The sequence below is a fragment of the Pseudonocardia hispaniensis genome, from assembly GCF_042658695.1.
GTDB lineage: Bacteria > Actinomycetota > Actinomycetes > Mycobacteriales > Pseudonocardiaceae > Pseudonocardia > Pseudonocardia hispaniensis.
The window spans coordinates 1-168123 of record NZ_JBHSQW010000023.1 but is presented as its reverse complement, the minus strand read 5'-3'; the positions used below and the strand labels follow the sequence as shown (position 1 = coordinate 168123).

174 protein-coding genes, 4 tRNA genes, 1 other RNA gene, 2 pseudogenes and 1 riboswitch are annotated in these 168123 nt (G+C 70.7%); of the genes and pseudogenes, 105 read left to right on the top strand and 76 right to left on the bottom strand.

Translation table 11 applies throughout. From position 1 onward, the window contains the following. The first annotated feature begins 77 nt into the window (after positions 1-77). From ACFQE5_RS10560 to ACFQE5_RS10485, 16 genes are read left to right on the top strand one after another with little or no spacing between them, the layout of a single operon-like run. Entirely contained in the window at positions 78-1685 is a 1608-nt protein-coding gene (locus ACFQE5_RS10560) for a nickel-dependent hydrogenase large subunit (RefSeq protein WP_379584667.1), read from the top strand. Positions 1686-1716: 31 nt separating this feature from the next. Continuing rightward, positions 1717-2544 carry a hydrogenase maturation protease gene (locus tag ACFQE5_RS10555; protein WP_379584666.1) on the top strand — a complete coding sequence of 276 codons (828 nt, stop codon included), beginning with the start codon at positions 1717-1719 and terminating at the stop codon, positions 2542-2544. Further along, positions 2541-2762 carry a hypothetical protein gene (locus tag ACFQE5_RS10550; protein WP_379584665.1) on the top strand — a complete coding sequence of 74 codons (222 nt, stop codon included), beginning with the start codon at positions 2541-2543 and terminating at the stop codon, positions 2760-2762. The genes ACFQE5_RS10555 and ACFQE5_RS10550 overlap by 4 nt, the downstream gene beginning before the upstream one ends. Further along, positions 2755-4020, top strand: a complete 1266-nt coding sequence (locus ACFQE5_RS10545; protein ID WP_379584664.1) for a tetratricopeptide repeat protein — start codon at positions 2755-2757, stop codon at positions 4018-4020. Before ACFQE5_RS10550 ends, ACFQE5_RS10545 begins: the two co-directional genes overlap by 8 nt. A 3-nt stretch (positions 4021-4023) precedes the next feature. Then, the gene (locus tag ACFQE5_RS10540; protein ID WP_379584663.1) at positions 4024-4377 is read left to right on the top strand and encodes a hypothetical protein; all 354 of its coding nucleotides are present in this window, start codon (positions 4024-4026) and stop codon (positions 4375-4377) included. Positions 4378-4387: 10 nt separating this feature from the next. Then, the gene (locus tag ACFQE5_RS10535; protein WP_379584662.1) at positions 4388-5302 is read left to right on the top strand and encodes a NifU family protein; all 915 of its coding nucleotides are present in this window, start codon (positions 4388-4390) and stop codon (positions 5300-5302) included. Continuing rightward, positions 5299-6441, top strand: coding sequence for an NHL repeat-containing protein (locus ACFQE5_RS10530; protein ID WP_379584661.1), 1143 nt, complete (start codon positions 5299-5301; stop codon positions 6439-6441). Before ACFQE5_RS10535 ends, ACFQE5_RS10530 begins: the two co-directional genes overlap by 4 nt. 20 nt (positions 6442-6461) lie before the next feature. After that, positions 6462-8786, top strand: a complete 2325-nt coding sequence (gene hypF / locus ACFQE5_RS10525) for a carbamoyltransferase HypF (RefSeq protein WP_379584660.1) — start codon at positions 6462-6464, stop codon at positions 8784-8786. Between the two features lie 2 nt (positions 8787-8788). Then, positions 8789-9064: a HypC/HybG/HupF family hydrogenase formation chaperone gene (locus ACFQE5_RS10520; RefSeq protein ID WP_379584659.1), complete on the top strand. Its 276-nt coding sequence runs from the start codon at positions 8789-8791 to the stop codon at positions 9062-9064. Beyond that, positions 9061-9798 carry a HypC/HybG/HupF family hydrogenase formation chaperone gene (locus ACFQE5_RS10515; protein ID WP_379584658.1) on the top strand — a complete coding sequence of 246 codons (738 nt, stop codon included), beginning with the start codon at positions 9061-9063 and terminating at the stop codon, positions 9796-9798. Before ACFQE5_RS10520 ends, ACFQE5_RS10515 begins: the two co-directional genes overlap by 4 nt. Further along, on the top strand, positions 9795-10469 hold the full coding sequence (locus ACFQE5_RS10510) for a D-sedoheptulose-7-phosphate isomerase (RefSeq protein WP_379584657.1): 675 nt from the start codon (positions 9795-9797) through the stop codon (positions 10467-10469). The genes ACFQE5_RS10515 and ACFQE5_RS10510 overlap by 4 nt, the downstream gene beginning before the upstream one ends. Beyond that, the gene (gene hypE, locus ACFQE5_RS10505) at positions 10466-11566 is read left to right on the top strand and encodes a hydrogenase expression/formation protein HypE (protein ID WP_379584656.1); all 1101 of its coding nucleotides are present in this window, start codon (positions 10466-10468) and stop codon (positions 11564-11566) included. The genes ACFQE5_RS10510 and hypE overlap by 4 nt, the downstream gene beginning before the upstream one ends. A gap of 48 nt (positions 11567-11614) precedes the next feature. Further along, entirely contained in the window at positions 11615-11887 is a 273-nt protein-coding gene (locus ACFQE5_RS10500; protein WP_379584655.1) for a HypC/HybG/HupF family hydrogenase formation chaperone, read from the top strand. Positions 11888-11936: 49 nt separating this feature from the next. After that, positions 11937-13070, top strand: coding sequence for a hydrogenase formation protein HypD (gene hypD, locus ACFQE5_RS10495; RefSeq protein ID WP_379584654.1), 1134 nt, complete (start codon positions 11937-11939; stop codon positions 13068-13070). Beyond that, on the top strand, positions 13067-13870 hold the full coding sequence (locus ACFQE5_RS10490; protein ID WP_379584653.1) for a DUF6390 family protein: 804 nt from the start codon (positions 13067-13069) through the stop codon (positions 13868-13870). Before hypD ends, ACFQE5_RS10490 begins: the two co-directional genes overlap by 4 nt. Further along, positions 13867-14727, top strand: a complete 861-nt coding sequence (locus ACFQE5_RS10485) for a hypothetical protein (RefSeq protein WP_379584652.1) — start codon at positions 13867-13869, stop codon at positions 14725-14727. Before ACFQE5_RS10490 ends, ACFQE5_RS10485 begins: the two co-directional genes overlap by 4 nt. Here ACFQE5_RS10485 and ACFQE5_RS10480 read toward each other — a convergent pair. The 8 genes from ACFQE5_RS10480 to ACFQE5_RS10445 all read right to left on the bottom strand — a co-directional run bounded on the left by ACFQE5_RS10480 (position 14717) and on the right by ACFQE5_RS10445 (position 22128). Beyond that, the gene (locus ACFQE5_RS10480) at positions 14717-15736 is read right to left on the bottom strand and encodes a class I fructose-bisphosphate aldolase (RefSeq protein ID WP_379584651.1); all 1020 of its coding nucleotides are present in this window, start codon (positions 15734-15736) and stop codon (positions 14717-14719) included. The two genes, ACFQE5_RS10485 and ACFQE5_RS10480, sit on opposite strands and share 11 nt — an antisense overlap. Then, positions 15733-16749 (bottom strand): class I fructose-bisphosphate aldolase, encoded by a 1017-nt coding sequence (locus ACFQE5_RS10475; protein WP_379584650.1) that lies wholly within the window; start codon positions 16747-16749, stop codon positions 15733-15735. The genes ACFQE5_RS10480 and ACFQE5_RS10475 overlap by 4 nt, the downstream gene beginning before the upstream one ends. 161 nt (positions 16750-16910) lie before the next feature. After that, positions 16911-17531 carry an antibiotic biosynthesis monooxygenase gene (locus ACFQE5_RS10470; RefSeq protein ID WP_379584649.1) on the bottom strand — a complete coding sequence of 207 codons (621 nt, stop codon included), beginning with the start codon at positions 17529-17531 and terminating at the stop codon, positions 16911-16913. 104 nt (positions 17532-17635) lie between these two features. Then, positions 17636-18481 (bottom strand): nitrilase-related carbon-nitrogen hydrolase, encoded by an 846-nt coding sequence (locus ACFQE5_RS10465; RefSeq protein WP_379584648.1) that lies wholly within the window; start codon positions 18479-18481, stop codon positions 17636-17638. After that, the gene (locus ACFQE5_RS10460; RefSeq protein WP_379584647.1) at positions 18482-19462 is read right to left on the bottom strand and encodes a glycine betaine ABC transporter substrate-binding protein; all 981 of its coding nucleotides are present in this window, start codon (positions 19460-19462) and stop codon (positions 18482-18484) included. It abuts the gene before it with no gap. A gap of 31 nt (positions 19463-19493) precedes the next feature. Next, positions 19494-20270, bottom strand: coding sequence for an ABC transporter permease (locus ACFQE5_RS10455; protein WP_379584646.1), 777 nt, complete (start codon positions 20268-20270; stop codon positions 19494-19496). Between the two features lie 2 nt (positions 20271-20272). Further along, complete coding sequence (locus ACFQE5_RS10450) at positions 20273-21487, bottom strand: betaine/proline/choline family ABC transporter ATP-binding protein (protein ID WP_379584645.1); 1215 nt, start codon at positions 21485-21487, stop codon at positions 20273-20275. Beyond that, positions 21484-22128 carry an ABC transporter permease gene (locus ACFQE5_RS10445; protein WP_379584644.1) on the bottom strand — a complete coding sequence of 215 codons (645 nt, stop codon included), beginning with the start codon at positions 22126-22128 and terminating at the stop codon, positions 21484-21486. Before ACFQE5_RS10445 ends, ACFQE5_RS10450 begins: the two co-directional genes overlap by 4 nt. Positions 22129-22429: 301 nt before the next feature. Here ACFQE5_RS10445 and ACFQE5_RS10440 point away from each other — a divergent pair, with 301 nt between their 5' ends. The 3 genes from ACFQE5_RS10440 (at position 22430) to ACFQE5_RS10430 (ending at position 25482) form a co-directional block, all read left to right on the top strand. Beyond that, positions 22430-23485, top strand: a complete 1056-nt coding sequence (locus ACFQE5_RS10440; protein ID WP_379584643.1) for a homocysteine S-methyltransferase family protein — start codon at positions 22430-22432, stop codon at positions 23483-23485. 116 nt (positions 23486-23601) lie between these two features. Further along, positions 23602-24123, top strand: a complete 522-nt coding sequence (locus ACFQE5_RS10435) for a VOC family protein (RefSeq protein WP_379584642.1) — start codon at positions 23602-23604, stop codon at positions 24121-24123. Between the two features lie 456 nt (positions 24124-24579). Then, positions 24580-25482, top strand: coding sequence for an LCP family protein (locus tag ACFQE5_RS10430; protein ID WP_379584641.1), 903 nt, complete (start codon positions 24580-24582; stop codon positions 25480-25482). A gap of 4 nt (positions 25483-25486) precedes the next feature. On the opposite strand, the gene ku is transcribed toward ACFQE5_RS10430, so the two are convergent. Beyond that, entirely contained in the window at positions 25487-26425 is a 939-nt protein-coding gene (gene ku, locus ACFQE5_RS10425) for a non-homologous end joining protein Ku (RefSeq protein WP_379584640.1), read from the bottom strand. 99 nt (positions 26426-26524) lie between these two features. Between ku and ligD the strand changes: the two genes are divergently transcribed. From ligD to ACFQE5_RS10410, 3 genes are all read left to right on the top strand, one after another. Continuing rightward, entirely contained in the window at positions 26525-27445 is a 921-nt protein-coding gene (gene ligD / locus ACFQE5_RS10420) for a non-homologous end-joining DNA ligase (protein WP_379584708.1), read from the top strand. A gap of 92 nt (positions 27446-27537) precedes the next feature. Further along, positions 27538-27732 (top strand): Rv0909 family putative TA system antitoxin, encoded by a 195-nt coding sequence (locus tag ACFQE5_RS10415; protein WP_379584639.1) that lies wholly within the window; start codon positions 27538-27540, stop codon positions 27730-27732. An 80-nt stretch (positions 27733-27812) separates the two neighbouring features. Beyond that, positions 27813-28406 (top strand): putative glycolipid-binding domain-containing protein, encoded by a 594-nt coding sequence (locus ACFQE5_RS10410; RefSeq protein WP_379584638.1) that lies wholly within the window; start codon positions 27813-27815, stop codon positions 28404-28406. A 79-nt stretch (positions 28407-28485) separates the two neighbouring features. Here ACFQE5_RS10410 and ACFQE5_RS10405 read toward each other — a convergent pair whose 3' ends face one another. Together ACFQE5_RS10405 and ACFQE5_RS10400 are read right to left on the bottom strand one after the other, a co-directional pair. Continuing rightward, positions 28486-29436 carry a prephenate dehydrogenase gene (locus ACFQE5_RS10405; RefSeq protein WP_379584637.1) on the bottom strand — a complete coding sequence of 317 codons (951 nt, stop codon included), beginning with the start codon at positions 29434-29436 and terminating at the stop codon, positions 28486-28488. 55 nt (positions 29437-29491) lie between these two features. After that, the gene (locus tag ACFQE5_RS10400; protein ID WP_379584636.1) at positions 29492-30820 is read right to left on the bottom strand and encodes an amidase; all 1329 of its coding nucleotides are present in this window, start codon (positions 30818-30820) and stop codon (positions 29492-29494) included. Positions 30821-30965: 145 nt separating this feature from the next. Between ACFQE5_RS10400 and ACFQE5_RS10395 the strand changes: the two genes are divergently transcribed. The 4 genes from ACFQE5_RS10395 to ACFQE5_RS10380 all read left to right on the top strand — a co-directional run bounded on the left by ACFQE5_RS10395 (position 30966) and on the right by ACFQE5_RS10380 (position 32709). Beyond that, the gene (locus ACFQE5_RS10395) at positions 30966-31487 is read left to right on the top strand and encodes a tRNA adenosine deaminase-associated protein (RefSeq protein WP_379584635.1); all 522 of its coding nucleotides are present in this window, start codon (positions 30966-30968) and stop codon (positions 31485-31487) included. Then, positions 31484-31978 carry a nucleoside deaminase gene (locus ACFQE5_RS10390; RefSeq protein ID WP_379584634.1) on the top strand — a complete coding sequence of 165 codons (495 nt, stop codon included), beginning with the start codon at positions 31484-31486 and terminating at the stop codon, positions 31976-31978. The genes ACFQE5_RS10395 and ACFQE5_RS10390 overlap by 4 nt, the downstream gene beginning before the upstream one ends. Before the next feature lie 27 nt (positions 31979-32005). Further along, positions 32006-32095: transfer RNA gene (locus ACFQE5_RS10385), tRNA-Ser, on the top strand. Between the two features lie 278 nt (positions 32096-32373). Beyond that, positions 32374-32709, top strand: a complete 336-nt coding sequence (locus ACFQE5_RS10380; protein WP_379584633.1) for a hypothetical protein — start codon at positions 32374-32376, stop codon at positions 32707-32709. Between the two features lie 113 nt (positions 32710-32822). On the opposite strand, the gene ACFQE5_RS10375 is transcribed toward ACFQE5_RS10380, so the two are convergent. The 3 genes from ACFQE5_RS10375 to sugE are packed head-to-tail and all read right to left on the bottom strand — an operon-like array spanning position 32823 to position 34617. Then, positions 32823-33626 carry an enoyl-CoA hydratase-related protein gene (locus ACFQE5_RS10375; protein ID WP_379584632.1) on the bottom strand — a complete coding sequence of 268 codons (804 nt, stop codon included), beginning with the start codon at positions 33624-33626 and terminating at the stop codon, positions 32823-32825. 43 nt (positions 33627-33669) lie between these two features. After that, positions 33670-34272, bottom strand: coding sequence for a DNA-3-methyladenine glycosylase I (locus ACFQE5_RS10370; protein ID WP_379584631.1), 603 nt, complete (start codon positions 34270-34272; stop codon positions 33670-33672). 30 nt (positions 34273-34302) lie between these two features. Beyond that, a complete protein-coding gene (gene sugE, locus ACFQE5_RS10365; protein ID WP_379584630.1) occupies positions 34303-34617 on the bottom strand; it encodes a quaternary ammonium compound efflux SMR transporter SugE in 315 nt (104 codons plus the stop codon). Between the two features lie 15 nt (positions 34618-34632). Continuing rightward, positions 34633-34701, bottom strand: a riboswitch (guanidine-III (ykkC-III) riboswitch). A gap of 236 nt (positions 34702-34937) precedes the next feature. On the opposite strand from sugE, the gene ACFQE5_RS10360 reads away from it, so the two are divergent. Together ACFQE5_RS10360 and ACFQE5_RS10355 are read left to right on the top strand one after the other, a co-directional pair. Beyond that, positions 34938-36614 (top strand): sigma-54-dependent Fis family transcriptional regulator, encoded by a 1677-nt coding sequence (locus ACFQE5_RS10360; protein WP_379584629.1) that lies wholly within the window; start codon positions 34938-34940, stop codon positions 36612-36614. 447 nt (positions 36615-37061) lie between these two features. After that, positions 37062-37688, top strand: coding sequence for a gamma carbonic anhydrase family protein (locus ACFQE5_RS10355; RefSeq protein WP_379584628.1), 627 nt, complete (start codon positions 37062-37064; stop codon positions 37686-37688). A 141-nt stretch (positions 37689-37829) separates the two neighbouring features. Here ACFQE5_RS10355 and ACFQE5_RS10350 read toward each other — a convergent pair. Further along, positions 37830-37917 (bottom strand) — tRNA-Ser (locus ACFQE5_RS10350). A gap of 72 nt (positions 37918-37989) precedes the next feature. Between ACFQE5_RS10350 and ffs the strand changes: the two genes are divergently transcribed. Together ffs and ACFQE5_RS10340 are read left to right on the top strand one after the other, a co-directional pair. Then, an RNA gene (ffs, locus tag ACFQE5_RS10345) (signal recognition particle sRNA small type) lies at positions 37990-38084 on the top strand. A gap of 52 nt (positions 38085-38136) precedes the next feature. Then, complete coding sequence (locus ACFQE5_RS10340) at positions 38137-40173, top strand: DNA polymerase III subunit gamma and tau (protein ID WP_379584627.1); 2037 nt, start codon at positions 38137-38139, stop codon at positions 40171-40173. Between the two features lie 2 nt (positions 40174-40175). On the opposite strand, the gene ACFQE5_RS10335 is transcribed toward ACFQE5_RS10340, so the two are convergent. Then, positions 40176-40835: a class I SAM-dependent methyltransferase gene (locus ACFQE5_RS10335; RefSeq protein WP_379584626.1), complete on the bottom strand. Its 660-nt coding sequence runs from the start codon at positions 40833-40835 to the stop codon at positions 40176-40178. Between the two features lie 19 nt (positions 40836-40854). Continuing rightward, on the bottom strand, positions 40855-41883 hold the full coding sequence (locus ACFQE5_RS10330; RefSeq protein WP_379584625.1) for an NAD(P)/FAD-dependent oxidoreductase: 1029 nt from the start codon (positions 41881-41883) through the stop codon (positions 40855-40857). An 80-nt stretch (positions 41884-41963) separates the two neighbouring features. Between ACFQE5_RS10330 and ACFQE5_RS10325 the strand changes: the two genes are divergently transcribed. From ACFQE5_RS10325 to recR, 4 genes are all read left to right on the top strand, one after another. After that, complete coding sequence (locus ACFQE5_RS10325; RefSeq protein WP_379584624.1) at positions 41964-42605, top strand: helix-turn-helix domain-containing protein; 642 nt, start codon at positions 41964-41966, stop codon at positions 42603-42605. A gap of 42 nt (positions 42606-42647) precedes the next feature. Next, the gene (locus tag ACFQE5_RS10320; RefSeq protein WP_379584623.1) at positions 42648-45032 is read left to right on the top strand and encodes an HAD-IC family P-type ATPase; all 2385 of its coding nucleotides are present in this window, start codon (positions 42648-42650) and stop codon (positions 45030-45032) included. Positions 45033-45157: 125 nt separating this feature from the next. Continuing rightward, the gene (locus ACFQE5_RS10315) at positions 45158-45502 is read left to right on the top strand and encodes a YbaB/EbfC family nucleoid-associated protein (RefSeq protein WP_379584707.1); all 345 of its coding nucleotides are present in this window, start codon (positions 45158-45160) and stop codon (positions 45500-45502) included. Positions 45503-45512: 10 nt separating this feature from the next. Then, the gene (gene recR / locus ACFQE5_RS10310) at positions 45513-46130 is read left to right on the top strand and encodes a recombination mediator RecR (RefSeq protein WP_379584622.1); all 618 of its coding nucleotides are present in this window, start codon (positions 45513-45515) and stop codon (positions 46128-46130) included. A gap of 63 nt (positions 46131-46193) precedes the next feature. On the opposite strand, the gene ACFQE5_RS10305 is transcribed toward recR, so the two are convergent. Further along, the gene (locus tag ACFQE5_RS10305) at positions 46194-46382 is read right to left on the bottom strand and encodes a hypothetical protein (protein ID WP_379584621.1); all 189 of its coding nucleotides are present in this window, start codon (positions 46380-46382) and stop codon (positions 46194-46196) included. A gap of 323 nt (positions 46383-46705) precedes the next feature. On the opposite strand from ACFQE5_RS10305, the gene ACFQE5_RS10300 reads away from it, so the two are divergent. Both ACFQE5_RS10300 and ACFQE5_RS10295 read left to right on the top strand, forming a co-directional pair. Then, positions 46706-47584, top strand: a complete 879-nt coding sequence (locus ACFQE5_RS10300; protein WP_379584620.1) for a helix-turn-helix domain-containing protein — start codon at positions 46706-46708, stop codon at positions 47582-47584. Between the two features lie 12 nt (positions 47585-47596). Continuing rightward, positions 47597-47782, top strand: a complete 186-nt coding sequence (locus ACFQE5_RS10295; protein WP_379584619.1) for a DUF397 domain-containing protein — start codon at positions 47597-47599, stop codon at positions 47780-47782. A gap of 192 nt (positions 47783-47974) precedes the next feature. Here the strand turns inward: ACFQE5_RS10295 and leuA are convergent, their stop codons facing one another. Further along, the gene (leuA, locus tag ACFQE5_RS10290; RefSeq protein ID WP_379584618.1) at positions 47975-49771 is read right to left on the bottom strand and encodes a 2-isopropylmalate synthase; all 1797 of its coding nucleotides are present in this window, start codon (positions 49769-49771) and stop codon (positions 47975-47977) included. 274 nt (positions 49772-50045) lie between these two features. Here leuA and ACFQE5_RS10285 point away from each other — a divergent pair, with 274 nt between their 5' ends. From ACFQE5_RS10285 to ACFQE5_RS10270, 4 genes are all read left to right on the top strand, one after another. Next, positions 50046-50348, top strand: coding sequence for a hypothetical protein (locus ACFQE5_RS10285; protein WP_379584617.1), 303 nt, complete (start codon positions 50046-50048; stop codon positions 50346-50348). Between the two features lie 212 nt (positions 50349-50560). Further along, positions 50561-51826 (top strand): aspartate kinase, encoded by a 1266-nt coding sequence (locus ACFQE5_RS10280; RefSeq protein ID WP_379584616.1) that lies wholly within the window; start codon positions 50561-50563, stop codon positions 51824-51826. Next, positions 51823-52890 carry an aspartate-semialdehyde dehydrogenase gene (locus ACFQE5_RS10275; protein ID WP_379584615.1) on the top strand — a complete coding sequence of 356 codons (1068 nt, stop codon included), beginning with the start codon at positions 51823-51825 and terminating at the stop codon, positions 52888-52890. Before ACFQE5_RS10280 ends, ACFQE5_RS10275 begins: the two co-directional genes overlap by 4 nt. Positions 52891-53019: 129 nt before the next feature. Then, complete coding sequence (locus ACFQE5_RS10270) at positions 53020-53526, top strand: beta-class carbonic anhydrase (RefSeq protein WP_379584614.1); 507 nt, start codon at positions 53020-53022, stop codon at positions 53524-53526. Here the strand turns inward: ACFQE5_RS10270 and ACFQE5_RS10265 are convergent. From ACFQE5_RS10265 to ACFQE5_RS10255, 3 genes are read right to left on the bottom strand one after another with little or no spacing between them, the layout of a single operon-like run. Beyond that, on the bottom strand, positions 53523-54554 hold the full coding sequence (locus tag ACFQE5_RS10265; protein WP_379584613.1) for an endonuclease/exonuclease/phosphatase family protein: 1032 nt from the start codon (positions 54552-54554) through the stop codon (positions 53523-53525). The two genes, ACFQE5_RS10270 and ACFQE5_RS10265, sit on opposite strands and share 4 nt — an antisense overlap. 39 nt (positions 54555-54593) lie before the next feature. After that, positions 54594-55784 (bottom strand): MFS transporter, encoded by a 1191-nt coding sequence (locus ACFQE5_RS10260; protein WP_379584612.1) that lies wholly within the window; start codon positions 55782-55784, stop codon positions 54594-54596. Between the two features lie 57 nt (positions 55785-55841). Then, entirely contained in the window at positions 55842-56246 is a 405-nt protein-coding gene (locus tag ACFQE5_RS10255; RefSeq protein ID WP_379584611.1) for a DCC1-like thiol-disulfide oxidoreductase family protein, read from the bottom strand. Positions 56247-56264: 18 nt separating this feature from the next. Here ACFQE5_RS10255 and arsC point away from each other — a divergent pair, with 18 nt between their 5' ends. After that, a complete protein-coding gene (gene arsC / locus ACFQE5_RS10250; RefSeq protein ID WP_379584610.1) occupies positions 56265-56627 on the top strand; it encodes an arsenate reductase (glutaredoxin) in 363 nt (120 codons plus the stop codon). Positions 56628-56633: 6 nt separating this feature from the next. On the opposite strand, the gene ACFQE5_RS10245 is transcribed toward arsC, so the two are convergent. The 3 genes from ACFQE5_RS10245 to ACFQE5_RS10235 are packed head-to-tail and all read right to left on the bottom strand — an operon-like array spanning position 56634 to position 60632. Next, positions 56634-58478 carry a S9 family peptidase gene (locus ACFQE5_RS10245; protein WP_379584609.1) on the bottom strand — a complete coding sequence of 615 codons (1845 nt, stop codon included), beginning with the start codon at positions 58476-58478 and terminating at the stop codon, positions 56634-56636. A 34-nt stretch (positions 58479-58512) separates the two neighbouring features. Continuing rightward, positions 58513-59679 (bottom strand): MalY/PatB family protein, encoded by a 1167-nt coding sequence (locus ACFQE5_RS10240; RefSeq protein ID WP_379584608.1) that lies wholly within the window; start codon positions 59677-59679, stop codon positions 58513-58515. 23 nt (positions 59680-59702) lie between these two features. Next, positions 59703-60632 (bottom strand): cation diffusion facilitator family transporter, encoded by a 930-nt coding sequence (locus tag ACFQE5_RS10235; protein WP_379584607.1) that lies wholly within the window; start codon positions 60630-60632, stop codon positions 59703-59705. An 81-nt stretch (positions 60633-60713) separates the two neighbouring features. On the opposite strand from ACFQE5_RS10235, the gene ACFQE5_RS10230 reads away from it, so the two are divergent. Both ACFQE5_RS10230 and ACFQE5_RS10225 read left to right on the top strand, forming a co-directional pair. Next, on the top strand, positions 60714-61136 hold the full coding sequence (locus ACFQE5_RS10230; RefSeq protein WP_379584606.1) for a DUF1707 SHOCT-like domain-containing protein: 423 nt from the start codon (positions 60714-60716) through the stop codon (positions 61134-61136). A 115-nt stretch (positions 61137-61251) separates the two neighbouring features. Then, the gene (locus ACFQE5_RS10225; RefSeq protein ID WP_379584605.1) at positions 61252-62421 is read left to right on the top strand and encodes an LLM class flavin-dependent oxidoreductase; all 1170 of its coding nucleotides are present in this window, start codon (positions 61252-61254) and stop codon (positions 62419-62421) included. Positions 62422-62533: 112 nt separating this feature from the next. Here ACFQE5_RS10225 and ACFQE5_RS10220 read toward each other — a convergent pair whose 3' ends face one another. Next, the gene (locus ACFQE5_RS10220; protein WP_379584604.1) at positions 62534-63265 is read right to left on the bottom strand and encodes a hypothetical protein; all 732 of its coding nucleotides are present in this window, start codon (positions 63263-63265) and stop codon (positions 62534-62536) included. A 230-nt stretch (positions 63266-63495) separates the two neighbouring features. Here ACFQE5_RS10220 and ACFQE5_RS10215 point away from each other — a divergent pair, with 230 nt between their 5' ends. Together ACFQE5_RS10215 and ACFQE5_RS10210 are read left to right on the top strand one after the other, a co-directional pair. Further along, positions 63496-63831, top strand: coding sequence for a YnfA family protein (locus ACFQE5_RS10215; RefSeq protein ID WP_379584603.1), 336 nt, complete (start codon positions 63496-63498; stop codon positions 63829-63831). 247 nt (positions 63832-64078) lie between these two features. Beyond that, positions 64079-65365, top strand: coding sequence for a DUF418 domain-containing protein (locus ACFQE5_RS10210; protein ID WP_379584602.1), 1287 nt, complete (start codon positions 64079-64081; stop codon positions 65363-65365). Here the strand turns inward: ACFQE5_RS10210 and ACFQE5_RS10205 are convergent. Together ACFQE5_RS10205 and ACFQE5_RS10200 are read right to left on the bottom strand one after the other, a co-directional pair. Continuing rightward, the gene (locus ACFQE5_RS10205; protein ID WP_379584601.1) at positions 65325-65981 is read right to left on the bottom strand and encodes a DUF1345 domain-containing protein; all 657 of its coding nucleotides are present in this window, start codon (positions 65979-65981) and stop codon (positions 65325-65327) included. The two genes, ACFQE5_RS10210 and ACFQE5_RS10205, sit on opposite strands and share 41 nt — an antisense overlap. A gap of 152 nt (positions 65982-66133) precedes the next feature. Further along, the gene (locus ACFQE5_RS10200; RefSeq protein ID WP_379584600.1) at positions 66134-66571 is read right to left on the bottom strand and encodes a MarR family winged helix-turn-helix transcriptional regulator; all 438 of its coding nucleotides are present in this window, start codon (positions 66569-66571) and stop codon (positions 66134-66136) included. Positions 66572-66965: 394 nt separating this feature from the next. Between ACFQE5_RS10200 and ACFQE5_RS10195 the strand changes: the two genes are divergently transcribed. The 5 genes and pseudogenes from ACFQE5_RS10195 to ACFQE5_RS10175 all read left to right on the top strand — a co-directional run bounded on the left by ACFQE5_RS10195 (position 66966) and on the right by ACFQE5_RS10175 (position 70762). Then, on the top strand, positions 66966-68084 hold the full coding sequence (locus ACFQE5_RS10195) for a cupin domain-containing protein (RefSeq protein ID WP_379584599.1): 1119 nt from the start codon (positions 66966-66968) through the stop codon (positions 68082-68084). Then, entirely contained in the window at positions 68081-68923 is an 843-nt protein-coding gene (locus ACFQE5_RS10190) for a fumarylacetoacetate hydrolase family protein (protein WP_379584598.1), read from the top strand. Before ACFQE5_RS10195 ends, ACFQE5_RS10190 begins: the two co-directional genes overlap by 4 nt. Then, positions 68920-69621 (top strand): maleylpyruvate isomerase family mycothiol-dependent enzyme, encoded by a 702-nt coding sequence (locus ACFQE5_RS10185; protein WP_379584597.1) that lies wholly within the window; start codon positions 68920-68922, stop codon positions 69619-69621. The genes ACFQE5_RS10190 and ACFQE5_RS10185 overlap by 4 nt, the downstream gene beginning before the upstream one ends. 54 nt (positions 69622-69675) lie before the next feature. Then, positions 69676-70005 (top strand): annotated as a pseudogene (locus ACFQE5_RS10180) (AraC-like ligand-binding domain-containing protein); the annotation flags it as partial. Next, positions 69971-70762, top strand: coding sequence for an AraC family transcriptional regulator (locus ACFQE5_RS10175; RefSeq protein ID WP_379584596.1), 792 nt, complete (start codon positions 69971-69973; stop codon positions 70760-70762). The pseudogene ACFQE5_RS10180 and the gene ACFQE5_RS10175, both read left to right, overlap by 35 nt. Before the next feature lie 57 nt (positions 70763-70819). On the opposite strand, the gene ACFQE5_RS10170 is transcribed toward ACFQE5_RS10175, so the two are convergent. From ACFQE5_RS10170 to ACFQE5_RS10155, 4 genes are all read right to left on the bottom strand, one after another. Continuing rightward, entirely contained in the window at positions 70820-72295 is a 1476-nt protein-coding gene (locus ACFQE5_RS10170) for an aldehyde dehydrogenase family protein (protein ID WP_379584595.1), read from the bottom strand. After that, positions 72292-72852: an NADPH-dependent FMN reductase gene (locus tag ACFQE5_RS10165; protein WP_379584594.1), complete on the bottom strand. Its 561-nt coding sequence runs from the start codon at positions 72850-72852 to the stop codon at positions 72292-72294. Before ACFQE5_RS10165 ends, ACFQE5_RS10170 begins: the two co-directional genes overlap by 4 nt. Before the next feature lie 8 nt (positions 72853-72860). Further along, the gene (locus tag ACFQE5_RS10160; protein ID WP_379584593.1) at positions 72861-74006 is read right to left on the bottom strand and encodes an LLM class flavin-dependent oxidoreductase; all 1146 of its coding nucleotides are present in this window, start codon (positions 74004-74006) and stop codon (positions 72861-72863) included. A gap of 164 nt (positions 74007-74170) precedes the next feature. Next, on the bottom strand, positions 74171-75361 hold the full coding sequence (locus ACFQE5_RS10155) for a PucR family transcriptional regulator (RefSeq protein WP_379584592.1): 1191 nt from the start codon (positions 75359-75361) through the stop codon (positions 74171-74173). Between the two features lie 367 nt (positions 75362-75728). Between ACFQE5_RS10155 and ACFQE5_RS10150 the strand changes: the two genes are divergently transcribed. Next, entirely contained in the window at positions 75729-77063 is a 1335-nt protein-coding gene (locus ACFQE5_RS10150) for a thiolase family protein (protein WP_379584591.1), read from the top strand. Positions 77064-77085: 22 nt separating this feature from the next. Here the strand turns inward: ACFQE5_RS10150 and ACFQE5_RS10145 are convergent, their stop codons facing one another. Then, positions 77086-77601, bottom strand: coding sequence for a VOC family protein (locus ACFQE5_RS10145; protein WP_379584590.1), 516 nt, complete (start codon positions 77599-77601; stop codon positions 77086-77088). A 787-nt stretch (positions 77602-78388) separates the two neighbouring features. Then, entirely contained in the window at positions 78389-78937 is a 549-nt protein-coding gene (locus tag ACFQE5_RS10140) for a very short patch repair endonuclease (protein ID WP_379584706.1), read from the bottom strand. A 124-nt stretch (positions 78938-79061) separates the two neighbouring features. Here ACFQE5_RS10140 and ACFQE5_RS10135 point away from each other — a divergent pair, with 124 nt between their 5' ends. Beyond that, a complete protein-coding gene (locus ACFQE5_RS10135) occupies positions 79062-80297 on the top strand; it encodes a DNA cytosine methyltransferase (protein WP_379584589.1) in 1236 nt (411 codons plus the stop codon). 121 nt (positions 80298-80418) lie between these two features. Here ACFQE5_RS10135 and ACFQE5_RS10130 read toward each other — a convergent pair whose 3' ends face one another. Next, positions 80419-81357 (bottom strand): NaeI family type II restriction endonuclease, encoded by a 939-nt coding sequence (locus ACFQE5_RS10130; RefSeq protein WP_379584588.1) that lies wholly within the window; start codon positions 81355-81357, stop codon positions 80419-80421. A 206-nt stretch (positions 81358-81563) separates the two neighbouring features. Here ACFQE5_RS10130 and ACFQE5_RS10125 point away from each other — a divergent pair, with 206 nt between their 5' ends. After that, positions 81564-82334 carry an HNH endonuclease gene (locus ACFQE5_RS10125; protein WP_379584587.1) on the top strand — a complete coding sequence of 257 codons (771 nt, stop codon included), beginning with the start codon at positions 81564-81566 and terminating at the stop codon, positions 82332-82334. A 152-nt stretch (positions 82335-82486) separates the two neighbouring features. Here ACFQE5_RS10125 and ACFQE5_RS10120 read toward each other — a convergent pair whose 3' ends face one another. Further along, positions 82487-83293, bottom strand: a complete 807-nt coding sequence (locus ACFQE5_RS10120; protein WP_379584586.1) for a protein phosphatase 2C domain-containing protein — start codon at positions 83291-83293, stop codon at positions 82487-82489. Continuing rightward, positions 83293-84129, bottom strand: coding sequence for a hypothetical protein (locus ACFQE5_RS10115; protein WP_379584585.1), 837 nt, complete (start codon positions 84127-84129; stop codon positions 83293-83295). Before ACFQE5_RS10115 ends, ACFQE5_RS10120 begins: the two co-directional genes overlap by 1 nt. A gap of 120 nt (positions 84130-84249) precedes the next feature. Here ACFQE5_RS10115 and ACFQE5_RS10110 point away from each other — a divergent pair, with 120 nt between their 5' ends. The 11 genes from ACFQE5_RS10110 (at position 84250) to ACFQE5_RS10060 (ending at position 90818) form a co-directional block, all read left to right on the top strand. Further along, positions 84250-84645, top strand: a complete 396-nt coding sequence (locus tag ACFQE5_RS10110) for a hypothetical protein (RefSeq protein WP_379584584.1) — start codon at positions 84250-84252, stop codon at positions 84643-84645. After that, entirely contained in the window at positions 84642-84896 is a 255-nt protein-coding gene (locus ACFQE5_RS10105) for a hypothetical protein (protein ID WP_379584583.1), read from the top strand. Before ACFQE5_RS10110 ends, ACFQE5_RS10105 begins: the two co-directional genes overlap by 4 nt. Before the next feature lie 269 nt (positions 84897-85165). Beyond that, positions 85166-85354, top strand: coding sequence for a hypothetical protein (locus ACFQE5_RS10100; protein WP_379584582.1), 189 nt, complete (start codon positions 85166-85168; stop codon positions 85352-85354). Between the two features lie 3 nt (positions 85355-85357). After that, a complete protein-coding gene (locus ACFQE5_RS10095) occupies positions 85358-85699 on the top strand; it encodes a hypothetical protein (protein WP_379584581.1) in 342 nt (113 codons plus the stop codon). Then, positions 85699-85887: a hypothetical protein gene (locus tag ACFQE5_RS10090; RefSeq protein ID WP_379584580.1), complete on the top strand. Its 189-nt coding sequence runs from the start codon at positions 85699-85701 to the stop codon at positions 85885-85887. Before ACFQE5_RS10095 ends, ACFQE5_RS10090 begins: the two co-directional genes overlap by 1 nt. Positions 85888-85984: 97 nt before the next feature. Beyond that, positions 85985-87400 carry an FtsK/SpoIIIE domain-containing protein gene (locus ACFQE5_RS10085; RefSeq protein WP_379584579.1) on the top strand — a complete coding sequence of 472 codons (1416 nt, stop codon included), beginning with the start codon at positions 85985-85987 and terminating at the stop codon, positions 87398-87400. Next, positions 87400-87615, top strand: coding sequence for a hypothetical protein (locus tag ACFQE5_RS10080; RefSeq protein WP_379584578.1), 216 nt, complete (start codon positions 87400-87402; stop codon positions 87613-87615). The genes ACFQE5_RS10085 and ACFQE5_RS10080 overlap by 1 nt, the downstream gene beginning before the upstream one ends. After that, on the top strand, positions 87612-87929 hold the full coding sequence (locus tag ACFQE5_RS10075) for a hypothetical protein (protein ID WP_379584577.1): 318 nt from the start codon (positions 87612-87614) through the stop codon (positions 87927-87929). Before ACFQE5_RS10080 ends, ACFQE5_RS10075 begins: the two co-directional genes overlap by 4 nt. 92 nt (positions 87930-88021) lie before the next feature. Next, positions 88022-89389: a replication initiator gene (locus ACFQE5_RS10070; protein ID WP_379584576.1), complete on the top strand. Its 1368-nt coding sequence runs from the start codon at positions 88022-88024 to the stop codon at positions 89387-89389. After that, positions 89386-89592, top strand: a complete 207-nt coding sequence (locus ACFQE5_RS10065; protein ID WP_379584575.1) for a helix-turn-helix domain-containing protein — start codon at positions 89386-89388, stop codon at positions 89590-89592. Before ACFQE5_RS10070 ends, ACFQE5_RS10065 begins: the two co-directional genes overlap by 4 nt. Beyond that, on the top strand, positions 89592-90818 hold the full coding sequence (locus ACFQE5_RS10060; protein WP_379584574.1) for a tyrosine-type recombinase/integrase: 1227 nt from the start codon (positions 89592-89594) through the stop codon (positions 90816-90818). Before ACFQE5_RS10065 ends, ACFQE5_RS10060 begins: the two co-directional genes overlap by 1 nt. Before the next feature lie 95 nt (positions 90819-90913). Here ACFQE5_RS10060 and ACFQE5_RS10055 read toward each other — a convergent pair. Both ACFQE5_RS10055 and ACFQE5_RS10050 read right to left on the bottom strand, forming a co-directional pair. Next, positions 90914-90990: transfer RNA gene (locus ACFQE5_RS10055), tRNA-Pro, on the bottom strand. A gap of 35 nt (positions 90991-91025) precedes the next feature. Next, positions 91026-91967: a metallophosphoesterase gene (locus ACFQE5_RS10050; protein WP_379584573.1), complete on the bottom strand. Its 942-nt coding sequence runs from the start codon at positions 91965-91967 to the stop codon at positions 91026-91028. A 45-nt stretch (positions 91968-92012) separates the two neighbouring features. Between ACFQE5_RS10050 and ACFQE5_RS10045 the strand changes: the two genes are divergently transcribed. Beyond that, complete coding sequence (locus ACFQE5_RS10045) at positions 92013-92483, top strand: GatB/YqeY domain-containing protein (RefSeq protein WP_379584572.1); 471 nt, start codon at positions 92013-92015, stop codon at positions 92481-92483. 58 nt (positions 92484-92541) lie between these two features. Here the strand turns inward: ACFQE5_RS10045 and topA are convergent, their stop codons facing one another. The 6 genes from topA to ACFQE5_RS10015 form a co-directional block, all read right to left on the bottom strand. Then, positions 92542-95217 (bottom strand): type I DNA topoisomerase, encoded by a 2676-nt coding sequence (gene topA / locus ACFQE5_RS10040; protein ID WP_379584705.1) that lies wholly within the window; start codon positions 95215-95217, stop codon positions 92542-92544. Between the two features lie 338 nt (positions 95218-95555). Further along, positions 95556-96158, bottom strand: coding sequence for a hypothetical protein (locus tag ACFQE5_RS10035; protein WP_379584571.1), 603 nt, complete (start codon positions 96156-96158; stop codon positions 95556-95558). Positions 96159-96222: 64 nt separating this feature from the next. Next, on the bottom strand, positions 96223-96813 hold the full coding sequence (locus tag ACFQE5_RS10030) for a hypothetical protein (RefSeq protein WP_379584570.1): 591 nt from the start codon (positions 96811-96813) through the stop codon (positions 96223-96225). 82 nt (positions 96814-96895) lie between these two features. Continuing rightward, positions 96896-97441: a hypothetical protein gene (locus ACFQE5_RS10025; protein ID WP_379584569.1), complete on the bottom strand. Its 546-nt coding sequence runs from the start codon at positions 97439-97441 to the stop codon at positions 96896-96898. 59 nt (positions 97442-97500) lie between these two features. Next, a complete protein-coding gene (locus ACFQE5_RS10020; RefSeq protein WP_379584568.1) occupies positions 97501-98022 on the bottom strand; it encodes a hypothetical protein in 522 nt (173 codons plus the stop codon). Positions 98023-98150: 128 nt separating this feature from the next. Further along, positions 98151-100454 carry a sodium-translocating pyrophosphatase gene (locus ACFQE5_RS10015; protein WP_379584567.1) on the bottom strand — a complete coding sequence of 768 codons (2304 nt, stop codon included), beginning with the start codon at positions 100452-100454 and terminating at the stop codon, positions 98151-98153. Positions 100455-100744: 290 nt separating this feature from the next. Here ACFQE5_RS10015 and ACFQE5_RS10010 point away from each other — a divergent pair, with 290 nt between their 5' ends. Next, on the top strand, positions 100745-103117 hold the full coding sequence (locus ACFQE5_RS10010) for a DEAD/DEAH box helicase (protein ID WP_379584566.1): 2373 nt from the start codon (positions 100745-100747) through the stop codon (positions 103115-103117). Between the two features lie 492 nt (positions 103118-103609). Here ACFQE5_RS10010 and ACFQE5_RS10005 read toward each other — a convergent pair whose 3' ends face one another. The 7 genes from ACFQE5_RS10005 to ssd are packed head-to-tail and all read right to left on the bottom strand — an operon-like array spanning position 103610 to position 108536. Further along, positions 103610-104035 (bottom strand): Rv3654c family TadE-like protein, encoded by a 426-nt coding sequence (locus ACFQE5_RS10005; RefSeq protein WP_379584565.1) that lies wholly within the window; start codon positions 104033-104035, stop codon positions 103610-103612. Then, positions 104035-104385 carry a TadE family type IV pilus minor pilin gene (locus tag ACFQE5_RS10000; protein WP_379584564.1) on the bottom strand — a complete coding sequence of 117 codons (351 nt, stop codon included), beginning with the start codon at positions 104383-104385 and terminating at the stop codon, positions 104035-104037. Before ACFQE5_RS10000 ends, ACFQE5_RS10005 begins: the two co-directional genes overlap by 1 nt. Then, complete coding sequence (locus tag ACFQE5_RS09995; protein ID WP_379584563.1) at positions 104385-104636, bottom strand: DUF4244 domain-containing protein; 252 nt, start codon at positions 104634-104636, stop codon at positions 104385-104387. Before ACFQE5_RS09995 ends, ACFQE5_RS10000 begins: the two co-directional genes overlap by 1 nt. Positions 104637-104675: 39 nt before the next feature. After that, entirely contained in the window at positions 104676-105413 is a 738-nt protein-coding gene (locus ACFQE5_RS09990; protein WP_379584562.1) for a type II secretion system F family protein, read from the bottom strand. Further along, on the bottom strand, positions 105410-106216 hold the full coding sequence (locus ACFQE5_RS09985; protein ID WP_379584561.1) for a type II secretion system F family protein: 807 nt from the start codon (positions 106214-106216) through the stop codon (positions 105410-105412). The genes ACFQE5_RS09990 and ACFQE5_RS09985 overlap by 4 nt, the downstream gene beginning before the upstream one ends. Further along, a complete protein-coding gene (locus ACFQE5_RS09980; RefSeq protein WP_379584704.1) occupies positions 106213-107400 on the bottom strand; it encodes a TadA family conjugal transfer-associated ATPase in 1188 nt (395 codons plus the stop codon). The genes ACFQE5_RS09985 and ACFQE5_RS09980 overlap by 4 nt, the downstream gene beginning before the upstream one ends. Positions 107401-107432: 32 nt before the next feature. After that, on the bottom strand, positions 107433-108536 hold the full coding sequence (ssd, locus tag ACFQE5_RS09975; protein ID WP_379584560.1) for a septum site-determining protein Ssd: 1104 nt from the start codon (positions 108534-108536) through the stop codon (positions 107433-107435). A 436-nt stretch (positions 108537-108972) separates the two neighbouring features. Between ssd and ACFQE5_RS09970 the strand changes: the two genes are divergently transcribed. Beyond that, positions 108973-109794: an HAD family hydrolase gene (locus ACFQE5_RS09970; protein ID WP_379584559.1), complete on the top strand. Its 822-nt coding sequence runs from the start codon at positions 108973-108975 to the stop codon at positions 109792-109794. A 401-nt stretch (positions 109795-110195) separates the two neighbouring features. Here ACFQE5_RS09970 and ACFQE5_RS09965 read toward each other — a convergent pair whose 3' ends face one another. After that, a complete protein-coding gene (locus tag ACFQE5_RS09965; RefSeq protein WP_379584703.1) occupies positions 110196-110945 on the bottom strand; it encodes an oxidoreductase in 750 nt (249 codons plus the stop codon). A gap of 303 nt (positions 110946-111248) precedes the next feature. Here ACFQE5_RS09965 and acs point away from each other — a divergent pair, with 303 nt between their 5' ends. The 5 genes from acs (at position 111249) to ACFQE5_RS09940 (ending at position 116676) form a co-directional block, all read left to right on the top strand. Beyond that, positions 111249-113225, top strand: coding sequence for an acetate--CoA ligase (acs, locus tag ACFQE5_RS09960; RefSeq protein WP_379584558.1), 1977 nt, complete (start codon positions 111249-111251; stop codon positions 113223-113225). 28 nt (positions 113226-113253) lie between these two features. Then, positions 113254-113682, top strand: a complete 429-nt coding sequence (gene arfB / locus ACFQE5_RS09955; RefSeq protein ID WP_379584557.1) for an alternative ribosome rescue aminoacyl-tRNA hydrolase ArfB — start codon at positions 113254-113256, stop codon at positions 113680-113682. 201 nt (positions 113683-113883) lie between these two features. Continuing rightward, positions 113884-115110, top strand: coding sequence for a Na+/H+ antiporter NhaA (gene nhaA / locus ACFQE5_RS09950; protein ID WP_379584702.1), 1227 nt, complete (start codon positions 113884-113886; stop codon positions 115108-115110). 121 nt (positions 115111-115231) lie between these two features. Then, a complete protein-coding gene (locus tag ACFQE5_RS09945; protein WP_379584556.1) occupies positions 115232-115735 on the top strand; it encodes a phage holin family protein in 504 nt (167 codons plus the stop codon). A 74-nt stretch (positions 115736-115809) separates the two neighbouring features. Beyond that, complete coding sequence (locus tag ACFQE5_RS09940; protein WP_379584555.1) at positions 115810-116676, top strand: alpha/beta fold hydrolase; 867 nt, start codon at positions 115810-115812, stop codon at positions 116674-116676. Positions 116677-116692: 16 nt separating this feature from the next. On the opposite strand, the gene ACFQE5_RS09935 is transcribed toward ACFQE5_RS09940, so the two are convergent. Then, positions 116693-117733, bottom strand: coding sequence for a glycerophosphodiester phosphodiesterase (locus tag ACFQE5_RS09935; RefSeq protein ID WP_379584554.1), 1041 nt, complete (start codon positions 117731-117733; stop codon positions 116693-116695). Positions 117734-117882: 149 nt separating this feature from the next. Between ACFQE5_RS09935 and purD the strand changes: the two genes are divergently transcribed. Both purD and ACFQE5_RS09925 read left to right on the top strand, forming a co-directional pair. Continuing rightward, a complete protein-coding gene (purD, locus tag ACFQE5_RS09930) occupies positions 117883-119172 on the top strand; it encodes a phosphoribosylamine--glycine ligase (protein ID WP_379584553.1) in 1290 nt (429 codons plus the stop codon). 81 nt (positions 119173-119253) lie between these two features. Further along, entirely contained in the window at positions 119254-120369 is a 1116-nt protein-coding gene (locus ACFQE5_RS09925; RefSeq protein ID WP_379584701.1) for a pyridoxal phosphate-dependent aminotransferase, read from the top strand. A 10-nt stretch (positions 120370-120379) separates the two neighbouring features. Here ACFQE5_RS09925 and ACFQE5_RS09920 read toward each other — a convergent pair whose 3' ends face one another. Beyond that, positions 120380-121501 (bottom strand): threonine aldolase family protein, encoded by a 1122-nt coding sequence (locus tag ACFQE5_RS09920; RefSeq protein WP_379584552.1) that lies wholly within the window; start codon positions 121499-121501, stop codon positions 120380-120382. Positions 121502-121655: 154 nt separating this feature from the next. Here ACFQE5_RS09920 and ACFQE5_RS09915 point away from each other — a divergent pair, with 154 nt between their 5' ends. From ACFQE5_RS09915 to ACFQE5_RS09895, 5 genes are all read left to right on the top strand, one after another. After that, entirely contained in the window at positions 121656-122168 is a 513-nt protein-coding gene (locus ACFQE5_RS09915) for a SigE family RNA polymerase sigma factor (RefSeq protein WP_379584551.1), read from the top strand. Between the two features lie 11 nt (positions 122169-122179). Further along, positions 122180-122830 (top strand): hypothetical protein, encoded by a 651-nt coding sequence (locus tag ACFQE5_RS09910; protein WP_379584550.1) that lies wholly within the window; start codon positions 122180-122182, stop codon positions 122828-122830. A gap of 46 nt (positions 122831-122876) precedes the next feature. After that, a complete protein-coding gene (purB, locus tag ACFQE5_RS09905) occupies positions 122877-124295 on the top strand; it encodes an adenylosuccinate lyase (protein ID WP_379584549.1) in 1419 nt (472 codons plus the stop codon). Next, positions 124292-125149, top strand: a complete 858-nt coding sequence (locus tag ACFQE5_RS09900; protein ID WP_379584548.1) for a phosphoribosylaminoimidazolesuccinocarboxamide synthase — start codon at positions 124292-124294, stop codon at positions 125147-125149. Before purB ends, ACFQE5_RS09900 begins: the two co-directional genes overlap by 4 nt. Positions 125150-125269: 120 nt before the next feature. Continuing rightward, complete coding sequence (locus ACFQE5_RS09895) at positions 125270-126049, top strand: DUF2334 domain-containing protein (protein WP_379584547.1); 780 nt, start codon at positions 125270-125272, stop codon at positions 126047-126049. 77 nt (positions 126050-126126) lie between these two features. Here ACFQE5_RS09895 and ACFQE5_RS09890 read toward each other — a convergent pair whose 3' ends face one another. Continuing rightward, complete coding sequence (locus ACFQE5_RS09890; RefSeq protein WP_379584546.1) at positions 126127-126276, bottom strand: hypothetical protein; 150 nt, start codon at positions 126274-126276, stop codon at positions 126127-126129. A gap of 60 nt (positions 126277-126336) precedes the next feature. Here ACFQE5_RS09890 and purS point away from each other — a divergent pair, with 60 nt between their 5' ends. The 7 genes from purS (at position 126337) to purM (ending at position 135279) form a co-directional block, all read left to right on the top strand. Continuing rightward, a complete protein-coding gene (gene purS / locus ACFQE5_RS09885; RefSeq protein WP_379584545.1) occupies positions 126337-126570 on the top strand; it encodes a phosphoribosylformylglycinamidine synthase subunit PurS in 234 nt (77 codons plus the stop codon). Continuing rightward, on the top strand, positions 126567-127244 hold the full coding sequence (gene purQ / locus ACFQE5_RS09880) for a phosphoribosylformylglycinamidine synthase subunit PurQ (protein ID WP_379584544.1): 678 nt from the start codon (positions 126567-126569) through the stop codon (positions 127242-127244). Before purS ends, purQ begins: the two co-directional genes overlap by 4 nt. Before the next feature lie 284 nt (positions 127245-127528). Then, positions 127529-129817, top strand: a complete 2289-nt coding sequence (gene purL / locus ACFQE5_RS09875; protein ID WP_379584543.1) for a phosphoribosylformylglycinamidine synthase subunit PurL — start codon at positions 127529-127531, stop codon at positions 129815-129817. Further along, positions 129814-130161: a sterol carrier family protein gene (locus tag ACFQE5_RS09870; RefSeq protein ID WP_379584542.1), complete on the top strand. Its 348-nt coding sequence runs from the start codon at positions 129814-129816 to the stop codon at positions 130159-130161. The genes purL and ACFQE5_RS09870 overlap by 4 nt, the downstream gene beginning before the upstream one ends. Before the next feature lie 117 nt (positions 130162-130278). After that, entirely contained in the window at positions 130279-132417 is a 2139-nt protein-coding gene (locus tag ACFQE5_RS09865) for a putative bifunctional diguanylate cyclase/phosphodiesterase (RefSeq protein WP_379584541.1), read from the top strand. Positions 132418-132546: 129 nt separating this feature from the next. Further along, positions 132547-134088: an amidophosphoribosyltransferase gene (gene purF, locus ACFQE5_RS09860; RefSeq protein ID WP_379584700.1), complete on the top strand. Its 1542-nt coding sequence runs from the start codon at positions 132547-132549 to the stop codon at positions 134086-134088. Between the two features lie 84 nt (positions 134089-134172). Then, positions 134173-135279 carry a phosphoribosylformylglycinamidine cyclo-ligase gene (gene purM, locus ACFQE5_RS09855; RefSeq protein ID WP_379584540.1) on the top strand — a complete coding sequence of 369 codons (1107 nt, stop codon included), beginning with the start codon at positions 134173-134175 and terminating at the stop codon, positions 135277-135279. Between the two features lie 34 nt (positions 135280-135313). Here the strand turns inward: purM and ACFQE5_RS09850 are convergent, their stop codons facing one another. Beyond that, complete coding sequence (locus ACFQE5_RS09850; RefSeq protein ID WP_379584539.1) at positions 135314-136015, bottom strand: NUDIX hydrolase; 702 nt, start codon at positions 136013-136015, stop codon at positions 135314-135316. Between the two features lie 131 nt (positions 136016-136146). Between ACFQE5_RS09850 and ACFQE5_RS09845 the strand changes: the two genes are divergently transcribed. After that, a complete protein-coding gene (locus ACFQE5_RS09845; protein WP_379584538.1) occupies positions 136147-136380 on the top strand; it encodes a hypothetical protein in 234 nt (77 codons plus the stop codon). Positions 136381-136408: 28 nt separating this feature from the next. Here ACFQE5_RS09845 and ACFQE5_RS09840 read toward each other — a convergent pair whose 3' ends face one another. Beyond that, entirely contained in the window at positions 136409-136615 is a 207-nt protein-coding gene (locus ACFQE5_RS09840) for a DUF3073 domain-containing protein (protein ID WP_379584537.1), read from the bottom strand. A 175-nt stretch (positions 136616-136790) separates the two neighbouring features. Between ACFQE5_RS09840 and ACFQE5_RS09835 the strand changes: the two genes are divergently transcribed. After that, positions 136791-137621: a hypothetical protein gene (locus ACFQE5_RS09835; protein WP_379584536.1), complete on the top strand. Its 831-nt coding sequence runs from the start codon at positions 136791-136793 to the stop codon at positions 137619-137621. A gap of 22 nt (positions 137622-137643) precedes the next feature. Here ACFQE5_RS09835 and ygfZ read toward each other — a convergent pair whose 3' ends face one another. Both ygfZ and ACFQE5_RS09825 read right to left on the bottom strand, forming a co-directional pair. Then, a complete protein-coding gene (gene ygfZ / locus ACFQE5_RS09830; protein ID WP_379584535.1) occupies positions 137644-138747 on the bottom strand; it encodes a CAF17-like 4Fe-4S cluster assembly/insertion protein YgfZ in 1104 nt (367 codons plus the stop codon). Continuing rightward, on the bottom strand, positions 138744-139181 hold the full coding sequence (locus ACFQE5_RS09825; RefSeq protein WP_449301268.1) for a Fur family transcriptional regulator: 438 nt from the start codon (positions 139179-139181) through the stop codon (positions 138744-138746). Before ACFQE5_RS09825 ends, ygfZ begins: the two co-directional genes overlap by 4 nt. A gap of 233 nt (positions 139182-139414) precedes the next feature. On the opposite strand from ACFQE5_RS09825, the gene ACFQE5_RS09820 reads away from it, so the two are divergent. Both ACFQE5_RS09820 and ACFQE5_RS09815 read left to right on the top strand, forming a co-directional pair. After that, entirely contained in the window at positions 139415-140578 is a 1164-nt protein-coding gene (locus ACFQE5_RS09820) for a hypothetical protein (protein WP_379584534.1), read from the top strand. Positions 140579-140623: 45 nt separating this feature from the next. After that, on the top strand, positions 140624-141454 hold the full coding sequence (locus tag ACFQE5_RS09815) for a hypothetical protein (protein ID WP_379584533.1): 831 nt from the start codon (positions 140624-140626) through the stop codon (positions 141452-141454). Positions 141455-141460: 6 nt separating this feature from the next. Here ACFQE5_RS09815 and ACFQE5_RS09810 read toward each other — a convergent pair whose 3' ends face one another. The 5 genes from ACFQE5_RS09810 to ACFQE5_RS09790 all read right to left on the bottom strand — a co-directional run bounded on the left by ACFQE5_RS09810 (position 141461) and on the right by ACFQE5_RS09790 (position 144634). Beyond that, positions 141461-142087 carry an FABP family protein gene (locus tag ACFQE5_RS09810; protein ID WP_379584532.1) on the bottom strand — a complete coding sequence of 209 codons (627 nt, stop codon included), beginning with the start codon at positions 142085-142087 and terminating at the stop codon, positions 141461-141463. Next, positions 142084-142218, bottom strand: coding sequence for a hypothetical protein (locus tag ACFQE5_RS09805; protein ID WP_379584531.1), 135 nt, complete (start codon positions 142216-142218; stop codon positions 142084-142086). The genes ACFQE5_RS09810 and ACFQE5_RS09805 overlap by 4 nt, the downstream gene beginning before the upstream one ends. Positions 142219-142290: 72 nt before the next feature. Continuing rightward, positions 142291-142590 (bottom strand): DUF1416 domain-containing protein, encoded by a 300-nt coding sequence (locus ACFQE5_RS09800; protein ID WP_379584530.1) that lies wholly within the window; start codon positions 142588-142590, stop codon positions 142291-142293. Then, on the bottom strand, positions 142590-143429 hold the full coding sequence (locus ACFQE5_RS09795) for a sulfurtransferase (RefSeq protein ID WP_379584529.1): 840 nt from the start codon (positions 143427-143429) through the stop codon (positions 142590-142592). Before ACFQE5_RS09795 ends, ACFQE5_RS09800 begins: the two co-directional genes overlap by 1 nt. 404 nt (positions 143430-143833) lie before the next feature. After that, positions 143834-144634 carry an LmeA family phospholipid-binding protein gene (locus ACFQE5_RS09790; protein ID WP_379584528.1) on the bottom strand — a complete coding sequence of 267 codons (801 nt, stop codon included), beginning with the start codon at positions 144632-144634 and terminating at the stop codon, positions 143834-143836. A gap of 267 nt (positions 144635-144901) precedes the next feature. Between ACFQE5_RS09790 and ACFQE5_RS09785 the strand changes: the two genes are divergently transcribed. The 6 genes from ACFQE5_RS09785 to pstB all read left to right on the top strand — a co-directional run bounded on the left by ACFQE5_RS09785 (position 144902) and on the right by pstB (position 150790). Next, positions 144902-145696, top strand: coding sequence for a winged helix-turn-helix transcriptional regulator (locus ACFQE5_RS09785; protein ID WP_379584527.1), 795 nt, complete (start codon positions 144902-144904; stop codon positions 145694-145696). A gap of 35 nt (positions 145697-145731) precedes the next feature. Then, a complete protein-coding gene (mshD, locus tag ACFQE5_RS09780; protein WP_379584526.1) occupies positions 145732-146637 on the top strand; it encodes a mycothiol synthase in 906 nt (301 codons plus the stop codon). Between the two features lie 211 nt (positions 146638-146848). Then, entirely contained in the window at positions 146849-147973 is a 1125-nt protein-coding gene (gene pstS, locus ACFQE5_RS09775) for a phosphate ABC transporter substrate-binding protein PstS (RefSeq protein ID WP_379584525.1), read from the top strand. Positions 147974-148012: 39 nt separating this feature from the next. Beyond that, positions 148013-149092 carry a phosphate ABC transporter permease subunit PstC gene (pstC, locus tag ACFQE5_RS09770; RefSeq protein ID WP_379584524.1) on the top strand — a complete coding sequence of 360 codons (1080 nt, stop codon included), beginning with the start codon at positions 148013-148015 and terminating at the stop codon, positions 149090-149092. Between the two features lie 2 nt (positions 149093-149094). After that, positions 149095-150000, top strand: a complete 906-nt coding sequence (pstA, locus tag ACFQE5_RS09765; protein WP_379584698.1) for a phosphate ABC transporter permease PstA — start codon at positions 149095-149097, stop codon at positions 149998-150000. Positions 150001-150013: 13 nt separating this feature from the next. Continuing rightward, positions 150014-150790, top strand: coding sequence for a phosphate ABC transporter ATP-binding protein PstB (gene pstB, locus ACFQE5_RS09760; protein WP_379584523.1), 777 nt, complete (start codon positions 150014-150016; stop codon positions 150788-150790). Between the two features lie 100 nt (positions 150791-150890). Here the strand turns inward: pstB and phoU are convergent, their stop codons facing one another. The 4 genes from phoU to ACFQE5_RS09740 all read right to left on the bottom strand — a co-directional run bounded on the left by phoU (position 150891) and on the right by ACFQE5_RS09740 (position 155396). Further along, a complete protein-coding gene (phoU, locus tag ACFQE5_RS09755) occupies positions 150891-151547 on the bottom strand; it encodes a phosphate signaling complex protein PhoU (protein WP_379584522.1) in 657 nt (218 codons plus the stop codon). 88 nt (positions 151548-151635) lie between these two features. After that, on the bottom strand, positions 151636-152946 hold the full coding sequence (locus tag ACFQE5_RS09750; protein ID WP_379584521.1) for an LCP family protein: 1311 nt from the start codon (positions 152944-152946) through the stop codon (positions 151636-151638). 673 nt (positions 152947-153619) lie between these two features. Next, positions 153620-154798, bottom strand: a complete 1179-nt coding sequence (dusB, locus tag ACFQE5_RS09745; protein ID WP_379584520.1) for a tRNA dihydrouridine synthase DusB — start codon at positions 154796-154798, stop codon at positions 153620-153622. 19 nt (positions 154799-154817) lie between these two features. Beyond that, entirely contained in the window at positions 154818-155396 is a 579-nt protein-coding gene (locus ACFQE5_RS09740; RefSeq protein ID WP_379584519.1) for a superoxide dismutase family protein, read from the bottom strand. A gap of 143 nt (positions 155397-155539) precedes the next feature. Between ACFQE5_RS09740 and ACFQE5_RS09735 the strand changes: the two genes are divergently transcribed. Further along, positions 155540-155612 (top strand) — tRNA-Lys (locus tag ACFQE5_RS09735). A 169-nt stretch (positions 155613-155781) separates the two neighbouring features. Continuing rightward, positions 155782-156441 (top strand): hypothetical protein, encoded by a 660-nt coding sequence (locus tag ACFQE5_RS09730; RefSeq protein WP_379584518.1) that lies wholly within the window; start codon positions 155782-155784, stop codon positions 156439-156441. Between the two features lie 752 nt (positions 156442-157193). Here the strand turns inward: ACFQE5_RS09730 and ACFQE5_RS09725 are convergent. Both ACFQE5_RS09725 and ACFQE5_RS09720 read right to left on the bottom strand, forming a co-directional pair. Then, complete coding sequence (locus ACFQE5_RS09725) at positions 157194-157391, bottom strand: hypothetical protein (protein ID WP_379584517.1); 198 nt, start codon at positions 157389-157391, stop codon at positions 157194-157196. A gap of 203 nt (positions 157392-157594) precedes the next feature. Beyond that, on the bottom strand, positions 157595-157954 hold the full coding sequence (locus ACFQE5_RS09720) for a hypothetical protein (protein WP_379584516.1): 360 nt from the start codon (positions 157952-157954) through the stop codon (positions 157595-157597). A 147-nt stretch (positions 157955-158101) separates the two neighbouring features. Between ACFQE5_RS09720 and ACFQE5_RS09715 the strand changes: the two genes are divergently transcribed. The 4 genes from ACFQE5_RS09715 (at position 158102) to ACFQE5_RS09700 (ending at position 161273) form a co-directional block, all read left to right on the top strand. Then, positions 158102-158518: a GlcG/HbpS family heme-binding protein gene (locus tag ACFQE5_RS09715; RefSeq protein ID WP_379584515.1), complete on the top strand. Its 417-nt coding sequence runs from the start codon at positions 158102-158104 to the stop codon at positions 158516-158518. Positions 158519-158640: 122 nt separating this feature from the next. Further along, a complete protein-coding gene (locus ACFQE5_RS09710) occupies positions 158641-159315 on the top strand; it encodes a GntR family transcriptional regulator (RefSeq protein WP_379584514.1) in 675 nt (224 codons plus the stop codon). A gap of 90 nt (positions 159316-159405) precedes the next feature. Next, positions 159406-160278, top strand: a complete 873-nt coding sequence (locus tag ACFQE5_RS09705) for a hypothetical protein (RefSeq protein ID WP_379584513.1) — start codon at positions 159406-159408, stop codon at positions 160276-160278. Next, the gene (locus ACFQE5_RS09700; protein WP_379584512.1) at positions 160275-161273 is read left to right on the top strand and encodes a Rieske 2Fe-2S domain-containing protein; all 999 of its coding nucleotides are present in this window, start codon (positions 160275-160277) and stop codon (positions 161271-161273) included. Before ACFQE5_RS09705 ends, ACFQE5_RS09700 begins: the two co-directional genes overlap by 4 nt. 169 nt (positions 161274-161442) lie before the next feature. Here ACFQE5_RS09700 and ACFQE5_RS09695 read toward each other — a convergent pair whose 3' ends face one another. Beyond that, positions 161443-162012: a TIGR03086 family metal-binding protein gene (locus tag ACFQE5_RS09695; protein WP_379584511.1), complete on the bottom strand. Its 570-nt coding sequence runs from the start codon at positions 162010-162012 to the stop codon at positions 161443-161445. Positions 162013-162279: 267 nt separating this feature from the next. Here ACFQE5_RS09695 and ACFQE5_RS09690 point away from each other — a divergent pair. Beyond that, positions 162280-163337, top strand: a pseudogene (locus ACFQE5_RS09690) (ISAs1 family transposase); the annotation flags it as partial. Positions 163338-163364: 27 nt separating this feature from the next. Beyond that, positions 163365-163490, top strand: coding sequence for a hypothetical protein (locus tag ACFQE5_RS09685; protein ID WP_379584710.1), 126 nt, complete (start codon positions 163365-163367; stop codon positions 163488-163490). 24 nt (positions 163491-163514) lie between these two features. Here ACFQE5_RS09685 and ACFQE5_RS09680 read toward each other — a convergent pair whose 3' ends face one another. Then, positions 163515-164531: a universal stress protein gene (locus ACFQE5_RS09680; protein WP_379584510.1), complete on the bottom strand. Its 1017-nt coding sequence runs from the start codon at positions 164529-164531 to the stop codon at positions 163515-163517. Between the two features lie 395 nt (positions 164532-164926). After that, positions 164927-165337: a PPOX class F420-dependent oxidoreductase gene (locus ACFQE5_RS09675; RefSeq protein WP_379584509.1), complete on the bottom strand. Its 411-nt coding sequence runs from the start codon at positions 165335-165337 to the stop codon at positions 164927-164929. A gap of 169 nt (positions 165338-165506) precedes the next feature. On the opposite strand from ACFQE5_RS09675, the gene ACFQE5_RS09670 reads away from it, so the two are divergent. Beyond that, complete coding sequence (locus tag ACFQE5_RS09670) at positions 165507-166052, top strand: signal peptidase II (protein WP_379584508.1); 546 nt, start codon at positions 165507-165509, stop codon at positions 166050-166052. 71 nt (positions 166053-166123) lie between these two features. On the opposite strand, the gene ACFQE5_RS09665 is transcribed toward ACFQE5_RS09670, so the two are convergent. After that, positions 166124-166906, bottom strand: coding sequence for a methyltransferase domain-containing protein (locus tag ACFQE5_RS09665; RefSeq protein ID WP_379584507.1), 783 nt, complete (start codon positions 166904-166906; stop codon positions 166124-166126). Between the two features lie 121 nt (positions 166907-167027). Then, positions 167028-167468 carry a large conductance mechanosensitive channel protein MscL gene (locus ACFQE5_RS09660; protein ID WP_379584506.1) on the bottom strand — a complete coding sequence of 147 codons (441 nt, stop codon included), beginning with the start codon at positions 167466-167468 and terminating at the stop codon, positions 167028-167030. Positions 167469-168123: the final 655 nt, after the last annotated feature.

Below are 168123 nucleotides of genomic sequence, written 5' to 3'. Positions count from 1 at the left end.
CGGCGCAGGGCCGGCTGCCACCGGCCCTGCGCCCCGCACCCACCACTTGTCATCCGGTCATCCCGAAAGGACTCTTCATGACCGCAGTCGATCTCTTCGTGAGCCCGTTGGGGCGCGTGGAGGGTGACCTCGACGTTCGAGTGACCATCGAGGACGGAGTCGTCACCTCGGCCTGGACCGAGGCGGCGATGTTCCGCGGCTTCGAGATTATCCTCCAGGGCAAGGACCCGCAGGCGGGTCTTATCGTGTGCCCACGCATCTGTGGCATCTGCGGCGGCAGCCACCTCTACAAGTCCGCGTACGCGCTGGATGTGGCGTGGAAGACCCACATGCCGCCGAACGCGACCCTGGTGCGGAACATCTGCCAGGCGGCGGAGACGCTGCAGAGCATCCCGCGCTACTTCTACGCCCTGTTCGCGATCGACCTGACCAACAAGAACTACGCCGGGTTCCCGAGCTACGACGAGGCCGTCCGCCGGTTCGCGCCGTACGTCGGGACGAGCTACCAGCCCGGCGTCGTGCTCTCGGCCAAGCCGGTGGAGATCTACGCGATCTTCGGCGGGCAGTGGCCGCATTCCAGCTTCATGGTCCCGGGCGGGGTCATGGGCGCTCCGACCCTGTCGGACGTCACCCGCTCGATCGCGATCCTCGAGCATTGGAAGGACAACTGGCTCGAGAAGCAGTGGCTCGGCGGCTCGGTCGACCGCTGGCTGGAGAACAAGACCTGGGAAGACGTGCTGGCCTGGGTCAACGAGAACGAGTCGCACTACAACAGCGACTGCGGGTTCTTCATTCGCTACTGCATGGAGGTCGGACTCGACAAGTACGGCGGCGGCGTCGGGAACTACATCGCGACCGGCACCTACTTCGAGCCGTCGCTGTACGAGAACCCCACGATCGACGGCCGCAACGCCGCATTGATCGGCCGGTCCGGGATCTACGCGGACGGCAAGTGGTTCGACTTCGACCAGGCCCGGGTCCGTGAGGACGTCACGCATTCGTTCTACGAGGGCACCGGCGCGCTGCACCCGTTCGACGGCGAGACCCGGCCGATCGACCCCGAGGTCGGCCGCAAGCAGGGCAAGTACAGCTGGGCCAAGTCCCCCCGCTACGACGTTCCGGGGCTGGGGCACATCCCGCTGGAGGCCGGCCCGCTGGCCCGGCGGATGGCCGCGGGCGGCCCGAACGCGGCCGCGCACCAGGACAGCGACCCACTGTTCGTCGACATCGTCAACAAGATCGGGCCGTCGGTCATGGTGCGCCAGCTGGCCCGCATGCACGAGGGCCCGAAGTACTACAAGTGGGTCCGCAGCTGGCTCGACCAGATCGACCTGCACGAAAGCTTCTACACCAAGCCGATCGAGCACGCCGAGGGCCGGGGCTTCGGCGCCACCGAGGCGGCCCGCGGTGCGCTGGCCGACTGGATCGTGATCGAGGACGGCAAGATCAAGAACTACCAGGTCATCACCCCGACGGCCTGGAACATCGGCCCGCGCGACGGTGCCGCGGCGGTCGGACCGATCGAGAAGGCCCTGATCGGGTCGCCGATCGCCGACCAGGAGGACCCGGTCGAGCTCGGGCATGTCGCCCGCAGCTTCGACTCCTGCCTGGTCTGCACGGTGCACGCGTACGACGGCAAGACCGGCCGCGAGCTCAGCAAGTTCGTGATCAACGGGATGGTGTGATCCGACGACCGGCTCGGCGAGAGGATGAGGCGTGACGCAGACGCACGAGGAGCAGCAGATCGACGACCTCGGCCCGTACGGCTGTGAGGTGCTGATCGTCGGCTGCGGCAACCTGCTCCGCGGGGACGACGGCGTCGGCCCCATCCTGATCCGGCATCTCTGGGAACGGGGTATCCCGGACGACGCCCGCATCGTGGACGGCGGTACGGCCGGCATGGACGTCGCCTTCCAGATGCGTGGCGCGCAGCGGGTGGTCATCATCGACGCCAGTGCCACCGGCGCCGCGCCGGGCACGATCTATCGTGTGCCCGGCGCGGAGCTGGCCGACCTGCCGCCGCTGCAGGGCTTGCATACGCACTCGTTCCGGTGGGACCACGCGCTGGCGTTCGCCCGGTGGGCGTTGGGCGAGGACTGCCCGGACGACGTCACGGTCTTCCTGATCGAGGCCGGCGGGGTCGAGCCGGGTGCCGAGCTGACCGAGCCCGTGCGTGAGGCGATGGAGAAGGTCATCACGCTGATCGAGAAGGAGTTCCTCGCCGAGCTGCGGCCCACCGACGACCCGGGCGGGCTGGAGGTCGAGTTCACCGAGGACGGCTACCTGCGGATGGGAGCCCGGCTCGCCGGCAGCCGCTTCCCTTCTGGTGCACTGGTCGCGATGGCTCGCGACGGCGAACTGTGGGTCCTGCCGCTGCGCGGACCGCAGAGCGGTGGGCTCCTGCTCAAGCAGCGCAACCCGGCGGGCGACCGTGCCGTGCTGGTGCGCGAGGCCCTCGGTGACCGCGTCCCGGTCGGTGTCCGTGCTGCGTTCTGGGACGAAGGCCAGGGCGTGCTGCGGATTCCGCTGGACGAGCGGACGTGATCGCCATGGTCGAGGAACACGCCCGACCCGTTCAGGGTGTGGAGACCGTCGTCGTGGCCGACCGCGGACGTTGGGCGGTAGAGCTGGTTGTCCTCTACCGCGACGGTGTCATCCGACGCCGGATCGACACCTACCCGACAAAGGCCCGTGCCGAGATCGCCGCAAGGATGATCAAGCGGGGTGCCGAACGCGAAACGCGAGGACCTGTGAATGGCTGAAGCGACGGCCGAGTGCGCTCCCGTCACCACCGCACTCTCGGATCTGCCCGCCCGGCCGCAGCCGCTCGGTGCTTTTCCGCTCCCCACGAGCTTCCTGCTGATCCCGGCTGGACCGGATACGCAGCAGGCCCGCATCGAGCTGTTGGCCGGGCGGGTGCCGCCGCAGTGGCCGGACCGGTTGCGCGGCCACGAGCTGGCGCTGCGCGGCGACCTCGACGGAGCGCTCGCCGCGATGTCGGGGACGGATCCGGTCAGCCGGTACAACCGATTCGTCATCGATCCGGACGGTGTGGACGCCGATGCGTTGCGCGCCGAGCTCGGCGAGTTCGGTGTCCTGGTCGATCTGGTGTTGTTCACCACCGGACGATCCGAGCTGCCCCCGGAGCTCGGATCGTCCGACGGGGAGCTCGCCGCGGTCGTACTGGCGGCGCAGGCGACGCTCGCGCTCGGCCGCGGTGAGCACGCGGCGGCCGTGGCGACCCTGGATCGGGCCGCCGAGCTCGTCGCCGAGATCGCCCCGCCGCTCGCCGGGGTGCTGCTCGGCGCGGCCGCCGCCGCCGCGCAGGAGTCGGACGGGCCCACCCCGGCGGTGGTCGACCGGCTCGAACGTGCGGTGCGTGCCCTCGGCGAGGCGGAGTCGCTGCGGGTGGGCAGGGCGGAGCTGCACCTGGCGCTCGCGCTGGCCCTGCACGAGCTCGCCGGGGACCGCCCCGACCAGCTCAACCGGGCCGTCCCGCATTACCACTCGGCGTTGCAGCTCGTGCGCAGCGAGGACGCCCCGCAGGTGTGGGCGGCCGCGCACGCCAACCTGGCCTCGGCCTACCTCACGATGCCCATGACCGAGGCGTCCGACCAGCTGCGGATGGGTGTGGCGGTGCAGTCGCTGCGGGCCGCGCTGACCGTCTACACCCGCGAGACCCATCCGGAGCAGTGGGCCAGCGCCCAGCTCAACCTGGCCAACTCGCTCGTCTACACGCCCTCGCGGCACCAGGGGGACAACCTCGTGGAGGCCGTCGAGCTCTACGAGTCACTGCTGGAGGTCCGCTCGCGCGATGTCGACCCGGTCGGGCGGGCCCGGGTGCTGGCCAACCAGGGCAACGTCCTGGCCCACCTCGGCATGTTCGACCAGGCCAAGGCGAAGCTCTACGAGGCGCGGTTCATCTTCGAGGAGTTCTCCGACGGCGAGTCGGTGCGCGCGGTTCGCGGCGTGCTCGACGAGATAGCCCGCCAGCATCAGCTGCTGCGGAGTCAGGGATAGCGGATGCAGCCCTATCAGCGCCACCAGTTCGACGTCCTGATGCAGATCGCCACCGACCGGTTCGCGGACCGGGTCGTGCAGCGCTGCCACGGTCGGGCTGCGGCGCTGAACCGGGTGCGCAGCGACCCGCAGGGCGAGGGGATCTGGCTCGACGAGTACGTCAACACGCTCTTCACCGAGTTCTTCCTCGACGACGTCGCGGGCTCGGCGTTCGTGTTGCAGGCGCTGCAGAAGCGGCTGGTCACAACCGAGGAGACCGTTGCGGACGTGCTGCGAAGGCTCGCCAAGGCCGCGTTCGCGGAGTTGCTGACGGCCAAGGTCGTCGAGGTGCTCGCCCGTTCCGAGCGCCAAGGATGAGGAGAGACCGATGACGGTTGCCCAGACCACCGCCGCCCAACCGGCCCAGAGCACCGAGGACACCGGACCGTCCTTCGAGGACCTGGCTCGCCGGGTGGACGAGGCGGTCCAGGCGGTTGCCGCGCTGGAGGATCCGGCGCGACGGGTCGCGGACGAGCTCAAGGTGGCGGTCGAAGGGATCCACCGGGCGGGGCTGGTGACGATCGTGCGCCGGATGCGGGCCCACCCGGCCGCCCGGGAGCTGCTGTTCGAACTCGTCGACGACCCGGTGATACGTCTGCTGTTCTCGGTGCACGGGATCATCCGCCCGGACCCGATGACCGAAGCCAACCGGGTTCTGGTCGAGGTGCGTCCGCAGCTGCAGTCCCACGGCGGCGACGTGCAGCTGGTGCGGATCGAGGAGGGCGTCGCCTACGTCCGGCTGGAGGGCGCCTGCAACGGCTGCTCGATGTCGTCGGTGACATTGCGCAACCTGGTGGAGCAAGCACTGGTGACCGGCGTCGCGTCGATCACGTCGGTCCAGGTGCTGCCCACCGAGCCGTCGCCCACCCTCATCCCGTTGGAGTCGTTGCGGATCGGAACCGACCCGGCAGCCGAGGGCTGGGTCGAGGCCCTGCCCGCCGCCGAGGTGCCGGCGGGTGCGTTGCGGGCGGTGGAGCTGACGGCGCCCGGCGGGAAGCAGGCCGAGGTGATCGTCGTCAACGTCGAGAACCGGTTGACCGCCTATGTCAACGAGTGCGCGCACGAGGGCCTGCCGCTGGACAACGCGGTGATCGACACCGCGAACGGAACGCTGACCTGCCCCTGGCACGGGTTCTGCTACGACGCGACGTCCGGTGAATGTCTGAGTGCGCCGGGCGCCCAGCTCGAGCAGCTGCCGCTGCGCGTCGACGACGGGCACGTCTGGGTGAGGGTCGGTAGATGACGGTTCCTGAGCTCGTCGACCACCCAGCCGACCTCACCGGCGGCTGGGTGCCTGACGTGTGGATCGGAGCACCGGCGCCGGGCGGTCTGGCGTTGCCCGCGGGCAGCCCGACGATGGCCTGGTGCTACTCCCCGCGCGGGGTGTATCTCGACGATGACCACCTCATCATGGCCGACTCCGGCAACCATCGGGTGCTGATCTGGCACGGGGTTCCGGAGCGCGACGAGCAGCCCGCCGATGTCGTTCTGGGACAACCGGATGGCACGACCGAAGGGCCGGCGGCGGGCGGCCGGGGCCCGGAGCGCGGGATGAACCTGCCGACCGGGGTGCTGGTGCACCAGGGCCGGCTGATCGTCGCGGACGCCTGGCACCACCGCATCCTGGTGTGGAACGAGGTGCCGCGCCGCAGCGACCAGGCACCGGACCTGATCCTCGGCCAGCCGGACCCGGCGTCGGTCGAGCCCAACCGGGGCGTGGAGTGCTCGGCGCACACCTTCTACTGGCCCTTCGGAATCGCCGTGGTCGGTGGCCGGTTCTATGTCGCCGACACCGGCAACCGCCGGGTGCTGGCCTGGGACGGGGGAGTCCCCGAGACCGACCGGCCCGCCGATCTCGTGCTGGGCCAGCCGGATCCCGCCGCCCGCGAGGAGAACCGGGGCGGCGCCGTCGCGCCCGACAGCTTCCGCTGGCCGCACGACATCACCGGAACCGACGAGCTGCTGCTGATCGCCGACGCGGGTAACCATCGGGTGATCGGCTGGCGGCCGCACCCCGGCGTCGACCGCCCCGCGGACATCCTGCTCGGCCAGGCCGACATGGACTCGGCCGTCGAATGGCCGTACGGTCCCCAGCGCGGTGACCGGCTGCGGTTCCCGTATGCCCTCGCGCTCGACTCCGGCCGGCTCGCGATCGGTGACACCGCGAACAACCGCATCCTCATCTGGGAGGGCCCGGCAACCGACGGCCGACCCGCCGACCACGTCCTCGGGCAGCCGACGATGGCGGCCAACGGGGAGAACCGCTGGAGCGGCGTCGAGCGGGACTCGCTGTGCTGGCCGTACGGGCTGTCCCTGCACGGTGACCGGCTTGCGGTGGCCGACTCGGGCAACAACCGGGTCGTGCTGTGGCGGCGACAGTGAAACCAGGGCAGGTTCAGACCGTGGTCGCGACAATGCGGCGACGGCTGACGGTGACCGGCGTCGTACAGGGCGTCGGCTTCCGGCCGTTCGTCTACCGGCTGGCCACCGACCTGGGGCTCACCGGTCTGGTCGGCAACGCCGCCGGGGCGGTGTTCATCGAGGTGCAGGGGCCCGAACCGGCGCTCGAGGAGTTCGCGCATCGACTCCTCGACCAGGCGCCGCCGTTGGCCAGCGTGGCGTCGGTGCAGACCGAGCCGATCCCGCCGATGGGCGATGCCGGCTTCCGGATCGTGGCCAGCCGCGAGAGCGAGGGCACGCGGACCGCGATCCCTCCGGACGTCGCGGTGTGCGACGACTGCGTGGCCGAGCTGTTCGACCCGGCCGACCGGCGCTACCGGCACCCGTTCGTCACGTGTACGAACTGCGGTCCCCGGTTCACGATCATCACCGACCTGCCCTACGACCGCCCGGCCACGACGATGGCGGGCTTCCCGATGTGCGAGCGCTGTGCCGGTGAGTACCACGACGTCGCCGACCGGCGCTTTCACGCTCAGCCGGTGTGCTGCCCGGACTGCGGGCCCGCGCTGTGGTTCGAGGCCGGCGCGGCGCGGGTCGACGGGGCCGATGCCGCGCTCGCGGCCGCCCAGCAGGCGTTGGCGGACGGCCGCATCGTCGCGATCAAGGGGATCGGCGGGTACCACCTGGCCTGCACGGTGGACGACGAGTCCGCGGTGCAGGCGCTACGCCGCCGCAAGGCACGTGGTGGCAAGCCGTTCGCGGTCCTCGTCCGCGATCTGACGGTGGCGCGCCGGTTCGCCGACCTCGACATGGCCGAGGCGGCGGTGCTGACCAGCCCGGCGCGGCCGGTGGTCCTGCTCGACCGCCGCACCGACGCTCCGGTCGCCGAGGCGGTCGCGCCGGGCTGCCCGCAGCTCGGGCTGCTGCTGCCCTACTCGCCGGTGCACCACCTGCTGCTCGCCCCGGTGCCCGGCTCGTCCGCTCCGGTCCCCGACGCGCTGGTGTTGACCAGCGCCAACCTCTCCGACGAGCCGATCTGTTTCACCGACGAGGACGCCCGGGCCCGGCTGCCCCTGCTCGCCGACGCGGTGCTGACCCACGACCGCCCGATCTTCGTGCCGTGCGACGACTCGGTGGTCCGCGTGCTCGACGGTCACGAACTGCCGATCCGCCGTTCGCGCGGCTATGCCCCGCTGCCGGTGGACCTCGGGTTCGCCGCGCCGCCGGTGCTCGCGGTCGGCGGCGAGCTGAAGAACACGTTCTGCCTCACCGACGGCCGCCGCGCCTATCTGTCGGCGCATATCGGCGACATGGGCGGGCTGGAGACGTTGCGCGCCTTCGAGCGTTCGGTCGGCCAGCTCAGCACGCTGCGGCAGGCCGTTCCGCAGTGGTTGGCCGCCGACGCGCATCCCGGCTACCTCACCACCGGCTGGGCGCAGCGCCATGCCGACGACCGTCCGGTCGAGCTCGTTCAGCACCACCACGCGCATGTGGTCTCGCTGCTGGCCGAGCACGGAAGGCTCGGGGAGCCGATCGTCGGCGTGTCCTTCGACGGCACCGGCTACGGCAGCGACGGTGCCGTCTGGGGCGGGGAGATCCTGCGGCTCGGCACCGACAGTCATCGATTCATCCGGGCCGGGCATCTGCGCGCGGTGTCCTTGCCCGGCGGGGATGCGGCCGTCCGAAACCCCCGACGGATGGCGCTCTCCCACCTGAGCTCGGCCGGCATCGAGTGGGCGGTCGACCTTCCGCCGGTGGCCGCCTGCACGCCGGCCGAGCTCAGGGCGTTGCGTTCTCAGCTGGCCTCCGGAATCGGTTGCGTCCCCTGCACGAGCATGGGCCGGCTGTTCGACGCCGTGTCGTCCCTGCTCGGGGTGCGGCACCGCATCGCCTACGAGGGCCAGGCCGCGATCGAGCTGGAGGCGCTGGCGACGACGGTCGGCGTGGACGCGGCCCCGGCCGTGCCGCGGCTGCGGCTGCCGGTGGACCCTGACGGACAGCTCGACCCCTCCCCACTGGTGACCGGGCTCGTCGCCGGGCTGCGGTCCGGGGTCCCGGCGGCGCTCCTGGCGGCCGCGTTCCACGTGGCGGTGGCCGACGCCGTGGTCGCGGTGGTGACCCAGGTGGGCGAGCGGGGCGGGATCCGGCTGGTCGGATTGACTGGTGGGGTCTTTCAGAATGTGGTGCTGTTGCAGGCCTGCCGGAGCCGGTTGCAGAAGGCCGGGTTCGAGGTGCTGACCCACCGGGTCGTGCCGCCCAACGACGGTGGGCTGGCGCTCGGCCAGGCGGCGGTGGCGGCGCTGCAGGCGCGTGAGGAGGGGAGCTGACCATGTGTCTCGGAATCCCGGGCAGGATCGCCGAGGTGTGGGACGACGAGCGTGGGGCCCGGATGGCCCGCGTCGAGTTCCCGGAGGAGACGAAGACGGTCTGTCTCGCCTACCTACCCGATCTTCAGATCGGGGACTACACGATCGTCCACGCCGGATTCGCGCTGACCCGGATCGAGGAGGAGTCCGCAATGGTCACCCTCGCCACGATGCGTGAGTACGGTGTGTTCGGCGATCCGGCGCGGGCGATGCCGGGCGGACCCGAGAGCCTGTCATGAGCGGCACCGAGACCGCGAGCGCGGCCGCGCTCATCGACGACGCGCTGTCGGCCGACCTCGCGGCGGCCTCGTTGATGCTGGCCCGCCGGTTCGCGGCGGGCGCGACCCTGTGGTGCGTGGCCCCGGCCTGGGAGCCGCACGCCAACCACATCGCGGTGGAGTTCGTGCATCCGGTGATCGTGGGCAAGAAGGCGCTGCCCGCGGTCGCACTGACCGGGCCGGACCTGGTGTCGACGGTCCGGGTGTCGGTCCGGCCCGGTGACGTGGTCGTGGCCGTCGCGGCGGCCGCCGATCCCGCGGTGCGTTCGGTGATGCGCCGGTCGCCGGCCTGGGGCACCTCGACGCTGTGGATCGGCAGCGGTCCCCGGCCGCCCGCGGGTTCGGCCGATCATGTGCTGTGGCTCGACGATGCGGATCCGCGGTTGCCTGCCACCGGTGGTTTCGTGTTGCTCTACCACCTGTTGTGGGAGCTGACGCACGTCTGCTTCGAGCACCCGGGTCTGCTGACCGAGCCCGCGGCGGAGTGCACCGACGAGGTGTGCATCACCTGTAGCGACGAGGGCAGGCTCGCCGAGGTGATCGAACCCGCGCCCGGCGGCCGCAGCCTGGTGCGCACCGCCGAGGGCACCGAGACGGTCGACACGATGCTCGTCGACCCCGTCGAGCCCGCCGACCTGTTGCTGGTGCACGCGGGATTGGCGATCAGCAAGGTGGACGAGGAGTGGGACCAGTGACCGGCCCCGAGACGACCGAGGAGACGGGTTTTCTCTATCCGTTTCTGGAAGCGGCGGAGCGCGACCATGAGTCGCTGCTCACCGACCTGGCGGCCTCCGCGCGGGCGAAGGCCGCGGAAAGCGCTGCGCTGCAACACGGCACACTCGCGGCCTGCGCGGAACTGATCGACACGACAGCCGCCGAGATGGCGCGGCGGTTCGCCCGCGGTGGCCGGATGTTCGCCTTCGGCAACGGCGGCAGCTCCACCGACGCGGCGACGCTGGCCGGCCTGTTCGCGCATCCGCCCGTCGGCAGGCCGCTACCGGCGTGGTCGCTGACCGCCGATCAGGCGGTGATCACCGCGCTGGGCAACGACGTCGGCTTCGATCTGGTGTTCGCCCGCCAGCTGATCGCGCGCGGCCGTGACACCGATATCGCGGTGGCGATGTCGACCAGCGGCAGCTCGAAGGACCTCACGATGGCATTCGCCGAGGCCACGCGGCGGGGAATGCTCACGGTCGGCTTCGCCGGCTACGACGGCGGCCAGTTCGCCGCGGACGGCGACGTCGACGCATGTTTCGTGGTGCGCTCGCAGAGCGTGCACCGCATCCAGGAGTCACAGGCACTCCTGGGCTACCGACTCTGGGCCGCGGTCCACGAGCACCTTGTTGAACTGGGGGAACGTCGATGACGTCCGTGCGCCACTCCGGCCCGACCTTTGCCGAGAACGAGGTCATCGAACGGATCGAGGCGTTCCGCAGGCGGCGCCCCCGGCTGCGCGACGAGATGGTCACGCTGGCCCACGGCGCGGGCGGGAAGGCCTCCGCGGCATTGGTCGACGCGGTCTTCGTCGAGGCCTTCCGCAACGAGCAGCTCGAACAGCTCGGCGACGGCGCGGTGCTCACGCTGCCCGGTGGCGACCGGCTGGCCTTCAGCACCGACTCCTTCGTGGTGCAGCCGCTGCGTTTTCCCGGCGGCTCGATCGGTCATCTCGCGGTGCACGGAACCGTGAACGACCTGGCGATGGCGGGGGCCCGGCCGTCCTGGATCTCGGCTGCGTTCGTGCTCGAGGAGGGCTTCTCCGTCGCGGAGCTGCGGGCCATCGTCGCGGACATGGCGCAGGCCGCCGAGGCGGCCGGCGTGCAGATCGTCACCGGCGATACCAAGGTGGTCGCCAAGGGCGCCGCGGACGGCCTCTTCATCACCACGGCGGGCGTCGGGGTGATCCCGAGCGGTCGGCAGCTGTCGGCGGCCGCGGTGCGTCCGGGGGACCGGGTGGTGATGTCGGGATCGATGGGCGACCACGGGATGGCGGTGATGCTGGCCCGCGGGGACCTGGCGATCGAGGCCGACATCGCCTCCGACACCGCCGCGGTGAGCGAGCTGGTGGAGGTTCTGCTCGCGGCCGCACCGTCGACGCGCTGGCTGCGGGACCCGACCCGTGGCGGGGTGGGCACGGTCTGCAACGAGCTCGCCCAGACCAGCGGGCTCGGCGTGGTGCTCGACGAGCAGCGGCTCCCGATCCGCCCCGCGGTGAACGGGGCCTGCGAGATGCTCGGCATCGATCCGCTGTATGTCGCCAACGAGGGCAAGTTCATCGCGGTCGTGGCGCCCGAGGAGACCGAGGCCGCGTTGCTGGCGATGCGCACGCATCCACAGGGTGGCGATGCGGCGGTGATCGGCGAGATCACCGAGGAACCGGCCGCCACCGTCGCATTGCGCACCGGATTCGGCGGAACCCGAATCGTGGACATGTTGGTCGGCGACCCCCTGCCGCGAATCTGCTGAGCGGAGCCTGCCGAACGAGTATCGGCACCCGAGTGAGGAGTGTTTTCTATGTGCCTGGGGATTCCGGGGCAGATCGTCGAGGTCGTCGACGCCGACAACCACCTGGCGATGGTCGACGTCAGCGGAGTGCAGCGCACGATCAGCGTGCGGCTGCTGGAGAAGGACCCGCCACAGCCGGGGGACTGGGTGCTGGTGCACGTCGGATTCGCGATGGCGCGGATCGATGAGGCGGAGGCGATGTTGACCCTGGCCGCGGTGGAAAAGCTGGGGGAGGCCTATCGGGAGGAGATCGAAGCATTCGACTCCTCCGCGATCGTCTAGCCGCGCGGCCCGGCCCGAGCCGATCCACCCACCACGAAAGGAATTCCCTGTGCGCTTCGTCGATGAGTTCCGTGACCCCGCGGCCGCGCGTTCGCTGATCGCCGCGATCGAAGACATGGCCGGCTCCGAGCATTACAAGTTCATGGAGGTGTGCGGCGGCCACACCCACACCATCTACCGGCACGGGCTGGAGCATGTGCTTCCGGAGTCGGTGGAGCTGGTGCACGGCCCGGGTTGTCCGGTGTGCGTCATCCCGATGGGGCGTATCGACGATGCGATCTGGCTGGCCGAACAGCCGGACGTGATCTTCACGTCGTTCGGCGACATGATGCGGGTGCCGGGCAGCAAGGGCAGCCTGCTCGACGCCAAGGCGCGCGGCGCGGATGTGCGGTTCGTCTACTCGCCGCTGGACTCGCTGCGGCTCGCGGTGGACAACCCGGACAAGAAGGTCGTGTTCTTCGCGGTCGGGTTCGAGACCACCGCGCCGTCCACCGCGGTCACCCTGGTCCGGGCCCGCGAGCTGGGTGTCACCAACTTCAGCGTCTTCTGCAACCACGTGACGATCGTTCCGCCGATCAAGGCGATCCTGGACTCGCCCGACCTGCGGTTGTCCGGGTTCCTCGGCCCCGGCCACGTCTCGACGGTGGTCGGCAACCGGCCGTACCGCTTCGTGCCGGAGACCTACGGCAAGCCGCTCGTGGTGGCCGGGTTCGAACCGCTGGACATCCTGGCCGCGGTCGCGATGCTGTTGCGCCAGATCCGTGAGGGCCGATGCGAGGTGGAGAACCAGTACTCGCGGGTGGTCCGTCCGGAGGGCAATCCCGCGGCGCTCGCTCTGATGGGTCGCGTTTTCGAGCTGCGGCCGCATTTCGAATGGCGGGGTCTGGGCTTCATCTCGCAGAGCGCGCTGCGGATGCGCGAGGCGTTCGGCGACTACGACGCCGAGCAGGTCTACGAGATGCCCGGCGTGCGGGTGGCCGACCCGAAGGCGTGCCAGTGCGGTGAGGTGCTCAAGGGTGTGCTCAAGCCCTGGGAGTGCAAGGTGTTCGGTACGGCATGCACCCCGGAGACCCCGATCGGGACGTGCATGGTGTCCGCCGAGGGGGCCTGCGCGGCCTACTACAACTTCGGCCGGATGCACCGCGAGGCCGCTCAGCTCGTCGGGCAGTCGGGTATCCGGTGAGCCCACTGGGTGCCCCGCTCGTCGAGGATGCTCGCGGAGCCTGGCTGTTCGCGCGCTACGCCTATGCGCCCAACAAGCTCGGCTACTGCGGGCCACCGGAGTCGGTCACGCTGGCGGATGCCGGCAGCGTGGCCTCCGCCACCGCCGACGTCCGGGCGGTGGCGCGGCGGTTCTCCGGCGCCTGGCCGTATCTGGAGGTGCTCGCGAAGCTGACCGGGATCGAGGACCCGCTGGACAGCCGTCTCGTCGAGTCCTACTGGCTCGGCGGCGGGGTGAATACGCAGATCAGCGCGCGCGCCTTCGGTGCGGAGCTGCTGGCCCGAATCGCGCCACAGGCCGGCCACTACTGGGCTCATCTGACCCCGGCGCTGCTCGACGAGGCGGCGGGGGATCACTGCTTCCACGTGTTCGGCGTCTACCCGTGGTCCCGGTTGTTGACCACGTCGGCCTACGAGCACCCGTTGCACGTCCTGGACAGCTGCCGGATCCGGTGGGGAACAGTGCTGTCCCGTCAGGACGGCGAGATCGTCGTGCGGTCTCGGCGGTTGACCTGGGACGGCAGCGCGCTCGGGCTGTCCGACCCGACCGAGGAGAACGTCCCGGTCGCGGTGGACGGGCTGAGCTTCCTGCCGGACGTCGCCGTGGGAGACCAGGTGGCCCTGCACTGGCAGTGGCTCTGCGACCGGTTGACCGCCGAGCAGGTCGCCGGCCTCGAGGCGAGCACCCTGCGTCAGATCGAGGCGACCAACCGCAGGCTGGCCAGGGAACGCGGGGCGTCGACGCCGGGGAGCGAAGGATGAGTCGTCCACGTATCGTCCAGACCGACGACCAGATCGGTTTCTACTGGGTCACCACCGGCGGGGTGCCGATCAGCCTGGCCGATCTGGTGCGGTTCGACAGCGAGCCCGAGCGCCTGGTCCCGACTCACCTCGAGGCGCTCGACGACGCGCTGATCATCGCGGCGGGCCGGTTCGGTGAGGTTCTCGGCGGTGGGCGTCGTCCCGGTGGCCCGCAGGAGGAGCAGGATCTGCGCGAGCTGTATCGCGCGATCGACCGGCTGTGCCATGAGTACGAGGCCGCGCTGCACGCGACCGGCCTGTCCGCCGGGGTTCGCGGCGGGCAGATCATCGGGACCGCGGCGCTGTTCGGAATTCGCGCCCGGCTGCCGTTGGACCTGCTGGGGCCCGCGCCGCTGGATGGGCAGCTCGACGATCCCGGGCTCGGCGTCGTCGGTGGCTTCGGCGAGCTGCACCAGGTCGACCCCGCCCAGCCCGGAAAGGGCGCGCGCTGGGTGGTGCGGACCGAGGAGGGCCAACGCTACCCGGCGACGCTGTCGATGCTGCTGTTCGACAGTTCCGGGGTGAACAAGGACGCGGCGCTGGACGAGCACCGCGCGGCGCTGCGGGAGGTCACCACGGCGGCTGCCGCGGGGGAGGTCGAACCGCTCGCCGCCGCGTGCGCGATCGACTGGCTGCTCTACGACTGGCTCATGGCGCACCGGGACGGACCGGACAGCGCCGCGATCGAGCTGAAGGGCAAGTCGATCGACGCCGATGCGACGATGATCGTGCGCGCCGCCGCCGCATCGGCCCGGGCGCGGGCCACCGTCGACCCCGGGCTGCTCGAGCTGCCGGCGCCGGCCCGGGTCAGTTCGTGAACGGTGAACCGGCCTGGATGTAGCCGTCCCACCAGGCCAACCCGTCCCGCCTGGTCACCTCGCTGCGCCCGGCGCGCAGCACGGCCAGCGTGGTGTTGAGCCGGGAACGCAACTCGTTCTGGGCGGGGGCGACCCGATCCGGTCGTCCCCGCCAGACGGCGGCGATCGGTCCGAGCAGGCTTCGGCCCTGACAGAAACCGATCGGCCAGGCCGGTCGGCACCACTGCATCGCGGCGAGGTGGGCGGCCAGGTACCTCGGTTGACCGGACGAGGTGAACGCGATGCCGGTCACCCCGTCCGCTCCGGCCGCGCGCAGGCTGCGCACGGTCGCCATCGCGACGTCCTCGGAGTCCGCGGTCTGCCGGGAGCGGCGCCCGGGGAGAACGAGGCTGGCGCCCAGGACGGTCGCGGCCAGATCGACCTTCGCGGCTTCCAGCGCGACCATCACGGAGCCGATCGCGCGGGTGTGGGCATCCTCGGCCTGCTCGATGGTGTCCTGATCGGACACCCGGACCGCGCATTCGACGAACGGGAGCAGCCCGCCGCGCTGGCAGATGGACGCCCAGGCGGCCACCGAGCGGATGCGAACCCGCTCCTCGTCGGTCACCGATCCGCCGATGACCTGGCGCCACCGGGCGAACACGGCGCCGTTCTCGGCATGCCGGTCGACCTCCTTGGCCATCCGATCGGCGGAGTCGACCATGTCGGTGGTCTCGTCGCCCATCCGCACCCCGATCGGCACCCGCCCGTCGGTGAGCAGTGCGGGAACCGCTTCCGGTCGGCGTGCGGCGGCGGACAGCTCGTCCCGGTCGACCAGCACCCCGCTGAGCATCCGATGTAGACCCGGAGCGGTGAGCACGAGGTCGCGCAGCGCGCGACAGTTCTGTTCGCTGGGGGTAAGCCGGGCCCGCCGGAGCAGGCCATGGAGATGGGCGCTGGGCTGGTCCACGGCCAGCAGAGCACGGCCGGGAGCCGTCAGGCGCCCCGCGCGGCTGCGCAGTTCGGTCATCGGATCGTCGCCGTGCCGAGGCGCGCGATGCCGGGGAGCTCATGACCGGACGGCACGTCCGGGTTCGACTGTCCACAGAGGGCAGCCGAGGCGGCGGCCAGGCCCGCGTGCAGCACCCGCTGAGCGGCCCGGACGGATGCCTCGCGGCCACGCCAGGCGTGCAGCGCGGGTTGGGTCACATGTCGTCCGAGATAGAACGTGACCGGCCACGGCGGCGCGGAGGCGCACACCGTGGCGACGGCGTCGACGGTCTCGGTGGCGGACTGCCGGCCGCCGGCGAGCGCGACCCCGCCCAGCCTGGTGGGAAGGGCGGCCAGTGGGCTCGCGACGAGCGGGTCGCGGCCGGTGCCCGGGCCGGCCTCCACACAGATCACCACAGCTGACAGGTCGACGTCGAGGTCCTCGAGGTGCCCGGAGATGCTCAGCAGCGCCGCCGCGAGGGTTGCGTCGCGCGGCGGTCCGGGGTCCATGCCGAGCCGGGTTCCGACCCGGACGAGCGGCACCAGACCCATGTCCTGGCAGACATAGGCGAAGCGGGCGGCGGCCTGGCTGTTCGCGGTGAGCTGGCGCAGCGCGCCGCGGTCGGCGCCGGTGCCGGCGACGGTGCTCCAGACCGCGAAGGTCGCACCGGCGCTGCGCAGCCGGCGTAGCCGAGTGGCCAGGCCGTCGAGGCCGGACGTCACCAGCTCGCGCTTGTCCGACGACATCGGTTCGACCCCGGTATCGGCGCGGACGCCCGGCAGGATGCCCGCATCCCGAAGGGCCTCCGGCATCCGGCGGCCACGCATCCGGGGTGCCTCGAACGCCTGCGGGTCGAGCACCGCGGCGCTCGTGGCCGACGACAGGTCGGGCGTGCCGAGCAGCATCGTCAGGTACTCGTCGGTGGTCCGTGGGGTGAGACTGAGCGAGGCCGAGCGGAACCGGCTGACGAGTGCCGCCGGTGCGGTGTCGAGCGCGAGGATCCCCTTGCGGAATGCGAAAAGCCGGCGTGTGCGACGCCGCAGTGTGTTCATCTCGTCCACCCCTTGGAGCGCCGCATCCGCTGGTGCGGGGATTCCTGCCGCCCTGGCCAGGGAAGACTTCCGCACTGCCGTCGAGGTCACACCCCCTCAGCGGGGGAAATCGTGGGGCACCGCCCACGCGGACATCGACATCGCCGACGTCCCGCGGGCGATCAGACCAGCTCGGGTACGCGCAGGTGAGCGAGCGCCAGCTCGAACTCGCCGACCTCGAGAACCGTGACTCCGGTCTCATGCGCGCCGGTGTGGCGCAGCGCCTCGGCCTGGTCGCGACTGCGCACGAGGGCGTCGCGGCTGTCGAAGGTCACCGAGGACACGCCGTAACCGCCGGCCCGGTCGACCAGCAGGCTGGCGCTACAGAACCCGTCGAACTCCTCGATCATCGGTAGCAGCGCCATCCGGTAGATGTCGATGGCGCGGACGGCCCGGTCGGCCGGGATCTGCATCCATGTGGCGCGCACGCAGGCGCCGGGACTCGAGCAATGGTCGCGGTGCATGACGGCGATCTCCCACTCGTCGACCTGCGGCCGCCCGCCGAGTACCTCGGCGGCGCGTTCCCGCACCGGGCGGAGCCGGGTCTCGCTGGCCTGCATGGCCTCGGGACTGTGCCACGCACTGGTCGCGATACAGCGACCCGAGTCCCGGTCGATCAGCATGGACAGCCCGACGCAGCCGTCCATCGTCGCCAGGACGGGCATCACCTCGTCGCGGATGTGCGCGATCCCCGCGTCGATCGACTCCGGGTGCGCCATGACCGTGGTGGAACGTGCGTACACGATCCGCCCCCTTCCGATCGGGGCAGCGCCCCGGCGGCGCCGCCGGACCTGGCACACCATGCTCCTGCCCGCCCGGTCTGGCAATGGCCGGTTTCGAACCGGACTCAGAGGTCGCCACCCTCGTCGAGCAGCCGGTGCACCTCCCGGTTGATCAGTCCCAGCCGCGCCTCCTTGACCAGCGGGATGGCGCGCCGGCGTCGCCGCACATCAGTGAGGTCGATGTCGACGGTGACGAGCTGCTCGACGTCCTCGGGCGCCTCGGCGACGATCTCCCCCCACGGGTCGACGACGTGTGAGCCGCCCCAGAAGTGCAGGTCGTTCTCGGCTCCCACCCGGTTCACGAACACGACGAACAGCTGGAACATGCGCGCGTAGAACCGGGTGATGTCGCGCCAGTAGGACTTCGAGTCGTACCGCTGCGGGAACTGGCTCTGGGCACTGGAGGCCGGAATCAGCAGCACCAGGGCGCCGTCCTGGGTGGCGAGGAACGCCAGCTGGGGCTGCCAGGCGTCGTTGCACACCAGGATCGCCATCCGGGTGTCCTCGGCCGCGGGGAACGCCCGCAGTGACGGTCCGGGCGTGAAGTGCTTGCGTTCCTCGAAGACGGTGTAGTTCGGCAGATAGAGCTTGCGGTGCACGTGCACCAGACGCCCGCCCTGGAAGTAGGCCGCGCTGTTGTAGGTGTGCACACCGGGGCCGTCCTCGACGAAGCCCAGCACCACCCCCGCCTCCCCGGCTCGCCGGGCTACGCGCTGCAGGCGTGGGTCGGTGGCCCGCAGCGACAGGTCCTCGTCGATCCGGCCGATCGAGTACCCCGGCAGGTGCAGCTCCGGGAACACGATGAGCTCCGAGCCGTCCCGGACGGCGTCGGCGACGGCGTGCTCGGCGTGCTGGAGGTTGGCGTCCAGCCCGCCGAGCGTGACGTCGACCTGGGCGAGGGTGATCCTCATCTACGAGGTGAACCCGTTGTCGGAGAGGAACTGCTTCGCAACCTCCTCCGCGGTCTGACCGTTGACGTCGACCTGCTCGTTGAGCCCGCGGAGCACCTCGGTGGTGAGCTTCGCGGCGATCGGGTCGAACACCTGGGCCAGCTGCGGATTCTTGTTGGCAACGTCCTCCCGCACGGTCATGGCCACGTTGTAGGGAACGAAGAAGTTCTTGTCGTCGGAGACGATCTCGAGCTTGTTGGCCGCGATCCGGCCGTCGGTGGCGAAGACCTCGCCGAACTTGCACTGCTGGCCGGTCGGGACCTGGGTGTAGATGATGCCGAGGTCCATCTCGGCGACGTTGGCCTTCGGGAGGGTGAACCCGTAGGCCTGCTCCACACCGGGCCATCCGTCGTCGCGGGTGAGGAACTCGGTCGCGGCGCACAGGCTGGCCTCCGCCGGGTTCTCGTTGGCCAGCCGTGCGTAGTCGGACAGGTTGCGGACGCCGAGCTGGTCGCCCCGGCCCTGCGCGGTGGCGATGGCGTAGGTGTTGTTCGCCGGCGCCGGGGACAGCCACACGATGTGATTGGTCTGCAGATCCTCGGCCGCGACCGCCTGGTAGACCGCCTCCGAACCCGACGGCGCCTGGGACGCCTCGTGCTTGAGGTGCACCGTCCAGCCGGTGCCGGTGTACTCCCAGTACATGTCGATCTGCTCGGAGGTCAGCGCCGTGCGGACGTTGGTGGTGCCGCTGATGCCGGTCCGGTCCTCCACCGTGGCGCCGGTCGCGGCCAGCGCCTGCAGCGCGATCTGGCCGAGGACGAGCTGTTCGGTGAACTCCTTGGACCCCACCGTGAACGTCGACCCGGACAGGTTGATGGCGGCGAGGGAGCCGCCCCCGCCCCCACTCCCAGTCCCACCGCCGCCTCCGCCACAGGCCGTGAGTGCCAGCGCGGCGCCGGTCAGCAGGATCAGCAGCCGGGCCCGGATGGTCCTCGCTCGCATTCGCTACTCGCCTTCGTCGTGATGGGCTTGCCTACAGTCCTCGGGGTCGCAGCACGTCCTCGGCGACCCCGCCCAGATAGTCGATCAGAAGTGCCAGCACCGCGGTGAGCACGCTGCCGACGACCGTGATCAGAATCCGGCCCTGTACCAGCCCGGCGACGATGATGTCGCCGTATCCGCCGCCGTTGATGAAGGCAGCCAGCGTGGCGGTGCCGACGTTGATCACGAGCGCCACCCGGATCCCGGCCAGGATGACGGGCACCGCGAGTGGGAGTTCGATGCGTCTGAGCACTCCGAACGCGCTCATCCCCATGCCGCGCCCGGACTCGATGACCGCGGAGTCCACCTGCCGCAGCCCGATCATCGTGTTGCGCAGCACCGGCAGCGCCGAGTAGGCGACCAGCGCGACGATCGCGGGCCAGAACCCGATGGTCCAGACCACGGCGAACAGCGCCACCAGACCGATCGAGGGAATGGCCTGCCCGATGTTGAACACGGCGAGGGCGGGTGGCGTGATGCGCCGGGCGAACGGACGGGTCAGCGCGATGCCCAGCGGGATCGCGAGGATCAGCACCAGGATCGTCGACACCACGGTCAGCGTCAGGTGCTGGACGGTGGCGGTGGCGATGAAGTCCAGGTTGATCCGGCGCTGTTCGATGCTGTCCAGCTCCTGGCCGCGCACGTACAGGTACAGCGCGAGCAGGACCGCGGCGAGCAGGACGGGCATGAACAGGTAGCCGCCGACGGTGCGTCGCCTCGCCGGCGTCGTGCCGGGAACCTCGACGGTCTGCTCGGTGACGACGGACATCGCTACCCGACCTCGTCCACGGGCTGCGCGGCGGCGAATCCGCGGCGCAGCCGGCCCCGTTCGGCGCTGCGCATCCCACGGATCGCCTCGTTGATGGTGTCGATGTCGACGACGCCGCGGTACTCGCCGGACTCCCCGACGACCACGGCGGTGCTGTACCGGGCGGTGAGCATCTCGTTGAGGGCGTCGCTGAGCGTGGCCCGTGGTTCGACGACGGCCAGCGGCAGACCGATCGCCGACAGCGGCCGGACGTCGGCGCGCCGCAGGCGGTCGGAGTCGACCCAGCTCAGCGGCCGCCCCTGCCGGTCCAACACCAGCAGGCAGCCCTTGTCGCTGGCCTGCAGCGTCGCCATGGCCTCGGCCCGGTCGGTCTCGTCGGTGACCGTCGGCCAACTGCCGAGCTCGATGTCGCGCACCCGGCTCAGGCTCAGGCGTTTCAGCGAGGCCCCGTGTCCGATGAAGTCGGCGACGAACTCGTCGGCCGGATCGACGAGGATGCGTTCGGGGGTGTCGTACTGGGCGACGTGGGACTGCTCGCGCAGGATCGCGATCCGGTCACCCATTTTGATCGCCTCGTCGATGTCGTGGGTGACGAACACGATCGTCTTGCGCAGCTCGGCCTGAATGCGCAGGAACTCGTTCTGCAGCCGGTCCCGGGTGATCGGGTCGATCGCGCCGAACGGTTCGTCCATGAGCATGATGTCGGGGTCCGCGCTCATCGCCCGTGCCACCCCGATCCGCTGACGTTGTCCGCCGGAGAGCTCCTTGGGGTAGCGATCGCGGTGCAGGGCCGGGTCCATGCCGACGATCTCGATCAGCTCGTCCACCCGGGCGGCGATGCGCGCGCGGTCCCAGCCCAGCAGCTTGGGCACGGTGGCGATGTTCTCCGCGATCGTCATGTGCGGGAACAGCCCGATCTGCTGGATGACGTAGCCGATCCGGCGCCGCAGCTGGTCGGGGTCGGCGCGGGTGACGTCCTCGCCGTCGATGAGGATCCGGCCGGAGCTGGGCTCGATCAACCGGTTGATCATCTTCATCACGGTGGTCTTCCCGCAGCCGGACGGCCCGACGAAGATCACGATCTCGCCCTCGGGAATGGTGAGGGTGAGCTCGTCCACCGCAGGTTTGTGCTGGCCGGGGTACCGCTTGGTCAGCCGGTCCAAATGGATCTTGACGCGGTTCTCGTCCCGGGAGCCGATGCCGCCCGGTGTACTCATCGAATCCCCCGTGCGGTGGTGAGCCGGTTGAGCAGAACATAGAGCAGGTCGAACAGCACGGCGAGGACGATCACGCCGAGGATCCCGCCGAGCACCAGGTTGAGCGCGACCGGACTGCCGATCCGGGCCAGCCCGCGGAAGATGTCGTTGCCGAGGCCGGGACCGCGGATGTAGGCGCCGATGGCGGCGATGCCCAGCGTGATCAGCGTCGAGACCCGCATGCCGGTGAGGATCACCGGCCAGGCCAGCGGCAGCTCGATGCGGATCAGCCGCAGCCTCCGACTCATCCCCATGCCTTGGGCGGACTCGACGATCGCCGGGTCCACCCCACGCAACCCCACGATCGTGTTGGTGACGATCGGCAGCAGCGCGTACATCACCAGCGCGACCACCACGGGGGTGGTGCCGAGTCCGAACACCGGGATGAAGAGTCCGAACAGGGCCAGCGAGGGAATCGTCAGAAAGACCGAGGTGATCGCGATGACGAGCTCGCGCGGCCGCTCGGTGCGGTAGGTCGCCACGCCGAGGCCGACGCCGATCACGGTGGCGATCAGCACCGCGACCGCGGTGATGATCGCATGCTGGATCGCGAGATCGAGCAGACCGGCCCAGCGCGACGCGAGATAGTCCAGAAAGCTCACGCGATCCTCCCGCGGACGCCCGCCGTCCCCAGCACAGCCACCCCCCCTGATCGACTGCCCTCGGAGGGTGGCATGGCGGTGCGCGGGCCACAACTCGGCAGTCGGATCGGACACACCGTTTCGACGCAGGTCGAACAACGTCCGGTATGGACCGATGACCCTCCGCTATGCCCGCGACCAGGACTTTTGCTGGCCCACGGCGATGAATCATGTTATCGTCCCGAGTGATTGGCAACACTATTGCCGCAGTGGCGATTCTGCTGTGGCAATCGGCCCGCGGTCAGCGGCGGAGGAATCTGCGATGGCCACGCTCACAGGTCTTCGATCCCGACTTGGCGACCGGCTCGTCGAGGGACCGGTCATCTGCGCCGAAGGCTACGTGTTCGAGTTGGAGCGACGGGGCTACCTACAGGCCGGTGCCTTCGTGCCGGAGGTCGTGCTGGAGCACCCGATCCAGGTGCGCCTGCTGCACGAGGAGTTCGTCCATGCGGGCTCGGACGTCGTCCAGGCCTTCACCTATTACGCGCACCGGGAGAAGCTGCGCCAGATCGGCAAGGATCACCTGCTCGAGCCGCTCAACCGGCAGGCCCTGGAGATCGCTCGCGACGTAGCGCTGGGCAGCGGGGCGCTGCTGGCCGGCGGCATCTGCAACTCCAACCTGTTCGACCCGGTGGATCCGGCGACGTGCGCGCAGGTGCGGGCCATGTTCGACGAGCAGGTCGGCTGGGCCGCCGAGGCAGGGGTCGACTTCGTCATCGGCGAAACCTTCCGCTATCTCGACGAAGCCCTGCTCGCGCTCGCGGCGATCCGCGCGGCCGAGCTGCCCGCAGTGATCACCCTGAACCTGCACGGGACCCCGCGGACCCGCGAGGACATCGAGCTGCCCGAGGCCATGCGACGACTCGCCGACGCAGGCGCGGACGTGGTCGGGCTCAACTGCTCGCGCGGGCCGGCGACGATGCTGCCACTGCTGCCCGACCTGGTCGGTGCCGTGTCCGTCCCGGTCGCCGCACTGCCGGTGCCCTACCGGACCGATGCCGCGCATCCGAACTTCCAGGCACTCGCCGATCCGAACTACACCGGCTTCCCGGCCGGACGGCCCTTCCCCACCGGCCTCGACCCGTTCACCTGCACCCGGTACGAGGTCGCCGACTTCACCCGCGCCGCGCAGGCCGCGGGCGTGCGGTACCTCGGCCTGTGCTGCGGTGCGGGGCCGCATCACATCCGCAGCATGGCCGAGGCTCTCGGCCGCCGTCCCCCGGCGAGTCGGTACACCGAGGACATGAGCAGGCACGTCTACTTCGGATCCGACCCGGCGCTGGCTCCGGCGTACCTGGAGTACGGCCGCGCACTCTGATCCGGCCCGGCGCCGGCGCTCGAGCGGCGGTGGCCGACCGCGGCTCGCGCCGCTCAGGTCGGGAAACCTCGCCCGTCGGCACGTACCGTGGAGGTCCCCAAGGAAGGGAGCCTGTGATGCCACAGCCAGCGGGAGCCGAACTCGAGGCCATCCGCGCGCGGCGCAGCGAACTCCGGGACACCTACCTGCGCACGGGTTCAGCGCGACCGGCCACCACGGTCCGTGGTGTCCACCACCTCGCGCTGATCTGCCGGGACGTCGAGCAGACGATCCAGTTCTACCAGGACCTGCTCGGCTTCCCACTGGTCGAGCTCGTCGAGAACCGCGACTACCCGGGCTCCAGTCACTTCTTCTTCGACATCGGCAACCGCAACCTGCTCGGGTTCTTCGACTTCCCCGGGCATCACCACCCGGACTTCCACGAGACGATCGGCGGGGTGCAGCACCTGGCCCTGTCCACCTCGCCCGAGGAGTTCCAGAAGGCCCGCACGCGGCTCGACGAGGCGGGGATCGCCTATCTCGGGCCCGACCGCGGCGTCGAGAACAGCCTCTACATCCGTGACCCCAACGGGGTGGGCATCGAGTTCTACTGCGAGGAGCTCGGCCGGTTCGAGGGCGTCGAGCTGCTGACCAGCTGACCGCCGGGCGCACCGCTCAACCAGTTGTCGCGACCGGCGAACGTGGGCGCAACCCAGTCGGCGCTCGCACGTCAGTCAAGGTGCGGGACGGGTGCGTCGGGTGCGTATCGTGCAGGCTCGGATCGGTGACGTGGCGGCGACTCGCCCCGCGGTACGGGTGAACATGCCGACGGGGTGGTGTGCAGCATGAGCGGTAACGTCGGGGGGCCGATGCGGCCCCGGGGGCCGGGCGCGCCGCCACTGCGTCCCGGTTCCGGCCCGGGCTGGGGCCAGCCACGTCGTCCCTACCGCGAGGCCCCTCCTTCGCGGGGGCACCACCCGCCACCGCAGCGGACCCCCATGCCGCCACACACCGCGCGGGGAGCCGGGCCACCCGCACCCGTCCCGTCGGCGCGACGTCCAGCGGATCTGCCGAGGCGCAGGCCACGCTGGGGGCGCCGGATCAAGATCGCGCTCGTGCTGTTCCTGGTGGCGCTCATCGGGTTCGGTGCCTACCTCGACGTCAACCTCCAGCGCACCGCGGCGCTGCCGGCCGATAGCTCGGCCTCGTCGAAGGGCACCAACTGGCTCATCGTCGGTTCCGACAGCCGCGCGGGGCTCACCGCTGAGCAGCGGGACCAGCTCGCCACCGGCGACGATGTCGGGCAGCGCACCGACACGATCATGCTGTTGCACACCGGAAGTTCGGGATCCGTGCTGGTGAGCATTCCGCGCGACTCCTTCGTCCCGATCGCGGGACACGGGACCGGCAAGATCAACTCAGCGTACGCGTTCGGCGGCCCGCAGCTGCTGGTGAGCACGGTCGAGGCGGTGACCGGGCTGCGCATCGACCACTACGCCGAGATCGGCTTCGGTGGGTTCGTCGGCGCCGTCGACGCGGTCGGCGGTGTCGACATGTGCGTCCCGGAGCCGATCAAGGACCCCAAGGCCGCGTTGAACATCAAGGCGGGCTGCCAGGAGCTCGACGGGGCGGCAGCGCTGGGCTACGTGCGTACCCGTGCCACCGCCGGATCGGATTTCGACCGGGTCGCGCGGCAGCGCGAGTTCCTGTCCGCGCTGATCAGCAGATCGACCAGCCCGGCGACCCTGCTCAACCCCTTCCGCGTGGTGCCGCTCGCCTCGGCGGTGACCGGCACGATCACCGTCGACAGCTCCGACCACATCTGGAACCTGGCCGGACTCGGGTTCGCGATGCGCGGCATCTCCGGTGGCGAGGGGATCTCCACGACCGTCCCGGTCGGATCCACGCCGACGATCGGCGGTTCCTCGGTGGTGCGCTGGGACAAGGCGCGGGCCAGCGCGCTGTTCGCGTCATTGGCCAACGACGAACGGCCGTCGTCGACGGCGCTGGGGCCGTAGCGGCTCAGGCCGGTTTGCGGGTGCGTTTGCGGGCGGCAGGCTTGTGGGTCTCGGCTTCGTCCGCCGAACGCGCCCTGCTCCCCGTGGCCTGCTCGTCCTCGCTCGCGGACCTGCTGCCGTCTCCCCGGGCGGCTGCCGCCCGCCGCCGGGTACCGCCGGACGAGCTGCGGGCCGCCTCCACGCTGCGTTGCAGCGCGGTGAGCAGGTCGGTCATGCTGTCCCCCTCGTCGTCCGCCGCCGCGGGGACGGGGGTCGGCTGGACCTCTCCGCTGGTGCGCTTGGACTCGATCAGTGCGAGGACGGCCTCGCGGTAGTCGTCGCTGAACTCGGTCGGGTCGAAATCGGCGCCGAGGCTCTCCACCAGCGAGGCGGCCATCTGCCGCTCCTGCGGCCGCAGCTCGACGTCGGCGTCGAGGATGTCGAACTCGGGCTCGCGCACCTCGTCCGGCCAGAGCATCGTCTGCAGCAGGATGGTCTTCCCGCGCACCCGCAGCAGCGCCAGGGTCTCACGCTGGCGCAGCGACACCTTGACCACCGCCACCCGATCGGTCTCGGTGAGCGACTCCCGCAGCAGCGCGTACGGCTTGGCCGCCTTGTTCTCCGGTTCCAGGTAGTAGGTCTTGTCGAACAAGATCGGGTCGATCTGGTCGGCGGGCACGAACTCGATCACATCGATCTCGTGGCCGGTCGCGGTGGGCAGAGACTCGAGATCCTGCTCGGTGAGCATGATCAGATCGCCGTCCTCGGTCTCGTACCCCTTGACGATGTCGGCGTACTCGACCTCCTCGCCGCAGACGGTGCACGTCCGCTTGTAGCGGATGCGCCCGCCGTCGGCCCCGTGGACCTGGTGGAACCGGATGTCGTGGTCGGTCGTCGCCGCGTACATCTTGACCGGCACACTGACCAGACCGAACGAGACGGCGCCACTCCACATCGCTCGCATGGACAAGCCTTCCCGCCTGGGTCGCCCGATACGCGCGACCCCGCCCCGGCACCAGCGCAACATGACGACGTTCAGTGACAGCATGACGGTGTGCAGCCCATGCTCGCCACCCCCGGATCGCTACCGAGCGGTCCCGGATGGGTCTACGAGGTCAAGTGGGACGGCATGCGGCTGCTGGCCGAGGTCGCCGACGGACGGCTGCGGCTGGTCAGCCGCAGTGGACGGGAGATGACCGGCAACTTTCCCGAGCTGACGGGCCTCACCCGGGTCGCACCCGACCTGCTCGTCGACGGCGAGGTGGTGCTCCTCGACAGCGGGGTCCCTAGCTTCGGGGCGCTGGCCGACCGCATCCACAAACCGGTGAGCGCGGCCCGCGCGCGGGCTCGCCCGGTGACGTTCATGATGTTCGACGTGCTGCGGCTCTACGGGGTGTGGCTGTTCGACCGTCCGCTCGACGAGCGGCGCGCCACCCTGGAACGGCTCGACCTGACCCCGGTTCCCGCCGTGGCGCTGTCCCCGGTCTATACCGACGGCGCCGCCCTGCTGGCCGCGACGTCGAGCCGCGGGATGGAGGGGGTCATCGCCAAGCGGCTCGACTCGCCCTACCGGCCCGGGCGGCGCAGCCCCTCCTGGGTGAAGGTCACCCAACGGCACACGCAGAGCTGCCTGGTCGGCGGGTGGCGGCCGGAGCGCCGGGACCTGGCGCGGATCGGGGCGCTGCTGCTCGGCGTCCCCGGGGCCGACGGGCGGCTGCGCTACGCGGGCCGGGTCGGGTCCGGACTCGCGGGCGACGCGGTGCAACGGGTGCTGGTCGATGTGCTCGCCGAGCTCGCCGTCGTGGACCAGCCGTTCCTCGTGCGCCCGCCCCGGGCCGATGCCGCCGGTGCGCGGTGGTGCGAGCCGCTGGTCGTCGTCGAGGTCGCACACCTGGGCTGGACCGACGGCGACCGGCTGCGCCAGCCCGTACTGCGCGGCGTGCGCGACGACGTCGAACCTGGCGAGGTCCGGCGCGAACCGTGAGCCATCGGCACGACCGAGCGGGCTGCTGGCCCTCGCATCGCGGCAGAGGGCAGGATATGCGCGTCGAGACGTTCGAGACGGAGGGCGACAGGATGGATCTGAACTTCCTGAAGGGCAAGGCCGAGGAGTTGCTCAACGAGCACGGGGACAAGGTCGAGGCCGCGGCCGAGAAGGTCGGCGATCTGGTGAAGGATAAGTACGGCCATGAGGAGCAGGTCGACCTGGCCGTCGACAAGATCAAGGAGATGATCCCGGACCCCGAGGCCGGGCAGCCGACGGGTCAGTGACGGGATCGGAGAGGATCCCCGGTTCCCCCGGTCGGTGGCCTGTGGCCTGACCGGCCCGTCTGAGGAAGGCGTCCGCGCTGATGACAGCGATGTCGATGACCAGCCTGCTCACCTGGCAGGCCGACGGTCAGGTCGGTCTCGAAGGGGTGCGCGTCGTGCGCGGCTCCAGCGGCTTTCGCGCCCTCGGCCGGATGATCCGGCCGGGGGCCGGCGGCGGGTTCACCGCCTCCTACCGGCTCGTCATCGCCGAGGACGGTGGCGTTCAGCGGGTCTCGGTGACCTCCGCGACGCCGGAGCGCGAGAAGCATCTGACGATCAACCGGACCGATGACGGCTTCTGGTTGCTCGATACGGGCTCGGGCAGTACGCGGGGCGAGTTCGACGGGGCCGTCGATGTCGACATCGAGGGCAGCCCGCTGTTCAACACGCTCCCCATCCGCAGGCTCGGGCTGCACCGGGAGATGGGCGATCACACCCTCCCCATGGTCTTCGTGTCGTTGCCGGGACTCGAGGTGGAGCTCGTCGAGCAGCGTTATCGCACGTTGTCCGCACTGGATGAGGGTGGCGCGGCCGTCGTCCGGTTCAGCTGCCGCGACGTCACGGCCGACCTCGTCGTCGACAGCGACGCCATCGTGATCAGCTATCCGGGTCTGGCCAACCGCGTCCCCTCCTAACGCCCTTCCCCGCGAGTCGGGGTATTTCCGAGCGCGAGTCGGGGTATTTCCGAGCGCGAGTCGGGCTCGGGGCGCGGCGTCAGGGCGCCCAGCCGACCACGACGTCACCGCGCCGGCCGAGGTCTCGCAGCTCGGCCAGCACCCCGGGCCCGTTGAGCTGGATTCGAGTCGCCGCCGGCGACCGGGATGCCATCCAGCGTTGCCGCGCCGCGTAGCCGGCCTGCACGGTGGCGGCAAGACCGCCGGTCGAGGCCAGCGAGCCGCGCATGACCCCGAGCCTGCCAAGAGCGTCATCCACCGCGGCGAGCAGGGCGTCGCGGTTGCCCTCACACATTGCGAGCACCAGCTCAGGCCGGGTGCCCGCCACCCGGGTTCCGTCAGCGAACGAGCTCGCGGCGAGTGCGAGCGGCAGCTCGTCCCCGGCTTGCCCGGCCCCGACCGCGGCGAGCACCGCGGCGAGCAGATGGGGCAGGTGACTGATCTTGGCAACGGCGTGGTCGTGCTCGTCGGCCGCCGCCGGGACGACGTGGGCGCCGCACGCCCAGGCCAGCTCCGCGACATCCGCCCAGACCTCCAGGTCGAGCCCGTCGTCGGCCGCGACCACCCAGGCTGCGCCGGTGAACAGCCCGGCACTGCCGGCGGCCCAGCCCGACTCCGCGGTGCCCGCCATCGGGTGACCGCCCACGTAGCGGGCGCGCGGCGCGTGTGTCGCGACGGCGTCGGCCACCGCGACCTTGACACTCACCGCATCCGTCAGCCTGATGGCCGGAGCCACCGCGTCGATCCGGCGCAGGACCGCGGCCAGCGCGGGCAACGGGACGGCGAGGACGACGAGCGCGTCCGTGGCTGCGGCGCGACGCAGCGCCGCATCGAGATCGGTGGACACAGCAAAACCGTCCGCCCTGGCCGCCGCGGCGGTCGGCTCCGAGGCGCTGGTGCCCCAGACCTCGCGACCTGCCTTTTCCGCGGCGCGCAACAGCGAACCACCGATCAGACCCGTCCCCACCACACATACGGCCCGCTCTGCCACGGCGCGACACCCTACCCCTGTGAGTGCGGAACGGTGTGAGAACACTGTTCCGCACTCACAGCTGCTCGAGAGCTGCGGCGACCCGCATGATGCCCCGCTCCTCCAGACCGACCCCCACGATCTGTATCCCGAGCGGCAGGCCTCCATCGGCGGCTGGGTGGGGCACCGAGATCGCGGGCCAGCCCGCCAGGTTGAACGGAAGGGTCAGCGCCAGCAACGAGCTGGCCACCGGAACGACCCTGCCGTCCATGTCGATCTTCGTCTGTCCGATGGGGGTGGCCCGCAGCTGGGTCGTCGGCAGAACCAGCACGTCGACCCCGTCACACGCATCGCGCAGGGCGGCGACGAGGCGCCGCCGGGCGCGCTGCGCGTTGATGTACGTCCGGGCCGACAACTGCGCGTTCGGCTCCAGTCGGGCCAGGGTTATCGGCTGGTAGTCGGCGCCGCGTTCGGCGAGCCACGGCGCGTGCGTCGCGAACGCCTCTGCGCCGACGATCGCCGGGTAGATGCTGGCCAGCTCGTCGATCATCGGGGTGGAAACGTGGGTGACCTGAGCGCCCGCCTTCTCCAGCAGCGCCACTGCCTCCGCGACCCCCGCGTCGAGCACCGGATCGGCGGCCTGCCAGTACGGGTCGGGCAGCACCCCGACCCGCACCCCCGACACGCCGGGGGCCTGAATGCCACCGCCGGTTCCGTCGGCTCGGCTGAGCACGTCCCACGCCACGCTCGCGGAGTGCACGTCGGCGGTGAGCAGGCCGACGTGGTCGCAGGTCTCCGACAGCGGGAACACGCCTTCGGTGGACAGCCGGCCTCGCGTCGGCTTGAGCCCGATCACCCCGCACAGCGCGGCGGGGGTGCGCACGCTCGCGCCCGTATCGGTGCCGAGTGTGAGTGGCAGGTGACCGGCCGCAACCGCGGCTGCCGAACCCGAGGACGACCCACCGGTGATTCGTGACGGATCGAGCGGGTTGCGCGCCGGCCCGGTCGCCGAGACGTCGCCGGTTGGCCCGTAGGCGAACTCGTGCGTATGCAGCTTCCCGACGATCACCGCGCCCGCCTCGCGCAGTCTCGCGACGACCGGGCCTTCGGTGCTGGCGGGCGGCGCGTCCGCGAGGATCTTCGAACCGGCCCTGGTGGGCAGGCCGACGACATCGAACAGATCCTTCACCCCGACCGCGATGCCGTGCAGCGGCCCACGCCACTGTCCCCTGGCGAGTTCCTCGGTACGGGCGGTGGCCTCGGCGATGGCCCGCTCGTCATCGAGCACGACCACGGCGTTGTGTTCGTCGGCATGCAGCCGGTCGAGAACGTCGCGGACATGTTCGGCGGGAGAGAGCTCGCCGGAGCGCAGCGCCAGGGCGAGATCGCGGATCGAGAGGGTCACGACTCCAGCTTGCCCGTCGCCGACCGGGCTGGTCCTCCCGGGTCGTGAGTGTGAAACAGTGTTCTGGCACTGTTTCACACTCACGGCAACACGACGGATCGAGATGTGGCTTGGACCACAGTCGAGTACGGCATACCGTAGTGTTATGGCTGTGCAGAGTGTCGAGGCACCCGCAGACGTGCGGGAACAGGCCCTGCCCGGGTATGCGGTCGCCGCGATCCGGGAAGACGGGCGCTGGCGTTGCACACGCCTGGCCCCGGAGGCCCTGGTCGATCTTGACACCGCCATCACCGAGCTGCGCGCGTTGCGCTCGACGGGAGCGGTGCTGGGTCTCCTCGACGTCGATGACGAGTTCTTCGTTCTGCTGCGGCCCGGTCCGGGCGGGGTGGCACTGATGGTGTCCGACGCGGTGGCCGCGCTCGACTACGACGTTGCGGCCGATGTCCTGGATCTGCTCCGCGTCGAGCTGCCGCCCGAGGACGACGCACTCGACGCACCGCCCTGGCCGGAGGGGGACCTGAGCATCCTCGCCGACCTCGGGCTCCCCGCCGACGAGCTCGAGGTGCTCGCCGCAGAGGTCGAGCTCTATCCCGACGAGCAGCTGGCGGCGATCGGCCGCCGCTGCGGGTTCGCCGAGGCACTCGCCGAGGTCGTCGACGCCGGGTGAGGAACGCGGGTGACGAGGCGCTGGTCCGGCGTGCCCTGAGCGTCGCCACCACCGCGACGAACACCGGTGACGTGCCGATCGGCGCGATCGTCGTCGATCCCTCGGGCCGTGAGATCGCCGCCGCCTGCAACGCCCGCGAGGCGCTCGGTGACCCGACGGCGCATGCCGAGGTGATGGCACTGCGGGCAGCGGCAGCGACGGTGGGGGAGTGGCGGCTGGAAGGCTGCACGATCGCGGTCACCGTCGAGCCGTGCACGATGTGTGCGGGCGCGATCGGGCTGGCTCGGATCGCGCGCGTGGTGTTCGGGGCCTGGGAGCCGCGGACCGGCGCGGTCGGTTCGCTGTGGGACGTGCTGCGCGACCGGCGGCTCAACCATCGCCCCGAGGTGCTCGGCGGGGTGCTCGAGGATGAGTGCGTGGCACTGCTGGAGGACTTCTTCGCGGGGCAGCGCTGCCGATCCTCGGTCCAGTCCGGCCCGCCCGGCGGGTGACGACCCGGGTTGGGTACGCTTCTCGGCGGTAGCGTGTCCGAGCGGCCGAAGGAGCACGCCTCGAAAGCGTGTGAGGGTTCACGCCCTCCGTGGGTTCAAATCCCACCGCTACCGCCACTGAACAGGCGAAACGCCGGGCCTCCCGAACAGGGAGCGCCCGGCGTTTCGGCTTCTCGTCTCATGTCCAGTCTCATTCGCCGTCCGCGGGCGGGTCCCCGCCCTGCCAGATCGGTGCGGCCGATCATCGCGGCCGCGACAGATCCGGGCGCGGTCGCGCCTCCGGCGAGTCGGCAGGTGCGCGGCGGGCCGGGATCCGTACTGGCACCGATGTGGCGGGCGGCGCAGCCGGACATCGTGTGAGCCACCTGATTCCGTCCACCACGGGGAGTCCCACCATGGAACTGATCATCATGCTGTTGGCGCCGTTTCCCATCGGGTTCTTCGTCAAGAATCGGATGGCGGCCTACCTGTCCTACATCACCGTCCACGGGTTTGCGTTCACCTACCAGTCGACCTATCTGGTGCTCTTCTGGATCGGTGGCGAGTCCACCGCCTTCGGCACGTACCCGAACCCGGATGAGGGTGAGATCCTCGCCTACGGCGGGGTGAATCTGGCGATCTTCCTCGTCGGACTCGGCCTGGTGGCGCTCGGTCAGTGGCTGGCTGCCCGCCGCCGACGGACCGCGGCCGCGAACCGAGGCCCCCACACCGCGGCCGAGGTCGCTTCCTGAGTGACCGTCCGACGGGTCGAGTCGCGAAGCTCTGGGGCCATGGCGGGCTCGTCGTCCGGGTGAGCGCGTCGTGGCGCTGCTCGCGGTGTCCGTGATCGGATGTGCGGCCTGGCTCAATGCCAGTTGACGTACCGGACGAAGTCCGGCTTGCGCTTCTCGGCGAACGCGGCCGCGCCCTCGAGTCCTTCCGGGGAGGCGGTGAACAGGTCCAACGCGGACATCGCCAGGTTGGAGAGCCCGGCCTGATGGTCGGTATCGGCGTTGAACGACTGTTTGAGGAACCGGATCGCTGTCGGGCTCTTCTCGGCGACCTCGTGGGCCCACGCCTTGGCCTCGTCGAGCAGGCGTTCGGCCGGTACGACGGCGTTGACCAGACCCATCCGTTCGGCCTCGGCGGCGCTGTACTGACGGCACCAGAACCAGATCTCCCTGGCCTTCTTCTCGCCGACGACCCTGGCCAGGTAGGCCGACCCGAAACCGGCGTCGAACGAGCCGACCCGAGGGCCGGCCTGGCCGAAGCGAGCGGTCTCGCTGGCGATCGACACGTCGCACAGCACATGCAGAACGTGACCGCCCCCGATCGCGACGCCGTTGACGGCGGCGATCACCGGCTTGGGGATGTCGCGGATCAACTTGTGCAGGTAGCCGATCTCGAACATGCCGCTCTCGGTCGGGCCGTAGTCACCGCTTTCGGCGCGCTGCTTGACATCCCCGCCGGTGCAGAACGCCTTGTCGCCCGCGCCGGTGAGGATGACCGCCTGGACCTGCCGGTCGGCCCACGCCGCCCGGAAGGCCTTGATCAGCTCGTCGACCGTTCGGCCGCGGAAGGCGTTGTAGCGCTCCGGCCGGTTGATCGTGATGATCACAACGGGTCCGTCGATCTCGTAGCGGATGTCCTCGTAGGTCTGCGCTGTCACGCCTGTCACGGTGCCGGAGCCCGCCCCCGGCGTCCAGGAGATCTCACGTGGCCCGCCAGCAGCCCACAACATGATCGTCGACGATGCCGACGGCCTGCATCAGTGCGTAGCAGGTGGTGGGTCCGACGAACCGCAGACCGCGCCGCTTGAGCTCCTTGGCCATCGCGGTGGACTCCGGTGAGACGGCCGGGACGTCGGCCGGCGTCGCCGGACGAGTCCGCCCGGCCGGATCTGGGGCGAACGACCACACCAACTCGTCGAGCGGAACGTCGAGGTCGAGCACCTTGCCGGCATTGTGCACAGTGGCCTCGATCTTGCGTCGGTTCCGCACGATTCCCGGATCGCCGAGAAGCCGCGCCACATCGTCCTCGTCGAATCGGGCGACGAGCTCCGGGTCGAAACCGGCGAATGCCGTGCGGAACGCCGGGCGTTTCCGCAGAATCGTCAGCCATGACAGCCCCGATTGAAACGCCTCGAGGCTGATCCGCTCGAACATGGCCACCATCCCACGCAGCGGTACGCCCCATTCCTCGTCGTGGTAGGCGAGGTAGTCGGGTGCCGAGCCGGTGGCCCAGCCGCAGCGTGGACGGTCGTGGGAGTTGCCGGCCGTTTCCCGCAGGCCGGCGCTCTCGGACTCGGATGACATGCCGGAAGTGTCGCGGACGGGACCGACGGTTCAGCTCAGGAGCTTCAGCCCGGCCACGCCCGCGATGATCGCAACGAGACAGAGCAGCCGCGCGACCGTCGCGGGCTCACCGAGCAGGACCATCCCGTAGATCGCCGTGCCGACCGCGCCGATGCCGACCCAGACCGCGTACGCCGTGCCCACCGGCAGCGAGCGCAGCGCGATGGCCAGACCGACCATGCTCAGCACCATGGCCACCCCGAAGACGATCGACGGTGCGGGCCGGGAGAACCCTTGCGACTGGGCCAGCGACACCGCCCACACCGTCTCCAACAGTCCCGAGACGACCAGCACGACCCACGCCACGACGCCACTCTCCGTACCGCGTCGTCTTGTCGCTCTCCGGGTACGGCGCGTCTCGTCCGGGGGTGCCGCCTGGCTGCGGGCCCAGTGCGACCGTACCCATCGCCGTGCGGCGACAACCTGATGTTGTTCAGATTCCGTACACCTCTGCGCGGCCGAACCGCGGACGATGAGGTGGCGGCGCGACACCGCGGCCGTGACGTCTTCGCGCGGGCCCACCGCCGTCCGGTACCGCCCGGCTCGGCCCGTGACCAGGAAGGGGTGCGGGCCGACGGGCATTGTGCGAGCGTCACGGGCAGGGATCTGTGGGCCGAGGAGACGCGATGAGGACCGGAACCGCATGGGAGCAGTTCCAGACCGGCGAGGAGCCGCGCGACGTGCGCGGCGAGGTGCTCACCTCCTGGCGCCGGTCGCGGATCAATGGGGTCGATCCCGAGTACGTCGACGTTCCGTACGTCGAGACGGATGTCGACACCCAGTTCGTGCGCGTCGCGGTGCCCATCCTGACCCGGATGGCCGAACTGATCACCGGCGAGCAGACCTGTCTCGCCCTGGCCGATGCCAGCGGTCGGGTCGTCTGGCGCTGGGTGTCCGAACCGGCGCTGCGCAACACGCTCGACGCGCTGTCGGTCGACCAGGGCTACTGCTTCGACGAGGAGTTCGTCGGCACCAACGGTCTGGGCACCTCCCTGGAGACCGGGCGAATCGCGATCATCCGTGGCTCGGAGCATTTCGTCCACCGCTTCCACAGCGTCACGTGCGTCGCGGCGCCGGTGCGTCATCCGATCACCCGCCGGACGCTCGGAGCGGTCAACGTCACCTGCCGTGCGGAGCACACGAGCTCGCTGCTGTCGGTCGTCGTGCTCAAGCTCGTCGACGAGATCCGGGCCGGTCTGCTGGCCGCCGCGGCACCGCGAGAGCGGCAGCTGCTCGACGGGTTCCTCTGCGAACAGCGGCGTACGACCGCTCCGGTGATCTCGGTCGGTGAGGGGATCGTCATCGCCAACCGGGCGGCCGTCGAGCTGGGTCTCGACCAGCATGAACTGTGGGACGAGCTGCGCGGCGCGCCGGACGGTGCCCGCATCGACCTGCGCCCCGACCTGTCCGGACGGCTTCGGCTGCTGCGCGACGGCCTGGTCACCACGGGTGCCGTGCTCACCCTCAGCGGTCCCGTCCCCGAACCCACCCCACGCCGGCGGACCCGGGACGAGCCGGTCGCGCCCAGCATCTGGGAGCGGCTGCTCGCGCAGGCCGAGCAGCTGGTCGGCGAGGGGCCGTTGACCGTGCGCGGCGAGCCGGGCACCGGCAAGGCGACGCTACTGACAGCGGCGCTGACGGCCCGGTACGGCGTGGATCCCGTGGTGGTGGACGCCGCTACCTGCCCGGTGGAGGGGTTGGCGGTCTGGGCGGGCCGATTCGGTGCGCATCTGGCCGACCCCGAGGTCCCGCTGGTGCTGCGGCATGCGGAGCTGCTGAGCGAGGAGGCGGCGCGCGCGGTGGGCGCACTGCTCGCCGGCGGGCAGGCTCCGCTCGGTGTCACCCTCACCGTCTCCGACGCCAGCCGCGCGGATATCCCTGGCCGGTTGCTTGACCGGCTCGGCGGGGCCGCGATCACCATCCCGCCGTTGCGCCGCCGGACCGCCGACATCATCGAGCTCGCCTCCCGCGAGCTGCGCGAGCATGGTGCGCGGCTGTCGTTCGCGCTGGAGGCGCAGACCGCACTGCGGCGCTACGACTGGCCCGGAAATGGCCGCGAACTCGCCGCGGTGGTGCGGGAGGCGGCGCGCCACTCCCGGGGCGGCGTGGTCGGCCTCGACGCGTTGCCGGCGGAGGTCCGGGCGGCCTCCGGCCGGCGGGTGCTCACCCCTCTGGAGCGTGCGGAGTCGTCGGTCATCGCGGCGGTGCTGCAGGAGTGCGGCGGCAACAAGTCGGCCGCGGCGAAGGAACTGGGCATCTCGCGGACCGCGCTGTACGCGAAGATCCGCAGCTACCGGCTCTAGGTTCCGCGTCTGGGAGCGGGGTTCCCCCAGGCGTGCCACCCCGGATGGCCGCCCACCGGTGGGTCACCCCGGCGACGCGCGCCCGGGCGAAGGGAACCCCGCCGCGCCACCCTGCCCACTCCGAGCCGGCTGGAATCACCCGGAGCTGCTTGCGGCGACACATGAACCGTAGGGGCGATCCGTGTAGTTGTGGCAGCAACTTTGGGTGAACGGCCGGATCCATGCGGTCGGCGGCATTGGACGCCGGCTCTCGGCAGCACCGGGCCGGCCCTGGACCGATGCTCGACATGCGCAGTGGCCACGGCGTAGCCTCGCCTGCCCACCGCTCCGGACACGAGCGCAGCCCGAGGTGGGGCATGGCGCCATTCGTCCAGAGGACGGACTGGAGGGATCGGGATGCCTGTTCGCGAGCATTTCTTACATCCGGTGGGGCGAGGAGCCATTTACGTGACGCATCGGAATGCGCAGCCCCGCGTCGACGAGTCGGCCTATATCGCACCGACCGCAGTGCTGTGCGGCGATGTGACGGTGGGCGCGCACAGCCGGGTTCTTTTCGGCGCTGTGCTCACGGCCGAAGGCGGTCCCGTGGTGATCGGTGCGAACTGCATCATCATGGAGCAGGCCGTCATCCGCGGGGTGCCTCGGCATCCGGTCCGGGTCGGTGACAACGTGCTGATCGGTCCGCATGCGCACCTGACGGGCTGCGTGGTCGAGGGGGACGCCCGGATCGCGACCGGTGCGATGCTGTTCAACGGCGCGCGGCTGGGCGCGACCGCCGAGGTCGAGTTCGGCGCGGTGGTCCACGTGAACACGGTGGTACCGCCCGGAATGGCGGTTCCGATGGGTTGGTTCGCCGGTGGTGATCCGGCCGAACTGATCCCGCCCAGCGATTGGGACCGTATTCGTGAGCTCATGGGTCCGCTCGACTATCCGGGGACCGTTTTCGGAGTGAGCCACGGCCCCGGTGGGGATTCGGCGATGCCGGACATCGCGCGCCGCTATGCCCGAAGCTTGGCGATGCATCGATACGACGAGGTCTACGACGGAGCGCAGGACTCCGGGACGCGGTTGTAGCTCACGCCGCGGCGTTGCCCCGGCACACCGCCGCACATCCTCGGGGTCCGGCCGGCCCCGAAAGGAGACTGCGACTGAGACCGAACGACCAACGCCGGGCCTTCCCCGCACGGGGTGGTCCGGCGTTGCTGCTGGTCGCGGTGGCGGAGGATGCGGGATTCGAACCCGCGAGGGGTTGCCCCCAACACGCTTTCCAAGCGTGCGCCCTAGGCCACTAGGCGAATCCTCCGCCGACGAGGATAGCTGGCGCCCCGGCGGCGCCCCTCGGCGGGATCGGTCGGCGCAAGCGACTACACTCGGCCCCGGACCCCGCGCGGCGTCCATCCTGTGAACTCCCCCAGGGCCGGAAGGCAGCAAGGGTCAACGGGCTCTGGCGGGTGCGCGGGGTCCCCTTTCGTGTCGCGGCCCGGCTGGGGCCGCCGTCGGGACAGGTGGGTAGCCTCGCGACGTGGCGCTGGCTCTGTACCGCAAGTACCGTCCGGCACGGTTCGCCGATGTCGTCGGGCAGGAGCACGTCACCGAACCGCTCGGCACGGCGCTGGCGGCTGGGCGGATCAATCACGCGTACCTGTTCTCGGGGCCGCGCGGATGTGGCAAGACGTCGTCGGCGCGGATTCTGGCCCGCTCGCTGAACTGCGACCGCGGTCCGACGCCCGACCCGTGCGGGACCTGTCCGTCCTGCATCGCGCTGGCCCCGGAGGGGCCCGGGTCGATCGATGTCGTCGAGCTCGACGCCGCGTCGCACGGCGGTGTCGACGACGCCCGTGAGCTGCGCGACCGTGCCTTCTACGCGCCGGCCGAGTCGCGCTACCGGGTGTTCATCGTCGACGAGGCGCACATGGTCACCACGCAGGGCTTCAACGCGCTGCTGAAGATCGTGGAGGAGCCGCCGGAACATCTGGTCTTCGTGTTCGCGACGACCGAGCCCGACAAGGTGCTGCCGACGATCCGCTCGCGCACCCATCACTACCCGTTCCGGCTGATCCCGCCGGGCACGCTGCGCGCGCTGCTGGAACGCATCTGTACCGAGGAGGGCGTCGTCGTGGCGCCCGCGGTCTACCCGCTGGTCATCCGGGCGGGCGGCGGCTCCGCTCGTGACTCGCTGTCGGTGCTCGACCAACTCCTGGCCGGGGCGGGCGAGGAGGGCGTCACCTACGAGCGGGCCGTCGCACTGCTCGGAGTCACCGACGTCGGACTCATCGACGATCTCGTCGACGGGCTCGCGGCGGGTGACCACGCCGCCGTGTACGAGGCCGTCGACCGGCTGGTCGAGGCCGGCCACGATCCGCGCCGGTTCGCCGCCGATCTTCTTCAGCGACTGCGCGACCTGACGCTGCTGCAGGCGGTGCCGGAGGCGGCGAGCCAGGGGCTGGTCGAGGCCGCCGACGACGAGCTGGCCAGGATGGTCGAGCAGGCCGCCAAGCTCGGGCCGGCCACGCTGAGCCGCTACGGTGAGATCGTGCACGACGGGCTCACCGAGATGCGGGGCGCGACGGCGCCGCGGCTGCTGCTCGAGCTGTTGTGCGCGCGGATGCTGTTGCCTGCCGCGTCCACCACCGATGTCGGCCTGCTGGAACGACTTGAGCGGATGGAACGGCGGATGGCCATCGCCTCCGGCGAGTCATCTCCGGCGCCCGGCGATGCCGCATCCGCCGAGGAGCCGCCGGCACCGGGACGCCGCCGGTTCGTCCGCCCCGCCGCGGCGGCCGCCGGGGGCGGTGCCGGACCGGAGGCACCGGGCCGGGCGGCACCGACCGGGAAACCGGCCGGCCGCTCCCCGGAGCGGACCGAACACGACCGGGCACCCGCCGCCGCGTCCACCGCCGAGGGTGCCGCCGAGCCCGATCACGGCCGTCAGCTGCCGCGGTCGGCGTCGCCAGCCGCCGACGGCGCCCGTCCCGGGATGCCCGCCCCGGCGGCGTCCCGGTCCGGTGCCCCCGGCGCCGCCCTGGATGCCGCGACGGTGCGTCGCGTGTGGCCGGAGGTCCTGACGGCGACCAAGCAGCGGAAGATGCGGACCCACGCGCTGCTGGTCACCGCCACGGTGCGCGCGGTGGTCGATGACACCCTCGTCCTCGACGCAGGTACCGCGGCACTGGCCCGGCTGCTATCCGAGCAGAGCAACCTCGAGATCATCGCGGAGGCGCTGCACGCCGTCCTCGGCGTGCGCTGGCGGGTCCGCTGCGAGTTCGGTGACGGTGAACCGGTCGCCCCGGCACCGGCGCAGGTCCGCAACCCGCCGCCGCGGCGCCCGAACCGTCCCGAGCCCGTCCGTGGTGAGGAGTTCCGCCGTCCCCCTGCGGACGACGTTCCGCCGCCGTTCGAGCCGCCCGCCGAGGAACCGCCGCCGGACGACGAGGAGGCGATGATGGCCGAGGCGGCCGCCGAGCCACCGGGCGAGCCGGTCAGCCGTCGTGATCCGGAGGAGGCGGCGATCGAGTTGCTCAGCTCCGAACTGGGGGCACGAGCGATCGACCCGCGCTGATGTCAGGGGAACTCAGCGTTCGACGCGGCGGCGTGACGGCGTGCGCACAGGACGGCGTCGATCGCCGGGGCGCGGTCGCCGTGGTGATCGGTGGCCGGTCGCGCCCGGGCCTCGGCGACGAGGATGTCCCACCGGTCGGGGTCGAGGAGCGTGGCGACCTGCCCGGCCGTGACGTGCACGTCCGGTGCGCAGACATGCGAGGTGTGCGGGTCCGACGGGTCGTGGCCGACGATGAGCAGGGTGCCGCCCGGCGCGACCGCCGCGGCCAGCCGGCGGAACAGCGCGCGTGGCTCCACCCCGTGCACGTAGTGCGTGGAGACCAGATCGAACTGTTCCTCGGTGGGTGTCCAGGTGCCCAGATCGGCCGGTAACCAGTCGATCCGGCCGGCGACGTCGGTGCCGAGGGACTCGGCGTGCTCGCGGGCGTGACGCAGCGCAACGGTGGAGACGTCCACGGCCATCACCCGCCAGCCGTGCGAGGCGAGCCAGACGGCGTCGGCCCCGTGGCCGCAGCCCGCGTCCAGCGCCGTGCCGGGGGTGAGATCTCCGGCCACGGCCACGAGCTGCGGGTTGGGCGCCCTCTCCCGGACGGCGTCGGCGTGGTCGCGGTAGGCCTTCGCCCAGTGCTGTTCCCAGTACGCCGTGCTGAAGTCTTCGGCCATGACGGGCGTCCTTCCGGGTTCACAGGCCGTGGCGGCGCTCGCCGGTCACCAGCTCGCCGATGCGGGCTTCGGACTCGGCCGAGAACGACGCGCGGTGGGCGGCGACGGCCTGACGGGTTTCGTCGGCGACCAGATCGGCGTTGAGGTGAGCCGCCGCGGCCGCGCCCGCCGCGGCGGCGGCGCCGACCTGGGCGGCTGGATCGGTGACGTTGCCCGCGACCCACACCCCGGCCACGTCGGTGCGGCCGGTCGCATCGGCGAGCAGGTGCTGTCCGACCCCGCTGGGGTGTTCCACCGTCCGCAGCCCGAGGCGGGACAGGAAGCCGGCGCGCGCCACCAGGTACGGTGCGACCGCCAGCGCCTCACGGCCGACCACGGTGCCGTCGGTGAGTCGCACACCGGCGAGGCGGTCCTCGACGATCTCCACAGACGCCACCTCGCCGACCACCATGCCGATGCCGCGGGCGGCCAGCTGCTCGGCTTGCTCGTCGGTGGGCGGCAGGGTGTGACAGAAGTAGGTGATATCGGTGCTCCACTGACGAAACAGCAACGCCTGGTGCACCGACAGGGGCCCGGTGGCCAGCACGCCGATGGCCCGGTCCCGGACCTCCCAGCCGTGACAGTACGGACAGTGCAGCACGTCCCGGCCCCACCGAGACCGCAATCCCGGGATGTCCGGCACCTCGTCGACCAGCCCGGTTGCGACCAGTATCCGGCGGGCGCGGACCGTCCGGCCGTCGGCCAGCGTCACCGCGAAACCCGCCCCATCGGCGCCGACCTCCCGCGACACGGCGTCGACCTCGCCGGTCACCACCTGGCCGCCGTAGCCGCGGACCTCGGCGCGGCCGCGCGCCAGCAGCTGCATCGGCGCAGTCCCGTCCAGGCCCAGCAGCCCGTGCACACCGGCGGCCGGAGCATTCCGCGGCATGCCCGCGTCGATCACCACGACCGACCGCCGGGCCCGGGCGAGCATCAGTGCTCCGCTCAGCCCCGCGGCGCCGCCGCCGATCACCACCACCTCATAGCTGTTCCTCAGCTGATCGTCCATCGTGACCACCTCCGTGGGAGACCATGCTCCGGCGCCGGTAGTCCTGGCAACGTTCGTTGCCAAGATGGCAAACTCTTGGCATGGACGACGACCTCCACCGTGCGCTCGACGCGGTCGGCCCCCGGTTACGCGCGCTGCGCAGGCAGCGCGGCACCACGCTGGCCGACCTCGCGGCGGCCACCCGCATCTCGGTGAGCACCTTGTCCCGGCTGGAGTCCGGGGTGCGGCGGCCGACCCTCGAGCAACTGCTTCCCCTGGCCAAGGCCCACGGCGTCACCCTCGACGAACTCGTCGACGCCCCACCGACCGGGGATCCGCGCATCCACCTGCGCCCGGTCACCCGGCACGGCATGACCATCCTGCCCCTGACCCGGCGGGCCGGTGGCATCCAGGCATACAAGATCGTCATTTCGGGCACGGGGGGCCGCCGGGAACCCGATCCCCAGACCCACGAGGGCTACGACTGGCTCTACGTCCTCAACGGGCGCCTTCGGCTCATCCTCGGGGAGCACGACCTCGTGCTCGCACCCGGCGAAGCCGCGGAGTTCGACACCCATCTACCGCACTGGTTCGGGGCCGCCGGTCCCGAACCGGTCGAGTTCCTCAGCCTGTTCGGCACACAGGGCGAACGCGCCCATCTCCGCGCCCATCCCAGGGCGAGCCCCCCCTCGGACGACCCGGCTCACGACCCGCGCCGGGAGGCCGCGCACGACGTGCGGTAGCAGTCGGCGACCGGCCGCCGGGTCTGCGTAGGCTCAGGTCACGTGTCCACCATTCGCCAGCGCACCGACGTCGCCACCGGGCTGACCGCCGCGCAGGTCGCCGAGCGGGTCGCCGAGGGCCGGACCAACGACGTCCCGGCGCGGGCCAGCCGCACCGTCGGCGAGATCGTTCGGGCGAACGTCTTCACCCGGTTCAATGCGATCGTCGGGGTGCTCTTCGCGATCATCCTGGTGATCGGTCCGATCCAGGACGGGCTGTTCGGCTTCGTGATCATCATCAACACCGGGATCGGCATCGTCCAGGAGCTGCGCGCCAAACGGACCCTGGAACAGCTCGCGATCGTCGGGGAGGCCCGGCCGCGGGTTCGCCGCGATGGGGCGCTCATCGAGCTGTCGCCGAGCGGGGTGGTCCTGGACGACGTGATCGAGCTGGGTCCCGGGGACAAGATCGTCGTCGACGGCACGGTGCTGACGGCGGACGGCCTCGAGGTCGACGAGTCCCTGCTCACCGGCGAGTCCGACCCGGTGCACAAGCAGCCCGGTGACCCGCTGCTGTCGGGCAGCTTCGTGGTCGCGGGCGGCGGCGCGCAGCAGGCGACCAAGGTCGGCCGGGAGGCCTATGCGGCGAAGCTGGCCGAGGAGGCCAGCCGGTTCACGCTGGCGAGCTCCGAGTTGCGCTCCGGGATCAACCAGATCCTGAAGATCATCACCTACCTGATGGTGCCCGCCGCGGTATTGATCATCTACAGCCAGTTCCGGACCGCGGGCACCGACGCCGACGACGCGTTGCGCGGCATGGTGGCCGCGCTCGTCCCGATGGTGCCCGAGGGGTTGGTGCTGCTCACCAGCATCGCGTTCGCCGTCGGGGTGGTCCGCCTCGGGCGGCGCCAATGCCTGGTGCAGGAGCTCCCGGCGATCGAGGGTCTGGCTCGGGTCGACGTCGTCTGTGCGGACAAGACCGGAACGCTCACCGAGAACGGGATGCGGTTGGCCCGGGTGCTGACCCTTGACGGGTTCGACGAGGCCCGGGTGCGTTCGGTGCTCGGGGCGCTGGGTGCCGCGGACCCGCGCCCGAACGCGAGCCTGGCGGCCATCGCCGAGCACTGCGCGTCGCCCGGCTGGACCCCGACCGCGACCGCGCCCTTCTCCTCGGCCCGCAAGTGGAGCGGGGCGAGCTTCGACGGTCGCGGCGACTGGGTGCTCGGCGCCCCCGATGTGCTGCTCGCCGAGGGCAGCGCGGCGCGGGCGGACGCCGAACGGTTGGGTGCGCAGGGGCTGCGGGTACTGCTGCTGGGGCGCGCCGACGTCACCATCGATGTGGGGGCGCCGCTCGGCCCGGTGCATCCGGCGGCCCTGGTGGTGCTGGAGCAGCGGGTGCGGCCCGAGGCCGCCGACACGCTGCGCTACTTCGCCGGACAGGACGTCGCTGTCAAGGTCATCTCCGGCGACAACGCCGGGTCGGTCGGTGCGGTCGCCGCGTCACTGGACCTGCCCGGCGCGGACAGCCCGATCGACGCCCGCGAGCTTCCGCACGATCGGGCCGAGCTGGCCGGGGTACTGGACTCCGCGACGGTCTTCGGCCGGGTCACCCCGGCGCAGAAGCGGGAGATGGTGGGGGCGCTGCAGTCCCGGGGGCATACGGTCGCGATGACCGGTGACGGGGTCAACGACGTGCTCGCGCTCAAGGACGCCGACGTCGGCGTCGCGATGGGTTCGGGTAGCCCGGCCTCCCGGGCGGTCGCGCAGATCGTGTTGCTGGACAACTCGTTCGCGACGCTGCCGCACGTCGTTGCCGAGGGCCGGCGGGTGATCGGCAACATCGAGCGGGTCGCGAACCTGTTCCTGACCAAGACCGTCTACTCGGTGCTGCTGGCCATCGGGATCGGCGCGATCGGCATCCCGTTCCCGTTCCTGCCCCGCCACCTCACCCTGATCGGCTCGCTCACCATCGGAATCCCGGCGTTCTTCCTGGCGCTCGCGCCCAACACCGCGCGCGCCCGGCCCGGCTTCGTCCGCCGCGTCCTGCGGCTCGCCGCGCCGTCGGGTGTGATCGCCGGGGTCGGCACGGTCGTCGCCTACGTACTGGTGCGCGCGGACCCCGTGGCGACCCCGGTCCAGCAGAGCACCGCGGCGGTGGTCACGCTGTACCTCATCGCGCTCTGGGTGCTCGTCGTCGTGGCCCGGCCCTTCGTGTGGTGGAAGCTCGGGCTCGTCGGGGCGTCGGTGGCGGCGTTCGCGCATGCCTTGCTGTCCCCGCTCCCGTTCGGCCGGGAGTTCTGGAACCTCGACGCGGGGCACACGCCGTCGATGCTGGTCGCGCTCGGCGTCGCCGCGGCGGGCGCGGTGCTGGTGGAGCTGGCCTCACGCCAGGAACGGCAGGATTCCGGCCGAGATCGCCGCGGCGTGGCGCTCTCGGCCGGCCGGTGATGGCCGAAGGCCGACCGGCCACGCCGGACCAGCCCGGCGCGGGGTAGCCACGACGCCCCGCAGGACGCGACTACGCTGCCGGTAGGCGGTGTCCACCGGATGCCGCGCGGGGACGAAGGAGAGCGCTGGTGCAACCGGGTCAGCCCGATATGGCGATGATTCTCCAGCAGGCGCAGAAGATGCAGGAGCAGTTGGTGGCCGCCCAGGCCGAGCTGGCCGAGACGGAGGTCACGGGCCAGGCCGGCAACGGCTTGGTGCAGGTCACGATGACGGCCAGCGGCGAGGTGCGGGCGGTGCGGATCGACCCCAAGGTCGTCGATCCGGACGATGTGGAGACGCTCCAGGATCTCGTGATCGGCGCGATCCACGATGCGACCCAGGCCGCGCAGCGCATGCAGGCAGAGAAGATGGGTCCGCTCGCCGGCGGCTTGGGTGACGTGGCCGGCGGGCTGGGTCTACCCGGTATGTGATCGAGCAGCGGTGTTCGAAGGACCGGTCCAGGACCTGATCGACGAGCTGGGCAGGCTGCCCGGCGTCGGGCCGAAGAGCGCGCAGCGCCTCGCGTTCCACCTGCTGGCGGCCGACCCCGCCGACGTCACGCGGCTGCAGGACGTCCTGCAGCGGATCAAGCAGGGCGTTCGGTTCTGCGAGGTCTGCGGCAACGTCTCGGAGAAGGAGCGCTGCCGCTACTGCTGCGACGCCCGGCGGGATCCCACGATCGTCTGTGTCGTGGAGGAACCCAAGGACGTCCTGGCCGTCGAGCGGACCAGGGAGTTCAAGGGGCGGTACCACGTGCTCGGCGGGGCCCTCGATCCGCTGGCCGGGATCGGGCCCGACGCGTTGCGGATCCGCCAGCTGCTGACGCGGCTCGGTGGAACCGGGCCGGCCGCCGACGAGACCGACATCGCCGAAGTGATCATCGCGACCGATCCGAACACCGAGGGCGAGGCGACGGCGACCTACCTGGTGCGGCTGCTCCGCGAGTTTCCGGGGCTGACGGTCACCCGGCTCGCCTCCGGTCTGCCGATGGGGGGCGATCTGGAGTTCGCCGACGAGCTCACGCTCGGGCGGGCGCTGTCGGGCCGGCGGGCGCTGTAGCCCGCCGGTCGTCGTTCGGCGGATGAGGCGGTGCGGCGCCGACCCCCCGGCGGCGCAGCGCCGTCATTCGTCCTCGTCGGCCCAGCTGTCGGAGCCATGGGTCAATCGTTCGAGCCGCTGACGGCCTTCCCAGTCGCGACGCCGTTCGGCCGCGACCCAGCGCCACTGGGCCGCCGTGGCGGCGTCGAGAATACCGACGATGACCCCGATCGCGAGCAGGGCGCCGAAGCCCAGGGCGATGACCGTGATCATGGCGACCAGCCGCCTCGGCGAGCAGCCAGGGCCCTCGCCGCGCGAGCGGTGATGCGGTGGGTGTCCATCAGGTCCCCTTTCGATGTCTCCCGCACCGGCGGTTGCCGGCGTCGTGGCTCTCGGGGGTGGCGACCTCCCTTCCCGGCTGTGGCCCCAGCGGGGAGATCCTGACCGCTGATGGCAGCTGTGCTTAGATTGCCCGATGGCAGTGCATTATGCAATTGCATCTCGCTGAGCGAGAGGGAAAGCCCCGCTCGGATCAGCGCGATGACGCTTCGTGACGACGGCACGGCGGCATCGGATCTCGAGGCAGGAATGGTGGGATGGCCGAAGCGCAAGGTCCGGCCGGACCGAGGCGTCGCCTTGGCGCCGAGCTGCGCCGGCTTCGCCGCAAGACCGGGATGCACCTGGAGGACGTCGCCGCGCGGCTCGACTGCTCGACGTCGAAGATCTCCCGATTGGAGACGGGCAAGGGCATCCCGAAGCTCCCCGACGTCCGCGAGCTGATGCGGATCTACGGCGTCACCGCCGACACCGAGCGCGACATGCTGCTGCGACTGGTCAAGGACAGCCGCGCGCAGGGCTGGTGGGAGCCGTACACGGAGGGTGTGCAGCCGGCCCGGCATGTCCTGGACTCACCGGGGCGCTACGCCTCGCTGGAGACCGAGGCCGTCGCGAACCGCAGCTTCACGGCGATGGTGCTGCCCGGCCTGCTCCAGACTCCCGCCTACGCGCAGGCGCTGCTGTCGGCGATCCTGCCGCAGCACCGTGAGCGGGATATCGCACGCCTCGTCGAGCTGCGGATGCGGCGTCAGCAGGCGCTCTACCGCGCGGCGCGACCGCTGGCGCTGTCCGTCGTCATCGACGAGGCCTTGCTGCGCCGCGTGGTGGGTGGGCCGGAGCTGATGGCGGCCCAGCTGAGGGCGATCGCGGACAAGGCCGACCTGGCCAACGTGGACATCCGGGTGCTGCCGTTCGAGGTCGGCGTCCACCGTGCGCACGTCGGGCAGTTCACGATCCTCGAGCTGCGCAAGCCGCTCGGCGACGTCGTCTACATCGAAAGCCATGCGGGAGATACCTATTTGGACTCAGCGGACGACGTCGCGCTCTACGAGGAGATCTTCGCCGACGTGGCCGCGCGGGCCCTGTCGCCCAGCGAGACCAAGATCATCCTTGCGGGGTATCTTCGCCGCTACACATGAGGAAGGTGGGTCGTGACCAAGTTCGTCACCAGCAGTTTCTGCAACTTCGGCGAATGCGTCGAGGTCGGCCGCGACCCGGACGGGACCATGCTCGTACGGGACAGCAAGAACCGCGACCAGGAACCGCTGAGGTTCAGCCGCGCCGAATGGGGCGCCTTCGTCGCTGGGGTCAAGAACGGGGAGTTCGATCCCTCCTGAGGCGCCGGACGACCGAAAGCCGGGCGGACCCATCGCTCGCGCCGAACCGCAGCCCGAAGGTCGGAGGTGGTGTACTCCGACCCCCGGGCGTGCCCCGGTCGGCGAGATCGTCGCTGACCGGGACGGGTGAGGTGGCCGCAGCCTCCTGCACGAGCAGGCTCACCGGAGCGATCGTCGTCGCTCGCGGAGGCGTCAGCGCATGGCGCGGTTGACCGCCGAGACGACGGCCTTGAGCGAGGCGCTCACGATCGAGCCGTTGATCCCGATGCCCCAGAGGACCTTCTCGTCCACCGCGCATTCGACATACGCCGCGGCACGGGCGTCGTCGCCCGCCGACATCGCGTGCTCATGGTAGTCGAGCACACGGACGTCGAAGCCGATCCCGGCGAGCGCGTCGACGAAGGCCGCGATCGGGCCGTTGCCACTGCCGGTGATCTCGTGCACCTCGTTCTCCACCCGCACGGTCGCGACGATCTCGTCGGTGCCCTCGCCGTCGGACGACAGTCGGTGGCGGATCAGCTTCAGCGGGGTGACGCGCTCGAGGTACTCGGTGTCGAAGACGTCGCGCATCTCCTTGGGGGAGATCTCGCCGCCCTGGCTGTCGGTGACCTCCTGGATGACCCGTGAGAACTCCATCTGGAGCCGCCGGGGCAGGTCCAGCTGGTGCTCGGTCTTCATGATGTACGCGACGCCGCCCTTGCCGGACTGCGAGTTCACCCGGATCACGGCCTCGTAGGTGCGGCCGATGTCCTTCGGGTCGACCGGCAGGTACGGGACCTCCCAGCGGAAGTCGTCGACCGCGACGCCGGCCGAGTCGGCGTCGTCCTGCATGGCCTTGAAGCCCTTGTTGATCGCGTCCTGGTGGCTGCCGGAGAACGCGGTGTAGACCAGGTCGCCACCCCACGGGTGGCGTTCGTGGACCGGCAGCTGGTTGCAGTACTCGACGGTGCGGCGGATCTCGTCGATGTCCGAGAAGTCGATCTGCGGGTCGATGCCCTGGGTGAACAGGTTCATGCCCAGGGTCACCAGATCGACGTTGCCGGTGCGCTCCCCGTTGCCGAACAGGCAGCCCTCGATACGGTCGGCACCCGCCTGGTAGCCCAGCTCGGCGGCGGCGACCGCGGTCCCGCGGTCGTTGTGCGGGTGCAGCGACAGCACGACACCCTCGCGGCGAGCCAGGTGCCGGTGCATCCACTCGATCGAGTCGGCGTAGACGTTCGGGGTGGCCATCTCGACGGTCGCCGGCAGGTTGACGATCATCGGGGACTCCGGTGTCGGCTGCCAGATCTCACTGACCGCGTTGCAGACCTCGACCGCGTACTGCAGCTCGGTGCCGGTGTAGGACTCCGGGGAGTACTCGAAGCGCCATTCGGTGTTCGGGTACTTCTCGCTGAACCGCAGCACCTCCTCGGCGCCGCTGGTGGCGATCTTGGTGATGCCGGCCCGGTCGGACCGGAACACGACGCGGCGCTGCAGCACGGACGTCGAGTTGTACAGATGCACGATCACCCGGGGAGCGCCCTCGCACGCCTCGTAGGTGCGTTCGATCAGCTCGGGCCGCGACTGGGTCAGAACCTGGATGGTGACGTCGTCCGGGATCAGCTCACCCTCGATGATCTCGCGGACGAAGTCGAAATCGGTCTGGCTCGCGGCCGGGAAGCCGACCTCGATCTCCTTGTAGCCCATGCGTACGAGCAGATCGAACATGCGGCGCTTGCGGGCCGGGCTCATCGGGTCGATCAGCGCCTGGTTCCCGTCGCGCAGGTCGACCGCGCACCACAGGGGAGCCTTGGTGATCCGCTTGTCCGGCCAGGTGCGGTCGGGCAGGGACACCGGCTCGACCACCTCGTGGAACGGGCGGTACCGGTGAATCGGCATCTGCGACCCGCGCTGCGGGTTCCAGGGAGCCTGGTCCTCGGGAGCGGGGCGCGACGGCGTGCGCAGGCGGCTGGCGGAGGAAGCGGAGTAGGCGTCGGACGACGAGTTCACTGTGGTCGCTCCTTCGGGATGTGTGCCGGATCATTGACCGGCAAGCACGCCGAACTCCGCGACGAGGGGCCGGTCGGTCAGACCCCGCCGCGGCGGCGAAGGAGCAGGTGCGCCACGCACGAGAGGGTAGACCCGTCGCCCCGTCGCTCGGCAACCAGGTCCCGGGAATTGGGACGCAGCGCACGTCCGACACACCCGAACGGACGACAGCGGTGGGCTGTCGCGGCCGCACGAACGTGTCAGGATGCAAGCCGATCGTCCGCCGGGAGGACTGATGGGCGTGGGGACCGCGACGCGCCGCGGCGCGGCGCTGCTGGCGAATGCAGTGCGGATCATCGGAACGGCGATCGCGCTCGTCCTGGTCCTGCACGTCGCTCTGACGCTGCTCGATGCGAACCCCGCCAACCATCTGACGATCTACGTGGCGGAGTTGGCGGCCCGGTTCAACCTCGGGCTCGACGATCTGTTCCTGCCTGACGAGCCCAAGCTCGCGGTCACCCTCAACTACGGGCTCGCCGCGCTCGTCTGGTTCGGGGTGACCGCGGTCGTGGTCCGGATCGTGCGCCGCCTCGCCTGAGGTCCGGGCCGCTGGAAGACCCGGTCCGCCCGGTATGCGCTCAGCGGCGCTGTGGGATCCGTCATCGGCGTTAACGCGGATGAGTGCCGCAGGTAGGCTCGATTTCCGACCAGCGCTCGGACTGCGGCGGTGCCTCGCATCGATCCGCGTGCCGGGTCAGACACCGCAAACGCCGGCGGCACCCGGTCGCGGGGCAGGAACAGGAGGTCGGGGTGGCCCTCGTCGTGCAGAAGTACGGCGGCTCATCGGTTCAGGACGCAGACCGCATCAAGAAGGTCGCCGAGCGCGTCGTCCGGGCCCGCAAAGAGGGACACGACGTCGTCGTGGTCGTCTCCGCGATGGGCGACACCACCGATGAGTTGACCGATCTGGCCAGGCAGATCTCTCCGGCCCCGCCGGCTCGCGAGCTGGACATGCTGCTCACCGCGGGTGAACGGATCTCCAACGCCCTCGTCGCGATGGCCATCCACGCCCTCGGCGCCGAGGCGCGGTCGTTCACCGGCTCGCAGGCCGGCATGCTCACCACCGCCAAGCACGGCGACGCGCGCATCGTCAACGTCAACCCGGGCCGGCTGCGCAGCGCGCTGGACGAGGGTTCGATCGTTCTCGTCGCGGGATTCCAGGGCATGAGCGAGGACTCCAAGGACATCACCACGCTCGGCCGCGGCGGCTCGGACACCACCGCGGTGGCCCTCGCCGCCGCGCTGGAGGCCGATGTCTGCGAGATCTACACCGATGTGGACGGCATCTTCTCCGCCGATCCCCGGATCGTGCCCGATGCGCAGCGGCTCGAGAGCGTCACCTACGAGGAGATGCTGGAGATGGCCGCCTCGGGTGCGAAGGTGCTCCACCTGCGGGCGGTGGAGTACGCGCGGCGGTACAACGTGCCGCTGCGGGTGCGCTGTTCGTACAACGACAAGCCGGGGACGCTGGTCGCCGGTTCGATCGAGGAGATTCCGTTGGAGAACCCCATCCTCACCGGGGTCGCGCACGACCGGTCCGAGGGCAAGATCACCGTCGTCGGGGTGCCGGACACGCCGGGGATGGCCGCGCGCATCTTCCGCACCGTGGCCGACGCGGAGATCAACATCGACATGGTGCTGCAGAACATCTCGCGCGAGTCGGACGGGCGCACCGACATCACCTTCACCCTGCCCCAGAAGGACGGGACGCGGGCCGTGAGCGCCCTGGAGACCATCAAGGAGCAGGTCGGTTTCGAGGAGCTGATCTTCGACCCGGAGGTGGGTAAGGTTTCGCTGGTGGGTGCCGGGATGCGCAACCACCCCGGCGTCACCGCCACGTTCTGCGAAGCGCTCTCAGCGGTCGGGATCAACATCGAGACCATGAACACCTCGGAGATCCGGATCTCGGTGATCTGCCGGGTCGACGAGCTCGACGACGCCGTGCGCGCGCTGCACCGGGCGTTCGACCTCGGCGGCGACGAGCAGGCCGTCGTGTATGCGGGGAGTGGACGATGAGTCAGCAGGGTCCGGTTGTGGCGATCGTCGGGGCGACCGGCGCCGTCGGTTCGACGATGATCGAGATCATCGACGCGCGGCCGTCGGTGCCGTGGCACGAGATCCGGCTGGTGGCCTCGCCGCGGTCGGCGGGCACGGTGCTGCGGGTCCGTGGCCAGGACATCACCGTGCAGGCGCTGGCGCCTGAGGTCTTCGACGGCGTCGACGTGGCGCTGTTCGATGTCCCGGACGAGGTCAGCGCGCAGTGGGCACCGATCGCCGCCGCCAGGGGAGCGGTCGCCGTCGACAACTCCGGTGCATTCCGGATGGATCCTGAGGTGCCGCTGGTGGTGCCCGAGGTCAACGCCGCGGAGGCGGCGAACCGGCCGAAGGGGATCATCGCGAATCCCAACTGCACGACGCTGTCGATGATGGCGGCGATGGGGGCGCTGCACCGGGAGTTCGAGCTGCGCGAGCTGGTCGTCTCCTCGTACCAGGCGGCCTCGGGCGCCGGCCAGCCCGGCATCGACCGGCTCTACGCCGAGCTGGCGGCGCTGGCCGGCAAGCCGGTCGGTCACCGCAGCGGCGACATCGCCGAGGTTCTGCGCGAGGCCGGTCTGGGCACCGACTCGCCGTTCCCCGCCCCGCTGGCGCTCAACGTCGTGCCCTGGGCAGGATCGTTGAAGGACGACGGCTGGTCGTCCGAGGAACTCAAGGTGCGCAACGAGTCGCGCAAGATCCTCGGCATCCCCGAGCTCAAGGTGTCGGCCACCTGCGTCCGGGTGCCGGTGGTGACCACCCACGCGCTCGCGGTGCACGCGACGTTCGGCCGGGACGTGTCGGTGGAGGCCGCCCGCAAGGTTCTCGCCGCCCAGCCGACGATCGTGCTGTGTGACGACCCCGCGGCGGGCGAGTGGCCGACTCCGGCCACGGTCGTCGGCGAGGACCCGACCTGGGTCGGCCGGATCCGGCAGGCGCTCGACTTCCCGAACACCCTGGAGCTGTTCGTGTGCGGGGACAACTTGCGCAAGGGCGCCGCGCTGAACACCTACGAGATCGCCGAGACGGTCGCGGCCGGCCTGTAGACCCGCCCGCCCACCGCGTTATGGAGCCATAACGCGGTCCGTGCCCGGCCGCCCAGCGCGTGATGGAGCCATAACGCGCTGCCGGCCACCAGCTCATGCGCCTGCCCGGGGCCCCGCTAGTTTTGCGTCATGAGCCATGAGGAACTGGTGCGCCGCTATGAAGCGGGGGGCGGACAGCTCGCCGCCGCCAACGCGGAGGGACTCGCCGTCCCGCCTTCCCTCCAGACCGCCCTGTTGACCTGCATGGACTCGCGGATCGACACCTTCGCGCTGTTCGGGCTGAAGCTGGGCGAGGTGCACGTGCTGCGCAACGCGGGCGGCGTCGTCACCGACGACGTGATTCGGTCGTTGACGATCAGCCAGCGCAAGCTCGGGACCCGGGACGTGGTGATCGTCCAGCACACCGGCTGCGGCCTGACGATGTTCACCGATGACGAGTTCTGCGAGGAGCTCGCGACCGAGGTCGGGATGCGCCCACCGTGGCGCACGCACGCGTTCCGCAACACGGCGTTGAGCGTGCGCCGGGACATGGCTCAGCTGCGCCACGACCCGTTCCTGCTGCCGCAGACGCGGGTGCGCGGGTTCGTGCTGGACATCGAGCGCTTCGTGCTCGACGAGATCCACCTCGACGACTAGGACATCTGCTCGGGTACCCGCAGCGTGGTGACGACGGCGCGGTGGTCGCTGCCGGGGATGTCGTGGATCGAGAACGTCTCCGCGGCGATGCCGTCGGAACTGAGCACGTGGTCGATCTGCGGGCCGAGCCAGCGGGGGGCCCAGGTGGGCCACGTCGAACCGAGGCCCGCCCCGCGCTGGGCGGCGGCATCACCGCACCCGGACGTCGCGGCACGCAGCACCGAGTGGTCGAGGGTGGCGTTCAGGTCGCCCGCGACGATCGCGGGTTCCGTACCCTCGCACCACCGGGACAGCAGGGCCAGATCGGAGCGCCAGTGTGGGACCGCGCCCGCGGTCGGCGCGACCGAGTGGAACGCGACGAAGTGCAGGCGGCCGAGTGCGCCACCGGTGACCTCGATATACGGGAAGGATGTGTCCCCGATCCTCATCTCGACATCGCCCAGTGTGCGGGAGACGATCGCGGCGACCCCGTTGACGTCGGCCGTTCCGTGCCCGGTCGAGGCCCGAACCTGGTAGCCGAGCGGCTCGACCAGCGGGGCGATCCGGTCGCGGTAGCCCGCGCCCGCCTCGGTCAGCGAGACGAGATCGGGGCGTTGGGAGCGGATCAGCGCGGCGAGCGCGCCGGTGTCGGCGGCCCCTTCGTAGGTGTTGAAGGTGAGCACGGTGAGTGCCCGCCCGGACGTGCGCAACGGGTCGGGAATGGCGCGCGGCAGCACCAGCGCGCTCGCCAGGAGCGTCACGACGACCAGGCCGACGGCGAACGGCCATGCCCGCGGCTGGTACAGCGTCCCCAGCACCGCGAGCGCGGCGAGCACCGCCACCGCACCGAGCAGCAGCGGCCGGAACGCGATGAGCTGCGCGAACGGGCTGAAGTGGTCCATCCGGAAGAGCAGATCCGGAAGCAGCCCGACCGCCGCGATGGCGGTGAGCAGCCCGGCCGCCAGGAATCTCCCGGATCCACCGCGGCGACGCGGCGGGGAGAAGGGCGGCGGGGTGCCGTGCCGAACGGGGCCAGGGGGAGCGCTCATCACCCGACAGTGTGCCGTATCCGGGTTCGGCCCGTCTGATCATCGGCGGGCGATGAGCGCCGACGCGCCGGCCATCGCGACACCCACCAGCCCGGCGGTGACGATCGCCGCCGCCGGAGAGATCGCGTCGATCAGCGCCCCGGCCAGCGGCGCGCCGAACGCGGCGCCGAGCGTGATCGACGAGCCCTGCAGCCCGGTGACCATGCCGCGGACCCGGTCCGGGGCCAGTGCGGCGACGGCGTCGGCGCTGGCGGTGAGCGACGGCGCGCAGGCCAGCCCGGCGGGGATGAGCAGCAGCGCGAAGGTCCACCAGGATCCGCCGAGCGCCACCGGCAGGGTGGCCAGCCCGAGCGCGGCGACCAGCGCATACAGCGAGCGGGAACGGTGCGCGGCCCCGTACAGATAGCCGCCGGCCAGTGAGGACAGGCACCACACCGCGATGACGACGCCGATCAGGCCGGCCTGCCCGCTGCCCTGCAGCGCCGCGACGATCCCCAGCTCACACCCGAAGACGACGGCCGCGGCGGCGGTGGTGGCGAGCAGGGTGGCCACGAGCTTTGGCGTCAGCCACTCCGAGACCGGCCCCGTCTCGCGTCGGCCATCGTGCGGCGTCTCGGCCCGCGTCGGGGGGTTGAGGATCCACAGCGCCACACCGCCGAGCGCGTAGCCCGCTCCGACGACGGCCATCGCGGCCGTCGTCGAGACGCCGACGGCGAGCGCCGTCCCGACGGCGGGCCCGAGGATGTAGGACAGTTCGACCGACATCGAGTCCAGTGCGTACGCCGGACGCCGCCGCGCGGTGGGCACGAGCGCGGCGATCGCCTGCCGCACGACCGAGTACACCGGCAGGGCGAGCAGACCGCCGAGCAGCGCACCCACCAGCAGCGCCGGGAACGGCAGCCACGGCGCCACCGCCCAGAAGCCGACCTCCGCACAGGTGGTCAGCACGAGCACCAGGCGCAGCCCGCGGCGATCGATCAGCCGTCCCAGCAGGGGCGCGCCGAGCGCCATCCCGATCGTGGTGGCCGCCCCGACCGTGCCCGCCGCCGCATAGCCCTGCCCGAGTCCGAGCACCACGTGCAGCGTCACGGTGATCGGCCCGGCGGACGCCGGGATCCGCACGAGGAACCCGATGAGCGACAGCGAGCCCACGCCGGGCAGGGCGAGCACGTCCCGGTAGGTCGCGATCCCTGTCCTGCCCCCGCTGATGCGGCTCGTCGCTGTGGTCACCACGCCATCGTGGCCGGTGCGTACGCCGCGGCGGCAAGCGGTTTCCGCTGGAAAGCCTCAGCTCACGCGGCCACAGTCACCGGGGTATCGCCGGCACCACGGGGTGAGACCCGGGAGCTGGCCGCGGTTCCGCGAGATCCACTCGTAGCAGGTTTCCTGGAGGTTCTGCGTGCGGCGGTAGAGCCGCATCGGCAGGTCGGTGCCCAGCGCGACGGACAGCGCGGCGTTCGCCGCCTCCGCCCCCGCGGCCGTGCTGCCGTCCGCCCCCTTCCAGCGCACCGAGGCCCTGCACTGCTCGGCGGTGGCGTCGACGAGCGTCGGCGCGTCCGGTCGCTGTGCGGGCACCGTGGTGATCCGACTGTCCCGGTCGAGCACGCGCAGCCAGCCGAGGGCGCGCATGCAGAACCCGCAGTCGCCGTCGAAGACGAGGGTCCCGGCGGTGAGGTTCATGCGGTCGGGCATGGCGCCTACGATTATGGCGTGGCCACCGCTGATCGTCCCGTCGTCTGGCACAACCCGCGTTGCTCGAAGAGCCGGGGCGCGCTCGATCTGCTCACCGAGCGCGGTGTCGACGCCGACGTCGTGCGCTATCTCGATGACGCGCCGACCCGCGCCGAGCTGGAGGACGTGCTGCGCAGGCTGGGCACCGACGACCCGCGCGCGATCACCCGTACCGGCGAGGCCCGATATCGCGAGCTCGGGCTGGCCGACGCCGACCGGGACGCGCTGCTCGACGCGCTGGCGGCGAACCCGATCCTCATCGAGCGGCCCATCGTGCTGCTCGGCGACCGGGCCGTGGTGGCCCGGCCGCCGGAGAAACTGCTGGATCTGCTGGGGGACTGAGCCGGCTCAGCCGAGCATGCGCCGGGCGAAGTCGATCTCCGTGGCGACGTGCCGCAGCGTCTGCTCGACCACCAGGGAACCGTGGCCGGCGTCGAACCGGCTCACCTCGTAGCGCACCGGATCGGGTCGCGCGGCCAACGCGTCGAGATAGTTGTCGATCTGCCGGATCGGGCAGCGCGGGTCGTTCTCCCCGGCCAGCACGAGGATCGGCGCGCGCACGTCCGCGACGTAGGTGAGCGGGGAGGCGGTCCGGTAGGTCTCGGGTCGCTGCTCGGGTGAGCCACCGAACAGCGCCCGGTCGAAGGCGCGCAGCTGCTCCATCTCGTCGGCATAGGCGGCCAGGTAGTCGGCCACCGGCACCCCGGCGATCGCCGCCGCCCACCGGTCCGGTTGCGTCCCCGCGGCGAGCAGGGCCAGAAATCCACCCCACGACCAGCCCTCGACGACCGTGCGCCGCGGGTCGGTCAGCCCGGTGGAGACCGCCCAGTCGTGGACGGCGGTCACGTCCTCGAGCTCGGTGAGCCCGGGGCGGCCCTCGATCGCATCGCGCCACGGCGTCCCGTAGCCCGTCGAGCCGCGGTAGTTGACCTCGATGACGGCGAACCCGGCGTCCACCCAGGCCGCCCGGATCGGGCTGAACCGGTCCTCGTCGGCCGCGTGCGGGCCGCCGTGCAGGCTGAAGACCGCCGGGTGGGGCCCGTCGCCCGCAGGCCGGGCGATCAGCACATGGACCGGTCCGCCCGGTCCGTCCACCCACGCATCCGTGAGCGGCACCGAGCCCGGTGCCGGACCGCCGGGCGGGACGAGCAGCTCCCGGTCGTCCCCATCGGGGGACAACGCCCGGATGGAGGGCGGTTGCGCCGCCGACGAGCACGTGTACTCGACCGTGCCGTCGGGCCGGACCCGTGCCGAACCGATGCAGCCGGGCGCGGTGGTCAGCTCGGTCAGCTTTCCGGTGTCCAGGTCGTAGCGGTGCAGCCGGGTGCGCGCGGCGTGGATGTGCCAGACGAGCAGCGCGGTGGCGTCCGGATAGAAGTCGGCGAACAGCTCGCCGGGCAGGTCGATGGCCAGCTCGGTCTCACGGTCGGCGACGACATCCCACAGCAGCAGCTCCTCGCGGCCGCGCCGCTCGTGCAGCAGCAGCAGCCGGGGGTCGCCCGCCACCGGCGCGAAGGCCAGCGGGGTGAGTCCCCTTCCGGGGCCGTCGGACTTCTCGGCGACCGTCGAGAAGTCGGCGGTACGCAGCACGCGGACGGCCGGGTGGCGTGAGTCGCCGTGCTCGGAGTGGCTGATGGCCAGCAGCGTCTCGTCCTCCGACAGCGCGCCGACGCCGGCGTCCTGCGGATGCTCGTAGATCACTGCGGCCTCGGCCGTGCTGTCGCGGCGGTGCAGCCAGATTCGCGAGCCCTCGTCGGTCGAGGTGCCGACGGCGGTCAGCGTGCGGCCGATCTCCAGCCCGGCGGGGTAGCCGTCCTCGACGCCGGGCACCGCCGCGCTCGGCCGTGCACCGTCGGGCAGCCCGTCGAACGGCTCGGCGACCCAGCGGCCGAACTCGTCGCCGTCGGTGTCGTCGAACCACCAGAGCGTCGTGCCGTCGGGGGGCAGCTCCGCCACGTGTGTGCCGTTGCGCCTGCTGGTGACCTGACGGTGCCGGTCGGTCGGCCGGTCCCAGGCGTAGATCTCGGTGGTGCCGCTGGCATTGGACGTGTAGACGCTGCGCCCGGGCGCGTCGCGGGCCCAGTCGGGTCGTGACATCCGGGTGGCGGTGAACCGTGCCCGCCACCGTCGTTCCCGGTCGTCGTCGTCGAAGAGCCGGTCGGGAACGGCAGCGACGGGGTGCTGGCTGGTCACGCCCGCAGATCCTGCCGTACCCGGCGGCGGGACATCAGCCGGCGGGGGCACCGGCCGCTCGGCCCATCCGCTCGATGATCTCGGTCAGCAGCGGGCGGGTGGTGGCGAAGTTCAGCCGGACGAACGTGTCGTAGCCGGTCCCGAAGCCTGCGCCCGGGTTGACGGCCACGCCGGCGTGTTCGAGGAAGAACGCCGCCGGGTCGGCGACGCCGAGGCGACGGCAGTCCAGCCAGGCCAGGTAGGTGCCGTCCGGGATCCGATAGCCGATCCCGGGCAGATGCGCGGCGAGCAGGTCGGCGAGCAGGACGCGATTGCCGTCGAGGTGATCCAGGACGTGGGCGAGCCACGGCCCGCCCGCGGTGTACGCGGCGATGTTGGCCGCGATGCCCAGTGGCGCGGCGGGGCCGATCTCGGCGAGCGTCAGCCGGTCCCAGCGTTCGGCGTCGGCGGGGGAGCTCAGCACGACCTGGGCGCATTTCAGCCCGGGGATGTTCCAGCCCTTCGACGCCGAGGTGACGGTGACCGCGTGCGCCGCGGCCGCGGCGGACACCGTCGGATAGGGGATGTGGCGGGTCGGCGGGTAGGTCAGTGGGGCGTGCACCTCGTCGGCGATCACCCTGCCGCCGCCGCGCTCGACCGTCTCGGCCAACGCGACCAGCTCGTCTCGGTCGGCGACGTGTCCGGTGGGGTTGTGCGGGTTGCACAGCAGCACCGTCGCGGCCCCGCGGCCCAGCGCGGCGGCCACGGCATCGAGGTCGATCGTCCGACGGCCGTCGCGATACCCCATCGGGACCTCGATCACGGGGCGTCCGCACTGCCGGATGACGGCGAAGAACGGCGGATAGGCCGGGGTCGGCAGGATGACGGCCGAGCCGGGCGGGCTGAACGCGTGGATGGCGGCCGCCACGCCCCGTAGGACGTCGCTGACCAGGCGCACGTCCCCGGGCTGGACCTGCCAGCCGTAGGCGGTCGACAGGAACTCCGCGCAGGCGGCGGGAAGTCCGCTCAGCTGGTCGGGTGGCGGATAGCCGAAGTCCTGCCGCCTGATGGCCTCGCGGAGCGCATCCGAGATCGGCTCCGCGGTCCGCACGTCCATCTCCGCGACCCACGCGGCCAGCACGTCCGGTCCGAATCGGGTCCATTTCATCGTCCGGCGGCGGCGCAAGGCACCGACATCGAGGTCGTCGAACGGGTTGGCCATGTCGTTATCAGAACATCATCTGTTCACCACGACAGCTCGGCGCAGCGGGTCTGCGAACCCGGGGGCTCGACCTGCAGCGTGAAATGCGTCATCCCGTGGCCGTCGGCCAGCAACGTCCGGGCCTGGGAGAGAACCGTGGCGGGATCGCAGTGGGGGCCGACCCTCAGATGCGCCGAGCCGACCTCCATGCCCGAGGTGAGGGTCCACACGTGCACGTCGTGCACGTCCTCGACGCCCGTGAGCGCACCGAGTTCGGCGCGGATCGCGGCCAAGTCGACGTGTGGGGGCGCGGCCTGCACCAGGATGCGGACCGCCTGCTTCCCCAGCACGAACGTCCGCGGCAGGACGAACAGTCCGATCCCGATCGCGACCACCGGGTCGACCCAGGTCCAGCCGAAGACGAAGACCGCGGCACCGGCGAGCAGGACCCCGACCGAGCCGAGCGTGTCGGCGAGCACCTCGAGGTAGGCACCGCGCAGGTTCAGGCTTTCCTTCGCGCCCTCCCGCAGCAGCGCGAAGACCACGAGGTTGGCGGCCAGCCCCGCCGCGGCGGTGGCCATCAGCGGGACACCGGGGATCTCCGGGGGGGCCGCGAACCGTTGAACCGCCTCGATGATCACCCAGGTGGCCACCCCGAACAGCAGCACCGCGTTCGCCAGCGCGGCGAGCACCTCGGCCCGGTAGAGCCCGAAGGTGTGCCGATCGGATGCCGCCGACCGGCGGGCCGTCGTGATCGCGGCCAGTGCCATACCCACGCCGAGCACGTCGGTGAACATGTGGCCGGCATCCGACAGCAGCGCCAGCGAGGACGTGGCGAGCCCGACGACGACCTCGACGGCCAGGAACACCGCCAGCACGCCGAGCGAGATCCATAGCCGTCGGGCATACCGAGCTGACGCGCTCACCCCGGCCGCGAAGCCGTGCCCGTGTCCATGCCCGTGATCCGCACTCACGCGGCGAAATATATGCACTCATTCGCATGAGTGCAAGAGAGGGGTGGAAGCCGTGCCCGTGGCCCGTGGCACGATGGGGGTGTGGACGATCTCGCACGCCCGGACGACCTCCGGGCGTCCGACGCGGACCGCAGAGCGGTTCAGGACCGGCTGCAGTGGGCGCACGGAGAGGGCCTGCTCGACCTGAACGAGTTCGACGCGCGGACCCGGGCGGCCTGGGACAGCAAGACCCGCGGCGAACTCGCCCGGCTCACCGCGGACCTCCCCGCCCGCCCCCGCAGCCCCGCCCGGCCCCGGGTGTTCTCCGACACGGCCGGGGGCGTCACGATGCGGGTGCTCACGATCGTCTTCGCCAGCATCGCCGTGGTCAACCTGATCGTGTGGGGTCTGCTCGTGCTGACCATCGGCTGGGTCTATCCGTGGTGGGTGTGGACGGCCGCGCCGCCCGGCGCGGTGCTCGGCGTGCTGTATCTGGCGGGTATCGGGCGACCGGACCGCGAATAGCTGTCCACAATCCGCACAGTCCGCGCAGCGTGAGCCACGTCAGGATCGGGGCATCCGTGACGAGCGGCCGCCCCGCGCGTCGCCGTCGACGATCGACGACGATCAGGAGGACCACGTGAGCAGACTGCGGTTCGGAATCTTCCTCGCCCCGTTCCACCCCGCCGGACAGAACCCCACCCTCGCGATGCAGCGCGACCTCGAGCTGGTCGAACACCTCGATCGCCTCGGTTATGACGAGGCGTGGATCGGCGAGCACCACTCCGCGGGAAGTGAGATCATCGCGTCTCCGGAGATCTTCATCGCCGCCGCCGCCGAGCGGACCCGCAGGATCAAGTTGGGCACCGGTGTCACCTCGATCGCCTACCACAACCCGTTGTGGGTCGCCGACCGCATGGTGATGCTCGACCATCTCACCCGCGGACGGTCGATGCTGGGGGTCGGGCCGGGCTCGCTGCCCACCGACTCGGCGATGATCGGGTTGAACCCGACCGACACCCGCGAGCTGCTCGACGTCAACCTCGACATCATCATGCGCCTGCTGCGCGGCGAGGTCGTCACCGAGCAGACCCGCACGCACAACCTCATCGAGGCTCAGCTGCAGCTGCGTCCCTACACCGATCCGTGTTTCGACGTCGCCGTCGCCGCCGTCGCGTCGCCGACCGGGCCGCGGCTGGCCGGCCAGCACGGTGTCGGGCTGCTCTCGATCGGAGCCACCCTGACCCAGGACGGGTTCGATGCGCTGGCCCACCACTGGAACGTCGTCGAGGAGCGGGCCGCGCACTACGGCCGGCCCACGCCGGACCGGTCCGGGTGGCGGCTGGTCGGGCTGATGCATATCGCGGAGACCCGCGAGCAGGCGTACAAGGACGTCGAGTTCGGCATCGAGCAGTGGTTCCGCTACTTCCAGAAGGTCGCGGCCTTCCCGCAGATGGCGGTCGAGGGCGGCAACCTCAAGGAGATGATCGACTTCGTCAATGAGGCCGGGATCGGGGCGATCGGCACGGTCGAGGACGCCCGGGCGCAGGTGCAGCGGCTGGCCGACCAGTCCAACGGCGGGTTCGGCGCGATGCTGCTCATGGCGCACGACTGGGCCAACCCGGAGGCTACGAAGCGCTCCTTCGAGCTCATCGCCCAGGAGGTGTTCCCGCACTTCCAGGGCCAGGCCGAGCCCACCCTCGCGGCCAAGCAGCGGGCCGAGCAGACCCGCGAGGCGCACGCCGCGACCCAGATGACCGCCGTCCAGGTGATGACCGAGCGCTACCAGAAGGAGCGTGCCGGGGGCTGACGCGGCTGCCCAGCCCGGCGGCGCCATGTCGACCGCATTATGGAGCCATGACGCGCTGGGTGAGTGTCCCCGGGCCGCGTCATGGAACCATGATGCAGCCCGGGGCTGATTCTCAGCCCGGTTCGGCCATGGGATTCCAGTCGGTCAGCCCGCTGACGTCGTTCTCCCGCAGGGCCCGCAGGTAGCCCCACACCGCACGGCCACCCTTGACGCTGCCGTGGTGACACGCGAGTGTCACGGGACCGACCGCCTCGATCTTGTCCAGCGCCGAGTCCAGGTGCCGCTTCGAGGGGAAGATCCCGATGGCCCGGTAGGCGTCGAGCATGGCGTCGCTCTCGTCGCGGTCGATCACCGCAGGGCCGTCGCCGAGGGAGATGAACACGTCGGAGCAGAAGACGGTTCCGGTGGCCGCGTCGTAGGCCAGCATCGAGTCCCACTGATGGACGTATGGCGTGACGAGAAAGCGCAGCCGGTGCGCCCCCAGGTCCAGTTCCGTGTTCTCGTCGGCGGCAACGGGATCACGAATGGCGAAGTCGGACAGGTTGAGCGCGGCTCCGATCGGGCTGCCGACCGGTTCGGCGTGCGGGGCGCGTTCGAGGAACCGGTTGAGCGCGCCCGACTCGTCCCCCTCCAGGTGCGGCACGACGATGTACCTCAGCGCCACCGGGTCGAGCAACCGGCTCACCGCGTCCCAGGCATCGTCGAAGGTCTTGCGGTACCCGGTCTCGATCAACGTCGGCTGGTCGTCGCGGATAAGGAAGAAGCTCGTGGTGACGGGACTGCCGGGGGTCGCACCGAGGTCGATGCGGAAGATCTCGGGCGCGATCTCGTCGACGGTGGCCATGGCCTCGCCCCTCTCGCCTCGAGTTGGCGATGGGCCAACGATAGGCGCGAGGTGGAACGGGCACCAGGCTCCACGCTGCGTCATGGCTCCATAAATGCGCTGGGCAGGCCGCCCCGTGGACGTTATGGAGCCATGATGCGCTGGACGAGTGGTAGGGCATCCGTCGCAGCCGACCGGCAACCGTGCCCTGCTCGCGATGCCGGAGCCGGAACGCGATCTACGCTGACGGCGTGACCGTCGCGCGCTCGATCGTCCTGTTCGTTCTCGCGGCGCTGGCCGAGATCGGTGGCGCCTGGCTGGTGTGGCAGGGCGTGCGGGAGAACCGCGGCTGGCTCTGGATGGGCGCCGGCGTGATCGCGCTGGGAATCTACGGGTTCGTCGCGACGCTGCAGCCCGACGCGCACTTCGGCCGCATTCTCGCTGCCTACGGCGGGGTGTTCGTAGCGGGTTCGCTGCTCTGGGGCGTCGTACTCGACGGCTTCCGCCCCGACCGATGGGACATCACCGGTGCGCTGATCTGCCTGGTCGGCGTCGCCGTCATCATGTACGCCCCGCGTGCGCTCTGAGGCCGTCCCGGCCACGATCCGCTTGCTCCCACGACGTGGAGGTCGCTGCGGTGGATCGGCGACGCCGAGGATCTGGGGCTACCCCCAACTCAGGTCGGGGGCTCTCGCCCGGCGACTCTGGGGTGGACACCCTCGACTGAGCCGGCCACCGACGCGAGTCTGGGTATGTCCCTGACCGGGCAGACCACCGGCTCGATCGGCTTTTCCTGCTCATCTCGAATGGAGCGACTCCGTGACGGACTCCAGCATGAGCGGGTCTTCCGCTCCGGGCGCCATCTCGGTATCCGCTCGGTCGCTGGCGCCGGATCTGGCGCGCGGCGCGATGCTGCTGTTCATCGCATTGGCCAATGCTCCCGGCTTTCTGTACGGCCATCCCAAGGGTGTGCGAGGGTATCGCATTCCGGACGCGATTCCGGACAAGGTGGTCGTGCTGCTGCAGATGGTCGCGGTCGATGGCCGCGCTTATCCGATGTTCGCGTTTCTGTTCGGTTATGGCATGATTCAGATGCTCCGCCGGCACACCTCTGTCGGAGTTGACCCGGTGACGATCCGAAAATTGATCCGCCGGCGCGGCTGGTGGTTGGTGACCTTCGGTTTTCTGCACGCGCTACTGCTTTTCTCCGGAGACATCCTGGGTGCGTACGGGGCGCTCGGGGTCATGCTCGCCGGGGTGCTGACGCGCGTGAGCGACCGGACGCTGCTGCTCGCGGCGGCGGTGTGGATGGTGCCGGTGACGACGCTGGGCGCGGTGGCGCACTCGGTCAGCCCTGATCACGGGACCGCGGCCACCACCACGAACGCGGTGATGGCCGTCGCGGACCGCGTCGGGGAGTGGCTGCCTGGCGTGCTCCTCAACTCCGTGATCAACCTGGTGCCACCGCTGCTGCTCGGGATCTGGGCGGCGCGCCGCCGAGTGCTCGATGACCCCGAAAGGCATCGACGTCTGCTGGTGCGGGTCGGGGTCCTCGGCGCCGGGTTGGCTGTCGGGGGTGGACTGCCGATGGCGCTGATGGGGGCCGACTGGTGGCAGGTGCCCTCGGCAGAGGCATTGGTGCTGGTCGCGGCGGTGCATACGGTCACGGGCTATGCGGGCGGGATCGGGTACGCCGCGATCGCCGGGCTTGTCGCCATCCGAGTGGGCCAGCGCCACGGGAGGGTCGTCACCGCGCTGGCGGCCTGCGGTCAGCGGTCGCTGACCTCATACCTGCTGCAGTCGGTGGTGCTCGTCTCGGTGCTGGCTTCCTACGGTGGTGGCCTGGGGGACCATCTGACGGTGGCGCCGGTCGCCGTGGTGGCAACCGCGACGTGGGCGATGACCGTACTGTTGGCCGAGTTCATGCGCCGACGGGGTCAGCGGGGGCCTGCCGAGGTGCTTCTGCGTCGCCTGACCTATCGCGAGCCGACTGTCGGCCGGACCACGCGGCAGCCCACCGCCGTTGCGCGAGCTCATGACCGTTCGCACCGGGGAAGGCAGGCGGGGATCAGCGGTCCGGCTAGCCGACCAGGATTTCGCCACCCGGTCCGCCGCTCATGATGGTATTCACCGCGAGAACGATGATGAGCGCGTTCAGGAAGAAGCTGAACGTCGTGTGCCAGACGACCGTCCACCGCATCCGCGAGTCGACGACGAGTACATCGGATACCGAGAAGTTCGTGCCATTCGTGAACGCGAAGTACGCGAAGTCGGTCCGCCGTGGATCCGGGGTCCGGGGAAACTCGAGCGGTCGCCGACTCGTGCTGCTCGCGTGGTAACGATGGTAATAGATCTGGGCGTATCCCCAGTGGAAGAGCGCCCACGACAACACCATCGCCCACACCGCGATGATCTCAACGGCACCCTGCCACCGGGGTTCATTTCGCAACACGATCATCTCTGCTGCCGCGCCGAGACCCACCAGGCTCGACAGGAACGTGCCGACGGTCGCGATGGCGCGCGATGCCCGGCTCGCTCGGAATCTCGCACCGAACGATTCGACGTCATCGGCGGGTCGCCGCAGCGACAGCGACAGCGAGACCAGCACGACCACCCAGTAGACCGAGCCGAGAAGACACCAGGAAATCAACTGAAGGATCGCGGTCTCGTGATCGCCGTTGACGATGAACGTCAGACCCAGAACGACGAGCCCGAGTTGCGTCAGGACGCCGAGCACGTGCCCGGCGGCCCGGAGAGCAGCGCCGACGTGACCCCAGGCCCGTCGCAGCGTTCCACCCACATCGAGAGGGTATCGGGACGAGCGCATCGTCCTGGCGGCCCGGCGATGGAGGCGGTCAGATAAATGCTGGAGTACCGGGCAGGAAATGCTCAGCGGCCGGATTCCTGGGACAGGATCCGATCGATGTGGGCGAGCAGATCGGTACGGTCTGACTCCGAGAGGGTTCGGGTCAGGCGTGCATTGACCTCGTGCACGGACGGTACCACCTCGGCGAGCAGCGTTCGTCCCTCCTCGGTCAGTTCGAGTAGATAGCGCCGGCGATCGCGGTCGTCCCGCCGCCTGCGGACCCGACCTGTCCTGATCAGCCTGTTGACGACGTCAGCCCCGGTCGAGGAGTCGAGCGCGACCAACGAACAGAGCTTCTGTTGGTGAATGCCCGGGTGGGCGGCGAGCGTGGCCAGCACACCGAACTGGGGAGGGGTGAAGACGCCACCGAGCTCGCTTTCCCAGATGCTGTCGTGCAGTTGGTGCAGGCGCCGAATCATGAATCCCGGCATCGAATGAATCTCGATCTCTTCACCGTTCATCGACATGATCAGACTATTCACCTCGAGCCGCGACTGCCTGGGCTTGCGGAAGGGTCGGAGAGCGTGTCAAGCGGTTCACGCTATCGACGCTTCAGCAGATGTCTCTACTGAGGACTATATCTGTGCGCAGTGACGCATACCGCGAGGCCGGTCGAAGCCTCGTCGTGACGAGGGGCCCACGGGACGACGCGCCGCGCGGGTGGGGTCGACGACCGGCCGGGCGCGTCGGCGCCGTCGCCCGGCCGGTATGGCGACCGTCACGCCAGAGGGGCCGGGTGGTGCTCGCGCTTGCCGCGGCGGGCGACGACCCCTATCGTACGTATACGTACGAATTCTGGCGGTCGAATCGCTCAGGCGATTCCGCCGGATCCATGACTCCCGGAAGGGGCCTTCGATGAGCGCATCCACCGCCTCGCCGGTTCGTCTCACCGCGCTCGACGCGCCGGGCCAGCCGACGCCCTCGCCCGAGCTGGAGGATCTCTACCGCGGCTTCGAACGAGAGCTGCTGGTCCCGCTGTGGACCGAGATCGGTGACCTGATGCCGGCCAGCCCGCGGCCGCAGGCGGTCGCGCACCGGTGGCGCTGGGCGGGCCTGGTCGAGCTGGCGCGGCGCTCCGGGGCGCTGGTGCCGGTCGGTCGCGGCGGTGAGCGCCGGGCGATCGCGCTGGCCAACCCCGGTCTGGGTGGGGCACCGTTCGCCACCCCGACGCTGTGGGCGGCGATCCAGTACCTCAACCCGCGCGAGGACGCGCCGGTGCACCGGCACACCCAGCACGCGTTCCGGTTCGTCGTCGAGGGCGAGGGGGTGTGGACCGTCGTCGACGGCGACCCGGTCGCCATGCGGCGCGGTGACTTCCTGCTCACCCCCGGCTGGTCCTTCCACGGTCACCACAACCAGGCCGAGGTCCCGATGGCGTGGCTCGACGGGCTGGACATCCCGTTCGTCCACTACACCGGCTCGACGTTCTTCGAGTTCGGTCCCGAGGAGGTGAACGACCGCTCGACCCCCGCGCGCTCGCGGGCGGAGCGGTTGTGGAGCCACCCCGGGCTGCGTCCGGTCGCCCTGCCCGGATCCCGGCCGAGCTCGCCGATCGCGGCCTACCGCTGGGAACACACCGACGCGGCGCTGGCCGACCAGCTCGCGCTGGAGGTCGAGGGGCACCCGGGCGTGGTCGAGCCGGGTCACGCCGCGGTCCGTTACACCAACCCGACGACCGGCGGTGACGTCATGCCGACCATCCGCGCCGAGATGCACCGGCTGCGTCCCGGCGTGCGCACCGCCACCCGCCGCGAGGTCGGATCGGCGGTCTGGCAGGTCTTCGACGGCGCGGGCCGGGTTCGCGTCGGCGAGCAGGAATGGGCGGTCGAGCGGGGCGACCTGGTCGTCGTGCCGTCCTGGGCCCCGCTGACCCTCACCGCCGACACCCGGCTGGACCTGTTCCGCTTCGCCGACACCCCGATCTTCGAACGGCTGTACGCCGACCGCGTGCAGCTGGAGGGAGCACCCAGATGAGACTGACCACCCTGCGCACCGCCGACGGGACCCGCGCCGCTCGCGTCGAGGATGACGTCGCCATCGAGCTCGACGCCCCCGACGTCGGGGCGCTGCTGGCCACTGAGGGCTGGCGCGACGCCGCCGCCACCGGCGGGACCCGGCACGACCTGGACAGCGCCGACCTCGCCCCACTCGTGCCGCGGCCCGGCAAGATCGTGTGCGTCGGCCTCAACTACCGCAACCACATCCTGGAGATGGGGCGCGAGCTGCCGACGTATCCGACCTTGTTCGCGAAGTTCCCCGAGGCGCTCATCGGCCCGGCCGACCCGATCGCGCTCGACCCCGCCTCGCAGGCCGTCGACTGGGAGGCCGAGCTGGCCGTCGTCGTCGGAGCACGGGTCCGGCGCGCGGACGACGCCACGGCGGAAGCCGCCATCGCCGGTTTCTCGGTGCTCAACGACGTCACCATGCGGGATTGGCAGTACCGCAGCCCGCAGTGGTTGCAGGGCAAGACCTTCGAGGCCACCACCCCGTTCGGCCCCGTGCTGGTCACCCCCGACGAGCTGCCCGGCGGGGTCCGGCCCCGCCTGGCGATCACCGGGTCGGTCGACGGAGAAACGGTGCAGCAGGCCAACACCGCCGACCTGGTCTTCGATCCCGTCGCGCTGATCCGCTACGTCTCGGAGATCGTCACCCTCAACCCCGGCGACGTCATCGCCACCGGCACCCCCGGCGGCGTCGGGCACGCCCGCAAACCCCCGCGTTACCTGACCGACGGCGCCGTGCTGGTCACCCAGATCGACGGGATCGGGCGGCTGGAGAACCGCGCCCGCTCGGCGGCGGTGGTGTCGGGATGACGCTCGCCGCCGAGACCATCCGAACCACCGGGTGGGTCATCGAGGGAACGGCGCTGCTGCTGCGGGGACTCGACGGACTGACCGAGGACGACCTCGACACCGAGACCGCGTTGCCCGGCTGGACCCGGCGCCACCTACTCGCCCATGTCGCATCCAACGCGGAGGCGATCGGCAGGCTCGTGACCTGGGCCCGGACCGGGCGAAGGACCCCGATGTACGCCTCGGCCGAGCAGCGCGCCGCCGACATCGAGGCGGGTGCCCGTCGCCCCGCGGCTGAGCTTCGCGCCTGGGTGCGACAGTCGGCCGACGAGCTCGCCGAGGCGTTCTGGGCGCTGCCGGACGCCGCCTGGCAGACCGAGGTCGTCACCGCGCAGGGCCGGACGGTCCGGGCCACCGAGGTGCCCTGGATGCGCGCCCGCGAGGTCTGCGTGCACGCGGTCGACCTGGGCACCGGGATCGGCTTCGCGGACCTGCCCGAGGGGTTCTGCGCCGCGCTGATCGCCGACATCGCGGCCTGGCGAGGGACCCGCCGGAACGGTCCGGCGCTCACCCTCGCGGCCCTCGACGGCGACGCACCATGGACGATCGACGGGTCCGGCGAGCCTCGGGCCGTCACGCTGCCCGTCGCCGAGCTCGCCGCCTGGCTGGCCGGGCGTCCGGCACGGGCGGGCCTTCCCAAGCTACCCCCGTGGCTCTAGCCGTTTCGGCCGCGAGGATCGTGTAGGTCGATCGCGTCGCAGGTGGAGGTCCCGATGTTCCTCTCGTCAGCCACAGCCGCGCCCGCTGTCACGGAGCCGCTGCGGCAGTACGGCCGTCTGCGCACTGCGGATGTGGCGGTGGCCCAGGAGGTCGTCGCCGACGTCTACGAACCGCACATCCTGGAACCGGTGCGCCCGTCCCAGCTCGACGCCCGGCTCAACGCGGTGCAGACGGGAGGCCTGACCCTCGGCTACCTTACCTACCGGACCGAGACACGCATCACGCTTCCCCCCAGCGAACGCTGGTACCACGTGAACATCACGCTGTCCGGCAGCAGCCGGGTGGCCCGTGAGGACGGCCCCCGCGGGACCACCGCCGGCATGTGCAGCGCCGCGATCCTGCTTCCGCATCGCGCCCAGCGCATCGACTGGGGCGGCGGATGCGGCCCAGTTCGCGCTCAAGGTTCCCCGGGCGGACCTGGAGGGGCAGCTCGCCGAGCTGGCCCGCCGACCGGTTGCCGACCCGATCGACTTCGACCTGGTCATGAACCTGACCACGCCGGCCGGGAAAGGGTTGCTGCGGTGCATCGACTTCGTGCGCACCGAATGGGATGAGGGCGGGATCCTGACGAGGAACGCGGACTCGCGCCGGCATCTGGAAGCCATGATCCTGACGAACCTTCTCGCCGCCGCGACCGGTCCGCATCAGCGGCTGCTCCAGGAGGCCACGGACACCCCGACGCCGGCCGCGTTGCGCCGCGCGCTGGACTACATCCACGGCCACGTCCGGGACCTGCCGACGCTGGCCGATCTGACCGCCGCCGCCGGGGTGGGCGCACGAACGCTTCAACTGCAGTTCCTCCGCAACCTCGGCTGCACCCCCCTGCGGTACCTGCGTGACCTGCGGCTCCGGTCGGCGCGGGCCGAGCTCCTGCATCCCCGATCGGCCGACCTGATGGTCAGCGAGGTCGCCACGGACTGGGGCTTCTACAACTTCGGGCGGTTCGCCTCGCTCTACCGGTCCGTCTACGGGGAGCCGCCGTCGGAGACCCTGCGGCGGGCGTTGGGCGACGGTGGGCCGACCGCGGACGCCCCGGGGGGCCGGCGGCCCGCGCAGCGCACGGCGGCGGCGCACCGATGATCGGGCGCCGCCACCGTGCGGTTCCGGCCCCGCCGGGATGCCCGCCATTTCGACAGCTCAGACGACCTGGACGATGTGCTTGTACTCCTGGAACTCCTCCAGGGCCCGATTGCCGTTGAGGCGGCCGAGGCCGCTCTGCTTGTAGCCGCCCTCCTCGAACTGGTCGAGCACCACGGCCCAGCCGTTCGTCCACACGGTCCCGGCGTCCAGGGCGTCGGCCATCCGCAGCCCCCGCGCGCCATCGCGGGTCCACACCGAGGCGGCCAGCCCGTACTCGGTGGCATTCGCCATCCGCACGGCCTCCTCCTCGGTGGTGAACACCTCGAAGGTGGCCACCGGGCCGAACAGCTCCTGCTGCACGAGCGGGGAGTCGGTGCTGCGCACCCCGAACAGCGCCGGGCGGAAGTAGGCGCCCTTCGCCAGGCTCTCGTCGTCGGGGCGGCCGCCGCGCACGATCACCTCGGCGTCACCGAGGCTCTCCTCGATCAGCGCTTCCAGCCGGTCCCGGCCGGCGAGGTCGATGAGCGGCCCCATCTGCGAGCCCTCGGCGTCCCCGGGACCCACCCGCACCTCGGTGAGCGCCGCGGCCAGCCGGGTCCGCACCTCGTCGGCCACCGAGGCCTGCACCAGGACCCGGCTTCCGGTCATGCAGAACTGTCCGGTGAAGGTCGTGATGCCGGCGACGATCGTGCCGACGGCCGCGTCCAGGTCGGCGTCCGCGAACACGATCATGGGTGTCTTGCCGCCGAGCTCGAGCGAGAGCCGCTTGAGGGTCGCGCCCGCGTTGGCCATGATCTGGCGCCCGACCCGGGTGCTGCCGGTGTAGCTCAGCGCGGCCACGTCCGGCGAGTCGACCAGCAGCTCGGCGCCCGTGCTGCCGGATTCGGTGAACACGTTCAGCACCCCGGCCGGCAGGGACGGGCACTCGGCCAGCAGCTCGGTGAGCCGGGTGTTGACCAGCGCGGTCTGCGCCGCCATCTTCATCACGACCGTGCATCCCGCGGCCAGCGCCGGGGCGAACGACCGGACGGCGAGCACGACCGGTGAGTTCCACGGGACGATGACGCCGGCGACGCCGACCGGTTCGGACAGCAGGATGGAGTAGACGCCGGGGCGCACCCGGCCGCCGCGACCCGAGTCGGTGAGTGCCTGGGCCGCGTAGTAACGCAGCTTCGAGGGGGTGAGGCTGAGCTCGAACCGGGCCTCGGGCAGGATCTTGCCGTTCTCGCGGGCGAGCAGCAGGGCCAGCTCGTCGGTCGCGGCCTCGATCCGATCGGCCATCTCGTTCAGGACCTGCGCCCGCAGCTGGCGGTTCGCTCGCCACTCGTGCGTCGCGAAGGTCTGCTTCGCGACGCGAATGGCCTCCCGCACCTGTGCCTCGTCCGCCTCGTAGTAGGTGCCGAGCACCTCCCCGGTCGCGGGCGAACGCGACACCCCGGTGGTGGCCGAGGCAACCCACTGGCCGCCGATGAAATTCCGGGCCGGTGCGGTGTCCTGGCCGGTCGGACGGGTGTCGGTGACGCTACTGGTCATGTCTTCTTCCTTGTGAAACGGACCGTCAAGGGGTCCGGTCCGAAGTGCCGGCCGGACAGGTTCTCGGCGAGGACGACCAGTTGGTCGGCGAACTCCCGGAGATCGGCCAGCGCCTCCGCGTCGACCTCGGCGGCGCCGAACACGCGGTCGACGAAGAAGGCGCTGTTGGGGGCGGTCAGGGCGCCGAACCAGCTCAGGATGTCACGCAGGTGCCGTTCGGCGGACAGGAAATGGTGCGGGGCCGCCGCGACCGTGAGAATGCCCACCGGCTTCGACCGCAACGCCTCGTTCGGCAGCATGTCGATCAAGAGCTTGAGCGTGCCGGTGATCGATCCGCGGAACACGGGCGAGGCGAGCACGACCGCGTCGGCCCCGCTGATCCTCTCCACCGCGTCGTCGCCCCACGTGGCGACGACCGGAGCGACCGGGTTCTCCGGCTCGATCCGGTCCACGACCCAGTTGGGATGGCGGTCGCGGACATCCTGCTCAAGGAGCCCGAGGGCGCGGGCGAGCTTTCCGGGAGGCGTCGGGCTTCCATAAACCGTCGTCAGCCTCATGGCCGCATTCACTTCCGCAGGCCGGCTTCCCGCATCAGGGGAAGGATTCGCTCGCCGAAGTAGGGGAGCTCCTCGACGTAGTCGAGAAAGCCCACCATCATGCCGTCGACGCCGGCGTCGGAAAGCTCGACCAACTGCTCGACGACCTGCTCCGGCGTGCCGATCAGCGGGTATCCGCCGTAACCGAGGATGAACCGCTCCTGGAGGGCCTTGATCTTCTCGAACGATCCGCTCTCGGTCCCGAGACCGCCCGAGACCATGCGGGCCACCTCCCAGTCGCCCTTCTCGAGAATGCTGTTCAGAAAGGCCTTGGTCTCCTTTTCGGTGTCGCGGGAGACGATGTTGCCGTAGCCGAGGATCCCGAGGTCACGCCCCAGGTTCTGGGCGATCGAGCGGACCCGGGTCGCGGTGCTGCGAGCCTCCTGGGGATCGGCGAAAGCGATGAAGTTGAAGTCGCATTCGCGTGCGCAGAACTCCAGTCCGGCCGGCGAGTTCCCGGCGTTCACCAGCACGGGGTACGGCTTCTGGATCGGCTTCGGGTCGGACTGGGCGTCCTTGATCTCGAAGAACTCGCCGGCGAAGTCCACACTCCCGTCCTCGGTCCACATGCGCTTCACGATGTTGATCCACTCGGATCCGTACCGGTAGCGCGCATCGTGTTCCCGCTGGGTCCCGCCGAACATCTCCATCTCGGCCTTGTACCAGCCCATGGTCATGTTGAGGCCGAACCGACCGTTGGAGATGTGGTCCACGGTGACCGACTCCTTGGCAGCGACGAGGGGATGCTTCGTCGGGACATGCGTGGTCGAGAAGACCATGATGTTCTCGGTCGCCTGGGCCAGGCCGGCCGCCCAGGTGTGCGTCTCGAAGTTCGAGCCGTTGAAATTCGTCTCGCCGCCCATGCCGCGGTACCTGGCCACCGGCAGCATGGCCTCGAAGCCGAGTGCGTCGGCGATCTGAGCGATCTTCTGCGTGTGCTCCCAGGTGAGCTCGTACGAGCTCTCGGCGTGCGTGGCCATGAGGCCGTGGCTGCAGTTCGCCCCGAAGATCCCCAGCTTCATCTTGTTCTCGTTGAACATCGGGACGCCGCTCGCGCGACGGGCCTCGACCAGTTCCTCGTAGGTGAGGACGGGTGCAGCGACGGTGGCGGTCATATCAACTCCTCGCTGAGCAGCGGTGACGCCGCATTCACGGCGTGCGGCGGTTTCGGGAAACGTAGGCCGAGGGCCGGAATCGGGACTATGCGTGAAACGAAGGAGCGCAGGCCATCAAACGAAGCCCCGCTGGGTGATCGAGCGGGCGGCGGGGCGACCCGGGGTCAGGGTCCGGGTTGGCGGCGGATGCGGGCGTACTGCAGGGCCCACCAGACCTCGAACGCGGTACGGGTGTCGTGCAGGTCGGCGCCGGTGAGTGCCTCGAAGCGCTGGAGGCGGTAGCGCAGGGTGTTGACGTGCACGGACAGGGCGCGGGCCGTGGTCGGGATCGACCGGCGGTGGTCCAGGTAGACCTGCACGGAATGCAGGATGGTCGCGGACAGGCCGGAGCCGGCGTGCACGCTGGCCGCGTACCGGCGGTACAGCATCTCGCCGAGCCGTTCGTGATCGGCCACGGCGGCGCGCAGCGAGAGCCGCGCGGCGTCCACGACCCCGCGCAGGTCGAAGCGGGCGGCGATCTCCAGGTGCCGGGTGGCCTCGACGAAGGCCGTGTGCAGCCCGGTCGCCGACACCGGGCCATCGATGGCGATCAGGGCATGGTTCGGGCCCTGGTCCGGGGGGCGGGCGATGATCCCGGCGACGTCCTCGCCGATCAGCCCGAGCAGTGGTGGGTGGTGTGCGGCGGCGGTCGCGCGTTCGAGCGAGGGGATCAGCTCCACGGCGTCGCGGCCCGGCGTCATCGAGCGGGCCCGGATCACCCAGTACTCCCGGTCGGTGCGCAGGCCGTGGGCGGCGCCGCCCTCGACGAGCTCTCCCGGCCGGAGGGTGCCGGTCAGCACGTTGTGCAGGAAGGTGAGCCGCTCGCGTTCCTCCCGCCGCACCAGGTCCAGCTCGACCTGGTGACGGGCTGACACGAGCTCGGTGCTGAACCGGTCGGTCAGCTCCCAGAGTCTGCGAGTGCCCGCGAGCACGGCGTCGAGTGGGATCGACAGCGCCGCCGCCGCGTCGAGGAATGCGTCGCGCAGCACGCCGAGCACCGCCCGGTAGGCGGCGACGACATCGTCGGACGGGATGCCCTGCAGCGCTCGACGGCGCCCGCTGTCGCGCTCGTCCTCCTCGATCTGTGGGGGCAGCCGCGCGTCGCCGCGCAAGCTGGTCACGACGCGCAGCACGTTGCGCTCGCAGGAGCGGCGCAGATCCTCCGCCGGTACCCGGCGGTAGGAGGGGAACCGGTTCAGCGCGGCCAGCTGCTGCGCCACCAGCTGCCCGGACTGCTCCTCGAGTCGCTGTGCCACGCGGGCCAGCCCGTCCTGCCGGTCGTCGCCCATCGCTCTGCCGCCCTTCTTCGTAGCCACCTACGAAACGTGCGGGAAGGACTCATTTCGGCGTCCATGGTGACCACAGGTGCGGCCACCATAGCCTCGGGTCGGGACAAGTCCCGGTGATACATGCGGACGCGAACAGTGGTCCGCCTGGCCGGGCCGTCGCTTGCAGCACTACCAACGAGGACTTATATCCGGAACAGGGGACATCCTTGACCGCCACGGCCACCTTCGCGAACGCCTCACCCGGTGGTTCGGCGGTCAGTGGGCGACGCCGAGTCCTCGCCGGTGCCACGACCGGGACGCGATCGAGTGGTACGGCTTCGCCGCATACCGTTTCGTCGCCTCCTACAGCTGGGCGGGATGCGTCCCGTTCGGCGACCCGACCGCCCTGCGCGCCGTGGCGGTCCCGCCGTTCGTGCGCGACGCCGACCTGCACACCACAACCTGGAAAGGGCTCCTGACCATGCGTGAGGCCTACATCGTCGCCGTCGCCTGCACCCCGTTCGGCAAGCATCGCGACCTCGGTTTTCGGGAGCTCGCCCGGCAAACCCTGGACCTGCTGGTCGCCGATGGTGGACCGGCGGGGGACGCGGTGGCGACCGAGTTGGACACGCTGTGGTTCGGCAACTGCTTCATGGACGCCTGGGGCCAGCGCAACCTGCGCGGACAGGTGGCGCTGGTCGAGCTCGTCGACGAGGGGAGGCTGCCGGCCCGGTTGCCGGTGACGAACGTCGAGGCGGCCTGCGCGACCGGCTCGCTGGCCCTGCACGGGGCGGTGCGTGATGTGCGCAGCGGTGAGGCGGAGCTCGCGCTCGCGCTGGGCATCGAGAAGCTCGTGCTGCCCGAGGACGCAACTGGGCCCACGGCGCTGCGGCTGATCGAGGGCTGCACCGACAACCTCACCCGGGACCGCCTGGTGCGGACCTACCAGGAGGCTGCCGAGACGGTGGGTGAGACCTTCGCGGTCGGCGCCGACCGCAGCCTGTTCATGGACACCTACGCCACCCAGGCGTTGCTGCACATGAAGCGATACGGCACCACCCGCGAGCAGCTCGCCGTGGCCAGCGCGAAGAACCACAACTACGGTGCGCTGAACCCGTTGGCGCAGTATCGGTTCACCACAACCCCGGACGCGGTGCTGGCCGACCGGGAGGTCTCCTACCCGTTGACCCGGGCGATGTGCTCCCCGATCGGGGACGGCGCCGCGGCGGCGCTGGTCTGCTCCGGGGACTGGCTGGCCGCGCAGCCAGCCTCGGTGCGCGAGCGGGCGGTGCGGGTCCGGGCCACCGCCGCCGCAGGCGGCACCTACCTGCGCACCCCGGACGTGCCGACCCTGTCGTACGAGGCCGCCCGCCGGGCCTACCGCCGGGCCGGTATCACCCCGGCGGAGGTGGACGTCGCCGAGGTGCACGACGCCACCTCGTTCGGCGAGATCCTGCAGGTGGAGATGCTGGGCTTCTGCGCGCCCGGCCAGGGCGGGGCGTTCGTCGCCGACGGGGCGACCGGACCGGGCGGCAGCCTGCCCGTCAACACCTCCGGCGGGCTGGTCTCCAAGGGACACCCGATCGGCGCCACCGGGCTGTCGATGACCTACGAGCTGACCGTCCAGCTGCGCGGCGAGGCCGGTGCCCGGCAGGTGCCCGACGCCCGGATCGGTCTGGCCGAGAATGGCGGCGGAGTGATCGGGCTGGAGGAGGCGACCTGTGCGGTGACCATCTTGGAGCGGATGTGATCATGTGCGGTCGGTGGTGGGCCTACCGCTCGATCGACTGCTCGGCGTTCCACTGCCGCATCCGATCCGTGAACTCCTGATCGGCCAGCTCGGGTGGGCGCCCGGCGGTGAAGATGACCGTGTAGCCGTTCGGGTCGACGGTGGTCAGATCACGGCTGTTCCACGGTGTGTCGATCGGGCCCTCGACTCGGCCGCCGCCATGCGCCCGGGCCCGCTCAGCGAGCGCGTCGATCTCGCCGTACACCGCGGCAAAGCTCACCGCGCACCCCGAGCCCGGCGTAACGGGTCCAGCGGCGGGACGAACCAGGAGGTCCTGGAACTGCCAGCGCCGCAGGTGTACCAGCGCTGGCCGTCCGTCCGGGCCGGGCACCGTGAACAGGTTGACGAAACCGAGCCCATCGACGTACCAGCCCAGGGTGGCGTCAAGGTCGACCGCGCTCAGCGAGACGAACATCGGCATTCCGTAGATCGCGCGGCTGATTCCGGGTGCCTGTGCGTCGAGGGCCGGTACGGGGACTGGCGAGAGGATGTCGCTCATGCCGTCGATGGTCAAGCCTCCAGCGGGTGGAGAGTCAAACGGGACCGGTTGTGAGCGTGCGCACGCGGGATCGGTCGACTCGTGCGGGCGGCGATCCCCTGCACGACAAAGGCCCTGGTCGTGCGCTCACGATTGAGCGTCTGACCAGGGCCTTCGTGTGGTCGGGGTGACAGGATTTGAACCTGCGACCTCTTCGTCCCGAACGCGGACGCGGGCTATCGGGCAGTGTCGTCCTATGCCGCCGCATGCGGCCTGACCTGCGCGTCCGTGCTAGCGGGTCCTGTGACGTGACGGACGCTGGCGAGCCGTTCGCTCCGGGTTTGCTCCGGCGCCACGTTAGGTAAGGTCACGCGTCGAACCCCAACTTGGAAGACTGCCTCGCGGGCCACTCCTCCAGTCCTGACCTGTGCCCGAACGTGCAGCGGCATGCGCCGAGTGCCTATCGCTGACCCCGGGTAGTTGCACGCTAGTTGTACGCGGGACCACCGGTGTCTGTCCCCACGCTGGGATCTGTGCGGCATCCCGTCGACCTAGCGCAGTCCGACCGCGCGGTGCTCCGGGCGCAGCCTGCCGCCCGACCGCCACCGATCATGCCGAGCCTGCGCCTGGAGCACTGTGTGGTAGCCCTCGGGGAGGTCGATCGGGATGCCGCACCTCTCCCACCCCACCCGGTCCCCGCCCGGCCCTGCCCGGCCATCCTGGAGACCTGCCCGCCCGGCGAGGGCAGCCTTGCCACGGACAGGCACCGCCGCTTCGTCGGCCACGCGCTCAACGGCGGACCTCGGGATTATGAGGCGGGGCTTACCCCGTCACCTACACGCAATCCGCCAGCCTCAGCAGCTGCAGCCGGGGACTGTCGGGGGTCGCCTGTAGCTTCGAAGATATGTTCGATAGAGGCGCGCACAGCTCCTTCGACCGTCGACACGGCACGATCGAGATCTTCGTGTTCCCAGATCCGGATGACGCACCACCCGGCGTCCCGAAGAGCGCTGTTCACCGTCTGGTCTCGCTCCATGTTCCTTCGGAGCTTCGGAGACCAGTACCAATCGTTGGTCGCCGGGTAGCGCCCATGCTGGGGACAAACGTGCCAGAAGCACCCATCAACGAACACCGCCACCTTTCGCGCTGTGAAGACGATGTCGGGGCGGACTCGGCCAACGCCCTCAAGCCGCAAGAGGAGATCCTTCCGGAACCTCAGGCCTCGACGGTGGAGGGCGCTCCGCAGCATCGTCTCCGGCTTGGTGTTCGCCCGGCGGTTCGCCTGCATGTTCCGCGACCGCCCCTCGTTCAGAGGCGCCGGGTAGAGACCCTGCTCATGAGCACGTTGCCGCAGCATGTCGCGGTCGTTGTCCGACACGGATGTAGTCAACCCCAGACGGTCCCACGTTTGCTCAGCTCGCTGGGGCAAGATACCCGTCGGAACCTCGAGCGGACCGCCGCCATCTCTGGAGGGAGTGCCAGTGTCGCTTAACGTTGTCGAGATCTGCGCTGGTGCAGGTGGTCAGGCTCTCGGCCTCGAGGAAGCGGGATTTGAGCACGAGCTCGCGGTCGAGCTTGACGCCCATGCCTGCCAGACCCTCCGTGAGAACAGGCCGAGCTGGAAGGTCGCCGAGGGCGACGTCGCTGACCCTGACGTCTGGAACCCGGCAGCTTACCGAGGCGTGTCACTCCTTGCTGGCGGGGTTCCTTGCCCCCCTTTCACCATCGCAGGCAAGCAGCTCGGCGCTACCGACGAACGTGACCTGTTCGCGTGGGCCGTAGAGCTGGTTGCGACCGTTCAGCCACGCGCTCTGCTCCTCGAAAACGTTCGTGGCCTCAGCATGCCTCGGTTTGCCGGTTATCGGCAGCACGTTCTCGACAGGCTCGCAGCCCTCGGATACGTCGGCGAGTGGCAGCTTCTTCAGGCCTCTGACTTCTCAGTACCTCAGCTCCGGCCCCGTTTCGTGCTCGTCGCGCTTAGGCCTGAGGATGCACCGTATTTCGCCTGGCCTCAGGCCCAGGGCGCCCCACCCACGGTGGGCGAGACTCTCCTCGACGCGATGAGCGTGGACGGCTGGGAGGGAGCTGAAGATTGGGCACGTAAGGCAAACAAGATTGCTCCCACGATCGTCGGCGGCTCCAAGAAGCACGGCGGAGCCGACCTCGGGCCGACACGGGCTAAGCGCGCATGGGCCGAGATGGGGGTTGACGCTCTCGGAGTTGCAGACAACCCTCCGCGGGCTGGGGACAGGTTCAACGTCGGCCCGAAGCTGACAGCTGATATGGTCGCCCAGATTCAAGGTTGGGAGCCAGGCTCCTGGACCTTCAGCGGTCGAAAGACAGCAAAGTATCGACAGATCGGTAACGCCTTTCCTCCGCCAGTCGCCGCCGCCGTCGGACGCTCCATTAAGCGCGCACTAAACCACGAAGGTGTCGCGACCGAGCGAGCGTCTGTCGAACACGATCCCGTTTACAAGATATTGCGGTCCGTTGACGACTTTATGACTCATTCACAAATCGAACGGGCGATCGGCACCGCAATCGAGTTACCCGATTTAGAGCGACGCATCAGTCTCCTGAGTCGGGACTTCGATCTCGAAATCAGGAATGGCCAAGGCCCCGTTGCCTACCGACTGGGAGCGTTCCGCGCCTTTCTTGGCCAAGAAGGCCACGTCCGAAACGAACTCTTCCTGTCGAACCGCTCCCGGATCAGCTAGCATTCCATTGCGAGCTGGGGCTAAGGGCGCGATGTAAATCGATGCGAGTGGTGCCGGTGCGCAACAACGCGCACCGGCATAGTACCCGAAACCCCGATTCAGATACGCGGCCTCCGGCCCCTCAGGATCTAGGAATCAGTGGCGCAGGGACAACAGGGTCATTGGGGTTCGCGATCACCCAAGCCAGACCATTGATGACAGCCTGCGGACGAGGGTCTCCTGTAGGTGCAGGGACAACTCTCGTTGAGATGAACTCCCCCTTAGTAGGACGGGGCAGACCCAGAGCCTCCGCAACATCGGGGTCATTATCCTGATGTCCAAGGACCAGAATTCCCTCCGGCTGCAGCTTGGTGCGAGCACCTCCGTTAGAACGAGCACGCTTCATGAAGTCGTCCTGCTGCGCCACCGTGGCAAGGACCGCGCGCCGCACAATCCTCCCCTGTACGGAGCGGAACAACTCGTTGACGCGAGCCTGTCCGTGCTGATTACCTGTGCGAGCTTTAGCCGAGAAGATCCTCTCGACAACACCGACGGGCAGGTGAAGGAGAAGGTTCTCTGCAAGTTCGCCCCGACCGCCCCAGAGCGGTCTAACGTAGCTATGACCTTCCTTAGATAAGCTCCGCTTCCCGTCACGATTTGGGCGCCGCATGAATCGTTCATCAACCCGGAAGAGCCCTGCAGACCAAGCACTTACTGAATCATCTGCCCAGAGCCCCAGACAGATATGATTTATGGACTCAGGCGGTAGCATCCACGAGTACGGAGACATTGAGAACTTGCAGTCTACTTCGATTCCAGCGATCCTATAGTCGAGCTTCAGACCGTCATCAAAGTTGAATTCCCTGTGGAGATTTATCTCCACCAAGGTGCCCATATGAGTTTTCTCGGTCTTATGTAGGGACTCATATCTCCACCGGCCCGTCCGCTGACCGTCATATAGCTGGTCAAGCGTTTCTCGAATTACGGTGGCCACCCGGGACCCGTCCGGGTCTTCCCTGTAGAGATACCTCTGCACAAGGTCGATCTCAGGGTCGTCCGCCCCTGTCGCCATGTCCACCATGCGTCTCCTGCCGTTGACTTCCGCGCCACCACAGCCTCGGGCGACGCGGGCATCAGCATGATCGCCGGCTTACGCAGAGTGATCGCGTGTACCGTCGAGCGGCAATCTCAGCAGGTCGCAGCAGCGAGCAGTCGCGCATCTCGCTTCCTCAATCAGTGACAGCCCCCATAGATGCGCCGGGCACAGTCGCCGGCTACAACTGAGGCATGAGCGAGCGCGGCCAGGGAGAGGAGTTTCCGCCGGGTGCCTACACGCCCGACGGGCGTCTCTGGTGGAAGCTCGACTTCTGGCCCGGCACGAAACGACCCTTCGGCGACGAGCGCAAGCTGGCTGCGTGGCTACAGTTCAACATAAACATCGGCGAGACGTTCACCATGCGCGACTTGCGTCAAGTGCTCGGAGCCAACGTCCCAAATGATCGAGAGCACTTCAACCGCAGATTTCGCGAGCTACGCAAGGACGGGTGGCTGTTTTCCTCATACAAGAATGCAAGCGATCTCGCACCTGACACCTATCGCCTTAAGGCAAAAGGATGGCATCCAGGGCGTGGATCCCGGCCCAAGAGAGCGGCCATTACGGCCACAATGCGCCGCAGAGTGTTCGAGCGCGACGGACGTCGTTGTGTGATCTGTTTCATTGGGGGCGGAGAGCCCTATCCAGACAACCCAGATTTGGTCGCTGTGTTGACAGTCGGCCATCGAATACCGAACGAGCGCGACCAGAGTGTGCGAAGTCTGGACGAGCTGCAGACGGAATGCCAGCAGTGTAATGAGCCTGTTCGTGATGAACTGCCGAATCCGTCCGATCTTGCTGAGGTGCTCGCAGACATTAAACGGCTGAACCGTGCGGAGCGTCTGGACTTGCTGAGGTGGCTGCGGGCTAAGCGCAGGATGCGTTCACGACTTGACGAGGTCTACGACCGAGTGCGCACTCTGCCGCCAGAAATCCAGGCAAAAGTCGTTGAGGCGCTTAGTTGAGCCGCCTCTCCGCGCCCCGAGGTGCGCCCGCTCAGCCGCGCTCGGCGGGGACCGGCCGGAGGCCGCAGCCCCGCGCGGCAGGCGCCGGAGGCGCCCTTGATCATGGATGGGAGATCTAGACACAGCGGACGCTGGGTCGCCGGGTCGGGATGTCAGTGTTGGTCGGCGGTCCAGGTGAGGAGGGTCTTGTCGTCGTGCGGCTTGGCCCGGGGCAGGGCTCGGCCGTCCGGGTCCTTCTCGGCTTCCCACTGGTGAAGGTGGCGGAGTAGGTCGCGTAGCTGGTCGGAGTTGTTGGCCGCGACGTCGTTCCACGGGATGTGGAGGTGGTCGATGAGGCGTTGTGCTCCGTCTGTTGCCAGTACCGCCCACCGCACGTCGCGGGCTGGGTATCGAGTGGTGGTCGCGTGGTGGCCGGCGTGGCTGGAGGCCTCGGCGATCCAGTAGCCGCGGTGGGTGTTGCGGGTGCGGCGTTCGGTGGCCTGGAGGTCGGCGAGGATGCGCCGGTGGGTGTGGTCGTAGCCGGTGCCGCGTTCGAGTCGTTTCCGGTAGGCCTGTCGGTGGGCGGCTCCGACGGCTTGGAGCCGGTCGTCGGTGAGTCGGTTCTCGCGGCCGTCCCGGGTGCCGATGATGATGGTGCTGTCGCCGAGGACCGCAACGTCGATGTGGTCGTCAGTCCAGCGCAGCAGGGCGACTGTGGACGACGGCGCTTCACCTGGTTCCAGACCCAGCGACGTCGCGACCGTCGCGATGGCTGCGGAGATGACCGCACGCAGGTCGGTCGGCGATCCGAGGCCGGTGCGCAGCGCGTCGAGCAGCGCATCGACATAGCGCTCGGCGGACGGGGTGTCGGAGCTGAACGGGGTGGCGCCGTCGAGCACGATGAGCCCGTCGCCGGTCGCTGCCCAACGGTCCTGACCGGGTGGTGTCCCGCCCGGCAGCGATGCGCTGTGAGTGGTCATCAGGGCCATCGTCGCGGCGGGACGACGAGGTCCAGCGCGGTGGGGTTTAGTCCGTCGAACTCGCTCGCGACGACCATGCTGAACGATCCGTCCCCCAGTTCGGACCAGAGATCAGCCACGTGCTCGGTGAGGTAGTGGGCCGCCCCGATGGAGCCCAGCGCGTGCACTCCGGCGATGTGGACGACGACGGCACCGGAGGGCATCGCGTGTCGTGCGAGGTAGGCGATGTCGGCTCGGCGCGGCTCGGGTTCGTCCATCGGGGAGAGGAACCGCTCGCCGGTCCCCCGGTCGGTGATCCCCCACCGCGCTCCGTCTCCGATCGTCATGGTGAGCAGTGGGTCCCGCTGCATCAGCATGTTGCCCACGTGCGCGGAGGCCGGACCGCACACCACGATGGCGTCACGGGAAGGCTCCCACTCCTGTAGCGGGTCGATGATCCGGCGCTCGACGGCGAACGACAGGCGCTCGGCCTCGTCGGCCAGGTGTGCGCCGGTGGCGTCGTCCTCGGTGGCGATGACGAGATCGTCGCGATCAAGCAGGCGGCGGCCGGGCAGGGCGATGTCCAAGGGGCCGACGCCGAAGAACGCCCGGTGCGCAGGCGGGGCGCTGCTGCGGATCTGGGTGATGCGGCCCTTGGTCAGGCCGAATGCGCGGGCGACCTCGGTGTAGCTGCCGCCGAGCTGGTCCCGGGCCTCCTCGACCGCGGCGCGCCGGATGCGCGCGAGTTCCACCGAACGCTGCTGGTAGGTCGCCAGCAGGTCGGTTGCACGCCGTCCGCGCCGGACCGGGTCCGGCTCCAGGCGGAGCGCGTGGAACTCGTCGTCGACATCAGCCACGACATCGAGTTTAGGCCCCTTGACAAGATGGCGCGCCGCGCGCATGCTGGTTTAGCCCCCTGAACAGCCAGGCTCACGCGGCGATCGTTTAGGGGTATTAACACGCTGAGAGGTGGGGACATGAGGGATCTTCCGGTGGTGCTGGACGGCTACAAGCTGACGGTGGTGGAGCCGCCCGCGCCGAAGACGCGGCAGGACGCGAGCGGTGCCGAGGTGCCGGTGACCGACCGGGACGGGGTGACGCAGTTCGTGGTGTCGCTGTTCGCGAAGCTCCAGGTCCAGGCGGGGCAGCGGGCCCCGAGGGGCGAGGAGATCAAGGTGACGCTGACGACCGATCCGGGTGAGGGGTTCGACGAGGACACCCGTGTGCAGCTGATCGACGCCCGGATCAACCCGTACTCGATCGAGTCGCCCGACGGGCGGACGGTCTCGGGGATCGCGTTCAAGGCGATGGGTCTCAAGCACGTCACGCCGATGCCGGTGCGGCGCGGCAAGGACGACAGGGGCGACCAGTGAGCCGCCCGGCCTTCCTCCCGTCGTCCACGGTCTCGGTGAACCTGCACGTCTACGAGACCACGATCGTCGCTGCGCGCCCGTACCCGGCCGAGGATCGGGTCACGGTCGATGTGACCGGTTCCGGTGGGACGGTGACGCTGTACCTGGGCCGCCCGGACATCGGCCGCCTGCGGGCGGTGCTGGAGCAGGCCGAGCACGAGCTGACCGACCAGCAGAACGGGGTCCGCGCGTTCAGCGGACCGGCAGCCTGACAACCGCGCCTATTTTCTTGCGGCCGGATCGTTTCCGGCAATTCCGAGCAATTCCGCGATGGGGACACCTGCGTCTCCGAACAGGGGTGATCGCCGGTGGTGTGTGGCGAATGCAGCGGTAGCCGCGCCTGCGATGTGTGCGACGGCTACGGCGACTCGGTCGACGGGACCGAGTGCATGGCGTGCAGCGGTTCGGGCACCTGTCCGGGCTGTTTCGGCGAAGGCGAGATCAGCGGCACCGGGTCGCTGACGGGAACGGAGGCAGGGCGATGAACACGACCACGAATACCCGGCCGCGGGTGACCACCGGTGTCGGGCGGCTGGTGCGGCGGCTGGAGATCGAGCGGCGGCGCTGGGCCCGCACTGAGACGCCGGTGGTCCCGACCGAGCAGGCCTGGCGGGCCGGGGTCGCGGAGGGTCTGCGGCTGGCGCAGGTCGCGATCCGCAAGGGGGTGTAGGCGGTGGCGCTCAACCTCGGTCCGCGGGACCGGATCGCGACGCTGCCGCAGGTCAACCGGCGGGCGCTGCGCAAGTACGGCGAGTTCTGGCGGGCCCTGCAGCTCGTCGGCGACGCCCTCGCCGAGGCCGAGAAGGTTGCCGCCCGGGCCATCGACGGCACGGGCAAGCGGCGCTCGGGCAAGGGTGTCTCGGCGAAGGCCGGCGTCGAGGGCCGTCACTGGTCGGTCGCCTCGCCGGAGGAGATCTCCGCGGCGGCGAAGAAGTCCCACAACTCGCTCCGCGTGATGGCCGCCTCAGCCAAGAAGTGGGAGGCCGAACTCATCTCCCGTGAATGGAGGAAATGATGTCCAAGGCTGTCGACCGGACCGTGGAGGAGCTGGACGCGGCGATGCGCGAACTGCGCCGCTGCCTGCACGGGATCCCGTACCGGACCGGTGGGTTCAAGAACACCCACGACAACCTCGCCCGCGACGTCGCCGTACTGACCGTGCATCTGGATTCGGCGCGCGGCGCGTTGCGCGAACAGAAGTGACCACCTGGGAGGTGGGACGCCCGCTGAAAGCGATTCTTGGCGGAAACACACAGCGGGCGCCCCGCTACCCGACCCGATTTCGTGAGGACTGGTAGCGATGAACAAGCGTAGTAGCGCGGCAACCCGTATCAGCGGCCCGGCCCGGCACGCCTCGCGGCGGCCCGGGCGTGAGGTCCAGGCCCTTGCCTGGCTGTTCCGGCACCCCGGCTTCCTGCTCGCCCCGGCCGCGGTCGTCGGCCTGGTCGCCCTTCTCGGGCCACTCGGGGCCGGCATCACCGTAGCCGCACTGGTCGGGGGGCTGCTGGTGTGGTGGCGAGTTCACCCGGCCACGTTCGATCGGTTCGCCGCGCCCCGGCTGCGCGCCACCTGGCGACGCTGGACCGTTTACCGCGGCCGCCGCTGGGCACAACTCATGTCCGACTGCGGGCTGACCCGCGAGCACCGGCACACCGCGGAACAGCTCGTCCCCCGCGTGCTGCGGGTGCGGTCCTCGTCACCGACGATCGACACCGTCTACGTCCGGATGGTCCGCGGGCAGGACGTCACCTTCTGGCAGGACCGCGCCTCCGTGCTTTGGGAGGCGTTGATCGCGCACCGGGTCGCGATCACCCGCCACCGCCCCGGCGTGGTGGCGATCGTCATCGAGTGGGAGCTCCCGTTCACCCGCACCATCCCGGCCCCGGACATCCCTGACCAGGCCGACGAGGTGGACCTCGGCGCGGTCGAGATCGGTGACAACGAACGCGGCGAACCCTTCACCGCACCCGTCATCGGCGGTCACCGCCTGGTCGCCGGCGCCTCCGGCTCGGGCAAGGGCTCGATCCTCTGGTCCACCCTGCGCGGAGTCGGACCGTGCATCCGCGACGGCGTCGTGCGGATCTGGATGGTCGACCTCAAGGGCGGGGTCGAGACCGAGCAGGGCGCCCCGCTGTTCCACCGCTACGCCACCTCGATGTCCGAGGCGCTGGAGCTGCTGACCGAGTTCCGCGACGCCATGCGTGACCGGCAGGACTGGATGCGCGACAACAACATCCGCACGTGCACCCCGTCGGCGGGGACGCCGGTGGAGCTGCTGGTGATCGACGAGATGGCCATGCTCACCGCCTACGGCGACCGCTCGGCCGTGCGCGACGCGCTGCGGCTGCTGGCCGAGATCATGACCCAGGGTCGGGCGTCGCTGTTCTGCGTGCACGGCTACCTCCAGGAACCGTCCAAGGACGTCCTGGACGTGCGGGAGCTGTTCACGCAGCGGATCTGCCTGGGCGTCACCGCCGCGAGCCACGTGGACATGGTGCTGGGCGAGGGCGCCCGGGAGCGTGGGGCGCTGGCCGACGAGATCCCCGGCGACGACCGGCACGCCGGGATCGGGTTCGTCATCGACCGGGGGTCACGACTGCCGGTGCGGTTCCGGGCCGCCTACGTCACCGACGACGACATCACCGAGCTGGTCCAACGCTGCGCACCCCGCGACGCCGACGTGATCGAGCTGGCCGGGGATCGGGGCGCGGCCTGATGGGCGCCACGACGCTGTGGGCCCTGCGCACCTGGGCCAAGCTCACCGTTGTCCTGCTGCTGATCGTCGGTGGCACGTGGCTCTACCTCGGCGCCGCCTCCGGCTGGTTCTGGGTCATCACCGGACTCGCCGTCGTCGCCGAGTACTACGTCGTCCGCCAGCTCGCCCGTGAATGGTCCTGGGAGGCCCGCTCCACCTGGTGGTGGTCGGCATGACCGGCACCGTGCAGGACGCGCTGTTCGGCGATCCCGCCGCACCGGCCACGACGAAACGGACGCCGCAGCGCACGACCGGAACGATCGGCGTCGACGTCGTCCAACCCGGTAAGGCCCTGGTCACCCTCGGCAGGACCGGGGCGGGCGGGACCGTGCTGCGCGACGACGGCCGATACCGGGTCGAGAACGACCACGGCGAACTCGTCGGCCACGCCAGCTCCTACCGGGCCGCTGCCCGGCTCCTGGCCCGCTACCACGGCTACGCACCCGGGCCGGTCGAGATCGAGCACGAGCACCGCATCTACGGGCACTGAAACCCCATCCGGCCCGGTCCCGCCGCTGTCGAGTCCAGCTCGCGGCGGGCCCGGCACCCCCCACCGCTTCTCACCCCGGAAGGGATGCCGTCATGACGGCTGCCATCACCCCGCACGATCACGACCTCTCGCACCTGCTCCGCTCCGCCGGCTTCCAGGACTGGCGCCGTCAGGTCACCGCCATCGGCGGCTGCGCCGTTCCCATCCACCTCACCGGCTCCTCCCGCATCCTCGACCGCGCCACCGGCGCGGTCCTGGCCGGACGGGACGGCGAGATCCTCGCCCCGTGCGGGAACCGGCGCGCCTCGGTGTGCCCGGCCTGCTCGGACCGCTACGCCTCCGACGCCTACCACCTCATCCGCTCCGGAATGGCCGGCGGCAAGGGCGTCCCCGAGTCGGCGGCGGAGCACCCGCGCGTGTTCGTCACCCTGACCGCGCCCTCGTTCGGACCCGTGCACACCCGTCGGGTCACCGCCCGCGGCCTGGTCATGCCGTGCGGCTGCGGAACCAAGCACCACCGCGACGACCCGACCATCGGAACCGCGCTCGACCCGGACACCCACGACTACGTCGGCGCGGTGCTCTGGCAGGCCCACGCGGGCACGCTGTGGAACCGCTTCGCCATCCGGCTGCGCCGCACCCTCGCGCAGATGCTCAGGGTCACGGTCCGCGAGTTCCGCGACCACGCCCGGCTCTCCTACGCCAAGGTCGCCGAGTACCAGCGACGCGGGCTGGTCCACTTCCACGCCGTCATCCGCCTCGACGGCCCCGACGGCCCCACCACCCGCGCCCCGGCCGGGATCACCGCCGAGGGGCTGGACCCCGCGGTCCGCGACGCCGCCCGCTCGGCGTCACTGACCGTCGACCGGCCCGATGGCACCCCCCTGCTGCTGGAGTGGGGATCGCAGGTCGACGTCCGCCCGATCACCGCCCACGCCGCCGGGCAGCTCGAGGACGACAACGGCGAGATCACCGACGCCGCCCTGGCCGCCTACGTCGCCAAGTACGCCACCAAGGGCACCGGCAAGTCCGAGGCCACCGACCGGCCGATCCGCGACATCGCCCACGTCCGCCACCTGGACATCACCGACCACCACCGCAGGCTGATCGAAACGGCGTGGGAACTCGGCGGCCGCGACGAGTACCGGGAGCTACACCTGCGCCGGTGGGCGCACATGCTCGGGTTCCGCGGCCACTTCCTCACCAAATCCCGCGCCTACTCCACCACCTTCGGCGCCATCCGCGGCGAACGCCGCGCCTACCGGCTGACCGAGACCCTCGCCGCCCTCGACGCCCCGGCCGAACCCGGCTCGGTGCTGGTGGTCAACGACTGGCGGGTCGTCCACATCGGCCACCGCAACGACGCCGAACGAGAGATCGCCCTCGGCATCGCCGAACGACGACGCGAACAACGCCGCACCCGCCATGAGAGCCGCACCGAGCACGGGAGGACGTCATGACCGGCACCGAGTCCCTGACCTACACCGTCGAGCAGGTCGCCGCATTGCTCGGCATCGCCCGGGGAGTGGCCTACGAGTCCGTCCGCAACGGCGAGATCCCCGCGACCCGCGTCGGGCGGCGCTGGCTCATCCCACGCAGGCGGTTCCATGCCTGGCTCGACGGCGAGACCGAGCAGGCCACCCAGGTCGGGGCGGTGGCCTGATGGGCTTCATCGACAAGACCCCGGAGGGCCGGTACCGCGCCTACTTTCGCGACCCATCCGGCAAGCAGCGGTCCAAGACGTTCCGGCTCAAGAAGGACGCCGCCACCTTCCTGGCGGAGATCGAGACGGCCAAGACGCGCGGTGCCTACGTGTCCCCGCACGCCGGGCGGGTCCCGTTCGGAGCGCACGCCGCGGAGTGGATGGCGACCTGGAACACCGAGATCACCACCGCGGCCCGGGACCGTTCGATCATGGGCACCCACGTCCTGCCGCGCTGGGGTGACGTCCCGCTCGCGAAGATCGACCACCTGGCGCTTCAGGCATGGGTCAGCGACCTGGGCAAGCGCCGGTCCCGCGCGACCGTCGTCGAGGCCCTGCGGCTGGCCTCGACGGTACTGCGCTCGGCCGTGCGGAACAGGCTGATCCCGTTCAACCCCGCCGACGACGTCCGGGTGCCCCGGGCCCGTACCCGCGACACCGACGAGCGGATCATCAGCCGCCCGGACCTACGGAACCGGCTCCTGCCGGCCCTGCCGGAGCGCTACCGAGGCATCGTCGCCACCGCGGCCGGGGCCGGGCTGCGCTGGGGCGAGGTGGCCGGGCTGCGCACCGACGCCCTGGACCTCGACGCCGCACGGCTCTTCGTGATCCGGACCGTCGTGGAGGTCTCCGGGACCACCTCATTCAAGCCCTTCCCGAAGAGCCGCGCGGGCCGCCGCACCGTGCCGCTCCCGGGCTGGCTGCTACCGATCATCCGCGAGCACCTGGACCGCTGGCCGACCGATCCCAGCGCACCGATCTTCGCGAACGAGGTCGGGGCCCCGCTGCTGCGGACGTCGTTCCGGTCACGGATCTGGCGTCCGTCGCTGGTCCGTGCCGGGCTGCTCGGTGCGGTCGAGCAGGTCGACGACGGCCATCAGGCCCTGTGGACCGATGCGGCAGGGACGAAGCACACCGAGACGCGGCGGACCGAGACCGCAGCCGTGCACCACGTCGCACGGAACCAGACCGGCGGTCTGCGCTTTCACGACCTCCGCCATTCGTACGCCACGTGGCTGGTCGACGACGGCGTACCGCCGAACATGGTTCAGCGGGTCCTCGGGCACGAGCGCGCCTCGACGACCCTCGACCTCTACACCCGCAGGACCGACAACAGCGACCGCATCCTCCAGGCGCTCGACGACCAGGAGGACGACGACGGGGGAGTGGTGCCCGCTCCGGGCTGAGGCGGATGCTCCGGAAATGCTCCGGACGCGATCCCCTGCACGACGAAGGCCCTGGTCGTGCGCTCACGATTGAGCGTCTGACCAGGGCCTTCGTGTGGTCGGGGTGACAGGATTTGAACCTGCGACCTCTTCGTCCCGAACGAAGCGCGCTACCAAGCTGCGCCACACCCCGATGGCCCGCCATCCTCCATGGCGACCGGGAGAAGTCTAGCTGACGTGTGCCGCGGCCGACGCGGGGGTGGTCAGCTCGGCGCGGGGCCCGCCCGGCCGGGCTACCAAGGTCAGCAACGTGGCCTCCGGCGGGCAGGCGAACCGGACGGGGGCGAACGGTGAGGTACCCAGTCCGGCCGACACGTGCAGCCAGGTGTGGGCCCCCCAGCGCGACGCGCCGCGGGCCCGGGACCGGTCCAGCCCACAGTTGGTCACCAGCGCGCCGATGCCCGGCACCCGCAGCTGCCCGCCGTGGGTGTGCCCGGCCAGCACCAGGTCATAGCCGTCGGCGGCGAAGCTGTCGAGCACCCGGGGCTCGGGCGAGTGGGTGAGCCCCAGCCGCAGCGCGGGTTCACCGCAGGGGCGGCCGGCGATGCGCCGGTAGCGGTCCAGGCTCAGATGCGGGTCGTCCACCCCGGCGGCGGCGATCCGCACCCCGGCGACGTTCAGGGTGAGCCGGGTATGTGTCGCGTCCGACCACCCGCGCTCGATCAGCGCGGCCCGCAGGTCCCGCCACGGCAGCGGTTCCCCGTGCACCGGGTCCTCGCGGCGGCGCAGGTAGCGCAGCGGGTTCTTCGGCAGCGGGCCGAAGTAGTCGTTGCTCCCGAAGACGAACAGGCCCGGTCGCTCGAGCAGGGGGCCGAGAGCGGCAAGGACGCTGGGCACGGCCCGCCGGTGCGCGAGGTTGTCGCCGGTGTTGACGACGAGGTCCGGCTCCAACGCAGCGAGTTCGGCGACCCAGCTCTGTTTCCGGGTCTGCCCGGGCGTCAGGTGCAGGTCGGAGATGTGCAGGATCCGCAGCGGCCGGGTCCCCGGCGCGAGCACCGGGAGCATCGACTCGCGCAGGGTCCAGCGTCGGCGCTCCACTCCGGCAGCGTATGCGACGGTCGCCGTTGCGGTGGTGGTCGCGCCCAGCGCAAGTCGAGCCCAGCTGTTCACATCGTGCAGCGTACGTCCCGGCACGGGTGGGCTAGCGTGACGCCCGTGAGCGAACTGAAGGACCGGCTGCGCGCCGACCTGACCGCGGCGATGAAGTCCAGGGACGAACTGGTCAAATCCACCCTGCGGATGGCGCTGACGGCGATCAACACCGCCGAGGTCGCCGGTTCCGAAGCCCGGGAGCTCGACGACGCCGAGGTGGTCAAGGTCCTCACCAAGGAGGCGAAGAAGCGGGCCGAGTCCGCCGAGGCGTTCGCCGCGGCCGGACGCGCCGAGCTGGCCGCGCAGGAGCGCGCCGAGGGTGAGGTCCTGGCCCGCTACCTGCCCACGCAGCTCACCGACGACGAGCTCGCCGCGATCGCGCGTCAGGCCGTCGAGGAGACCGCCGCCGAACTCGGTGAGCGGCCAGGTCCTCGGCAGATGGGGCAGGTCATGAAAAAGGCCACCGTCGCGGTGGCCGGGCGGGCCGAGGGCGGCCGGGTCGCGGCGGCGGTCAAGCCGCTGCTCACACCCTGACCCAGCCGAGCGCGCCGGAGCTCGGGCCCGTCGGACAACGCGATCCGACGGTGCTCGCTCAGCCCGTCGGCGCCTTCTTCGTCGGCGCCTTGCGCGCCGTCGTCTTCCGCCGTGGCGCGGGTGCCTTCGCCCGCCGTTCCGCCAGCAGCTCCGCGGCCCGCTCGTCGGTGATCTCCTCGACGGTGTCGCCCTTGCGCAGCGACGCGTTGGTGGAGCCATCGGTCACGTAGGGCCCGAACCGGCCGTCCTTGACCACCATCTGGTTGCCGGTGGCCGGGTCGGTGCCCAGCTCACGCAGCGGCGGGGTGGCCGCGGCGGTGCGCCGCCCCCGCTGCTTGGGCTGGGCGTAGATCGCCAGAGCCTCGTCGAGGGTGACGGTGAACAGTTGCTCCTCGCGCTCCAGCGAGCGGGAGTCGGTGCCCTTCTTCAGATACGGCCCGTACCGGCCGTTCTGGGCGGTGATCTCCTCGCCGCTCTGCGGGTCGACCCCCACCAGCCGGGGTAGCGACAGCAGTTTGAGCGCGTCCTCGAGCGTCACCGTGTCCACCGACATGCCACGCAACAGCGACCCCGTCCGTGGCTTGGGCTTCGCGGTCCGCCGCTTCGTGGCCGCCGACGCTTCCTCGGCGGACTCGGGTAGCAGTTCGGTCACGTACGGCCCGAACCGGCCCTCCCGGGCGACGATGTCGTTGCCGGTGACCGGGTCGGTGCCCAGGACGCGGCCCTCCTGCGGCACCGCGAACAGCTTCTCGGCGACCTCGGCGGTGAGTTCGTCCGGCGGCAGGTCCTCCGGCAGGTTGGCCCGCTGAGACTTCCCGTCGACCTCCCGCTCCAAATAGGGTCCGTAACGCCCGACCCGCACGACGACGTCATCGAACATCGGGATCGAGTTGATCTCGCGGGCGTCGATCTCCTCGAGATTCACCCCAACGAGCTTCTTCAGACCGCCTGCGCGGGCGACCGACCCGTCGGAGCCCTGCTCGGCGCCGAAATAGAACCCGTGCAACCAGTCGGTGCGGGAGTTCGACCCCGCCGCGATCGCGTCGAGCTCATCCTCCATCGCCGCGGTGAAGTCGTAGTCGACCAGCCTGCCGAAATGGTGCTCCAGCAGCCCGACCACGGCGAACGCGACCCACGACGGGACGAGCGCGCTGCCCTTCTTCCAGACGTAGCCACGGTCCTGGATCGTCTTGATGATCGACGCATAGGTCGAGGGCCGGCCGATCCCGCGCTCCTCCAGCGCCTTGACCAGGCTCGGCTCGGTGTAGCGGGCCGGCGGGTTCGTCGAATGTCCGTCCGGGTCGAGCGCGATAGCCGTCACCGGAGAGCCCTGGGAGAGCTCCGGCAGGCGCGACTCGGCGTCGTCGGCCTCCCCGCCGCTGTCCTCCTCGACGGTCTCGACGTAGGCCTTGAGGAAGCCGGCGAAGGTGATCGTGCGACCGGACGCGGCGAACGTGACCTCCTCACCCGTCGCCGCGGTGCCGATGATCCGCAGGCTCGTCGTCGTGCCCCGCGCGTCGGCCATCTGGGACGCGACCGTGCGCTGCCAGATCAGCTCGTAGAGCCGGAAGTCATCGCCCTCGAGCTGACCGGCGAGCTCACCAGGGGTCCGGAAACTCTCCCCGCTCGGCCGGATCGCCTCGTGGGCCTCCTGGGCGTTCTTCACCTTGCGCGTGTACTGCCGAGGCGCCGGGGAGACGTAGGCGTCCCCGTAGAGTTCGCGGGCCTGGGCGCGGGCCGCCGCGATCGCCGACTCCGACAACGTCGTCGAGTCGGTCCGCATGTAGGTGATGAAACCGTTCTCGTAGAGCCGCTGCGCGGTCCGCATCGTGCGCTCAGCGGAGAACCGCAGTTTGCGACCCGCCTCCTGCTGCAGCGTCGAGGTCATGAACGGCGCATAGGGCCGCCGGGTGTAGGGCTTGGACTCGACGCTGGCGACGGTCAGGTCACGGCCGTCCAGCGCCTCGGCGAGCCGCCGGGCGCCGGCCTCGTCGAGCGCCCGCGCGTCCCCGCGCAGCTGCCCGTCCGGGCCGAAGTCGCGGCCCGTGGCCACCCGGTCGCCATCGACCGCGACCAGCCGCGCGCCGAAGGTGCGGGGATTGGCGTCGGCACCGGCGTCGAGCGTCGCGGCGATGTCCCAGTACTCGGCGGAGACGAACGCCATCCGCTCCCGCTCGCGCTGCACGATCAGCCGCGTCGCGACCGACTGCACCCGGCCCGCCGACAGCTTCGGCATGACCTTCTTCCACAGCACGGGGGAGACCTCGTAGCCGTAGAGCCGGTCGAGAATGCGCCGGGTCTCCTGCGCGTCGACGAGGTCCTGGTCGAGGTCGCGGGTGTTCTCCGCGGCCGCGCGGATCGCGGGCTCGGTGATCTCGTGGAAGACCATCCGCCGGACCGGGACCTTCGGCTTGAGCGTGTCGAGCAGATGCCAGGCGATGGCCTCGCCTTCCCGGTCGGGGTCGGTCGCCAGCAGCAGCTCGTCGACGTCCTTGAGCGCGTCCTTGAGCTCGGAGACCTTCCCCTTCTTCTCCGGCGTCACGACGTAGAGGGGTTGGAACTGATTCTCGACGTCCACGCCGAGCCGGGCCCACGCCTCGCCCTTGTACCGCGCGGGTACGTCCGCGGCCCCACGCGGCAGGTCGCGGATATGGCCGACCGAGGATTCGACGACGTAGTCGTTCCCGAGATAGGGAGCGATCTTCTTCGCTTTGGTGGGCGACTCGACGATCACCAGCCGCCGCGTCGGGCGATCGGTTGCCGACGCGGTGCGCGTGCCGTTGCGACGGCTCCCACCAGCACTGTTGCGGACGCTGTTGCCGGTGCCGGCCTTCGAGCCCGTCGTTCGGGTTGCCACCTTGGTTCTAACTCCATCCTCGCCGACCACGCCGCGACCGCGACATGCCCGACGGCCGGAGGTCCGGCCGCTCGAGTCGTCTCCCATCGGTACTGCCGTGGGTTCGCCAGTATCCCCGTACCACGGATGCTGCCTGCCACGTTCGCACATCGACCCGATGTGTCGTTGACGTCACGCCGAGTGTGAACGCGACGAGCGGCAGCGTAACCAGCGCGTCAAGTGCGGGACCGACCCCAGTATCTCGGCCACTGGGAAGCGGGTACCCCGACCGGCGGCGGCCCGACCAACTCCACGAGCCGCCGCATCCGGCGCGTTCCGCTGACCCGCAACGCCGGGGCGCCCCCACCGCTTCCGACCCGGGCAGGGGGGATGCCGGCCCGGGTCGCCGCGGCGATGAGCGGCTGATGGGTCTGGACCGCATGCGGGTCGAGGGTGAGCAGGTACCCGCCGCGCTCGTCGGCGCGTCCCGCGGCCAGCGCCCACATCCGAAGCAGCGGCCCGTCGAGCTGCAAGTCGTCCGGCACGGCCTTGGCGGCGCCTCGGATCCACTGCCCCGCGAGGGTGACCAGATCGCAGCGGAACGCCGTGCGCAACGCGGTGCCGCCGCTCCCGGCGGGCTCCGACTCCAGCCGGACCCCCGTCGCGGCCGCGACCGCGCGCACGGCCGGTGCGCGGCTGGGATCGGGCAGGACGATGCTCAGCCGGGCCGTGGTCCCGGTCCCGAACCGCACGATCTGGCCCGGGCCGCACAGCAGCCCGGCCAGGTCCGCGAGTCGCACCGGACGCGCCTCCGCGGAGAACAGCGACAGCTGGCACACCTCACGCACGGTAGAACACGCGTTCGACGAGATCACTCTCGACGCGCCGGACGGTCGGCTCCGCTCAGGTGGCCGGGGGCAGCGTCGCCAGCCGCTGGCAGTTCACCGCCTTCTGGGTGGCCTTGGCCAGCCGCGGCAGCCTGGCGAGGCTCGCCAGCGAGTCCGGGGTCGTGACCTTCGCTAGCGAATCCTGCGCACCGGCCAGCGTCGCCTTGAACGCGTCGGCGTTGTTCGGGTCCGCCCCGTCGACCTGCGCCTTCACCGCCGCCAGGTCCGCTTCGAGTTGACGGAACACGTCGCCGATCCGGACCAGGGCCTCGTCCCCGCCGGTGACCGGGGAGCGGCCGACCGAGTCGAGCTGAGTCCGGCCCTGCTGAAGCCCGGTGAGGACGGTGGCGAGATAGTCGCTGAGCCTCTTCTGGATGCCGGGGAGGTCGGGCACGTCGGTGAACGCCGGCCGGGCGAGCGCGGGCTCGCTGTAGGCGAGGACCGAGCCGCAGACCCGGTCGGCCCAGGCCACCGGGTCGCTGCCGGGGCCCTCGGTGGGGGCCGGGGCCGGATCGGGCCCCGGCGTGCCCGTCACCACCGTGGAACAGCCTCCGACCAGCAGGGCGCACAACGCGGTGGCCGCAGCGAGTCGGCCGGTGCGAGTCATGCGCCTTCTCCCGGTCGTTGCGAGACGTGCCAACGGTCCGGTTCAGTCTGCCTCCGGCCGATCGGGGGCGGGAAAGCGGGGCTCAGCCGCCGAACTGCGCCCGCATCTTCTGGCAGGTCGGTGCCTGCTCGGCGGCGGCCTGCAGCGCGGCGTTGTCCCCCAGCGCCTGTGCCGACTCGCTCAGCTTCTGCAGGTTCTGCAGCGAGTCCAGCGACTGGAGCGAGGTGCCCAGCGAGCTCAGGTCCGGGCTGTCCCCGGGCTGGAGGTGGACCTGCATCACCTCGAGCGTGTCCTTCAGGGCGCCGATCATCGTGCGCAGTTGCTCGACCGCGGCATCGCCGCCCTCGATCGGCGACGGGCCGACCGAGTTCAGCGACTCGAGCGAGGTTGCCACGGCGGTCCGCATCTCCCCCATATGAGTGGTCCAGCCCTCGAACACCTGGGCGGGATCGGTGTTCTGGCCGTCGGAACCGACCTCGGCGATCGGCAGGGTCGCCGCACACAGCCGGTCGACCCAGGCGACCGGGTCGGTCGCCGGACTCCCCGGCAGGAGCGACGAGCAGCCGGCGACGGCCAGCGCGGCGCAGGCAGCGAGGGCGAGACGGACAGGGCGGGGGGCGCTGGGCATGAAGGAACTCCGGTCTCAGAGGGGTTCGGGGAAGGAACGGGGAGTCGCGCGGATCGTGCTCAGCCGCTGCCCGCGCGCAGTCGCTGGCAGTTGGGTGCGGCGTCGACAGCCTGGCGCAACTCGGCGTTGGCGGCCAGGTCCTCGGTGGGGTCGGGCAGGTTGGTGAGGTTCTGCAGCGGCGCGATCGACTGCGCCAACGCCGTCTGATCGGGAGCCGCCTCGATCTGGATCTTCGCGGTGGCAAAGGTGGTCTGGATCTGGGTCAGCCGCCGAGTCAGCGTCGCAGCGAAATCGGCGGCGCCGTCCACGGCCGGCGCCTCGGCCGCGCCGATGTCTGCGATCGCCCGCTGCGCCGCGAGTACCGCGTTGTCGGCGAAGGCGCTGAGCTGCCGCACCTGCTGGGCATGATCGGCTGCGGTGGCCGTGGGTGCCGCCGCGGTGAGGGCCTCGCGGAACGAGACGTAGGAGCCGCAGACCGTGCCTGCCCAGGCGATGGTCTCGGCGTCGCCGGACCCACCGCATCCGGCGGTCAGCAACGACAGCGCGACGGTGGCCGCCCCGATCGAGCTCCGAACACGCATCCATGCCTCCGGGTCCCGTGGGGTGATGGTGCCGCGCGGGCCAGCGGACCCTACTTCGGGGTCGGGGCTGCGACAACGGCCGCCCACCCCGATCGGGGTGGGCGGCCTTGTCGAGCCGAGTGCGCGGTCTAGCCGACCGGGCTCTCCGCTGGGGTTTCGGTGATCGAGGTGGAGCGGCGCTTCGAGACGACGACGGCCGACACGATGATCAGGACCGCGATGACCGCGATGCCGATGCGGATCGGAGCGGACGCCGAGTCGCCGACCGAGAACACCACGACCGCCGGCGCGATCAGGACGGAGACCAGGTTCATCACCTTGATCAGCGGGTTGATGGCAGGACCCGCGGTGTCCTTGAACGGGTCGCCGACCGTGTCACCGATGACCGTGGCGGCGTGCGCGTCCGAGCCCTTGCCGCCGTGGTTGCCGTCCTCGACGAGCTTCTTGCCGTTGTCCCAGGCACCGCCGGAGTTGGCCAGGAAGATCGCCATGAGCACGCCGGTGGCGATGGCACCTGCCAGGTAGCCGGCCAGCGGGCCGACACCGAGGCCGAAACCGACCGCGATCGGGGCGAAGATCGCCAGCAGGCCGGGGGTGGCCAGCTCCCGCAGCGAGTCGCGGGTGCAGATGTCGACGACCCTGCCGTACTCCGGCCGGACGGTGCCCTCCATGATTCCAGGGTTGTCCCGGAACTGCCTGCGGACCTCGAAGACGATCGCGCCCGCGGCGCGGGTCACGGCGTTGATCGCCAGCCCCGAGAACATGAACACGACCGCGGCACCGATGATCACGCCGACCAGGGTGTTCGGGCTGAACACCTCGTAGGCGAAGGCGCTGCCCGCGTCCTGCAGGGCGACCCCGGCCTTGTCCAGCGCCTTGGTGATGGCGTCGCGGTAGGAGCCGAACAGCGCCGTCGCGGCGAGCACGGCGGTCGCGATCGCGATGCCCTTGGTGATGGCCTTGGTGGTGTTCCCGACCGCGTCGAGTTCGGTGAGGATGTCCACGCCGTCGCCCTCGACGTCCCCGGACATCTCCGCGATGCCCTGCGCGTTGTCCGACACCGGACCGAAGGTGTCCATCGCGACGATGACCCCGACGGTGGTGAGCAGGCCCGTTCCGGCCAGCGCCACGGCGAACAGCGACACGACGATCGAACCGGACAGCAGGAACGCGCCGTACACCGCCGCGCCGATGACGATCGCGGTGTAGACGGCCGATTCGAAACCGATCGAGATGCCGGAGAGGATGACGGTCGCGGCGCCGGTCAGCGAGGAGCGGCCGACGTCCTTGACCGGCTTGTCCTCGGTACCGGTGAAGTAGCCGGTGAGCCACAGGATGATGCCCGCCAGCACGATGCCGATGACCACCGCGACCGAGGCGATGATCCGCGGGTCGGCGGTGAGGCTGGTGACCGAGGAGTCGGTCGGGCCGACCAGAGCGCCGAAGGTGTTCGGCAGGTACAGGAACGCGGCGACGACCGAGAGCACGCCGGCGAAGACCGCCGAGATGTAGAAGCTGCGGTTGATCGCCTTGAGGGTGTTCTCGCCCTGCCGGGCCTTGGTGATGTAGACGCCCATGACGGCCGTGACCACGCCGATGGCGGGCACGATCAGCGGGAAGAGCAGACCCTGCAGGCCGAATGCGGCCGTACCCAGGATCAGCGCCGCGACCAGCGTCACGGCGTAGGACTCGAACAGGTCGGCGGCCATGCCGGCACAGTCACCGACGTTGTCGCCCACGTTGTCGGCGATCGTGGCGGCGTTGCGCGGGTCGTCCTCCGGGATGCCCTGCTCGACCTTGCCGACCAGGTCGGCGCCGACGTCTGCGGCCTTGGTGAAGATGCCGCCACCGACCCGCATGAACATCGCGAGCAGCGCGGCGCCGAAGCCGAAGCCCTCCAGGACCTTCGGGGCCTGGCCCGCGTAGACCAGCACGACCAGCGCCGCGCCGAACAGGCCGAGGCCGACCGTGAACATGCCGACGACACCGCCGGTGCGGAACGCGATCCGGGTCGCCTTCTCCCGGCCGCCCGGCTCCCGAGCGGCCGCGGCTACCCGGATGTTGGCGCGGGTCGCCAACCACATTCCCAGATAGCCGATGGTCGCCGAGAAGACCGCGCCGATGACGAAGAAAATAGATCGCCCGATCCGTTCGATCATGTCGTCCGCGGGGAGCGCGAACAACAGCACGAACACGATCACGACGAAGACGCCGAGCGTGCGGAACTGTCGATTGAGGTACGCCGCGGCGCCTTCCTGGACCGCTCGGCCGATGTCCTGCATCTTGGTGGTTCCCTGGCCGGCAGCCAGGACCTCCCGGAGCAACATGTAGCCGATGGCCAGGGCGGCGAGCGCGACCACCGCGACCACGCCGACCACGACGCGGTCACTCGCGGCGAGCTCGAGGCCCTGCGCGAGGGTGGACACGGACATCCGTCCTCCTGGTTCGTGGAACTAATGTGGCCAGGGAACGATGACGGCATCCCTGGCGTCGTCTGTCACCCGTCCCCGCTGGTGAAGCGGATGACAGGCAGGTGCAGTCTAAGAGTGGGTTCTGGCGGGTGCGCCATTGGCTGGTCTCGAATCACATTCGTAACGTTTCGGACACATTTTCTGAAAGGGGTAGTACGCCCGTACTTTGACGAACGATCGCTTGTGAAACGTTCGTGTTATCGACGGGTCGGCGGCCCGTCGATGCCGGGTCTGTGTCAACCTCGTCGGGTATGGAGGCGGTGACGGGCGGGCCCCGCGGTCCGGCGCAGCCGGCAGCGGGTCCAGCCGGGCGGGGCGAGCGGCTGCTGCGCCGGGTGCTCGTCGGCTCCGGACCGGACAATCCGCTGCGCCACGCCGTTCGGCTGCCCTCGCGGCCCGGCCGCCCGGCGCCGTGGCCCTCCTGGGCGCCCCGCAGCGTTGTGGATGCCCTGCAGGCTGCTGGCGTCGAGACGCCGTGGACGCATCAGGCCGAGGGCGCCGAGCTGGCCCACGCCGGGCACGACGTCATCGTGGCCACCGGGACGGCATCGGGAAAGTCGCTGGTCTACCAGCTGCCGGTGCTGGCGAGGTTCGCGGCCGACCCGCGCGCGACCGCGCTCTACGTATCGCCGACCAAGGCCCTCGCCGCCGACCAGCTCCGGGCCCTGATCGCCCTGGGCATCGACGGACTCCGCCCCGCTCCGTTCGACGGTGACACCCCGATGCCGGAGCGGGACTGGGCGCGCCGCAACGCACGCTGGCTGTTCAGCAACCCCGACATGCTGCACCGCTCGTTGCTGCCCCGGCACGGCCGGTGGTCGGCGTTCCTGCGCAGGCTCAGCTACGTGGTGCTCGACGAATGCCACACCTACCGCGGTGTGTTCGGCTCGCACGTCGCCCTGTTGCTCCGGAGGCTGCTGCGGATCGCGGGACGGTACGGCGCCAGGCCGACCATCGTCCTGGCGTCCGCCACGGTGGCTGACCCGGCCGCGTTCGCCCACACCCTGACGGGGCGCGACGTCGTCGCGGTCACCGACGACGGGTCGCCGACCGCCGGACGGACCGTGGCGCTGTGGGAGCCGCCGTTGCTCCCCGAACTGGCGGGCGAAAACGGCGCACCCGTCCGCAGGTCGGCCCAGGCCGAATCGGCTCGAATGCTCGCCGATCTCGTGCTGGAGGGCGCCCGCACGCTGGCCTTCGTGCGGTCCCGCCGCGGCGCGGAGCTCACGGCGCTCGGAGCGCAGGGGGCCGTCGCCGCAGTCGATCCGGATCTGGTGCCGCGGATCGCCTCCTACCGCGGTGGGTACCTGCCCGAGGAACGCAGGGCCCTGGAGTCGGCGCTCGCGGCCGGTGAGCTACTCGGCGTCGCCACGACCAACGCGCTCGAACTGGGCGTCGACATCGCGGGGCTGGACGCGGTCGTCGTGGCCGGGTTCCCGGGGACCCGGGCGTCGTTCTGGCAGCAGGCAGGCCGGGCCGGCCGGGCCCGCGACGAGGCGCTGGTCGTGCTCGTCGCCCGCGACGACCCGATGGACACCTACCTCGTGCATCACCCTCAGGCGCTGCTCGGCGCCCCGATCGAGAGCTGCGTGCTCGACCCGTCGAACCCGTATGTGCTGGCACCGCAGCTGGCCTGCGCCGCCGCCGAGCTCCCGCTGACCGAGGCGGATGTCCACGGCGTGTTCGGGGGTGCCGCGGCCGCCGCAGTGCTCGGCGAACTCGTCGACGATGGGGTGCTGCGGCGGCGGCCCACCGGGTGGCACTGGCCGTCCGCCCACAACCAGCCCGCGGCGTCGGTCGACATCCGCGGCTCCGGGCTCGGCCAGGTGGCCGTGGTCGAGGCCGCCACGGGGCGGGTGCTCGGCACCGTGGAGGGGACCTCGGCGCCCGCGACGGTCCACCCCGGCGCGGTGTACCTGCACCGCGGCGAGAGCTATGTCGTCGAGTCGTTGGACCTGGAGAGCGGCATTTCGCTGGTCCGCGCGGAGACGCCGGACTGGCGCACCGACGCCCGCTCGACCTCCGACGTCGAGATCGTGGCCGTGCACAGCCATCGTGACCTCGGCCCCGTGCAGGTGTTCTTCGGCGAGACCCGGGTGACCACGCAGGTCATCGGGTACCAGCGGCGGTCCCGGGACGGCACGGTGCTGGAGAGCGTCCCGCTGGACATGCCGGCTCAGACCCTCGACACCCGCGCTGTCTGGTACGCGATCGACGACCGGGCGCTCGAGGAGGTGGGCATCCGGGCCGCCCGCATCCCGGGATCGCTGCACGCCGCCGAGCATGCCGCGATCGGGCTGCTGCCGCTGTTCGCCATCTGCGACCGCTGGGACGTCGGGGGGATGTCGACCGCGTGTCATCCCCAGACCGGGCTGCCGACGGTGTTCGTCCACGACGGCCATCCCGGCGGCGCGGGCCTCGCCGAACGCGGTCATGCGGTGCTCAGGAGATGGCTGCGCGCCACCCGCGCTGCGATCGCCGACTGCGAGTGCCGGACCGGGTGCCCCTCGTGCGTACAGTCTCCGAAGTGCGGCAACGGCAACGTGCCGTTGGACAAGGCGGGAGGCGTAGCGGTCCTCGACGTGGTCACGGCGCGACTGCCCGATCCGGTTGCAGGACCGTGACCCGCCAGCGGCGGCCAACCGGTGAGTGACCGCCGACGACCGGCCCGTCGGGGGCCGGACCGGTCGTCGGCGGCCGGGTTGCGGTGGAGCCGAATTGGGGGGTCGGCGTCATCAGGCGCTCCGGCGCCACCGCAGTCTGGGGAGCGTGTTCGACATCCCCGGCCCGGCCATGCCGACCGGGTGACGCCTCCTAGTAGGCAGGACCCGGTCCACCTGCCGCCAGCCGTTGTCGCTGATTGGTGTGCAGGCAACGACGAGTGCGATGTAAGCGGCGGATTCGCGACGATGCATGTCAGGCCCGGATGGTCTCGTTGGTCCGGTCGGCCGACCCGGGCCCGTTTACCCGGCCTTGCCGACCGCTCATCGCCCAGGTTCCAAGAGGTAGCCATACTGGTCACCGATCCGGTGGGGCCGCCTACCGCGCGGCCGCTCGGGCGGTGGAACCGGCCGGGTGGTGGAACGTGGCCGCGGCTGGAGGCCGAGATCCACGTCTCACGGGGCGGCCTCGATGCCGGGTCGTGCAGTCGTCACCCCGGTCGGGTCCAGCGATGCCCGGTCCTGGATGGGGGCCGGTCCGGCCCGAGCCCGGGCATGGGCGTCGGCCGGCCCGAGCAGCCTGAGCCGACGACTGATCGTCACCTCCACCTGCGCGTCCCAGCCGATCAACGCGCATCGCCGCATCCTGCCGCCCGTCAGTTCGGCGGTGCGCCGAGCGCGCTCGCAGGCGGGCTCCTGCCCCCGGGCCGCCTCGGCCGCGGCCGCCAGCGCCGCCAGATCAGCGGCGGCCTCGGCCCGATGCCGCGCCGCCACGGCCGCTCCCAGGTCGATCGCGGCCAGCACGATGCCGAGGATCGCCACCACCGCGAGAGCCGCCCAGACCGTCGCGACCCCGGCGTCTCCCCGGGCGGTCGGGTTCATCACGATTCCCGTGCGGCGTCAACACCGGGTTCGAGGACCCCGGCCGCGCGGCCGCTCACGCGCAGCGGCACCAGCCGGACCGCGGCCGCGCTGACCTCGGCGCGAATCTCATCGCCCGAGACAGTGACCTCGATCGTCGCTCCGGACGGGGCCAGCCCTGCGGCGACCGAGCGCGCCCGCTCCGGCTCGCCCCGTGCGGTGAGCCGGACCAGTTCGCGGGCGGCGTCGATGCACCGGACGGAGGCCGCGATCGTGGCGACCGAGCCGAGCGCCGTCGCCGTGACCACCGCGAGGGTGCCGAGGGCCAACGCGGCCTCGACGGTCACCGCGCCGTGATCGGCCCGGCCCATCAGAAGGTCACCGAGAGCGCGCGCCGGACGAGGTCGGTCAGCGCGGTCACGATGGACTCGCCGCTGACGACGGTGTAGAGGATGGCGGCGAACGCTGCGGCGGCGATGGTCCCGACCGCGTACTCGACCGTTGACATGCCGTCGTCGGCACGGTTCAGGACCGTCAGCCTGCGGCGCAGCGCGCAGCTCCGCCTGGCCTCCTCGTTCGGTGCCGGGGTCATCTGCGATGTGACGGCGGTGGATGTGAACACCTGGGTTCTCCTTCTGCTGGGCCCGTGGCCGGGCGGGACTCACCACTGTGCGAGGACGTCGCCCGCAAGCCCGATGACGACCGGGGCGATCCCGAGGACGAGGAATGCGGGCAGGAAGCAGAGGCCGAGCGGGCCGGTCATCAGCACGGCGGCGCGTTGCGACCGGGCTCGCGCGGTGTCGATCAGCTCGGCACGCAGCCGGGCGGCCTCGGTTCGGGCGACCTGGGCCAATGCGGCGCCGGTGACGGCCGAGCGCCGGGCGGCGCGCGCGAACACGGCCAAGGCCGCCACGGCGTCCGCGGTGCGCCAGGCATCGGCCGGGTCGGCGCCGAGCTGGAGCATCCCGGCTACCCGGCGCAGGCGGGTGCCGGACCGGCCGGTCAGCCGGGCCGCCGCGGCCTCGACCGCTACGGGCACCGGCAGCCCCACCTCCAGGCACACGGCGAGCAGCTCCCAGCCGCAGGCGAGTTCGCCGTCGTCGCGCTCGGCGCCGGCGTCGCCCACCTCCATCCGGCGGGCGGCGAGAACGAGCGCCCCGGCCGCAACGGCACCAATCGCGATCCCGACCGCGACGCCCGCGACCGCGCCACCGAGCACGGCCACGGCGAACCCGCCGAGGACGGCCCAGTGCGTCCGCAGTCGGGCCGGTTCGTCGGCCGGGACAGCAGAGCGGTCCCGGGTCAGCGCCCGCAGCCTGCTCCGCCCGGCCGGGGGCGCGGCGAGCACCAGGGCTCCGGCCAGCAACAGGGCGGCCGCCGAGTCTGTGCCGCCGGTCATCGGGGAGCCGCCGAACGCAGGATCTGCTCGCTCCACAACACCCCGGCCCCGGCGAGGCCGATGCCGACGACGAGAAGGGCAGGGCCGAGCAGGCCGGTCCGCAGCACCACCAGGGGGTCGGCACCCAGCAGCTGGCCCAGGCCGAGCCCGAGCGCGGGCAGCGCCGTGAGGACGGCCGCGGTGGCCCGGGGACCCGCGAGCTCGGCCCGGACCCGCCTGCCGAACGCGATCCGCCACCGTAGGTCGTCGCGGACCCCGCCCAGCAGATCGGCCAGCGGAACGCCGTGCCGGTCGGCGAGCGCCCAGGCGGCGGCGATCCGATCGACGTCCGCGGCCAGGGCTTGCTCACCGCAGGAGCGCGCGAGCGCGGCCGGTACCGCTTCGCCGAGCCGGGCGGCCGATGCGGCGGGGGCCAGCACCGCCCGTGCGTGCGGTCCGTCGGCGCCGATACCGGCGAGGGCAGCGGCGGGGTGGGCACCCGCCCGCATCTCGTCGGTCATCCGGGTCAACGCGTCGGCAAGCTCGACACCCGCCGTCTCGGCGGCGGCGTCGCTGCGACGTCGAGACCGCCGACGCCCCCAGACGCCGACGACCACGACGCCGGCCACGGCTCCGCCGAACCCGGCGACAAGCCACCCGAGGCCGATCCCGGCGGCGAGTAGCCACGCCAGCCCCGGTAACCGGACCTGCGTGCGGCCGATCTTCCTGACCGGCCCGGTTACCGCCTGCAGCCGTCCGCGCGCCGGGGTGTCCGGCGCGCACAGCAACGCCCCCGCCAGAAGAATCGCGGCGACCGCGGTCACCACGGCACCGCCGTCCCACGACCGGTGAGGAGGTCCGCAAGCAGCGATCGCGCTTCCGTCCAGCCGCCCGACCGCGTCCAGACCGGACGCACCGCAACGTCGGCACCGCTGTGGACGAGCGTGCCGACGCCCTCGAGCACCCGGCCGCCCTCGGAACGGCGCCGCATATGCAGCACAACCTGGACGGCAGCACCCAGCTGGCTGTGCAGCGCGGCCCGGGAAAGCCCGCCGAGAGCCGCCAGAGCCTCGAGCCGGGCAGGTACCTCGCGCGCCGAGTTCGCGTGCACGGTGCCCGCCCCACCGTCGTGACCGGTGTTGAGCGCCGTGAGCAGGTCGCAGACCTCCGCTCCGCGCACCTCGCCGACCACCAGCCGGTCGGGCCGCATGCGCAGCGCCTGACGAACCAGGTCGCGCAGACCGACCCCGCCGGCCCCTTCGATGTTCACCGGCCGCGCGACGAGCCGCACCACATGCGGGTGCCGGGGCCGCAGCTCCTCCGCGTCCTCCACGGTGATGATCCGCTCATCCGGCTCGACGCTGCTCAACAGTGCCGTCAGCAGAGTCGTCTTGCCGCTGCCGGTTCCGCCCGAGACCAGGAACGCCAATCGGGCGGCCACGACCGCACGCAGCAGGGCTTCGCCTTCCGCGTCCACCGTGCCCAGCTTCTGCAGGGCGGTCAGGTCGTGCGCTGCCGGTCGCAGCACGCGCAGCGACAGGCAGGTCCCGTCGGCGGCGACGGGCGGTAGCACCGCATGCAGCCGAACCCCGGCGTCGGACAGCCAGCCGTCGACATACGGGCTGGCATCGTCGAGCCGCCTGCCCGCGCTCAGCGCGAGCCGCTGGGCGAGCCGGCGGACGGCCGCCTCGTCGGGAAACCGGACGTCGGCTCGCTGCAGGCCGCGACCGCGGTCCACCCACACCGCATCCGGCCCACTGACCAGGACGTCGGTGGTGCGTGGATCGCGCAGCAGCTGGTCGAGGGGGCCGGCGCCGACGAACTCCTGGCGCAGGACGTGCAGGGCCGCGAGGACGTCGAGATCCGATGCCACCCCACCGGCCTCGGCCCGTACCGCCTCGGCGACCGCAGCCGAGGTCGGTTCGCCGCCGGCCGCGGCAAGCCGGGACCGAACTCGATCGACAAGGGCAGGCGGCGGTCTGCCGGCTGGTTCATCGGTCCTGGTCACCGCAGCGGCGAACGGGAAACGCGTCGGACCGGTCACGGCGTCTCCACACCGGTGCTCGCCGCTCCCACACCCGCGCGCAACTCGGCCAGCACGGCGCGTGCCGCACCGGCGAGCGGTCCGCGGGCGCGGTCCGGTGGATCGCCCCGATCCAGCGCCCGTGCCAGCCCTGGCTCCGGCCGCATCGTCGTGAGCAGGGGAAGTCCGAGGGCGCTAGCGACCTCGTCGGCGGAGACACCGCCGGGGGCCGGGCCGCGGACGACCACGCGCACCGTCCCGGTCTGTTCGGCGAGCACCGCAGCGACCCGGCACGCGGCCGCGCAGGAGCGGACGTCGGCCGGCACCACGAGGACGGTCAGGTCGGCAGCGCTCAGCGCGACGAGCGCAGCCTCCGTGGGATATCGCGGCAGGTCGCAGACAACCGTCTCGCCGGCTCGCCTGCCCGCCTCGACAACGGCGGAAACCGCGCTGGCGGACGGCCCGCAGGCTGATCGGTCGCAGGACAGGACGGCGAGTTCGCCGCCTCGGTTCCGGCCGGCCGCGGGTACCGGGAGTGCGGCGTGTAGCGCTGCGGCAGGCACCCGCCCACCGGCGATCACCAGGTCCGGCCAGCGAAGTCCCTGCATGTTCTCGGCGCCGAGGACGAGGTCGAGGCCGCCGCCGAGCGGGTCGCAGTCGACGAGCAGCGCATTCCGGCCGTCCTGCGCGGCCTGCACCGCCACCGCGGCTGCCAGCACCGAGGCGCCTGCCCCGCCGCGTCCGCCGACCACCGCGAGCACCGGGCCGGCGCTTCGCATCCCCTCGGCTGCCTCGGCAAACGCCGACACCAGCCACGACTCGGCGTCGGGAAGCGACACCACGTGCTCGGCGCCGACCATGACGGCTTGTTCCCACACCGCCGGCGGCGGTTCGCCGTACACGGCAACCACGACGGCTTCTCGCCGCGGCATCCGGGCCCGGGCGCAGCGTTGCGCGGCCGGCGGATCGAGGAGCACGAGCGGGGCGTCGGTCCAGTGCCGACGGGCGTCGGCCGCGTCGATCGCGCGGTGCAGCTCGCAGCCGGCCGCGGCCGCGAGCCGCAGCACGGCATCGAGCAGTTCGGGTTCCTCGACCATCACCAGCGCATGTCGCTCGCCCACACCAGACCTCCTCGGCTCGTCCCCGTCCGGCAGCGGACGGGGCACCGACCAGCGTGCGGCTGGCGGGCGGCGCACGGGGAAGGAATCTCGACGCTGTGGACAGCCGGTGGCGGATGTGGACAGCTCACCGGTGCATCGAGCGGATGGCAGCGAACTGTCCGGGCGATCGGGCATGCTGGAGCGGGCCGCGCATGGCCTTGGCCCGAGTTGGGACGACCCCCGCCAGGGGGGATTGGCGGGGGTCGTCGTCGGTTCAGCCCCGGGGGGTCGAGCTGAACCCGCCCGGTATGACCGGGCTAGAGACAACTGTAGCCGTAACCGCCCGCAACGCCCATCTCTGAGTCGATGCGGGTTTCGGTGCGTGCCGGTCGACCGCGCGCAGCTCGCCGGCCCGGGACCACACCGACCTCATCGGCGTCTGGCAAGCTCGGGCGCCGTGCCCGGTGCCACCCAGAATCCGCCGCGAGCGGCGGCCTTCTTCGACCTCGACAAGACGATCATCGCCGGGTCGAGCGCGCTGGCGTTCAGCCGCCCGTTTCGCCGCGAGGGCCTGATCAGCAGACGGGCCGTGGTGCGCAGCGGCTACGCCCAGCTGTTGCTCATGCTCTCCGGCGCGGACGCCGACACGATGGACCTGCTGCGCAACCGGATCGCTGCCCTGTGCACCGGCTGGGAGGTTGCCCAGATCCGCTCGATCGTCGCCGAAACGCTGCCCGAGATCGTCGAGCCCCTCGTCTATGCCGAGGCGGCCGCGCTCATCGCTGCGCATCGGGCTGCGGATGAGGAGGTCATCGTGCTGTCCGCCTCCGGGCTCGAGGTCGTCGAACCGATCGCGGACTTCGTCGGCGCCGACCGGTGCCTCGCGACCCGGATGGCGGTGCGCGACGGCCGCTACACCGGAGAGATCGAGTACTACTGCTACGGCATCGAGAAGGCGCACGCCGCTCGGCGGATCGCGGCCGAGCGTGGCTACCGATTGGCCGACTGCCGGGCCTACTCCGACTCGATCACCGATCTTCCGCTGCTGGAGACGGTCGGCCACCCAACGGTGGTCAACCCCGATCGGGCGCTGCGCCGGGAGGCCGAGCAGCGTGGGTGGCCCGTGCTCACCTTCGCCGATCCGGTTCCACTGCGCACCCGGTTCTGGGCGGCGCCCGCGACGGTGTTCGCCATGGCTGGTCTCGGTGCTCTCGCGTTCGCGGGTATCGGGCTGATTGGGCGAACGCGCAGGCGCCACCGACGCCATCCCAGCGGGTGAGAGGGCAGCGTTCGACTGGTTGTGATCGGTCCGGACGTCCCGGCTGCCCATCGCCGTGGGCGTCCGTCATTGCCGCGACCGCTACTCAACGTGCCTGAACCGATGCACCCGGACCAGCCCTTGATGCGGCCAGGACCACCGACTACAAAGTGTGTCACGGACCTCGGTCGGCCAGCGGTGGTACGAGGAGAAGTATCACCTCCCCCGATCGGGCTCCGTGTGCGAACGCCGAGCACTCCACGCACAGCACGCCGCGGGAGGCATGTCGTCGTGGGCCTGCGTACCGGGACGCTGGACGCCGAGGCCGGAGCACGACACGTAGTGCACGCCTGGATCCCGGGGTTCGCACGTAGAAGGACGGCGTTCTCACCGAGGGCGCCGTCCTTCGCGCGCCCGGGCCGTCACATGCGCGCCTCGGCAATCGACGTCGCCTCCCGAGCCCCGGCCTCCCACTGCGCACAGCAGTGCAGCACCCAGGTCCGCAGACCCTCGGCCGTCCCGCTGGCGAAGGCTGTGGCGGCCGCGCGATATTCCGCCGCCTGCCGCAGATGCCCCACCTCGGGCACCGCGAGGCCCCGTGGGTCGAGGCCGGCCGCCATCGCGGTCAGCCGCGCCGCCGCCCTGGCCACCACCCCGTTTGCCGCGGCGAACGGGGCCAGGGTGAGAAGTTCACCGTGGACGACCGCGGCGAGGACCGGCGCAGGAGTCGATGTGCTTGTGGTGACGAGGTCGGCCAGCAGCGCCAGCCGCTCGGACCCGCCCGGTTCCCGGCGTGGGCGGCCGAGATCCTCGGCCTGCCGGTCGGCCGGGACCAGGTCCGCCGCCGCGAGCATGTGCAGTCGCGCGAGCGCCTGCAGCGGGGCGCTGCTCCAGACACCGAGCAGCCGGTTCAGCTCGTCCGCCGCACGCACGGCGCCGGCCAGAATCGGGTCGGTGACCAGCTCGTTCGTGGTCGGGGTGAGTGGGGCGCCATCGAGCGCGGCGGAGGCGCGGGCCGCACGCAGTCCCGCCTCGGCAGCGTTCGCCGGCCAGCCCCGACGGTTGGCCGGGTGGTTGTGGACGGCGGTGACCGCCGTGCGGGCACGGTCGACGGCATCGGCGACCCCGGGCAGGTCGACCAGCGGGGCGAGCGGGTCCGAAGCACTCCTCAGCGACACGCCGTCATGCTGTCACCTGCGGGGGCCATGGCGGCCGGGGGTCGGTGAGATGGGGCCGCGCCCGTTGGCCCAGGCGGGCGCCGTTCGATGTGATGCTTCTCACCTTCTACGGGGCGAGGGCTGTCGATCAGCGTCTACTCCGGCGGGAAACTCTGTGCTCCCCGCTGGGGGAGTTGCGTGCCTGTCCGTACTGACGGTGCGCGGGGCACCGCTGAGCATTAGCGTCTGACCAGGAGCGCGACCGTGCTGCCGCCATCGCGGGCCCGAGCGCGTAGGGATGAAGGAGGGGACGAGGAGATGGCCGAGTCCGGCGTCACGCTGAGCAACCTGTCCACGGAGAGCCGCGTTTTTCCGCCGAGCGAGGAGTTCGCGGCGCAGGCGAATGCGACCGAGGACTGGTATGCCAGGGCCGACCGGGATCGTGACGCGTTCTGGGCGGAGCAGGCCGAGCGGTTGAGCTGGGCGCAGCGGTGGGACAAGGTCCTGGAGTGGAACGCTCCGTTCGCGAAGTGGTTCGTGGGCGGCAAGCTGAACGTTGCGTACAACTGCGTCGACCGGCACGTCGAGTCCGGTCACGGCGATCAGGTCGCCTTCTACTGGGAGGGCGAGCCCGGGGACACCCGCGTCATCACCTACGCTCAGCTGCAGCGGGAGGTGTGCAAGACCGCCAACGCGCTGACCGAGCTCGGGGTCAAGACGGGCGACCGGGTGGCCATCCAGCTGCCGATGATCCCCGAGGCGGTGTTCGCGATGCTGGCCTGCGCCCGGCTGGGAGCCCCGCACAGCGTCGTGTTCGGCGGGTTCTCCCCGCACGCGCTGCAGTCTCGGATCGAGGACGCGCAGGCCAAGCTGTTGATCACCTCGGACGGTCAGTTCCGGCGCGGCAAGGCCGGGCCGATGAAGGTGAACACGGACCAGGCGGTCAAGGACAGCCCGACCATCGAGCACGTCCTGGTGGTCAAGCGGACCGAGGAGCAGGTCCCGTGGACCGAGGGCCGCGACATCTGGTGGCACGAACTGGTCGACCGCCAGCCCGACACGCACGAGTTCGAGGTGTTCGACTCCGAGCACCCGTTGTATGTGCTCTACACCTCCGGGACCACCGGCAAGCCGAAGGGGATCCTGCACACCACCGGGGGGTACCTGACCCAGTGTGCCTACACCCATCACGCGGTCTTCGACCACAAGCCCGGCCAGAGCGTCTATTGGTGCACCGCCGATATCGGCTGGGTCACCGGTCACTCCTACATCGTGTACGGGCCGTTGGCCAACCGGGCGACATCGCTGATGTACGAGGGCACGCCGAACACCCCGCACGAGGGCCGGCACTGGGAGCTCATCCAGAAGTACGGTGTGACGATCTACTACACCGCGCCGACGCTGATCCGCACGTTCATGAAGTGGGGCGCGGAGATCCCCGCCAAGTACGACCTGAGCTCGCTGAAGGTGCTCGGCAGCGTCGGCGAGCCGATCAACCCCGAAGCGTGGATGTGGTACCGGGAGCACATCGGGCACAACAACTGCCCGGTCGTGGACACCTGGTGGCAGACCGAGACCGGCGCGATCATGATTTCACCGCTGCCCGGTGTCACGGCTGCCAAACCCGGCTCAGCGATGCGCCCGCTGCCCGGGATCAGCGCCGACGTCGTCAACGACTCGGGGCAGCCGGTCGGTCGCGGCAATGGTGGCTACCTCGTGCTCAGCGAGCCGTGGCCGGCGATGCTGCGAGGGATCTGGGGCGACGAGGAGCGCTACCGGGAGACCTACTGGGAGCGGTTCGCCGAGCAGGGCAACTACTTCGCCGGGGACGGCGCGAAGATCGACGAGGACGGCGCCGTCTGGGTGCTCGGACGCGTGGATGACGTGATGAATGTCTCCGGGCACCGGATCTCCACGACCGAGGTGGAGTCGGCGCTGGTCAGTCACCCGACGGTGGCCGAGGCCGCCGTGGTCGGCGCATCGGACGCGACCACCGGGCAGGGCATCGTCGCCTTCGTGATCATGCGCAGCGACGCGATCGCCGACGAGGCGACCGGCGCTGAGTCGATCAAGGCGTTGCGGGAGCACGTCGCCGCCGAGATCGGGCCGATCGCCAAGCCGCGCCAGATCATGGTCGTCGAGGAGCTGCCCAAGACGCGCTCGGGCAAGATCATGCGCCGGCTGCTGCGCGACATCGCGGAGAACCGCGAGATCGGCGACGTCACCACCCTGGCCGACTCGTCCGTGATGGACCAGATCGCCGCCGGACTGCGCGAAGGCAAATCGGAAGACTGACAGCACTGTCCTCGGGCATGCTCAGGGCATGCCCGAGGATGGTCTGCCGGTGCGCGGCTCGGTCGTGTTAGCCGAACGAGAGCTGCGCTGGCGGTTCTCGCGCGCATCCGGGCCGGGCGGGCAGGGGGTCAACACGACGGACTCCCGGGTCGAGCTGTCGTTCGATCTCGCCCGGTCGGCAAGCGTCCCGGCACATCTGCGGGAGCGCGCGCTCGCCCGTCTCGGGGGACAACTCGTCGATGGAGTCCTGACGGTCGTCGCCGCCGAGCATCGCAGCCAGCTGCGCAACCGCGGCGCCGCGCGCGAGCGGCTTGCCGCGACGCTGCGGGCCGCCATGACTTCCGACCCGCCTCCGCGGCGACCGACCCGGCCGACCGCGGCGTCGCGCCGACGTCGGCTCGACGACAAATCGCGCCGAGGTGCGGTCAAGAGGCTGCGGGGCCGGCCGCAGGTGTAGCGGTGGGGCGGTCCGCTCGCGCATGACCGATGCTCCCGTGCCCGGAGATACCGCGACTCGCGCACGGAAATACCGCGACTCGCGGGTGGGTGGGAACACGTTGGCGCGACAGCGGCAGAGGCCGGCCGTTAGGCTTGCCTGCGGTGCGCCGGGAAGTCTGGTCGGCAGTCGATTCACCGACCGCGTCTGGAGCCGCCAGTGATCGTTCCCCGTCGCCTGCAGAACGTCTTCTCTGTTCCTGTCTCGGAGTTCGCCCGCTACCTGCGCACCGAGACCGTCGGCGGAGTCGTCCTCCTCGTCGCCACCGCGATCGCCCTGATCTGGGCCAACTCGCCGTCGGCCGAGTTCTACGAGGCGATGCGGGAGATCAGGATCGGCCCCGCGGCGCTGCACCTGGACCTCACCCTGGCGCAGTGGGCCACCGACGGGCTGCTGGCGGTGTTCTTCTTCGTGGTCGGCCTCGAGCTCAAGCGCGAACTGGTGCTCGGCGAGTTGTCCAGTGTCCGCAGAGCGCTGCTGCCGGTGGCCGCGGCGCTCGGCGGAATGATCGTCCCGGCTGCTCTCGCGCTGATCGTCGGGCAGGGTGCGCCGGGAATGGAGAAGGCCTGGGCCATCCCCGTCGCCACCGACATCGCTTTCGCGCTCGGGGTGCTCGCCCTGGCCGGGTCGGCGCTGCCCACCACCGCGCGGGTGTTCCTGCTCGGTCTCGCCGTCGCCGACGACCTGGGCGCCATCGTCATCATCGCGGTGCTGTTCAGTACGGGCGTGCAGGTGGTCGCGCTGCTCGTCGCGGCCGCCGCCGCCGGTGTGTACTGGTTGCTCCAGCAACGCCGGATCCGAGCCTGGTGGCTCTACGTACCACTCGCGATCATCACCTGGGTGGCGGTGCATGAGGCCGGGGTGCACGCGACGATCGCCGGGGTCCTGCTCGGGCTCCTCACCAGGGTCAGGGCCGACCCGGGCGAGGCCGAATCGCCCGCGGTCCGGCTGGAGCATCGGCTGCAACCGTGGTCGGCGGGGTTCTGCGTGCCGGTGTTCGCGCTGTTCGCCGCCGGTGTACCCATCGGAGCGTCGGCGCTGAGCGCGGTGTTCACCGAGCCGGTGTCCCTCGCGGTCGTCGTCGGTCTGCTGGTGGGCAAGCTGGTGGGTATCTTCACCTCGTCCTGGCTGGTGATCAGGTTCGTCCCGGCGGCCCGGCCGCCCGGCCTCGGCTGGCGGGACATGGTCGCGGTGTCGATGCTCGGTGGGGTCGGGTTCACCGTCAGCCTGCTCATCGCCGAACTCTCGCTCGCCGACCAGGAACCGCAGCTCGTGCAGACCGCCAAGGCCGCCGTGCTGCTGGCGTCCGCGGCGGCATCGCTCATCGCCGCGGCCATGCTCATGCGGCGCGGCCGGGTGCATCGGCTCGCCGGCGAAGCATCGGAGTAGGCGGGTACCCTCCGCGAACGAGCGACGCGTTCACCGACCGTCCTGACCGGGCGGGGCGGGGGGAGACGTGGCACGATGGCGCAGCCGATCATGCCAACGATGAAACCCAGAGGTGACCGCGGTGGCCAGCACGAACAGCTCCAGCGGCACGGACGTTCCACCCGTGCTGCCCTCGATTCCGCTCTCCCCTGAGCCGGCCCGCAGGCCGGGCGAGGAGTCCATCGGCGCCCTCGTCCGCAACGTGACGACGCACGTCTCCTCGCTGATCCGCTCGGAGGTGGAGCTGGCCAAGGCCGAGGTCAGCTCTGAGGTGCGCAAGGGACTGCAAGGCAGCGTCTTCTTCATCACCGCACTGGTGATTGCGCTGTTCAGCCTGTTCTTCTTCTTCTTCGCCGTCGCCGAGGCGCTGGCGCTGGTCTTCAACCGGCCGGTCGCGTTCGCCATCACCTTCGGGATCATGCTGGTGGTCGCGGGCCTGGCCGGGCTGCTCGGCTACCGGCGGGTGCGCAAGATCCGTAAGCCGGAGCGCACCATCACCAGCCTGAAGGAGTCGGCGCAGGTGTTCAGCGGCCTCGGCGGCGAGGCCCCGGAGCTGAACGGGCGGCAGGCGACCGGCGCCCGCTGACCGTAGCCGTGGGACCTCGCGGCGGCCCTGATCCGTCGTCCGTCCGGCTGCCCGGGCCCTGGACCCATCGCGCGGTGTCGGCCAACGGCATCCGGCTGCACGTCGCCGAATGCGGCGAGGGACCGTTGGTGGTCCTGCTGCACGGCTTTCCCGAGTTCTGGTGGTCCTGGCGCCACCAGCTGACCGCACTGGCGGAGTCCGGCTACCGGGCGGTCGCGGTCGACCTGCGCGGCTACGGCGACTCGGACAAACCCCCCCGCGGTTACGACCTGTGGACCCTCGCCGGAGACGTCGCAGGCCTCATCCGGGCCCTCGGCGAACCCGAAGCGCGGGTCGTCGGACACGGCTGGGGCGGGCTGATCGGCTGGACCGTCGCCGCGCTGCAGCCGAGGGTGGTGCGCTCGTTGGCGGTGTTCGCCGCCCCGCATCCGCTGGCGCTGCGCGCCCAGGTGATGCGCGACCCACGCGGCCAGGGCCTGGCCACCGCCCGCTACGTGCTCGGCTATCAGCTACCGCGCTGGCCTGAGCGGTCGCTCCGTGCCGACGACGGGGCCAAGGTCGAGCGGATCATGCGGAGCTGGGCGGGCCGGGAGTGGACCCGCAGTGCCGACTTCGCCGCGGCAGCCGCGCGATACCGCCAGGCCGTACAGATCCCCGGGGTCGCGCACTGCGCGATGGAGTACTACCGGTGGGCGCTGCGCTCCCAGCTGCGCGTGGAGGGTCGGCGCTTCGCCGCCGCCGTCGCGCGCCATGTGACGACGCCGGTGCTGCAGATCCACGGCGCCGACGACCCCTGTCTGATGGAGCGGACGGCACGCGCCTGCACCCGCTGGACCAACGGCCCGGTCGACCACGTCGTGCTGCCCGCGACCGGCCACTTCCCGCACCAGGAACGGCCGGCCGAGACCGTCCGACACCTCGTCGGCTTCCTCGCCCGCTAGAGATCCGGTGCCGCGGTCAGACCGGCGCGAGCACCGCCGAGCGGGCGGCGACGGCGGTGTCAGGGTGGTCGGAGAAGAACCCGTCCACACCGGCCCGCAGGAAGGCCTCGTACTCGGCGAACGCGTCGCCGTAGTCCGCGCCGGAGCCGCCGGACCGGAACTGGGCGGGCAGAAACGCGTTCTCGTTGCGGAACGTGAACGGATGCACCAGCAGCCCGGCCGCATGCGCCTGGCTCACCAGGGGTGAGGGTGCACCGAGCGCACCGTCCGCCGACCGTGGGATCACCAGATCCTTGTGCGGCCCGATGCCGTCGGCGTACTCGGCGATCTCGACGAGTCCCGCCGCGGTCGCCAGGTCGAGGTATCCGCGCGGGTCCCCCACGGCGGCCAGGTCGGCCGGCGCGCCCGCAGCACAGATCAGCTGCACCAGCCGCACCGCGACCTCTCCGCGCAGCATCCGCAGGTTCGCGGTCTCGAACGACTGCAGGAACACCGGGGCGTCCGGCGCGTCGAGCCCGGCCTCGCGCAGCGCCCGCACCAGCGCGGGCTCCAGCGGCAGCCCGATCGAGGCGAAATAGCTGGGGTTCTTCGTCTCGATGTAGACGCCGATGTCGCGACCGAGCTCCGCGGAGAGCCGGGCGCGCAGCGCGAGCACCTCGGCAAGCGTCGGCACCCGGTAGCGCTCGGCGTAGATCGTGTTCTCCTGGCGGATATGCGGGAGCCGCTCGACCGCGCGCAGTGTGTTCAGCTCGGCAAGGGTGAAGTCCTCGGTGAACCAGCCGTGCCGGACGAAGCCGTCGATCGTCTTCGTTGTCCGGCGGTCGGCGAACTCGGGGTGTTCGGCGACGTCGGTGGTCGCGCTGATCTCGGGCTCGTGGCGTGCGACCAGGACGCCGTCGGCAGTCGTGACGAGATCGGGCTCGATGTAGTCGGCGCCCATGCGGGCGGCCAGCTCGTAGGCGGCCAAGGTGTGTTCCGGCCGGTAGCCGGACGCGCCACGGTGGCCGATCACCAGTGGGCCTGCTGCCCGTGCGGTGGCCGGGATCAGGACTGACACGACCGTCCTCTCAGGTTCGTCGGCATGCCCGCGACCCTGGCGGGCCATCGCGTCCGCGACCTCACGGCTCGGCAACCGAACGGCGTCGTCGGCATGAACGCGCGATGCGGCTGACTGTTCCGGGATGTGACCATCTACGCTCACCGACCGTGCGCGTCCTGGTCGTTGGTTCGGGTGCTCGTGAGCACGCCATCCTTCTCGCCCTTGCGCAGGACCCTGCGATCACCGCTCTGTCCTGCGCTCCCGGCAATGCCGGTACCGCAGCGCTGGCCGAACAGCGCGGCGTCGATGTGAGTGATCCGGCGAAGGTGGCGGCCTGCGCCCTGGAATGGGGAGCGGACCTCGTCGTGGTCGGGCCCGAGGTGCCGCTCGTGGCGGGGGTGGCCGACGCGGTGCGCGCGGCCGGCATCGACTGCTTCGGCCCGAGCGCCGCGGCGGCCCGCATCGAGGGCTCGAAGAGCTTCGCGAAGGACGTCATGGCCGCCGCGAACGTGCCGACCGCCCGGGCGGAGGTCGTCGACAACCCGGCGCACCTCGACACGGCGCTGTCCCGGTTCACCCCGCCGTACGTCGTCAAGGACGACGGGTTGGCCGCAGGCAAGGGCGTCGTGGTCAGCCCGGACATCGAGGTGGCCAGGGCACATGCGCTGCACCTGCTCGATTCCGGGCATCCGGTCCTGCTGGAGTCGTTCCTGGACGGCCCGGAGGCGTCGCTGTTCTGCCTCGTCGACGGTCGGACGGTCGTCCCGCTGCTGCCCGCCCAGGACTTCAAGCGGGTCGGCGACGGCGACAGCGGCCCCAACACCGGTGGAATGGGCGCGTACGCGCCGTTGCCGTGGGCCGACCCGGGCCTCGTCGACGAGGTGGTCGAGCGGATCGTGCAGCCGGTCGTGGACGAGCTCGACCGGCGCGGCGCGCCGTTCAGGGGGCTGCTCTACGCCGGCCTCGCGCTCACCTCGAACGGACCCGCGGTGATCGAGTTCAACTGCCGGTTCGGCGACCCCGAGACCCAGGTCGTGCTCGCCCTGCTGCGGACCCCGCTGGCCGGTCTGCTGCGGGCCGTGGCGACGGGGCGGCTGGCCGAGATGCCGCCGCTGGAATGGGCCCCCGGGGCGGCCGTGACCGTGGTGCTGGCCGCCGAGGGCTACCCCGGTACCCCGCGGCTCGGTGACGTCGTCACCGGAGCCGATGCGGACGGCGTGCTGCATGCGGGCACCCGGCGCCGCGACGACGGCGCGGTGGTCTCGGCGGGGGGCCGGGTGTTGTCGGTGGTCGGGACCGGTCAGGACCTGCGCGCCGCCCGAACGGACGCCTACCGCCGCCTCACCGGGGTGCACCTGGCCGGGTCGCACCACCGGACGGACATCGCGTTGCGCGCCGTCCAAGGCGAGATCAGCGTGCCGTCCAGGTCCCGACCGGCCGGTCCGGCCGCGTCCTAAGCTCGTGGGGTGACCGGACGTGCTGTACCGACGGAACTCCTGAGCGTCGCCAAACGGGCCGAGGTCCCGCCGTTCCACGTGATGGACGTGTGGGCGGCTGCGGACGAGCGGCAGCGCACCCATGGTGACCTGATCAATCTCTCCGCGGGACAACCGTCGACACCCGCGCCCACGGCCGTGCGGCTCGCCGCCGCGACGGCGCTGCAGACCGAGGTTCTCGGTTACACCGTGGCCCTCGGTATCCCGCCGCTGCGGGCCGCGATCGCGGGCCACTACGGGCACCGCTACGGCATCCAGGTCGATCCGGACGAGGTCGTGCTGACCACGGGGTCTTCCGGTGGGTTTCTGCTCGCCTTCCTCGCCGCCTTCGACGCGGGCGACCGGGTGGCGATGGCGCGCCCCGGATACCCGTGCTACCGCAACATCCTCAGCGCGCTGGGCTGCGAGGTCGTCGAGCTGCCGTGCGGGCCGCAGACCCGATTCCAGCCGACGGTGGCGATGCTCGAGGCGCTGGACCCGCCGGTGCGCGGACTCGTCGTGGCCAGCCCGGCCAACCCGACGGGCACTGTCCTCGAGGCGAGCGAGCTCGCGGCGCTGGCGGTGTACTGCGCGGACAACGGCATTGCGCTGATCAGCGATGAGATCTACCACGGCATCTCCTATCCGGGCGCGCCGGAGACCAGTTGCGCGTGGCAGACCTCGCGCGAGGCGATCGTCGTCAACTCCTTTTCCAAGTACTTCTCGATGACGGGCTGGCGGCTTGGCTGGCTGCTGGTTCCACCACGGCTGCGTCGCGCGGTCGACTGCCTGGCCGGGAACTTCACCGTCTGTCCGCCCGCGCTGCCGCAGCACGCGGCGCTGGGCGCATTCACGCCGGAGAGCTACGCGGAGACCGACGGGCATGTGGTGCGCTACGGCGTCAACCGGGGCCTGCTCCTGGAGGGGCTGCCGCAGCTGGGCATCGAGCGCATCGCCCCGCCGGATGGCGCCTTCTACATCTATGCCGACGTGTCGCATCTCACCGATGACTCGATGGAGCTGACCTACCGCCTGCTCAGGGAGACCGGGATCGCCGTCGCGCCCGGAATCGACTTCGATCCCGTCGACGGCGGCAGGTTCATCCGGCTCTCCTGCGCGGGCGCAACCGAGGACATTCACGAGGCGCTGCAACGGCTCAAGGGCTGGCTCGGTCGCTAACGGGCCGGGCTCACCGCTCGGCGGACCGCAGCGCGCCAGCTCCCGGGCCCCGCGTGGCCGAACCCGAGGGGGACGCGCTGTCGCGGGAGGGTTCGATCGGGCCGATCCGGTCGAGCGCGAGGGTGATGTCGGCGTCGGTGAGGTCGGCATGGGTCATGAGCCGCACCTTGCCCGCCATCGCGACGGCGCGGACGCCGGCGTCGGCGAACCGGCGCAGTGTCCCGTCGAGATCGGCCACGGTGACCAGCACGATGTTCGTCTGCGGCTGCTGCACCTGCCACCCGCGCTCGCGGAGCCCGTCCGCCAGTCGGGTGGCGCGTGCGTGGTCCTCGGCGAGCCGGTCGATGCGCTCGAGTGCGACGAGTCCCGCGGCGGCCAGCACCCCGCCCTGGCGCACCCCGCCGCCGAGCATCTTGCGCAGCCTGCGTGCGTCGGCGACGAACTCGGCCGAGCCCGCCACCAGCGATCCGACCGGTGCGCCCAGGCCTTTGCTCAGGCAGACCTGGATGGTGTCGGCGCCGACGGTCAGCGCCGCGGGTGGCACCCCGAGCGCGACGGCGGCGTGCCAGATCCGGGCCCCGTCCAGGTGCACCGCGAGGCCCGCGGCCCGCGCGGCGGCCGCGACAGCGGCGTGTTCCTCCGGGGCGGTGACCGTCCCGCCCGCGGCGTTATGGGTGTTCTCCAAGCACAACAGCTTGGTGCGCAAGGTGTAGTAGGGGCCGGTGGTGTTCGCGGCCCGGCGCACCGCGTCCGGAGAGACCTTGCCGGGGCCCGCATCGTGCGTCAGCGCCCGGGGCATTCCACCGGCCAGCCAGGCCGCGGTGCCCAGCTCGGCGTCGAGGACGTGCGCGCCCGCCGGGGCGAGGTACTCGTCGCCGCGGTCGAGGTGGGCCATCAGGGCGATGATGTTTCCCATCGACCCGCTCGGTGTCCACAGCGCGTCGTCGGCCCCGATCAGGGCCGCCACTCGCTCCTCGAGCGCGCGCATCGTCGGATCGCGGTCGAGCACGTCGTCGCCGACCTCGGCCTCGGCCATCGCCGAACGCATCTGCCTGGTCGGCCTCGTGACGGTGTCCGAGCGCAGGTCGATGGGGCCGCCCTTGGGACCGCGGGCTCGCCTCGTGGGTCGCACATCGGGGATTGAACCAGTAGCCGACGGGAAACGCGCGGCAGGGTCACGGAATGGTCACGGGGTGCATCCGATCGAGGGGTTCGGCGGCGCCCGTGCAACCGTGTCGGCCGGCCGTTACGTCGGATCGGTGGGGCGACTGGAGAGGACCGTGCGCGTGGACGAGGCCGCTGAGCGCGAGTTCGCGGAGTACTTTCGGGCACGCTGCGACGCCGTGCGCCGGACCGCCTACCTGCTGTGCGGAGACTGGCACCGCGCCGACGACCACGCGCAGGCGGCGTTCGTGGCGTTGCACCGGCATTGGCGACGCATCCGGGACCGCGACGCGCTCGACGCATGGGTTCGGCGGACGCTGGTCCGGTCGGTCGTGGACGAGTCGCGGCGGCCGTGGCGCCGGGAGCGCGCGGTTGCTGCGCTGCCCGCGGTGCCGGTGGCGGCCGCCAGCGACGCGGTCGCCACCCGGCACGCGCTGGTCGACGGCCTGCGCAGGGTGCCGCCGCGGCAGCGGGCGGTGCTGGTGCTGCGCTACCTGGAGGGTCTCGACGTCGCCGCCACGGCCGCGGTCCTGGGCTGTTCCGAGGGCACCGTCAAGAGCCAGACCGCACATGGGCTGGCCGCGCTGCGCGCGGCCCTGGGTGACGCCCTCGACGACCTGAGATCGGCAGGCTGAAGAAGGTGGAGATGGACGACGAGCAGCTCAGCGCCGGGTTTCGTGCGGCCGCCGCGGACTCGCCCCCACCGAGCTTCGGGTACGCCGACGTGGTGGCCGCGTCGCGGCGGGCCACCGCGCGGCGGCGCGCAACCGTGGCCGGTGGCGCGCTCGCGGCGCTGCTGGTGGTCGGCGGGGTCGCGGTGGCGCTCGGGGCGGCGCAGCCGGCGAACCGGGGGGCGCCGGCGGTCACCGTCGCCGCTCCCGAGGCCGCCGACCAGGCGTCCCCGGGTTTTCGCGCCAGCCCGCCCGGGCCCGGCGATCCGGGCGGCTGCGCCGCACCGCAGGACCCGGCCCTGCGGGCGGTGCTGGACGAGGTGCTACCCGAGGTGCGGTCCGCCCCCGCGGCGCCGGCCACGCCCGGATGCCGGCCCGGCAGCGACCGCGAGGTGCATCTGGAGGTCACCGACGGGGCGGCCCGCGGCCTGTTCAGCGTGGTCTACAGCGGCCCGGGTGAGGTGCCGCCGGAGCAGGGACTTCCGGTCGGCTGGCAGCGGGCGGGCGCGACGACCGCGTCCGGCGGGTATGTGTCGGTCACCTCACGCGCGGCCGTCGACTCGGGTGCCGTCCCGTTCTCCGGGCGGTTGCCGGGCATCGCCGAGGCGCTGGCGCCGCGCCTGTAGATGCTCCGGCGCGACTCGTCGGGCCCGGGCCGTAGGCTCACCCGACGTGATTCCCAACGTGCTGGCCGCCCGTTACGCGAGCGCCGAGCTGGTCGCGCTCTGGTCTCCGGAACGCAAGATCGTCCTGGAGCGGCAGCTCTGGATCGCCGTGCTGCGCGCCCAGCGGGAGCTCGGCGTCGACGTCCCGGAGCAGGCGATCGCCGACTACTCCCGTGTCGTGGATCAGGTCGACCTCGACTCGATCGCCGCCCGCGAACGGGTCACCCGCCACGATGTCAAGGCCCGGATCGAGGAGTTCAACGCCCTCGCCGGCCATGAGCACGTGCACAAGGGCATGACGAGCCGCGATCTCACCGAGAACGTCGAGCAGCTGCAGGTGCGGCTGTCGCTGGAGCTGGTCCGGGATCGGACCGTGGCCATGCTCGCCCGGCTCGCCCGCCGTGCGGTCGAGCACGCCGAGTTGGCGCTGGCCGGGCGCAGCCACAACGTCGCCGCCCAGGCCACCACGCTGGGCAAGCGGTTCGCCTCCGCCGCCGACGAGCTGCTCGTCGCCTACGACCGGCTCGAGGAGCTGCGCGGGCGTTACCCGCTGCGCGGGATCAAGGGGCCTGTCGGCACCGCCCAGGACATGCTCAGCCTGCTCGACGGCGACGCCGACCGCCTCGCCGAACTGGAGCGGCGGGTGGCCGAACACCTCGGCTTCACGGCGGTGCTCACCAGCGTCGGCCAGGTCTATCCGCGTTCGCTCGACCACGACGTGGCGTCCGCGCTGGTCCAGCTGGCCGCGGCGCCGTCCAGCCTGGCCACGACGATCCGGCTGATGGCGGGCCAGGAGCTGGTCACCGAGGGCTTCCAGGCGGGTCAGGTCGGGTCCTCGGCCATGCCGCACAAGATGAACACCCGCTCGGCCGAACGGGTCAACGGGCTGGCCGTCGTGCTCCGCGGCAACGCCGCGATGCTCGCCGAACTGGCCGGCGCGCAGTGGAACGAGGGCGATGTGTCCTGCTCGGTCGTGCGCCGGGTGGCGCTGCCGGACGCCTTCTTCGCTCTCGACGGGCTGGTCGAGACGATGCTGACCGTGCTCGACGAGTTCGGCGCCTACCCTGCGGTGATCGCCCGCGAGCTCGACCGCTACCTGCCGTTCCTTGCCACCACCGCGGTGCTGATGGCCGCGGTGCGCGCGGGCGTCGGCCGGGAGACCGCGCATGAGGTGATCAAGGAACATGCGGTCGCGGTCGCGCTGGCCATGCGGGAGAAGGGGCAGGCCGACAACGACCTGATCGCCCGGCTGGCCGCCGACGAGCGGCTCGGGCTGCCCGCCGGGGCGCTCGACGGCCTGCTGGCCGACCCGCTGTCCTTCACCGGCGCCGCCGCCGCGCAGGTCGAAGCCGTGGTCGCGCGGGTGCAGGACATCGTCGAGGCGCACCCCACCGCCGCCGCATACACCCCCGGAGCGATCCTGTGAAGCTGGTGCACTCGGGCAAGGTCCGTGACGTCTACCTCGATGACTCCCGCGACCCCGCCGACCTGATCCTCGTCGCCTCCGACCGGCTCTCGATCTACGACGTGGTGCTGCCGACGCCGGTCCCGGACAAGGGCGTCATCCTCACCCAGCTGTCGCTGTGGTGGTTCGAACGGCTGGCCGATCTCGTCGGGCACCACGTCATCTCCGCGACCGAGGTGCCCGCGGAGTTCGCCGGGCGGGCGATCCGCTGCCGCCGGCTGGAGATGCTGCCGGTGGAGTGCATCGCGCGCGGCTACCTGGCCGGACTGGGGCTCAAGGAGTACGAGAAGCAGGGGACGGTCTCCGGCGTCGCGCTGCCGCCCGGGCTCGTCGAGGGCTCGAAGCTGCCCGAGCCGATCTTCACTCCGACGACGAAGGCGGCGGTCGGCGAGCACGACGAGTTCATGACGTTCGACGAGGTGGCGGCGACCGTCGGGGCGGGCACCGCCGCCCGGTTGCGCGATCTGACCCTGGAGATCTATCGGCGCGGGGCCGAGACCGCCGCTGCCAAGGGGATTCTCGTCGCCGACACCAAGCTGGAGTTCGGGCTGGCGCCCGATGGCGAGATCGTGCTGGCCGACGAGGTGCTCACGCCCGACTCGTCGCGGTTCTGGTCCGCCGACCGGTGGGAGCCGGGGCGACCGCAGTTCTCCTTCGACAAGCAGTTCGTCCGGGACTGGTCGGGCACCCTCGACTGGGACCGCACCCCGCCCGGGCCCGAGGTGCCCGCCGACGTCGTCGAGGCCACGCGGGCCCGCTATGTCGAGGTCTACGAGCGGATCACCGGGGTCCGCTTCGAGCCCGTGAGTGCGTAACAGCGTTAGAACACTGTTACGCACTCACGACCGCGGCTGCGCTGGGAGTTCTCCGTTCGTTAGTCCGGCCCACCGGCCCCGGATGCCCCCGGTTTCACCCGGATGTGGCTTGATGGACGCATGTCCGCCCGACTCGTCGTCTCGCTGTCCGGCCTCAGCGCCGACAACGCGGCAGATCGAGATGCCGCCCTGGCCCGTGCGGTCGAGCTCGGGGCCGCCCTCGATGCCCGCGGGGTCCCGCTGTCACAGCTGTTCCGTCCACGTACGCGCAGCGGTCCGATCGACCCCGGCTCCGAACTCGTCGCCTGGATACGGCAACGCCGTGCGGCCGGGGATGCGATCGTGCTGCACGGCTACGACCACACCACGGCACCGATCGGCTCCTGGCAACCCACGGCCGTACCGAGACTGGGCCGGCGCGCGGAGTTCGCCGCGCTGCCCCGGCACGAGGCGGGCCTGCGGCTGATCGCGGCCCGTCGGCTGCTCACCGCCGCCGAGCTGACCACCGATCTGTTCATCCCACCGAGATGGCTGGCATCGCCCGGCACCGTCGAGGCCCTGCGCGACCACCGGTTCACCATCTGTGCCGATGAGCACGGGATCCGGCTGCTGGGCGAGGGCACCGAACTGCGGTCGCGGACGCTGGGTTTCCGGGCATCCGGTGAGCGCAATCCCGTCGCCGAGGGCAGGAAGGCCGCCGAGCAGGCCCGCTGCCGGATGCTGGAGGCCGAGGCGCTACGCGTTGCCCGCCGGGGCGGGCTGGTGCGGATCGCGCTGCGCGCGAAGGACCTCGCCAAACCCGTCCGGCTGCAGTCCGCGCTTGCCACGATCGACGCCGTGCTGGCGCTCGGCGCGCGGCCGCTGACCTACGCCCCGGACCCCGCGCTGCTCGCGGCCTGACCCGCTCGATCCGGGTGCGGCCGTCGTTCCTGCTGCGAACGCTACGAGACGGCTGTTATGACCATGATCGAACGGCATTATCGTGGCGTTCGCAGCAGCGCGGTCAACAGCTCAGCCTCATCGACCGCGGTCGGGCCGGCCAGACGTTCCCGGTTGAGGCCCAGCGCCGCCGCGGCCACCGCGCGGGAGAGGAACACGGTGCCACCGAGCACCAGGATGCGGGCCATGTCGGCAGCCTCACGCACCGGGCGAGCCGAGGCCAGCGGCGTCCCCCGTACGCTGATGCCGTGGCCAGAGTGGTGGTGGACGTGATGCCCAAGCCCGAGATCCTGGACCCGCAGGGCCAGGCGGTCTCCCGGGCGCTGACCCGGATCGGGATCGCCGGTGTGGTCGAGGTCCGGCAGGGCAAGCATTTCGAGCTCGAGGTCGACGACTCGATCGACGACGAGACCCTGCACCGCATCGCGGGCGATCTGCTGGCGAACCCGGTGATCGAGGACTGGACGGTGACCCGGCTGTGACCACGCGCATCGGGGTGATCACGTTCCCGGGCACGCTCGACGACGTCGATGCCGCCCGCGCCGTCCGTCACGCCGGCGCCGAGCCGGTCGCGCTCTGGCATGGCGACCACGACCTGCGCGGGGTGGCGGCGGTGGTCGTTCCCGGTGGCTTCTCCTACGGCGACTACCTGCGCGCGGGTGCCATTGCGAGCCTGGCGCCGATCATGAAGGAGGTCATCGACGAGGCGCGCCGCGGCATGCCCGTGCTGGGAATCTGCAACGGGTTCCAGATCCTCTGCGAGGCCGGATTGCTGCCCGGCGCGCTGGTGCGTAACGCCGGGTTGCATTTCGTCTGCCGCGCCCAGGGGTTGCGGATCGAGTCGACCAACACGGCCTGGACCAGCGACTACACCCGCGGCCAGGAGATCGTGGTGCCGTTGAAGTCGGGTGAGGGCCGATACGTCGCCAGTGCCGAGACCCTCGCCGAGCTGGAGTCCGAGGGCCGGGTCGTGTTCCGCTACGTGGGGGGAAATCCCAACGGCGCGCTCGCTGACATCGCCGGGATCGCCTCGGCCGACGGCCGCGTCGTCGGCCTGATGCCGCATCCCGAGCACGCCATCGACACGTTGACGGGGCCGTCCACCGCCGGGCTCGGCGTCTTCACCTCGGTGTTGACGGCGCTCGCGGCGGCGTAGAGCAGCTCGACGAGCGCGCGATCGGTACATCGGTCTCGCCGTCGACGACATCCAGCGGATCCGGCGGTGGATCAACGATCTGCTGATGTTCGCCGACGTGCTGCGCAGCCATCCGCTGCACGGCACGCCGCTGTGACCAATCCCGTCGACGCCGAGTGGTTCGTCGAGCCGTCCGTCAGTGTGACCATTTCTTCTCTGTCGGAGCCAAACTCCCTGGTCAGAGGCAGTTGTGAGCGGATAACAGTGTTCAAACACCGTTCGGCGCTCACAGGTAGGCTGAGGCCGTGACCGGCACCGTTCCGCAGGTGGACAGCGTCGAGACCGCCGCTGCCACTCCCGACCAGCCCCAGCCCTACCGGGAGCTCGGCCTGGCCGACGACGAGTACGCCCGAATCCGGACGATCCTCGGCCGTCGGCCGACCGACGCCGAACTGGCGATGTACGCGGTGATGTGGAGCGAGCACTGCTCCTACAAGTCGTCCAAGGTGCATCTGGCCTACTTCGGGGAGACGACCACGCCGCGGATGCGCGAGCGGATGCTCGCGGGTATCGGGGAGAACGCGGGCGTCGTCGAGATCGGCGACGGGTGGGCGGTCACGTTCAAGATCGAGTCGCACAACCATCCCTCCTACGTCGAGCCGTATCAGGGTGCGGCGACGGGCGTCGGTGGCATCGTCCGCGACATCATGGCCATGGGCGCGCGTCCGATCGCGGTTGCGGATCCGCTGCGGTTCGGCCCCGCCGACGCCTCGGACACCGCGCGGGTGCTGCCCGGGGTGGTCGCCGGGATCGGCGGCTACGGCAACTGCCTCGGCTTGCCCAACATCGGCGGCGAGGTGGTGTTCGACCCGTCCTACTCCGGAAACCCCCTGGTCAACGCCCTGTGTGTGGGATCGATGCGGGTGGAGGATCTCCATTTGGCGTTCGCCTCGGGCGTCGGAAACAAGATCGTTCTATTCGGGGCGCGGACCGGTCTCGACGGCATCGGCGGGGTGTCGGTGCTGGCGTCGGAGACCTTCAGCGGCGACGAGGACGGTTCGGGACGCAAGAAGCTCCCGTCCGTGCAGGTCGGTGACCCGTTCACCGAGAAGGTGCTCATCGAGTGCTGCCTCGAACTGTTCCGTGCCGGGCTCGTCGTGGGCATCCAGGACCTGGGCGGCGCCGGACTGGCGTGTGCCACCAGCGAGCTGGCCAGCGCCGGGGATGGCGGCATGCGGGTCGATCTCGACACCGTGCCGCTGCGCGCCGCCGGGATGACCGCCGCGGAGATCCTGGCCAGCGAGTCGCAGGAGCGCATGTGCGCGGTGGTGCGACCGGAGAACGTCGAGCGTTTCATGGAGGTCTGCCGCAAGTGGGACATCCTGGCCACGGTCATCGGTGAGGTCACCGCGGACGAGCGGTTGCGGATCACCTGGCGCGGTGAAACCGTCGTCGACGTGCCGCCGCGCACCGTGGCGCACGAGGGACCGGTCTACCGTCGCCCGGTCGAACGTTCGGCCGCCCAGGACGCGCTGATCGCGGACGCCCCGGACACGCTGCCCCGTCCGGCCGCCCCCAGCGAGCTGCGGGCCGAGATCCTGCGCCTGGCGGCCAGCCCGAACCTGTGCAGCCGGGCGTGGGTCACCGACCAGTACGACCGCTACGTGCGTGGTAACACCGTCTTGGCCCAGCCCGCCGACGCGGGGGTGGTGCGGATCGACGAGACGTCCGGCCGGGGTATCGCCGTCGCCACCGACTGCAACGCCCGCTTCGTCGCCCTCGACCCGTACGTCGGCACCCAGCTCGCGCTGGCCGAGGCGTATCGCAACGTCGCGGTCTCCGGTGCCGAGCCGGTCGCGGTGACGAACTGCCTGAACTTCGGGTCCCCGGAGGATCCGCACGTGATGTGGCAGTTCGCCGAGGCGGTGCGCGGGCTCGCCGACGGCTGTGCGGCGCTGGGCATCCCGATCACCGGGGGCAACGTGAGTTTCTACAACCAGACCGGTGACCGGCCCATCCTTCCGACGCCGGTGGTCGGGGTCCTCGGCGTGTTCTCCGACGTCCGGCACCGCGTTCGCGGCGGCTTCACCCGCGACGACGACGTCGTCGTGCTGCTCGGCTCCACCCGCGACGAGTTCGGCGGCAGCGAGTGGGCGCACGTCGCGCACGGTCATCTGGGCGGCCGCCCGCCCGCGGTCGACCTGGCCGCGGAGCAGCGGCTTGCCGCGCTGCTGGCCGCGGCTGCGGCCGATGGGGTTCTCACCGGCTCGCACGACCTGTCCGACGGCGGGCTGGCTCAGGCTCTGGTCGAGTCGAGCCTGGTCGGTGGACGGGGAGCGAGGATCGTGCTGCCCGCCGCGCTCGATCCGTTCGTCGCGCTGTTCGCGGAGTCGGCGGGCCGGGCGCTGGTCACCGTGGCCGAGGCCGACGCCGAGGCGTTCCTCGCCCGCGCGACCGAGGCCGGGGTGCCGGCGGTGCGGCTGGGTATCACGGGCGGCGCCGAGCTCACCATCGACGAGCTGCCCCCGATCCTGATCGACGAGCTCCGCATCGTGTGGGAGGGGACGCTGCCCGCTCTGTTCGACGCGTCGTGACGGACGATCATCCGCCGGGGGAGCGGTTCGCCGATGCCAGCCGGTCGGACCGCTCGGCGCTGCGCGCCGCGGTGAAGGAGAGCCTCGCGGCGCTGGCCACCGCTGCCCCGGGACGCAGCGTGGAGGTGCGCGTTCCACCGTTCGGGGCGGTGCAGTGTGTCGCGGGTCCACGGCATGGCCGGGGGACACCGCCGAACGTTGTGGAAACCGATCCGCAAACCTGGCTCGCTCTCGTGACCGGAACGTTGACCTGGGACGATGCGCTGCGCGACGGTGCCTTGACGGCGTCAGGGAGCCGTGCGGGCGAGGTGGCCAAGTGGTTACCACTCGGTGGTGGCCGGTAGCTCCACTACTCTCCCTCGGATGATTCGAGCCACCTAACGGTGGCGAACCCGGATCACGGGGTCGAAAATTACGCCGATCGGTGCAGTCCGACCGAACGGGCGATGGGAGGTGGCGGCGTGGTCGCGTCACGCGACCTCCCTTGTCCGTCCGAGCCGCTGCCCGGGCGCTCCGGTGCCGGTATCGCCGAGCCCATTGTCGCGCTGGCCGAGCGCTGGGCCGACCTGCTGGTCGAGGGACACGCCGGGCTGTCCGGCCGCCTCGAGGTGTTGCTGCGCCGGTTGTCCACGGTGCTGCGGACTGAGCCCTTCCGGCCGGTGGCGGCCCGGCCCGTCGGGGCCGCGCTGCTCGACACCGGGCTCGCCGAGGGCGATGGCCCGTTGCCGGAGGATCTGATCCCACCCACCCTGAGCCTGCTGCGTCGCGACCTACCAGGGGTGCTCGACCTGCCGACTCCCCAGGGAGCCGACCGGTTGGTCACCGCGCTCGACGAGTTCGTGGCGGGCTTCACCGCCGCCCTGCGCGAGCGCAGCCGGCCCGCGGCCCATCCCGATGCCCGGCTCGAGTGCGCCATGGCCGACTGCGAGCTGCACTACCGCACGCTCTACCTGCAGGGACCGGTCGGCATCGGGATCGGCGACCTCGACGGTCAGGTCCTGGAGATGAACCCGGCGCTGTACCGGATGTTCGGCCTGTTGGCACCCCCGGAGCTGCCCCGCCCGGTGACCGACTTCGTGCACCCCGACGACGCGGTGGGGTTCATCGAGAGCTACCACCGGCTGCGGGCCGACACGGGCCCGGACAGCGTCGGTATCGACGTCCGGCTGGTGCGCGTCGACGAGCTGGTCGTCTGGGTGCACGTCACCGGATCGCTGATCCGTGATGCCGCGGGCAAGCCCAGCCACGTCATCGCCGTCGTGCAGGACGTCTCCGACCGGCACCGGCTGCGTTCGCGGCTCGAGCAGGCGGCCTCGCAGGACCGGCTGACCCGGCTCCCCAACCGGGTTGTCTCCGAGCAGATGCTGCGGCAGGCCTTCCTGCCGGGGGTCGCCCACCGGGTCGGACTCTGCGCGCTCGACGTCGACGGCTTCACCAGCGTCAACGACGGGCTCGGCCACCAGGCCGGAGACCAGCTGCTGCTTGCGGTGGCCGGACGCCTGCAGATGGCCGCCGGGCCGCATCTGGTCACCCGAACCGGCGGCGACGAGTTCGGCGTGCTCGTCCTGGAACCCGATGGCCTCGACGACGTCTGCAGGGTCGCCGACCGGCTGCTGACCGCGCTCGCGGCACCGTTCCACATCGGCGGTCAAGCGGTCACGGTGTCGGCCAGCATCGGAGTCGCCGAGGCCGCGACCGCGGAGGCGTGCCCCGAGGAGCTGATGCGGGCGGCCGATGTCGCGCTGTCCTGGGCCAAGGCCCACGGCGGGGGGGAACGCGTGGTGTTCGACCCGGAGCGAGACGCCGGGGAGGCGGCCCGGTTCGCCCTGCTGGCCGGGCTGCGCGGGGCGGTGGACCGGTCCGAGCTCCAGTTGGCTTTCCAGCCTCTGGTCCGGTTGCGCGACGGGCGGGTCCGCGGGGCGGAGGCCCTCGTCCGCTGGCAGCACCCCGAGCAGGGGTTGTTGGGGCCGGGGCGGTTCATCGGGCTCGCCGAGCACAACGGCATGATCATCCCGATCGGGCGGTGGGTGCTCGCCGAGGCCTGCCGCACCGCGGCTGTGTGGTGGACGGAACTCGGCCCCGGCTCGCCGTACGTCAGCGTCAACGTCTCGCCGCTGCAGCTCGCCGACCCCGATTGGGTGCGCGAGGTGAGCGCGGTGCTCGAGGAGACCGGGTTGCCCGCGGAGAAACTCCAGCTGGAGATCACCGAGCAGGCGGTGCTCGGCGATGAGGCGGTCGCGCTCGACGCGCTCGACGCGCTGCGTGCCGCGGGGGTTCGCCTCGCCCTCGACGACTTCGGGATCGGCTACTCCAGCCTGGCCTGGCTGCGCCGGTTGCCGGTGCATGCACTCAAGATCGACGGTTCGTTCATCGACGGGCTCCGCCATCCGTCGCCGGACCCGGTGGACCAGAGCATCGTGCATGCGCTCATCGAGATGGCGCATGCGCTCGGTCTCGAGGTGACCGCCGAGTGGGTGGAGACCGCGGTGCAGTCCGACCGGCTCAGCAGGCTGGGCTGCGATCTGGGCCAGGGTCGGTGGTTCGGTGATCCGGGTCCCGCCACATGGGTTGCGGAGCTGTGGCGGCGTACGATCCGATAACGGTTTGCCCGGCGATTGCTGAGGAGAGTGTGTGCGTTGAGTTCCAGGCGGAACGTGCACCTGACCGAACGCACGGCAGCTGTATCCGGCGCCGGTCCGGGCACGCCCCCGTCAGCCGACCTGATCCCGCTGGAGCGCGCGCCGCGCGAGGAGTGTGGTGTGTTCGGTGTGTGGGCCCCGGGTGAGGATGTCGCGAAGCTCACCTACTACGGCCTCTACGCACTGCAGCACCGCGGCCAGGAAGCCGCGGGTATCGCGGTCTGCGACGGCAGGCGGGTGGTGGTGTTCAAGGACCTGGGCCTGGTCAGCCAGGTCTTCGACGAGCAGACGCTGTCGTCGTTGCGTGGGCATCTCGCCGTCGGACACACCCGCTACTCCACAACGGGTTCGACGACCTGGGAGAACTCCCAGCCCACGTTCCGCACCACGGCCACCGGCAGCGGCATCGCCCTCGGCCACAACGGCAACCTGGTGAACACCGCGGAGCTGCGCGACGAGGTCGCCGCGCGGGCGGACGAGGTCGGCGCCCGCAGTGGGCATGCCCCGGCCACCACCGACTCCGACCTGATCTGCGAGCTGCTCGCGGCCGATGCCGCCGACACCGGTCTGGAGCAGGCCGCGATGCGGCTGCTCCCCCGGCTGCTCGGAGCGTTCTCGCTGGTCTTCGCCGACGAGCAGACCCTCTATGCGGCCCGCGATCCGCACGGCGTCCGGCCGCTCGTGCTCGGCCGTCTCGAACGCGGCTGGGTCGTCGCCAGCGAGACCGCGGCGCTCGACATCGTCGGTGCTTCGATTGTCCGGGAGGTCGAGCCGGGCGAGCTGCTCGCGATCGACGCCGGCGGCATCCGCAGCTCCCGGTTCGCGGTGCCGGAGCCCAAGGGCTGCGTGTTCGAGTACGTGTACCTGGCCCGGCCGGACACCACGATCTCCGGCCGTTCGGTGCATGCGGCCCGGGTGGAGATCGGTCGCAGACTCGCCGAGGAGCACCCCGTCGAGGCCGACCTGGTGATCCCGGTCCCCGAGTCGGGAACGCCGGCAGCGATCGGCTACGCCCAGGGCTCGCACATCCCCTACGGGCAGGGTCTGGTGAAGAACGCCTATGTCGGCCGGACGTTCATCCAGCCTTCGCAGACCATCCGCCAGCTCGGGATCCGGCTCAAGCTCAACCCGCTGCGCGACGTCATCCGTGGCAAGCGGCTCGTCGTGGTCGACGACTCGATCGTGCGCGGCAACACCCAGCGGGCGCTGGTCCGGATGCTGCGTGAGTCGGGTGCGCTGGAGGTGCACGTCCGGATCGCCTCGCCGCCGGTGCGCTGGCCGTGCTTCTACGGGATCGACTTCGCCACCCGCGCGGAGCTCGTCGCCAGCGGCCTCGACACGGAGGGGGTGCGACGTTCCATCGGCGCCGACTCGCTGGGCTACCTGTCGCTCGAGGGGCTCGTCGCGGCCAGCGAACAGCCGCGGAGCCGGCTGTGCTGTGCCTGTTTCGACGGGACGTATCCGATTCCGCTACCTGCGGAAGCGCGGCTGGGCAAGCACCTGCTCGAGGAGCTCACCGGGGAGACCGTCGTAACGGCCGCGGCGGAGCCCGTGATCGCGGGGGGGACTTCCGGCGAAGCCGGGCCGCTGTCGGTCGGTTACGGTGCTGGTGACGCCCTTCGTCGTCCCTGAGCTCGGCCGACCCTGAGCGCGGGCCGTCCCTGCGCCGTTCGCGGCGCCGTCACCACCGGGAGCGAGACACCCATCATGGCAGCCATGCCGCCGACCGTGCCCGACGACAACGTCGACGAACAGCGGGTCAGCTATGCGACCGCAGGTGTGGACATCGAGGCGGGTGAGCGCGCGGTCGATGCATTCCGACCGTATGCGCAGCAGACGTCACGACCGGAGGTACTGGGCGGCATCGGCGGCTTCGCCGGGCTGTTCGCTCCGAAGCTGGGCCGCTACGCCGAGCCGGTGCTGGCCGCCTCCACCGACGGGGTCGGGACCAAGGTGTCCATCGCGCAGGCGATGGACAAGCACGACACGATCGGCCTCGACCTGGTCGCGATGGTCGTCGACGACCTCGTGGTGTGCGGAGCCGAACCGCTGTTCCTCCAGGACTACATCGCGATCGAACGACTGGTGCCCGAGCAGGTGGCGATGATCGTCAAGGGCATCGCCGAAGGCTGCCAGCAGGCCGGTTGCGCGCTTCTGGGCGGGGAGACCGCCGAACATCCCGGGCTGATGGCCGCCGGTGGCTACGACCTGTCGGCCACCGCAGTCGGGATCGTCGACGCCGAGTCGATGCTGCGTCCGGAGCGGGTGCGCCCTGGCGACGTGCTCGTGGCGATGCGCGCCTCCGGGCTGCATTCCAACGGGTATTCGCTGGCCCGGCACGTGCTGCTGGAGATCGCCCGGATGCCGTTGAACGGCCATGTCGAGGAGTTCGGGCGCACTCTCGGCGAGGAGTTGCTCGCCCCGACCCGGATCTACGCGCGGGACTGCCTCGCCCTGGCCGCCGAGACCGGCGTCCGCACGTTCGCGCACATCACCGGTGGCGGGCTGGCCCGCAACCTGGAGCGGGTGCTACCCGACGGGCTGGTCGCCGTCGCCGAACGCGGCACCTGGACCCCGGACCCGGTGTTCAAGATGATCGCCTCCCGGGGCCGGGTCGACCGCGCGGAGATGGAGAAGACGTTCAACATGGGCGTCGGCATGGTCGCGGTGCTGCCACCGGACGACGTCGACCGCGCTTTGGCCGTGCTGACGGCCCGGCACGTCCCGGCTTGGGTCCTGGGCGAGGTGCGGCGGGCGACCGGCGAGGAGGGGCGCAGCCCCGGTGACCGGGTCCAGCTGCTCGGCGAACATCCCCGCTTCTGACCCCCTGTGAGTGCGTAACAGTGTTCTAACACTGTTACGCACTCACAGGGCCGGTTGACGTGCGCAGGAGTGGTGGATGCAGGGTGGAGGCCGAGCCGCGCCGGAACAGTTGGGCCGGGCGGCCGCGGCCGCTGGTGGACTTCGAGTCGGTCGGCACCAAGAAGCCGTTGGTCGAAGTGACCTTGCGGGAGAAGTTGCGGGGGTCGATCTCGGTCTGCCAGACGGCCTCGTAGACCCGACGCAGGTCGGTGATCGTGAACTCGGGCGGGCAGAAGGACGCGGCCAGGGTCGAGTACTCCAGCTTCGCCCTGGCGCGTTCGACGCCATCGGCGAGGATGAGGTCGTGGTCGAACGCGAGCCCGGCCGTCTGGTCGACCGGTCGCCAGGTGCTGACCGTGGTGTGCGGGCCGGCGGTCGGCTCGGGAAGATCGGGTACCAGCGCGAGATGGGCGACACTGAGTACCCGCCCACGTGGGTCGCGGTCGGGGGCGGCGTAGCTGGCGAGTTGCTCCAGATGCCCGGTGACGGCGTTCTCGGTGGCTGCTCCGGTCTGCTCGGCGAGCTGGCGGGTGGCGGTGTCGCGCAGGTCCTCCCGCGGCCGGACGAAGCCGCCGGGCAGTGCCCAGGACCCCGGGTACGGCGGCGCGGTGCGCCGCACCAGCAGCGCGCACAGCGCCCCGCCGCGCACCGTGAGAATGACGAGGTCGACGGCCACGGCGAACAGATTGCCACGCATATGTTGTCATCCTGACGAGAAACTCGGGGACACGATTTTCGTCAAGGTGACACTATCGCGTGTCCAGGACTGGCCGGCCGAAGCTCGGAGAAGGCCCCGGACGCCCATGGACGGTTGGCTACCGACCTGTTGTGGCGAACGTCTCGAACGACGTCGGGCTGGTGCCGGGGCCGGTGGTGCTCGTCCTGGTCGTCGCGCTGCTGGCGTGCCGAAGTGCCTGGACCGCAGCACTGCTCGGCGCCGCGGGTGCCGTGGTCGGGGTCCGGCTCGGCGCTGCGCGCACGCGACGGCTACCGCCGACGGCGTTTCGGCTGCTCATCGCGGCGGTCGAAGTGGCCGCGAAGGCGACACCGATCCTGCGATGAGGTTCCGCAACGCCGTCGGCGGGCCGGCTCAGCGCCGGCGCGCCTCCTGCTCATCCACGTAGGAGGCGTACTCGTCGGCGTAGTCGGCGTACTCGTCGGTCGCGTGCTCGTCGTCGGAAGCTGCCTTCCCACTCCCGATCTCACGTTGCAGTGCGTCGAGATCCATGGTGGGGGAGCTGTACTTGAGCTGACGGGCCACCTTCGTCTGCTTGGCCTTGGCTCGTCCGCGCCCCATGGCTGATCCCCCTTACAACAGGGAAGGGGCGGCCGGATGTCTCGGCGGCCCCGTTCATCTCATCAATCTCCTGGGCTCCACCGTACCTTGCAGAAGGCCGACCGTGCGACGTGGCATCGATGGTGTGACGTTTGACTGGTCCCACGACGGTCCCCGGCTGGAATCATGCGAAGCCATGCTGGCCCCGTTCCTGTCCTACCTACGGGTGTATGAACCGATGCGAGCGTTCGAAGGGCCGTCCGGTGCCTCCGTCCGGGCCGGGCTCGCACGCGGGGCCATCGCGCCGGAGCGCGCCGGGTTGCGCGAGCGCGAGCTGTGGCTGCGCGCGATGCAGGGATCGCGGCTGCTGCCCGGAGATCCGGCGACCGATCCCACCGCCGACGTCCTCGTGCTCGCCGGGGCGTCCGGCGAGCCGTTGGTCTGTCCGCTCGACACCCGGCCCCGTACGGCAGCGGCCGTCCTCGGGTTTCTCGACTCCGAGGAGCCGCTGCTTCGCGCCAGCGCACTGCCCGTCGCCGAATCCGTCGCCCGGCGGCGCGCGACGGCCGCGATGGCCGAGCTCGGCGACGGGGCCGCGCATGTCGTGACCGCGGCCTGGACCGTGCCGCTTCCGTGGTTCGTCATGGTCGACCCGGAGCGACGGCTGGTGCGGCTGGAGTCGCCGCGCCGCGTGTGGTGGCGGGTGCCGATCGGCACGGCGCGAACCAGGGCGGTCCGCGCCGAGAAGATCATCCGTGAGGCGCTCGGCGAGACCGGGCCCGCCGAGGTGCTCGCCGAGACCGAGCGGTGGCTCGAGCGCTTCGACCGGTCATCGGTCCTCGAACTCGACTATGGCGGTCTGGTCGAGCTGATCGACGACGATGCCGTGCGCGCCGACAACTCCGCTCATCTCGTGCGGTGCGGCCTGCAGGCCCTGCGCGACGGGGACGATGAGACCGCTGCGGCGTGCTACGACCGGCTGCGGGAGTTCTGGGGTGCGGTGGCGAGCAAGCAGCGCGCGGGCTGACCGGCCGATCACCGGACCGGCGTCAGCCCCGAAGCCTGCCGCGTAGCTGCGCGGCGCGCCCCGGCGGCGGGGCGGTGTCCTCGACCGGCATCGAGCCGGGGTCGATCGAGGCAGGCGCCATCCGGTCGTCGGCGCCGGCGACCAGTTCGGCGTCGACCGGCACCGAGCGCTTCAGCAGCGCCAGCGCGACCGGTCCCAGCTCGTGGTGCTGTACGACCGAGCCGACCCGGCCCACGGTGCGCCCCTCGCGCCACACCGGGTCGCCGGTGTGCGGCTGCTGCTCGTCCCCCGCGTCGAGGTGCAGCAGCACCAGCCGCCGCGGTGGACGTCCGAGGTTGGCGACCCGCGCGACGGTCTCCTGACCGCGGTAGCAGCCCTTGGTCAGATGCACCGCCGGACCGATCCAGCCGACCTCGTGCGGGATCGTGCGCGAGTCGGTGTCCAGGTGCAGCCGAGGGCGCGTGGACTCCACCCGCAGCGCCTCGAACGCCATCGTGCCCGCGGGGCGGGCACCCGCCGCGATGAGTCGCTGCCGCCAGGCGTCGCGGTCGTCACGCGGGACGAGCAGATCCGCGGCGTCCACGCCGGGCCAGGGCATCCGCCGCACAACCCCTCCACCGGGCAGCGCGGCGCATCCGTACGGCTGATCGGGGGTGGGGACACCCGCCGCATCGAGCACGGTGGCGGTGTCCGGGCCGACCAGGCTGAGCACGGCCAGCTCCGCGGTCGCGTCGCGCGGTTCGACCTTCGACCAGAAGATCATCTTGCTCAGGTAGTCGAGCAGCGCACCGGCATCGGCGGGCTCGGTGTCGAGCCACACGACATCGTCGACGTGCGCGACGGACATGTGGTGCTCCACCCGGCCGTTGGCGTCGAGGACGAGTGCCTCGGTGCCGGTGTTCGCGGGCAGCTCGCTGAGGTGCTGGGTCAGCAGCAGATGCAACCAGCTCAGCCGGTCCGCGCCGGGCACGGCCAGGACGCCGCGGTGGCTGCGGTCGACGACGGCGGCGGAGCGCGCCATCGCCCGCTGCTCGGCGAGCGGATCACCGCAGTGCGCCGGAACCGCCGCGTCGGGGTCGGGGGGGCTGTCCGGCTGGCCGACCGCGGTGGGTTCGGTCGTACTCACTGATCCTCCTCCTCGTCGGGCGGCCGCTCGAGACAGCTCCCGCAGCGTCCCGAGAGCGCGACATGGGTGACGTCGAGATCGAAATCACATTCGCGGCGAAGCCGCGCGGCGAGCTCATCCATGAGGCTGGTCTGGGCCTCGATGATCGCGCCGCAGATGTGACAGACCAGGTGCACGTGCGAGTGCTCCTGCTCGGAGTAGGTCGGCGCGCCGTGCCCGAGATGCGTGTGCCGGACCAAGCCGAGGCGTTCGAGCAGGTCAAGTGTCCGGTAGACGGTCGTGATGTTGACGGCGGGAGCGGAGCTCTGCACCTGCGCGCAGATCTGTTCGGGCGTCGCGTGTCCCAGGTCGCGGACGGCGTCGAGGACCAGTTGCCGCTGCGGCGTCATGCGAAGGCCGCGCCGGTGCAGCGTCTGTCGCAGCGTGGTGTCCACGAACCCGATCGTAGGCCGGTCCGGTGGCGGTCGGCGCCGGGCGTGGACGGCGAACCCTCGCCGCAACAGGCACACTCGGTATCGGAATACGCGAGCAGGTGCTCCGTGTGCGTCTGACGTGGATGCGGCATCGAGGCTCGTGCTCCGTTAGGGTGAACGACGCTGGTAGGGGCCGACGATCTCCCTACCCTCCGCCAGATGGCGGGGGATTCGTGTGTGCAGGAGGATCTGCGATGACGGCTGACGGGGGCGATCGGTTCCTGAGCACCCCGCGCTTCGACGTCGTACTCCGCGGCTATGACCGGCGGCAGGTCGACGAGCACGTGGCGCGGCTGCAACGAGTGCTTGCCCGCATGCGGGTCGACCTGGACGCGGTACGAAGTCAGCCCTTCCCCGCCGTACCGCCGATGCCCGCTGACGGTCGGCCGACGCCGCCCGGGCCCGGCCAGACTCGCCCCCGCCCCACCCCACGGCCGCGATTCACGTCGCCGCCCGCCGCTCCTGACAAGATCGACGACTTCAGCGACCGGATGCAGAGCATCCTCCAGACCGCCGAGGAGGAGGCCGAGGAGATCCGCAACCGGGCCCGCCGATCGGCCAAGGCCGAGGAGGAGGCGGTCAGGGCCGAACTCGCCGAGCTGGTGCGTCAGCGCGATGAGGTCCTCGGTGAGTTGACGCGGCTCCGGGGCCAGCTCGAAGGCCTGCTGTCGAGCCCGACCACCCGGATGCCCGTGACGGCCCCATCGGGTGAGTCCGACACGCCACAGCCCGGTCCGCGTCCGGCATCCGGACTCCCCGATGATGTCGCCGCGAGCACGGACCGTGCCGTGGAGACGACGACCGTGATGCGACCGCACAGCGAGGCTCCGAGTCAGGTCGGCGCGTTGTTCCGGCCCTCCTCGGAACGGTCCTCGGCCAGGCGCGCCGGCGAGCCCAAGACCACCCTCGGCTCCTTCCGGCCGTACCCGGACCCGGCGGCGACGCGGGATGCCGGGCGCGAAGCGCCGGGTGCCTCGGAGCAGGACGTCGAGAAGACCACGGTGGTGAAGCCCGTGCCGCCTTCGAGCACCACCGGATCGGCTGATCCCGACCGTGCGGACGCACCGGGTGAGACGGCGGGATCACCCGCGGCGGAGAAGCCGGGATCGACGGCCGGGGAAGGTCATGCGGACGTCGGCGAGACGGTCGCCGTCAGCGCGGTGCGTCCCGGTCAGCGCGGATCCGGGGCCGCTTCGAGCGGGAAGAACAGCACGTCAGGCGGCTCGTCGCGGATGTCGGACGCGGGGGCGGAGGGCTCGGGGAAGGCGATCGACGCCACGTCCGGCTCGACCTCGGCCTCGACCTCGGAGACCACGTCGCGCGGCGATCGATCGACCTCAGGGTCACGCTCCGGATGAGGTCGGCCGCGCACCGTGACGCCAATCGGCGTACGGTGCGCACCTATGCAGCTGCCGATCTCGATAGAGGCGCTGATCCTGCTGTCTGCCGGGGTGGCGGCGGTGATCATCGCGATGGTCGTACTGCTCACCCGCCGGCGGCGCAGACGAGACGACGTCGCGGGGGAGCCCACCTCGGAGCCGACGCACGCCGACTGGACCGGCGAGACCGCCGCTGGGCTACCGGACTCGGACCTGTGGACGCCTGCCGCGGAGCCGACGCACCTGGTGACCGTGGGCGAGGCGGTCGCCGTGCGACAGGCCGCGACGGCCAGGCCCGACCGGCCGCACCCGATGTCCGGGGCGCCCACCACCGCGTCGTCGGTCCCCGGTGCGTCGGCCGGCACCGGGCCGAGCCAACCCGAGTCGAACGGGACCCCGGAGCGCCCGGGCAGCGGCCCGGACCGGCCCACCGATTCGGCGGCCCGGCCACTCGCGGGCTCGAATGCGGCCATGGCCGATGCGGTCACCCAGGCTTTCGCGGCGCGCACCCCGGCGACCCGGCCCGCGGCGACGAGGGAATCCGGTGGGGTGCCGGATACGGCCGGCGCCGAGGCCCGCGTTGTGGCCCCGCGCGGTGACATCCGCGACCGGCTGCTGGAGGTTCTGCTCGACGACCCATCGCGCGCCATCGACGCCGCCGCGGACCTGCAGAAGGCGCTCGGCCAGCTCGAGAAGCTCACCGAAGCGGTGCGCCAGGAGCGCGAGGTGCTCACCTCGATGCTGCGCAGGCTGGCCGACGCCGGGCTCGACGCCGACCAGGTCGGACGGCTGTCCGGGCTGCCTGTCGACGACGTGCGAGCGATGCTGGGGACGTCGGCGACGCGCAGACCCTGACCGCTCTCAGCCCGCCACGCGGCGCAACCGAGCCGACAGGTGCGGCTGCAGCGGCTCGCCCATCATCGCCCGCTCGTCGACGTAGGCGAGATCGCCGCCGTCGACGATCCCGTAGAGCCGGTGCGATCCGACGACCTCCTTGGCGCTCGCGGTGCGCACCACGGCGTCGGTCTCGATCTCCCAGGACGTCAGGTTGCGGGTCCGCCCGTAGTACAGGTCCATGATCCCCGTGGCGTGCACGATCATGACCTCGAGTGTGCCGTCGGGCTGTGGCCGCCAGAACCCGGTCTCGCGGGCCGCGGGACGCAGCACCTCGCCATCGGGGCCGAGCAGCCAGGCCTTCGCCTCATAGCTGAGGAACGGCCGCCCATCGTGGGCGAAGATCAGCTGCTGTCCGAACTGGAACGGCCCGTCGATCGTCGGGTAGACCACCTCGCCGGTGCCACGCCACACGCCGACGAGCGGGAGCAGACTCAGGCACTGCTCGTGCAGGTCGGGCCCCTCCCGCAGGTTGGCGGTGTCGTCGGGGACCGGAAGATCGTCCCAGCCGGGCCGGTTGCGCTGGGCCGAGTCGGGAGCCGCATTGGTCGGCCCCGAGACGGTGCCGTGGAGTTGCTCGCCCTTGTCGGTCATCGCGTGGTCCCGGCGGGGGCGTCGGTGGTCTGGGCGGGCTCGGTGGTGAACAGCCTGCGCAGCAGGTAGCCGGTATAGGCGACCACGCCGGCGCTCGTGGCGATCAGCAGTCCGGTGAAGAACCAGTGCACGGCCGCGGAGCATAGTCCCGCGGGGGTCGCCGGGATCAGGGTCGATCCCGGCGACCCTCGCGGTGGACGCGCTCAGGCGACCGCGACGACCGCCCGGTGCAGACCGGGGCCCTCGGGGGCCAATACCGCTTCCCCGGTGCCGGACCGCGACAGCGCCCGAAGCGTCCAGGTGCCCGGGGCGGCGAAGAACCGGAAGTCGCCGGACTCCGACGAGACGACCTCCGCGGTGAACTCGCCGGTCTCGTCGAGCAGCCGCACGAACGCGCCGCCGACCGGCTGGTCGCCGGCGATGACCCGCCCGGCGAGCACGGTCTGCGTGGTCAGATCGACGTGTGCGGGAAGCGCCCCCGCCTGGTCAGGTGCGCCGCACATCAGCGACCAGCCCCCAACTCGATCGGCGCACCGATCAGTGAGCCGTACTCGGTCCAGCTGCCGTCGTAGTTCTTGACGTCGCGGTACCCGAGCAGTTCGTGCAGCACCACCCAGGTGTGGCTGGAACGCTCGCCGATCCGGCAGTAGGCGATGGTCGCCTTGTCCTCGTCGTAACCGGCCCCGCGGTAGATGGCGGTGAGTTCCTCGTCGGACTTGAACGTGCCGTCCTCGTTGGCCGCTTTGCTCCACGGCACGTTGATCGCCGTCGGGACGTGGCCAGGACGCTGCGACTGTTCCTGCGGCAGGTGTGCCGGGGCCAAGAGCTTGCCGGAGTACTCGTCGGGCGAGCGGACGTCGATCAGGTTCTTGTTGCCGATCGCGTCGATGACCTCGTCGCGGAAGGCGCGGATCGACAGGTCGGGATCCTGTGCGGTGTAGCTGGTCGTGGCCCGCTCGGGCACGTCGGGGCTCAGCAGCCGGCCGTCGAGCTCCCACTTCTTGCGGCCGCCGTCGAGCAGCCGCACCTTCTCGTGCCCGTAGAGCTTGAACTCCCAGTAGGCGTAGGCGGCGAACCAGTTGCTGTTGCCGCCGTAGAGCACGACGGTGTCGTCGTTCGAGATGCCTTTGGCCGACAGAAGCTGCTCGAACTGCTCCTTGCTGACGATGTCGCGACGCACCGGGTCCTGTAGCTCGGTAGTCCAGTTGATCTTCACTGCGCCCGGTAGATGGCCGCCGTCGTAGGCGGTGGTGTCCTCATCCACCTCGACGAAGACGACGCCATCGGTGCCGAGGTTCTTCTCGGCCCAGTCGGTGCTGACCAGGACGTCCTGGCGACTCATGCAATGGCTCCCTGTGGTGTGCGAATGGCCGGACCCGACCGGGCCCGGAGACGGACGATCACTGCATTCGCCGGTGCAGCCGAAACCGCCCGAGGCTGTGGTCCACGGGGAGGCTGGCGCGGCGGGGCGAACCACGGGTTCGCCGACCGATGCCATCGGTTCAGGACCGGGTCGAGCACCGCCTCGCGAAGCGTGTGTCGTACGGGCGAGCGGGGCTCAACGGCGTATCCGAACTGCGTGCCAGGAGATGGAGGGCAGGCGAGGCGGGCACCGGGGTCAGGGAATTCGACACAGGCAGCTGTCGACGCGGCACAGATCTACCGTGCGACGTCGGGTCAGCGGCCAGAACACATCGCTACCCTAGCCGAGGAACTCCGCCACGGGAACGCTGCCCGGGGAGCGGATCACCGTCCGGTCGTGGTCTCCCCCGCCCCGAAGACCAGGTTCGAGGTGGTGCCGGTGATCTCCAGGGTGCCGTCGCGGGCGCGCAGCCTGGTCGGGACGACGTCGAAGGGAAGCGTTCCCGGATCGATGCGGAGCGCGAACATCTTCTGCAGCGCGCTCTGTGCCGCGGCGGGCAGGGGCCGGCGCTTGCCGGAGCCGTCGTCGATTCGCGCGTCGCGGGGCACCACCTGGATCTGACGCCCGGCCAGGCGCAGCACGGCGATGACCGACACCTCGCGCTTGCCGAGCAGCGGGACGTCGACCGTGCCGACGAGCCGGGCGGCGTAGTCCGGATCGATCGCGGTCAGGGATGGTTCGCCGCCGTCCTCGACCGCGGCCTTCAGCGCGTTCTCGTCGATGTTCTCGACCCGCACCTTCGTCACCCCGGGGAGGTAGCGCACGATGTCGTCGGGCCCGATCCGCAAGGTGCCTTCGGCGTCGCGCACGCGGATGGTGCGCGACCCCGAGCCGAGCAACTCACCGAGCGGCGCCTCGACGCCCCGCAGCTGGGCCCGGACCTGTACCTCGTCCAGCTCGCCGATCTGGATCCGGTCCGCGGTGACTTCGATGCTGCGGTAGTCGCCGGAGATCGCCTGGGTGAGGAACGGGAACCCGTTGATCCGAACCGAGGGGTCGTCGGACAGGTTGAGCTGATCGCGCATCTGCCGGGACACCGCCGACTCGGCGAGGGCGGCGGCCCCGTAGTCGGCGGCGACCAGCAGTCCGATCAGCACCACGACTGCGATGAGGAAGCGCTTCACTCCGACCTCCGGCCCGGCGGACAGTGTCCCGACCGTAGAGTGCCGAACAGCGAGCGCCGCAGCCGGGGACCCGGCGCCCCGCGAGGGCGTGACCGCGACCGCTGCAGTCGTGCGGCGGGTCGTTGGACGGCTATTCTGCATCGATCCGCGTGGCCTTCGGCTGGTCCTGCGGTGACCCGCGGTGCGCCGGCGTCGCCCACCGAATCGGACTCTGCCGGCGCCCGCGGGCGTGCGGCGCCGTCGATCCCCGTGGGAGAGGAGGCAGCGGTGGAACTGTTACTGCTGACCGCGGATCCGGACCCCGGAGCGGTCCTGCCGGCCCTGACCCTGCTGCCGCACGGCGTGCGGACCGCCGCGCCGGGCGTGGCGGCGCTGCTCGACGCGGGCCCGCACGACGCCGTTCTGGTCGATGCGCGGACCGACCTGGTGGCCGCGCGAAGCCTGTGCCGGCTGCTCGGCAGCACCGGGATGGACGCGCCGGTGATCGCGGTGCTGACCGAGGGCGGGCTGGTCGCGCTGTCGGGCGAGTGGATCGTCGACGAGATCCTGCTGCCGACAACGGGCCCCGCCGAGGTCGATGCCCGGCTGCGGTTGCTCAGGGCCCGGCCGTGCGGTGGTGCGGCCGGACCGGCGGGCGGGGCGCTCGTGCTCGGCGAGCTGGTCATCGACGAGGCCACCTACTCCGCGCGGCTGCGCGGCCGGCTGCTCGAGCTGACCTATAAGGAGTTCGAGCTGCTCAAGTATCTCGCCCAGCACGCGGGCCGGGTGTTCACCCGGGCGCAGCTGCTGCAGGAGGTCTGGGGGTACGACTTCTTCGGGGGCACCCGCACCGTCGACGTCCACGTCCGGCGGTTGCGGGCCAAGCTCGGCGCCGAACACGAGTCGATGATCGGCACGGTTCGCAACGTCGGCTACAAGTTCGTGCGCCCCAGCCGCACCGGTGTCGGGGTCAGCGCGGCCGCGACGGCCGACGAGCCGGGCGACGGAGACGACGAGGACCCCGACGACGGCGGGGCCCCCGGCTCCGGTCGGCTGATCCGGGCTCGGGCCGACCTGCTCTGATCCGCGCCGGGTGGGCGATGCGTAGGGTCGCTCTCATGGCTGACGCTCCGAACGTGTCCGTCGTGCGACGGTTGCCCGAGGACCGCCGGGACGCGGTTCGTGTGCTCGCGGCGGCGGCAGACGAGAAGGACGGCACGGCGCCGTTGTCGGAGCAGTTTGTGCTGAACGTGCGAGCCGAGAACCCGGACGTGCTGCATGTCCTCGCCGAGGGACCCGGCGGCGATCTGGTCGGCTATGCCCAGCTCGACCGGTCCGGTGGTGGCGGCGGGGTCGGGGAGCTGGTCGTGCATCCGGCCCACCGTGGCCGCGGAGTCGGGGGAGCGCTCCTCGGGGCGCTGATCGAGCGGGCCGAGGGAACGTTGCGGGTGTGGGCTCACGGCGAGCACCCGGCGTCGCGGCGGCTCGCCGAGCGCTACGGCTTCGAGCGCTCGCGAGTGCTGTGGCAGTTGCGGCGCAGTCTGGCCGAACCGCTGGCGCCCGCCGAGTTCCCCGCCGACGTACGGATCCGCGCCTTCCGGCCCGGCAGGGACGAGACGGAGTTCCTCCGGGTCAACAACGCTGCCTTCGACTGGCACCCGGAGCAGGGCGACTGGGACCTCGAGCAGGTCCGCCGGCGCGAGGCCGAGCCCTGGTTCGACCCGGAGGGTTTTCTGCTCGCGGTTGACGCCGACGACCGGCTGCTCGGCTTCCACTGGACGAAGGTGCACCCGGGTTCCGGTTCGGCCGCGGCGATCGGCGAGGTCTACGTGCTCGGCGTCGCCCCGGAGGCACGCGGGCGCAGGCTCGGCTCGGCGCTGACGCTGGCGGGCCTGCACCATCTGCGGGATCAAGGCCTGGCCGAGGTGCTGCTCTACGTCGAGGCCGACAACGCCCCCGCCGTGACGGTGTACACGGACCTCGGTTTCAGTCTCTGGCACAGCGACGTGATGTACCGGCGCTGATCACGGTTCCGACGGTCGTTCGGCCTCGTCACCCTTCCGTTAATCACGAAAGGGCGAGGTCCCGGTCCGAACTGGTGTGATCTGTCACGACAGGTAATGAGTTCATCCTCCGTTCATCTGCAGGGGGGGATTCGTCCACCGGGCCTCCCTACCGTCGCCCCCGTGCGGCCACCCCGAGCCGCGGCAAACGTCACTCCACCGGAGGAATTTCGTGAAACTCCAGCGGCACGGTGTCGCGCTTGCCATTGCTGCGGCGGGAGCGCTCCTGCTGTCGGCATGTGGCAGCGACCCGACAACCACCGCCAGCGGCAGCTCTTCCGCGGCCACGAACTCCCCCGCGGTTGACTGCAGCGGTAAGCAGAGTCTCAACGCCGAGGGCTCCTCCGCGCAGAAGAACGCGATCGACGTGTTCACACAGGCTTACCAGGCCAAATGCCAGGGAGCCAACATCGCCTACAACCCGACCGGCTCGGGTGCGGGCATCAAGCAGTTCACCGCCGGACTCGTCGATTTCGGCGGTTCGGACTCGGCGCTCAAGGAGAGCGAGGCTCAGGCCGCCGCGGCCCGTTGCCAGGGCAACCCCGCGTGGAATCTGCCGCTGGTCTTCGGTCCGGTCGCGCTCGCCTACAACCTCGATGGCGTCGAGAAGCTGACGCTCAGCGGTGAGGTCGCCGCGAAGATCTTCAACGGCACCATCAAGACCTGGAACGACCCGGCGATCGCGGCACTGAACAGCGGGGTGAACCTGCCGTCGACCCCGATCAACGTGGTGTTCCGGTCCGATGAGTCGGGCACGACCGACAACGTCCAGAAGTACCTGGAGGCCGCGTCGAAGGGCGCCTGGACGCAGGGTGCCGGCAAGAAGTTCAACGGTGGCGTCGGCTCCGGCGCGGAGAAGTCGGCCGGCGTCGCGAAGGCTGTCGCCGGGGCGCCCGGTTCGATCACCTACGTCGAGCTGGCCTTCGCCCAGGACAACAAGCTGGGAATCGCGCAGATCGACAACGGTTCGGGTGCCGTTGTGCTGAACGACGAGTCCGTCGGCAAGGCGATCGAGGCCGCGAAGATCAAGGGCACCGGCAACGACCTCGCCCTCGACCTGAACTCGGTCTACGGCACCACGGCCGCCGGTGAGTACCCGCTGATCCTGGCCACCTACGAGATCGTGTGCTCGAAGGGCTACGACGCCGACACGGCCAAGGCCGTCAAGGCGTTCCTGACGGTCGCGGCCACCGATGGCCAGGCCAACCTCGCCGAGGCCGGCTACGCCAAGCTTCCCGCGGCCTTCCAGCAGAAGCTGCTGACCTCGATCCAGGCGATCGACAGCGGCAGCCAGTGATCGCACTGCCCAGGTCTTGACGAGATCACGGAGGTCTCGATGAGCGACCCGACCGTGACGGCTCCCCCCGCCGGTTCCGGCGATCCTGGCGATCCCGGCGCCCGGTGGGGTGGTTCCGTCTCTGCCGCGGGCTTCGTGCCGGCCGGCTCCGTTGCCGAAGCGCCTTCTGTGCTGCGGGCCGGTGGGCGCACGGGGGCCCAACGGGGAGACCGGATCTTCCGTGGCGTCGCGACCGGTTCAGGCGTCTTCATCGTCGCCCTCATCGGTGCGATCGGACTGTTCCTGCTGATCCAGGCGGTCCCGTCGCTGCTCGCGAACAACGGGAACTTCCTCACCGACCGCACGTTCGACGCCGGGGACCCGAGCAACCTGAACTTCGGGATCCTCGACCTCTTGCTGGTCACGGTCGAGGTGTCGATCTTCGCGCTGCTCCTCGCGATGCCGGTCGGCCTGGGCATCGCGTTGTTCCTCACCCAGTACGCGCCGCGGCGGGTGGCTCGCCCGTTCGCCTATCTGGTGGACCTACTCGCCGCGGTGCCGTCGATCATCTTCGGCCTGTGGGGCGCGTTCGTACTGGCTCCGGCGATCCTGCCGATCGCAGAGTTTCTCAACAGGTATCTCGGCTGGCTCTTTCTGTTCAGTGACGGCAATGTGCCACTGATCCGCGGTGCCAACGTATTTACTGCCGGGATCGTTCTGGCGGTGATGATCCTGCCGATCATCACCGCGATCTCGCGCGAGGTTTTCGAGCGGACCCCCCGCGCGCATATCGAGGCGGCGCTGGCGCTCGGCGCGACGAAGTGGGAGGTCGTGCGAACCACGGTTCTGCCATTCGGCCGGGCCGGCTACATCAGTGCCTCGATGCTCGGCCTGGGGCGCGCGCTCGGGGAGACGATCGCGTTGATGATTATTCTCGCGGCGACTCCGGCGATGTTCAGCGGAAGCCTTTTCGACGGTGGTGCGACGTTCGCCTCGATGATCGCCCTGTCATTCGCCGAGCTGAACAACAGCCTCTCCGCCGGCGCATTCATCGCGGCCGGTCTCGTTCTGTTCGTGCTGACCTTCGTGGTCAACGCGGCGGCACGGCTCATCATCGCCAGGTCGGGAGCAAAGGCGTGAGCATGTCGATCGATCTCGACGCGCCGGCGCGGGAAGCCACCTTCGTCGGGGTCAGCAGTAGACGCCGGATCAAGAACGGTGTCGCCACCGCGCTGGTCGGGTTCGCGTTCCTGGTCGCGCTCGTCCCGCTGGCCTGGGTCATCATCTCCGTTCTGGCCAAGGGCACGGGTGCGGTCCTCAGCGCCGAATGGTGGACCCAGTCACTCAACGGACTGCTCGCGCGGCAGCAGGGCGGCGGTGCCTACCACGCGATCATCGGCACCCTGTTCCAGGGCCTGGTCTGCGCGGCCATCGCCACGCCGATCGGCGTCATGGTCGCGGTCTACCTGGTCGAGTACGGTGGCACCTCGCGGCTGGCCAGGGCGGCCACGTTCATGGTCGACATCCTGACCGGCGTTCCGTCGATCGTCGCCGCGCTGTTCATCTACGCCGTGTGGATCTCGATCTTCGGGCTGGGTCGCAGTGCGTTCGCCGTCTCGCTCGCCCTGGTGCTGCTGATGGTGCCGGTCGTGGTGCGCTCGAGCGAGGAGATGCTGCGGATCGTCCCTGACGATCTGCGCGAGGCGTCCTACGCACTCGGCGTCCCGAAGTGGAAGACGATCATGAAGGTCGTCATCCCGACCGCGCTGTCGGGGATGCTCACCGGGATCGTCCTGGCGCTGGCCCGGGTGATGGGCGAGACCGCGCCGGTGCTGATCCTGGTGGCCTACGCGCCGTACATCAACTTCAACATCTTCGAAGGCAACATGGCCTCGCTGCCGTTGTTGATGACGGTCGAGCGCAACAACCCCACGGACGCGGGCGCCGACCGTGTCTGGGGGGCGGCCATCACGCTGATCCTGATCATCACGATTTTCCAGCTGTTGGCGGCATTCCTCTCGAAACTGACCGCCCCGAAGACCAGGTGAGGGTGACTACCCTGTGGCCAAGCGCCTCGACCTGAAGGACGTCAACATCTACTACGGCAAGTTTCACGCGGTGGACAGCGTGACGCTTTCCGTTCCACCCCGCAGCGTGACGGCCTTCATCGGACCGTCGGGCTGCGGCAAGTCCACCGTCCTGCGCACGCTCAACCGGATGCATGAGGTGATCCCTGGTGCCCGGGTGGAGGGCGAGGTGCTCCTTGACGGGGAGGACATCTACGACACGGCGGTGGATCCCGTGGCCGTCCGCCGGACGATCGGCATGGTGTTCCAGCGGCCCAACCCGTTCCCGACGATGTCGATCCGGGACAACGTCGTGGCGGGGCTGAAGCTGCAGGGCCGCAGGAACCGCAAGGAACTCGACGAGACCGCCGAGCGGGCACTGCGCGCGGCGAATCTCTGGAACGAGGTCAAGGACCGGCTGAGCAAGCCGGGCGGCGGTTTGTCCGGTGGGCAGCAGCAGCGGTTGTGCATCGCGCGGGCGGTGGCGGTCCAGCCGGCCGTTCTGCTGATGGACGAGCCTTGCTCGGCGCTCGACCCGATCTCGACGCTGGCGATCGAGGATCTGATCGCCGAGCTGAAGAAGGACTACACGATCGTCATCGTGACCCACAACATGCAGCAGGCCGCGCGGGTCAGCGACCAGACGGCGTTCTTCAACCTTCGGGCGACCGGCGAGCCGGGACATCTGGTGGAGATCGACGACACTCCGAAGATGTTCTCCAACCCGACACAGCAGGCCACCGAGGACTACATCTCCGGCCGTTTCGGCTGATCCACCCGCACCGTGAGTGCGTAACAGTGTTCTAACACTGTTATGCACTCACGGTGCGGTGTCAGCAGGGCACCTTCCTGCTGCGGGCGAACGCGGTCGATCAGACGGCAAGGGGTCCGGGCATCTGGCCCGTCACCACGTAGACGATCCGCCGGGCGACCGCGACCGCGTGGTCGGCGTAGCGCTCGTAGAACCGTGCAAGCAGTGTCACGTCCACTGCGGCGGCCACCCCGTGCGGCCAGTGACGGTCCATCATCACCGTGAACATGTGTCGATGCAGGTCGTCCATGGCGTCGTCATCGGACTCGAGCTCCTCGGCGGCGACGAGGTTCCTGGTGCGGATCACCTCGCCCGCCTTGCGCGCGAGCATGACGCCGACCCGACCCATCTCGGCGAAGTACGGTTGGACCTCTTCCGGCAGGACCGGATCGGGGTGCCGACGGCGTGCGGCCTGCGCGACGTGCAGCGCAAGATCGCCCATTCGCTCGATATCCGTGGCGACGTGGATCGCCGATACGACGATGCGCAGGTCGGTGGCGACCGGCGCCTGCAGGGCAAGTAGCTCGAACGCCTTCTCCTCCACGTCGGCGCGGAGCTCGTCGACCTTCACGTCGTCGGAGATGACCTCCTCGGCGAGCGGGAGGTCGCAGTCGAGCAGGGCTCGGGTGGCCGTGTCCAGTGCGACAGCGGTCTGGTCGCACATATCGGCGAGTCCGGCGGCGAGCCCGTCGAGCTGCTCCTGGTACTGCTCACGCATGGGCCTGAGGGTAGAGCGCTTCACCGCTGCGGGTAGCCCTATGGGGTTAACGGAACATGAACGGTCGCTGATCACCTGCTGTCGCTGGTCAACGGCAGTAGGAGGGGGCCTCGGGCGTGTCCGTCGGGTGTGGTGCGGGCCGCTTCGCGGCTGGTGCCCGGACCGTCTCGTCGAAGGACCTGCCGAGTACCAGCTGCAGGAGGCCGCTCGCGGAGGCGTCGGGCACCGCCCGGGCCGAGGGGACGGCTTCGGCGAGGACCTGGGCGGCCGCCGCGCGGTCGGGGGAGAACCGGATCAAGGTCTCCGCCGACGGCTCCGAAGCGTTCTCGACCTGAGCGATCCGGAAGCCGAGCCCGCGGAGAGTGGTGGCGGCACGGCCGGCAAGACCGGTGCGGTCGGCGGCGTTGAGGACGTCCAGGGTGATCGTTGACGGTGTGGGCCCGGCCCTGGTCGGCGGGGGCGCCGTGGCTTCGGCCGGTAGCGGAGCGTGGGTGCGGAGGGCTCGGAAGAGCGCAGCGGCGTCGCGTTCGCGCAGGACCAGATTGCCGCGGGTGTTGGACTCACCCGTGATCGGAACGCCAACGAACACCACGTCATCGCTGTCGAACTGCCGGAGTGTCCGAGCGAGCGCGACGAGCTCGTCGAATCCGGCTCGATCGGTGAGGACGGCCTGACCGAAGGCGGTTGCGAGCGCCCGCAGCCGGGTGGGGCTCAGCAACATCTCGGCGGACAGCGCCTTGTCCAGCACGGCGCCGAGCACCCGCTGTCGGCGTTCGACGAGGCCCCGGCCGGAGTCGGCCTCGCCCTGGACGTGGCGTGCCCGGACGAGGTCGACGGTGCGGGGCCCGTCGAGTCCGGTGACGCCCGGTTCGCTCACCACCATGCCCACCAGCCGATCGACCACCGGACGGTCGAAGCAGACGGGCACGCCGCCGGCCGCGTCGACCATCGGCCCCAGCATGGCGACGTCCACGGCAACGAGCCGGGTGATCGCCAACCCGGTGAGCTGCTGGACCACCCGCACCGCGCAGCGTGGTCCGCCGACCTCGTAGGCCGAGTCGATCGTCGTGAGGGTCGTCGCGGGGACGGTGTGGTCGGCATAGGTCGCGGAGGTCCGGTCCCAGCGTTGGCACGGCGGCCGGTTGATCTCGAGGTTGGGGGGGAAGGTGAGGACGGTTGCGGGTCCGCCCGAGGGGAGGTGCACGACGGTGATCGTGTCCGAGGCCGGGCCCGCGGTGCCGTGGTCGAGGCCGAGGACGAGGACGTTCTCGTCGTCGACCTGCTGGTGTGCAGTGACGACCGACCCGGCGCCCGGATCGAGCGCCGAGACCGTGCGGATCCGTGAGTCCAGCCAGGTCTTGACACCCCACCCCGCCGCCAGTGCCACGAAGATGAGCACGGCAACGGCGGAGGCGATCAGCCGCAGAACCGCCGGCGCGTGGCGCGGCGCGGGGTCGGGCTGACCGGGTGATCCTGTGGGTTCGCCGGCTCCGCGCCCGGCGTGGGCCGCCGTCAGCCGGGTGAGGCCGGCGTCGATGCGCCGAGTCCGCTCGGACCGGGCGCGGGAGACCTCGGTAACGCTGGGTGCGCCCGGGCGGGCGGTGTCCTCGCGGGTCGTGCGGCGGGGTGCCGTGCCGGATCGAGACGTCTGTGCGGGCGCGGTGAGTCGCCCGGTCGCCGCCGGCTTCGGTGGGCGGCCCGGCGGATTCTGGGGCGCGGGGTCGGGGCCGGGGAGCGTCGCCGAAGGGCGGTGGTGGTCGAGTGGTGGTGGCGGCAGGAGGCCGTGCCGATCGAGGATCTCGTCCACGGATTCCTCGGTGCGTGCGCGATGCCGGCCCTGGGGCGCGCCATCGATACCGGATGCGGCGGACGGTTGGCGGAGCGCGGGGCGGCCACGATCCGAACCGCTCTGCACTCCACCTCCTCAGGCTCGTACGCCCAGGTGGGCATGGTGCTTCGGCCACCGGCGTCGTGACGGGTGGAGCTTACGGAGCCAGCTGCCCGCTGCGGGGTGAGGGGACGGACAGCCGGGACTGCGGGGACCGCGGCGCGGTTGGTGGTACGGCGGCGCGTCAGCCACCCGAGAGGGCCAGCTCGGCACCGGCGGGCACCGAGGCGTCCTCCGGGTCGTCGAGCCAGTGCTCCGGCAGGATCACCCGGGCCGGTGACCCTTGCCGTCCGCGCGGTCCCTCCGCGTCGGGTGGGAACTCCTGGCTGTGATCGAGCAGGGCGAGCAAATCGTCGAGTTCGCCGAGGCTGCTGACCAGCCCGAGGCGCTGGCGGAGCTGCGGGCCGACCGGAAAGCCCTTGAGATACCAGGCGATGTGTTTACGCAGGTCGCGGATGCCCTTGTCGTCGCCCATCTGCTCGCTCAGCAGCACCGCGTGCCGACGGATGGTGGCCGCGATCTCGCCGAGCCGTGGCGGCGCCGGCAGCGGACGGCCCGCGAACGCGGCCTCGAGATCGCCGAACAGCCACGGCCTGCCCAGGCAGCCGCGGCCGATGACGACTCCGTTGCAGCCGGTTCGTGCGACCATGGCGAGCGCGTCGGCGGCGCTGAAGATGTCGCCGTTGCCGAGCACCGGCAGCTCGGCCGGAAGCGCGTCGCGCAGCCGGGTGATGGCCGACCAGTCGGCGGTGCCCGAGTACCGCTGTGCCGCGGTCCGGGCGTGCAACGCGACCGCGGCGACGCCGGCGTCTGCGGCGATCCGGCCCGCGTCGAGATAGGTCTGGTACTCGTCGTTGATTCCGATCCGCATCTTCACGGTCACCGGGATGTCCGCCGCGGCCGCGTTGTCGACCGCGGTGGTGACGATCGCCTCGAACAACCGGCGCTTGAACGGCAGCGCCGCCCCGCCGCCGCGCCGGGTGACCTTGGGAACCGGGCAGCCGAAGTTGAGGTCGATATGGTCGGCGAGGTCCCGTTCGGCGACCAGCCGGACCGCTGCCCCGATGGTCGCCGGATCGACGCCGTAGAGCTGCATCGATCGCGGGTGTTCGGCCGGATCGAAGGCGATCATGCGGAACGTCAACGGGTTGCGCTCGACGAGACCGCGGGACGTGATCATCTCGCAGACATAGAGTCCGGCGCCTTGCTCGCGGCACAGCCTGCGAAACCCCGCATTGGTGATGCCGGCCATCGGGGCGAGAACCACCGGGGTGTCGACCTGGTATCGCCCGATGCGCAGCGGCTCCACCAGCCGCTTCGTCGGCGGTGTGGTGGTGTCGCGGAACGTCTCTTGCACGCTCACGACACCGATTGTCCCGGGTTCAGAAGTCCACGCTGACACAGGCCGCCCGGTCCCCGGCGGTTCCGGCCTTACCGGGTTCGGTCGCGGTGTGGTTGGCGTGCACGACGATGGAGGCGGGATGTGCTTCGTCGGTGAACTCCCAGTCCACAGTGGAGGTCGCGCTCGCCCGGCCCTGGGCGTCGGTGGTGAAGTCGAGCCAGATCTCGTTTTGTGGGTTCGCGTAGGCGGGGTCGACGCTCGGGCTCATCGGGTCCTTCTGGTGCTGGAAATGTGGGCCGGAGCCGGTGGCGGCCAAGCCACACGGCTTCGTGTGGGCGTGCGCGCCGTAGTGCCGATCCGCCAGCAGGCCGCTCACCTCCAGCGTGACCGTCGACCGCCCACCGCCGGAGCTGGAAGTGATCTTCGCGGTGGCCCCGGCCGGGACGAGCTCGGGGAGGTGGGTGATGGCGCCGGGGCTGTCCAGGGCGAACGCGACGGCGGCGGTCGCGTGGCGGATCTTGCCGGAATCCTCCGTCGGTTCTGAGGTGCCCTGGCCCGAGCAGGAGACGAGGGAGGCAAGGGCGAGGACGCCCGTCACGCAGACCGAGAAGGCTCGCATGAGTGGAGGATCCTCGGTGACGCTGCGTGCGCACAAGCGACCCAGAGTGATCGGATGATGAGATCCGGGGCGGGTCAGCGGCTCACCGTCCGGCACGTCGTACTCTATCGGGGCGGGCGACGGCTGGAGCGTGCGTCGCAGTGGGGCCTCTAGCTCAATCGGCAGAGCAGCGGACTTTTAATCCGCGGGTTCGGGGTTCGATCCCCCGGGGGCCCACCGGGTTGACCTGGGACGATATCGATCTGTCGCTGTCCACTGATGACTGCGAGTGCGCGCGGAGTCGCGTGGGTGTTCGGCTGTTCCTCCCATGCTGAGGGCTGCCTGGCTGTGGGTGACACGGCTGTTCGGCCACGGATCTCGTGTACGGATGTGAGGTCGGTGGCGGATGGAGCTGACGGTGGCAGATGCTGCTGAGCGCTTGGGGGTCACCACCCGCCAGGTGCAGCATCTCGCTGCGCGGGGCGACATCCAGACGGTCGCCCGAGGGCTGGTCGACGCCACGTCGGTAGCGCGTCATCTGGCCGTGCACGCCACTGTGCATCGACGGGCCTGGGCGGAGATGACCGCGTGGGCCGCTGTGGCGCTCCTCTCCGGCGTCGCGCCCGAGTGGCTCGGGGCCAGCCAAGTCTCCCGCTTGAGGGGCCGGCTACGGTCGTTGACAGCGGCGCAGCTCGTCGAGCGCGCCCGTAACCGCGCTCGTGTCACGCGGTATGTGGGGCACAGCCGGGCTGGCGACCGAGTCGCGGCCGAGCTGGTTGCGGCTTCACGAGCCTCCGCTTCGTTGGGGCTCGCGGACATGAGCGGCGTGGATGGTTACCTCCCTGTCGGCGACGTCGCGGGGCTGATCAGGCGACACGGTCTGAAGCGAGATGAAGAAGGGCATGTCATCTTGCGGGCGACCTCGGCAGCCATCGAGCTGGTCGAGGACTTGGCGCAGGCCGGTCCGATCCTCGCGGCCTTGGACCTGGCCGAGTCTCTCGACGCTCGTGAGCGCGAGATCGGACGAAGAGTGCTGGACGCGGGGCTGGGACAGCTTCGTGCCTGATCGGGCGACGATCGATGTCCGACCCCGGCGGGCGGCTGGGGGCAGCCTTGGCCGAGCGTCGTGGAGATCAAGCGGGCGTTTCCCCACGCGCACTGGACTCTCGTCGGTGGCCTGATGGCTCAGCTCCGCTGCGTGTACGCAGGGTTCAGTCCGGTGTGTCCCACGAACGACGTCGACATGGTGCCGCACATCGAGACCGAGCGAGGGCCACCTGGCTGCGGGGGCGGGACATGATCGCGATCGAGGGTGGGACGCAGGCTCTGCGCCGCACCGTTAACGCTCGACTCGTCGTCGACGGCCAGGAGATCACGCTCAGCGTCCCGAATCCTTGGCGGCAGTCGTCCTCAAGGCAGCGGCCTACTGAACGGACTCGCGCAATCCCGAGCGTCACCTGCAGGACGCCGTCGCCCTCCTCGCGTGCATTCCGGATCCCTACGAGGCACGCGAGAACCTGCAGGGCTCGGACGATTCGCGACTACGGCTCCTGGCGGAGGCGCTGCCGGACGACGCTCCGCCGTGGCGAGGGCTTGACGCCACACGCCGTACCGATGTCCAGATCGCCCTCGGGATCATGACGGCATAGGGGGCACGGTCCGCCCGCTCTCTGGTGGGACGCATCGCTGACTGCGGGGATGACGGCGAGTTGGCGCGGGGCCGGCCACGCCGGCCCTGTCGCTCGATCACTACGCCTCCGGCCCGTTCGCGGCGCCGTGTCCGGCTACCCGCCCAGCTCGTTGGGGGGCTGTGACTGATCACGAGACGTTCGACAGCACGTCACCGGTCTGCACCCACGCTCGGCGGTAGGTCGTCACGACCTCGAATCCGCACCGCCGCAGGAAGGCGACGAGATCGGACTCGTCAGGCTCGGCGTAGGTCAGGAGGTGGTCAACCCGGGCGAGCCGCAGCCATTGCGCACCAGCAGCGACGAGCGTGGACCCAACGCCCTGCATGCGGCTGTCCTTGGCGACGTGTGGTTCTGTCGGTGAGAACCGACATAGCCAGACGTGTAGGTTCCCCACGTCTGCCCAACCCGCCGGAGCCGCTACCCGTCCCGGACCGGCGATCGTCGTGTCGATCTCCACGTACCCCATCTCCCGCTCTCCGGCCAGGGCGGTGAACCGGGTCCTGCACTCCCCGAGGGTCCGCAGGATTGTCAGATCGTCCCGGGCATTGCCGGGAAGGTCTGCGACGTCGGCGAGGAGCACCTGTTCACTCCGACGGCTCTCGAAGCCGAGCCCATCGAGCAGCCGATCGATGTGGGGCCGCCGGCCAGGTGGGTGTCGGGCCAGTACGACGCGTCGGGCCACTGGAGCAGCCAGCGCAGCTCGCCCGCATCGCGGAGGTCTCGGCCAACGCTGGTGCCGTCGTCGTAGCGGACCAGGTGAGCAGCGGCCGTTATCCGACCACGCTGCTCATCGACCAAGGTGGCGTGTTCCCGGACCCAGGGGTCCACGATGAATTCGTCCGGCTCGAGTTCGAGCTGGCTCAGCGCGACGTTGACCGTGATTGACACCCCGGGCATCACGGCTTGGGCGTGGCAGTTTATCAGGTCGGTGAGCTGGTGGGTCGACCACCGGCAGTAGCTATCAGACGTAATTGTAGGACGATAATGTGGAACTTGTTGGCCCGTCGGTGCCCAGACAACCGAGAAGAGGGACTCATGAACCAACCGTCAGCACTGCCCGTCGACCTGGCCATGCAGCTTGTCAGGTCGACGCTCGAGAACGCCGCCGCGGAGTCCGTCGGGGTGGCGGTGGTCGTCGTCGACACCGGCGGACGCGTGGTCAGCGGCGCCCGTGCGGACGGCGTCGGGTGGGTGAATTGGGAGGTGGCAATCCGCAAGGCGGTGGCAGCGGCCACCCTGGGCGCCCCGACCCACGCGGTGCGCGCGATGGCGGACGAGGACCCGGTTCTCGCCGCCGCGATCGACGGCGTCGAGCAGGTGCTCGTCGTGCCGGGTGGGTTTCCGGTGCGCGCCGGCGACTCGACGGTCGGCGGGATCGGCATCGCCGGCGGCCACTACACGCAAGACCAGCAGATCGGCGAGAAGGCGCTCGCCGCCGTCACCGCTTCCTGAGCATCACGAACCGCCCCGACGCCGGTGGAGTCGGGGCGGTTCACGCCGTGCGCGGTTAGGATGAATCGTCCGACTTCCTGGTAAGGCGAACTTCGATGACGACCATTTCGGGTGCCAGCAGAGTGACCACTGTGGACGGCGTGGTGCAGGCCATAACGGAGGGCATAAGGGACGGGTTGTACGCCCCAGGGCAGCGGTTGGTCGAGTCGGATCTCACCAGGGAGTTCGGGGTCAGCCGAGGGCCGCTTCGGGAGGCCTTCGGGCGCCTCGCCGCCGACGGACTCGTGGTCATCAAGCCCTACCGTGGCGCTCTGGTCCGGCGGATGAGCCGCGAGGACATCGTCGAGCTGTTCGAGGTGCGGGAGGCGTTGGAGGGGCAGGCCGCCCGGCTCGCCGCGGAGCGGATCGACACCGCCGACCACCGGTCGCGGCTGGAAGGCGTCATCGCCGAGGTCCACGAGCATCGGGGCAGTTCGGACGTCAGCCGTTACATGGACGTCAATGAACGCTTCCACCAGGTGATCGTGGAGATCGCCGGTAACACGATGCTGGCCAGGCTCCTCGGTCAACTGCACGTGCAGGCCTTCCGGCTGCTCTACCGGAGGCTCATCGACGTTGCAGCCAAGGCGGACTCGATCGACGAGCACGATGCCGTCGCCGCCGCGATCCTCGCCTCGGACCCGGGCAACGCCGAGCAGGCCATGCGCGAGCACGTCCGCAGCTCCGCTGAATCGGTCCTGCGGCTCGAGGTCTGGCAGACCCGCGCCCCGTTGGGCACCCGCCGCGCGGTGCGCTGAGATCCGCCGCCGCGGCCGGCGACCCCTCTGTGACGTTCTTGCGGGCTCCACCTTGCGGCGTTATTGTCCTACAAACCTGTAGGAGGAAATATGAGAGCCGTCGTGGTCTGTGACGTCGAAGGCGGGTCCTTCGCCACCCATCGGGGTGAGGGCATCTCCTTCCAGCGCCTGCTCAAGGGGGAGGAGGGCGCACCGGACAACTTCGAGCTCTCGCTGGTCCATATCGATGAGCGCTACCGGACGCCTCGGCACCACCACAACTTCGACCAGATTCACTACGTGCTGGAGGGCCTGCACCAGTACACGCGCGACACCACGGTGCCGTCCGGAACGGTGACCTACCTCCCCGAAGGCACCTACTACGGGCCGCAGGTCGGGCAGGGCGGGGTCATCCTCGTCGTGCAGATGGGCGGGTCGACGGGCAGCGGATTCATGAGCTACGACCAGCTCGCTGTGGGCAACAGGGCCCTCGCCGAGCGTGGACGATTCGAGAACGGAATCTTCCGCTGGGTGGACGACGAGGGCCGCCATCGCAATCAGGACGGCTACGAAGCCATCTGGGAACACGTGAACGGTAAATCCGTCGACTATCCGAAGCCTCGCTACACGCACCCGATCAGCATGCGGCCAGAGAATTTCACCTGGGTTCCCGCGGAGTCCGAGCCGGGCGTCGAACACAAGCACATCGCGACGTTCGGAGAACGGCGCACGGCCGTCGGGTTCACGCGAATCGCCACGGGAGTGACACACCAGGTGCCGGAGCGGAACGGCGTACTTCTGCATTTCGTGATGAATGGCGCCGTGCGCTGTGCTGACACCACCTACGGCTCCTACACCGCGATTCGGATCGATGACAGGGAGGGCGTCACCTATCGCGCGACGGCGGATACCGAGTTGTTCACCATCGGGCTCCCGGTCTTTGCCAGTGCCGATGTCGCCACCGAACGGACGGAGGAACCATGACGATCATCGAGCAGCCCCGAGCGGTCGGCAAGAAGGGCATCCCCCGGGAGGGCGAGGGCGGGTTCTCCCAATGCTGGTACCCCGTCGCGCTCAGCGACGAGATCGACAACGGCGAGCTGGTGGGCAAGGAGTTCCTCGACGGACGCGTCGTCGTCTACCGCGGTGAGGACGGGCAGGCGAGGGTGCACAGCGCCTACTGTCGCCACCTCGGAGCGGACCTGTCCGTAGGCGATGTATGCGGAAATGACGTCCGCTGTCCGTTCCATCATTGGCAGTACGGCCCCGAAGGCATCTGTACGAAGATCCCGGCCGGCGTCGACCGTATTCCGTCCCAGGCTCGGCTGTTCACCTTTCCCACGGTCGAATCCATGGGGCTGATCTGGGTGTTCAACGGAACCGAGCCGCTCTACGACCCGCCGGCCTTCCCCACCCATTCCGCCGAGGACCTTGTTTTCCGGGCACACGAGACGCGGCGGTGGCGGGTCGATCCCTATATGCTGTTGACCAACTCGATGGACTTCCAGCATCTGCGGGAACTGCACGGTATGAAGATCGATTATGATCCCGCCGATATCGTTATCGACGGATTCCAGTACGAATACCAGGTCGATGGAGAACTCCCGAACTTCGGCATGCTGCGCCAGCATGTGAAGTGCTTCGGCAATAATGCGATCACGCTCACGATGACCCGGAGGGACGGTAGCCAGGTGCTGAGCGCGTTCGGCGGCACTCCGGTGCCGAACGGATCGCGGGGCTTCAACGTCGCCGCCACCGTGAAGGGCTCCGGGAGCGCCGAGGACGAGCAGCGGGTCGACCGGGTCCTCGGCATGAGCGAGGCGCTGATCACCCAGCTCCAGGATGAGGACGCGCCGGTCATGGACACGATCCGGTTCCGGGAGGACGTGCTCATCGAGGCCGATCGAGCCCTCGGCAAGTTCCTCCGCTACGTCCGAGACTTCCCCCGGGACCACCCCAGCGACGGGCTCATCAACTGACCTGCTCCCGATCTGCTGCGAACGTGCTGTCGAGCACGCCTCACAGCACCAACGGCGTCGTGTTCGCGGCAGGGTCTGCGCCGCCGGTGCGGTTACCCGTCCCTGGCCCAGCATGGTTGCCCGTCGCTCACCTCACCGGCTCAGCCTCTCCGGGCGGACCTGTCGGCCCCTACCGAGGGTCGCGGCCGATGAAGGCGAGCAGCTTGGTCTGTGGGTCGGCGTCGTCGGCGACGGCGACCTTGGGCCCGTACTGTCCGCTCGAGCGCAGCAGGTCATCGAGGGGCTGCAGCTGTTCGAGCAAGGCCGCGCAGCGCTGCGGGTCGAGGGTCTCGTCCTGGCCGGTGGCACGGGCGAGGTCCCACGTGTGCAGGAAGACGTCAGTGGTGAAGAACTGCGCGATCGCCGTCGGCAGCGCCAGCTCGCCGATATGCGGATTGACCAACTTCTTGTCGGCCGACGCGGGGTCGTCGAGGACGGCCTGGACGCCGTCGCTCATGGTGCGCCAGGCGGAGACCGGGTCATCGTCGACGCTGGGACCCGACGGCAGGGTGACCCCCGCGCCGGCGGCCAGGAAGCCGGGGAACCACCCGACGAGGTGTCCCACGACATCGCGGGCGGTCCATTCGGGGACAGGGGACCGGCGGTTCCACGTTGCGTCGTCGGGTACACCCTCGACGAGCTGGGTGAAGCGGCCGGCGATCTCGCGGTAGTCAGCGGCGGGGGTCTGGTTCGCGATCACAGGATCGTCTCCTGGAGGGCCGAAGGGGATGACGGCGAGTTCGTGCATTGTCACAGATAAGATCGCCGCCGGTACCCATATCGGCTTCCGCCGCGATCGACGCGGTGCTGCGGATGGTGCGTTCGGGTGAGGCGGTCTCCAGGGGGTCGGCAAAGTCGCGGTGAGTGGGTGCTGAGTTGCGGCGATACGCGGTCGGGATGAGGGTGCGGGCCCGGCATCTGTGGTGATCATGGCGGTTCTCACGCCTGCCTTGATCATCGGAGAGCCGTGCCCGCGTCTGCATCATTGTCCATCGCCGCTGTCGCCGACCAGGCAGGTGAGCTCGGTCCACCGGATCCGGTGGCGATCGGGCCGGGCCTGCGAGCGGCGCTGGCTGGGCTGTCGGATCCGCGCAAGCCCCGGGGGATCCGCCACGGCCTGGTCGTGGTGCTGACCGCGTCGGTGTGCGCGGTCGCGGCCGGTGCACGCTCGTTCGTCGCGGTCGCCGAATGGGTGGCTGACCTGCCCGAACAGGTCGCTACCGCGCTCGGGGTGCAGCGGCGGTGTCCGTCGGAGTCGGCGATCCGGCGGCTGTTCGGGCGGATCGACGCCGACGAGTTTGACGCAGTGATCGGCTCGTTCGTGCAGCAGTTGTGCGCCGAGCGGCGGCCCACCGGGCGGCGGCGGGTGCTGGCGGTGGACGGCAAGACCCTGCGCGGCTCCCGCCACACCAGCGCGGGCGGTGAGATCCCGGGCAAGCACCTCCTGGCGGTGATCGACCAGCACGCCCGGGTCGTGCTCGGTCAGATCGGCGTGGACGATAAGAGCAACGAGATCACCGCGTTCACCCCGCTGCTGGAACGCCTGTCCGGCATCGACCTGTCCGGGGTAGTGATCACCGCCGATGCCCTGCACACCCAACGCGACCACGTCACCTATCTCGCCGCCCGCGGCGCCACTGGGTCCTGTCGGTCAAGGCCAACCAGCCCACCCTGCGCCGCCAGCTGGCCGGGCTGCCCTGGCGCGACATCGACCCCGATCACCGCAGTACCGAGACCAGCCACGGCCGCCGGGAGATCCGCACTCTCAAGGTCGTCACCCTCGCCGCCGGCATCGCCTTCCCCGGCGCGAAACAGGCCATTCAGATCACCCGCCGCACCCGCCCGGCCACCGCCCGCACCGGCAAGCGGGGCCGCTGGCGCACCGAGACCGTCTACGCGATCACCGACCTGGCACCCCACCAGACCCGACCCGACGAACTGGCCGCCTGGATCCGCGGGCACTGGCAGATCGAGAACGCCCTCCACTGGGTCCGCGACGTCACCTTCGCCGAAGACGCCTCCCGGATCCACACCGGCAACGCACCCCAGGTCATGGCCACCCTGCGCAACCTGGTGATCAACCTGCACCGGCTCGACGGCGCCACCAACATCGCCGCCGCGCTGCGACATCACGCCCGAGACACCACCCGACCACTACAACTACTCAAGATCACCTAACTTTGCCGACCCCCTGAGGCGGTCTCATGCCCTGCCGTTGTCCGGGCGGATTCGGTCGATTCCGGGAGGCCTTCGGGCGCGGTGGCTCGTGAACCCGGAGGCGGGTAGCTCGATGGACCGGAGCCGGGTCGGCGGTGGTACGGGACGGCGTTGGTGCCGCACGACGGCGATCGGGCCGTGGGCATCTCGCAGGACGGTCCGGCCGACGGGGCCGATCGTCGTCAGGAGGTGGCTGCGGCTTCGAATGCCGATGACGGTCAGCGCGGCACCACGGGACGCCTCGACCAGGGCATGGGCGGGGTCGGCGTAGCTCGTCCGGGCGATGACGGGGACGTCGGCGAACTTGTCGCGCCAGGGGGTGAGCGCGTTCTCGAGGTTCCTTTGCGTGGTGGCTTCCGCGGCGGCCCAGAACCCGCGGGAGGTCGGGAGGTCGGGGGAACCGGTCGGCGTCCGGGCGTGCACCGCAAGGAGGGGAATCCCGCGTTGCGCGGCCGCCCGGAACGCGAACCGCAGCGCGTCGGCGTCCGAGGGGGTTCCACCGACGCCCACGACCACGCGAGGGGCCGAGCGGGCGTGCGGCACGCCGTCGAACGCGCGGACGATGGCGACCGGGCAGAAGGCGGTCGCCGCGATCCGGGCGGTGGCCGATCGGGCTGGTCTGCCGCCGTCGCGTACCGGGTGGCCGCCCAGGACCAGCAGTTGGGCGTGGCGGCTTTCCTCCACCAGCGTGCGCGACAGTGGCCAGGGTCGCAGCCACGTGGAGACGCCGAGGTCGGAGGCGACGTCCCGGGCTCGGGCGACCGCGGCGTCGAGGAGCAGCTGTGCGGCCTCCTGGGTCATGAACAGGTTCTCCGGCGGCAGGGCGAGGCCGAACGGCCCCGCGATGACGGTCCAGCGGAGGGCATGGACGAGACGCAGCGGGCACTGACGGGCGGCGGCTTCGGCTGCCGCCCACGCGACCGCGTCGCCGGTCGTGGCCTCGTCGTCGACGCCGACCACGACGGGCGCAGGTCGTTGCGTGGCACGGTTGTCGCTGCTCATCGAACGGCAGCCGCAGGCTCGGACGCCGCCGGACGCCGGGCCATCACCTCGGCGGCCTTCGTGAGCCGCTCGGAGGCCTGAAGCTCACCTTCTGCATGTGATCGCGCCGGACCCGACCGAATCCGGCCAGGCCGAGTGCCACGACGGTGACCAGAACCCACAAGACGATCATCATGACCTCCGCGTTTCCGCTCTGCGCGAGCCAGACGTGCCGCGGGCAGGTCCGGGGGCAGGCCCAACTCGCCCGGACGCCACACATATATCGTAACGCGATATAAAGTCGGGCGGCGGACGCTTCGGTCGCCGGGGCCGCCCGGCACCCTGGTCGACGACCCGACGTGCTCGTGCCCGGAACCGGGCTCGCGCCCCCGCGCGGGGTGTCAGATAAGTGCTGCTCAGCCGGCTCGGTCGGGGCCGGCGCGGTCCAGGGTGACGCGCAGCACCACCCGCCGCTCCCGCTGCATCGCCGCGCGGTACTCGTCCCAGTCCTCGTGCTCGCCGGCCACGCGTCGGTAGTAGTCCACCAGAACATCCATCGCGTCCGGCAGCGAGACGATCTCGGCGCGGCCCTCCACCTGGACCCAGCGTCCGAAGAACCCGTCGGGCAGGACACACAGCCACAGGCGGGGGTCCCGCCGCAGGTTGCGCACCTTGATCGCGGTCTCCCGGGTGCTCACCAGCACTCGACCGTCCTCGCCCACGGCGACCAGGACCGGTGACATCTGCGGAGTGCCGTCGTCTCGGAGCGTGGCGAGCACCGCCCGATGCTGTTCGCGAATGACCTCACGCGCCTCGTCGAGATCCATCAGGCGACCGTAGCCGCCCGCGGGTTTCGAGGTGCGCTCCGGCGGTCGATTTCGCTGCGTGCCTTCATGACATGCCGGGACGCGAGCGGCGCCACCGTCCGGCGGCACGTCGCGTCGCCACCGTGGCCGGCACGGGGATGATCGGTGCCGATTCGGGGATGATCGGCGCATGACGACGTCCGAGGAGTCTGGCGCCACGGCGCGTCGGATGCTGCCGTGGGTCCTCCTGCTGGCCGCCGGTGTCGTGGCGGTCGATCAGCTCACCAAACGGTGGGCCGAGACGACACTCGTGCGCGGCGAGGCGACCCCGGTGGTGGGCGAGGTCATCCAGTGGAGGCTCATCTACAACCCAGGGGCGGCCTTCGGTCTCGCTGCAGGGTTCACGTGGGTACTGACCGTCGTCGCGGCGCTCGCTGTGGTCGGACTCGTCGTGCTCGCTGCGCGTGGACTCACCCTGAGCTGGGCCATCGGAGTCGGGGTGCTGCTCGGAGGAGCCGTGAGTCATCTCGGCGACCGACTGCTGCGCGAGCCCGGTTTCGGGCGGGGCCACATCGTGGACTTCATCGACTACAACGGCTACTTCGTCGGCAACGTGGCCGATATCGCCCTGGTCGGCGGCGCCGCGTTCGTCGGTCTGCTGAGTGTGATCGGCGTCGATCTGCGTCCCGGGGAGGCACCGCACCCCGCCCTGCGAGCGTCGCGGCAGATCCGTTGAGCATGGCCGTCAGCGCCGGCACAGGCGGGCTCGTGCGGGCCGCTCGTCGGTGGCCGGGTCGTCGTGGTTCGTCACTGCGCGACGGCGACGAAGCAGTAACGGTTGACGCTGAACAGGTAGTCGTCCTCCGCTCCGCGTTCGCGCAGATCGGCCATCCAGGCGTCGACGTCCGCGGCCGTGATCCCCTGGCGGCCGGTGACGAACCGCCCGATCACCGTCATGCTCTGCGCACTGTAGGTGTCGACGTCATAGGCCGCGTTGAACAGCGGGATCACCGACCGGCCGGTCACCCGGAATCCGGCGCGGCGCAGGTGCCCGGCCAGGGTGCACGGCAGGCGCGGATGAACGAGATGCTCCTCCCAGGCAGTCATGATCCGCAGGTGCCGCTCGCGATCCGCGGCGTGCCACACCACGGAGTCCCAGTTGGTGTCGAGGATGACGACCCGCCCGCCGGTCCGCAGCACCCGGCGTAGGTCCGCCAACGCCCCCGGGATGTCGGCCACGTACTCGTAGACCTGCGTCGACACGGCGGCGTCGAAGGCGGCATCGGGATACGGGAGCGCGGTGGCATCGCCCTCATCGATGCTGACCCAAGGCCGGGAGGACGTCAGCTCACGTGCCACCGCGTTCATCGAGGCGCTCGAGTCGAGCCCGTGCACCGCCCCGCTCGACCCCACGGCGTCGGCCAGTGACATCACCAGAAAGCCGGGCCCCGAACCCACGTCGAGAACATGCTCGCCCGGTTGGGGCGCGAGCAACCCGAGTACCTCGGCGCGTTGCCGGACGATGTCCGGGGTGGAGTAGAGACGCTGGATATTGCGTGCCGCAGCCTCGTCGAACTCAAGCATCGCCATGTGCACCTCCACGGGCGCAGCCGTGACCGCCGGGGGCCGACGTGCCCCAGCCCAGCGTCGGCCCCCGAGGCCGCCGGCGCAACGGGGCCGCGGTATCGGTGTCGTGGCTCGGTCCGGGTGCCTATCCCTTCAGCGGAGCCGTTTCGACGGGCACGCTGCTGCCGCAGTACTTGCATTTGGTGGCGGCAATCGGTAGGTCCTCGGACAGACAGGCGGGGCAGGTCTTGGCGGGGACCGGATCGCCGAAGACGGTGACTCCGCGACGCGCCTGAATAATCCGGTAGGGCACGACGATGAGGAAGTAAACGACCGCCATGAAAATGAGGAAGTAGATGATCGCCGAGACGAACGAGCCGACGTCGAGGAAGGTGGCCTTGTTACCTGCGGCGCCCAGTTGCACGCCGAGCCCGATCGCCTCTCCACCCTGAGCGGCTGCGATCAGCGGATTGATGATGAAGTCGGTGAACGCCTTCACCAGCGTGCTGAACGCCAGCGCGACCACCAGGCCGACCGCGACGACGATGACGTCCCCGCGCATCAGGAAGTTCTTGAACCCTTTCACTTTCCTCCTCCTTGTGTGTTTACGCGCTGACCGCACCGTTCGGATGGCTGGAGCGTAATGAATCCGTGGCCGTTCGGCATCTCGGAAGTTCGGCTCACGAACGCGACAATCGACTGCGCCCGGCTGGTACGTCGAGGCAGCCAGGCCCCGATGATGAGGGTTCTGCCGCCCGCCGAGCATGGTCCGGCACGGCCATACTGCCGAGTCCGAGGATTGTCAGCGAGCGTGCGCAGGTGCTGTGCCTGGACATCGGGCGCGCCGGGCATCGCGAACGCCTGTTCGTGACGGTGGAAGCCCGCGTCTGGCCGCCTCACGGCGACGCCTCGCCACGGCGCGCTCGAGCACATCCAGCTCTTCGTCGGCCGGCTGCTCGTCGACGTGGGCCAGCGTCCTCGCGCTGTCCTCGCGTTGTGTCCCGCGGGCCGGGGGATGCGGGCCTGCTTGATCCCGGCGACCGGACAGTGCCGGACACGGACCCACCGTGACCTGAATCATGAAGTCCACGGAAACGCACCGAAAACACCCCTGTCTGCGCAGGTCAGAGGGTGTTTGGGGGGTCGATTTGACCTGTGATCGGGGGTGGGGGTAGTTTTCTTGGTGTCAGCGTGATGGCCGGATGGATCGGGTCTGTGTGGCTCGGTGTGTTGGTTTGCTG

Coding starts and splice junctions, on each gene's coding strand:
- ACFQE5_RS10535 (WP_379584662.1), top strand. CDS start 4,388: ATGACGGTTGCCCAGACCACCGCCGCCCAACCGGCCCAGAGCACCGAG.
- ligD (WP_379584708.1), top strand. CDS start 26,525: ATGCTCGCCACCCCCGGATCGCTACCGAGCGGTCCCGGATGGGTCTAC.
- ACFQE5_RS10485 (WP_379584652.1), top strand. CDS start 13,867: ATGAGTCGTCCACGTATCGTCCAGACCGACGACCAGATCGGTTTCTAC.
- ACFQE5_RS10125 (WP_379584587.1), top strand. CDS start 81,564: ATGAGCGAGCGCGGCCAGGGAGAGGAGTTTCCGCCGGGTGCCTACACG.
- ACFQE5_RS10020 (WP_379584568.1), bottom strand. CDS start 98,022: ATGCGTGTTCGGAGCTCGATCGGGGCGGCCACCGTCGCGCTGTCGTTG.
- ACFQE5_RS09675 (WP_379584509.1), bottom strand. CDS start 165,337: ATGGATCTCGACGAGGCGCGTGAGGTCATTCGCGAACAGCATCGGGCG.
- ACFQE5_RS10160 (WP_379584593.1), bottom strand. CDS start 74,006: ATGACCGCCACCGTCGCTGCACCCGTCCTCACCTACGAGGAACTGGTC.
- ACFQE5_RS09820 (WP_379584534.1), top strand. CDS start 139,415: ATGACGGCTGACGGGGGCGATCGGTTCCTGAGCACCCCGCGCTTCGAC.
- ACFQE5_RS10275 (WP_379584615.1), top strand. CDS start 51,823: ATGAGTCAGCAGGGTCCGGTTGTGGCGATCGTCGGGGCGACCGGCGCC.
- ACFQE5_RS09815 (WP_379584533.1), top strand. CDS start 140,624: ATGCAGCTGCCGATCTCGATAGAGGCGCTGATCCTGCTGTCTGCCGGG.
- ACFQE5_RS10480 (WP_379584651.1), bottom strand. CDS start 15,736: ATGACCGAACTGCGCAGCCGCGCGGGGCGCCTGACGGCTCCCGGCCGT.
- ACFQE5_RS10305 (WP_379584621.1), bottom strand. CDS start 46,382: ATGATCACGGTCATCGCCCTGGGCTTCGGCGCCCTGCTCGCGATCGGG.
- ACFQE5_RS10540 (WP_379584663.1), top strand. CDS start 4,024: ATGCAGCCCTATCAGCGCCACCAGTTCGACGTCCTGATGCAGATCGCC.
- ACFQE5_RS10120 (WP_379584586.1), bottom strand. CDS start 83,293: ATGACCACTCACAGCGCATCGCTGCCGGGCGGGACACCACCCGGTCAG.
- ACFQE5_RS10100 (WP_379584582.1), top strand. CDS start 85,166: ATGAACACGACCACGAATACCCGGCCGCGGGTGACCACCGGTGTCGGG.
- ACFQE5_RS10080 (WP_379584578.1), top strand. CDS start 87,400: ATGGGCGCCACGACGCTGTGGGCCCTGCGCACCTGGGCCAAGCTCACC.
- ACFQE5_RS10000 (WP_379584564.1), bottom strand. CDS start 104,385: ATGGGCCGGGCCGATCACGGCGCGGTGACCGTCGAGGCCGCGTTGGCC.
- ku (WP_379584640.1), bottom strand. CDS start 26,425: ATGCGAGCGATGTGGAGTGGCGCCGTCTCGTTCGGTCTGGTCAGTGTG.
- ACFQE5_RS10060 (WP_379584574.1), top strand. CDS start 89,592: ATGGGCTTCATCGACAAGACCCCGGAGGGCCGGTACCGCGCCTACTTT.
- ACFQE5_RS09715 (WP_379584515.1), top strand. CDS start 158,102: ATGAACCAACCGTCAGCACTGCCCGTCGACCTGGCCATGCAGCTTGTC.
- ACFQE5_RS09725 (WP_379584517.1), bottom strand. CDS start 157,391: ATGCAGGGCGTTGGGTCCACGCTCGTCGCTGCTGGTGCGCAATGGCTG.
- ACFQE5_RS10185 (WP_379584597.1), top strand. CDS start 68,920: ATGACGCTCGCCGCCGAGACCATCCGAACCACCGGGTGGGTCATCGAG.
- ACFQE5_RS10010 (WP_379584566.1), top strand. CDS start 100,745: ATGGAGGCGGTGACGGGCGGGCCCCGCGGTCCGGCGCAGCCGGCAGCG.
- ACFQE5_RS10265 (WP_379584613.1), bottom strand. CDS start 54,554: ATGAGCGCTCCCCCTGGCCCCGTTCGGCACGGCACCCCGCCGCCCTTC.
- ACFQE5_RS09740 (WP_379584519.1), bottom strand. CDS start 155,396: ATGCGAGCCTTCTCGGTCTGCGTGACGGGCGTCCTCGCCCTTGCCTCC.
- ACFQE5_RS10450 (WP_379584645.1), bottom strand. CDS start 21,487: ATGAGTACACCGGGCGGCATCGGCTCCCGGGACGAGAACCGCGTCAAG.
- ACFQE5_RS10285 (WP_379584617.1), top strand. CDS start 50,046: ATGGGCGTGGGGACCGCGACGCGCCGCGGCGCGGCGCTGCTGGCGAAT.
- ACFQE5_RS10460 (WP_379584647.1), bottom strand. CDS start 19,462: ATGCGAGCGAGGACCATCCGGGCCCGGCTGCTGATCCTGCTGACCGGC.
- ACFQE5_RS09800 (WP_379584530.1), bottom strand. CDS start 142,590: ATGTGCGGCGCACCTGACCAGGCGGGGGCGCTTCCCGCACACGTCGAT.
- pstC (WP_379584524.1), top strand. CDS start 148,013: ATGAGCGACCCGACCGTGACGGCTCCCCCCGCCGGTTCCGGCGATCCT.
- ACFQE5_RS10015 (WP_379584567.1), bottom strand. CDS start 100,454: ATGTCCGTGTCCACCCTCGCGCAGGGCCTCGAGCTCGCCGCGAGTGAC.
- ACFQE5_RS09890 (WP_379584546.1), bottom strand. CDS start 126,276: ATGGCCCGCATCCTGGTGCTCGGTGGCACCGTGTTCCTCTCCCGCGCG.
- ACFQE5_RS10170 (WP_379584595.1), bottom strand. CDS start 72,295: ATGACCAGTAGCGTCACCGACACCCGTCCGACCGGCCAGGACACCGCA.
- ACFQE5_RS10070 (WP_379584576.1), top strand. CDS start 88,022: ATGACGGCTGCCATCACCCCGCACGATCACGACCTCTCGCACCTGCTC.
- ACFQE5_RS10110 (WP_379584584.1), top strand. CDS start 84,250: ATGAGGGATCTTCCGGTGGTGCTGGACGGCTACAAGCTGACGGTGGTG.
- ACFQE5_RS10270 (WP_379584614.1), top strand. CDS start 53,020: ATGAGCCATGAGGAACTGGTGCGCCGCTATGAAGCGGGGGGCGGACAG.
- ACFQE5_RS10065 (WP_379584575.1), top strand. CDS start 89,386: ATGACCGGCACCGAGTCCCTGACCTACACCGTCGAGCAGGTCGCCGCA.
- mshD (WP_379584526.1), top strand. CDS start 145,732: ATGGCTGACGCTCCGAACGTGTCCGTCGTGCGACGGTTGCCCGAGGAC.
- ACFQE5_RS10330 (WP_379584625.1), bottom strand. CDS start 41,883: ATGGACGATCAGCTGAGGAACAGCTATGAGGTGGTGGTGATCGGCGGC.
- ACFQE5_RS10515 (WP_379584658.1), top strand. CDS start 9,061: ATGAGCGGCACCGAGACCGCGAGCGCGGCCGCGCTCATCGACGACGCG.
- ACFQE5_RS10465 (WP_379584648.1), bottom strand. CDS start 18,481: ATGAGGATCACCCTCGCCCAGGTCGACGTCACGCTCGGCGGGCTGGAC.
- ACFQE5_RS10440 (WP_379584643.1), top strand. CDS start 22,430: ATGGCCACGCTCACAGGTCTTCGATCCCGACTTGGCGACCGGCTCGTC.
- ACFQE5_RS09795 (WP_379584529.1), bottom strand. CDS start 143,429: ATGAGTCGCCAGGACGTCCTGGTCAGCACCGACTGGGCCGAGAAGAAC.
- ACFQE5_RS10200 (WP_379584600.1), bottom strand. CDS start 66,571: ATGAACGGTGAAGAGATCGAGATTCATTCGATGCCGGGATTCATGATT.
- ACFQE5_RS10220 (WP_379584604.1), bottom strand. CDS start 63,265: ATGGCCACCGTCGACGAGATCGCGCCCGAGATCTTCCGCATCGACCTC.
- ACFQE5_RS10075 (WP_379584577.1), top strand. CDS start 87,612: ATGACCGGCACCGTGCAGGACGCGCTGTTCGGCGATCCCGCCGCACCG.
- pstA (WP_379584698.1), top strand. CDS start 149,095: ATGTCGATCGATCTCGACGCGCCGGCGCGGGAAGCCACCTTCGTCGGG.
- ACFQE5_RS10530 (WP_379584661.1), top strand. CDS start 5,299: ATGACGGTTCCTGAGCTCGTCGACCACCCAGCCGACCTCACCGGCGGC.
- ACFQE5_RS10560 (WP_379584667.1), top strand. CDS start 78: ATGACCGCAGTCGATCTCTTCGTGAGCCCGTTGGGGCGCGTGGAGGGT.
- ACFQE5_RS10240 (WP_379584608.1), bottom strand. CDS start 59,679: ATGGCCAACCCGTTCGACGACCTCGATGTCGGTGCCTTGCGCCGCCGC.
- ACFQE5_RS10520 (WP_379584659.1), top strand. CDS start 8,789: ATGTGTCTCGGAATCCCGGGCAGGATCGCCGAGGTGTGGGACGACGAG.
- ACFQE5_RS09910 (WP_379584550.1), top strand. CDS start 122,180: ATGGACGACGAGCAGCTCAGCGCCGGGTTTCGTGCGGCCGCCGCGGAC.
- ACFQE5_RS10025 (WP_379584569.1), bottom strand. CDS start 97,441: ATGCCCAGCGCCCCCCGCCCTGTCCGTCTCGCCCTCGCTGCCTGCGCC.
- ACFQE5_RS10090 (WP_379584580.1), top strand. CDS start 85,699: ATGTCCAAGGCTGTCGACCGGACCGTGGAGGAGCTGGACGCGGCGATG.
- ACFQE5_RS09705 (WP_379584513.1), top strand. CDS start 159,406: ATGAGAGCCGTCGTGGTCTGTGACGTCGAAGGCGGGTCCTTCGCCACC.
- ACFQE5_RS10210 (WP_379584602.1), top strand. CDS start 64,079: ATGAGCGGGTCTTCCGCTCCGGGCGCCATCTCGGTATCCGCTCGGTCG.
- ACFQE5_RS10395 (WP_379584635.1), top strand. CDS start 30,966: ATGGCTGTGCAGAGTGTCGAGGCACCCGCAGACGTGCGGGAACAGGCC.
- ACFQE5_RS10195 (WP_379584599.1), top strand. CDS start 66,966: ATGAGCGCATCCACCGCCTCGCCGGTTCGTCTCACCGCGCTCGACGCG.
- ACFQE5_RS10545 (WP_379584664.1), top strand. CDS start 2,755: ATGGCTGAAGCGACGGCCGAGTGCGCTCCCGTCACCACCGCACTCTCG.
- ACFQE5_RS10410 (WP_379584638.1), top strand. CDS start 27,813: ATGACAGCGATGTCGATGACCAGCCTGCTCACCTGGCAGGCCGACGGT.
- arfB (WP_379584557.1), top strand. CDS start 113,254: ATGCCCGAGGATGGTCTGCCGGTGCGCGGCTCGGTCGTGTTAGCCGAA.
- ACFQE5_RS09665 (WP_379584507.1), bottom strand. CDS start 166,906: ATGGCGATGCTTGAGTTCGACGAGGCTGCGGCACGCAATATCCAGCGT.
- ACFQE5_RS10005 (WP_379584565.1), bottom strand. CDS start 104,035: ATGAACCCGACCGCCCGGGGAGACGCCGGGGTCGCGACGGTCTGGGCG.
- ACFQE5_RS10145 (WP_379584590.1), bottom strand. CDS start 77,601: ATGAGCGACATCCTCTCGCCAGTCCCCGTACCGGCCCTCGACGCACAG.
- ACFQE5_RS09925 (WP_379584701.1), top strand. CDS start 119,254: ATGGACGTGTGGGCGGCTGCGGACGAGCGGCAGCGCACCCATGGTGAC.
- ACFQE5_RS09810 (WP_379584532.1), bottom strand. CDS start 142,087: ATGACCGACAAGGGCGAGCAACTCCACGGCACCGTCTCGGGGCCGACC.
- ACFQE5_RS10190 (WP_379584598.1), top strand. CDS start 68,081: ATGAGACTGACCACCCTGCGCACCGCCGACGGGACCCGCGCCGCTCGC.
- ACFQE5_RS09685 (WP_379584710.1), top strand. CDS start 163,365: ATGGCCACCCTGCGCAACCTGGTGATCAACCTGCACCGGCTCGACGGC.
- ACFQE5_RS10255 (WP_379584611.1), bottom strand. CDS start 56,246: ATGCCCGACCGCATGAACCTCACCGCCGGGACCCTCGTCTTCGACGGC.
- ACFQE5_RS10300 (WP_379584620.1), top strand. CDS start 46,706: ATGGCCGAAGCGCAAGGTCCGGCCGGACCGAGGCGTCGCCTTGGCGCC.
- ACFQE5_RS10335 (WP_379584626.1), bottom strand. CDS start 40,835: ATGGCCGAAGACTTCAGCACGGCGTACTGGGAACAGCACTGGGCGAAG.
- ACFQE5_RS09680 (WP_379584510.1), bottom strand. CDS start 164,531: ATGAGCAGCGACAACCGTGCCACGCAACGACCTGCGCCCGTCGTGGTC.
- hypE (WP_379584656.1), top strand. CDS start 10,466: ATGACGTCCGTGCGCCACTCCGGCCCGACCTTTGCCGAGAACGAGGTC.
- ACFQE5_RS10325 (WP_379584624.1), top strand. CDS start 41,964: ATGGACGACGACCTCCACCGTGCGCTCGACGCGGTCGGCCCCCGGTTA.
- ACFQE5_RS10455 (WP_379584646.1), bottom strand. CDS start 20,270: ATGTCCGTCGTCACCGAGCAGACCGTCGAGGTTCCCGGCACGACGCCG.
- purM (WP_379584540.1), top strand. CDS start 134,173: ATGCCGCCGACCGTGCCCGACGACAACGTCGACGAACAGCGGGTCAGC.
- ACFQE5_RS10435 (WP_379584642.1), top strand. CDS start 23,602: ATGCCACAGCCAGCGGGAGCCGAACTCGAGGCCATCCGCGCGCGGCGC.
- ACFQE5_RS10130 (WP_379584588.1), bottom strand. CDS start 81,357: ATGGTGGACATGGCGACAGGGGCGGACGACCCTGAGATCGACCTTGTG.
- ACFQE5_RS09990 (WP_379584562.1), bottom strand. CDS start 105,413: ATGACCGGCGGCACAGACTCGGCGGCCGCCCTGTTGCTGGCCGGAGCC.
- ACFQE5_RS10370 (WP_379584631.1), bottom strand. CDS start 34,272: ATGTCATCCGAGTCCGAGAGCGCCGGCCTGCGGGAAACGGCCGGCAAC.
- ACFQE5_RS10380 (WP_379584633.1), top strand. CDS start 32,374: ATGGAACTGATCATCATGCTGTTGGCGCCGTTTCCCATCGGGTTCTTC.
- ACFQE5_RS10030 (WP_379584570.1), bottom strand. CDS start 96,813: ATGACTCGCACCGGCCGACTCGCTGCGGCCACCGCGTTGTGCGCCCTG.
- phoU (WP_379584522.1), bottom strand. CDS start 151,547: ATGCGTGAGCAGTACCAGGAGCAGCTCGACGGGCTCGCCGCCGGACTC.
- ACFQE5_RS10085 (WP_379584579.1), top strand. CDS start 85,985: ATGAACAAGCGTAGTAGCGCGGCAACCCGTATCAGCGGCCCGGCCCGG.
- ACFQE5_RS10475 (WP_379584650.1), bottom strand. CDS start 16,749: ATGAACACACTGCGGCGTCGCACACGCCGGCTTTTCGCATTCCGCAAG.
- ACFQE5_RS10165 (WP_379584594.1), bottom strand. CDS start 72,852: ATGAGGCTGACGACGGTTTATGGAAGCCCGACGCCTCCCGGAAAGCTC.
- ACFQE5_RS09850 (WP_379584539.1), bottom strand. CDS start 136,015: ATGCGTGGCAATCTGTTCGCCGTGGCCGTCGACCTCGTCATTCTCACG.
- ACFQE5_RS10360 (WP_379584629.1), top strand. CDS start 34,938: ATGAGGACCGGAACCGCATGGGAGCAGTTCCAGACCGGCGAGGAGCCG.
- ACFQE5_RS10500 (WP_379584655.1), top strand. CDS start 11,615: ATGTGCCTGGGGATTCCGGGGCAGATCGTCGAGGTCGTCGACGCCGAC.
- ACFQE5_RS09840 (WP_379584537.1), bottom strand. CDS start 136,615: ATGGGGCGCGGACGAGCCAAGGCCAAGCAGACGAAGGTGGCCCGTCAG.
- acs (WP_379584558.1), top strand. CDS start 111,249: ATGGCCGAGTCCGGCGTCACGCTGAGCAACCTGTCCACGGAGAGCCGC.
- ACFQE5_RS10415 (WP_379584639.1), top strand. CDS start 27,538: ATGGATCTGAACTTCCTGAAGGGCAAGGCCGAGGAGTTGCTCAACGAG.
- ACFQE5_RS09730 (WP_379584518.1), top strand. CDS start 155,782: ATGGAGCTGACGGTGGCAGATGCTGCTGAGCGCTTGGGGGTCACCACC.
- ACFQE5_RS09835 (WP_379584536.1), top strand. CDS start 136,791: ATGCTGGCCCCGTTCCTGTCCTACCTACGGGTGTATGAACCGATGCGA.
- ACFQE5_RS09700 (WP_379584512.1), top strand. CDS start 160,275: ATGACGATCATCGAGCAGCCCCGAGCGGTCGGCAAGAAGGGCATCCCC.
- ACFQE5_RS09670 (WP_379584508.1), top strand. CDS start 165,507: ATGACGACGTCCGAGGAGTCTGGCGCCACGGCGCGTCGGATGCTGCCG.
- ACFQE5_RS10140 (WP_379584706.1), bottom strand. CDS start 78,937: ATGCTGCGGCAACGTGCTCATGAGCAGGGTCTCTACCCGGCGCCTCTG.
- ACFQE5_RS09895 (WP_379584547.1), top strand. CDS start 125,270: ATGTCCGCCCGACTCGTCGTCTCGCTGTCCGGCCTCAGCGCCGACAAC.